Origin of the sequence: Streptococcus sp. oral taxon 071 str. 73H25AP (genome assembly GCF_000146755.1) — a bacterium.
Classification (GTDB): Bacteria; Bacillota; Bacilli; order Lactobacillales; family Streptococcaceae; genus Streptococcus; species Streptococcus oralis_T.
This window is the reverse complement of sequence record NZ_GL397254.1, coordinates 920204-1097954: the sequence shown is the minus strand read 5'-3', so window position 1 is coordinate 1097954 and position 177751 is coordinate 920204. Positions and strand designations below refer to the sequence as shown.

Sequence of the window (177751 nt, the reverse complement as noted above, 5' to 3'; positions counted from 1 at the left end):
TTTCCAATCAAGTGATTGGAAACTTTTTTATAGTCTGTTTCGGAAAACTTCGTACATGAGAATGGCTGCGGCAACACTAGCATTGAGGCTTTGAACATGTCCATTCATAGGAATGGTAATCATTTCATCGACCTGTTTTTTGATGTTGCTAGAGATGCCTTTTCCTTCATTTCCGATGATGAGGGCGATTTTCCCTTTTGTATTCCACTTGTGGCAAGGAGTACCGTTCATATCCGTTCCAAAGGTCCAGAAGCCTTCATCCTTGAGTTTGTCTAGAGTTTGACTGAGGTTGGTCACTCGCGCAATCGGTACATGCTCAATAGCACCTGTGGCCGTTTTGGCAACGACAGGAGTCACTCCGACGGCACGGTGCTTGGGAATGATGACACCTGAAACATTGGTCGCATCAGCAGTCCTTAAGATAGAACCTAAGTTGTGAGGGTCAGTTAGACCATCCAGAATCAACAGAAGTGGATTTTCTTCTTGGCGTGTTTTGGCAAGGATGTGATCCAGCTTGCTATAGGCAAATTCGGACACTCGTAGAACAAAACCTTGGTGGACAGCGCCTTCGGTCATTTCAGAGAGGGATTTTTTTGAAGTCCAAGAGATGGATACCTTTTTCTCAGCAGCCAGTTCCTTGACTTTCTCAACATTCTTACCTCGGAGATCTTCTTGGAGGTAAAGTTTGTTTCCAGTGTTTGCAAGGAGGGCTTCAGTAACGGCATGGACGCCATAGACAATATCATTTGTTTTCATGCCTCTATTATAACACAAAACCCCGTCTTGCAACGGGATTTTCTTTATTCGAGGATGAGGAGCCCATCTTTGATAGCAAATGGGTCTTTCTCATTGATACGATCGTAGAACATGATTCCGTTGATGTGGTCAATTTCATGTTGGACAACGATAGAGTTGTATCCTTTAAGCTTGATGCGGTGTTTTTCTCCGTCCTTGTCAAAGTAATCAACAGTGACGCGGGCATGACGAACAACATAGCCTGGAACTACACGGTCGACAGATAGGCACCCTTCTCCTTCACCGAGGGCGGCGTCCTGAACAGAGTGGGATACGATTTTTGGATTGTACATAACAGCTTGCAGGTCGTAGGCTTCCTGAGGAGTTTCACCTTCTTCCACAATATTTGGCACTAAAACAGCGATAATGCGTTTTGAGATATCTAACTGAGGAGCGGCCAATCCAACCCCACCGCGGAGTCCCATCTTTTCAGCCATAACAGGATCCTGAGAATTTTTGAGGAATTGCATCATCTTTTCTCCAAGGATGATTTCCTGGTCAGACAGTGGGAAAGTGACCTCCTCAGCAACCGCGCGTAAAGTTGGGTTCCCCTCACGGATAATATCGTTCATATTAATTAAATGAGCAGCTTTTGTAATACGTTCTATAGCAGACATTTTCTCTCCTTTCATTACCTCTACATGATAACACAAAATAGGCGAGAAAGAAAGTCACAGAAGTTCCTAAAAAATAATATAATAAACGGTATTCCTCTTTTGTCTGTGGTATAATAAAAGAAAAGACTTGCAGTAAAAGCAAGGGGGAAATAAAGATGGAAAAGCGACAAGATAGATGGTCTCATGGTCCTATTTTTGGATTGTTGAAGAGTAGTATTGGTTTCTTTAGGAATTATAAATCTTGGACAAATGCCCAGTTTATTACGGTGCTGTTGCTTGCAGTTTCCTTGTCTATGGGGCTGAACTTGTTGACCCAAGCAGTACAAGGGAACAAGGGAACAAGTCCGAGTGGTCAAACAGTTGATTCTGCTCAGACGTCTAGTCAGTCTAAGGAAAATCAGTCTGCCGAAACGACAGCTCGTATCATGGCAAATGGTGACCTTCTCTACCATATTCCTATCTACCGAACAGCTCTGAAAGAAGATGGAACCTATGATTTCCATGAAAATTTTGAGTATGTAAAACCCTGGCTCAAACAAGCGGATTTAGTGCTTGGTGACTTTGAAGGAACGGTGAACAAGGACCACTACTTGGCAGGCTATCCTCTCTTTAATGCACCAGGGGAAGTCATGGATGCGATCAAGGATGCAGGCTACCAAGTTCTAGACTTGGCTCATAATCACATCTTGGATTCTCAAATTGAGGGAGTGGTTTCGACAGCAGAAGCTATTGAAAAGGCAGGGATGACACCCATAGGAGTCTACACACATGAATCCCGTGACCAAGCTCCACTAGTTATCAAGGAAGTCAATGGTATCAAGGTAGCTCTCCTAGCCTATTCTTACGGTTTTAATGGCATTGAGCAGTATATCTCTCAAGAGGATTATAATCGCTATCTTTCTGACCTGAATGAAGATAAGATGAAGGCGGAAATCGAACGAGCTGAGCAAGAGGCGGATATTACTGTCATCATGCCTCAGATGGGAATTGAGTACCAGCTAGAACCGACGGAAGAACAGAAAACACTGTACCACAAGATGATTGACTGGGGAGCTGATATTATTTTTGGAGGGCATCCTCACGTCGTTGAACCTGCTGAAACCGTTGAAAAGGATGGTGACAAAAAATTGATCATCTATTCCATGGGAAATTTCCTTTCAAACCAGCGCATTGAAACCATGCAAGATGAGGAAAATGCCAAGTGGACGGAGCGCGGTGTTCTCATGGATGTGACCATTAAGAAGAAAGATGGCAAGACTAGGATTGAAACTGCCAAAGCGCATCCTACTTGGGTCAATCGAACACCCAAAGGAACTTACTCCCCAGAAGGCTATCCGCTCTTCCTCTATCAGACCTATATCCTAGAGGACTTCATTGAGGGAGGCAGTCACCGTGACAAGTTGGACGAGGCGACCAAGGAACGAATTGACACGGCCTATAAAGAAATGAATGAACATGTGGGATTGAAGTGGTAGGTGCTCACCCTAAAGGAGATAGGATGACGATTAAATTAATTGCAACAGAAATAGAGATTAAATGGATAATACAATAGAAGCAAGAAATTCCTTGGAATAAAGAGAGTTAGAGTTAAGGTGAAATTTGGTGCGAATGAAATAATTTGATTCGCAGAAGATGAAATTTAAAACGTTAAAAGAATTGGTATAAGGCAGTTTATCTTCCACAGGAACAAGCTGCGAATACACCGTCACGTTAGGACGTAGCTTATGATTGAAAAAACAGTAACAGTTAACGACAAAGAAGTGAAGTTCAAATCATCAGCTACCATTCCACGTTTGTATCGTATCAAGTTCAAGCGTGATATTTTTAAAGATTTAGCTAAACTAGAAAAATCATTTAAAGTCAACGAACAAAGTTTTGAGATTGAAGATTTAGAGATTTTTGAGAATGTGGCATGTATTATGGCGTATCACGCAGATAAAACTATTCCTCCAACCATTGATGAATGGTTAGATGAGTTTGATAGGTTTTAGAAATAGGTATTTAGTAGTATAATAAGAGTTACAATACACATGGAGGTAGCTTATATATGAATGTAATATGTTCTGAATTATTTTGGACAGCATTATCTGCTGTAGGGACAATTGGAGCCGTTATTGTAGCTTTATGGCAAATATTAAGACCTAAATCAAGAAAATTATTAGTAAGTAGTACATTCTCTCAGTATCTGGATAAGAAGATGCTGGAGTTTGTAATTACATTGGAAAACATGGGTGATGTTCCCATAATTATAAAAGAATGTGGATTTGGAAAGTTTACAACTAAGGAAGGGAATCAAAAGTTTCTTACAGGTAAAAATGTTAAATTTATAGATAAGAAATTAATCAATGTAATTGATACTTCTATGAATAATTATGTCAATGATGCTAAATTTCCTTTATTAATAAAATCAGGAGAAGCTGTTTTAATTACTTATGAATATATAAGCGAAAAATCTTTTGAATTTGATGATGAATTTATCACTCAACAAACAGAATATAAGTATTTCACTAAAGGAATAGCAGCAGTGAGAGATTCGAGAAATAGGATTTATCTATAAAACAATACATGATCACGGCATTTAATGAAAAACTCTTCAACACATTAGTGGAAAAAATGGTCATACACACAAAAGATAAAGTAGAAGTCCACTTCAAAAACGGTCAGGTCATAGAAATATGATCTGACTGTTTTTATGAATGGAATGAGACATTCATTTTATGATATAATATAAAGGATTAACAGAGATGAGAAATGATGGGGGTTGCCTAAATCGTTAAAAGATGCACACCCTAAATGCCCTTTGCACAGCCCTAATAATAAAAAGGAGCTAATTGTATGATAAAACTCATTGCAACAGATATGGATGGAACCTTGTTGGATCCAAGAGGGCAACTGGACTTGCCACGTTTAGAAAAGATTTTAGACCAATTAGATGAACGAGGTATCCGTTTTGTCATTGCGACGGGAAATGAGGTTCATCGAATGAGGCAATTATTAGAACACTTGGCGAGTCGAGTGATCTTGGTTGTTGCTAACGGCGCTCGTATATTTGAGTATGATACATTACTTCAAGCTCAGACCTGGGATGATGCTATGGTTGACAAGGCTCTCCTTCATTTTAAAGGGAGAGAGTGTCGAGATCAGTTCGTCGTTACCAGTATGAATGGGAGTTTTGTCAAGAAAGGAACTGTTTTTACAGAACTTGATAAATTTATGACTCCTGAGATGATTGAAAAACTCTATCGGCATACAAACTTTGTTGAAGAGCTCAGATCGGATCTCTTTGGTGGAGTGCTTAAAATGAGCATGGTCGTTGGTGAAGAACGATCAAGTTCTGTTTTGCGGGAAATCAATGACCTCTTTAATGGGCATGTAAGAGCTGTTTCCAGTGGTTATGGTTGTATCGATATCCTACAGGCTGGTGTTCACAAGGCTTGGGGATTGGAAGAATTACTCAAGCGCTGGAATTTGCAATCGGAACAAGTCATGGCTTTTGGTGACAGTGAAAATGATGTCGAAATGTTAGAGCTGGCTGGAATTGCCTATGCGATGGAAAATGCAGATGATAATGTCAAGGCAGTTGCGACTGCCCTAGCACCAGCTAACAGCCAGGCGGGCGTTTATCAAGTTCTAGAGAATTGGTTAGAGAAAGAGGGATAGGGTGGCAGTACAGTTATTAGAGAATTGGCTCTTAAAGGAGCAGGAAAAAATTCAAACCAAGTATCGTGAATTGAATCAAGTATCTGTTCTAGAGCCAGATATCATCTTTATTGGTGATTCGATAGTGGAATATTACCCTCTTCAAGAGTTGTTTGGGGTTGCCAAGACGATTGTTAATCGTGGCATCCGAGGTTACCAAACTGGACTTTTAATAGATAACCTTGATGCACATCTGTATGGTGATGCTGTCGATCAGATTGTTCTCTTAATTGGGACAAATGATATTGGAAAAGATATTCCCATGAATGAAGCCTTGGATAATCTCGAGCGTGTAATCCAATCGATTGCCCGAGAATATCCGCTGTCACAAATAAAGCTCCTTTCTATTCTGCCAGTCAATGAGGGAGAGAAATACAAGCAGACTGTTTATATCCGAACCAATGAAAAGATTAGAGAATGGAATCAAGCCTATGAGGCTCTAACATCCGCCTATATGCAGGTAGATTTTGTGCCTGTTTATGATAGTTTGATAGATTCAGAAGTACAACTCAAAAAAGACTATACAACAGATGGCCTTCATCTAAGTGTAGCCGGTTATCAAGTCTTATCGGAAGCCTTAAAAGGGGTTCTTTTCTAAAGAGGTGGCTTGATTTTGCATTTTTCATGAAGATAGGTTATAATGGTTCTATCGTCTTTTGGGGTCGTTACGGATTCGACAGGCATTATGAGGCATATTTTGCAACCCGTGTGGCGACGTAAACGCTCAGTTAAATATAACTGCAAAAAATAACACTTCTTACGCTTTAGCTGCCTAAAAACCAGCAGGCGTGACCCGATTTGGATTGCTCGTGTTCAATGACAGGTCTTATGATTAGCGAGATACGATCAAGCCTTGTCTAGTGGTTTGATAAGAGATTAATAGACTCGCAGTTCCTAGGCTTGAGTTATGTGTCGAGGGACTGTTAAAACAATACATAACCTATGGTTGTAGACAAATATGTTGGCAGGTGTTTGGACGTGGGTTCGACTCCCACCGGCTCCATTATTCTTTCACCCACCTTGGAAAAACGTTGTTAAATCAACGTTTTTTGTTTTTGCCTTTGGTATTCCTTGGTATTCTTTTTTTAAAAAGGGATACAAAAAAAGATACAACATTTGTTGTATCTAAAAAAATAATTTTTCTTTTCTACGGAAGACATGGGATTCGAACCCACGCACGCTGTTACACGCCTACCGCGTTTCCAACACGGCCTCTTAAGCCTCTTGAGTAATCTTCCAATACTTACTCAAATAGTCTACCATAAAGCCACTTATCTTGCAATAAAAATTTTGGAAATAAGAAAAATGATAGAATTTGAAAGAAAATGATAAAAAATGCTTGACTTTGATAGAAATTGTGCTAGAATGAATAGTGTAAACGATAACAGGAGGTGATTTGGTGTTAAAAACTGAGCGGAAGCAACTGATTTTAGAGGAGTTAAATCAACATCATGTAGTTTCCCTAGAAAAATTGGTTAGTCTATTAGAAACATCAGAATCAACGGTACGAAGAGATTTGGATGAGTTGGAGGCAGAAAACAAGCTTCGCCGTGTGCATGGTGGAGCAGAATTACCCCACTCCTTGCAGGAAGAAGAAACCATCCAAGAAAAATCTGTCAAAAACCTTCAAGAGAAGAAGCTACTGGCTCAAAAAGCAGCCTCTCTTATTAAGGAACAAGATGTTATCTTTATTGATGCTGGAACGACAACTGCTTTTTTAATCAAGGAATTGGTTAATAAGAATATCACAGTTGTGACCAACTCCATTCACCATGCGGTTCAGTTGGTTGAAAAGCAGATTCCAACTGTCATGGTTGGAGGAAGTGTCAAGATGGCAACAGATGCATGTATTGGCGGTGTTGCTCTTAACCAAATCAATCAATTGCACTTTGACCGTGCCTTTATTGGGATGAATGGTGTCGACGATGGTTATTATACGACTCCAGATATGGAGGAGGGAGCCGTTAAGCGTGCTATTTTAGAGAATGCCAAACAAACCTATGTCTTGGTGGATTCGTCAAAGATTGGTCAAACTTGCTTTGCCAAGGTAGCACCACTTAAACGCGCTATTGTCATCACAAGTCAAGGGCATGAGCTCTTGCAGGCTATTAAGAAGAAAACGGAGGTAATAGAAGTATGATTTATACAGTCACACTTAATCCATCCATTGACTATATCGTTCGCTTGAACCAAGTTCAAGTCGGCAGTGTCAATCGTATGGACAGTGATGATAAGTTTGCTGGTGGGAAAGGAATCAATGTCAGTCGTGTCTTGAAACGCTTGGATATTTCTAATACTGCGACTGGATTTATTGGAGGTTTTACTGGTAAATTTATCACAGATACCCTTGCAGAAGAGGAAATCGAAACTCGTTTTGTCCAAGTAGCAGAAGATACTCGTATCAATGTCAAGATTAAAGCAGACCAAGAAACAGAAATCAACGGAAGGGGTCCAACTGTTGAACCAGCCCAGCTAGAAGAGTTGAAAGCTATTTTATCTAGTTTGACTACAGAAGATACGGTTGTGTTTGCGGGTTCGAGTGCTAAGAACCTAGGCAATGTTATCTACAAGGATTTGATTGCTTTGACACGCCAGACTGGTGCGCAAGTGGTTTGTGACTTCGAAGGTCAGACCTTGATTGATAGTTTGGACTATCAGCCACTTTTGGTCAAACCAAATAATCACGAGCTTGGAGCTATCTTTGGAGTGAAACTCGACAGTTTAGATGAAATCGAGAACTATGCTCGTCAGTTACTGGCCAAAGGAGCTCAAAATGTCATCATCTCTATGGCTGGGGACGGTGCCCTCCTTGTCACATCTGAAGGAGCTTACTTCGCTAAACCAATCAAAGGGACAGTAAAAAATTCAGTTGGTGCTGGTGACTCTATGGTTGCTGGATTTACCGGTGAATTTGTCAAATCAAAAGACGCAGTAGAGGCCTTCAAATGGGGAGTGGCTTGTGGGACAGCAACTACTTTCTCTGATGACTTGGCAACTGCAGCATTTATAAAAGAAACTTATGAAAAAGTTGAGGTAGAAAAACGATGAAAATTCAAGACCTATTGAGAAAAGATGTCATGTTGCTGGATTTGCAGGCGACTGAAAAAACAGCAGCTATCGAAGAGATGATTCATAGCTTGGTAGATCACGGTTATGTGACGGATTTTGAAATCTTTAAAGAAGGAATCTTAGCGCGTGAAGCTCTAACTTCTACTGGTTTGGGTGATGGAATCGCTATGCCTCACAGTAAAAACTCTGCTGTCAAAGAAGCAACAGTTCTCTTTGCCAAGTCAAACAAGGGTGTTGACTATGAGAGCTTGGATGGGCAACCAACAGACCTCTTCTTCATGATTGCTGCTCCAGAAGGTGCAAATGATACTCACTTAGCAGCCTTGGCAGAATTGTCTCAATACTTGATGAAAGATGGTTTCGCTGACAAACTTCGTCAAGTAACATCTGCAGATCAAGTTATCGAACTTTTTGACCAAGCTTCAGAAAAAGCTGAGGAGCCTGTTCAAACACCTGCAAATGACTCTGGCGACTTTATTGTAGCTGTTACAGCTTGTACAACAGGTATTGCCCACACATACATGGCTCAAGAAGCCCTTCAAAAAGTAGCTGCTGAAATGGGTGTTGGGATCAAGGTTGAGACTAATGGTGCCAGCGGTGTTGGAAATCAACTGACAGCAGAGGACATCCGTAAGGCCAAAGCTGTTATCATCGCTGCAGACAAGGCTGTTGAGATGGACCGCTTTGATGGCAAACCTTTGGTTAATCGTCCAGTTGCAGACGGTATCCGTAAGACAGAAGAGCTGATCAACTTGGCCCTATCAGGAGATGCTGAAGTTTACCATGCTGCTCATGGAGCAAAAGCTGCAACAGCTTCTAATGAAAAACAAAGTATAGGTGGTGCCTTCTACAAACACTTAATGAGTGGTGTATCTCAAATGTTACCATTCGTTATCGGTGGTGGTATCATGATTGCCCTTGCTTTCTTGATCGACGGAGCTTTTGGTGTGCCACAGGATAGTCTTGGCAATCTCGGATCCTACCATGAGCTAGCTTCCATGTTCATGAAAATCGGTGGGGCTGCCTTTGGCTTGATGCTTCCAGTCTTTGCTGGTTATGTAGCCTACTCTATTGCTGAAAAACCAGGTTTGGTAGCTGGTTTTGTGGCTGGTGCTATTGCCAAAGAAGGTTTTGCCTTTGGTAAAATCCCTTATGCAGCAGGTGGTGAAGCAACTTCAACTCTTGCAGGTGTATCATCTGGTTTCCTAGGTGCCCTTGTTGGTGGATTTATCGCAGGAGCCTTGGTTCTTGCTATCAAGAAATACGTTAAAGTTCCTCGTTCACTTGAAGGTGCTAAATCAATCCTTCTCTTGCCACTTCTTGGAACTATTTTGACAGGATTTGTCATGCTGGCTGTCAACATTCCAATGGCAGCAATCAACACTGCTATGAATGACTTCCTTGGCGGACTTGGAGGAGGCTCAGCGGTCCTTCTCGGTATCGTTCTTGGTGGAATGATGGCTGTCGACATGGGTGGACCAGTCAACAAAGCTGCCTATGTCTTTGGTACAGGTACGCTTGCAGCGACTGTTTCTTCAGGTGGTTCTGTAGCTATGGCAGCAGTTATGGCTGGAGGAATGGTGCCACCACTTGCTATCTTTGTCGCAACTCTGCTCTTTAAAGATAAATTTACCAAAGAAGAACGTAACTCTGGTTTGACAAACATCATCATGGGCTTGTCATTTATCACTGAAGGAGCGATCCCATTTGGTGCCGCAGACCCAGCTCGTGCGATCCCAAGCTTTATCCTTGGATCGGCAGTAGCAGGTGGACTCGTTGGTCTTGCAGGTATCAAACTCATGGCACCACACGGAGGAATCTTCGTTATCGCCCTAACTTCAAATGCCCTTCTTTACCTTGCCTCTGTCTTGGTAGGCGCAATTGTAAGTGGTGTGGTTTATGGTTACCTTCGTAAACCATTAGAAAAATAATCACAAATACTCAAATGACTGAACACGAAAGTGGGCAGTCATTTTTTGATGATGGAGTTAGGGAGAACGGTCTTCAAAGTGATATAATAGAGGTAAATCTTAGAGAATTTAAATGATAGAATGCTGAAGTTCTACAAATATCTTAGAGGAGATAAGTGTCATGAGTGATTCTAGAAAAGAAGGAATCGACAAACTAGAAAAGGAACAGTTCGGTCGCAAAAGTCTTACAAAAGAAGCGTTACAAGGAACCTATGCCAGCTTGGTGGAGGAAGATTTTCCTGATTCTAAACGAATTCATTTTATAGCTGATTTAGGTAGGAGCCCAGAAATTGCCTTTCATTTTGAACTCATTTGCAACGATTGGGAGGAAGGAACTGACCTAAATTTTGAAGCAAGTTTTGACCAGCATGGGCAGGAGGGAATAGACTATCTTTTGGAAACTCTCAATCAAGAGGAAGATGAGAGTCAACGCATTTTGATTGTTTATTTCCTAGCGAAAATCCTTTCCAAAGTAAGACATAGAGATTTTTATGCATCTTCTTGCAAGCAAGTACTTCCTGTTCTAATCTCTCTTTTACCTAGTTCAGAAGCTTCGAATCGTAGAAAGCTAATCATTGCCCTAGGTTGGATTGGTTCAATAAGTGAGATAGAAATCTTAGGGCAACATCTCTTGACTGACCAAGATGCACTTTGTCGTGCCTGGTCTGCCAGTAGTTTGATGCAATTATCTTTTCATCAAGTTGAAAAAGAAGTCTTGATGGAGAAAACGAAGGATTTGTTTCGAGAGGCGATTCCAGAAGAAAAGGACTTTCGGGCTTGTGCTCTGATGATAGAAGCAGCTCAAGTTTTATTTGGGAAAAAATGGATTCCTACATCTGCTGTAGAGAAGTTGGAAATCGAGAAGATTGAGAAGGCAAGAAAATCAGCAATTAGATTTTTGAAGAAGTAGTGAGACAAGGTTGTTGAAAAATCATATAGAATAGAAAATTCAGAAATATCAACGAAAGATGATTGTGTCTAGTAGATGCAGTCATTTTTTTGATTTCTCTAGATGTTTCTGAAATATGGTATAATAGAAGCATGGCAAACAAAAATACAAGTAAAACAAGACGGAGACCGTCTAAAGCAGAACTCGAAAGAAAACAGGCTATCCAGAGGATGTTGATTTCCTTAGGAATTGCCTTATTGTTGATTATTGCAGCTTTCAAGCTTGGTGCTGCGGGTATCACCCTTTATAATCTCATTCGACTGTTAGTCGGAAGTTTAGCTTATGTGGCTATAGGTGCCCTCCTCATCTATCTTTTTCTATTTAAATGGATCCGCAAGCAAGAGGGACTTCTGTCAGGATTTCTCTGTATCTTCGCTGGCTTGCTCTTGATTTTTGAGGCCTATCTTGTCTGGAAGTTTGGTTTGGAGCAGTCAGTTCTAAAAGGGACCTTGGCTCAAGTTATGACGGATCTGACTGGTATTCGGGTGACTAGCTTTGCTGGTGGAGGTCTGCTAGGTGTTGGACTTTATATCCCCATATCCTTTCTTTTCTCCAATATCGGATCGTACTTTATTGGAGTTCTTTTGATTCTAGTTGGGGCTCTCTTGGTCAGTCCTTGGTCTATTTATGATGTTGCAGCCTTTATTGGAGCTCAGTTCAGATCCTTCATGGAAAAACAGGAACAGAGAAAACAGGAACGCTTCATCAAGAGAGAAGAAGAGAAGGCTCGTCAAGAAGCTGAAGAAGCTGCCAGAATCAAGAGAGAACAAGAAGAACAGGATGCACTACCGCTTCCTCCTGTAGATCCTGAAACGGGAGAAATCTTATCAGAAGTTCCAGACTATGATCTTCCACCAATTCCTGAAAAAGAATGGAGTGAACCGGAGATTATCCTGCCTCAAGCTGATTTTGACGTTCCAGATGTGGAAGAAGACTTTGAGGATGAAGAGGTGCAGGTTGATTTTTCTGCCAAAGAAGCTCTTGAATACAAACTGCCAAGCTTGCAACTCTTTGCGCCAGATAAACCCAAAGATCAATCCAAGGAAAAGAAGATTGTTCGAGAAAATATCAAAATCCTAGAAGAAACCTTTGCTAGCTTTGGTATCAAGGTGACAGTAGAACGGGCTGAAATTGGACCATCAGTTACCAAGTATGAAGTCAAACCAGCAGTCGGTGTACGGGTTAACCGCATTTCCAATCTGGCAGACGACTTAGCGCTAGCTCTAGCAGCTAAGGATGTTCGGATAGAGGCTCCAATCCCTGGTAAATCCTTAGTCGGAATTGAGGTTCCTAACTCTGAGATTGCGACTGTTTCCTTCCGTGAACTCTGGGAACAGTCTCAGACTAAACCAGAAAATCTCCTCGAAATCCCTCTAGGTAAGGCCGTCAATGGAACTGCTCGCACCTTTGACCTTTCCAAGATGCCCCATCTACTCGTTGCAGGTTCAACGGGATCAGGGAAGTCAGTCGCAGTTAATGGTATTATCGCTAGCATTCTTATGAAAGCAAGACCCGACCAGGTCAAGTTTATGATGGTCGATCCTAAGATGGTTGAGTTATCGGTTTACAATGACATTCCTCACCTCTTGATTCCAGTTGTGACTAATCCACGCAAGGCCAGCAAGGCTCTGCAAAAGGTTGTGGATGAGATGGAAAACCGTTATGAACTCTTCGCTAAGGTTGGTGTACGAAATATCGCTGGTTACAATGCCAAGGTCGAGGAATTCAATGTCCAGTCTGAGTACAAACAAGTACCACTGCCTTTGATTGTTGTCATTGTGGATGAGTTGGCAGACCTCATGATGGTGGCTAGCAAGGAAGTAGAAGACGCCATCATTCGTCTCGGACAGAAGGCGCGTGCCGCAGGAATTCACATGATTCTCGCAACGCAACGTCCATCAGTCGATGTCATTTCTGGTCTCATCAAGGCCAATGTCCCATCTCGTGTGGCTTTTGCAGTTTCATCGGGCACAGATTCACGAACCATCTTGGATGAGAATGGAGCAGAAAAACTGCTTGGTCGAGGAGACATGCTCTTTAAACCAATCGATGAAAATCACCCAGTCCGTCTGCAAGGATCCTTTATCTCGGATGATGATGTTGAACGCATCGTAAACTTCATCAAGGCTCAGGCGGATGCGGACTACGATGAGAGTTTTGACCCAGGTGAGGTTTCTGAAAATGAAGGAGAATTTTCAGATGGTGAAGCTGGTGGCGATCCGCTTTTTGAAGAAGCTAAGGCTCTGGTTATCGAGACGCAGAAAGCCAGTGCTTCGATGATTCAGCGTCGTTTGTCGGTTGGATTTAACCGTGCGACCCGCCTTATGGAAGAACTCGAAATGGCGGGTGTTATCGGTCCAGCTGAAGGAACCAAACCACGAAAAGTATTGCAACAATAAAAAAATAGCTTCTTTCCAAAGCTGGAAGGAAGCTATTTTAGTGGTTATTGATTGCTTTTGTTTTCGGAACTAGTCGTTTTGGACGAGTTTCCACTATCAGTTGTTTCTTTTGTTGAGGAAGGTGTTGAAGAATCCTGAGTTGTTGTTTTCTTCTCTTCTTTTTGCTCTTCCTTCTTATTGGATTGAGGAGTTTCTTCCTGCGGGGTATTTTCTTTAGTAGAAGTGTTGTCCTTGTTAGGTGTAGTATTTTCCTGAGGGGATTCCTTTTGAATCTCCTTGACAACAGTTGTTTGAGTTGTCGTTGGTTCTTTTTTGTTGTTTTTGTTATTATCCATAGCGTTCATGATGGTAATAGTAGCGGTAATTAGGCCAAGGATACTACCGATGGTAGCAATCGTTTTTTGAAAGACAGTAAATCCCTTTTTGATGTGTTCTGTTTTTGGTTTTGAAGTTCTATGATAGTTAGACATGATACTCTCCTTTTATTATGATTTATTATACCTCATTTCTTTAAAAAAATCTTAAAAAAAGAGGAATTGCCCTTTCTTGTCGCAAGCTTCGTTTCATGATACAATAGAAGAAGTGATTTTAGAAAGCGTGAGAAAACATGATCTACTTTGATAATTCGGCAACGACCAAGCCTTATCCTGAAGCTCTAGAAACCTATATGCAGGTCGCTTCAAAAATTGTAGGAAATCCATCCAGTCTCCATCGTTTGGGAGACCAGGCGACACGAATTTTAGATGCTTCCCGTCAGCAAATTGCAGATTTGATTGGTAAGAAGGGTGATGAAATCTTCTTTACCTCTGGTGGAACAGAAGGAGATAACTGGGTCATCAAAGGTGTGGCCTTTGAAAAAGCCCAGTTTGGCAAGCACATCATCGTATCAGCCATTGAACATCCAGCAGTTAAGGAATCAGCCCTCTGGCTGAAAAGTCAAGGTTTTGAGGTGGATTTTGCTCCAGTTGATGAGAAAGGGTTTGTGGATGTTGAGGCTCTAGGAGCTTTGATACGACCTGACACGACCCTCGTCTCCATTATGGCAGTAAACAATGAAATTGGGTCTGTTCAGCCTATTGAGGCTATCTCAGAACTGTTGGCAGACAAGCCAACTATTTCCTTCCACGTTGATGCAGTTCAGGCACTCGCTAAGATTCCGACTGAAAAATATCTGACAGATCGAGTGGATTTTGCGACCTTTTCGAGTCATAAGTTTCATGGTGTCAGAGGTGTTGGCTTTGTCTATATCAAGTCTGGTAAGAAAATTACGCCTCTGTTGACTGGTGGTGGTCAGGAGCGAGACTATCGTTCGACAACTGAAAATGTGGCAGGGATTGCAGCGACAGCCAAGGCCCTCCGTTTGTCTATGGAAAAGTTAGATATCTTTACTAATAAGACAGGGCAGATGAAATCAGTCATTCGCCAAGCGCTTTTGGACTATCCAGATATTTTTATCTTTTCAGCTGAGAAAGACTTCGCCCCTCATATCCTGACTTTTGGAATCAAAGGTGTTCGTGGTGAAGTCAGCGTTCACGCCTTTGAAGACTATGATATTTTCATCTCCACAACCTCGGCTTGTTCATCCAAGGCTGGAAAACCTGCGGGGACCTTGATTGCCATGGGAGTGGACAAAGATAAGGCCCAGTCAGCTGTGCGTCTTAGTCTAGACCTTGAAAATGATATGAGTCAGGTCGAACAGTTTTTGACCAAGTTAAAATTAATTTACAATCAAACTAGAAAAGTAAGATAGGAGCATTCATGCAATATTCAGAAATTATGATTCGCTACGGAGAATTGTCAACTAAGGGTAAAAACCGTATGCGTTTTATCAATAAACTTCGCAATAATATTTCAGACGTTTTGTCTATCTATCCCCAAGTTAAGGTAACGGCAGATCGCGACCGTGCTCATGCTTACCTCAATGGAGCTGATTACACAGCAGTAGCAGAATCACTCAAACAAGTTTTTGGGATTCAAAATTTCTCCCCTGTATACAAGGTCGAAAAATCTGTAGAAGTTCTGAAGTCTTCTGTTCAAGAGATTATTAAAGATATCTACAAGGAAGGCATGACTTTCAAAATCTCTAGCAAGCGTAGCGACCACAACTTTGAACTCGACAGTCGTGAACTCAACCAAACACTTGGTGGAGCAGTATTCGAAGCTATTCCAAATGTCCAAGCTCAAATGAAAAATCCGGACATCAATCTTCAGGTGGAGATTCGTGAGGAAGCAGCTTATCTTTCCTATGAGACTATTCGAGGAGCAGGTGGTTTGCCAGTGGGTACTTCTGGTAAGGGTGTGCTCATGTTGTCAGGAGGGATTGACTCGCCTGTAGCAGGTTATCTATCCCTTAAACGTGGAGTAGATATTGAGGCCGTTCACTTTGCCAGCCCACCTTACACGAGTCCAGGTGCTCTCAAAAAAGCCCAAGATTTGACCCGTAAATTGACCAAGTTTGGTGGCAATATCCAGTTTATCGAAGTGCCTTTCACAGAGATTCAAGAGGAAATCAAGGCAAAGGCGCCAGAAGCCTATCTTATGACCTTGACACGTCGTTTTATGATGCGCATTACTGACCGTATCCGTGAGGTACGAAATGGTTTAATTATCATTAATGGGGAAAGTCTTGGCCAAGTAGCTAGCCAAACTTTGGAAAGCATGCAGACTATCAACGCTGTGACCAGCACTCCAATTATTCGTCCCGTGGTTACGATGGACAAGTTGGAAATCATTGACATTGCGCAGGAAATCGATACCTTTGAAATTTCAATCCAGCCGTTTGAGGACTGCTGTACTATTTTTGCGCCTGACCGTCCTAAGACAAATCCTAAGATAGAGAATGCAGAGCAGTATGAAAAACGGATGGATGTCGAAGGTTTGGTTGAGCGAGCAGTGGCAGGGATTATGATTACTGAAATCACTCCCCAGGTTGAAAAAGATGCTGTCGATGAGTTAATTGACAATCTCCTCTAATCAGAAAATCCAGAAGAATTTAGAATATTAAATGAAAAAAGTTAGTTATTTATCCTTAAAATGGACAATTACTGACTTTTTTTCTATTTTTATGGTATAATGAGATAAAATTTTGAATATAGAGAGTTTTCTGACAATGAATCATTCCTACTTTTACTTAAAAATGAAAGAACACAAACTCAAGGTTCCTTATACAGGAAAAGAGCGTCGTGTGCGTGTTCTCCTGCCAAAGGATTATGAGAAAGATACAGACCGTTTTTACCCTGTTGTTTACTTTCATGATGGGCAAAATGTCTTTTACAGCAAGGAGTCTTATATCGGGCACTCTTGGAAGATTATTCCGGCTATTAAGAGAAATCCTGACATCAGTCGCATGATTGTTGTAGCCATCGACAATGATGGTATGGGACGGATGAATGAGTACGCAGCTTGGAAGTTTCAAGAATCTCCTATTCCGGGCCAGCAGTTTGGCGGTAAGGGTGTGGAGTATGCTGAGTTTGTCATGGAAGTGGTCAAGCCTTTTATCGATGAAACCTATCGTACCAAAGCTGATCGCCAGCATACTGCTATGATTGGTTCGTCTCTAGGAGGCAATATTACCCAGTTTATCGGACTGGAATACCAAGACCGAATTGGTTGTCTAGGAGTCTTTTCATCTGCCAACTGGCTCCACCAAGAAGCCTTTAACCGCTACATCGAGCGTAAGAAATTGTCGCCTGAACAGCGCATTTTCATTTATGTAGGAACAGAAGAAGCAGACGATACGGACAAGACCTTGATGGCTGGCAATATCAAGCAAGCCTATATCGACTCGTCGCTTCGCTATTACCATGATTTAATTGCAGGTGGAGTACACTTGGGTAATCTTGTCTTGAAAGTTCAGTCTGGTGCCATCCATAGTGAGATTCCATGGTCGGAAAATTTACCAGACTGTCTCCGATTTTTTGCAGAGAAATGGTAAGTTAAGAAAGGAGAAAGCCAATGCATATTGAAAACCTCAGCCACTGGAGTGGTCACCTCAACCGTGAAATGTACCTCAACCGTTATGGACACGCTGGGATTCCAGTTGTTGTCTTTGCTTCATCGGGTGGGAGCCATAATGAATACTATGATTTTGGCATGATTGATGCCTGTGCTTCCTTTATCGAAGAAGGCCGTGTTCAGTTCTTTACTCTCTCCAGCGTTGATAGTGAGAGCTGGTTGGCTACTTGGAAAAATGGTCATGACCAGGCGGAGATGCATCGCGCTTACGAACGCTATGTGATTGAGGAAGCCATTCCTTTTATCAAGCACAAGACAGGTTGGTTTGACGGTATGATGACGACGGGTTGCTCGATGGGGGCCTACCATGCACTCAATTTCTTCCTCCAGCATCCAGATGTCTTTACCAAGGTGATTGCTCTCAGCGGTGTTTACGACGCGCGTTTCTTTGTCGGCGATTACTACAATGACGATGCCATCTATCAAAACTCGCCTGTAGACTATATCTGGAATCAGAATGACGGATGGTTTATCGATCGTTACCGTCAGGCGGAGATTGTCGTCTGTACGGGCCTCGGTGCCTGGGAACAAGACGGTCTACCATCTTTCTACAAGCTCAAAGAAGCCTTTGACAAGAAACAAATCCCTGCCTGGTTTGCTGAGTGGGGACATGATGTTGCCCATGACTGGGATTGGTGGCGTAAACAAATGCCTTATTTCCTTGGTCACATGAATCTATAAAAGGAGTTGCCTATGAATTATCTTGTTATTTCACCCTACTATCCACAAAACTTTCAACAGTTTACCATCGAGCTAGCTAATAAAGGCATCACCGTTTTGGGAATTGGTCAGGAGCCTTACGAACAATTAGATGAACCTTTGCGCAATAGCCTAACCGAGTATTTCCGTGTGGACAATCTTGAGAACATAGACGAAGTCAAACGTGCAGTTGCCTTTCTTTTCTACAAGCACGGTCCTATCGACCGCATCGAGTCCCACAATGAATACTGGCTTGAGCTGGACGCAACACTCAGAGAACAATTCAATGTCTTTGGTGTCAAACCAGAGGATCTCAAAAAGACTAAGTTTAAGTCTGAAATGAAAAAACATTTCCAAAAGGCAGGAGTACCTGTTGTTCCGGGAGCAGTGATTAAAACAGAGACCGATGTAGCTCAGGCTGTGGAGGAGATCGGTTTACCATTGATTGCCAAACCAGACAACGGTGTGGGAGCAGCAACAACCTTTAAGCTTGAGACAGAAGAAGATGTAAATCACTTCAAGGCTGAATGGGACCATTCAACCGTTTATTTCTTTGAAAAATTTGTCACTTCTAGCGAAATCTGTACCTTTGACGGACTAGTGGACAAGGACGGTAAGATTGTCTTTTCAACGACTTTTGACTACGCCCATACACCACTGGATCTCATGCTTTACAAGATGGATAATGCCTATTATGTTCTCAAGGATATGGATCCAAAATTGCGTAAGTATGGTGAAGCCATTGTCAAGGAATTTGGCATGAAGGAGCGTTTTTTCCATATCGAATTCTTCCGTGAGGGAGATGACTATATCGCTATTGAGTATAATAACCGTCCGGCAGGTGGTTTTACCATTGATGTTTACAATTATGCCCACTCTTTTGACCTCTACCGAGGTTATGCGGCTATCGTAGCAGGAGAGCCATTCCCTGGTTCATATTTTGAACCCCTCTATTGCTTGGCGACTGCTCGGCGTTTAAGTTCTCATTATGTATACTCAGAAGAGGAGTTACTAGCTAAATACCAAGGAGGTTTTAAGGCTAAGAAAATCATGCCAGCAGCCTTTGCAGAGTTACAAGGAGATATCCTCTATATGTTGACAACTCCAAGTCGTGAGGAGCTGGATCAGATGTTAGCAGACTTTGGTCAACGTCAAGAGTAAGGAATAGGATGAAAGGAGTTTGACTTCTTTTGTCCTTTTCTTAAAGATAAGTTAAATAAAGCGTTTTCCAGAGATTCTTTTAGAAAATCGGTTGCTAAAAGGCCTAAAAATTGATAGAATAAGGATTGTCTAAAAAAATTAAGGAGAATCTATCAAATGGATTTTACATGGGCTATTAAATATGCCACTGAATTTTTGGGAACTGCCATTCTGATCATTCTTGGTAATGGTGCAGTTGCTAACGTTGAACTTAAAGGTACGAAAGGTCACCAAAGTGGCTGGCTCGTTATCGCGGTTGGTTACGGTATGGGGGTTATGATCCCAGCCTTGATGTTCGGTAATGTATCTGGGAACCACATCAACCCAGCCTTCACACTTGGACTTGCTGTGAGTGGACTTTTCCCTTGGGGACAAGTACCATATTATATCCTTGCGCAAGTTTTAGGAGCGATTTTTGGTCAAGCTATGGTTGTTGCAACTCACCGTCCTTACTACTTGAAAACAGAGAATTCTAATAACATTTTGGGTACTTTCTCAACGATTTCAAATGTTGATCACGGTACAAAAGAATCACGTTTCGCAGCAAGTGTAAATGGTTTTATCAATGAGTTTGTCGGTTCGTTTGTTCTGTTCTTTGCAGCCCTAGGAATGACTAAAAACTTTTTTGGTGCGGAAGTAATGCAATACATGAAGCAAATGGCAACGCAGGCTAATCAAACAGTTGACTTTTCTGAATTAGCTATTAAGGCTCAAATAGCACCACACACAGCAGCAGGTCTTTCAGTTGCTCATTTAGGACTTGGTTTCCTAGTAATGGCCTTGGTAACTTCACTCGGTGGACCTACTGGACCTGGTTTGAACCCAGCTCGTGACTTTGGACCACGTCTTCTTCATGAACTCCTTCCAAAATCAGTTCTTGGTCAACACAAGGGTGATTCAAAATGGTGGTATGCATGGGTTCCGGTTGTAGCTCCAATTGCAGCGGGAATTGCAGCAGTAGCACTATTCAAACTACTTTACCTATAAGAAACGAAACTGGGGAAACCCAGTTTTTTTCTTGGAAAATTTTCTAATTTAAACAAATATGGCTTGTAAAATATTCTAAAATCCTTTAAAATAAAAGAGTTGGAGGAACTTATGGATGTGAATGAGATTGTTCGGATCATTCCGACTTTGAAAGTTAATAATCGAAAATTAAATGAGATATTTTATATTGAAACTCTAGGAATGAAACCCTTACTAGAAGAGTCTGCCTTTCTTTCATTAGGCGACCAGACGGGTACGGAGAGATTGATTTTAGAAGAGGCTCCAAGCATGCGAACTCGCAGAGTTGAAGGACTTAAGAAGCTAGCTAGGCTCTTGATAAAGGTTGAGGATCCTTCCGAAATCGAGGCCCTTCTTTCTCAAATGAAGTCTCTTCCTCGCTTGTTTAAAGGAAGTCGTGGATATGCTTTTGAGATTGTTTCTCCTGAAGAGGATGTGATCCTTGTTCATGCAGAAAATGATATAAGAGATTTGGTTCCACTGGAAACTGTTCCTGAATTTTATTCAAATACAGGTATAAAATACTTGAGCCAATTTGAGGTTTCTATGGAGTTGCGTTTGCCTGAGGGGACAGAGAGCTTACTTGATCCTGAAGGAGTAGCGCAAGTAATCACTTTTACTAAAGGGCAAGGACTAGATTTGGCTGTTGAAAACAATGTCACTTGGGACTTGACGATGTTGAAATTTTTAGTAAGAAATTTTGATCTAACCAGTCTTCGTCAGAAATTTGAAAAGACAGGCTACTTTGTCCCTAAGTCTGAAAAATTCTTCCTGGGTAAAGATACCAATAACATTGAATTGTGGTTTGAAGAAGCATGAAGTTGGAAAAAATTCTAAGAAAAATAGAAAATCAAATCGAGGCAGGGATTTATCCCGGGGCCTCTTTTGCGTATTATAAGGATGGTGAATGGAAAGAGTCTTATCTAGGATTGAGTGATCCAGAACGGGGCTTGAAAACAGAGAGCGGTTTGGTTTATGATCTGGCTAGTGTGAGTAAAGTCGTGGGAGTAGGGACGGTTCTCATCTTCTTGTGGAAGCAGGGCAAATTCGATATTGATCGACCGGTAACGGATTTTTTACCGGAGTGTGATTACCCAGATATTACCATACGACAACTTCTGACCCATGCTACAGACCTGGACCCCTTTATTCCTAATCGGGACCTCTTGACTGCCCCTGAATTAAAAGAAGCCATGTTTCACCTCAACAGACGAAGTCAGTCTGCTTTCTTATACTCAGATGTTCACTTTTTACTCTTGGGCTTTGTTTTGGAAAAAATCTTTAACCAAGATTTAGATCAGATTATAGAAGAACAAGTTTTGAAACCATGGGGGATGACGGGAACCAAGTTTGGTCCCGTTGAGGCTGCTGTACCAACAGTGAGAGGAGTGGGGGCCGGAAAGGTTCACGATCCCAAAGCCCGTCTTTTAGGGAAGCACGCTGGAAGTGCTGGTTTGTTTTCGACTGTTAAGGATTTACAGATCTTTCTGGAACATTACTTGAAAGATGAGTTTGCTGTAGATTTGAGCCGAAATTTTTCTCCTTTAGATGATAAGGAGCGTTCCCTAGCCTGGAATCTGGAAGGAGCTTGGCTCGACCATACGGGTTATACAGGTACCTTTATTATGTGGAATCGGGAGAAGCAGGAAGCTGCCATCTTTCTGTCCAATCGAACGTATGAAAAGGATGAGCGTGCCCAGTGGATAGTTGACCGAAATCAAGTGATGGAAATGATTCGTCAAGAGGAGTAGGGAGAAGCATGTCAAAAACCGTAAAAGGAACTCTGTATACAGTAGTGGCAGGGATTGCTTGGGGTTTGTCTGGAACCAGTGGCCAATACCTGATGGCACACGGGATTTCTGCTCTAGTCTTGACCAATCTGCGGCTTATCATTGCAGGTTTGGCACTGGTAGTCTTATCCTATATGACTGCAAAGGATAAACTCTATGCTTTTTTAAAAGACAGAAAAAGTCTTTTATCTCTGCTGTTGTTTGCCTTGTTTGGACTTTTCTTAAACCAGTTTGCCTATCTTTCTGCCATTCAGGAAACCAATGCTGGCACGGCGACAGTTCTCCAGTATGTATGCCCCGTTGGGATCTTGGTTTATACTTGTATCAAGGACAAGGTGGCGCCTACTCTGGCTGAGATTATTTCGATTGGTTTAGCAATTGGAGGAACGTTTCTTATCGCGACGCATGGGGAACTTGACCAGTTGTCTGTCACACTTGCTGGACTTTTCTGGGGCCTCTTTTCTGCCCTAACCTATGCCCTCTATATTATCCTTCCCATCGCTTTGATTAAGAAATGGGGCAGTATTTCGGTGATTGGTGTCGGGATGGTTATTTCTGGTGTAGTGACTCTTCCCTTCACAGGAGTCTTACAGGCCAGCATACCGACTAGCTTAGATTTTCTCTTTGCATTTGCTGGGATTATCATCATCGGAACGGTTTTTGCCTATACAGCTTTTCTAAAAGGAGCTAGTCTGATAGGCCCTGTTAAGTCTAGTTTATTAGCTTCTATAGAGCCAATTTCAGCCGTTTTCTTTGCCTTTCTGATTATGGAGGAACAGTTTTATGCGATTGATTTTGTCGGTATGGCTATGATTTTACTAGCCGTGACCATTATTTCTTTGAAAGATTTACTGCTGGAAAATAAAGAGTAAGTAATAAAAAATCCACTCAATCGAGTGGATTTTTTGTGTATGGATGATTAGTCTTTATTTTCGTGTGGCAAAATCAAGTTCAAGATAATTCCTGTCATAGCTGATAGAGCAGTACCTGAAAGTGTAACTGGGCCGAGTTTGAGGATGGCTCCACCAAGTCCAAGTACCAACATGGCACTAGCGATGATGAGGTTACGCATTTGGCTGAAGTCAACGCGCTCTTTAATCAAAACTTTTAGCCCGTTACTGGCGATAACTCCGTAGAGAAGGATGGACATGCCACCAAGCACAGCACTTGGGATTGTTGAAATCAAGGCAGTGAATTTACCAAGGAAGCTAAGAGCAATGGCGATGAAGGCCGCGTTACGGATAACAGAGACAGAAGCGATACGAGTCATCCCGATAACCCCTGTATTTTCGCCGTAAGTCGTATTAGCTGGTCCACCGAGGAAGGCTGATACAGATGTCGCGATCCCGTCACCGAGAAGAGTACGGTGAAGTCCTGGTTCTTTCAGGAATTGACGGCCACAGATTTGGCTCAAAACTGTGTGGTCTCCGATGTGTTCTGAAATTGTTACGATAGCGATAGGCAAGATGGCGATTGTTTCAGGACCGAAGTATAAGTTGTACTCTTTAAAGGCTCCACCTGTACTAAATGGCAAGTAGAAACCAGGAATTTCAAACCAGTTGGCTTGAAGAACAGGAGTGAAGTCAACTAATCCAAGAACTAGGGCAAATAGGTATCCACCGATGATGGCAAAGAGGAAAGGAATGATACGGAGGAACCCTTTTCCTTTTGTATTGATAAAGGCTGCAATCAAGAACGTCACGACGGCTACAAGAGCATTTTTCCAGTTTCCATCTGCCACAAGTCCAGCATTCGTTACAGCAGAACCAGCAAGACCAAGACCGATAACGATGATCATAGGTCCGATAATGATTGGTGGCAAGAGTTTGTCAATCCATTTCGTACCAGCAAAGCGAATACTTGTTGCGACAATGACATAAATCAAACCAGTCAGGATAACCCCTGTTTGAGCAGCAGAGACGTCACCACCCATTTCTTTCATAGCAAGGGACATAGCTGTGATAAAGGCAAAGGATGATCCGAGATAGACTGGAACTCTAAAACCAGTTGCGATCATGTAGATGAGTGTTCCAACACCTGAAGCAAAAAGGGCAACAGATACAGGCATTCCCAAAATCAAGGGTACCAAGATGGTCGCACCAAACATGGCGAAAACGTGTTGGAAGCTGAGGAGGATACCTTTCCCAGCCGAAGGACGTTGGTCAACGTCTAGTAACAAGTCAACAGTTGATTCCTGTTTCATAAAAACCTCACTTTTGGGCATCAAAAAAGAGCCCATTATTTTACAGCAATAGGCCCTCAGAGTATGACTTCATTAAAAAGAGGATGATCTCATTCTCAAAGAATTTCATATATTTCTGCGTCTTCGTCACCTCACGGGATGACATTAAAAACCTTTGCTTGTGATAGTATAGCAGAAAAAAATGATTTTGTAAATCATTTTTTCCCGAGCCTAGAAATGTGAGAGCGAGGTTGATTTTGTAAATCATTTTTTCCCGAGCCCATAAATGCGAGAGAGAGGCAGATTTTGTAAATTGTTTTATGAACTTTAAACAAGGGCACACCATTGTTTAAAGCGGGCGTTTATTGGGCATGCCAGGCTTTCTTGGGTACTTGTTAGGCGTCTCCTTTTTCTTTTCGACCACAGTGATGTAGCGCGGATCTCCATTTGGTAGGGCATAGCTGAGGTTGTCCTCTACCTTGCTAAAGAGGAGGTTGAGAGCGTTCTTGGATTCCAGCAATTCCTCAGGCGCATTGCTGGCCTTAAGTGCCAATAGTTTTCCGCCGACTTTAAGGTAGGGAATGGTCAACTCAGATAAGACTTGCATACGGGCAACAGCACGAGCCGTCACTATATCAAACTGAGCACGGAAGTTCTTGTCTTGAGCAAAGTCTTCTGCCCGTCCATGGTAGAAGTGAACTCCGTCCAAATTCAGCTCCTGAGCCAATAGTTGGAGGAAGTTGATGCGCTTATTTAGCGAATCAATGATGGTCACATCTAACTGAGGATAGAGGATTTTCATAGGAAGACTAGGAAATCCTGCCCCAGCTCCGATATCAAGAAGTTTGATATTCTCATTTTGGATCAAGCCTTGTAGGATGGGTGCAATCGAATCATAAAAGTGTTTAAGGTAGACTTCTTCTTTGTCTGTAATAGCGGTCAGGTTAATCTTTTCATTCCATTCTACCAAGAGTTCAAAATAGCGTTCAAATTGGTTCTTTTGCTGGTCAGAAAGTGGAAGATTTTGCTCAGCGAGCAGGCTGTAAAATGTTTCTGGTTTCATAGTAGTTTCCTTCTCTAGTATCATCTTATTTTACCATATTCATTAAAATTTTGATATACTGGTAGTAATCTAAAAGCAGAAAGGAATAAGATTATGACTTGGATTATTCTTGGAGTTTTGGCTCTGATTGTTATTTTTGTGATTGTTAGCTATAACGGTTTGGTTAAAAATCGTATGCAAACCAAGGAGGCTTGGAGCCAGATCGATGTTCAGTTGAAGCGTCGTAATGATCTCCTCCCAAACTTGATTGAAACAGTCAAAGGCTATGCGAAATATGAAGGTTCTACCTTGGAAAAAGTGACAGAACTTCGTAGACAGGTAGCCACAGCAACTTCGCCAGCTGAAGCGATGAAGGCCAGTGATGCCCTTACCCGCCAGATTTCTGGTATCTTTGCAGTAGCAGAGAATTACCCAGACTTGAAAGCTAGCGCTAACTTTATCAAATTGCAAGAAGAGTTGACCAATACAGAAAATAAAATTTCTTACTCCCGCCAACTCTACAACAGTGTTGTCAGCAACTACAATGTAAAACTTGAAAGCTTTCCAAGTAACATCATCGCAGGACTATTTGGCTTTAAATCTGCAGACTTCCTTCAAACACCTGAAGAGGAAAAGGCAGTTCCTAAAGTTGACTTTAGCGGTTTAGGTGACTAAGATGTTGTTTGATCAAATTGCGAGCAATAAACGAAAAACTTGGATTTTATTGCTGGTTTTCTTCCTACTCTTGACCTTGGTTGGTTATGCGGTTGGTTATCTCTTCATGCGCTCAGGTCTTGGGGGTATGATAATTGCCTTGATTATCGGTCTTATCTACGCTCTGACCATGATCTTTCAATCAACAGAGATTGTCATGTCTATGAATGGGGCGCGTGAGGTTGATGAGCAAACAGCACCAGACCTCTACCATGTAGTGGAAGATATGGCCATGGTCGCTCAGATTCCCATGCCGCGTGTTTTCATCATTGAGGATTCTTCTTTAAATGCCTTTGCGACAGGATCCAACCCGCAGAATGCGGCAGTTGCGGCTACTTCGGGTCTCCTAGCCATCATGAATCGTGAGGAGCTAGAAGCGGTCATGGGTCATGAAGTCAGTCATATCCGAAACTACGATATCCGCATTTCGACCATTGCTGTCGCCCTTGCCAGTGCCATTACCCTTCTATCTAGTATGGCAGGACGGATGATGTGGTGGGGTGGCGCAGGTCGAAGACGGAGCGATAATGATCGTGATGGAAATGGTTTGGAGATTATCATGCTTGTTATCTCTCTCTTAGCCATTGTTCTAGCACCTCTCGCAGCAACCTTGGTACAACTAGCCATTTCCCGTCAGAGGGAATTTCTGGCGGATGCATCTAGTGTAGAGCTGACTCGCAATCCTCAAGGGATGATCAATGCTTTGCGCAAGTTGGACAATAGCGAGCCAATGCATCACCATGTAGATGATGCCAGCAGCGCTCTGTATATCAATGATCCCAAGAAAGGTGGCGGACTCCAAAAACTATTTTACACCCACCCACCTATCTCAGAACGAATTGAGCGTTTGAAACATATGTAGAAAAAATGGCTCTTTGTCAACTGTAGTGGGTTGAAGAAAAGCTAAAATAAGCTCCATAATATCCATAGGGGATTTACCCACTACAAATATTATAGAGCCGAAAAATATTTGAAGCAGGTAGATAGAAGAAATCACCTGCTTTTTTCTCGTCTTTTGAAAATGATGGACATTTTGAGGATAGTATAGTTGATGAGGGTTTTGACGTAGATAAAAACGTTCAGACACAGAGGATGATTGAGGCAGTGCGAGATGCACTATCAAAATTAAATGATGAAGAAAGAGAAATCATTGATAGACTTTATTTCAATGATGAAACTATTCGTTTGGTGGCTGAAATGAAAAAAATATCTCATCCAGCTCTCATAAAGAGAAGAAATAAGATATTGGAAAAGCTAAGAGAGTTGCTGAAAGAATTTAGATAGTAATGAGAAGAAGCGGGAAAAAAATTTTTGTCTGCTTCTTTTTAGATATTGCAATGTTTTAACTGTTATGCTATAATAATAACAGTTAAAACACAAATAACAGTAGGGGGTTGATGATGAATATACAGATAAATAATTCCAGTGATGAACCAATATATCTGCAAATAAAAAATCAAATTAAAGCACAAATCATTTCTGGAGATTTGAAAGTGGGAGAACAACTACCTTCGATAAGATTCTTAGCGAAAGAAATAAGAGTAAGTATGTTAACTGCAAAAAGAGCTTTTGATGAATTAGAGTTAGACGGGTTTATAAATTCGGTACAAGGAAAAGGTAATTTTGTTGCAGCACAAAATAAAGAACTAATTCGAGAAGAATACTTAAAGAAAATTGAATCGAAGCTTCAAGAAGTAGTTGAACTTTCAGAAATTGCAGATGTATCCAGTGATGAATTGATAAAAATGTTAAAGAGTTATGTGGAGGGTGAATATGAGTAAATATGCTATTGAAATTAAAGATTTAGTAAAAACATTTGACAGTTTTAAACTAGGACCGGTAAATCTTACTATTCCGAAAGGAACAATAGTTGGATATATCGGACAGAATGGAGCTGGTAAAAGTACAACTATAAAATTGTTACTTGGGCTTTTAAGAAAAGACTCTGGCGATATAAGACTTTTAGATGAGGAAAATCCTAATAGTGTTGAACTGAAAGATAAACTTGGAGTGGTATTTGATGATTTGTTAGTGCCGGAAGAAATGACATTAATCGATGTTGAAAAGTTTTGTCATAGAGTTTATTCAAAATGGGATAAAAAGCAGTTTTATGGATTCGTTGAAAAATTCAATTTACCACATAAAAAGATGATTAAAAACTATTCTCGTGGTATGAAAATGAAACTTTCAATGGCTGTTGCTTTATCTCACAATGCTGAACTTTTGATTTTAGATGAAGCAACAAGTGGGCTTGACCCAATTGTAAGAGAGGAAATCTTGGATTTGTTATTAGATTTTATGCAAGATGAAAATCATACAATTCTTATTTCTTCCCATATTTTATCTGACTTAGAAAAAGTGGCAGATTACATTGCTTTTATTCACAATGGAAAAATCTTATTTATGGAAACAAAAGATGAGTTAAAAGAAAACTACGGTATATGTACTTTATCCAATGAAGAAGTAAATAACATTGATGAAGAAGCCATTGTAGGAAGAAGAATACATTCTTTTGGGCAAGAGTTACTTGTTAAAAAGAGTCTTGTACCTGATGGTATCAAGTTACAAAAACCGTCAATTGAGGATATTATGATTTACTTTGTGAAAGGAGTGAGACAATAATGACATCATTAATTTTGAAAGATATAGCAACTTTAAAAAAGACATTATTATTAACGGTTACTATCAGTATTGCACTGGCTGTATATGGAATTTATGAAAATGAATTGTTTATGGTTCCGTTAATATGTGTAATGATTCCGCTCATACTTACTGCAATCGCCTTTGGCTATGATACAAAATCAAATTTCGAACAGTTTGCATTTTCGATGCCAATAAAAAAGAGCAGTTATGTGTTGAGCAAGCTTCTCTTTGCATTTGCCTTTGGTTTGGTCGGTTCATTCTGCATTTTTGTACTGTTGATGACAAAAAATCAAATGTCATTGGATAATATAGTGTTTATTGCTTTAATTACATTAGTTGCTAGTATACTTATGTCTGCCATTCAATTACCATTTATTCTTAAATATGGTGCTGAAAAGGGTAGACTCATTATGGTAATCACTTATTTCTTAATATTTGCTTTATCAACACTGTTAAAAGAAAAGTCGGATTTTCTTGCAGAACTAATGGAGATTTTTAGTAAAAATTCTATATCAATTATTTGCTTAGGAATTTTAGTTGTAAGCATATTAATCATAGGGCTTGCAGTAAAATTGTCCGTTATGATTATGGAGAAAAAAGAATACTAGTTATAAATTATTTAATTTGTAGTTAAGTGGCAGAGATGGAAAAACAATTTTTTCCTTAATTGTCAAGTCAAGTGCAACAAAGTTGTTCTTCTGATTAAGTTAGTATCTTTCAAGCTGTTTGAGTTAGCTCAAGCAGCCCAAAGAATCCAGAGTTCGCCTCTGGATTTTTCTATGTTCAAAAGTTATAAATCCTGTAAATCAACGACTTCAAAACCATGTTCTGTCAAACGATAGATGGCCCTACAGACCTCTTTTAAGAAACGTCTGTCATGTGACACAGTGACCAGACCACCTGGATAGGAGGCAAAGAGTTTTCTGATTTCAGGTTGAGAAGTGGGAGAAAAGTTTCGTGTAGGCTCATCCAGAAGGACAAAGTTTGGTTTGCGCAAGACTAAATCCAAAAGTAGAAGTTTACCCTGTTGACCGCCAGATAGGGAGCGGATTTGGTGCTGCATCTCTGGATAGCTGAAATTGAGACTGGCTAGGTGGGATTGGATTTTCTGTAGTTCCTCTTTTTCCCCAGTTTTGCTGAGATAGGCTACTGGAGATAGATCCAATTGCAGTTTTTTATGGTAATCTTGTGGCATAAAACCAAGAGAAATTTCTCTTTTGTTGCTTAGGAGTTGTTGTAACTTGCATAACAGAGTTGATTTCCCAACACCATTTGGCCCGATGATACCGATTTTATCTTGGCCACGGATCGTTAGTCGTAACTCCTGAGCTAAAATGCGCTTGCCAATGGACAAATTTTCTTTTTCCAGTTGGATTAAGACTTTAGAAGCCGGTAATGGTTGGACGTCTGAAAAGAAAAGTTGGATTTGTTCCTCGTCAAGTGGCTTTTGGGTCATGGACTGGACTTCCTTTTCAAAGCGTTTTTCTTGAGAGAGTACATTTTTCATCTTTTTAGCCAATAGGCGACCAGCAGTACTGTCTTTGGTAGCTCGAAGTGCAGTTTCTACATTTTGCTTAACTCGGCGATGTTTTTCTATGGTTTTGTCATAGGCTCTCTGGTCGTTAGCAGCTTGCTGACTTTGTCTGGCAAAACTAGCCTTTCTCTGCTCACTATAGCGATTATAGTCTAAATGCTCGACTAGCGTTTCCGCTTCTTTTCGATGCTTGACCAGTCGCAAGTGGACAATAGTATCTGCCATTTGAGAAAGAAAGTCTTCATCATGGGAAATGAAAATAACAGTTTGCCTAATCTTTCGAATCTGACCTTTTAGCCAATCAACCGTCTCAAGGTCTAGGTCATTTGAAGGTTCATCTAAAAATAGAATCTCAAAGGGTTTGGCTAATTCATGTATGAGCTGAATTTTCAAAGCCTCGCCCCCTGATAGACTGCCAATTTCTTGATCGCTAGCAAAACGGTCGCTATCAAAGTGCAACTCCTCCGCCAAACGATAAAGAATACTGTAGTCTAAATCAGCAGAATCCAAAAAGAAGTAGTCATGTAGAGTTTTCTTTTTCAGGTCCTCAGCTAGTTTTTGAGGAATGTAGGCCAGTGATTGAAGGTCAGACTGAATGTCGCCCTTGATAGTAAAATCAGGTAATGCTTCCCCCATTAAAGCTCGTAGTAAAGTCGATTTGCCATTTCCTTCTTCACCAATAATAGCAACCTTTTCCCCGTCTTGGATAGTCATGGTTAGGTCAGATACAAGATCTCGTAGATCTTTGTTTTGCGTGATGGTTAGATGATTGATTTTTATCATATTGTTACCCTTTCTAGAATGTCGATAGTGCATAACAAAAAGCTCTACTTTACCTAGTAGAGCCCAAAGTCACTGTCAAAACTCTATTATCCTCGTTGAAAAACTCGTCAAACTAGCTTGGAGTTGCCTAACCCAACCCAAGAGGAGAATAGCTTTCTAGTTTTTTGAATTTCAATGAGGACAAGATACTAGAAAATCTAGTATAAAAAGAGCACACAAAAAGAGACAAAAACAAGATCTACTAAATAAAGATTCTTTATTTGATAGACTTAGCTGTTCATGTCTCCCTTACCTCCGAGTATTAGTACCTCTATCCTATACTTTTCAGGAAATTTTGTCAATAGAAAACAGGAAATTCTAGTTTTTATACTCAATGAAAATCAAAGGGCAAACTAGGAAGCGATCCGAAGGCTATACTTGAGTACGGCAAGGCGAAGATGACGTGGTTTGAAGAGATTTTCGAAGAGTATCAGAATCCAAAAACAGGTCCATAGAGAGTCAGTACGTGTTTGACATGCTGGTAATGGAACTTGTCATAGTTGCGCCAAGCAGCACGAGCTTGATCGTTTAGTTTTAGGTTCCCTAGTCCAATCAGAAGACTGGTACGTTGGTAAAATTTCTCGAGGTCGATTAAGATACTGTTGTCCAGCTTTTCTGCTTTTTTTAGTTCCTTAAGAGTAGTGTTCAGTAGCTCTTGCAGTCGAAGATCATCGGCTGTTCCTTGTTTACAGCTTTGGTAGCTTTTATTTAACTCGGAAAGGAGTTGGTAAGCTTCAGTGATGAGTGCTTTGTCTTCCATATGAGCATCCTCCTTGCTCTGATGTATTCTTGCCTATAGTATAGCACTAAATAGAAAATATGTCATAGTAAATATGTTAAAAAATGAGGTTTTAATATCAAAGTTTGGAAAGCTGATTTATAGCCTTTTCATGGTATAATCAAGTGAGTACATCTTTATGGAGGAAATATGAAGTTAAATATTCAAGAAATTCGTAAGCAACCTGAAGGCCTGCATTTTGAACAAGCTTTAGACCTTGCCGCAGAGCTGCGTGCACGTAATCAAGAAATTTTAGATGTCAAAGATATCCTTGCTGTTGGGAAGGTGCAGTACGAAGACCGTCTGTATTTCTTAGACTATCAGTTGTCTTATACTATTGTTCTAGCTTCAAGTCGCAGTATGGAGCCAGTTGAGTTAGTTGAATCTTATCCAGTAACGGAAGTTTTCATGGAAGGAGCGACCAACCAACTGGACCAGGAAGTTCTAGACGATGACTTAGTTTTGCCTATCGAAAATGGGGAAATCGACCTTGCTGAGAGCGTAGCAGATAATATCTTGCTCAATATTCCAATCAAGGTCTTGACGGCAGAAGAAGAGGCTGGCCAAGGTTTTGTGTCAGGGAATGACTGGCAAATCATGACTGAGGAAGAATACCAGGCCCAACAAGCAGTCAAGAAAGAAGAAAATAGTCCTTTTGCAGGTTTACAAGGACTATTTAATGGAGACGAGTAGATGGTTTTATCCAAGAAACGTGCTCGTCATGTCATAGAGGAAATTATTGCCCTTTTTCCAGATGCTAAGCCTAGTCTTGATTTTACCAATCATTTTGAACTCTTGGTTGCAGTGATGTTGTCAGCCCAGACCACAGATGCCGCAGTAAATAAGGCCACACCAGGCCTCTTTGCAGCCTTTCCAACGCCTCAAGCCATGTCTGTCGCGACTGAAAGTGAAATTGCCTCACATATTTCCCGTCTAGGACTGTATCGAAATAAGGCTAAATTTCTTAAAAAATGTGCCCAACAGTTACTAGACGATTTTGATGGTCAAGTGCCTCAGACTAGAGAGGAATTAGAAAGTCTAGCTGGTGTTGGTCGTAAAACAGCAAATGTAGTACTGAGTGTGGGGTTTGGAATTCCTGCTTTTGCAGTGGACACCCATGTGGAGCGTATCTGTAAGCATCACGATATCGTTAAAAAATCAGCAACGCCACTTGAAGTAGAAAAACGTGTCATGGACGTCCTGCCACCAGAAGAGTGGTTAGCAGCCCACCAGGCCATGATTTACTTTGGACGAGCTATCTGTCATCCCAAAAATCCAGAATGTGACCACTATCCCCAATTATATGATTTTAGTAATGTTTAAGGGGGGCTCTGAAAAAGTTTTTGCTTGATTTTAAGGGTGCTTTGTGCTATAGTAAATGATAACTAAATAGTCCTTTAAACCTGTCCCGTGAGGCAGGCAAGGAGCGCGATAAAGTAGAAGGGTGAAGTCTATACTGTTTACAGTTGGGCTCGCTTGACTATACATTTCAAGTCTCCTTGCAGAAGGAGACTTTTCTTTTTGGAGGTTTGTCATGAAGACAAAAGAAGTTGTAGACGAATTGACTGTCAAACGAGCGATTACGCGAATTACTTATGAAATTATCGAGCGCAATAAAGATTTGAATAAGATTATCCTAGCTGGGATAAAAACGCGTGGTGTTTTCATCGCTCATCGTATCAAAGAACGCTTGGAGCAGTTGGAAAATATCACTGTTCCTGTTGTGGAATTGGACACCAAACCTTTCCGTGATGATGTTAAAAGCGGAGAAGATACTTCTTTGATTTCTGTTGATGTGACAGACCGTGAAGTTATCTTGGTGGATGATGTGCTTTATACAGGTCGTACCATCCGTGCTGCTATCGATAACATTGTCGGACATGGTCGTCCTGCGCGCGTGAGTCTTGCGGTGCTAGTAGATCGTGGACATAGAGAATTGCCAATCCGTCCAGATTACGTTGGGAAAAATATCCCAACCAGTCGTTCTGAAGAAATCATCGTAGAGATGACAGAACTTGATGGCCAAGACAGAGTTCTGATTACTGAAGAAGCTTAGAAAGCTGAAGGAGTAGCCATGTCAGAAAATCAACAAGCATTGAACCATGTGGTTTCCATGGAAGACCTCACTGTTGATCAAGTGATGAAATTGATCAAACGAGGGATTGAGTTTAAAAACGGAGCCCAGCTTCCTTATGAAGACCATCCGATTGTTTCCAATCTTTTCTTTGAGGATTCTACACGGACGCATAAATCCTTTGAAGTGGCAGAGATTAAGCTAGGGCTGGAGCGACTGGACTTTGATGTGAAGACCAGCTCAGTAAACAAGGGTGAGACACTGTATGACACAATCCTAACCTTGTCTGCGCTTGGTGTAGATGTCTGCGTGATTCGCCACCCAGAGGTCGATTATTACAAAGAATTGATTGCAAGTCCAACCATTACGACTTCCATTATCAATGGTGGAGATGGTTCAGGTCAACACCCTAGTCAGAGCCTGCTTGATTTGATGACCATTTATGAGGAATTTGGTCACTTTGAGGGTCTCAAGGTTGCTATTGCAGGTGACTTGGATCATTCACGTGTTGCCAAATCCAATATGCAAATTTTGAAACGCTTGGGTGCTGAACTTTTCTTTGCAGGACCTGAGGAATGGAGAAGTCAAGAGTTTGCGGACTATGGACAGTTTGTAACTATTGATGAGATTGTTGATCAGGTGGATGTTTTGATGTTACTACGAGTTCAACATGAACGCCATGATAGTGGTGCAGTCTTTTCAAAAGAAGACTACCATGCCCAACATGCTTTGACTCAAGAACGTTATGATCGTTTGAAAGAAACAGCAATCATTATGCATCCGGCTCCAGTCAATCGGGATGTGGAAATTGCTGACCACTTGGTTGAAGCACCAAAATCACGGATTGTCCAACAAATGACCAATGGAGTCTTTGTTCGAATGGCAATCTTAGAATCCGTACTGGCGAGTAGAAACGCCAACTAAAACACAGGACGTTAAAAGACGCCAGTGAGCGTCCACGAGAGGTGAAAATATGACAAAAAGACTTCTAGTATTAGAAGATGGCACAGTTTTTGAAGGCAAGGCCTTCGGAGCAGATATTGATGTAACAGGCGAAATCGTCTTTAACACAGGTATGACCGGCTACCAAGAGTCCATTACAGACCAGTCTTATAATGGACAAATCTTGACCTTTACTTATCCTTTGGTGGGAAATTATGGAATTAATCGTGATGATTACGAGTCCATTATTCCGACTTGTAAGGGAGTTGTCGTTTTTGAAGAAGCACGTCGAGCTAGCAACTGGCGCAACCAAATGACCTTGGATGAATTTTTGAAAGCCAAGAAAATTCCAGGGATTTCAGGAATTGATACGCGTGCACTTACCAAGATTATTCGTAAGCACGGTACTATGCGTGCAACCTTGACTCATGTTGGAGACAGTATGGACCATGTGACTGACCAGCTTCAAGCAACAGTCCTGCCGACAGACAATATCAAGCAGGTTTCTACTAAAACATCATATCCAGCTCCTGGAGTTGGTTTGAGCGTGGTGCTAGTGGATTTTGGTCTTAAGCACTCAATCCTACGTGAACTTTCCAAACGCAACTGTAACGTGACGGTTGTTCCTTATTCAACAACGGCAGAAGAAATTCTCCACCTAAATCCTGATGGAGTTATGTTGTCAAATGGTCCAGGTAACCCAGAAGATGTTCCAGAAGCACTGGACATGATTCGTGGTGTGCAAGGGAAAATTCCAATTTTCGGTATTTGTATGGGGCACCAACTTTTTGCTATGGCAAACGGGGCTAAGACTTACAAGATGAAATTTGGTCACCGCGGATTTAACCACGCGGTACGTGAGATTGCTACAGGACGCGTAGACTTTACCAGCCAAAACCATGGTTATGCAGTTAGCCGTGAGGACTTGCCAGAGCACTTGATTATTACTCACGAAGAAATCAATGATAAGTCAGTTGAAGGTGTACGTCACAGATACCAACCAGGTTTTTCTGTACAATTCCACCCAGATGCTGCTCCTGGTCCACACGACGCAAGCTACCTATTTGACGAATTTATCGAGATGATGGAAGCCTTTAAACAATCAAACTAAGAACGAGTAAAATCTCGTCGGAGAATTTATTTAATGGCAACCAGAGAGTTGCCGAATAGAAAGGAGAAGGGTGGTCCGTATTTGCTGAACTGAATACGGGCTACGGACGGCGCTAAAAAGATAGTTATTCCTAGAACTGATAGTTCTTCGTCATAACTCCTATTTTAGCTTTGTCCGCTTGACGCCCTTAATATCTTAAAAATGCCTAAACGTACTGATATTCAAAAAATTATGGTGATTGGTTCTGGTCCGATTATTATTGGTCAGGCTGCTGAGTTTGACTACGCTGGGACCCAGGCCTGCTTGTCTTTGAAAGAAGAAGGTTATGAAGTTGTCTTGGTAAACTCAAACCCTGCAACCATCATGACGGACAAGGAGATTGCGGACAAGGTCTACATCGAACCGATTACACTGGAGTTTGTGACACGTATTCTCCGTAAGGAACGCCCAGATGCTTTGCTTCCAACTCTTGGTGGTCAAACAGGGCTCAATATGGCCATGGAATTATCTAAAAACGGTATTCTAGATGAGCTTGGTGTCGAACTTCTGGGTACTAAATTATCGGCCATCGACCAAGCTGAGGACCGTGACCTCTTTAAACAATTGATGGAAGAGCTTGAGCAACCCATCCCTGAATCTGAAATTGTCAACACAGTAGAAGAAGCAGTTGCCTTTGCAGCGACAATTGGATACCCAGTCATTGTCCGTCCAGCCTTTACCCTAGGTGGTACTGGTGGTGGTATGTGTGCCAACGAGGAAGAACTACGTGAAATCGCTGAAAATGGGTTGAAATTGTCACCTGTTACCCAATGTTTGATTGAACGTTCAATCGCAGGTTTCAAAGAAATCGAGTACGAAGTCATGCGCGATTCAGCTGACAATGCCCTCGTTGTTTGTAACATGGAAAACTTTGACCCAGTGGGGATTCACACAGGGGATTCCATCGTATTCGCCCCTGCGCAAACCATGTCAGACTATGAAAACCAAATGCTACGTGACGCGAGCTTGAGCATTATCCGCGCTCTCAAGATTGAAGGTGGGTGTAACGTTCAGCTGGCCCTTGACCCCCATAGCTTCAAGTACTATGTTATCGAAGTAAACCCTCGTGTATCGCGTTCGTCAGCCCTTGCTTCTAAGGCGACGGGTTACCCAATCGCCAAATTGGCTGCCAAGATTGCGGTAGGGTTGACCTTGGATGAAGTGATTAACCCAGTTACAGGTTCAACCTATGCCATGTTTGAACCAGCCCTTGACTACGTAGTTGCCAAGATTCCACGTTTCCCATTCGACAAATTTGAAAAGGGTGAACGTCGTCTTGGTACCCAGATGAAGGCAACTGGGGAAGTTATGGCAATTGGTCGTAACATCGAGGAATCACTTCTTAAAGCTTGTCGTTCCCTTGAAATTGGGGTGCACCACAATGAAATGCCAGAGCTTTCATCTGTATCAGATGATGCCTTGATTGAAAAAGTTGTTAAGGCTCAAGATGACCGTCTCTTCTACGTATCAGAAGCTATTCGCCGTGGTTACACACCAGAAGAAATTGCTGAATTGACCAAGATTGATATCTTCTATTTGGATAAACTCTTGCATATCTTTGAAATCGAGCAAGAATTGGGTGCCCATCCACAAGATCTAGAAGTTTTGAAAACAGCTAAACTAAATGGCTTCTCAGATCGTAAGATTGCTGAACTATGGAAAACAACAGCTGACCAAGTTCGTCAACTTCGCTTGGAAAACAAGATTGTCCCAGTCTACAAGATGGTCGATACCTGTGCGGCAGAGTTCGACTCTGAAACACCATACTTCTATTCAACCTATGGCTGGGAAAATGAGTCTATCAAGTCTGATAAGGAATCTGTACTTGTCCTAGGTTCAGGTCCAATCCGGATCGGACAAGGGGTTGAGTTTGACTACGCAACAGTTCACTCTGTTAAGGCGATTCAGGCTGCTGGTTATGAAGCCATCATCATGAACTCAAACCCAGAGACCGTTTCTACGGACTTCTCTGTATCTGATAAGCTCTACTTTGAACCATTAACATTCGAAGATGTTATGAATGTCATTGATCTTGAGCAACCAAAAGGCGTTATCGTTCAGTTCGGTGGTCAAACAGCCATCAACCTTGCGGAGCCTTTGGCAAAAGCAGGTGTAACAATTCTGGGAACGCAAGTCGCTGACTTGGACCGAGCTGAAGACCGTGACCTCTTTGAACAAGCCCTTAAAGACTTGGATATTCCACAACCACCAGGACAAACAGCAACCAATGAAGAAGAAGCAGTACTTGCAGCTCGCAAGATTGGCTTCCCAGTCCTCGTTCGTCCATCTTATGTCTTGGGTGGACGCGCCATGGAAATCGTGGAAAACGAAGAAGATCTTCGTTCTTATATGCGTACAGCGGTTAAGGCTAGTCCTGACCATCCTGTCCTTGTAGATTCTTATATCGTTGGGCAAGAGTGTGAAGTTGATGCCATTTCAGACGGTGAAAATGTCCTTATTCCTGGTATCATGGAGCATATCGAACGTGCCGGTGTCCACTCAGGTGACTCAATGGCCGTTTACCCACCACAAACCTTGTCTCAAAAGGTGCAGGAAACCATCGCAGACTATACCAAACGCCTAGCAATCGGTCTTAATTGTCTTGGGATGATGAACATCCAGTTTGTCATCAAGGACGAAAAAGTCTATGTTATTGAGGTCAATCCACGTGCCAGCCGTACGGTGCCATTCCTTTCTAAGGTAACTAATATTCCTATGGCTCAGGTAGCGACTAAGCTCATTCTTGGTCAAAGTCTTGAAGAACTTGGCTACCAAGATGGCCTTTATCCAGAAAGCACTCGCGTTCATATCAAGGCGCCTGTCTTCTCTTTTACGAAACTAGCTAAGGTAGACAGCTTACTAGGTCCTGAAATGAAGTCAACAGGTGAAGTTATGGGTTCTGATACGACTCTTGAAAAAGCTTTGTACAAGGCTTTTGAAGCTTCTTATCTTCACTTGCCAACCTTTGGAAATGTGGTCTTTACCATCGCTGATGATGCCAAAGAAGAGGCCTTGGACTTGGCTCGTCGTTTCCAAAATATCGGTTATGGTATCCTCGCAACAGAGGGGACAGCAACCTTCTTTGCCAGTCATGGACTCGAAGCCCAACCTGTTGGTAAGATTGGTGACGATGAACAGGATATCCCAAGCTATGTCCGTAAAGGAAAAATCCAAGCGATCATCAATACTGTCGGAACCAAACGAACTGCTGACGAAGATGGTGAGCAAATCCGCCGTTCAGCCATTGAACACGGTGTGCCACTCTTTACAGCCCTAGATACTGCTAATGCCATGCTTAAGGTGCTAGAAAGTCGTAGTTTTGTCACAGAAGCGATCTAGTTGAGAAAGAATTTTCACAGTTTTAAAGCCAGCGTCAAAAAACGCTGGCTTTTACAATACTGATATTGCCTATTTCAACTATCATTTCTTTTATTAGGAATCATTCTAAAATGTGATATAATAAGGGTGAATTGGAAATAGGTAAACTATTTTCATCATTCTTTCAAAAAATATTCTATTAAGAAATATGTAAAGACAGATTAGAAAGTGGGAAATCCCTATGTCCTCTTATGAAAAAGTCTCTCTTTCTGAGATCAATCAATCTATTGAGACTCCAAATAACAATCATTTTTGGCAAAATCTAAAAGCATTCTTAGGACCTGGTGCACTTGTGGCAGTTGGCTACATGGATCCTGGAAATTGGATCACCAGTGTGGTTGGTGGTGCCTCCTACAAGTACAGCCTTTTATTTGTTATTTTAATTTCATCCATCATTGCTATGCAGCTACAACAGATGGCTGGAAAGCTCGGTATCGTGACTAAGATGGACCTAGCGCAGGCCACAGCTCATCATGCTCCCAAGTGGCTTCGCTATAGTTTGTGGGTGATTTTAGAATTAGCTTTAATGGCGACAGACTTGGCTGAGGTTCTAGGTTCAGCGATTGCCTTAAATCTTTTGTTTAAAATACCGATTATGATTGCTATCCTCTTAACCGTTTTAGATGTGTTTCTTTTGTTGTTGTTGATGAAATTTGGTTTCAAAAAAATTGAATCTATTGTTACGACCCTTATTTTAACCATATTAGCCATCTTTACCTATCTTGTGGCCTTATCCAATCCAAGTATCCAGGGGATCATTGGTGGTTATTTGCCAACTTCAACTTTATTTGAAACACCGTTACCGGGTCATGAAAGTCAATTGACCTTGGCTCTAGGGATTGTAGGAGCGACAGTCATGCCCCATAATCTCTATCTCCATTCCTCTCTATCCCAAACAAGGAAAATCAATCACAAAGATAAGAAGGATGTTCGAAAAGCAGTTCGCTTTATGACCTGGGATTCAAATCTTCAGTTGTCCCTAGCCTTTATTGTCAATTCCTTACTTCTCATTTTAGGTGCCTCCCTCTTTTTTGGTCATGCATCTGAAATTTCAGCTTTCTCCCAAATGTACAATGCTTTACAGGATTCGACAATAGCAGGAGCGATAGCCAGCTCAACCTTGTCAACTTTATTTGCTCTAGCCCTCTTAGCAAGTGGTCAAAATTCGACCATTACAGGCACTTTGACAGGACAGATTGTCATGGAAGGTTTCTTACATCTAAGATTGCCTCAGTGGCTTATCCGTATCGGTACCCGTATTTTTGCCTTGCTACCTGTGATTATAGTCGCCGTTTTATTTGGGTATCAAGAAAAAACCTTGGATCAGTTATTGGTCTATTCACAGGTCTTTCTTTCAATCGCTCTTCCGTTTTCAATTTTCCCCTTGATTTATCTAACCTCTAAAAAGTCACTGATGGGAGAATTCACCAATGCCAAGTGGAACACAATCCTAGGTTACGCAGTTTCCATTATCTTAACCATTCTCAATATCAAACTTCTTTTTGATATTTTTTAAACTTGTTCAAATTAGTTTTCGGTACTAGCTTGAAGCTTGATATTGAGATAATAGCAGTGGTTGGTTCATAAAAACATAAAAAGAAGTAAAAAAAAGAACAGTAGTAACTGTTCTTTTTATGATTATTTGAGACCGTATTTTTTGTTGAAACGATCCACGCGTCCATCTGCTTGAGTGAACTTTTGACGTCCAGTGTAGAATGGGTGTGAGTCTGATGAAATTTCCACACGGATCAATGGGTAAGTTTCGCCTTCAAACTCAACAGTTTCGTTAGAGCGTTTAGTTGAACCGCTAAGGAATTTGTAACCAGTAGTTGTGTCCATGAAGACAACTGGGCGATATTCTGGATGGATATCTTTTTTCATTTTGCAATATTTCCTTTCTGCCATGGTCTCTTTGCGAGCCATAGATTGTTACCTTACTAGTCTATCAGATTCTGATAAGTTTGGCAAGTATTTTATCAGTTTTTAAGCAAGTTTTTTAATTTTTGGTAGATGATTTCGTTTTCTTCTAGACTATAGGAATTGGCGCCACTAGCTAATGGATGTCCTCCTCCGTCGTGTTCTTTGGCAATTTCATTGATAGGGGTAATTTTACTGCGCATACGCACGCGGAAGTGGCCATCAGCTTGTTCAACAAAAATAGCCCAAGCCTTAACGGTATCAATTCGACCAGGTGATCCAACAATCGCTGCTGTTTCAGCATCCGTAATCTTATATTTTTCCAAGATGTCTTGAGTAAGCAGAACGCGTGCAGCCCCGTTTTCATCAACTTCTAAATGATCATAGACAAAGCCTTGCAGTTTTGCAATCTTGAAGCTCATGGTATCCATTTGACGAGACAATCCAGCAAAGTCAAAATCAATTTCTCGGAGCTGGCTAGCTATTCTAAAGGTACGGGCACTAGTTGAAGGGTAGAGAAAACGCCCTGTGTCTCCGACAATTCCTGCATAGAGAAGTCGTGCCGCTTCGCTAGACAAAGTTAGTTGGTTTTCTTGAGCAAATAGAGCAATCATCTCACTGGCACTGCTTGAACTTGTATCCACCCAAGATAGGTCACCATAGATATCATCATTTGGATGGTGATCGATTTTGATGGTGAAAGCAGCTTGTTCGTAGCGTTTATCATCGATACGAGGACGATTCGCTGTATCACAAATAATAGCAAGGGCTCCTTGGTAGTCACTATCTTGGACAGTATCCATTTCCGCCATCCAAGTTAGAGTTGGTTCGTTAAAACCGACTGCTTTGATAGTCTTTTCTGGAAAATGGTGTGTGAGAAGAGCTTTCAAGCCCACTTGACTCCCTAAAGCATCAGGATCTGGTTTCATATGACGATGAATGATAATGGTATCGTATTCTTTGATTTTTTCTAAAATTTGCTGGCAAATTTCCATAAATAACCTCAATTCTTTCTCATTTCATTGTAGCACAAGAATTTTTATTTTTAAAATGAAAAAGATGTGATATAATGGAGAAAGATAAATTGAGGAGGACGATATGGCATTAGCAAAAATTGTATTTGCCAGTATGACCGGTAATACCGAAGAAATTGCAGATATTGTAGCAGACAAATTACGTGACTTGGGCTTGGATGTCGACGTGGATGAATGTACAACTGTTGACGCTTCAGACTTCTTGGAGGCGGACATCGCAATCGTTGCGACCTATACTTACGGTGATGGAGAATTGCCAGATGAGATGATGGACTTCTACGAAGATCTAGCTGATCTCAACTTGAATGGTAAAATCTACGGAGTTGTTGGTTCAGGTGACACCTTCTACGACGAATTCTGTAAGGCTGTCGATGACTTTGATCGCGTTTTTGTAGCGACAGGAGCTGAAAAAGGTTCAGAGTGCGTTAAAGTAGACCTTTCTGCCGAAGAAGAAGACATCGAACGTTTGGAACAATTCGCAGAAGAATTGGCTGCAAAAGTAGGATAAGCATTAAAGTGCGCTGATTTAATAGGTCAGTGCGTTTTTCATTAGTTATTTGAGGATTTTACTAGCCTATTTGGTGGCTTTTTGATACAATAATTCAAATAAAGGAGGAGACTGTATGAACTTAGATATTATTCGCCAAGAAATTGATCAAATCGACGATCAAATCGTCAAGCTCCTGGAAGAAAGAATGCATTTAGTTGAAGGGGTTGTCGCTTATAAGAAAGCATCTGGTAAGCCAATCTTAGATTCTAAGAGAGAAGAAGTTATTTTTGAAAAAGTCAAAAATCGAGTAGAAGATAAGCGCTATCAGGAGACCATTGTTGCGACTTTTTCAGACATTCTCAAACGTTCGCGTGATTATCAGGATCAAAACATCAAATGAAAAAAGAACAATTCTATCCGCTAGGGATTTTTCTAGCTGCAATGGTGGGAGGCCTTGTCCGCTATCTCATTTCCACTTGGTTACCAGCCAGCCCAGGCTTTCCTTGGGGCACCCTCCTTGTCAACTATCTGGGCATTATCTGCCTGGTCTATCTGGTGAAAGGCTATCTGGTCTATAAGGGAACTAGTAAAGGCTTGGTTTTGGCGCTGGGTACAGGATTTTGTGGTGGGCTAACAACCTTTTCTAGTCTAATGCTTGATGCTGTGAAATTGCTCGATACCGGGCGTTATCTTAGTTTAGGCATCTACTTATTTTTGAGCATTGGTGGAGGTCTGCTCTTGGCTTATGTTCTAGGGAGGAAGAAATGGTAATCGTTTATCTTGCAATCGCCTGTGGGCTTGGAGCCCTGGTGCGTTATTTCTTTTCTAGCTACAATCAAGCTTCAAAAGTACCTCTAGGAACTCTTATAGCCAATCTTCTCGGTTGTTTTTTGATTGGCTTACTCTACAATCATGTGGAGTCTAAGGAAGTTTATGCTATCCTAGCGACAGGTTTTTGTGGTGGGTTGACGACCTTTTCAACCTTGAATGACGAGCTGCAAAGACTATTAAGTGACAAGAAGGTATTTTATAGCTATTTTCTCTTAACATATCTAGGCGGTTTTCTAGCGATTTTTTTAGGAATTCTGCTATAAATTTCTTTACTTTTAGGTGGAAATTTGGTAAACTGTATCTTGTGTGTAATGGACGCACAAAAATACAGTTTATCCGCTGAGGAAGATTCCTCAAGATTGACAAAGATAGGAGAATAAAATGAATCCATTAATCCAAAGCTTGACTGAAGGTCAACTTCGTACAGATATCCCATCATTCCGTCCTGGTGACACTGTTCGTGTACACGCGAAAGTTGTCGAAGGAAACCGTGAACGTATCCAGATTTTTGAAGGTGTTGTTATCGCACGTAAAGGTGCTGGCATCTCAGAAAACTACACAGTTCGTAAAATCTCTAACGGTGTAGGTGTTGAGCGTATCTTCCCAATCCACACTCCACGTGTTGAAAAGATTGAAGTTGTTCGTTACGGTAAAGTACGTCGTGCGAAATTGTACTACTTGCGTGCTCTTCAAGGTAAAGCAGCTCGTATCAAAGAAATCCGTCGTTAATTCGACTAAAAAACTCTGCTTACCCAGCAGGGTTTTTCTCTAGCTCCCTTAGTTCAATGGATATAACAACTCCCTCCTAAGGAGTAGTTGCAGGTTCGATTCCTGCAGGGGGCATAGAAACTATTGATTTTACTGGGCATTTGCGGTGTTTCATCCTAAATTCGCCCCTAAATTTGCGAATATCTCTCTTACTTCCGAGTTACTTGCCTCTTCTAGTTCTTTTAATTGATGAGCATAGACTTCGATAGTGATGTTCATATTCTCATGACCAAGAATTTTCGAAATAGAAAGCAATTCGACACGTTGAGAAATTAGAAAAGAAGCATAAGTATGTCTAAGAGAATGAGCATGGATATTTCTACCAACAATTCTTCTTAGTGTTTTGTTGACTGCATTGTTTGATATGTTAGAGAAGATACGATTTTCTTTGTTATGGATCCAATGTTCTTTCTGGTAGATTTTTAGTAATTTAAGTGTTTCATCGTCAAGTGGTATCTTTCGGATACTGCTTTTTGTTTTTGTAGCACTAAAATCAAGATTAGTCTTATAATTCCATGTTTTATCTACGGCAAGTAGTTTGTTGTCATGATCTACATTATCCCAGGTAAGTCCCAGACACTCAGCAAAACGCATGCCAGTGACTGCAATGAGGTATATTACTGCATATGATTGAACGTCCATCTTATTCTTTGATACGGCTATAACATTTTTGTATTCATCCACTTCTAGGAGTTTTGTTTCTTTCTCTACGCCTCTGTGTTGAGAAACAGCTTTAGCAAAGGTGGTGAAATCCTTTTGAATGACTTCTTCGTGAACTGCCATAGCGATGCATTGCTTGATATGAATATTCAATCTTTCAACTGTTGCTTGAGAATGCGTTTCAGCAAATGTATTTAAGGCTTTCTGGTAGATTAAATTGGTTATGTTTTTAAGTTTCGCCCCAGGTAACAATTTTTCAATGTTGCGACTAGTGACTTGATAAACTTGCCAAGTCACGGGAGAAATATTAGGTTTCTTATGAACGGTTGCCCATTGTTTAAAGTAGTCGTAAAGAGTAATGTCGTCTGAAACATGAGAGGAGAGTAGTAGTTCTTTCTCTCGCTCAGCTTCTGCAATCTGGGTAGCTTTTTTGTTAGGAAGCCTCCCTTCTCAGCTTTTTTATATTTTCCATTTTCTCTTTTTCTGTATGATGCCATTTGATTTTTACCTCATTTCTTGTTAAAATGGGTATAGTAAAGAGGGCCATTTAATGCCTTTTACTATAGAGGATATCCTCACACTCAAAATTTGGTGATGGCGAGTGTGGGGATTTTTAATAAACTAAAAGCCCTACTCATAAGAGCAGGGCTAGAATTGTCCTCTTGGGACAGTATCATATATTTTGTCGTCAAGCGACCTTATGACCCTATTCTAACCCTAATTTTAAGAAAAGTCAATAAAAATACTCGAATTTTAAAAAATATTTTTCAGCGCCTCATCTATTTTGTTCATAGTATCATCAGAAAGCACAATACCATTCAAAATTGAATTGTTATTTTTGGGATCATAGAGCCTCATTTTACTAATTGTCGTAACCTGATTCAATAGAACGATGCTATCTTTGTTCATATTTTGTGTTTTTAGAATAAATTTATTAGCATACTCCAGTTTCTCCTTGAGTTCTGCAAGTAAAATTGCATTTTCTTTTGCTTCCTGTCGTATTTTATCTGCCTGTTCACTTGCGAAGTTTATATTTTTATTGATAGTTAGTATTTGCTCAATAGAAGAATCGTCTATATCAGAACTCGGTATATTTTTAAGTATTTCAAAAGTTTTTTTATTATCTTCGATTAACGATTCAACCATTGCAACTTTTTCTTGCAATTCATCATCTTTTTTTGAAAAACGATCATACAATTCAGTTAATTCTGTAATTTTTCGATTTGCCTCATTTTTCAATAGCTGAAACACTTCGTCGCCAATTAGAAATTGAAAATATTTCAAATTAGATATATCAGTTGTTTCTTTTACAGATGTTAAAGGTAATACATGAAGAAGATGGTTTGAACGTGCATCTGTTTTATTCAGAACTATCGCATAATGAAGGCCTCCATATTCTCTACCAACATTAAAACCAAAATCAGCATAAACGATACTTCCTCTTTTTAAAGCCTGAATACTTCGCGAATTAAAACCTTGTTCTATCTTTAAGTATTTTACCCAATTCTCTATCCACTGCGCTATTTTATCAGATCGTTTATTCCCTTCATCATCCATTCTCTGAAGGAGATGAAGATAATCCTCTAGTTCTTGTATTATCGTGGCAGTGTAGACAGCTATTTCTTCGTTTGTTCTATTACTTCCCATAATTTTTTCTATCCTCATTAACTACCAGTTAATCTATAAAACTCTTCGTTAACCATTGTCACGTTAACGATGCTTTTTTATTTCCCTCTATACACGCTCAGAGTCGCCAAATTTTGTGAACGTGGGATTTTTTTATTTATGAATTATGGACGATAACATCCAAGGCTCCCATGATTCGCTGAGCGTTTTCGACTGCTTCCTTGTACTCTTTTGAAGTGTTCTTGACTGGCTTTCTAATCAAGTCAATGAATACAACTGGTTTGGTGAAGTCATTTGAAGTTACACGAAGGGTCATGTCCAAAATTTTTGAGGTTGATTTTCGTTTGGATACGATACCGCCTGCAACAGCACCAACCGCACCAAACATAGCACCGGCAACCAAAGCTTGTCCAACACCACCCGAAACAACAGTCTGATTGTTTACAATCAATTCATAAGACACCAAATCCTCGAACGAATACCATCCAGTATCGTTCTTGTCTTTCTTAACCAAGGACGGAATCAAAGACAATCCCATCGTACTAACTGCAAGTGTAGCTTTTGCTGTACCTTTGATTGCTCCTCCGACCAAACCAGATGAGCCTTTTGCTTTGCGAGCTCCATTTATGCGATAAGTGCGATGGTATCTGTCAATCTCAAGTGGACCGACTTTGTCTGTTTTCCTGCTTACAGCAGTAGGAGACGGAGAAGCTGGTTTCTTGACTGGCTGAGGCTGTTCAGTCGGTTCTTGTTTAGCGATGGAAAAACCGCAATTTGGGCAGAACTTGTAGCCCTCTACTGGATTGCCACATTCAGGACAAAATTTCATATTGACCTCCAATGAAATTATATGATTTTTTATTTCTCTCTATACAAATCCACGACTTCACCGATAATTCGGAAATCCGTTTCTGTTGTGATTGGCATATCTTTGTATACAGGGTTCAAGCTATGCAAGTAAGCTTGGTCTTTATCAATAACAAGTTGCTTGATATAAGCATCGCCGTTGTAGTTGAATACGCCGATAACGCCATTATTTAAGTCCACGCTGGTCTGAATGAATACCAGGTCACCATCGTGGTAGTTGGGCTCCATAGAGTCACCTTTGATCGGAATAACAAAATCAGCATCAACATCAACGGGCAACTCAATCCGTTCCACTCGTACATCGTTCAAATACTGCCCTGTCCCTGCTGAAGCTGGATGGTCGTAATAGTCGTAACTATATAACTGAATAACTTCCGATACTTCGTTTATCTTCGTTTCTTCTTCGTTCCTCTGCTCGTTCAGTTGTTTTTCGGCATACGTCAAGACCTTGCCTTGTCTTGGAGGTGCTAGTTGGTCGTAGATGGTTTGGATGGAGGATTTTGAAAGAACAGGGGGAGTAGCATTAATTTGAATTTCTTGGTCGTCATCAAGCATATCAATTAAGCCTTCAACAGAGATCCGCATACCTTTAGCAATTTTTTCTATTGTTTCATACGAAGGGACGATGGGTTTTTTCGATTTCGGATGTTCGTTTTTTTCAAGCATAGAAATATATCCTTTTGTTAAATCAGATAATTCACAAAAAGCATCCATTGATAATTTATGCTCAGTTCTATATGCTTTAAGTAATTCTCCTAACTTCATTTAAAAACTCCTTTCTATATATTGTTTAATCTATTATACATCTTTAAACAAAAAAAGTAAATTTTTTTGTTTAACACACTTGACATTTTATGTTTAACGTATTAAACCACAATCAAGCTTAAGTAAATAACAAAAACCAAGAGCAAAAAAGGAAGGAGTAGAAAGATGAACGAAATAGAAAGAACAGCCCTCAATGAGATATTGAGGACCGTGACATATATTGCTGAGAAGTTAGATGAGTTAGAGTTGACCACGGCTTTCTTAAAAGGTAGCGTAGATGCTTTAAAACTTAGGACTGACCAGTTTGTTTCTGACCCAAGTTCGCAAGAGCATTGAGCGATTCGGGGTTTTTAATCATTTCAGGGAGTATCAAAGCTAGCATACGTTCTTCCATAGTTTGTTCTGGTTTAGAGTGTTTAGCAACTTGTTCAGCTACCGTGTCAATAATAGTCGCATTATTTTGAGCGATAAGATCCATGATGGCATCTAATTTATTATTTATAGTTGTCAAAACAGATGTATCTATATTTGATGAAGAGAGAGTTGAGGTATCAGAATGGCTCTCAAAATCAAAAATTTCAATCGTTTCCTTTAGTCGTTTTATTGCAGTATTAGCTTTGTCTAAATCATTTATAGCATATTTTATAGCTCTTAAAGTGGTGACGTCAAATGGGATAGAGTGTCCTTCTTCTATGATAGGAATGACAAGTTTACCAAGTGCTTGACGGTACCCAAATTCATAGAAAACATTTGCATTGTGACCAGTCATATCAGCTATTACTAGGTCAGCAGTCTGTAAATATTCTATAATCGTTTGGTCGATTCTATCTACTGTAGGTAATGAATCAACACGAATAATGTCAAACTCGTCTTGCGAAAGAGCGGGTGTGATAATGTAATTTAGTACCGTATCAGAGTGTTTCCGAATTTCAGAGTTATCTTCTCCGATAGGGCAAACGATAAAACAGATTTTTTTAGACATAAGATTTCTCCAATCGTTTTATTTTGATTATACCACATTTGAAAGGGGGTGGGGAAATGAGACCAAAACGATACCCGTATAGTCAAAAAAGAGCCCGCCCTCGTAAAGGTAGACCATAAAATAGTTCTGGATAGCAATAAGATTGTTTGCAGGAATATAAAAGCAAGTTATATCAAGAAATCACTAACGATCAGATCGTAAGGAGAAGAAATGGAAACATTTATCATATCAGTTCTGACATCTTTAGTTGTGACATATACTATGATGCATTACCACATTTATAAAGTAAATGAACTGTACAAAAAATATATGGATTTCGAAACATCAAGCGTTAAGAAATTTGCTGAAGATATCATAAGCAAACTTCCAAAAAATTCCTCCCTAGGGGAGTGATAGAAAAACACATTTTTTCAATACTAACTTCTGGATAGTTTTGAAGAATATGTTGAACAAGAGGGGTGTTTCTAATGAAATCATAGTTTGAATCGTCTGTTGAATACGTATCACTCTTAATCTTTAAAAGGCCTAGTCGTTCTAAGTTCGTTAAAGAAGGAGCGAGTTCATCAATCCCTTCGGTTCCATCTATAAAATAAATGATTGGAAATATTATTTTAGTACCATCGTCGTATTTTATTACAGCTTTCATGCAAGGAATCGGGGATTCTGTTGCGTAATTATTTGCTTTCAAGTTCTGGAGAATACGTGCATCTGTGATATCTAGTTGCTTGATAATTTCAACGAAAGACGGGTGTATAATCGAGTTTTTCCGATCGTCAAATGAACTTGCTAATATTTTCGCGAACATAGAGCGTAACTCTTCTTCCTCAATATAATACTTAGATGCTTCCAAAGCAGGACCTAATATTTTTAGGGGTGGTTCTTGAATATTTTCTGGTGGGATAGTAGCCACTTCTTGAAGCGTGTTATTTCTGAGATTCTCAACATCAATTTCGTTTTTTGCACGCAATAATGCTGCTTGATTAGAAACGTTGTGTCCATAATTGATATACCACCAATCTTGCAATGTTTGAATAGGCCCAGCGAATACACCGGCTGAAGTAGCTCCTCCTAAAAATCCTGTAACAAGAGGAAGGAAGTCTTGAAATTGGTTAGGATCCATAATTATTATTTCTTTCTATTGATTTTTTGACTAAAACGGTGAGAGGTCCTAGTCAAGATATATTATATGATAAACAACAATGTTTGTCAATATATTGTGCAAACAAAGGGGTTGAAACCTAAAACAAACACAATATATAGTGTAATGGCATATATAGGCATAAAAAGTAAAAAAATAAAGCTAGATAAGGAGGAAACGGTTATGCCTCCCGATTGGGATTCCAAAACGCTACAAGGGTTTTTGTACTCTCAAGATTTAAGTAACTGTACAACTGCAATTCAATTTATTGATTTACTTTCATTGTGATATATTCATATAAAAACCGCTCAGCAGAGCGGTTTTCGTCTATTCTTACCTTTTGCTACAACACCCACGTACGGATGGCATGAGCAACGCCAGATTCGTCATTTGTTTTGGTGATGTATTTGGCGATTTTTTTGAGTTCTGGATTTCCATTTTCCATGACAACGGGATTTCCAACGACTTCCAGCATGGCGCGGTCATTTTCTTCGTCCCCGATTGCCATGGTTTCATCTTTGGTCAATCCTAGTTTTTCAGCTAAGTGAGTGATGGCTGAACCCTTGTCTACATTCTTTTTAAGGAGTTCAAGGTAGAAAGGAGCAGATTTGTTGATAGAGTAGCGTTCGTAAAATTCTGCTGGTATCTTTTCAATCGCAGCATCGAGAATCTCTGGTTCATCAATAAACATACATTTGACGATTTCCTTGCCAGCCATTTCTTCAGGTGTGCGGTAAAAGATAGGCATGCTGACGAGGGTTGATTCGTGCACTGTGTATTTTCCGATATTGCGATTGGCAGTATAGATACCGTCCTTGGTAATAGCGTGCATGTGAACACCGAGCTTGCGACTGAGAAATTCCATATCCAGATAATCCTCATAGGTCAAGGATTCGCTGATAATCTCATGGCCAGTAGCAGTTTCTTGGACAAGGGCACCGTTGAAGGTTACCACATAGTCACCCTCGTCTCTCAACTGTAAGTCGTCCAGAAGTTTGGCAACGCCTGTGATAGGACGACCCGTTGCAATGACGACCTTGACACCAGCTTGTTTGGTATCTTGGATGGCAGAAAAGACTTCCGGAGTGATCTCCTTTTTACTGTTAACCAGGGTACCATCGATATCGACGGCGATTAGTTTAATACTCATATATTTCCTCTATTCGTTCTTATTTGGGCTAAAATGATCGTTCTCAATCAAGTGTAAAAATTGCTGGGTAATGCTTGCGAAGATGCTGTTTTGGTCCAACATTTCTTTTGGGAAATAAAAACGATTATCTCCGTGGCGGCTGCCAGCAAGGGATTGGACGATAGGAGACAGGCTAGAGAGTTCTGCCAGTTCACCATTTTTTTGTAAAATCTCAATCTGTGTCCGCGGGTTTTCAGATTCGGGACGATAGATATCATAAGGGAGGTCAAAGTTCTTATGAATAGCAGTATAGTAGTCTGGATCAAAACCGATTTCTTCAACAAGTTTTCTCATGGTTGCGAGTTGGTCTTGGTCTTCTTGTGAAAAGGTGATGGATTTAAAGACTTTGCGGTTGACAAAGCGTTGCGACAAGTCAGCGAGAATCTTGTCAGGACTGGTCATCCAGAGTTGGAAGTAGGTATTCATCACGCCATCATCCAGAGCCAGATAGTCAGATAGACTAACTTTCTTTTCAAAAAAAGGTAGCAAATGTGGAGAAGTCCGTGCAAAGAAGTCCTTATCTTCAGGATAGAGTTCCTTGGCGCGTTTGAGAAGATTCTGTAGGAGGACTTCCATGGCCCGAGTTGCTGGGTGAAAATAAACCTGCATGTACATCTGGTAGCGACTGAGAACATAGTCTTCGATGGCATGCATGCCATTTCGCTGAAAGGCAATCCCATTTTCGACTGGACGAATGACTCGGAGGATGCGAGTCAGGTCAAATTCCCCATAAGATGCTCCTGTAAAATAGGAGTCGCGCAAGAGATAGTCCATGCGGTCCGCATCAATCTGACTGGAAATGAGTTGCACGACCTGCTTGTTAGGATAGGTATGGTCGATGACACTGGCTACCTTTTCTGGGAAATCTGGCGCTACTTGTAGCAGGACTTGGTGAATCTCTGTCTCAGGACATTGGATGATTTCCTGAGTAATGGCCTCATGATCTGTATCAAAGAGATGTTCAAAAGTATGGGAGTAGGCACCATGCCCGAGGTCATGAAGGAGCGCAGCGGTCATGGTCAAGAGAGACTCAGCAGGATCCCATTCTTCAGGATATTTTTCTTCAAAAATCTCCGTGATACGTCGTGCAATCTCATAGACTCCAAGACAGTGAGAGAAGCGACTGTGCTCCCCACCGTGGAAGGTATAACTAGAAGTTCCTAGTTGCTTAATACGGCGTAGACGTTGAAATTCCTTTGTATTGATCAAGTCATAGATGACCTGGTTATTGACATGGATATAGTTGTGAACTGGGTCACGGAATACTTTTTCGTTCATATGACCATTATAGCAAAATCCTGCTCTTTTTGGTAAAATAGTAGGACAAGAGACAAGAAAGAGGATTTGATGTGAAGATTCGGATGCGAAATAGGATTCAGCTTGATGAACAGTTGGAAGTCATCGACCAACTCTATGACGTGGAAGTGCGTGAAAAAGGGGATTATAGCTATTTACTCTTTTATAATGAGGAAAAGGAAAAAGTGGTTCTCAAGTTTCATCAAGAAGAACTGGTGATGACCCGTTTTTCCAATCCGAAAACCATCATGCGTTTTCTAAAGGAGAGTGATAGTTTAGCCTATATTCCTACACCAATGGGGATGCAGGAGTTTATCATTCAAACAAGTCACTACAAACTGGATGGGCAAAAGATTGAACTAGCCTATCAGCTACAAAATCAAGAGGGACACCCCTTTGCCAGCTATCAATTGGAAATTACTTGGGGATAAGAAAAAGGTTGGCGAAAGCCAACCTTATTTGATATAGAGTTCTTGGTTTTTTAAGATAATTTCACGTACACTTGCAAATTTCTTGAGTTTTTTAAGTTCTTCAGGATGGGTTACGAGAGTGATCACATAGCCCTCTTTGCCCATGCGACCTGTACGGCCAGCTCGATGAGTGTAAGTCTCGATGTCTCTAGGAATATCAAAGTTTACGACACATTCTAGGCTATCGATATCAATTCCGCGAGCCAGAAGGTCTGTTGCAAGAAGAAGAGTTAGTTGCTTGTTCTTAAATTTTTCCAAGATAACTTTTCTAAACTTAACATTGACATCACTCGCGAGGGAAACAGCCAAGATATCACGATACTGTAGCTTTTCTTCTGCACTTCCAAGGTCTGACAAACTATTAAAGAAGACCAGACCACGAAAATCCTCTACATGAGCCAGTTTTCGTAGCATATCCACTCGGTGACGTTGGTCCACCTGCATGTAGAAATGTTGGATGTTGTCCAACTTTTGGTCAGAAAGATCAATGGTGCGCGTGTTTGGAGCAATCTTTTCTTGGTCAAACTTGGTCGTTGCACTCATGTAGATGAGTTGGTGGTCACGAGGTGCGTAGTGAGTGATTTTCTCAACAAAGTGAATCTGAGAATCATCAAGTAATTGATCAAATTCATCTAGAATGATGGTTTCCACATTCATCATCTTGATTTTTTTCAATTTAATTAACTCAAAGATACGGCCAGGAGTTCCGATGAGAATTTCTGGTCCTTTTTTAAGGCGTTCAATCTGACGTTTCTGACTGGAACCTGATAGGAAGAGCTGAGCAGTCAAGCCGATAGCTTCAGCCCACGTTTTACATACGTCAAAAATCTGTCCAGCAAGTTCTGTATTTGGTGCTAGAATTAAGAGTTGCTGGGCTTTTTTCTTTTGTAGTCTGAGAAGACTTGGGAGTAAGTAAGCGAGGGTCTTACCAGTTCCTGTCGGGCTTACTCCTAGGAGGTTTTCTCCAGCAAGAATGGGCTCAAATAGTTGAGTTTGAATGGGAGTAAATTCTTGGAAACCGAGCTGGCCGCTCAATTCCTGCCATTCAGTGAGTAGTTTGGTTTTCATTTTTCTGCCTCAAATCTAATGCCAGCAGTCTGGCGCATGGTATAGAGTAAATCATGAACAGAGCCTGCATCATCCAGCCAGTTCTGGTAGAGCGTCTGGTCTGGTTGCTGGATCATCTGTGCGAATGCAGCAACTTCCTCAGTCATCGTATGGGGAGCTTGTTGGATAGGGAGCTGGACTTGATTTCCTTGGTGGTCGCTAAAAATAGCTGAGCGGACATGTTCAATCGTGTTGAGTTTCAAGGTTCCATCTGCTGTATAAATCTCACAAGGAAGATTGGAAGTGATGTTTTTCCCAGCCTTGATATGAACTTGAAAGTCAGGGTAGAAGAGGATACCGTCTCCATTTAGGTCAATGCTATTGTCAAGCTGTTGAGCCTGATAGGTCGCGTCCTGAGCTTTTCCAAAGAGGCGAACGGCAGCGTAGAGAGGATAAATCCCCAAATCCATAAGGGCTCCGCCAGCAAAACGGTCTGAAAAGACATTTGGTGTCTGTCCAGCCAATAAGTTTGGCATCTTGGAAGAATACTTGGCATAGTTGAAATCTGCTCCCAGCACTTGCTTGTCTGCTAAAAAGTTTTTGATAGTGGTAAAAGCTTCCTCGTGGTAGTTTCGTGCCGCTTCAAAGATAAAACAGTGATTTTTCTCAGCTGTCTGTCTCAAATCCAGCCATTCATGTGGCTGAGTGACAGCTGGCTTTTCAAGAATGACATGCTTGCCAAAAGACAAGGCAGCCTTGGTTTGAACAAAATGCAAGGAGTTTGGACTAGCGATATAGACTACATCAAAGGAAGACTTAAAGAAGTCTTCTAATTGATCAAAGAGTTGGATATCTTGATAACGAGAAGCAAAGGTTGCCGCAGTTTCTAACTTTCTAGAGTAGACAGCAACCAGCTGGTATTGGCCACTGGTATGGGCTGCCTCTATGAAGTGATGGCTGATAGCGCTTGTTCCGATGACACCTAGTTTAAGCATAGATACTCCTTTTCCGACTTTAAATCCTTCCTTCATTATAACATAGAAAAGAAGGACTATCCAACAGATGGTAAAAATTTTCAAATGGACTACGCTTTTCTCAAAGAAAGTGGTACAATATTTAGATAAGTAGATGAAATGAAAAGGGGGAGAAAATGAGATTATTACCAATAAGAAAAATATCACGTCAGTCTAAAAGGCTAGCGCTTTTTTTGACTTTTTGTGCAGGATATGTAGATGCCTATACCTTTATCGTGCGAGGGAATACCCTTGTGGCAGGACAGACTGGGAATGTAGTTTTTCTATCAGTAGGACTCATTCAACACAATGTGTCAGATGCCAGTGCCAAAGTAATGACCTTGCTAGCTTTTATGATGGGGGTCCTTTTATTAACTATTTATAAGGAAAAATTGAGAATTGTTAAAAAGCCAATTTTGTCCGTAATTCCACTTGCAGTCCTGTCCCTAATTATTGGCTTTGTGCCGCAAACTGTAGAGAATATCTATCTCGTACCGCCATTGGCCTTCTGTATGGGACTGGTGACAACTGCTTTTGGAGAAGTGTCAGGGATTGCCTATAATAATGCTTTTATGACAGGGAATATCAAACGAACTATGTTGGCTTTTGGTGATTATTTCCGGACCAAGCATACGCCTTTCCTACGAGAGGGCTTGATTTTTGTTAGTTTACTTAGCAGTTTTGTCTTCGGAGTTATTTTTTCAGCTTATTTGACGATTTACTATCAGGAGAAGACAATTCTAGGTATTCCTCTTATGATGAGTATCTTTTACTTCAGCATGCTTTTTGCTTCTTGGAGAAAAAAAGGGAAAGAAAAAGCTTAATTTTAATTGATTTTACTTGTAAGAAAAAAGAAGATATGCTATAATCGAAGAGTTGACTATGCACAATCCTGTGCAACCGCACGAACATCGTTGCTCGTCGTATAACAAATTTAAACTTTGTGATTATCGCCTTGCCTAACACAAGTTATGCCTTCGGCTCAATTTCTAGTTTTTTCTTTGTTATACTTAGAGCCTTTCTTTTAAGTGGTTCGTCCCACGATGCTAGGCGAGTCTTCACAAAAATACGGGGAAACCCTAAAAATCATAGGAGGTGCATAATGAGCACATACGCAATTATCAAAACTGGCGGAAAACAAGTTAAAGTCGAAGTTGGTCAAGCAGTTTACGTTGAAAAATTGAACGTTGAAGCTGGTCAAGAAGTTACTTTTAACGAAGTTGTTCTTGTTGGTGGTGAAAACACTGTTGTCGGAACTCCACTTGTTGCTGGAGCTACTGTAGTTGGAACTGTTGAAAAACAAGGAAAACAAAAGAAAGTTGTTACTTACAAGTACAAACCTAAAAAAGGTAGCCACCGTAAACAAGGTCACCGTCAACCATATACAAAAGTTGTCATCAACGCGATCAACGCTTAATTTTAAGGAGAACACATGATACAAGCAGTCTTTGAGAGAGCCGAAGATGGCGAGCTGAGGAGTGCGGAGATTACTGGACACGCCGAGAGTGGCGAATACGGCTTAGATGTCGTGTGTGCATCGGTTTCTACGCTTGCCATTAACTTTATCAATTCCATTGAGAAATTTGCAGGCTATGAACCAATCTTAGAATTAAACGAAGATGAAGGTGGCTATCTAAAGGTTGAAATACCAGCGGATCTTCCTTCGCACCAGAGAGAAATGACGCAGTTATTCTTCGAATCATTTTTCTTAGGTATGGCAAACTTATCGGAGAACTCTTCTGAGTTCGTCCAAACCAGAGTTATCACAGAAAACTAACACGGAGGAAAACATTATGTTAAAAATGACTCTTAACAACTTGCAACTTTTCGCCCACAAAAAAGGTGGAGGTTCTACATCAAACGGACGTGATTCACAAGCGAAACGTCTTGGAGCTAAAGCAGCTGACGGACAAACTGTAACAGGTGGATCAATCCTTTACCGTCAACGTGGTACACACATCTATCCAGGTGTAAACGTTGGACGTGGTGGAGACGATACTTTGTTCGCTAAAGTTGAAGGCGTAGTACGTTTTGAACGTAAAGGACGCGATAAAAAACAAGTTTCTGTTTACCCAATCGCAAAATAAAAAGGTTCAGTGAACCTTTTCATCCCGAACCTTAAAATGAAAAGGTGAGGAAGCTAGAAGTAGCATTAAATAAGGCTTTCCGAGTTTTCGGAGAGCCTTTTTTTGTTTGATACCCATTTTGAATTTAATAGAGAATAGTTAGATTTAAACTTGCGATGGACACTTTTTTCTTTTTTGGAAAAATTCTGAAATATGGTATAATGAACAGATAGAGAAGTTGGGGGTAAAAGATGAACATTCAACAATTACGCTATGTTGTGGCTATTGCCAATAGTGGTACTTTCCGTGAAGCTGCTGAAAAGATGTATGTTAGTCAGCCAAGTCTATCTATTTCTGTGCGCGATTTGGAAAAAGAGTTAGGCTTTAAGATTTTCCGTCGGACGAGTTCGGGGACTTTCTTGACCCGTCGAGGTATGGAATTTTATGAGAAAGCGCAGGAATTGGTCAAGGGATTTGATGTTTTTCAAAATCAGTATGCCAATCCTGAAGAAGAAAAGGATGAATTCTCTATTGCTAGCCAGCACTATGACTTCTTGCCACCAACGATTACGGCTTTTTCAGAGCGCTATCCTGACTACAAAAACTTCCGTATTTTTGAGTCCACTACAGTTCAAATCCTAGATGAAGTAGCTCAGGGGCACAGTGAGATTGGGATTATCTACCTCAACAATCAAAATAAAAAAGGTATTATGCAACGGATTGAAAAGTTAGGTTTAGAAGTTATTGAACTAATTCCTTTCCAGACTCACATCTATCTGCGTGAAGGACATCCCTTGGCGAAAAAAGAAGAACTGGTCATGGAGGATTTAGCTGATTTACCAACAGTTCGCTTTACTCAGGAAAAGGACGAGTACCTTTACTATTCAGAGAACTTTGTCGATACCAGTGCGAGCTCCCAGATGTTCAATGTGACGGACCGTGCTACTTTAAACGGTATTTTAGAGCGAACGGATGCCTATGCGACTGGGTCTGGATTTTTGGATAGTGATAGTGTTAATGGCATTACAGTTATTCGTCTCAAGGATAATTTAGATAATCGCATGGTTTATGTCAAACGAGAAGAAGTGGAGCTTAGTCAAGCTGGGACACTATTCGTTGAGGTTATGCAAGAATATTTTGATCAGAAGAGGAAATCATGAAAAAAAGAGGAATAGTGGCAGTGATTGTACTGCTCTTAATTGCACTGGATCAGTGGGTTAAAGCCTATGTCGTCCAAGAGATACCTTTGGGTGAAGTTCGTTCGTGGATCCCCAATCTCGTTAGCTTGACCTATCTGCAAAATAGAGGGGCAGCCTTCTCCATGCTACAAGACCAGCAGTGGTTATTTGCTGTCATTACACTGGTCGTCATGGTAGGTGCCATTTGGTATCTACATAAACACATGGAGGATTCTCTCTGTTTAGTTTTTGGACTGACCCTGATAATCGCGGGAGGACTGGGCAACTTTATCGACAGAATGAGTCAAGGTTTTGTGGTGGATATGTTTCACCTAGACTTTATCAACTTTGCGATTTTCAATGTGGCTGATAGTTATTTGACATTTGGTGTCATTGTTTTATTGATTGCAATGCTTAAAGAGGAAGTAAATGGAAATAAAAATTGAAAGAGGCGGACTCCGCTTAGACAAGGCTCTGTCAGATTTGACAGAATTGTCACGCAGTCTTGCTAATGAACAAATCAAAGCAGGACAAGTTTTGGTTAATGGTCAAGTCAAGAAAGCAAAATACACTGTCCAAGAGGGGGATATCGTCACCTACCATGTGCCAGAACCAGAGGTTTTAGAGTATGTGGCTGAGGATATTCCGCTAGACATCATCTACCAAGATGAGGATGTGGCTGTCGTCAACAAACCTCAAGGTATGGTGGTCCATCCGAGTGCCGGTCATACTAGCGGAACCTTGGTCAATGCTCTCATGTATCATATCAAAGACTTGTCAGGTATCAATGGGGTCCTCCGTCCAGGAATTGTTCACCGTATTGACAAGGATACGTCTGGTCTCCTCATGATTGCGAAAAATGATGAGGCCCACTTGGCGCTTGCCCAAGAACTCAAGGACAAGAAGTCTCTACGTAAATACTGGGCGATTGTTCATGGCAATCTTCCCAATGATCGTGGTGTCATTGAAGCACCGATTGGTCGTAGTGAAAAAGACCGTAAGAAACAGGCAGTGACTGCTAAAGGGAAGCCAGCAGTGACTCGTTTTCAAGTCTTGGAACGCTTTGGAGATTATAGTTTGCTAGAGTTGCAACTGGAAACAGGGCGTACCCACCAAATCCGTGTTCATATGGCTTATATTGGGCATCCAGTCGCTGGGGATGAGGTTTACGGTCCTCGCAAGACCCTGAAAGGACATGGACAATTTCTCCATGCCAAGACTCTAGGTTTTACCCATCCGAGAACAGGTGAAATCTTGGAATTTACAGCAGATATTCCAGAGATTTTTAAAGAAACGCTGGAAAGATTGCGTAAAACTGAGAATAGATAAAAGAGTTGAGATGCCTTGTCTCAACCTTTTTTATTTCAAGTCTTTTCTATTTTAAAGCATTCATGTTATAATGGATAAATATGAAGAATCGGAGTGAGAATATGAACTACAAACGAATCGTCTTTAAGGTGGGGACTTCGTCCTTGACAAATGAAGACGGGAGTTTATCAAGAAGTAAAGTAAAGGTAATTACCCAACAATTAGCTATGTTACATGAGGCTGGGCATGAGTTGATTTTGGTTTCATCTGGGGCAGTAGCGGCTGGATTTGGTGCTTTGGGTTTTAAAAAACGTCCGACCAAGATTGCAGATAAGCAGGCTTCAGCTGCAGTAGGACAAGGTTTGCTCCTAGAAGAATACACGACCAATCTCCTCATGCGCCGAATTGTCTCCGCGCAAATCTTGTTGACACAGGATGATTTTGTAGATAAACGTCGTTATAAGAACGCCCACCAGGCTTTGTCTGTATTGCTTCATCGTGGTGCCATTCCTATCATCAACGAGAATGACAGTGTCGTTATTGATGAGCTCAAGGTTGGGGACAATGATACTCTGAGTGCTCAGGTAGCGGCTATGGTGCAGGCAGACCTTTTGGTTCTCTTGACAGATGTAGATGGTCTCTATACTGGCAATCCCAACTCAGATCCAAGAGCCAAACGACTTGAGAAAATCGAGACCATCAATCGTGAGATTATTGATATGGCTGGTGGAGCAGGTTCATCTAATGGGACCGGTGGGATGTTGACTAAGATCAAGGCGGCTACGATCGCGACGGAGTCGGGTGTGCCAGTCTATATCTGCTCGTCCATGAAATCAGATGCCTTGATTGAGGCAGCGAACGAGACCAAGTACGGTTCCTTCTTTGTTGCGCAAGAGAAGGGTCTTCGTACCCAGAAACAATGGCTAGCCTTCTATGCTCAAAGTCAGGGAACGATTTGGGTAGATGGTGGAGCCGCAGAAGCACTTTCAAAAAACGGGAAAAGCCTCCTTTTATCAGGTGTGGTAGAAGTGGAAGGGAACTTCTCTTACCATGATATTGTCACAGTAGCAGATAAAGAAACAGGTCAATCTCTTGGAAAGGGACGTGTCCAATTTGGCGTTTCAGCCCTAGAAGATATGCTCCGTTCTCAAAAAGCTAAGGGAGTCTTGATTCACCGTGATGACTGGATTTCCATCACTCCTGAAATCCAGCTGCTCTTTACAGAATTTTAGAGGTGAACGATGGTAAGTACACAAGAACAATTTGAACAGGTACAGGCTGTTAAAAAATCAATTAACACTGCTAGTGAAACAGTGAAAAACCAAGCCTTGCTAGCCATGGCTGATCATTTATTGGCAGCTACTGAGGAGATTTTAGTGGCAAATGCCCTCGATATGGAAGTGGCCAAGGGGAAAATCTCAGATGTTATGCTAGACCGTCTTTATTTGGATGAAGGACGTATAGAAGCTATGGCAAGAGGGATTCGTGAAGTGGTTGCTTTACCAGATCCCATTGGTGAAGTCCTAGAGACAAGTCGTCTTGAAAATGGCTTGCTTATTACCAAGAAACGTGTGGCTATGGGTGTTATCGGTATTATCTATGAAAGTCGTCCAAATGTGACGTCTGATGCGGCTGCCTTGGCTCTCAAGAGTGGTAATGCAGTCGTTCTTCGTAGTGGTAAAGATGCCTATCAAACTGCCCGTGCTATTGTCACAGCCTTGAAGAAGGGCTTGGAGACGACTAGCATTCATCCTGATGTGATTCAACTAGTGGAAGATACCAGCCGTGAAAGTAGCTATGCCATGATGAAGGCCAAGGGCTATCTAGACCTTCTCATTCCTCGTGGAGGAGCTGGCTTGATCAATGCGGTGGTTGAAAATGCTATCGTACCTGTTATAGAGACAGGAACTGGGATTGTCCATGTCTATGTGGATAAGGAAGCAGATGAGGATAAGGCTTTAGTTATCATAAACAATGCTAAAACCAGTCGTCCTTCTGTCTGCAATGCTATGGAGGTTTTGCTGGTTCATGAAGACAAGGCAGCGGATTTCCTTCCTCGCTTGGAGCAAGTTCTGGTTACAAGTCGGAAAGAAGATGGGCTGGAACCGATTCAATTCCGCTTGGATGAGAAAGCAAGTCAGTTTGTTTCAGGTCGAGCAGCTGAGGCCCAAGACTTTGACACCGAGTTTTTAGACTATGTCCTAGCTGTTAAGGTTGTGAGCAGTTTAGAAGAAGCGGTTGCGCATATTGAAGCTCACAGTACCCATCATTCGGATGCCATTGTGACAGAAAATGCTGAATCTGCAGCCTACTTTACAAATCAAGTGGACTCAGCAGCAGTTTATGTCAATGCTTCAACACGTTTCACTGATGGAGGCCAGTTTGGTCTTGGATGTGAAATGGGGATTTCTACTCAGAAACTGCATGCGCGTGGTCCAATGGGCTTGAAGGAATTAACTAGCTACAAGTATGTGGTTACTGGTGACGGACAGATAAGGGAGTAAGAGATGAAGATTGGATTTATCGGCTTAGGGAATATGGGTGCTAGCTTGGCTAAGGCTGTTCTGCAGGCCAAGACGGGTGCTCAGATTCTCCTTGCCAATCGCAGTCAAGCGAAAGTAGATGCTTTCATTGCCAACTTCGGTGGTCAGGCTTCTAGTAATGAAGAAATTTTTGCAGAAGTAGATGTGATTTTTCTAGGAGTAAAGCCTGCTCAGTTCTCAGACTTACTTTCTCAATATCAGACCATCCTTGAAAAGAGAGAGAGTCTTCTTTTGATTTCCATGGCAGCTGGATTGACCTTGGAAAAACTGGCTAGACTTCTGCCAAGTCACCACCGAATCATTCGCATCATGCCTAATACACCAGTTGCTATCGGACAAGGAGTGATTAGTTACGCCATGTCAGAAAACTGTCGTGCTGAGGACGGTGAACTCTTTTGTCAATTATTGGCTAAGGCCGGTCTCTTAGTTGAGCTGGGAGATGGCTTAATCGATGCTGCGACAGGTCTTGCAGGCTGTGGACCAGCTTTTGTCTACCTCTTTATCGAGGCTTTGGCAGACGCGGGTGTACAGATAGGATTGCCACGAGAAATGGCTTTGAAAATGGCAGCCCAAACATTAGTCGGAGCTGGACAAATGGTCCTCGAAAGTCAACAACATCCTGGAGTATTGAAAGACCAAGTTTGCAGCCCAGGAGGTTCGACTATCGCTGGTGTAGCAAGTCTGGAAGAACATGCATTTAGAGGCACAGTCATGGACGCAGTTCATCAAGCCTATAAACGAACACAAGAACTAGGTAAATAAGAGGTTGGATGACTCCCAGCCTCTTTTATGGTCAATTGAATGGAGAAGACACAAAAAGATTGTCACAAAAATCTATTTTTTTGATAGAATAGAAGGTAGAAAAAAAGAAATGAGTTAGACATGTCAAAAGGATTTTTAGTCTCTCTTGAGGGACCAGAGGGAGCAGGAAAGACCAGTGTTTTAGAGGCTCTACTCCCAATTTTAGAGGAAAAAGGAGTAGAAGTGTTGACGACCCGTGAACCAGGTGGAGTCTTGATTGGGGAGAAGATTCGTCAAGTGATTTTGGATCCAAGTCATACTCAGATGGATCCTAAAACAGAGCTTCTTCTCTATATCGCCAGTCGCAGACAACACTTGGTGGAAAAAGTTCTCCCAGCCCTTGAAGCCGGCAAGTTGGTCATTATGGACCGCTTCATCGATAGTTCCGTTGCTTATCAAGGATTTGGTCGTGGCTTGGATATTGACGCCATTGATTGGCTCAATCACTTTGCAACAGATGGCCTTAAACCCGATTTGACACTTTATTTTGACATTGAGGTGGAAGAGGGGCTGGCTCGCATTGCTGCCAATAGTGATCGCGAGGTCAATCGTTTGGACTTGGAAGGTTTGGACTTGCACAAAAAAGTTCGTCAAGGTTACCTTTCTCTTCTGGACAAAGAAGGAAATCGCATTGTTAAGATTGATGCGAGTCTTCCCTTGGAGGAGGTTGTGGAAGCTACCAAGGCGGTCTTGTTTGACAGAATGGGCTTGGCTAAATGAAACAAGATCAACTAAAGGCTTGGCAACCAGACCAGTTTGACCGCTTTGTCCGTATCCTAGAACAAGACCAGCTCAATCACGCCTATCTCTTTTCAGGTTTCTTTGGAAGCTTGGAAATGGCGCAGTTTTTGGCTAAGAGCCTCTTTTGTACGGATAAAGTAGGCGTTCTACCATGCGAGAAATGCCGAAACTGCAAGCTGATTGAGCAGGAAGAATTTCCCGATGTTACTTTGATTAAGCCAGTCAATCAGGTCATCAAGACAGAACGCATTCGAGAATTGGTGGGTCAGTTTTCCCAAGCAGGGATTGAAAGCCAGCAACAGGTCTTTATTATCGAGCAGGCGGAAAAAATGCATCCCAACGCAGCCAACTCTCTGCTCAAGGTCATCGAAGAACCTCAGAGTGAAGTTTACATTTTCTTCTTAACTAGTGATGAGGAAAAAATCTTGCCGACAATCCGTAGTCGGACCCAAATTTTCCACTTTAAAAAGCAAGAAGAAAAGCTCATCCATCAATTAGAACAAGCAGGTCTAGTCAAGAAAAAAGCAACTCTCTTAGCCCAGTTTAGTCAATCGAGAGCTGAAGCTGAAAAGTTGGTAAATCAAGCAAGTTTTTGGACCTTGGTTGATGAGAGCGAACGCCTGCTGACTTGGTTAGTAGCCAAGAAAAAAGAGAGTTATTTGCAGGTAGCTAAATTAGCCAGCTTAGCAGATGACAAGGAAAAGCAGGATCAGGTTTTGCGAATCCTCGAAGTTCTCTGTGGGCAGGATCTCTTGCAAGCAAGGATTCGACAGATTTTACAAGATTTGCTAGAAGCTAGAAAAATGTGGCAAGCCAATGTCAGCTTTCAAAATGCCATGGAATATCTGGTCTTGAAAGAAATATAAACTCAATGAAGAATAAAGAAAGGAAAGGGCTGGTTTATGGATAAGAAAGAATTATTTGATGCGCTGGACGATTTTTCCCAACAGTTATTGGTGACCTTGGCCGATGTTGAGGCCATTAAGAAAAATCTCAAGAGCCTAGTAGAGGAAAATACAGCTCTTCGTTTGGAAAATAGTAAGTTACGCGAACGCTTAGGTGAGGTGGAAGCAGATGCTCCCGTCAAGGCCAAGCATGTTCGTGAAAGCGTCCGTCGGATCTATAAGGATGGGTTTCACGTTTGTAATGATTTTTACGGCCAACGCCGGGAGCAGGACGAGGAATGTATGTTCTGTGACGAGTTGTTGTATAGGGAGTAGGCATGCAGATTCAAAAAAGTTTTAAGGGGCAGTCTCCCTATGGCAAACTTTACCTAGTCGCAACGCCAATTGGCAATCTGGATGACATGACCTTTCGTGCTATCCAGACCTTGAAAGAGGTGGACTGGATTGCTGCTGAGGACACGCGCAATACAGGTCTTTTGCTCAAGCATTTTGATATTTCCACTAAGCAGATCAGTTTTCACGAGCACAATGCCAAGGAAAAAATTCCTGACTTGATTAGTTTCCTGAAGGCGGGGCAAAGTATTGCCCAGGTTTCTGATGCGGGGTTGCCTAGCATCTCGGATCCTGGTCACGATTTAGTCAAGGCAGCCATCGAGGAAGAGATTGCAGTTGTAACAGTTCCGGGTGCCTCTGCAGGGATTTCGGCCTTAATTGCCAGTGGCCTAGCACCACAACCACATATTTTTTATGGTTTCTTACCGAGAAAATCAGGTCAGCAAAAGCAGTTTTTCGACTTGAAAAAAGATTATCCAGAAACTCAGATTTTCTATGAATCGCCCCACCGTGTAGCGGATACGTTAGAAAATATGCTAGAAGTCTACGGCGACCGCTCGGTGGTCTTGGTGAGAGAATTGACTAAAATCTATGAAGAATACCAACGAGGTACCATTTCTGAGTTATTAGAAAACATAGCTGAAACGCCACTCAAGGGTGAATGCCTTCTCATCGTTGAAGGCGTCAGTCAGGATGTGGAAGAAAAGGACGAGGAGGACTTGTTCTTAGAAATCCAAGCTCGTATCCAGCAAGGTATGAAGAAAAATCAAGCCATAAAGGAAGTTGCGAAACTCTACCAGTGGAATAAAAGCCAACTCTACGCTGCCTACCACGACTGGGAAGAAAATCAAGAAAATGACTAAACAGGGAAGTTTGCCTTCTTCCCTTTTTTTGTTATACTAGTAAAAGAAAAAATTAGAAAGATTTGTGGGAGTGAAAAAGTTCGGGGAACTTTTTCAGCCTGAGCCAAGAAATTCGAAATCTCGTAAGTTCAGTTGGCTTTTCAATGTGAATCTTGTCTTCACACTCCCAAAGAGGTATTAGTGTCGTGTCTCAATCTTATATCAATGTTATCGGAGCAGGTTTGGCAGGGTCTGAAGCTGCTTACCAAATCGCAGAACGTGGTATTCCAGTTAAACTCTATGAAATGCGTGGTGTCAAGTCAACACCTCAGCACAAAACAGACAATTTTGCGGAGTTGGTTTGTTCCAATTCTCTTCGTGGCGATGCTCTGACAAATGCAGTGGGTCTCCTCAAGGAAGAAATGCGTCGCTTGGGTTCTGTTATCTTGAAATCTGCTGAGGCTACACGTGTTCCTGCAGGTGGTGCGCTTGCGGTGGACCGTGAGGGTTTCTCTCAAATGGTAACCGAAAAAGTAGCCAACCATCCCTTGATTGAGGTGGTGCGTGATGAAATTACAGAATTGCCGACAGATGTTATTACGGTTGTCGCTACTGGTCCTTTGACCAGCGATGCTCTGGCTGAAAAGATTCATGCCCTTAATGACGGTGATGGCTTCTATTTCTATGATGCGGCAGCGCCTATTATTGATGTCAATACTATTGATATGAGCAAGGTCTATCTCAAGTCCCGTTATGATAAGGGAGAAGCAGCCTATCTCAATGCTCCTATGACCAAGCAAGAGTTTATGGATTTCCATGAAGCCTTGGTTCATGCGGAGGAAGCTCCGCTCAATTCTTTTGAAAAAGAAAAGTACTTTGAAGGTTGTATGCCGATCGAAGTCATGGCCAAGCGTGGCATTAAAACCATGCTTTATGGTCCTATGAAGCCAGTCGGTCTTGAGTATCCAGACAACTACACAGGCCCTCGTGATGGTGAATTTAAAACACCGTACGCTGTTGTCCAACTTCGTCAGGACAATGCGGCTGGTAGCCTCTACAATATTGTCGGTTTCCAGACCCATCTCAAATGGGGAGAACAAAAGCGTGTTTTTCAAATGATTCCGGGTCTTGAAAATGCTGAGTTTGTCCGTTATGGGGTCATGCACCGCAATTCTTACATGGATTCACCGAACTTGCTAGAACAAACCTATCGTTCTAAGAAACAGCCCAACCTCTTCTTTGCTGGTCAAATGACAGGTGTGGAAGGCTATGTTGAGTCAGCAGCTTCAGGCTTAGTTGCGGGTATTAACGCGGCTCGACTCTTCAAGGGTGAAAGTGAAGCTATCTTCCCAGAGACCACAGCGATTGGAAGTCTGGCGCATTACATCACCCATGCGGACAGTAAACATTTCCAACCCATGAATGTCAACTTTGGCATTATCAAGGAGTTGGAAGGCGAGCGTATCCGTGATAAGAAGGCTCGTTATGAAAAAATTGCAGAGCGTGCCCTTACCGACTTAGAGGAATTTTTAACGGTCTAATTTTTTTCAAAGAATTGCTCATGATACTATAAAAATCTTAGAAATTGTGATAAAATAGGTAGGATAAAAAAAGGAGAGTAAAAATGGCGAACCCCAAGTATAATCGTATTTTAATCAAGTTATCAGGTGAAGCCCTTGCCGGTGAACGTGGCGTAGGGATTGATATCCAGACAGTTCAAACAATCGCAAAAGAGATTCAAGAAGTTCATAGCTTAGGTATCGAAATTGCCCTTGTTATTGGTGGAGGAAATCTCTGGCGTGGAGAACCTGCTGCAGAAGCAGGAATGGACCGTGTTCAGGCAGATTACACTGGAATGCTTGGGACCGTTATGAATGCTCTTGTGATGGCAGATTCATTGCAACAAGTTGGTGTCGATACGCGAGTGCAAACTGCCATTGCTATGCAACAAGTGGCAGAACCTTACGTACGTGGACGTGCCCTTCGTCATCTTGAAAAAGGCCGTATCGTTATCTTTGGTGCCGGGATTGGTTCACCGTACTTCTCAACAGATACAACAGCAGCCCTTCGTGCAGCTGAAATTGAAGCAGATGCCATCCTTATGGCTAAAAATGGCGTAGACGGTGTTTACAATGCTGATCCTAAGAAAGACAAGACTGCCGTTAAGTTTGAAGAATTGACCCACCGTGACGTTATCAACAAAGGTCTTCGTATCATGGACTCAACAGCTTCAACCCTCTCTATGGATAATGACATTGACTTGGTGGTCTTCAACATGAACCAACCAGGCAACATCAAACGTGTCGTATTTGGTGAAAATATCGGAACAACAGTTTCAAACAATATCGAAGAAAAGGAATAAGAAAATTATGGCTAACGCAATTGTAGAAAAAGCTAAAGAGAGAATGACCCAGTCTCACCAATCACTTGCTCGTGAATTTGGTGGTATCCGTGCCGGTCGTGCCAACGCAAGCTTGCTAGACCGTATCCACGTAGAATACTATGGAGTCGAAACTCCTCTTAACCAAATCGCTTCAATTACTATTCCAGAAGCGCGTGTCTTGTTGGTAACACCATTTGACAAGTCTTCGTTGAAAGACATCGAACGTGCCTTGAACGCTTCTGATCTTGGTATTACACCAGCTAATGACGGATCTGTGATCCGCTTGGTTATCCCTGCCCTTACAGAAGAAACTCGTCGTGACCTTGCCAAAGAAGTGAAGAAGGTCGGTGAAAATGCTAAAGTGGCTATCCGTAACATCCGTCGCGACGCTATGGACGAAGCTAAAAAGCAAGAAAAAGCAAAAGAAATCACTGAAGACGAATTGAAGACTCTTGAAAAAGATATTCAAAAAGTAACAGACGATGCTGTGAAACACATCGACGACATGACTGCCAATAAAGAAAAAGAACTTTTGGAAGTCTAAAAATAAACAGAAAAACTCAGTTGGCATTGCTGGCTGAGTTTTATTCGAAAGAAGGAACTATGAATACAAATCTTGCAAGTTTTATCGTTGGACTTATCATTGATGAAAATGACCGTTTTTACTTTGTGCAAAAGGATGGTCAAACCTATGCACTTGCCAAGGAAGAAGGTCAACATACAGTAGGGGATACGGTCAAAGGTTTTGTCTACACGGATATGAAGCAAAAACTCCGCCTGACAACCATAGAAGTGACTGCCACTCAGGACCAATTTGGTTGGGGAACCGTAACGGAAGTTCGTAAGGACTTGGGTGTTTTTGTTGATACCGGTCTACCTGATAAAGAAATCGTTGTGTCACTCGATATCCTCCCTGAGCTCAAGGAACTCTGGCCTAAGAAAGGTGATAAACTTTACATCCGTCTTGAAGTGGACAAGAAAGACCGAATATGGGGACTCTTGGCTTATCAAGAAGACTTCCAACGTCTGGCTCGTCCTGCCTACAACAACATGCAGAACCAAAACTGGCCAGCCATTGTTTATCGTCTCAAGCTGTCAGGAACCTTTGTCTATCTGCCAGAGAATAACATGCTTGGTTTTATCCATCCTAGTGAGCGCTATTCAGAGCCACGTTTGGGACAAGTATTAGATGCGCGTGTCATTGGTTTCCGCGAGGTTGACCGCACTCTGAACCTATCCCTCAAACCACGTTCCTTTGAAATGTTGGAAAATGATGCTCAGATGATTTTGACATACTTGGAAAGCAATGGCGGTTTCATGACCCTGAATGACAAGTCAGCGCCAGATGATATCAAGGCAACCTTTGGTATCTCTAAAGGTCAGTTCAAGAAAGCACTCGGAGGCTTGATGAAAGCTGGCAAAATCAAGCAGGACCAGTTTGGGACAGAGTTGATTTAGGGAGGCTTATGAGAAAATCATTTTACACTTGGCTCATGACCGAGCGCAATCCGAAAAGTAATAGCCCAAAAGCCATCTTGGCAGATCTCGCTTTTGAAGAGTCGGCTTTTCCAAAACACACAGATAATTTTGATGAGGTGAGTCGCTTCTTGGAGGAGCATGCCAGTTTCTCTTTCAACCTAGGAGACTTTGACGCCATCTGGCAAGAATACTTAGAACACTAGAGACAATGAGATGAGGCTAGTATTTTATTGTTCTCTTTGCTATAATAAAAAGAAATAAACGGATTAGAGAGGTTCTTTATTTGAAGGAACATTCAATAGACATTCAACTGAGTCATCCAGATGACCTGTTTCATCTTTTTGGTTCCAATGAGCGCCATCTTCGTTTGATGGAAGAAGAGCTCGATGTGGTGATTCATGCTCGTACGGAGATTGTCCAGGTTTTGGGCGAAGAGACTGCCTGTGAGGAAGCCCGTCAGGTTATCCAGGCATTGATGGTTTTGGTGAATCGTGGAATGACAGTTGGCACACCAGATGTGGTGACTGCGATTAGCATGGTCAAAAACGATGAAATCGACAAGTTTGTCGCCCTTTACGAAGAAGAAATTATCAAGGACAATACTGGGAAACCGATTCGTGTCAAAACCTTAGGTCAAAAACTTTATGTGGACAGTGTCAAACAGCATGATGTGACCTTTGGAATCGGACCTGCAGGGACAGGGAAGACCTTTCTTGCAGTGACCTTGGCAGTGACTGCTCTTAAACGTGGGCAAGTCAAGCGGATTATCCTTACTCGTCCAGCAGTGGAAGCAGGTGAGAGTCTAGGATTTCTTCCGGGTGATCTCAAGGAGAAGGTGGATCCTTATCTTCGACCTGTTTACGATGCTTTGTACCAGATTCTCGGGAAAGACCAGACGACTCGTCTCATGGAGCGTGAAATTATCGAAATCGCGCCCCTTGCCTACATGCGTGGGCGGACCTTGGATGATGCCTTCGTCATTCTCGATGAGGCACAGAATACGACCATCATGCAGATGAAGATGTTCTTGACTCGTTTAGGATTTAATTCTAAGATGATTGTCAATGGAGATATCAGCCAGATTGACCTTCCGCGTAACGTCAAGTCCGGTTTGATTGATGCTCAAGAAAAGCTTAAGAATATTCACCAAATCGACTTTGTTCATTTTTCAGCCAAGGATGTGGTTCGTCATCCAGTTGTCGCTCAGATTATTCGAGCTTATGAACCAGCTCCAGTTAAGGTTGAAGAAAAGAACCAAGAAACAGAATAGCAAAAAAAGAGCAGTTCAAATGGAACTGCTCTTTTTTAATGAGTGTATAGCTTTAAACAAGTTCGTCGATAGACGTATAATCTTTATCGAGGCCTTGAGCAACTGGGAGGCTAGTTAAGTAACCTTTATAAGTGGTCACACCTTGACGCAAGCCCTCATCTTCAGAGATTGCATGTGCAAAACCTTTGTCAGCCAATGCTTCGATATAAGGAAGAGTGACATTGGTTAGGGCGATGGTTGAAGTACGAGCAACCGCACCAGGGATATTGGCAACGGCATAGTGGAGAACACCGTGTTTTTCATAGACTGGTTCATCGTGCGTTGTCACACGGTCAGCTGTCTCGATAACGCCACCTTGGTCAACGGCAACGTCAACAATGACAGAGCCTGGACGCATTTGTTTGACCATCTCATCTGTAACCAATTTTGGTGCTTTGGCACCAGGGATGAGAACCGCACCAATCACCACATCAGCATCTCTCACACTTGCTTCAATATTGAAAGAATTGGACATAAGAGTTTGGATTTGGTTTCCAAAGACTTCTTCTAGAACTGAGAGACGCTTAGCGCTGATATCTAAAATAGTTACTTGAGCACCAAGACCAAGGGCGATGCGGGCAGCATGTGTACCGACGACACCACCACCGATGATGGTTACTTTTCCTTTTGGAACACCTGGTACACCACCAAGTAGAACACCAGAGCCACCAGCTTGCTTAGTAAGGAAGTGAGCTCCGATTTGAACAGCCATACGACCTGCAACCTCACTCATAGGAACGAGGAGTGGTAGTTGTCCTTGATTGTCACGAACAGTTTCATAGGCAATTCCTGTTGTTTTGGCTGCTAACATAGCACCTGCTAATTCTGGAGCAGCGGCCATGTGCAAGTAGGTGAAGAGGAGAAGATCGTCGCGCAAATAACCATATTCAGAAGCTAGTGGTTCTTTTACTTTCACGACCAACTCGGCAGCCCAGGCTTCAGCAGCAGTTGCGACAATCTCAGCTCCTTGCTTTTGATAGTCTGCATCAGTAAATCCTGATCCGAGACCAGCATTTGTTTCGATGAGAACACGATGTCCACGACTGACTAAACTGTGGACGCCAGCAGGAGTGAGGGCAACACGGTTTTCATTATTTTTAATTTCTTTTGGGATTCCGATTAACATAGAGATAACCTACCTTTCAATTGACGGGATTGTTTTAGTTGTCACATTCCAGTTCATAAATCAAAAATGTGATGGTTTTATTGTATATGAAACCGCTTCAAAAATCAAGGAAAACTTGTCATCCAAATTTATTTATGCTAGACTAGTGAGAATCAAGCTCTAATGGAGGGAAAAGTATGGAATCAATATTTGTGAAATTTGCCCAGTATCCATCTATAGAAACGGAGCGTTTGTTGCTCCGACCTGTAACTTTGGACGATGCAGAAGATATGTTTGAGTATGCCTCAGACAGAGAAAATACACGCTACACTTTTCCAACAAATCAAAGCTTAGAAGAAACCAAGAACAACATCGCTCAGTTCTACTTGGCTAATCCCTTGGGACGGTGGGGAATCGAACTAAAAAGCACTGGCCAGTTTATCGGAACCATTGATTTGCACAAGATTGATCCTGTTCTTAAGAAGGCAGCTATTGGTTATATTATCAACCAAAAGTATTGGAATCAAGGATTGACGACAGAAGCCAATCGTGCCGTGATTGAACTGGCTTTTGAGAAGATTGGAATGAACAAGTTGACCGCTCTTCACGATAAAGACAATCCCGCATCAGGAAAGGTCATGGAGAAATCAGGTATGAGTTTTTCCCACGAAGAACCCTATGCCAGAATGGATAATAAAGAACCAGGTCGAATTATCACAAGGGTTCATTATGTCTTGACTAAGGAAGACTATTTTGCAAATAAATAAGCAGTTGAAAAGATTTTTCAGCTGTTTTTTTCTTCCTCTTACGAATAATCTAAGAGAGGAGAAAATATGGAAGCAATTATCGAGAAAATCAAAGAGTATAAAATCATTGTCATCTGTGCTGTTTTAGGCTTGGCCTTGGGCGCATTTTTCCTACTAAAGCCAACTTCACAAACACCTGTGAAAGAAACAAACTTGCAGGCTGAAGTTGCAGCTGTTTCAAAGGATTCATCATCTGAAAAGGAAATCAAGAAGGAAGAAAAGGAAGAATCTCCTGAACAAGATCTAATCACAGTAGATGTCAAAGGTGCAGTTAAATCGCCAGGAATTTATGATTTACCAGTAGGGAGTCGTGTTCATGATGCTGTTCAAAAGGCGGGTGGCTTGACAGATGAGGCAGATAGCAAATCGCTCAATCTTGCTCAGAAAGTCAGTGACGAGGCTCTGGTCTATGTCCCAAGCAAGGGAGAAGAAGGAGTGAGTCAGCAGACTGGTTCTGGAACGTCTTCTTCGACGAGCAAGGAAAAGAAGGTTAATCTTAACAAGGCCAGTCTGGAAGAACTCAAGCAAATCAAAGGATTGGGAGGAAAACGAGCCCAGGATATTATCGATCATCGTGAGACAAATGGCAAATTCAAGTCGGTAGATGAATTAAAGAAAGTCTCTGGTATTGGCGCTAAGACCATAGAAAAGCTAAAAGATTATGTCACAGTGGATTAAGAATTTCCCTATCCCCTTAATCTATCTGAGTTTTCTATTGCTCTGGCTTTACTACGTCATTTTCTCAGCATCCTATCTCGCACTGCTAGGTTTTGTTTTTTTGCTCGTCTGTCTCTTTTTCCAATTTCCATGGAAATCGGCTGGTAAAGTTTTAGCGATTTGTGGAGTTTTTGGATTTTGGTTTTTGTTTCAAAACTGGCAACAGACACAAGCTAGTCAGAACCTAGTGGATTCTGTTGAAAGGGTACGGATTTTACCAGATACCATCAAAGTCAATGGAGACAGTCTGTCCTTTCGGGGCAAGGCTGAGGGTCGCACCTTCCAAGTTTACTATAAACTCCAGTCTGAGGAGGAGAAAGAGTTCTTTCAGACCTTAACAGACCTTCACGAGATAGAGCTAGAAGGAACAGTCTCTGAGCCTGAAGGGCAGAGAAATTTTGGTGGCTTTGACTACCGAGCCTATCTGAAGACTCAGGGGATTTACCAGACACTGACTATCAAGAGCATCCAGTCACTTAAACAGGTTAGCAGTTGGGATATAGGAGAAAATCTGTCTAGTTTACGTCGAAAGGCAGTAGTTTGGATCAAGATGCACTTTCCAGATCCTATGCGCAACTATATGACAGGCCTTCTTTTAGGACATTTGGACACGGACTTTGAGGAGATGAATGAGCTTTATTCCAGTCTTGGAATTATCCATCTATTTGCCTTGTCAGGTATGCAAGTGGGCTTCTTTATGGATGCCTTTAAGAAACTCCTCTTGCGATTGGGCTTGACTCAAGAAAAGTTGAAGTGGCTGGCCTATCCCTTTTCCCTTATCTATGCAGGTCTGACAGGATTTTCAGCTTCGGTCATTCGCAGTCTCTTGCAAAAGTTACTGGCCCAACATGGTGTTAAGGGCTTGGATAATTTTGCCTTGACGATCCTTGTCCTCTTTATCATCATGCCCAACTTTTTCTTGACAGCTGGAGGGGTCTTGTCCTGCGCTTATGCTTTTATCTTGACTATGACAAGCAAAGAAGGCGAGGGGCTCAAGGCTGTTGCCAGAGAAAGTTTGGTCATTTCTTTGGGAATATTGCCCATTCTATCCTTTTATTTTGCAGAATTTCAGCCTTGGTCTATTCTTTTGACCTTTGTCTTTTCCTTTCTATTTGACTTGGTTTTCTTACCGCTTTTGTCCATCTTATTCATTCTGTCTTTTGTTTACCCAGTCACTCAGTTTAACTTTATTTTTGAGTGGTTGGAGAATATCATTCGCTTGGTATCGCAGCTGGCAAGCAGGCCTCTGGTCTTTGGTCAACCCAACGCATGGCTTTTGATTCTACTGTTAATTTCCTTGGCAATACTGTATGATTTTAGGAAAAACATCAAAAGACTAGCAGGATTCATTCTCTTTGTCGTAGGGCTCTTTTTCTTAATCAAGCATCCTCTGGAAAATGAAATTACCATGCTGGATGTAGGGCAGGGAGAAAGTATTTTCCTACGGGATGTAACTGGAAAAAACATTCTCATAGACGTGGGAGGCAAGGCAGAGTCTGATAAGAAAATTGAAAAATGGCAAGAAAAGGCGACGACCAGCAATGCTCAGAGAACCTTGATTCCCTATCTTAAAAGTCGAGGAGTAGACAAGATTGACCAGCTGGTTTTGACCAATACAGACAAGGAGCATGTTGGCGATTTGCTAGAAGTAACAAAGGCTTTCCATGTGGGCGAAATTTTAGTGTCAAAAGGAAGTTTGACACAGAAGGAATTTGTAACAGAACTAGAAGCAAGCCAAACCAAGGTGCGCAGTGTGGCAGCAGGGGAGAACTTGCCGATTTTTGGCAGTTACTTAGAAGTCCTATCTCCAAGGAAGATTGGAGATAGGAATCGTGATGATTCTCTGGTTCTTTATGGAAAACTCTTGGATAAGCATTTTCTCTTTACTGGAAACTTGAAAGAGAAGGGAGAGAAGGATCTTCTAAAGCAATATCCTGACTTAGAGGTGGATGTCTTGAAAGCAAGCCAACATGGTGCTAAAACATCATCCAATCCAGCTTTCCTAGAAAAAATCAAACCAGAAATTACTCTCATCTCAGTTGGAAAAAACAATCGTGCGAAACTCCCCCATCAGGAAACCTTGACACGAATGGAAAGTATCAAGAGTAAGATTTACAGAACTGACCAGCAAGGGGCTATCCGCTTTACAGGGTGGAATAGTTGGCGAATTGAAACGGTGCGATAAAATAGACAAAGTTTTTCGAAAAATTGACTTTTTATCTTGACAAGGGATAGAAAACTTGGTATCATATAAAAGTTGAGAAAAGCAGAAGTGAGAGCTTCTCGCCTTGTGACATCAAGTTGCCTGGCCCTACGGATGAAAAGTTTCTAAGAAACGCTATCATAACGTGCGGGCTTGTATCATTACGAGCCCGCTATTGTTTTTCTCTAATAATAAAAAAGAGGTGAAAACCATAGCAAAGCAAGACTTATTCATCAATGATGAAATTCGTGTACGTGAAGTTCGCTTGATCGGTCTTGAGGGAGAACAGCTAGGCATCAAGCCACTCAGCGAAGCGCAAGCATTGGCTGATAGTGCAAATGTTGACTTAGTATTGATTCAACCCCAAGCAAAACCGCCTGTTGCTAAGATTATGGACTACGGTAAGTTCAAATTTGAGTATCAGAAAAAGCAAAAAGAACAACGTAAAAAACAAAGTGTTGTTACTGTGAAAGAAGTTCGTCTGAGTCCAACTATCGACAAGGGTGACTTTGACACAAAACTTCGCAATGCACGCAAGTTCCTTGAAAAAGGAAATAAAGTTAAGGTATCTATTCGCTTTAAAGGGCGTATGATCACCCATAAAGAGATTGGTGCAAAAGTTTTAGCTGAGTTTGCTGAAGCAACACAAGATATTGCGATCATCGAACAACGAGCTAAGATGGATGGACGCCAAATGTTCATGCAGTTGGCGCCAGCAACTGACAAAAAATAATTGTCAGAAAGTTAAATAAAGGAGAAAAAATCATGCCAAAACAAAAAACACACCGCGCATCAGCTAAACGTTTCAAACGTACAGGTTCTGGTGGACTTAAACGTTTCCGTGCTTACACTTCTCACCGTTTCCACGGAAAAACTAAGAAACAACGTCGTCATCTTCGTAAAGCATCTATGGTGCATTCAGGAGATTTCAAACGTATCAAAGCAATGCTTACTCGCTTGAAATAATAGCCTAACAGTAAGTAAACAATTCTAGGAAATATTTGGAGGAAATAAAACATGGCACGTGTTAAAGGTGGCGTTGTATCACGCAAACGTCGTAAACGTATTCTTAAATTAGCAAAAGGTTACTATGGAGCTAAACACATCTTGTTCCGTACTGCAAAAGAACAAGTAATGAACTCTTACTACTATGCATACCGTGACCGTCGTCAGAAAAAACGTGACTTCCGTAAATTGTGGATCACTCGTATCAATGCGGCAGCTCGTTTGAACGGACTTTCATACTCACAATTGATGCATGGTTTGAAATTGGCTGAGATCGAAGTTAACCGTAAAATGCTTGCTGACTTGGCTGTTAACGATGCAGCAGCTTTCACAGCTCTTGCAGATGCAGCTAAAGCAAAACTTGGTAAATAATAATTGATAAGACTGGAACAGGATTGTCCCAGTCTTTTTAAAAATAAAGGAGAATATATGGCTTCAAAAATGCTACACACTTGCTTGCGAGTAGAAAACCTTGAAAAATCAATCGCTTTTTATCAAGATGCTTTTGGATTTAAAGAATTGCGTCGCAGAGATTTTCCAGATCATGCTTTTACCATTGTCTATCTAGGACTTGAGGGGGATGACTACGAGTTGGAGTTAACCTATAACTATGATCACGGTCCTTATGTGGTAGGAGATGGTTTCGCCCATATCGCTCTCAGTACACCTGACCTTGAGGCCCTACATCAAGAACATAGCGCTAAAGGCTATGAGGTGACAGCCCCTAATGGACTTCCAGGAACTCAACCAAACTATTACTTTGTCAAGGATCCTGATGGGTACAAGGTCGAAGTCATTCGTGAAAAATAATCCAGTAAGGTCAAGTAGAATGTTCGTTTTCTACTTGACTTTTTTTCTTTGAAAGAGTATACTAATACAAATTTAACCTTTAAGGGGAGTCCAGAGAGACTCACAAGGTGTCAGATAAAAGGGATAGGGGACTTCTCTGTGGAGACTTTTTAAGTGTGCGCATGAGTTCTAGCCTAACCTAACTGAGACCTTGCTATAGCAAGGTCTTTTCTTTATCTGGTCCCCTTAAATTTAAGGAGGAAAAGTCATGAATCCCACATGTAAGAAGCGTATGGGTGCGATTCGTATGGAAAGCATGAAGGTGGTCGCACAGGAGGAAATCGCGCCAGCAATCTTTGAATTAGTCCTAGAAGGAGAAATGGTTGAAGCCATGCGAGCAGGTCAATTTCTCCATCTGCGTGTGCCTGATGATGCCCATCTCTTGCGTCGTCCTATTTCAATTTCATCTATTGACAAGGCTAAGAAGCAGTGTCATCTCATTTATCGAATTGAGGGAGCTGGGACAGCTATTTTTTCAACATTAAGTCAGGGAGATACTCTTGATGTGATGGGACCTCAGGGGAATGGTTTTGACTTGTCTGATTTAGGCAATCAGAGCCAAGTTCTCCTCGTTGGTGGTGGGATTGGTGTTCCACCCTTGCTTGAGGTAGCCAAGGAATTGCATGCGCGTGGGGTGAAAGTAGTGACAGTCCTCGGTTTTGCCAACAAGGATGCTGTTATTCTCGAAACAGAATTGACCCAATATGGTCAGGTCTTTGTTACGACAGATGATGGTTCTTATGGCATTAAGGGAAATGTATCTGTTGTCATCAATGATTTAGACAGTAAATTTGATGCTGTTTACTCATGTGGGGCTCCGGGAATGATGAAGTACATCAATCAAACCTTTTATGATCATCCAAGAGCCTATCTATCTTTAGAATCTCGTATGGCTTGTGGGATGGGTGCTTGCTATGCCTGCGTTCTAAGAGTGCCAGATAGTGAGACGGTCAGCCAACGTGTCTGTGAAGATGGCCCTGTTTTCCGTACAGGAACGGTTGTATTATAAGGAGAAAGTCATGACTACAAATCGTTTACAAGTTTCTCTACCAGGATTGGATTTGAAAAATCCCATCATTCCAGCATCAGGCTGTTTTGGTTTTGGTCAAGAGTATGCTAAGTACTATGATTTAGACCTTTTAGGCTCTATTATGATCAAGGCAACGACTCTAGAACCCCGTTTTGGCAATCCAACTCCTAGGGTGGCAGAAACGCCTGCAGGTATGCTCAATGCAATCGGTTTGCAAAATCCAGGTTTAGAAGCTGTTTTAGCTGAAAAGTTGCCTTGGCTGGAAAGAGAATATCCAACACTTCCTATCATCGCCAATGTAGCAGGCTTTTCAAAACAAGAGTACGCTGCCGTTTCTCAGGGGATTTCCAAGGCAGCCAATGTAAAAGCGATCGAGCTCAATATCTCTTGTCCGAATGTGGATCATGGCAATCATGGACTTTTGATTGGGCAAGATCCTGACTTGGCTTATGAAGTGGTAAAAGCAGCTGTAGAGGCCTCTGATGTGCCAGTTTATGTCAAACTAACCCCTAGTGTAACGGATGTTGTCACCATCGCCAAAGCCGCAGAAGATGCAGGAGCAAGTGGCTTAACCATGATCAATACTCTAGTCGGTATGCGCTTTGACCTCAAAACAAGAAAACCAATCCTAGCCAATGGAACAGGTGGAATGTCTGGACCAGCAGTCTTTCCAGTAGCCCTCAAACTCATCCGCCAAGTCGCCCAAACAACAGACCTGCCCATCATTGGAATGGGGGGAGTGGATTCGGCTGAAGCTGCTTTAGAAATGTATCTGGCTGGGGCGTCTGCCATCGGAGTTGGAACAGCCAACTTTACCAATCCTTATGCCTGTCCTGATATCATCGAAAATTTACCAAAAGTTATGGACAAATATGGCATTAGTAGTTTGGAAGATCTCCGTAAGGAAGTCAAAGCCAGTCTGAGATAAGCTAGGTCTTCCTTATTGTCAACAAGAAATAGAATCTTCATCAATTTGTAATATTTCCGTCGGTTAACTATGTTACAATAGGGTTTAGAAAACGTTATTGGAGCATTTAAATGAAACGATGGAAAGTGGCCCTAGTAAGTGCTGGTTTATTGGGGTGTTTTTTTACTGTAGTGGAGGCAGCAAAAGCAGAAGAGGGAACTTGGCAAGGAAAGACCTATCTAAAAGCTGATGGAAAACCAGTAACCAACCAATGGATCTTTGACCAAACGTATCAGAATTGGTTTTATCTTAAGGCTGATGGACAACGTGCAGAAAACGGCTGGCTGACTGTTGATGGTAAGGATTACTATTTTAACGAGACCGGGAAATTAGCCACAAAAGCTTGGATTAACCAGTACTATGTGGCTGAAAGTGGTGCTAGGGTCAAGAATCAATGGGTGTTTGACCAAGAAAAACAATCCTGGTATTATCTCAAGTCTGATGGTCAGAAAGCTCAAAACGAATGGATTCAACAAGGTCAGGAAAAATATTACCTTAAAGAAGACGGGAAAATGGCCAAAGATGAGTGGATCACTCAAAGGGAGAATCAATACTACATCAATTCACAAGGTAAAATGCTGAAAAATGCTTGGCTTGGTAAGAGCTATATATCAGAAAATGGTCATAAGGTTAAACAAGCCTGGATTTATGATGACAACTATAGCAGTTGGTTCTACCTTCAACAAGACGGTACCTATGCTGAAAATGGCTGGTTAACTATAGATGGGAAGGACTACCATTTCAAATCAGGCGGTTATCTTTCTACTGAACGTTGGATTGACCGCTTCTATGTTGCTAAAAGTGGAGCTAAATTGAAATCGGAATGGCTCTTTGATAAGAATTATGATTCTTGGTTTTACTTGAAAGCTGATGGTAGCTATGCCGAAAAAGGCTGGGAAACGATTAAAGGTAAAGATTACCATTTCAAATTTGGAGGCTATCTTTCTACTGAACGTTGGATTGACCGCTTCTATGTTGCTAAGAGTGGAGCTAAACTGAAATCGGAATGGCTCTTTGACAAGAATTATAACTCATGGTTTTACTTGAAAGCTGACGGAACCTATGCTGAAAAAGGTTGGCAAATCATCAAAGGTAAGGATTACCATTTCAAATCCGGTGGCTACCTCTCCACAGAAACGTGGATTGACCGCAGCTATGTGACGAGTAGTGGAGCAAAAGCTGGTAAAGGTTGGCTCTTTGACAAGAATTATAACTCATGGTTCTATATTAACTCTGATGGAAATTATGCCAATAAAGAATGGATCTGGGATAATGGTTACTACTATCTCAAATCTGGCGGTTATATGGCTGCAAGTGAGTGGGTGTGGTACAAGAACAATTGGTTCTACCTCAAGTCAAATGGGAAGATGGCTGAGAAAGAGCTTATCTATGATTCATCCGATCAATCATGGTACTACCTTAAATCAGGCGGTTACATGGCAAAAAACGAGACGGTAGGTGGTCATACCTTGGATGCCTCAGGTAAATGGCATGTTGCGGATAAAACCAAATATTACAAAGTTAAACCAATCACAGCCTATGTCTATAGTGCATCTGGAGAAATCTTGAGTTACATTAACCAAGGAAGCATTGTTTCACTGGATAGCTCAACGCGAAAAGGTGGCCGACTTGCAGTTTCGATTTCTGGCTTGTCTGGCTATATGAATCAAAGTGATTTGACAGCAGTGGATGAAGGAAGCGAGTTTATCCCTCATTATACTAGTGATGGGAAATTCCTCTACCATGAACTCTCTCCTTATACGAGTATCAAAGTAGCTCCACACACATCTGCTATGATTATTGGTAAGAAGTACTACTCAACTGATGGTGAGCATTTTGATGGTTTTACCATTAAAAATCCATTCCTCTTTAAAAACCTGAGAGAGCCAAGTAATTATAGTGCAGCTGAATTGGATAAACTGTATTCGATGATGAACTTGCAGGATAGTCCTCTTGCGGGTAAAGGAGCGACTTTCAAAGAAGCTGAGGAACGCTATGGTGTCAATGCCCTTTACCTAATGGCCCATAGTGCCCTTGAAAGTGCGTGGGGACGCAGTCAAATTTCCAGAGATAAGAACAACTTCTTTGGTATTGCGGCTTATGATACTAGCCCATATCTTTCAGCTAAGAGCTTTGATGATGTGGACAAAGGGATTCTCGGAGCGGCCAAGTGGATTCGTGAGAATTACATTGACTATGGTAGAGACCACCTTGGAAATAAAGCGACCGGAATGAATGTTCGCTACGCCTCAGATCCATACTGGGGTGAGAAGATAGCCAGTATCATGATGACTATCAACAGCAAACTTGGTGGGAAAGACTAATCAAAATAAACCAACGGTAACTACTGAAAAGTGGTTATCGTTTTTGTTTTGGACATTGGAGGAGAAATAGTATAATAACAGTCTCTTTAGTCTTGAATAATTAACAAAATGATAGTAAAATGTAATAGGAGATATTAATCTAATCACCATATAAAAAGGAGATTTTTATGAAAAAGCTACTATCCTTCTCAATTGCCTTGCTTTCAATCACAACCCTAGTTGCATGTTCTGGACATAAGGCAGAATCAAAGGCCCCAGAAGAAAAAATTGAACAGAAGCAAATTAAGTTCAATGAGAAGTTGTTTAAAGAGGCTGGACTCTTGCCTTTTAAAAATGAGAAACAGTTAGAACTTGGGGAATTGGACTCTAAATCACGCGCAACAGGTGCTCATATTCAACTTAAGGATGGTGATGAACCAAAAGAGAAGAGAGAGTCCAAGTTGACTTATGATCCAGTTGGATGGCACAATTATAAATTCTTTTATGGTGATGGTAAAAAAGAAGCTTGGTTGATGAGTCGAGGCCATCTGATCGGGTACCAGTTTAGCGGATTGAATGATGAAAAGAAAAACTTGGTTCCGATGACAAACTGGCTCAATGCTGGAAATTATTCTGGAACAGATAACACTAATCAAGAAAGCATGCTTTACTATGAAAATCGATTGGACTCTTGGTTGGCCAATCACCCAAACTACTATCTTGACTATAAGGTGACCCCAATCTATCAAAAAGATGAGTTGATTCCGAGACAGATTGAATTGCAGTATGTGGGAATAGATGAAAATGGTAAACTCTTGGAAATCAAGTTGGGTGGTAGTAAAGAAAAGGTTGATCAGTATTCAGTGACGCATGTCGTTTTAGACAATGTTTCAGCTAATGCGGAAATCAATTATTTGGATGGTACGGCTAAAAATACAGTTGAAAACAAAGAAGAAAAAGCTAAAAAAGAAGCTGAAGAAAAGGCTAAGAAGGAAGCTGAGGAAAAAGCCAAGAAAGAGGCTGAAGAAAAAGAAGCAGCTGAAAAGAAAGCAAAAGAAGAAGAGCAGGAAAAAGCTCGCCAAGCCGCACAAGAAAAGGAAGAAAGCCAGGAATCAAACTCGCAATCAACAAATTCAGGTGGCTACTTCAGAGATAGAAAAGGGAGATGGCACAGACCAAATGGTAAATTTGCTTCTAAGAAAGAAATCAGAGAAGCTGGATTGCAGTGGTAGGAAGAATTTAGTAGATATACAGTCAAAAAGCCGTTGGGAAACGGTTTTTTTGTTGCTTGTTTTGATGTATTATAGTAAAATTGTGAAGATATTAAATACTTTTTGGAGATTGAAATGAAGAAAAAAATAATGATATTGTCAATGTGTCTCATCATAGGAATTTCTGGTCTAGGATACTATTTCTTATCCTATGCACCACATCAAGCTGCTGTAACTAAGTTTGAAGATGTAGTAAAGGATTTAAATCAAAAAAACAAAGAAGTTGAAGATCAAATAGCTGAGGCTGAAAAGGTTATTGATAATGATGAAGAACCTCTTGATTCTAAGACATTGGAAAAATTGAAATCAACTATAAAGGATAGCAAAGATTCACTTCGTAAAATACCAGAAATGGAGAAAGCGACTGCTAAGATTGAGAAGCAAATTGAAGAATTAAGTCAACCATTAGATTATAGTGAAACAAAAAAGAATTTATCTGAAAAATTGATTCACTATCAAAATAGCATTCTTCAATTAAAACAAATTACAAATCCTTCAAGTTCTTTTATTGAAGAAAGACTTAAAGAAATTGAATCAATTACTGGAGTACAATCTGTTACGGAGGATAATGATCCTAATAAAAAATTAAATAAACAAGGTGGGTATACAGCGTCTGTATATTTTGTTGACAAGCAGGTGAATGAATCTGTAGAAGGCTCAGATATTGTTCAAAAAGGTAATGATGCTGGTGGAAATATAGAGGTTTATAAGACAAAAGAAGATGCAGAAAAGCGCAATACTTATATTAGTGCTTTTGATGGAACTGCTTTAAATCCGGGATCCCACTATGTTTATGGAACTGTTTTAATTCGCACTTCGCACCATTTAACAGGAACGCAACAGAAAGAACTGACTGAGAAAATCTACAATAAATTAATTGAACTGAAATAATAAAAAATTGGATAGTTATTTATTTTATTGCACTAAGATACAGTCAAAAAACCGTTGGAAAACGGTTTTTTGTTATAATTAAATTAATAATGTAGCATTAAAGGAGAACATCATGACATTTGAAGAAATCCTGCCTGGATTAAAGGCTAAGAAAAAATATGTACGAACTGGTTGGGGAGGGGCTGAAAACTATGTGCAGCTTTTTGACACTATCGAGCAAAACGGAGTTGCACTTGAAGTGACGCCCTATTTCCTAATCAACGTGTCTGGAGAAGGGGAAGGTTTTTCCATGTGGAGCCCGACACCTTGTGATGTTTTGGCGACGGATTGGGTAGAAGTGCATGACTAGATGCGTATTGATTACGGGAGTGAGTTCAGGGATCGGTCTGGCTCAAGCTCGCCTCTTTTTAGAGAGTGGCTATCAAGTTTATGGAGTTGACCAAGGCGAAAATCCACTTTTACAGGGTGATTTCCACTTTTTACAGAGAGATTTGACCTTGGACTTGGAGCCGATTTTTGACTGGTGCCCTCAGGTGGATGTTTTGTGTAATACGGCCGGTGTATTGGATGATTACAAACCCCTATTGGAACAATCAGCGCAGGAAATTCAAGAAATTTTTGAAATCAACTACGTGACTCCTGTTGAGCTAACTCGCTATTATTTGACACAAATGCTGGGAAATAAAAAAGGAATCATTATCAATATGTGTTCTATTGCATCAAGTCTAGCTGGTGGAGGTGGACACGCTTATACTTCATCTAAGCATGCCTTAGCTGGCTTTACAAAGCAGTTAGCTCTAGACTATGCTGAGGCTGGTATTCAGATTTTTGGTATTGCTCCAGGTGCTGTCAAGACTGGCATGACTGCTACGGACTTTGAGCCAGGTGGCTTAGCAGACTGGGTAGCGAGTGAAACACCAATCAAGCGTTGGATTGAGCCCAGTGAAATTGCAGAAGTCAGCTTATTCTTAGCTAGCGGTCACGCATCTGCCATGCAGGGGCAAATCCTGACCATTGATGGTGGCTGGAGTTTGAAGTGATGCTTTGGTACAGTTTGCATTGTTCACTATTGGAGGTTAAAGATGGAACAAGATATATTTGGATTTGAGTTTCCAAGTTTCTACCATCAGTTTTTATTGGAATGGGACGAAGTAGATCCTTATGAGATTGGTGACTCAGGTATCTGTTTATATGCTAAGGAGGATCTCTTAGAGCGTAATGAGACCTATCAGATAGAAGTAGATGAACCAGACTTCTTTATGATTGGTCAAGAGGGAGATTTGGCCTACTTTATCAAGAAAAATGCTGATGATTGCATTTATGAAAATGATTTGGGTGCTTTGGGCTCTTTAGAAATGCAAAAAGTTGCTGCAACTGTCTATGACTTTATTGACAAGGTCTTAGAAGAAAGATTGTAAAAATCGGAGGGATAATTATGCTGAGAGCAACAGATGCGAATGAGGCAATTACAAGAGAAGACCTTTTACAATTTGAGGAGAACCTTGGAAAGAAATTGCCGGAAGCCATGTTAAACTTTTATCTCAAGTACAATGGTGGTCAATCTTGTGTGTCTGGTGTTCATGATGACAAACATCTCTTTCCTTTCAATGCTTTTTATTCATTAGAGGAGATTGAGAAGGCCCTCAACTGGTTTGACGATGAGGTTGTTCCTGCCGGATTCCAGGCTAAAGACCTCCTTCATTTTGCCTATGATCCTGGGTCTGGAAACTATGCTCTGTCTCTAAGGGAAGAAGATTATGGCAAGGTTTACTACTATGTTTTAGAAGAAAGAGCTGAGATTTTTGGTCAATGGCTTTCATTTGAGGCTTTTCTGACTAGTTTTGTGGAAGGTGAGTAGAAATAAAAGGAGCAATCATGCGTAAACACCAATTCTTTTCACTAGCAGATATTTTAGAGCAAGTTAAGTTAGAACAATGTACTCAAGATGACTTTTGCCTCTATGGCAATGATGAAGGGAATTTGGATCTCGATAGCCTTTATTTTGGTGTCGGATTATCCAGTTGTAGTTGATGATAAAGATGTTTACCCTGTGGAAGTAGTAGAGAGAAATCTTAATCTGGTATATTATGGTGAGCATCTGATAGATGTCCTTCTAGTGCATTGGATGAAAAGCCAGACGCAAGCCCTGAATACTTGGTCGATGCCTTAATTTATTATAATCAACATGATACTTTTATTCCCTTTGCCTAGTAACTAAGCTGGATTTGCATAGTTCTATTAAACCTAAGCGAATACAGTAAGGAGTCAAGAAATGATAGATTACAAAATGGTAAATAAAAAAATTTCACCTTTTAAATTTTTAGTCCATGATGAAGAGACACAAAGTGTTCGAGGGTCGCTCATTTATTATCCTGGTGGAGAATACAGACAGGAAGTATTCGACACTCGGGAAGATGAGGGATTCGAAGGAAATGGATACGATTGGGCATCTCTTGCTTTGATATTTTTAGAGGAAAAAATGCCTGAATTAAGCGAATCTATTGACTTTGATCCAGAAGGAAGTATGTTTTGTGCCTATTCTTCCAATATTGATGCCTTAGCAACATTTGCTTTAGGTTTTAAGGAGTTTTGCGACGATTCTGAGTCTATGATAGACTTGTTTAGTCGAGCAGAGTTAGATTAGCTGATTAGAAAAGCTTTAACTACTAGATATTTGACTAGGGAAAAGACACAAAGGAGTTAAGATGAAGCTGATAGAAGTATTTGAGCTAGTGGAAAATCATTCTGATTTAAAACCCTATGTAGAAAAAATATTAAAAAAGTACAAGAAGACCAACTGTTCCTATCTTGAGTCTCTTAATCACCTTGCTTATTTACTCTATCTATATGGTCAAAAAGAACTAGCTAAAAAGTTGTTAGATATTTTGCTACAAATTCCCTTTGAAGGAGATTATAATAGTTGGACCTTTGTTGAGAGTTCAATAGTCTTGTTGGCCTATATGGAAAAGCAGACGGAAAATCAGGTATCCATCTATCAAAATCTCCTTTTAAGTCCACTAGATTCTGGGGAGGAAACAACTAGAAAAATAAGAAGGAGAGTACATCAGAGATTTTTGAATGGTGATACCTTGGAACAAAAGCTTGCAAAAATCGAGCAAGCTTCGACCCTTACATCTGAGATGGAATGGTGCTTACTTTATTTAGCAGACTTGTTAAAACTTCAGTTGTTTAGTGCGGAATCAACTCTGGACGAGGCGGATATCCAGTCTAGAATAGAAGAACAAATCGAAAGATTACAAAGCTTTATCAAGGAGCAGGGGATGTATGTACTTTTTCCATTTAGGGTATGAGGAAGTGTAGCTAAATTTGAAGGATGGAAAGAGGGGAAGAAATGAAAAACCAGCTAGCCCTTAGTGGCGAGAAAATCGCTGAAAAAGTTTATCCTCAACTATTTCACCACATTGGCATGATTCGTGGGGAATACTTGTTGAGAGAGCTCAACCAAAACATCCTGTTAGCAAGTTGTCAGCAATTTGTAAAAGATTATCTAGACACTATTTGCTCCTTGTATTCAGATGAAGAGGTTTGGTATCGTTTTTCAGAGTTAACAAATACAGAAGCTAATTGTTTAGAGGGGACTAAAGAGCATTTTGATGAAAATCATCCCTTGTTTGGATATAGAGGGATAAGGCGTTTGCTGGCGTGTCCGAATGAATTTCAGGCTGAGGCAAATGTCGTTACAGAAGTTTATCAAACAAATCTCAATCTGTCTGTTATTTTTCCTTTTATCAATGATGCCGACCAATTAAAACAAGCTATTAGAGTATTGCGTGAGCATGGTTTTACTGGGAAAATCGGCACAATGATTGAATTACCGTCAGCTTATTTTGACTTGGACAGGATACTGGAAACGGGTATTTCAAAGATTATAGTTGGAATGAATGATTTGACTTCTTTTATTTTTGCGACTGTGAGAAACAGTCAATGGCATGATATGGAAAGTCCGATTATGTTAGATATGCTGAGACAGATGCAGGAGAAATCAAATACTAAAAAGATTGACTTTGCTGTAGCAGGCTATCTGAATGCTTCTTTCATACAAAAAATGAATCAGATGGGTATCAAGTGCATTATCCACTACAGTTCTATTCCAGAGATTTTTAATTTAGAGATTGACCATCCAGACCACCTCAAACACATAAAAGAAAAAGTAAAAAATTACAAAGGAGCAACCCATGACACCGCAAGAAATGTGGAAAGCATACAAGCAAATCAACTCCTCTATCGGCGATGAGATAGATGCCTGGGCTTTTGGAGTGGAAGCCGATCTCTTGGCAGACTTAGTTCTAAGAGGCGAAAAGACAGCAACCGCCTCAGCCTATGACCTCTACGCTCTAGAGGACGAACCCCTTCCGCAAGAAGGGACCTTTGATGTCATTTTAGATAGTCAAAATCAGGCTGTCTGCATTGTCGAAATTACAAAGGTTTCTGTTCAGCCTTTCAATCAAGTTTCTGCTGAACATGCTTTTAAGGAAGGGGAAGGTGATAAATCCCTAGCCTATTGGCGTCAGGTTCATGAAGACTGTTTCGCCGAGTGGCTGAGGGAGGCTGGGCTGACTTTTACGCCTGACAGCAAGGTTGTTTTAGAAGAATTTCGCAAGGTCTACCCTCTGTAGACAGATAGAAGGAAGAAAGTTTTGGAAATTGCCGTCCAATCCTTTTTTCTTAAGCAAAACATGATATAATAAGTTTGTTTAAAGAAGAGCAGTAGCTCTTAAACTTAGAATAGGAGAAAACTATGCAAGCAGTTGAACATTTTATTAAGCAATTTGTTCCTGAACATTATGATTTATTTCTAGATTTGAGTCGTGAGACCAAGACCTTTTCTGGGAAGGTGACCATCACTGGTCAAGCCAAGACTGACCGTATTTCCCTTCACCAAAAAGACTTGGAAATCGCTTCTGTAGAAGTTGCGGGTCAAGCTCGTCCATTTACAGTTGATCATGACAATGAAGCCCTTCATATCGAACTGGATGAGGCAGGTCAAGTTGAATTAGTCATTGCTTTTTCAGGAAAGATTACAGATAACATGACAGGTATTTACCCTTCTTACTACACAGTGGATGGTGTTAAGAAGGAAGTCTTGTCTACGCAGTTTGAAAGCCACTTTGCGCGTGAAGCCTTCCCATGTGTGGATGAGCCAGAAGCCAAAGCAACCTTTGATCTCGCTCTTCGCTTTGACCAAGTAGCAGGTGAGTTGGCCTTGTCAAATATGCCAGAGACTGACGTTGAAAACCGTAAGGAAACAGGCATCTGGAAGTTTGAAACAACACCTCGCATGTCTTCTTACTTGTTAGCCTTTGTAGCAGGTGATTTGCAAGGGGTGACCGCTAAAACTAAAAACGGTACCCTTGTAGGTGTCTACTCAACCAAAGCTCACCCATTATCTAACCTTGATTTCTCACTGGACATCGCTGTTCGCTCAATCGAGTTTTACGAAGATTACTATGGAGTTAAGTATCCAATCCCTCAATCACTTCACATCGCCCTTCCTGACTTCTCAGCTGGTGCTATGGAAAACTGGGGTCTTGTGACCTACCGTGAAGTTTACTTGGTTGTGGATGAGAACTCAACCTTTGCTAGCCGTCAACAAGTAGCCCTTGTTATCGCTCATGAGCTTGCTCATCAATGGTTTGGTAACCTCGTGACTATGAAATGGTGGGATGACCTCTGGCTTAATGAAAGCTTCGCCAACATGATGGAATACGTCTGTGTGGATGCTATCGAGCCAAGCTGGAATATCTTTGAAGATTTCCAAACAGGTGGTGTTCCGGGAGCACTTAAACGTGATGCGACTGATGGCGTTCAGTCTGTTCACGTTGAAGTCAAACACCCAGATGAAATCAATACGCTCTTTGATGGCGCTATCGTCTATGCCAAAGGAAGCCGTCTCATGCACATGCTTCGACGTTGGCTAGGAGATGCTGATTTCGCTAAAGGTTTGCATGCTTACTTTGAAAAACACCAATATGGAAATACCATTGGTCGTGACCTATGGAATGCCCTTGGACAAGCGTCAGGCCGTGATGTCGCAGCCTTCATGGATTCTTGGTTGGAGCAACCTGGTTATCCAGTTCTTACTGTCAAAGTTGAAAATGATGTCTTGAAGATTTCACAAAAACAATTCTTTATCGGTGAGCACGAAGACAAGAACTGTCTCTGGGTTGTGCCACTCAACAGCAACTGGAAAGGTTTGCCAGATACACTCGAAACTGAAAGTATTGAAATCCCTGGCTACGCAGCTCTTCTTGCTGAAAATGAAGGAGCTCTCCGTCTCAACACTGAAAATACAGCCCACTACATTACCGACTATCAAGGAGACTTGTTAGATGCTGTTCTTGCTGAGCTAGAGACACTTGATAATACAAGCAAACTGCAAATCGTTCAAGAACGTCGTTTGTTGGCTGAGGCAGGTCATATTTCTTATGCTGACTTGCTCCCAGTCCTTGATAAACTTGCCAAGGAAGAGTCTTACTTGGTGGTTTCAGCTGTATCTCAAGTGATTGCTGCCCTTGAGCGCTTTATCGATGAAGGAACAGAAACTGAGAAAGCCTTTAACACACTCGTTGCTAAATTGGCTCGTCACAACTATGACCGTCTTGGTTTTGAAGCCAAAGATGGTGAATCAGATGAAGACGAATTGGTTCGTCAGTTGACCATTTCCATGATGATTCGGTCAAATGATGCAGAAGCTAGTCAAGTCGCTAGCCAAATCTTTGCAGCTCACAAGGATAATCTTGCAGGACTTCCAGCAGCAATCCGTGCTCAAGTTCTCATCAATGAGATGAAACACCATGAGACCAAAGACTTGGTTGCAACTTATCTGGACCTCTACACTCATACGACGGATGCGGTCTTCAAACGTCAGTTGGCTGCGGCTCTTGCCTACAGTACAGATGCTGACAATATCCAAACCTTGATTCGTTCATGGAAGGATAAGTTTGTTGTGAAACCACAAGACTTGTCTGCTTGGTATTACCAGTTCCTAGATCATCAAACAACCCAAGAAACTGTTTGGGTATGGGCGCGTGAAAACTGGGCTTGGATTAAGGCAGCTCTTGGAGGAGATATGAGCTTTGATAGCTTTGTTATCCTTCCTGCTCATGTATTTAAGACAGAGCAACGATTGGCGGAATACAAGGAATTCTTTGAGCCCCAACTCTCTGATCTAGCTCTTAGCCGTAACATCCGTATGGGAATCAAGGAAATCGCAGCGCGTGTCGACTTGATTAAGCGTGAGAAAGCAGCAGTCGAAGCTGTTGTAGCCCAATATGGCAAAGCTTAATTCGTTCGAAATGTAAACAAAAACTCAACTTTCTATCTGAAAAGAAGAGAGAGTTGAGTTTTTTTTAAGGCAATTTTGGTATAATAATCATAACAAGGAGGAGTTTCTGATGATAAAAATCTTATTAGTAGAAGATGACCTAGGTCTGTCAAACTCAGTATTTGACTTTTTAGATGATTTTGCAGATGTCATGCAGGTCTTTGATGGAGAAGAAGGTCTCTACGAAGCTGAAAGTGGCGTCTATGACTTGATTCTGCTTGACCTGATGTTGCCTGAAAAAAATGGATTCCAAGTCTTGAAAGAGTTGCGCGAAAAAGGAATTACAACCCCTGTCCTTATCATGACAGCCAAGGAAAGTTTAGATGACAAGGGACATGGTTTTGAGTTGGGAGCGGATGACTACCTCACTAAACCTTTCTACCTAGAAGAACTCAAAATGCGGATTCAAGCCCTTCTCAAACGTTCAGGCAAGTTTAACGAAAACACCTTGACCTATGGGGATATTGTCGTCAACCTTTCAACGAATGAAGTGAAGGTGGAAGATACTCCTGTGGAACTACTCGGAAAAGAGTTTGAGTTATTGGTTTACTTCCTTCAAAATCAAAATGTCATTCTTCCCAAGACACAAATTTTTGATCGTCTATGGGGATTTGATAGCGATACGACTATTTCCGTTGTAGAAGTCTATGTTTCAAAAGTTCGTAAGAAATTGAAGGGGACAGCCTTTGCCGAAAATCTTCAAACCTTGCGTAGTGTCGGGTATATTTTAAAAGATGTTCAATAAACTAAAAAAACATGGTATGCGGATGATTTCAGCTATTTCATTCGAAACTTCGGAGTGTTCACCCTGATTTTCTCTGCTATGACCTTGATTATCCTTCAGGTCATGCACTCCAGTCTCTACACTTCTGTAGATGAAAAACTACAAGCCCTTAGTAGTAGTCCTCAAGCTGTCATCCAGTTAGCCCTTAATCGGGCAACTGAGGAAGTCAAGGATATTCAACCAGCAACAGCGGATGCTAGCAAGGCTGAAATCAAGCCCAATGTTAGCTCCAATACAGAAGTTTTGCTTTTTGACAAGGATTTTAACCAACTCTTACTGGGTAACCGCTTTTTAGGCTTGGACAAAATCAAGCTGGACAAGAAAGAGTTGAATCACATTCGCCAAATCCAAGTTGTCAATAGCTATGGTCAGGAAGAAACCTACCGAATGGTCTTGATGGAAACCAATTCATCCACTGTTTCAAGTAATGTCAAATATGCGGCGGTTTTAATCAATACCAGCCAGCTTGAGCAAATCAGCCAAAACCACGAGCATTTAATTGTTGTAGTTATGGCTAGTTTCTGGCTCCTGTCTTTAATTGCCAGTGTTTACCTTGCCCGTGTCAGCGTCAAACCTCTGCTGGAAAGTATGCAAAAGCAGAAGTCTTTTGTTGAAAACGCGAGCCACGAACTGAGAACGCCTTTGGCCGTTTTACAAAATCGTTTAGAGACTCTCTTTCGAAAACCAGAAGCAACGATTATGGAATCCAGCGAAAGCATCGCTTCTAGTCTTGAAGAAGTTCGCAATATGCGCTTCCTCACGACCAATCTTCTCAACCTTGCACGTCGAGATGATGGAATCAAACCAGAAATAGCAGAAGTTTCTCCACAATTCTTTAAAACAACCTTTGCCAACTATGAGTTGATTGCTTCTGAAAATGATCGTGTTTTCAACTATGAAAATCGAATTTACCGTCCATTCATGACCGATCAGTTGCTCTTAAAACAACTCATGACCATCTTGTTTGATAATGCCATCAAGTATACCGAAGAAGATGGGGAAATTGAGTTTGTAGTTCATGCTACAGATCGCCATCTCTATCTTACAGTAACAGATAATGGGATTGGAATCTCAGCTACTGACAAAAAGAAAATCTTTGACCGTTTTTACCGTGTAGACAAGGCAAGAACTCGTCAGAAAGGTGGCTTTGGACTTGGACTTTCTTTGGCAAAGCAGATTGTTGATGCTTTACGAGGAACGATTACCGTAAAAGATAACAAACCTAGAGGAACGATTTTTGAAGTCAAGATTGCTATCCAATCTCCTCCCAAACGAAAGAATAAATAAAAAGACAGTTTTAAAACTGTCTTTTTTGTTAACTAGAAAAGAGGTTGGTAGTAGTACCAACCTTTATTTTGAAAGTTTTCGTTTCATAATCTTTCGTTGGAGTTGGAGGAGTGTCAAGCTTGCCCCCATAGCCGCAACAAATGATAAAGCTGTGTTCAATTTTAAGGCTAAAAAGATAAAACTAAAAAACACCATAAAAATACAAAAACAAGCAATATTTACAAAAAATAAAATCTCTTTTAGGTTAGGGCCAACTGGGGCTTCTGGTGCATAATCTTGATAAAGCGGAGTTTGATTTGATTCGGGAGTGTGTTCAAACTCATATGCTTCTAGTTTTCTTGCGGGCATGATTCTCTCCTTAACAGTACCTAACTATTTTATCATTTTTTATGCAGAGAATTATTACAGAATTGTTACAAAACTACTAAAGTCTTATATCATCTTCTAAGTTGCTCTTCTTGACACCCACTAGGGAAAGTGATAGCATGGGTGTTACAGTTGAAACAGATGGCCTGACCTTCTCTATTATAAATATACTGAGAGAGGAAAGGATAACTTATATAAATTGATAGCAAGCAAGTGCTTTTCCTAAGATAATTTGTTGAGTTGCTACCGTGATTCTTTGTAAAAGAGGTAGGAGTTGTTTTGAATGGATGATAAGACAGAGATGCTGTCTATTGGATTGGGTGGCTTTTTGCTACCCCTGGGAAACGTTAAAGGAGATAAGCATGTATCTTGCTATCAAAGAAATATTACGAAACAAACTTCGATATAGTTTGATTCTCACTACCATTTTTCTTATCGCTTTTATGGTCTTTTTTATGACCAGTTTGGCTCTTGGTCTTGTGCGAAATAACCGAGCTGCTATTGATAACTGGCAAGCGACGGGTGTGGTTTTATCTGACTACGCAAATGATAATTTGACGGCATCCTTTATTCCTGAAAAGGACTACAAGGATGAGAGTTCGGAAGAGGCTGCTCCATTGGGCTATATGTTCGCTGTGACCAATCTAGTCGATGGTAGTGAAAAGGTCAATGTTTCCATTTTTGCTCAAGACTGGGACGCATTTATCTCTCCTAGTTTGACGGAGGGTCGTTATCCTGAAGGAGATGATGAGGTTGTCGTGGATCAGTCTTTTGAGAACTATGGGATTAAGCTAGGCGATCCCATTCAGCTTAATGGAAGCGAGTCAAGTTACAAGATTGTAGGCCTGACACAAGGAAATAAATTTTTCACCGAGCCTGTTGTCTTTACGAGTCTGACAACTTATTGGACCTTACAAGGAACCTTGAAAGCCAATCGTTCCATCTCTGCCTTGGTATTGAAAAATGATATAGAAGTGGTTGGGGATGGTCTGAAACAGATTTCCATTCCAAAAATAATATCAAAAATTCCTGGTTACACACCTCAGGTTAATGTATTTTCAGGGATGATTCTTGCTATGATTGTTATCACAGGCTTGATTGTGGGGATTTTTGTTTATATCATTACCATCCAAAAATTAGGTCTTTATGGAATAATGCGGGCTCAGGGAATACAGATCAAAACCATTGTATGGTCTCTTTTCTGTCAAATTTTCCTCCTAGCTGGTATGGGGATTGCTTTAGCCTTGCTTGCTATTGGTGGAGTGATTTTAGTCTTACCAGCTACCTTCTTTTTCTACCCAAGTTGGATAGCCTACTCTGTCCTAAGTTTGGTAATTTGCTTGATGGCCCTTCTAGGTGGTGTCATTTCACTTCCACGCTTGCTAAAGGTGGACCCGATTACTGCAATTGCAGAATGATAAGGAGAATTGTATGACAGCATTGATTGAAATGACTCAAGTGACAAAAACCTATGGGGAAGGAAAGATGAAAGTCGTTGCCTTGCATGAGACGAATTTTCAGCTAAATGCGGGAGAGTTCGTAGCTATTGTTGGGCCTTCGGGCTCTGGAAAGACGACCTTTCTAACAACTCTTGGACAACTCCAGGAAGCATCGAGTGGAAAGATTTTGGTAAAGGGAAAGGAAACAGGTAGTTTGACGGAGAAGGAGAAAACAGACCTCCGTTTTAGAGAGTTTGGCTTTATTCTACAAGCTTCAAACTTAATTCCATTTCTAACGGTCAAGGAACAGCTGGATTTGATTGACAGACTAGATAAGGGAAAAAATAGCAAAAGTGACCGAAAAGAGCTCTTTGACTTGTTGGATTTGGAAAAAGTACAAGATCATTATCCCAAGGCTCTATCGGGTGGCGAACGTCAACGTGCGGCGATTGCTAGAGCGCTTTATAATAATCCGAGCATCGTTCTTGCAGATGAGCCGACAGCCAGTCTAGATACCCAGCGTGCTTACCAAGTAACGGAGATGTTGGCTGCCATTGCCCATGAACAAGGTAGAGGAGTTGTCATGATTACACATGATACACGCCTTCTTGATAAGGTCGACCGTATCTATGTTATGAACGATGGCCACCTAGTTGAAGAAATACATGCATAAAATAAAATAGAGTGAATGGTACAAGTTACTATTCACTTTTTTGATTGGGAAAGATAGAAATAAGTTTAACTTTTTGTGAAACTCTCAGTATTCATAGCTGATTTTTGAGAAATGTGGTATAATTTTTCTTATGGAAAAGATTATTATTACAGCAACTGCTGAAAGTATTGAACAAGTTGAACAACTACTCGAAGCTGGCGTAGATCGTATCTATGTTGGTGAGAAAGATTTTGGCCTTCGTCTGCCAACAACCTTTAGTTATGAAGAGTTGCGCACCATCGCTAAGCTCGTTCATGATGCGGGTAAGGAATTGATCGTTGCAGTCAACGCCCTCATGCACCAAGATATGATGGATCGTATCAAGCCTTTCCTAGACTTCTTGGAAGAGATCAAGATAGACTATATCACTGTTGGAGATGCAGGTGTCTTTTACGTGGTAAACCGTGATGGCTATTCCTTTAAGACTATCTACGATGCTTCAACCATGGTGACAAGTAGCCGTCAGATTAACTTCTGGGGTCAAAAGGCAGGAGCCTCTGAAGCAGTCCTGGCACGTGAAATTCCATCTGCCGAACTCTTCAAGATGCCAGAGATTTTGGAAATTCCTGCTGAAGTCTTGGTTTATGGTGCCAGTGTCATTCACCATTCTAAGCGTCCTCTCTTACAAAACTACTATAACTTCACGCATATCGATGATGAAAAGACGCGTAAGCGTGACCTCTTCTTAGCTGAACCGAGTGACCCAGAAAGCCATTATTCTATCTTTGAAGATAATCATGGTACCCACATTTTTGCAAATAACGACCTTGATTTGATGACTAAATTGACAGAATTGGTAGAGCATGGTTTTACTCACTGGAAGCTAGAGGGGCTCTACACACCTGGTCAGAATTTTGTAGAAATTGCCAAACTCTTTGTCCAAGCACGCAGCTTGATTCAAGAGGGGAATTTCAGTCATGACCAAGCCTTCTTGTTAGATGAGGAAGTGCGCAAGTTACACCCTAAAAACCGTTTCCTCGATACGGGATTCTATGATTACGATCCTGACATGGTTAAATAGGACATAAAAACCCGAAATAAAAATGTTCGGGTTTTTCAAGTGTATTCATGAAATAAAAACGGATACATGTTATAATAAAAATAGCTCTTTAATGGAGGTGTTTGAGTGGAAAATCTGAAGAAAATGGCAGGTATCAAGGCTGCTGAGTTTGTCAAGGATGGCATGGTAGTCGGACTTGGAACGGGCTCTACTGCCTACTATTTCGTAGAAGAAATCGGTCGTCGCATTAAGGAAGAAGGTTTGCAGATTACTGCTGTGACGACTTCCAGTGTGACCAGTAAACAGGCCGAAGGTCTTAATATCCCGCTCAAGTCGATTGATCAAGTGGACTTTGTCGATGTGACGGTTGACGGGGCGGATGAAGTAGATAGCCAGTTCAACGGAATCAAAGGTGGTGGTGGTGCCCTTCTGATGGAGAAGGTTGTAGCGACACCATCAAAAGAATACATTTGGGTGGTTGACGAAAGCAAACTGGTAGAGAAACTAGGTGCTTTTAAATTGCCTGTGGAAGTGGTTCAGTATGGCGCAGAACAGGTCTTTCGTCGGTTTGAGCGAGCTGGCTACAAACCAAGTTTCCGTGACAAAGACGGACAACGTTTTGTGACCGATATGCAGAATTTTATCATTGACCTAGCCTTGGATGTCATTGAAAATCCAATTGCCTTCGGGCAAGAATTGGACCATGTCGTTGGTGTCGTAGAGCATGGCTTGTTCAACCAAATGGTGGATAAGGTCATCGTTGCTGGACGAGACGGGGTTCAGATTTTAACTTCAACAAAAGCAAACTAATCAACATAATAAGGAGACACACTATGTCAAAATTTAATCGTATTCACTTGGTGGTACTGGATTCTGTAGGAATCGGTGCTGCGCCAGATGCCAATAACTTTGTCAATGCAGGGGTTCCAGATGGAGCTTCTGACACGCTGGGACATATTTCTAAAACAGTTGGTTTGAATGTACCAAACATGGCTAAAATCGGTCTAGGAAATATTCCTCGCGAAACGCCGCTTAAGACTGTACCAGCTGAAAGCAATCCAACAGGTTATGCAACAAAATTGGAAGAAGTTTCCCTTGGTAAGGATACCATGACTGGTCACTGGGAAATCATGGGACTCAACATTACCGAGCCTTTCGATACTTTCTGGAACGGATTCCCAGAAGAAATTTTGACAAAAATCGAAGAATTTTCAGGACGTAAGGTCATTCGTGAAGCCAACAAACCTTACTCAGGTACGGCTGTTATCGATGATTTCGGACCACGTCAAATGGAAACTGGGGAGTTGATTATCTATACTTCAGCTGACCCTGTTTTGCAAATTGCTGCCCACGAAGACATCATTCCTTTGGATGAATTGTACCGTATCTGTGAATACGCTCGTTCAATTACCCTTGAGCGTCCTGCCCTTCTAGGTCGTATCATTGCTCGTCCGTATGTTGGTGAACCAGGTAACTTCACTCGTACAGCAAACCGTCGTGACTTGGCTGTATCTCCATTTGCACCAACCGTTTTGGATAAATTGAACGAAGCAGGTATCGATACTTACGCTGTTGGTAAAATCAACGATATCTTTAACGGAGCTGGTATCAATCATGACATGGGCCACAACAAGTCAAATAGCCACGGAATTGATACATTATTGAAGACCATGGGACTTGCTGAGTTTGAAAAAGGATTCTCATTCACAAACTTGGTGGACTTTGATGCCCTTTATGGACACCGCCGCAATGCTCATGGTTACCGTGATTGCTTGCATGAGTTTGATGAACGCTTGCCTGAAATTATCGCTGCCATGAGAGAGAATGACCTTCTCTTGATTACTGCGGACCATGGAAATGACCCAACCTATGCAGGAACAGACCACACTCGCGAATATATTCCACTTTTGGCTTACAGTCCTTCCTTTAAAGGAAATGGTGTCATTCCAGTTGGACATTTTGCAGATATCTCAGCGACTGTTGCCGATAACTTTGGTGTTGAAACTGCCATGATTGGGGAAAGTTTCTTAGATAAATTGGTATAAGATGACGCGATATGCTTTAATTGTTCGGGGCATTAATGTCGGAGGGAAAAATAAGGTTGTTATGGCGCAACTTCGTCAAGAACTGACAGAGTTGGGGCTAGAGAAGGTTGAAACCTACATCAACAGTGGCAATATTTTCTTTACTTCGACAGATGCCAAATCCCAATTGGTTGAAAAGTTAGAGACTTTCTTTGAAGTCCATTATCCATTTATTCAGAGCTTTTCTTTGCTGAGTCAGGAAGACTATGAGGCAGAGCTAAAGAATCTGCCAGATTGGTGGACCAAAGATTTAGCACGAAAGGATGTCCTCTTTTACACGGAGGGCTTGGATGTGGCGCAAGTCAATGAGACAGTTGAAAGTTTGGAACTGAAAGATGAAGTGGTTTATTTTGGAAGACTTGGGATTTTCTGGGGGAAATTTTCTGAGGAATCCTACTATGCAACTGCCTATCATAAGTACTTGCTCAAGATGCCTTTTTATCGTCACATCACCATTCGCAATGCAAAAACCTTTGACAAAATCGGTCAACTGCTAAAAAATAATAAAGGAGACACAGAATGACATTTTTAGATAAGATCAAAGAAACAGCTGCTTTCCTGAAAGAAAAAGGAATCCAAGCGCCTGAGTTTGGTTTAATCCTTGGATCAGGTCTGGGAGAACTTGCAGAAGAAATCGAAAATCCTGTTGTAGTAGACTATGCAGATATTCCAAACTGGGGCCGCTCTACAGTAGTTGGTCACGCTGGTAAATTGGTATATGGTGAACTCGCAGGTCGAAAAGTCTTGGCTCTTCAAGGTCGTTTTCATTTCTATGAAGGAAATCCTCTTGAAGTCGTGACTTTCCCAGTTCGTGTGATGAAAGTCCTCGGATGTGAAGGTGTCATTGTAACCAATGCAGCTGGCGGTATTGGATTCGGTCCTGGTACTTTGATGGCTATCTCAGACCATATCAATATGACGGGGCAGAACCCATTGATGGGTGAAAACTTGGATGATTTTGGTCCACGTTTCCCAGATATGTCTAAAGCCTACACACCAGAATACCGTGCTACTGCCCATGAAGTGGCTAAGAAACTTGGTATCAAGCTTGATGAAGGTGTCTATATCGGTGTAACTGGTCCGACTTATGAAACACCTGCAGAGATTCGTGCCTATAAGACATTGGGGGCAGATGCAGTTGGTATGTCCACTGTTCCTGAAGTTATTGTGGCCGCTCACTCAGGCTTGAAAGTTCTAGGAATTTCATGTATCACTAACCATGCTGCTGGTTTCCAAGAAGAACTCAACCACGAAGAAGTTGTAGAAGTGACTGAACGTGTTAAAGGCGACTTCAAAGGTTTGGTTAAAGCTATTCTTGCTGAACTCTAATCCTATGAAAGCACGACTCCAAAGCCTGCCCTACGGACTGAGGCTACTTCTAGCCACTCTATCATTGGGAATAGGGACGGGTCTGGTCGGAATTGCTTGCCATTATTTACTAGAAAGTGTGCAATGGCTGGCCTTTGGCCAAACTAGTTCGGATTTGCTTCAGCAATTTCAAGAAGCTGGGGGTCTCCGTAGATTCTTCGTTCTGTGTGTGACAGGGGTCTTGGTAGCTGGCTTCTGGTATGTCCTACAAAGGCGCCATAAGATTTTGTCTATTCGTCAGCAAATTATATTAGCTGGAGACAGGGAGCCAGCGCTCTTAGCCCACCTCTTTCATGCAGGTATGCAGGTTGCGATTGTCGGAGCAGGCGCATCGGTCGGAAAAGAAGGAGCACCACGCGAGGTTGGGGCCCTTCTAGCTGGTTGCTTGTCAAAGGGGTTCTCTCTAGCCCTTAAAGAACGGAAGGTGTTGGTTGCCTGTGGGGCAGGAGCAGGTCTAGCTGCGGTCTATCAGGTTCCCTTTGCTAGTAGTTTGTTTGTCTTTGAGACCTTTGGACTTACCTATAGTTGGCAGAACTTTTTGCTGGTTTTGGCTAGTACTTATCTGGCAACCTGGGTGGCTCAGCCCATTGTTGGTCATGATGTCATGTATCACTTGGCTCTAGTCTCTTGGTCGTCTAGCAGTTTCTTGCAGGCGATTCTGATTGCTTCATTGGTTACTCCTCTAGCACTGGTTTTTCGATCCTTAGCCAAGCAAGCTAATCGCAAACGGCGCAAGGATGAGACGATCCTTTGGGCTCTTCCTCTAGCCTTTCTCGTGCTGGGGAGCCTGGCAGTCTTTTTCCCTATCTTTATGGGAAATGGCCAGGTACTAGCCCAAGCCTTGTTGTCTAGCCAGCCAATTCCCTATCTTCCATTGACTCTTACAGTAAAGGGGCTTCTAGTTTATCTCCTCTTGCGTAATGGTGCCTATGGGGGAACCTTGACGCCATCATTTGCCTTGGGGATTGGATCTGGCTATTTAGTGACTTTGCTTTTGACAGTAGTTGGCATTCATCTGGATCCAGCTCTAGGAATGCTACTAGGAGCAACAGTCTTTTTAGGAACGACCTTACAAGCTCCTCTGACGTCCATTGCACTGAGCCTTGGATTTACAGGCCAGGATTGGAGTTTGACAATACCGCTTGTACTAGCGGCAGGAATGTCTTACGTGATTCGAAAGAGATGGGAGAAGAAACAATGAAGGTACATTTTGTACTGCATGAAACATTTGAGGTTCCGGGAGCTTATCTAAAATGGGCTCTGGCACGAGGGCATCACATTACATCAACAAAGGTTTACGAAAAAGAACCTCTTCCTGAAACAATTGACGGAATTGATTTTCTGATTGTTATGGGTGGCCCTCAATCACCTGATGAGGATAGAGAAAACTTCCCATACTATGATTCTAAGGCCGAGATTGCTTTTATGAAAGAAGCGATTGCTGCAGATATTTATATTGTTGGTGTCTGTCTTGGTGCGCAGCTCCTGTCTGTTGCCTATGGTGCGAAGTATGAACATAGTCCAGAACGCGAGATCGGCGTTTATCCTGTGACATTGACGATGCAAGGCCTAACAGATCCTCATGTCAGCTTGTTCGGAGAAATCTTAGAAACCGGCCACTGGCACGGTGATATGCCAGGGCTGACAGAGGATGCTGTTGTTCTTGCGACGAGTCAAGGTTGTCCACGCCAAATTATTCGCTTTAGTCCGAAACATTATGCATTTCAGGCCCATTTGGAATTTGATCCCGAAGTAGTAGAACTCTTAATTACTGCGGATGGTGAGGAGCAATTAAGAGAGCAAAGTGAAAAGTTATCTTTTGTTCAAACACCAGAAGAATTACGTGGAAACGATTACTCTGAAATGAATGCAAAACTGTATGCATTTTTAGATTCGTTGGTAAACTAGGAACTACAGAAAGGCAGGATTCCAACTTTGGAAGAGAACTTGGAATCATCTTACTATGAAATCAAAAGGTGTAGTAAGTATTTAATACTACCCCTCTTTAAACTTTATATAATATATAAAAAGAAAGGTAGAGCGAGATGTTCAGATTTGAACACGAGCGGAAAACTTTTCTAAAAACATTGAAAGGTAGGTAGTTTGGGTTTGAATTGAACCCGTGCTGTTCTCCTATTTGTCATCAAAATTAAGAAAGAAAGGAATTGAACCCACCCTAAGAGCAGTGGGAAAAAGATAGTTGGTCTAGCGAGCATCGCTCACTGCACCCAACTCCTATTTTCCCTTCGCTTTTTGGCAGGTTTGGTATCTTTCGTAGTATCACTTTTAGAATAAAGAAAGGTAGAGCAAGGTGTTCTAATTTGAACACGAGCGGAAAACTTGGAAAATAGATAATCTGACTGAGAAATCAGGATTTCTCGTCAGATTCCTAATTTTCAGTCGTTTTCTTCTCGCTCTTTGTATCATAAATTATGTCTATCCATATTGCTGCTAAGCAGGGTGAAATTGCTGATAAAATTCTTCTTCCGGGGGATCCTCTTCGTGCTAAGTTTATTGCGGAGAATTTCCTTGAAGATGCTGTTTGTTTTAACGAAGTGCGTAACATGTTTGGTTACACTGGTACTTATAAGGGTCACCGTGTATCTGTCATGGGAACTGGTATGGGGATGCCGTCTATTTCGATTTATGCGCGTGAGTTGATTGTGGACTACGGTGTGAAAAAATTGATCCGTGTGGGAACTGCGGGTTCGTTAAATGAGGATGTTCATGTCCGTGAATTGGTCTTGGCGCAAGCAGCTGCGACTAACTCAAACATCATCCGCAACGACTGGCCACAGTACGATTTCCCACAAATCGCTAGCTTTGATTTGCTAGACAAGGCCTACCATATTGCAAAAGAACACGGTATGACCACCCACGTTGGGAACGTCTTGTCATCAGATGTCTTTTACTCAAACTACTTTGAAAAGAACATCGAGCTTGGTAAATGGGGAGTTAAGGCTGTGGAAATGGAAGCAGCAGCCCTTTACTATCTCGCTGCCCAACACCACGTTGATGCTCTTGCAATCATGACTATTTCTGATAGCTTGGTTAATCCAGATGAAGACACTACTGCAGAAGAACGCCAAAACACCTTCACTGATATGATGAAGGTCGGCTTGGAAACCTTGATTGCAGAGTAATCAGAGAATAGCTTTTCAATTACATTAGTTACAAGAACTGTTGTAAGTGATCTATTTTCAATATCTAAGCAATGATAAAGAAAGAGTTGAAAATCCAACTATTGATTTTCAACTTTTTTAGAACACAGCTTAAGGAGAAATGTGATGGATAAAATTGAACAATTACAAGATTTGATAGATCAAAGCCAACGGATTGTTTTCTTTGGAGGGGCAGGAGTGTCAACCGAGTCTAATATCCCAGATTTTCGTAGTTCAGATGGTGTTTATAGTCATCAGTTAGGCCGTCATTTTACGGCAGAGCAACTCGTTTCTCGGACCATGTTTGAGCGCTATCCAGAAGATTTTTTTGACTTTTATAAGAAATACCTGATTTATCCAGAAGCCAAGCCTAATGCTGCTCATACTTATCTAGCTGCTTTGGAAAAAACAGGCAAGCTAAAGGCTGTTGTGACACAAAATATTGATAGTCTTCATGAAATGGCTGGCTCCCAAAAGGTCTTTAAATTGCATGGGAGCGCGGACCGAAATTACTGCCTAGGTTGTCAACGTTTCTATAACTTAACTGGTTTTCTGGCCCTCGAGGGACCTGTTCCCCACTGCCTAGACTGTGGCAAGGTGATCAAGCCTGACGTGACCTTGTATGAAGAATCACTTGACATGGATGTCTTTAGCCAAGTTGCACAAGCTATTCGGCAAGCTGACTTGCTGATTATTGGTGGGACTTCCTTAGTTGTTTATCCTGCAGCTAGCCTAGTAAACTATTTTTCTGGGACAAATCTGGTCGTTATCAATAAAACCAGTACTCCACAAGACAGCCAAGCTACATTGGTCATTGAAGGCAAGATAGGAGAAGTATTTTCGAAATTGAGACAATAAAAGAATTTTAGAAGATAGCAACAAAACCTTGTTACTTGAAAGAGAAAACTATCTCATTTATTGACCACAATCTCGCTCTTTAAGAGTTACTAAAAACTGGCTGAGAAAATCAAAACACCTTCACTGATATGATGAAGGTTAGCTTGGAAAACTTGATTGCAGACTAAAATCTAATAAAAAATCCTGTTTTCAAGTGAAATCAGGATTTTTTCATGGATGCGATTTTTTCTGGGTCTGGTGTGACACGGAGGGTCTTTTGTCCTGTGTAGGTCACAAAGCCTGGTTTTCCACCAGTTGGTTTGTTGAGTTTTTTGACTTCTATCATATCCACTTGCACGAGATTTGACAAGCGCCCTTTGGAGAAGTAGGCAGCTAGCTCCGCTGCATCTGTCTTAACTTCGTCAGAAGGGTCAAGATTTCCTGAGATGACGACATGGCTTCCTGGAATGTCCTTGGCATGGAACCAAAGTTCTTCCTTGCGGGCCATTTTAAAGGTTAGTTCCTCGTTTTGCAGGTTATTGCGTCCGACATAAATGACGGTCTTGCCATCGCTTGCTAGATACTGTTCTGGTTTTTTGCGCTTGTGAATTTTCTCTCGCTGTCTTCTACGGATAAAGCCTGTTTGGATTAATTCTTCACGGATTTCAGCGATTTCTTCCAGTCCAGCTTGGTTGAGAACGGTCTCCACGCTTTCTAGATAGAGAATGGTAGTCTTGGTTTCTTCGATTAGCTCAGTCAGGTATTTGACAGCTTCTTTGAGCTTCTGATAGCGTTTAAAATAGCGTTGGGCATTCTGACTGGGAGTCAGGGCCTTATCAAGAGCAATGGTGATAGGTTGATTGGTGTAGTAGTTGTCCAAGGTAACCTGATCTTGGTCATTAGGTACTTGGTGAAGGAAGGTTGTCAGTAATTCTCCTTTTTGGCGAAACTCCTCAGCATTGTCTGTCGCCAATAATTCTTTTTCTTGTTTTTTGAGTTTGTGGCGATTTTTCAGAAGCTCATTTTCAACGCGGCGAATGAGTTCGCTGGCTTGTTGCTTGACACGATCACGCTCTGCCTTGTCTTTGTAGTAGGTATCCAGAAGATCAGAAAGACTGGCAAAAGGCTCTCCTAGACTATTTTCGAAGGGAATTGGACTGAAGGAGGTCTCCGTTAGGTAAGGCTTGGTTTCTTGTCCGAAAAAGTGACGGAAGGTAGAAAGTTTATCACGAACCAATAGCTTTTCCAATTCATTTGCCGTATCTCGCCCCAAACCTTGAAAGAGACTTTGAAGATTTTTTGCAGTTAGTTCTTGAGTTTGTAAGATTTCAAAGAGTTTTTCATCCTTGATAGTAAAAGGGTTGTGGGATTCGGTACTTGGTGGAGCGATATAGGTCGATCCGGGGAGCAAGGTGCGGTAGCTGTTTTGTGAAAAGCCGACGTGTTTGATGACTTCGAGGATTTTATGGCTACTTTTATCCACGAGGAGAATATTGCTGTGTTTACCCATGATTTCGATAATCAAGGTAGCCTGGATATGGTCTCCAATCTCGTTTTTATTGGAAACGGTAATTTCCACGATACGGTCATTTTCCACTTGCTCAATTGACTCAATCAGGGCGCCTTGTAAATACTTTCTCAAAACCATGATAAAAGTGGAAGGTTGGGCTGGATTTTCAAAAGTCGTTTGGGTCAGCTGAATGCGTCCAAAAACGGGATGGGCAGAAAGGAGCAGGCGATGACTTTGGCGATTGCTGCGGATTTGCAAGACCAACTCTTGTTCAAAAGGTTGATTGATTTTCTGGATGCGACCATTGACTAACTCTCTTCGCAATTCCTCAACCATGTGGTGTAAAAAAAATCCGTCAAATGACATCGTTCTCTCCTTGTGATTGTATTCCATAGTATTATATCAAAAAGGTAGAATAAAATCATGGAAATATGGTATAATAAAGCCAAGTAAAGAGAATCGAGAAGTACATGTATATTGAAATGGTAGATGAAACTGGTCAAGTTTCACAAGAAATCTTGCAACAAACCCAAGAGATTTTGGAATTTGCTGCCCAAAAAATAGGAAAAGAAGACAAGGAAATGGCAGTCACTTTTGTGACCAACGAGCGTAGTCACGAACTCAACCTCGAGTACCGTGACACCGATCGTCCGACGGATGTCATCAGCCTTGAATATAAGCCAGAATTGGATATTGCCTTTGACGAAGAGGATTTGCTTGAAAATCCTGAATTTGCAGAGATGATGTCTGAGTTTGATGCCTATATTGGGGAATTGTTCATCTCTATCGATAAAGCGCATGAGCAGGCTGAGGAATACGGTCACAGCTTTGAGCGTGAGATGGGCTTCTTGGCAGTACACGGCTTTTTACATATTAACGGCTATGATCACTACACTCCGGAAGAAGAAGCGGAGATGTTCGGTTTACAAGAAGAAATTTTAACAGCCTATGGACTCACAAGACAATAAACGAAAATGGAAAAATCGTGACCTGATATCCAGTTTAGAATTTGCCCTTACAGGAATTCTGACTGCCATCAAGGAAGAACGCAATATGCGAAAACATGCAGTGACAGCCCTTGTGGTTATCTTTGCAGGTTTTGTTTTTCAGGTGTCACGAATCGAATGGCTCTTTCTCCTAATGAGCATTTTCTTGGTAGTAGCCTTTGAAATTATTAACTCTGCTATTGAAAATGTGGTGGATTTAGCCAGTCACTATCACTTTTCTATGTTGGCAAAGAAAGCCAAGGACATGGCAGCAGGAGCCGTGTTGGTGGTCTCTCTTTTTGCTGCGGTAACAGGTGCACTTATCTTTCTCCCACGCATTTGGGATTTATTATTTTAAACACTAAGAGGAAATTATGACATTTAAATCAGGCTTTGTGGCCATTTTAGGACGTCCCAATGTTGGGAAGTCAACCTTTTTGAATCACGTCATGGGGCAAAAGATTGCCATTATGAGTGACAAGGCGCAAACAACACGTAATAAAATCATGGGGATTTACACAACGGATAAGGAACAAATCGTCTTTATCGACACACCGGGGATTCACAAGCCCAAAACAGCTCTTGGGGATTTCATGGTGGAATCTGCCTACAGCACCCTTCGTGAAGTAGACACTGTTCTATTCATGGTGCCAGCTGATGAGCCACGTGGTAAGGGTGACGATATGATTATCGAGCGTCTGAAAGCTGCCAAGGTTCCTGTGATTCTGGTGGTGAATAAGATTGACAAGGTCCATCCAGACCAGCTTTTGGCTCAGATTGATGACTTCCGTAACCAGATGGACTTTAAGGAAATTGTTCCGATCTCAGCTCTTCAGGGAAATAACGTTTCTCGTCTGATTGACATCCTCAGTGAAAATCTTGAGGAAGGTTTCCAGTACTTTCCGTCTGATCAAATCACAGATCATCCTGAGCGTTTCTTGGTTTCAGAGATGATTCGTGAGAAAGTCTTGCACCTAACTCGTGAAGAGATTCCTCACTCAGTTGCAGTGGTAGTTGACTCTATGAAGCGGGATGAAGAGACAGACAAGGTTCATATCCGTGCAACCATCATGGTCGAGCGTGATAGTCAAAAAGGTATTATCATTGGTAAAGGTGGCGCTATGCTCAAAAAAATTGGAACCATGGCCCGTCGTGATATCGAACTCATGCTAGGGGACAAGGTTTTCCTAGAAACTTGGGTCAAGGTCAAGAAAAACTGGCGTGATAAAAAGCTAGATTTGGCTGACTTTGGCTATAATGAAAAAGAATACTAAGTAGAGGTGGGCTCATGCCTGCTTCTTGTTTTTACAGAAGGAGGATTTATGCCTGAATTACCAGAGGTTGAAACCGTTCGTCGTGGCTTAGAGAAATTAATTTTGGGAAAGAAGATTTCTAGTATAGAGATTGCTTATCCTAAGATGATTAAGACAGATTTGGACGAGTTTCAAAGGGAAGTGCCTGGCCAAGTAATCGAGTCAATAGGACGCCGTGGCAAGTATCTGCTTTTTTTCCTGACAGACAAGGTCTTGATTTCCCATTTGCGGATGGAGGGCAAGTATTTTTACTATCCAGACCAGATTCCTGAACGCAAGCACGCCCATGTTTTGATTCATTTTGAGGATGGTGGCACTCTTGTATATGAGGACGTACGCAAGTTTGGCACCATGGAACTGCTGGCACCCGACCTTTTGGATGCCTACTTTGTTTCCAAAAAACTAGGGCCTGAGCCAAGAGAGAAGAACTTTGATTTGCAGTCCTTTCAAGTTGCCCTAGCCAAATCTAAAAAGCCTATCAAATCCCACCTCCTAGCTCAAACCTTGGTAGCTGGACTTGGAAATATCTATGTGGATGAGGTCCTCTGGCGAGCTCAGGTCCATCCGGCCAGACCTTCTCAGAGTTTAACTGAGGAAGAAGCGACAGCCGTTCATGACCAGACCATTGCTGTTTTGGGACAGGCAGTTGAAAAAGGGGGCTCAACCATTCGGACCTATACCAATGCCTTTGGTGAAGATGGAACCATGCAGGACTTCCATCAGGTCTATGATAAGACTGGTCAAGCATGTTCACGCTGTGGCACCATCATTGAGAAATTCCAGCTTGGTGGACGAGGAACTCATTTTTGTCCCCAGTGTCAAAGGAGGGACTGATGGGAAAAATCATTGGAATCACAGGAGGAATTGCCTCAGGTAAATCAACTGTGACAAATTTTTTGAGACAGAAAGGCTTTCAAGTGGTGGATGCCGATGCAGTCGTCCATGATCTACAAAAACCTGGGGGTCGCCTTTATCAGGTCTTAGTCCAGCATTTTGGTCAGGAAATTATCTTAGAAAATGGAGAACTCAATCGTCCTCTCCTAGCTAGTCTCATATTTTCAAATCCAGAAGAGCGGGAATGGTCTAAGCAAACCCAAGGAGAGATTATTCGTGAGGAACTGGCTACACTAAGAGAACAGTTGGCTCAGACAGAAGCGATTTTTTTCATGGATATTCCCCTGCTTTTTGAACAGGACTATGCCATCTGGTTTGATGAAACGTGGCTGGTCTATGTGGACCATGATATCCAATTAGAACGTTTCATGAAACGGGATCATCTTTCTAAGGAAGTAGCTGAGTCGCGTCTTTCCGCCCAGTGGTCTTTAGAAGAAAAGAAAAAATTGGCGAGTCATATATTAGATAATAATGGCAGTCGTGACCAGCTTGTGGGGCAAGTAGTGAAGTTACTTGAAGGAGGCGATAGCTGTGCAAGAGATTAGTTGGAAAGAGAATCTTCGTGTCGCCTGGTTCGGTAGTTTTCTAACGGGAGCCAGTATTTCCTTGGTCGTCCCTTTTATGCCTATCTTTGTAGAGCAGTTGGGAATCGAGAGTGACCAAGTTGCTTTCTATGCTGGATTAGCGATCTCAGTTTCGGCTGTTTCAGCAGCTTTGATTTCTCCTATCTGGGGTATTCTTGCTGACAAGTACGGTCGTAAACCCATGATGATTCGAGCTGGCCTTGCCATGACCATCACTATGGGAGGTTTGGCCTTCGTGCCGAATATCTATTGGTTAATCTTTCTTAGATTACTAAATGGCGTATTTACAGGTTTCGTACCGAATGCGACAGCTTTAATAGCCAGCCAAGTCCCCAAGGATAAGTCTGGCTATGCTTTGGGGACTTTATCAACTGGAGTAGTAGCTGGAACCCTAACCGGCCCCTTTGTAGGTGGCTTGATTGCTGAAATTTTTGGCATTCGTAATGTCTTTTTATTGGTAGGTGCTTTCTTATTTGTAGCTGCAATCCTAACCATTTTCTTTATCAAGGAAGATTTTCAGCCAGCGGCTAAGGAGAAGGCTATCCCAACGAAAGAAGTATTTTCTTCTTTCAAGTATCCTAGGCTTTTAATAAACCTATTTTTGACGAGTTTTGTCATTCAATTTTCAGCTCAATCAATTGGCCCCATTCTAGCTCTCTATGTGCGGGACTTAGGGCAAACTGAGAATCTCCTATTTGTATCAGGATTGATCGTATCCAGCATGGGATTTTCTAGCATGATGAGTGCTGGAGTGATGGGAAAACTAGGAGATAAGGTGGGAAATCATAGACTTTTAGTTGCAGCGCAGGTTTATTCAGTCATCATTTACCTTCTTTGTGCCCATGCAACCAGCCCCATTCAACTTGGCTTGTATCGTTTTCTATTTGGTTTGGGAACGGGTGCTCTGATACCAGGTGTTAATGCATTGCTTAGTAAGATGACTCCCAAAGCAGGCATTTCAAGGATTTTTGCCTTTAACCAAGTCTTTTTCTACCTTGGGGGTGTTGTTGGTCCCATGACTGGTTCAGTAGTAGCAGGGCAATTTGGCTACCACTCTGTTTTTTATGCGACAGCAGCCTGTGTGGCTTTCAGTTGTTTATTTAACTTAGTTCAATTTAGATCATTATTAAAAGTAAAGGAAATCTAGTGCGAGTAAAAATTAATCTCAAATGCTCTTCTTGTGGCAGTATTAATTACCTAACCAGTAAGAACTCCAAAACCCATCCAGACAAGATTGAGGTTTTAAAGTATTGTCCCAAAGAAAGAAAAGTAACTCTACATCTTGAATCTAAGTAGATTTTATGGTAAAATAATAGGGATTTTAAGGAGTTTGATATGTATAACCTATTATTAACCATTTTATTAGTATTATCTGTTGTGATTGTAATTGCGATTTTCATGCAACCAACCAAGAACCAATCCAGCAATGTATTTGATGCCAGCTCAGGTGATTTGTTTGAACGTAGTAAAGCGCGTGGTTTTGAAGCTGTGATGCAACGTTTGACAGGTATTTTAGTCTTTTTCTGGCTAGCCATTGCCTTAGCATTGACGGTATTATCAAGTAGATAAGAAATGGGCAGGACTAGGTCTTTGCCTATTTTTATTTTTATACTCTTCAAAAATCTCTTCAAACCACGTCAGCGTCGTCTTGTCGTACTCCAGTACTGCCTGCGCCTAGCTTTCTAGTTTGCTCTTTGATTTTTATTGAGTATTAAATGATGTTTGAGAAGGTCTTACAGTTAAAGAAAATTAAAAAATCTAGAAAGAAAACATGAAAGATAAAATTAAAGAATATTTGCAAGAGAAGGGTCAAGTGACGGTAAATGATCTAGCTCAGGCTCTCGGAAAAGATGGATCCAAGGATTTCCGTGAGTTGATTAAGACCCTGTCTCTGATGGAAAGAAAGCACCAGATTCGATTTGGAGAAGATGGCAGCCTCACCTTGAATCAGAAGAAGAAACATGAAATCACCCTCAAAGGGGTTTTTCATGCCCATAAAAATGGCTTTGGCTTTGTCGGCCTGGAAGGCGAAGAGGACGATCTTTTTGTAGGAAAAAACGATGTCAACTATGCCATTGATGGCGATACCGTTGAGGTGGTCATAAAGAAAGTTGCTGATCGTAACAAGGGAACGGCAGCAGAAGCCAAGATTATCGATATCCTAGAACACAGCCTGACAACCGTTGTCGGTCAAATTGTTCTGGATCAGGAAAAGCCCAAGTATGCGGGCTATATTCGTTCCAAAAATCAAAAAATCAGCCAACCCATTTATGTGAAGAAACCAGCCCTCAAACTTGAAGGGACAGAGGTTCTCAAGGTCTTTATCGACAAATACCCAAGTAGAAAACACGATTTCTTTGTAGCATCTGTACTTGATGTAGTAGGACATTCTACTGATGCGGGGATTGATGTCCTTGAAGTCTTAGAGTCCATGGATATTGTTTCAGAATTTCCAGAAGCTGTTCTCAAGGAGGCGGAAAGTGTCCCTGATGCTCCATCAGAAAAGGATATGGAAGGCCGTCTTGATTTAAGAGATGAGCTTACCTTCACCATTGACGGCGCGGATGCCAAGGACTTGGACGATGCAGTTCACATCAAGCCTTTGAAAAATGGCAATATGGAACTCGGAGTTCACATCGCGGATGTTTCCTACTATGTGACTGAAGGCTCTGCCCTTGACAAGGAAGCCCTTAACCGCGCAACTTCTGTCTACGTGACAGACCGTGTAGTACCTATGCTACCAGAACGACTGTCAAATGGCATCTGCTCTCTCAATCCTCAAGTAGACCGCTTGACCCAGTCTGCCATTATGGAAATTGATAAACATGGTCGTGTAGTTAACTACACCATCACACAAACGGTCATTAAGACTAGCTTCCGTATGACCTATAGCGCTGTTAATGATATCCTAGCTGGTGACGAGGAGAAGAGACAAGAGTTTAAGAAAATTGTTCCTAGTATCGAGTTAATGGCCAAGCTTCATGAAAGGCTAGAAAGCATGCGTGAGAAACGTGGTGCCTTGAATTTTGATACCAGCGAAGCTAAGATTTTGGTGGATAAAAAAGGCAAGCCTGTGGATATTGTCCTTCGTCAGCGTGGTGTTGCTGAGCGGATGATTGAGTCCTTTATGTTGATTGCCAACGAAACAGTTGCCGAGCACTTCAGCAAGCTGGACCTACCTTTTATCTATCGGATTCACGAGGAGCCCAAGGCTGAAAAAGTTCAGAAGTTTATTGACTATGCTTCGAGCTTTGGTTTGCGAATTTATGGAACTGCCAGTGAGATTAGCCAGGAGGCGCTTCAAGATATTATGCGTGCTGTTGAGGGAGAACCTTATGCGGATGTATTGTCCATGATGCTTCTCCGTTCTATGCAACAGGCTCGCTATTCAGAGCACAATCACGGTCACTATGGACTAGCGGCAGACTATTACACTCACTTTACCAGCCCCATTCGTCGTTATCCTGACCTCCTTGTTCACCGCATGATTCGGGACTATGGTCGTTCCAAGGAAATAGCCGAGCATTTTGAGCAAGTGATTCCAGAGATTGCGACCCAGTCTTCAAACCGAGAGCGTCGTGCCATCGAGGCTGAGCGTGAAGTCGAAGCCATGAAAAAGGCTGAGTACATGGAAGAATACGTGGGCGAAGAGTACGATGCAGTTGTATCCAGCATTGTCAAGTTTGGTCTCTTTGTTGAATTGCCGAATACAGTTGAAGGCTTGATTCACATTACCAATTTGCCTGAATTTTATCATTTCAACGAGCGTGATTTGACTCTTCGTGGAGAGAAATCAGGAATAACTTTCCGTGTGGGACAGCAGATTCGTATTCGAGTTGAAAGAGCCGATAAGATGACAGGTGAGATTGATTTCTCTTATATTCCAAGTGAGTTTGATGTCATCGAAAAAGGCTTGAAACAAGCTGGTCGCAAAGAAAGAGGGCGTGGTTCAAGTCGTCGTTCAGACAAGAAGGAAGACAAGAGAAAATCAGGGCGCTCAAATGATAAGCATAAGCATTCGCAAAAAGATAAAAAGAAAAAAGGCAAGAAACCTTTTTACAAGGAAGTAGCTAAGAAAGGAGCCAAGCATGGCAAAGGGCGAGGGAAAGGTCGTCGCACAAAATAAAAAAGCGCACCACGACTATACAATCGTAGATACGCTAGAGGCAGGAATGGTCCTGACTGGAACCGAAATCAAGAGTGTTCGAGCAGCACGAATCAATCTCAAGGACGGCTTTGCCCAAGTGAAAAATGGGGAAGTCTGGCTGAGCAATGTTCATATCGCCCCTTACGAAGAGGGCAATATCTGGAACCAGGAACCGGAACGCCGTCGCAAACTTCTACTCCATAAGAAGCAAATTCAAAAATTGGAACAAGAGACCAAAGGGACAGGAATGACGCTGGTTCCTCTTAAAGTCTATATCAAAGATGGCTACGCCAAGCTCCTTTTAGGGCTTGCCAAGGGGAAACATGACTATGACAAACGCGAATCCATCAAGCGTCGTGAACAAAACCGCGACATCGCGCGTGTGATGAAAGCTGTCAACCAGCGATAAGAAGAGGAAGTAAAATGGAAAAACTAATTGCCTATAAACGAATGCCCTTGTGGAATAAACAGACCATGCCTGAAGCAGTTCAGCAAAAGCATAATACTAAAGTCGGCACTTGGGGGAAAATTACAGTCTTGAAGGGAGCACTCAAGTTTATTGAGTTGAATGAAGATGGTGAGGTTCTAGCTGAGCACCTCTTTGAGGCAGGAGCTGACAACCCTATGGCGCAACCGCAAGCCTGGCACCGAGTAGAGGCCGCAACAGACGATCTAGAGTGGTACTTGGAATTTTATTGTAAACCTGAGGATTATTTCCCTAAGAAATACCAGACCAATCCAGTCCATTCAGAGGTCCTAGAGGCTATGCAAACGGTGAAACCAGGAAGAGCCTTGGATTTAGGTTGTGGTCAAGGCCGTAACTCTCTCTTTCTTGCACAGAATGGTTTTGATGTGACAGCTGTGGATCAAAATGAATTATCCCTTGAAATCTTGCAAAGCATCGTAGAGCAAGAGGATCTAGACATGCCTGTAGGACTATACGATATCAATTCAGCCAGCATTGGGCAAGCCTATGATTTTGTCGTATCAACTGTTGTTCTCATGTTCCTACAAGCAGACCGCATTCCAGCTATTATCCAAAATATGCAGGAGCACACCACGGTCGGTGGCTATAACCTTATCGTCTGTGCCATGGATACGGAGGATTATCCTTGCTCAGTCAACTTCCCATTCACCTTTAAAGAAGGGGAGTTGGCGAACTACTACAAGGATTGGGAATTGGTTAAGTATAATGAAAACCCAGGACATCTACACCGTCGTGATGAAAATGGCAATCGCATTCAACTTCGATTTGCGACCATGCTAGCTAAGAAAATCAAGTAAATCAAACTTATACCAGCGAATAGAGACCACTTTGCAAGTTTTCTATTCGTTTTTGTTTGCGTTGGTTGATTGGGACGAGCAGGATTTTATGCTATACTAGAAGTAGGAAATCTGAGCAGTAGAGGTCTATTATTGTCTCTCTGTCTAAACAGTTGTAGATGATGGAGGTGATCAAATGACGAGTCTTTTGGTGGAATTGTATGATCGGTATGTATTGGAAAAGAATGTCTACCAAGCCTTTGTCAGTGATTGTGACGAGCTTCTCTTCCTTTCTTTGACGAAAATAAGCAATGAAGAGAAGCTCTCTCTCCGTCAGTTTATCATGGAAGAGGTTCCTCATATTCAACGAGTGACCTTTCGTAAGTTATCCTTAGAACAACTAGCAGACCAGTTAGATTATTGCTTGGCCGAGTATGACCAGGTTCTTCTTGATGTTTTTGGTGGGGATTCGCTACTAGCCTTATCTCTCTATCAATACGGCTTGGATTGGGACCTTCCCATCGTTGCCATGGATGTCGAACGAGGAAAACAATACAAGTGGGTAGCCGGCCAGTTAGAAAAAGAAGACTTGGACATTCCAACCCTGAGCATCCAGCAGTTGATAGCCTTGCGTGGTGGAAAAATGCTCAAATCCAAACGCCCTATCCACTCAGTTCAGCAAATTGCAGCCATCAAAAAGCTAGCCAGCTCAGCCATTTCCAATCCTGCCCACTGGTACCAAGTGACCCAATTTTTCTCTCTAGCTAAGACTAATGACCTTCATGCTGAGACCGAAAAGATACTGGAAAACAACGGCAAGTATTATCACTATCCAGAATCCCTTATCCCCTTACTAGTGGAAGCAGGAATGCTTTGTATTGAAAGCGAAGACAAGAAACGAGTAGCATACAGCTTTCCAAGTCAAGAAGCTCAAGTCTTTTGCCGCAACAAGGGGCATATTTTAGAGGTATATCTCTATCTCTTGGCGCTCGAATCTCAGCTGTTTGATGAATGCATGATAGGCGGTGAGATTGATTGGAATGGCATCTTTCCAGAGGCGGATAATGTCCAAAATGAGATTGATGTCATTCTGAGAAAGGGACGCTCGATTACCTTTATCTCCTGCAAGATGACAGATTTATCAGTTGAAGCCATCAATGAGCTAGAAGTCTACGCCAATCATTTTGCTGGGGAGAGTTGCCTCAAGTTAATTGTCTGTACGGGGAAAATCAATCCTGTTTATGCCAATCGCTGCCAGGAATACGGCGTACTGGTCATTAGAAGTGAGCAGATTCCTAATCTCATTCCCATGCTAAAAAAATATTCTAAGAGACAAAAAAGATAAAAATAATACTATGAAAGGCTGGAATTCCAGTCTTTTTTTCTTCTTTTTCGAATAAATGAGAAAAGGAGGTAGACCATGTTTGTAGCAAGAGATGCCAAGGGGAATTTGGTGAATGCCCTCGAAAAAGATGTTACCAAGCAAGCTTATACTTGTCCAGCCTGTGGGGGCGGACTACGATTACGCCAAGGACAGAGCATTCGAACGCACTTTGCCCATGAAAAGTTAAGAGATTGTATGGCTATTTTTGAAAATGAAAGTCCAGAACACTTAGGCAACAAAGAGGCCCTTTATCACTGGGTCAAGAAGGACAATCAGGTCGCCTTAGAATATAGTCTGCCCGAGATTCAGCAGGTTGCGGATGTACTCGTCAATGAGAAGTTAGCTCTGGAGGTTCAGTGCAGTCCCTTGTCTCAAAAGATTTTAGGCGATAGAAGCCAAGGCTACCGCAGCAAGGGCTACCAAGTTATCTGGCTACTGGGAGAAAAACTCTGGTTAAAAGAGCGATTAACACAACTGCAAAGGGGATTTCTCTATTTTAGTCAAAATATGGGTTTCTATGTTTGGGAACTAGAACTCAAAAAGCAAGTTTTGAGACTGAAATATCTTTTGCATCAGGACCTACGTGGCAAGCTTCATTTTCAGGTCAAGGAATTTCCCTTTGGTCAAGGAAATCTCTTGGAAATTCTACGATTTCCTTATCAAAAACAAAAACTGCCTCGTTTTGCAGTTGAGCAAGATTTAACTATCTGTCACTACATTCGTCAGCAGTTGTACTACCAAACGCCTTACTGGATGAAGAAGCAGGAGGAAGCTTATTATCAAGGAGACAATCTATTAAACCGTCAACTGGACGACTGGTATCCTCAGGTCAGACCGATAGAGTCAGGTGATTTTTTGCAGATTGAAACGGATTTGGCTAGCTATTATAGAAATTTTCAGGTTTACTATCAAAAAAATCCGAAAAATAATTGTCAAAAGCTCTATCCACCAGCCTTTTATCACTTATATTTCTCAAAAAATGTGGTAGAATAGAAAGGATGGAGGAATCTTATGGTATTACAACGACATGAAATAAATGAAAAAGATACATGGGATCTTTCAACAATCTACCCAACAGACCAGGCTTGGGAAGAAGCCTTGAAAGATTTAACTGAAAAAGTACAAACGGCATCTCAGTATGAGGGGCATCTCTTGGATAGCGCAGACAGTTTGCTTGAGATTACAGAATTCTCACTTGACTTGGAACGCCAAGTTGAAAAACTTTATGTCTATGCACATATGAAAAATGACCAAGACACGCGTGAAGCCAAGTATCAGGAGTACTATGCTAAGGCAATGACCCTATACAGTCAGTTAGAACAAGCCTTTTCATTCTATGAACCTGAGTTTATGGAGATTAGTGAGGAGCAGTATGCGGCTTTCCTAGAAGCTCAACCAAAACTCCAAGTTTACAAGCACTTTTTTGACAAGCTCTTGCAAAAGAAAGACCATGTTCTTTCGCAACGTGAGGAAGAATTGCTTGCTGGAGCAGGAGAAATCTTTGGCGCTGCTAGTGAAACCTTCGCTATTTTGGACAATGCGGATATTAGCTTCCCATATGTTCTTGATGATGAAGGTAATGAAGTGCAACTCTCACACGGTACTTACATCCGTTTGATGGAGTCTAAAAACCGTGAAGTGCGTCGTGGTGCCTATGAAGCCCTTTATACGACTTACGAGCAATTCCAACACACTTATGCTAAGACTTTGCAGACAAATGTTAAGGTACAAAACTACCGCGCAAAAGTTCGCAACTATAAGAGTGCTCGCCATGCAGCCCTCGCAGCCAACTTTGTCCCAGAGAGTGTCTATGACAATCTAGTAGCAGCAGTTCGCAAGCACTTGCCACTCTTGCATCGATACCTTAACCTTCGTTCTAAAATCTTGGGGATTTCAGATCTCAAGATGTACGATGTTTACACACCACTTTCGTCAGTAGAATACAGCTTTACTTATGAGGAAGCCTTGAAAAAGGCAGAAGAAGCCTTGGCGGTCTTGGGTGACGATTACTTGAGTCGTGTCAAACGGGCCTTCAGTGAGCGTTGGATTGATGTCTATGAAAATCAAGGCAAGCGTTCTGGTGCCTACTCTGGTGGTTCTTACGATACCAATGCCTTCATGCTTCTCAACTGGCAGGACAATCTAGACAATCTCTTTACCCTTGTCCATGAAACAGGTCACAGTATGCACTCTAGCTATACTCGTGAAACTCAGCCTTATGTTTACGGGGATTACTCTATCTTCTTGGCTGAGATTGCCTCAACGACCAATGAAAATATCTTGACTGAGAAATTGTTGGAAGAAGTAGAAGACGACGCAACTCGTTTTGCTATTCTCAATAACTTCTTGGACGGTTTCCGTGGAACAGTCTTCCGTCAAACTCAATTCGCTGAGTTTGAACATGCCATCCACCAAGCAGACCAAAATGGAGAAGTCTTGACAAGTGATTTCCTCAATAAACTCTATGCTGACTTGAACCAAGAGTACTATGGACTCAGCAAGGAAGACAATCCTCAGATCCAATATGAGTGGGCACGCATTCCACATTTCTACTATAACTACTATGTTTATCAGTATTCAACTGGTTTTGCAGCTGCTTCAGCCTTGGCTGAAAAGATTGTCCATGGAAGTCAAGAAGATCGTGACCGCTATATCGACTACCTCAAGGCAGGTAAATCTGACTATCCACTCAATGTCATGAGAAAAGCGGGAGTGGATATGGAGAAGGAAGACTATCTCAACGATGCCTTTGCAGTCTTTGAACGTCGCTTGAACGAGTTTGAAGCTCTTGTTGAAAAATTGGGACTAGCTTAAGATGGTAGAGTCTTATAGTAAAAATGCCAATCACAATATGCGTCGTCCCGTCGTCAAGGAAGAAATCGTTGAACTCATGCGCCAGCGTCAAAAGCAGGTGACTGGTTCTTTGAAAGAATTGGAAACCTTCGCTCGCAAGGAAAATATCCCAATCATTCCTCATGAAACAGTTGCTTACTTTCGATTTCTCATGGAAAGTCTGCAGCCTAAGAATATTTTAGAAATTGGGACAGCTATCGGTTTTTCAGCTCTTTTGATGGCGGAGCATGCGCCAGATGCTAAGATTACAACCATTGACCGCAATCCTGAGATGATAGGCTTTGCCAAGGAAAACTTTGCCCAGTTTGACAGTCGTAAGCAAATCACCCTCTTAGAGGGAGATGCCGTAGATGTTTTGTCTAGCCTGACAGAAACTTATGACTTTGTCTTTATGGATTCGGCTAAGTCCAAGTACATCGTCTTTCTACCTGAAATCCTCAAACGACTTGAAGTTGGTGGAGTGGTTGTCTTGGATGATATTTTTCAAGGAGGAGATGTTGCCAAGGACATCATGGAAGTCCGCCGTGGTCAACGAACCATTTATCGTGGTTTGCAAAGACTTTTCGACGCAACTTTGGACAATCCAGATCTAACAGCAACTCTAGTTCCTCTTGGTGATGGCATTCTCATGCTACGAAAGAATGTAGCAGATGTACAGCTACCTGATGATAAATGATTTTCAGAAAAATTTAAGAAATTATAGTAAAATAGATAAAGTAACACTTACCGTTAAAGGAGTAAACATGAAGAAAAAAATTATGGCAGGAGCCATCACACTTTTATCAGTGGCAACACTTGCAGCTTGTTCAAATAGTTCTGAAGGAAAAGATTTGATCAGCATGAAGGGTGATGTGATTACAGAACATCAATTCTTTGAAGAAGTAAAGAATAATCCAACTGCGCAGCAAGTCTTGCTCAATATGACCATCCAAAAAGTATTTGAACAACAATATGGATCAGAGGTAACGGATAAAGATGTGGATGACGCCGTTGCTGAGGAACAAAAGAAATACGGCGATAGCTACAACAGCGTGCTTCAACGGGCAGGTATGACACCTGAGACTCGTAAAGCTCAAATCCGTACTAGCAAATTGGTTGAATTGGCGGTTAAGAAGGCCGCTGAGAGCGAATTGACAGATGAGGCTTACCAAAAGGCTTTTGAGTCCTATACACCAGATGTAACAGCTCAAATCATCCGTATGGATAATGAAGACAAGGCAAAAGAAGTGCTTGAGAAAGCCAAAGCAGAAGGTGCAGATTTTGCTCAGTTGGCAAAAGACAACTCTAACGACGACAAAACAAAAGAAAATGGTGGAGAAATCACTTTTGACTCTGCTTCTACAGAACTTCCGGAACAAGTCAAAAAAGCAGCCTTTGCCTTGGATGTGAACGGTGTTTCTGATGTGATTACGGCTACTGGAACACAAGCCTACAGCAATCAATTCTACATCGTTAAAGTAACGAAGAAGACAGAAAAATCTTCTAACTTAGAGGATTACAAAGAAAAATTGAAGACCATCATTTTGACTCAAAAACAAAATGATTCAGCCTTTGTTCAAGGAGTAATTGGTAAAGAATTACAAGCTGCTAATATCAAAGTCAAAGATCAAGCCTTCCAAAACATCTTCACCCAATACATCGGTGGTGGTGACTCAAGCTCAAGCAGTAGCTCTTCATCTAACTAAGCAATGAAAATACAAATCTCATTTGAGGTTTGTATTTTTTATGCTTGAAGACAAAAAATAAGTAAAATTCGAAGGATTAAAGGATAAGAGTTTTTTTCTTTCTGAAAAAGTGGTATAATAGCAATCAAAACTAGAAAATAAAACGGAATTGGGAACAGAAGCGTCTGTTCCTATTAGAGTGGTGAAATATGAAAATTAGTAAAAGGCACCTACTAAACTATTCCATTTTGATTCCTTACTTCCTTTTATCGATTTTGGGGCTGATTGTAGTGTACTCAACAACGAGTGCAACCTTGATCGAAGAAGGGAAAAGTGCCTTTCAATTGGTACGTAACCAGGGGATTTTCTGGGTAGCTAGTTTGGTTTTGATTGCCTTAATCTATAAATTAAAATTAGGTTTCCTGAGAAATGGACGTCTCATTTTTATCGTGATGATTGTGGAGATGGTTCTTTTAGCCCTAGCGCGTCTGGTCGGAACACCTGTCAATGGAGCATACGGATGGATTTCTGTAGGACCTGTAACGATTCAGCCGGCTGAATACCTTAAGATTATCATCATCTGGTACCTGGCACATCGTTTTTCAAAACAGCAAGATGAGATTGCGGTTTATGATTTCCAGGTGTTGACCCAAAATCAATGGCTACCTCGAGCTTTTAACGATTGGCGTTTTGTTCTGTTAGTTCTGATTGGTAGCTTGGGGATCTTCCCCGACTTGGGAAATGCGACCATCTTGATCTTGGTGGCGCTCATCATGTATACCGTTAGTGGAATCGCCTATCGTTGGTTCTCGACTATTCTAGCTCTCTTGGCAGGGAGTTCAATTTTAGTATTGTCTGTCATTCGTCTCGTTGGGGTTGAAAAATTTTCTCAGATACCGGTATTTGGTTATGTTGCTAAACGTTTTAGTGCCTTCTTTAATCCCTTTAATGACTTGGCGGGTGCAGGACACCAGCTTGCAAATTCCTACTATGCCATGGTTAATGGAGGCTGGTTCGGACTGGGATTGGGAAATTCTATCGAGAAGCGTGGTTATCTGCCAGAAGCCCATACGGATTTCGTATTTTCGATTGTTATAGAGGAGTTTGGATTCGTGGGAGCGAGTATGATTTTGGCTTTACTCTTCTTCTTGATTTTGCGAATCATCTTGGTTGGTATTCGAGCTAAGGATCCCTTTAACTCCATGGTTGCTATCGGTGTCGGAGGGATGATTCTTGTCCAGATCTTTGTCAATATCGGTGGGATTTCTGGGTTGATTCCTTCTACAGGGGTAACCTTCCCCTTCCTTTCACAAGGTGGGAACAGTCTCCTAGTATTATCCGTAGCCATTGCCCTTGTATTAAATATCGATGCCAGCGAGAAACGTGCTAAACTCATTAGAGAATACGAATCTCAAACTGTTGAGGGTCTGTAAGGATTGTATGGAAAGGAAAAATATATGTCTCTTCAGAAATTAGAAAACTATAGTAATAAAGCCGTCATCCAAGAAGAAGTCTTGATTTTGACTGAGCTACTAGAAGATATTACAAAAAATATGCTAGCGCCAGAGACCTTTGAAAAAATCATGCAGTTGAAGGAATTATCAACAAATGAAAACTATCAAGGGCTCAATGAACTGGTGACTAGCCTTTCCAATGAAGAAATGATTTACATTTCTCGTTATTTCTCTATCCTTCCACTCTTGATTAATATATCTGAGGATGTGGACTTAGCCTATAAAATTAACCACCAGAACAATGTGGACCAAGACTATCTAGGGAAATTGTCTACAACCATAAAGATGGTAGCTGAAAAAGAAAATGCAGCTGAAATTTTAGAAAAGTTAAATGTCGTTCCTGTCTTGACCGCCCATCCAACGCAAGTACAACGCAAGAGTATGCTGGACTTGACCAACCATATCCATACTCTTTTGCGCAAGTATCGTGATGTCAAACTAGGTTTGATTAATAAAGAAAAATGGAACATGGATCTCCGTCGTTACATTGAAATTATCATGCAAACAGACATGATTCGTGAGAAGAAATTGAAGGTAACCAACGAAATCACCAACGTGATGGAGTACTATCAAAGTTCATTCCTGAATGCTGTGCCACGTTTGACGGCTGAATATAAGAAACTAGCTAAAGAACAAGGAATTGAGCTTCAACATCCAAAACCAATTACTATGGGGATGTGGATTGGAGGAGACCGCGATGGAAATCCTTTCGTAACAGCGGAAACCCTCAACAAATCAGCCTTGACTCAGTGCGAAGTCATCATGAATTACTACGATGAAAAGATTTATAATCTTTATCGTGAATTTTCACTTTCAACCAGCATCGTGAATGTCAGCGACAAGGTTCGTGAGATGGCGCTTAAGTCACAAGATAACTCCATTTACCGCGAAAAAGAACTCTATCGTCGTGCTCTTTTTGATATCCAAGCTAAGATGCAGGCAACTAAGGCTTATCTCATTGAAGATAAGGATCTTCAGCCTAGATATGTTACTGCAGATGAATTTTATCAAGACTTGTTGGCCATTCGAGATTCTCTCCTTGAGAACAAGGGGGAATACCTGATCTCAGGAGAATTTGTCGAGTTAATGCAAGCCGTTGAAATCTTTGGCTTCTACCTTGCTTCTATCGACATGCGCCAAGACTCTAGCGTCCATGAAGCCTGTGTGGCTGAATTGTTAGCATCTGCTGGCATCAACGACCACTATAGCGATCTCTCTGAAGACGAAAAATGCGCCCTCCTATTAAAAGAGTTGGAAGAAGATCCTCGTATCCTCTCAGCTACTTATGCTGAAAAGTCAGAACTGCTTGAGAAAGAATTGTCTATCTTCAAAACTGCTCGCAAGTTGAAGGATAAATTGGGTGAAAATGTCATTCGCCAAACCATCATCTCTCACGCAACAAGTGTATCTGATATGCTAGAATTAGCCATCATGCTCAAGGAAGTGGGCTTGGTTGATGCTCAAAAAGCGCGCGTTCAAATTGTTCCCCTCTTTGAAACGATTGAAGACTTGGATCACTCGGAAGAAACCATGAGAAGATACTTCTCTCTTCCATTGGCTAAAAAATGGATTGCTTCAAAAGACAACTACCAAGAAATCATGCTTGGTTACTCTGATAGTAACAAGGATGGTGGTTATCTATCATCATGTTGGACACTCTACAAGGCTCAACAACAACTGACTGCTATCGGGGATGAATTTGGCGTTAAAGTCACCTTCTTCCATGGTCGTGGTGGTACTGTAGGTCGTGGTGGTGGTCCAACTTACGAAGCCATCACATCTCAACCACTCAAGTCTATCAAGGACCGTATCCGTCTGACTGAGCAAGGAGAAGTCATTGGAAACAAATATGGTAACAAAGACGCTGCCTACTATAACCTTGAAATGTTGGTATCCGCGGCCATTAACCGTATGATTACCAAGAAAAAGAGCGATACCAATACCTCAAATCATTATGAGTCTATCATGGATCAAGTAGTGGACCGTAGCTACGATATCTACCGTGATTTGGTCTTTGGAAACGAACATTTCTATGATTATTTCTTCGAGTCAAGCCCAATCAAGGCTATATCAAGCTTCAACATTGGTTCACGTCCTGCAGCTCGTAAGACCATCACTGAAATCGGTGGTTTGCGTGCCATCCCTTGGGTCTTCTCATGGTCACAAAGTCGTGTCATGTTCCCTGGATGGTATGGTGTAGGATCAAGCTTTAAAGAGTTTATTGATCAAGATCCAAAGAATATCGAGTTCCTTCGTGATATGTACCAAAACTGGCCTTTCTTCCAATCTTTGCTTTCCAATGTAGACATGGTCTTATCTAAGTCTAACATGAACATTGCTTTTGAATATGCCAAGCTCTGTGAAGATGAAGAAGTGCAGGCTATCTACTACACTATTTTAGATGAATGGCAATTGACCAAGAACGTTATTCTAGCTATCGAAGGTTATGACGAACTCTTGGCAGAAAATTCCTACCTAAAAGACAGTCTAAACTATCGTATGCCTTACTTTAATATCCTTAACTATATCCAGTTGGAGTTGATTAAACGTCAACGTCGTGGTGAATTGTCGGTAGACGAAGAAAAACTAATCCATACAACTATCAACGGAATTGCAACCGGTTTGCGTAATTCAGGCTAATATTCTACAAACTTCCTCTTTTTTCAAGGGGAAGTTTTTGAATTGTTTGAAAAATTCTAAAAATAGCCTTGACAAGTAATTGAAAAATGATATAATTTAAACATTCAGAAAGTAATCATTGAAGTTTTTAAGAGAGTCTGTGGTTGGTGGAAACAGATAGATGAAAGTGATGAAAATTGGGCTGAATGTTATAAAGAATTTGAAATCATAAAAATTCGGTGAGCACACCTTACAGTGCAACTCGTGAATGCGAGAAAGAGCGATAGGGATAGTCCCTATAATTGAGGTGGCACCGCGCATCGACGTCCTCACACAAGTTTTTTGTGTGAGGACTTTTTCTATTAGGAGGATGATATTGGAGTTTAAACGATGGCGTCGCTTGTTTTGTTGAAGAGAGCATTATACAAGTGATTTAAAAGGAGAAAGAATATGAAAAATAAACGTTTAATTGGAATTATTGCTGGATTAGTAGTATTGGTAGTGGCTAGCTTAGTTTATTCATCCATGAACAAACCAGCAGCGAAGGTGGAGCAAAAGGTTGCTAAGATTGGTGTTCTACAGTTCGTCAGCCATCCTTCTTTAGACTTGATTTATCAAGGAATTCAAGATGGACTTGCTGAAGAAGGTTATAAGGGCGACCAAGTAAAAATCGACTTTATGAACTCTGAAGGCGATCAGAGCAAGGTTGCTACCATGAGTAAACAATTGGTGGCAAACGGGAATGACCTTGTCGTTGGGATCGCAACACCAGCTGCTCAAGGACTTGCAAGTGCTACTAAAGACCTACCAGTTATCATGGCGGCTGTAACTGATCCTATCGGTGCTAACTTGGTCAAAGATTTGAAAAAACCAGGTGGCAACATTACAGGAGTATCAGACCACAACCCAGCAGAACAACAAGTAGAACTCATTAAAGCTTTGACACCTGATGTTAAAACAATCGGAGCCCTCTACTCAAGTAGCGAAGATAACTCAAAATCACAAGTTGAAGAATTTAAGGCTTATGCTGAAAAAGTAGGTTTGAAAGTCGAAACCTTTGCCGTTCCATCAACCAATGAAATTGCTTCAACTGTTAATGTTATGACCAGCAAGGTCGATGCTATCTGGGTTCCAATTGACAACACCATTGCATCAGCCTTCCCAACAGTTGTATCAAGCAACCAAACAGCTAAAAAACCAATCTATCCAAGCGCAACTGCCATGGTAGAAGCAGGAGGTCTGGCATCTGTAGTAGTTGACCAACACGATATTGGAGTGGCTACTGGTAAAATGATTGCTAAAGTTTTGAAAGGTGAAAAACCAGCTGATACTCCAGTTAATGTCTTCTCAACTGGTAAATCGGTTATCAACAAAAAACTAGCGCAAGAACTTGGTATCACCATTCCTGATTCTGTTCTAAAAGAAGCAGGGCAAGTGATTGAATAAGGATAAAGGAGGAGTTGGGGACATCTCCTCCCGTTTTTACTAAAGAAAGAAATGAGTGAAAGATTATGATAGTATCCATTATTTCTCAGGGCATGGTCTGGGCAATCTTAGGTCTGGGAATCTTTATGACTTTTCGAATTCTAAATTTCCCGGATATGACGACTGAGGGCTCTTTTCCTCTAGGGGGAGCAGTAGCTGTAACCTTGATAACACAAGGGGTTAATCCATTTTTAGCGACCTTGGCTGCAGTAGGAGCGGGCTGCCTAGCTGGTATGGCAACGGGTCTTTTATACACCAAAGGTAAAATACCAACTCTCTTATCAGGGATTTTGGTTATGACTTCTTGCCATTCCATCATGCTCATGATTATGGGGCGTGCCAATCTGGGTCTTCTTGGAACCAAGCAAATTCAGGATGTCTTGCCTTTCGATTCAGACCTTAATCAACTCCTGACTGGCTTTATCTTTGTTGCCCTTGTTATTGGTCTCATGCTCTTTTTCCTAGATACCAAACTAGGTCAGGCCTACATCGCTACAGGTGACAATCCCGAAATGGCTCGTAGTTTTGGAATTCATACTGGTCGTATGGAACTCATGGGTTTGGTTCTTTCAAATGGGATTATCGCGCTTGCAGGGGCCTTAATTGCTCAACAAGAAGGATATGCAGATGTTTCTCGAGGAATTGGAGTGATTGTCGTAGGGCTTGCTAGCTTGATTATTGGTGAGGTATTGTTCAAGAGTTTGACCTTGGCAGAGCGACTTATGACCATCGTTGTAGGCTCTATCGCTTATCAGTTCCTCGTTTGGGGAGTGATTGCTCTTGGGTTTAACACAAGTTATCTTCGTTTATACAGCGCCTTGATTTTGGCAGTTTGCCTTATGATTCCAACCTTCAAAAGCAAATACCTGAAAGGAGTCAAGTTTAGCAAATGACAGCAATTGTAGAATTAAAAAATGCTACCAAAGTCATCACGAATGGCTTTGATGAGGAAAAAATCATTCTGAATGATGTTTCTCTTGAAATTTTCGAACATGATTTCATTACTATTCTAGGTGGAAATGGAGCAGGGAAGTCAACGCTTTTTAACACTATTGCAGGTACCTTACCTTTAACAAGTGGAAGTATTCGTATCATGGGGGAGGATGTGACGCATTTTTCACCTGAAAAGCGGGCTAAGTATTTGTCTCGTGTCTTTCAAGATCCTAAAATGGGTACGGCTCCTCGTATGACGGTGGCGGAAAATCTCTTGATTGCCAAGTTTCGTGGTGAGAAGAGAGGACTCCTTTCTAGAAGGCTATCAAGTCACCACGAGGAGTTTCAGGCAACCATTGAAAAAGTGGGAAATGGCCTTGAAAAACATCTCGACACTCCGATTGAGTTTCTTTCAGGCGGTCAGCGTCAGGCACTGAGTCTCTTGATGGCAACCTTGAAGCGACCTGAGTTACTCTTGTTGGATGAACACACAGCAGCCCTTGACCCAAAGACCAGTGTGGCCTTGATGGAGTTAACAGATGAATTTGTCAGCAAAGACCATCTGACAGCCTTGATGATTACTCACCATATGGAAGACGCCCTCAAGTATGGAAATCGTCTGATTGTCATGAAGGAAGGCCGTATCATCCAAGACCTCAATAAAGAAGAAAAAGCTAAGATGAAAATTTCAGACTACTATCAATTATTTGAATAGATGAGTTAAATTATCATCAAAAATAGTGAAGAAAAACTTAGAATCCTGAAAGTGTTTCTGAGTTTTTTATCTTCCTTTTCTATCCAGAAAAATATGGCAAAGAGAATTCCGGAAAGCGTATGAAATGGTTTACTTTTTTTCAGAAATAAGCTATACTAGTTAACGTAAAACTATGATAAGATGGAGGTATTGTGTATGGTTGACAAGCAAGTTATTGAAGAAATCAAAAACAATACCAACATTGTGGAAGTCATAGGCGACGTGATTTCTTTACAAAAGGCGGGACGGAACTATTTAGGGCTCTGTCCTTTTCATGGTGAGAAGACCCCCTCTTTCAACGTTGTGGAAGACAAGCAGTTTTATCATTGCTTCGGCTGTGGTCGTTCAGGAGATGTTTTTAAGTTCATCGAAGAATACCAAGGTGTGTCCTTTATGGAAGCCGTTCAGCTCTTAGGGGAGCGCGTCGGTATTCAACTAGCCATGCCTGTCCAGTCTCGTCCTCAACAAGCTTCTCCCCATCAAGCTTTATATGATATGCATGAAGAAGCTGCCCGTTTTTACCATGCAATTCTCATGACGACCAAGATGGGAGAAGAAGCAAGGGCTTATCTATATAAGCGAGGCTTGACGGATGATGTTTTGAAGCATTTCCAGATTGGACTGGCTCCAGCAGAGAGAACCTATCTCTACCAACGTTTATCTGACAAGTTTGAGGAAAAGGATTTATTGGATTCTGGCTTGTTTTATCTGTCAGATGGTAATCAGTTTTATGATACCTTTTTCGGACGGATCATCTTTCCTTTGACCAATGACAAGGGGCAGGTTATTGCCTTTTCAGGTCGTATCTGGCAGGAAACTGATAGTCAGACTGCCAAGTACAAAAATAGTCGCTCGACTGCAATTTTTAACAAGAGTTACGAATTGTATCATTTGGACAAGGCAAAAAAGGGAACAGGTAAGATTACAGAGCTCTATCTGATGGAAGGCTTCATGGATGTGATTGCAGCCTACCGTGCTGGTATAGAAAATGCTGTGGCTTCTATGGGGACAGCCTTAAGTAAGGAGCATGTTGACCACCTCAAACGCTTTACCAAAAAAATTGTTCTCAGCTATGATGGCGACAAGGCAGGGCAGGCAGCGACAGCCAAGGCATTAGAGGAGTTAAAAGACTTTTCAGTTGAGGTTGTTCGAGTACCTGATGCCATGGACCCAGATGAGTATTTGCAAAAGAATTCTGCTGAAGACCTGGCTTACCTCTTAACAAAGACTCGTATCAGTCCTATAGAGTTCTATATACACCAGCTCAAGCCAGAAAATAGTGACAACTTGCAGGCACAAATCGAATTTATTGAAAAGATTGCGCCCCTAATCGCCAAGGAAAAGTCTATCACTGCCCAGAATTCTTATATCCACATTCTGGCGGATAATCTACCTTCTTTTGATTACCAGCAGGTGGAACAGATAGTAAATGAAAGTCGCATTGTTCAGAGGCAGGAAAGAGTCAAAGAGGAGCAACCTCCAGCAGCGATTAGTTTACCTGTAACGCGGCAACTGACAGCAGTCATGAGAGCAGAAGCTCATATCCTCTATAGGATGGCTGAGAACCCAGTTGTTCTAAATGACTACAGATTAAGAGAAGATTTTTTCTTTGATACCCCAGAATTTCAGATTCTTTACGAATTATTAAGTGAGCAGGGAGAAATCGGCTCAGAGGAGCTTTCTCATCAGACGCCTGAAGTTGAAAATGCCTGGTACCACGTGCTTAGCCTGGATTTGCCAGCTGAGATGTCGCCTCAGGAGCTTGCGGAAGTCGAAGAAACTCGAAACCGTGCCCTCCTCAGTAAGGACAACTTAAGAATTAAAAAGAAAGTGCAGGAAGCTAGTCATGTAGGAGATACAGACACAGCCTTGGAAGAATTGCAACGATTGATTTCCCAAAAGAGAAGAATGGAGTAATAATGGCAACAAAACAAAAAGAAGTAACTACATTTGATGTGCAAGTAGCAGATTTTATCCGTAACCACAAAAAGACAGGAACAGCAACAGACGACGAAATCAATTCAAGTCTGGTTATTCCTTTTACCCTGGATGCAGACGGCATTGAAGACCTTTTGCAACGGATTCAGGATGCTGGAATTTCTATCACAGATAACGAAGGAAATCCAAGCGCGCGTGTTCTTAGTGCAGAAGAAGAACCAGAACTCAGTGATGAGGACTTGATTGGCTCAACTTCTGCCAAGGTTAATGACCCTGTCCGTATGTATTTGAAGGAAATCGGGGTTGTTCCTCTCTTGACCAACGAAGAGGAAAAAGAATTGGCACTTGCAGTTGAGGCTGGTGATATCGAAGCCAAACAACGTCTTGCGGAAGCCAACCTTCGTTTGGTAGTTTCGATTGCTAAGCGATACGTAGGTCGTGGCATGCAGTTTCTTGACTTGATTCAAGAAGGAAACATGGGCTTGATGAAGGCCGTGGATAAGTTTGACTATTCAAAAGGATTTAAGTTTTCTACGTATGCAACTTGGTGGATTCGTCAGGCGATTACTCGTGCCATCGCTGATCAGGCGCGTACTATTCGTATCCCTGTCCACATGGTGGAAACCATTAACAAGCTTGTCCGTGAACAGCGGAATCTCCTTCAGGAATTGGGTCAAGATCCAACTCCTGAACAAATCGCTGAGCGTATGGATATGACACCTGACAAGGTGCGTGAAATCCTAAAAATCGCCCAAGAGCCAGTATCACTTGAAACACCGATTGGTGAAGAGGACGATAGTCATCTTGGGGACTTCATCGAAGACGAAGTGATTGAAAATCCAGTAGACTACACAACTCGTATCGTCTTACGTGAGCAGTTGGATGAAGTCTTGGATACTCTCACAGACCGTGAAGAAAACGTCTTGCGCTTGCGCTTCGGGCTAGATGATGGGAAAATGCGTACTCTTGAAGATGTTGGTAAAGTCTTTAACGTGACTCGTGAGCGTATTCGTCAGATCGAGGCCAAGGCTTTGAGAAAATTGCGCCAACCAAGTCGCAGCAAACCCCTTCGTGATTTTATTGAAGACTAAGAGTGAGGAATAATATGGCTTATACAGAAGAGCAAATTGAAACGATTAAAACTCGTATTTTGACTGCCTTGGAAGAGGTCATCGACCCTGAGTTGGGAATTGATATTGTCAACTTAGGTTTGATTTATGAGATTCGTTTTGATGGTGAAACAGGTCACACGGAAATTGATATGACCTTGACAACTATGGGGTGCCCGCTGGCTGACCTCTTAACAGATCAGATACACGATGCGATGACAGAGGTTCCTGAGGTAACCAATATCGAAGTCAAATTGGTCTGGTATCCAGCATGGACGGTTGAAAAAATGAGTCGCTATGCGCGTATCGCCCTAGGAATTAAGTAATCGATTGGAAAATTGCGAGAGACGATTGGAAAAGAGAGGGGCTCCTCTATTTTCCTCTGGTCTCTTCTTTCTTTTACTGATTTTCTTGAAATAAAATGGTATAATGAGTAGTATGGAAAACAAAAAATTGCGTATTAATATGCTAAGTTCAAGTGAAAAGGTGGCTGGTCAAGGAGTGTCAGGAGCCTACCGTGAATTGGTGAGTCTACTTCATCGTGATGCCAAAGATCAGTTGATTGTTACGGAGAATCTTCCTGTAGAGGCAGATGTAACCCACTTTCACACCATTGATTTCCCTTATTATTTATCCACATTTCAAAAGAAACGCTCTGGGAGAAAAGTTGGCTATGTGCATTTCTTACCTGAGACACTCGAGGGGAGTTTGAAAATTCCATTTTTCTTAAAAGGAATTGTCAAACGCTATGTTTTTTCCTTTTACAATCGGATGGAACACTTGGTGGTAGTTAATCCCATGTTTATCGAGGATCTAGTTGCTGCGGGTATTCCACGAGAAAAAATAACTTATATTCCCAATTTTGTAAATAAAGAAAAATGGCATCCATTACCAGCTAAACAAGTTGCACAACTTCGTGAAGAAATGGATCTTGCAAAAGATCAGTTTGTCGTGGTTGGTGCGGGTCAGGTTCAGAAACGAAAAGGGATAGATGACTTTATCCGTCTTGCTGAAGAATTGCCAGAAATTACCTTTATCTGGGCTGGTGGTTTTTCATTTGGTGGAATAACAGATGGTTATGAACGCTATAAGAAGATTATGGATAATCCACCTAAAAATCTAATTTTCCCAGGTATTGTGTCACCGGAGAGGATGCGGGAACTGTATGCTTTAGCTGATTTGTTCTTACTACCTAGTTATAATGAACTATTCCCTATGACCATCTTAGAGGCAGCTAGTTGCGAGGCTCCTATAATGTTAAGGGATTTAGACCTGTATAAGGTCATTCTTGAGGGAGATTATCGTGCTACAAGTGATGTCTCTGAGATGAGAGAAGCAATCCTAGAATATAAAGAAAATCCTGCAGCATTAAAAGAATTGAAAGAAAAAGCTAAAAGGATATCCAAGCAGTATTCAGAAGAGCGTTTACTGGGAATCTGGTTAAAATTTTATCGGGAACAGGCTGCTCTAGGTAAAAAGTGAGGTAATCTATGCGAATTGGTTTATTTACAGACACCTATTTTCCTCAGGTTTCCGGGGTTGCGACCAGTATTCGAACCTTGAAGACAGAGCTTGAGAAGCAAGGCCATGCAGTTTTTATCTTTACAACAACAGATAAAGATGTGAACCGCTACGAGGATTGGCAAATCATTCGAATTCCGAGTGTCCCTTTCTTTGCATTTAAAGATCGACGATTTGCCTATCGAGGTTTTACAAAGGCACTTGAAATCGCCAAGCAGTATCAACTCGATATCATTCACACCCAGACAGAATTTTCACTTGGATTATTAGGGATTTGGATTGCACGAGAATTGAGAATTCCTGTTATCCATACTTACCATACCCAGTACGAAGACTATGTGCATTATATTGCTAAGGGGATGTTGATTCGTCCAAGTATGGTAAAATATCTGGTACGTGGTTTCCTTCGTGATGTAGATGGAGTAATCTGTCCTAGCGAGATTGTCCGGGACCTTTTATCTAAATACAAAGTGAAGGTTGAAAAACGTGTCATTCCAACCGGAATTGAGCTAGCTAAGTTTGAACAACCTGAGATTAAAGAGGAAAACTTGCAAGAACTTCGTTCGAAGTTAGGTATTCAGGAAGACGAGAAAATGCTACTAAGCCTTTCGCGTATTTCTTACGAGAAGAATATCCAAGCAGTTCTAGATGCTTTTGCTGAAGTATTGAAAGAAGAAGATAAAGTAAAGCTGGTCGTTGCTGGAGATGGTCCTTATCTGGACAGTCTGAAAGAGCAAGCAGTGAACTTAAACCTGCAAAAACATGTGATTTTTACAGGGATGATTGCTCCAAGTGAGACAGCTTTATACTATAAGGCTGCAGATTTCTTCATCTCTGCCTCTACTAGTGAAACCCAAGGATTAACTTATCTAGAGAGTTTAGCCAGTGGAACACCCGTCATTGCTCATGGCAATCCTTATCTTGATAACCTGATCAGTGACAAAATGTTTGGAACCCTCTACTATGGAGAACAGGAGTTAGCAGGGGCCATCCTTGAAGCCTTAATCGCTACTCCGGATATATCTGAACAAAAGTTGGCGGATAAGTTGTACGAAATTTCGGCTGAAAACTTTGGAAAACGAGTACATGAGTTTTATCTTGATGCCATTATCTCAAATAACTTTGAACATGAATTACATGATGGAAAACCTGTCAGTCAGCGCTTCTTGAAAACGATTTTATATCTACCCCAACAGGCTGTTACAAGTCCAGTAAAAGAGTCTAAGCGTATTTTGCGGGCTTCTCGGAAGCAATTATCCAGCATCAGAGATTATTGGAAAGATGAATTCAAATAATAGAATAAGAGGAAAATATTATGAAAAAATTAATGCGAAGTGGAAAAAATCAAATAATTGGTGGAGTCTGTGCAGGAGTTGCCCATTATTTTGATATTGACCCAACAATTGTTCGTGTTGTTTGGGGTGTTCTTGCATTTTGTTATGGAGCAGGAATCCTTGCTTACATCATTTTATGGGTGGTTGCACCAGTTTCGACAGACTATTAAACTAGAATTATAAAGTGAAAAGGAGAAGTTATGGCTTTTGGAGATAATGGGAAACGTAAAAAAACATTGTTTGAGAAAGTGACGCTTGTTGTCGTGCTCATCATGTTGTTTGTAACCCTTGCTGGTATCTTTGCGACAGCGCTTGGAGCATTTAGCAGATTCTAAGCAAGCTGCGAGGATAGAAACAATAACTAATGACTGGGTTTTCCCCAGCCTTTTTAAAGTGAGAAGAAATATGAGTATGTTTTTAGATACAGCCAAGATCAAGGTCAAGGCTGGTAATGGTGGCGATGGCATGGTTGCCTTTCGCCGTGAAAAATATGTCCCGAATGGCGGTCCTTGGGGTGGTGATGGTGGACGTGGAGGTAACGTTGTTTTCGTAGTAGACGAAGGCTTGCGTACCTTGATGGATTTCCGCTATAACCGTCATTTCAAGGCTGATTCTGGTGAAAAAGGAATGACCAAAGGGATGCATGGACGTGGTGCAGAAGACCTTCGTGTTCGTGTGCCACAGGGAACTACTGTACGTGATGCAGAAACAGGTAAAGTCATTACAGACTTGATTGCACATGGTCAAGAATTTATCGTGGCTCATGGCGGTCGAGGTGGTCGTGGGAATATCCGTTTTGCAACACCAAAAAATCCTGCGCCTGAAATCTCTGAGAATGGAGAACCAGGTCAAGAACGTGAGTTGCAACTGGAATTGAAAATCTTAGCAGATGTTGGTCTAGTCGGTTTCCCATCTGTCGGCAAGTCAACTTTGCTCAGTGTCATTACTTCAGCTAAACCCAAAATCGGTGCTTACCACTTTACGACGATTGTCCCTAATTTGGGTATGGTTCGTACACAGTCAGGTGAATCTTTTGCAGTAGCTGACCTTCCAGGTTTGATTGAAGGGGCTAGTCAAGGTGTTGGCCTTGGAACCCAGTTTCTCCGTCATATCGAACGTACACGAGTTATCCTCCATGTCATCGATATGTCAGCTAGCGAAGGACGTGATCCTTACGAGGATTACCTTGCTATCAATAAAGAATTGGAATCCTACAACCTTCGTCTCATGGAACGTCCGCAGATCATCGTAGCCAATAAAATGGATATGCCTGAAAGTCAGGAAAATCTTAAAACCTTCAAGGAAAAATTGGCAGCAAATTACGACGAGTTTGAGGAACTTCCAGCCATCTTCCCTATTTCTGGATTGACCAAGCAAGGTTTGGCAACTCTTTTGGATGCGACAGCTGAATTGTTAGACAAGACTCCAGAATTCCCAATCTATGATGAGTCTGATATGGAAGAAGAGGCGTACTACGGTTTTGACGAGGAAGAAAAAGCCTTTGAGATTAGTCGTGATGATGATGCGACATGGGTACTTTCTGGTGAAAAACTCATGAAACTCTTTAACATGACCAACTTTGACCGTGACGAATCAGTTATGAAATTTGCCCGCCAGCTTCGTGGTATGGGGGTTGATGAAGCCCTTCGTGCGCGTGGAGCCAAAGATGGTGATTTGGTTCGCATCGGTAAATTTGAGTTTGAATTTGTAGACTAGGAGATTGATATGGGAGATAAACCGATATCATTCCGAGATGCAGATGGAAATTTTGTTTCTGCAGCAGATGTATGGAATGAAAAGAAACTAGAAGAATTGTTTAATCGTCTCAACCCTAAACGTGCCCTTCGATTAGCACGTACAAAGAAAGAAGAAACACAGTCCAAGAAATAAAAAATTCCCGTGATTTTTTGATCACGGGATTTGTGTTATTCACCAAAGAAAAATGGTGGTGCATATTTTTTAAGACTTTCAAAACAAGCTTGCGCTTTTGTAGCATCCTCACAGATAATCATGCAGACATCATCTCCACAAAGCGTTGCAATGACATCTGGAAAGTCCAAGGAATCAATTACAGATCCAAATGATTGAGCTAAACCGGGTAAGGTTTTCAAAATAACTTGGTGTTGGACAGGACGCAACATAACAAGAGCATCTTCCATATAATTTTCAAGACGTTTTTCCCACTTGGAGATAGAGCCTGTATTTAACACGTAGTAAGAATGATCTTCTTCGCGTACTTTTGAAAGGTTCATGGTTTTGATATCGCGTGATAAGGTAGCCTGTGTAACTTGGATATCGTTTTCGGCTAACAAGGCTTGCAATTCCGCTTGGGTATGGATTTTATTTTTTGAAACGAGGGCACGAATAAGTTGGTGTCTGTGTTCAGATTTGTTCATAAGTGTTAATAGCTCCTTTTATGAGGGAATAGTGATAGTAGATTGTGCTAAATCAACAGTCAAGTGATAGTCTGTATTATCTCGAATTGTAATCTCAAAGTCTGTTGTGTAGAGCACTAAGCGGAGAATGTCTCCTTCCTTAAGTTTGTAAATAGTTGGTTGAAGCTCTAGCTTGAAGTCCATCCATTCATTTGGTTGGATTTCTTCGATTGTCAAGAGATCATCTCGGTTTTGAAGATTGAGGTAGCCTTTAGTGATGACACGTTGAGCACTTGGATTGAATGGCAGTTCACAGAGATTTTCTAACATGTGGTAACGACCATTGTCAATTGTTCGGACTGATTGAACTGCTGGATAGGGTTGAAGGTACTTCTGTTGTCCTAGTTGGAGGAGTTGAGCAGATAATAAGCCCTTGTTTGTACTTGATTTGACACGAAGTTTCAGCTCCACTCGCCCATTTAAGTGAATGTCTTGACTTACTGGAAGGTCAATGGTGATTTGATTGGCTTTTCCTTGGTAAAGTTCTGTGTTGAAGGTTTGGTAAGTCTTGCCATAACGCTCAAAATCTTTTTGATCATACTGGTTTTGAATTACTTTTTCTTCAGTTCCAAGTGGGAAAGTATGCAGTTTATTCTGTTTGCCAAAGTCATCAAGGCTCTGCCATGTTTGCGGTGCAGTATTGTCCTGCCAGATGACAGTAGGGAGTTGATAGCATGAGTCAGGTCCTAACAATTTCTTACTTAACAAGGCATTCATGGATTCGCGGAAGTCAATTGACTGCCAATTGTTCATATAGACATGGGCACCATGATGGAAAAAGAGGTGCTTATTGATATGAGTTGGAAGAGCATGAAACATCTGGTAAACATGAAGAGGTTTGACGTTCCAATCTTGAGAACCATGCGTAAAGACGACCTCAGCTTGAACCTTATGAGCATTGAGCAGATAGTTGCGGTTATGCCAAAACTGATTGTAGTCACCAGTCTTGCGATCTAATTGTTCTTTTACCTTCTCTAAGTCTGCCTGATGAGCTCCATTACCACGAATATAATCACCAGCTAGGAGATTACGGGAGTAGGTCAATTCAGCAAGTGAGTCAAAATCCTCACCTGGATAACCACCTGGGCTAGTCACCAAACCATTTTCCCGATAGTAGTTGTACCATGAGGAAATACCTGCCTCTGCGATGATCACTTCTAAGCCATCAACACCAGTGGTCGCAAGTCCATTGGACATGGTCCCTAGATAGGAAATTCCTGTTGTTGCGACTTTGCCGTTTGACCAGTCAGCCTTGACTTGCCGTTTGCGTGTGTGATCCGTGAAAGCACGGCAACGACCATTAAGCCAGTCAATCACGTTTTTATATGCTTCAATTTGATGGTAGTCCCCATTAGTCATGAGACCTTGGGAATCCCTGGTACCAACACCCGATACATAGAGATTGGCAAATCCTCGTGGGAGGAAGTAGTCGTTGAGGGTGTATGAGCTATTGATATGAGCTAACTTTTCTTCAGCTTCAGAGACGAGTTCAGCTTGGCCGAGAGGCTCGACTAAATTCAGCTTAGGCTCCTCAAGCTCAATGGTGTGGGCAGGTTTGACCTCAAGTTCTCCTTCCATTTTGTAGAGAGCTTTATCGCTAGCTTTGACGTTGGTCCCTTGGTGATAAGGGCTGGCAGTCATAACTGAAGGAATCTGTCCATCATAACGCGGGCGAATAATGCTGACCTTGACTAAGTCAGGGAGACTGTCTTTATCAGTATCCACACGACTCTCGACATACACAACTTCACGAATGACATCATGAGTAGAGAAGGTTGCCAAGCTCTTACCGTTAAAGTAGTGGTAGTGATTGTCTTCTGAAATGAGTCCGTCACTAACAAGTTGGTCGATGAGCGTATTTCCTTTTTTAGTTCGTGTATTGAGCAATTGATAAAGATTTTCGATGAGATCTCCATAAACAATAGGAAATCCAGTTTCTTTACGGAATTGTTCGGCGTCCTCAAAGTCAACAAGATAGTTAAACCCTAAAAGTTGAAAAACTACCGTGTAGAAAACATCAGCAGTTAAATCACGCTCTGATTGGAAAAAAGTTAATAGATCTGTTTCGTTATCCGCAGCCAAAGTGGATAAGGCATAATCCGTGTTAGAATAAGTTAAAAAACTCCAACGGATGAAGTCTTCAAATTGCTTTTTTAAGGGCAGTTGAGGTGACAATTCCAGACCAAGACTTGCTAGTTCATCTAATTGTTGAGAACTAGTGGTCGAAAGATAGCTAAATTGATTAAAACGCATGGTTCTCTCCTTTGAAAACAGACTGAATTTATTATATCAAAAAATAAGGAAAAATGGAATAAATAAACTTTAATGCAAGAAATTTCGTGAAGCGGAATACCTATTTAGTAAGTTATTATAAAATGATGAATAAATACTATAATAAAAAGCCCTTTCTTAGAATTTTTTATATGTGAAATTGCATATAGAGTCTGACTTTATTATACTTTACTTAGTATAAAAATGTCTAAAATGATATTCAAATCCATCTTATAATATTAAAAATTAAAGGGAAGAAAGACGGAGAGGTTGTAAATGCTGATGTTGAAAAGAAAGCATCCGAGTTGCTTCAATATCCAACTTAAAATGGTATAATAGTAGTAAAACGAAAGCAAGGAGGAGAAGAAATGATTGCACAGCTTGACACCAAGACTGTTTATAGTTTTATGGAAAGTGTGATTTCGATTGAAAAATATGTACAAACGGCTAAAGAGTATGGCTATTCTCACCTTGCTATCATGGATGTGGATAATCTCTATGGGGCTTATCATTTTTTAGAAGTGACTCGAAAATATGGAATCCAACCTTTAATTGGTCTTGAAATGACCTTGATCAAAGATGAGGAGAATATTTCTCTTCGTTTTCTAGCCCTATCCACTAAAGGTTACCAAGAGTTGATGAAGTTATCCACTTTAAAAATGACTGGACGGAAAAATTGGTCTGACTTCACCTCCCACCTCGAAGATGTGGCCATTATTGTTCCCTATTTTAATGGGGTCGAACAACTGGATTTGGGGCATGATTATTTTATCGGTGTCAGTCCAGATACTCCTCAAGAAGTCTTTACCAGACTGATTCTTCCACTCTATCAAGTCAACTCTTTTGAAAAAGAAGATATACAAGTTTTGCAAATCTTGTCGGCAGTCAAGGACAATGTCAGTCTTAGGGAAGTGGATGTGCATTCACAACAAGGGATTTTTTTACCTGCCTCAGATTTAGAAGCTCGGTTTAAAAATCGCTTCTCTCAGGCACTTGCCAATCTTCAAGGTTTGATAGAGAATGTAAGTTATCAAATCGACCCAAGTTTAAAACTTCCTCGCTTTAATCCTGAAAGACCAGCGGTGGAAGAACTTCGAGAGAGGGCTGAGCAAGGGTTGAGTGACAAGGGGCTAACATCAGCTATCTATCATGAGCGACTGAATGAGGAATTAGCTGTGATTCATGATATGGGCTTTGATGACTATTTCCTTGTAGTTTGGGATTTGCTCCGTTTTGGACGTTCCCAAGGATATTACATGGGAATGGGACGTGGTTCTGCTGTGGGTAGCTTAGTGGCTTACTCGCTTGATATCACAGGAATTGACCCGGTTGAAAAGAACCTGATTTTCGAACGCTTTTTAAATCGTGAGCGCTATACCATGCCCGATATCGATATCGACATCCCTGACCTCTATAGACCAGAGTTCATTCGTTATGTTCGTGATCGCTATGGCAGTCAACACGTGGCACAAATTGTCACTTATTCGACCTTTGGAGCAAAACAAGCGATTCGTGATGTTTTCAAACGCTATGGCGTTCCAGAGTACGAATTAACAAATATTACGAAAAAAATCAGTTTCCGAGATACGCTAACGACGGCCTATGAAAAGAATTTGCAATTTAGACAGGTCATCAATAGCAAGATTGAATACCAAAAAGCTTTTGAGATTGCTCGAAAGATTGAAGGATATCCTCGTCAGACCTCTATCCATGCGGCAGGAGTCGTCATGAGTGACCAAGATTTGACGGACTATATTCCACTCAAATACGGTGAGGATATGCTAATCACCCAATATGATGCACATGCAGTTGAAGCAAATGGCCTTCTAAAAATGGATTTCCTAGGTCTGCGTAACTTAACTTTTGTCCAAAAAATGCAGGAATTACTGGCTGAGTCAGAAGGTGTTCATTTGAAAATCGAAGAGATTGATTTGGAAGATAAAGCAACCCTGGCCCTCTTTGCTGCTGGAAATACAAAGGGGATTTTCCAATTTGAACAACCTGGTGCCATTCGACTCTTGAAACGAGTTCAGCCACAAGTCTTCGAAGAGGTAGTAGCCACAACCTCCCTCAATAGACCAGGAGCAAGTGATTATATCGATAATTTTGTGGCTCGTAAGCACGGCAAAGAAAAGGTGACGGTGTTGGACCCAGCCCTGGAGGATATTCTCTCATCAACTTATGGTATCATGCTCTATCAAGAACAGGTCATGCAGGTTGCTCAGCGATTTGGAGGCTTCAGTCTTGGTAAAGCTGACATTCTCAGACGAGCCATGGGTAAGAAAAATGCTAAAGAGATGCATTTAATGAAGGAAGATTTTATCACAGGAGCTATGAAACTTGGGCATACAGAAGAAAAAGCCAACCAAGTTTTTGCAGTGATGGAAAAGTTTGCGGGCTACGGATTTAACAGATCCCACGCCTATGCCTACTCAGCGCTGGCTTTCCAGCTAGCTTATTTCAAGACGCACTATCCTGCTATTTTCTTTCAAGTCATGTTGAATTATTCAAGCAGTGATTACATTGTGGATGCATTGCAGATGGGCTTTGAAGTAGCCCCGTTAGCAATCAATAGCATTCCCTATCACGATAAAATTGCTCAGAAGAAAATATATCTTGGTCTAAAAGCCATTAAGGGCATGCCAAGAGATTTTTCTTACTGGATCATCGAAAATCGTCCTTTTTCAAGTGTGGAAGATTTCGTCACGCGTCTCCCCAAGAATTACAAGAAACTTTCGCTTTTGACACCTTTGGTTGAACTAGGGCTTTTTGATGAATTTGACAAGAATCGCCAGAAAATCTTAGTAAACCTACCAAACTTATTTGTCTTTGTTGAGGAGTTGGGAGGTCTCTTTGCGGATACAACCTATAGTTGGACTGAGGCTGATGATTTTACAGAGGCGGAGAAATTTTATAAGGAGCAGGAATTGATTGGGGTAGGTATCAGTGCCCATCCTCTCCAAACTCTTGCCAAACAAGCCCTATATCCGACGACCCCGATCGCTAATCTAACCGAGGGGGCTCAAGCCACTCTTCTAGTTGAAGTGCAAAAACTAAAGGTGATTCGAACCAAGAAGGGCGAGAGCATGGCCTTTCTACAGGTTCATGATAGTAAGTCTCGGATGGATGTAACTGTATTTTCAGACCAATATAGAAAATTCGCTTCCATTTTATCCGAAGGAAAATTTTACTATATCAATGGAAGGGTTCAATCCCGAGATGGTCGTCTGCAAATGATTGCACAAGATTTGAAAGAAGCAGTGGCGGAACGATTCTGGATCCAAGTTAAAAATCATGAATACGATAAAGAGATTTCAAATATCCTAGAACAATACAAAGGCCCAATTCCTGTGATTATCAGGTATGAAGAGGAGCAAAAAACAGTTGTTTCTACACGGCATTTTGTAAAAAAAGAGCTTGCCTTACAGGAGAAATTAAAGGAAATCACCATGAAAACGATTTATCGCTAAAAATACAAAAAATAGAAGAATTTTCGATTTAAATGTGGTATAATCAGTAAGAATGTTAAAAGGAAAAGGAGCAAAAACCAAATGAAACGTATTGCTGTTTTGACCAGTGGTGGAGATGCCCCTGGTATGAATGCTGCCATCCGTGCAGTAGTTCGCCAAGCAATCTCAGAAGGAATGGAAGTTTTTGGTATCTATGATGGGTATGCAGGTATGGTTGCCGGCGAAATTTATCCACTTGATGCTGCTTCAGTAGGAGACATCATTTCCCGTGGTGGTACTTTCCTTCACTCTGCTCGTTACCCTGAGTTTGCACAACTTGAAGGCCAACTTAAAGGGATTGAGCAGTTGAAAAAACACGGTATCGAAGGTGTCGTTGTTATCGGTGGTGACGGTTCTTATCACGGAGCTATGCGCTTGACTGAGCATGGATTCCCTGCTATCGGACTTCCAGGTACAATTGATAACGATATCGTAGGTACTGACTTCACAATCGGATTTGATACTGCAGTTACTACTGCAATGGATGCAATCGATAAGATTCGTGATACATCATCAAGTCACCGTCGTACTTTCGTTGTTGAAGTAATGGGACGTAATGCTGGTGATATCGCACTTTGGGCAGGTATTGCAACTGGTGCTGACGAAATCATCATCCCTGAAGAAGGCTTCAAGATGGAAGATATCGTTGCAAGCATCAAAGCTGGGTATGAATGTGGTAAGAAACACAACATCATCGTTTTGGCTGAGGGGGTTATGTCTGCCGATGAATTCGGTAAGAAACTCAAGGAAGCAGGAGATACTAGTGACCTTCGTGTGACTGAGCTTGGACATATCCAACGTGGTGGTTCACCAACCGCTCGTGACCGTGTATTAGCGTCACGTATGGGAGCACACGCTGTTAAACTTCTCAAACAAGGAATCGGTGGTGTCGCTGTTGGTATCCGTAACGAAAAAATGGTTGAAAACCCGATTCTTGGAACAGCAGAAGAAGGAGCCTTGTTCAGCCTAACTGCTGATGGCAAAATCGTTGTTAACAACCCTCACAAAGCTGACCTTGGACTAGCTAGCTTGAACAAGAGCTTGTCATAATCAACTTTAACTAATCTGGTAAAATGACCATAAAAGGTCAAATTATATAAAGGAGTCACAAATCATGAATAAACGTGTAAAAATCGTTGCAACTTTGGGTCCTGCGGTTGAAATCCGTGGTGGAAAGAAATTCGGTGATGACGGATACTGGGGTGAAAAACTTGACGTTGAAGCTTCAGCAAAAAACATTGCTAAATTGATTGAAGCGGGAGCTAACACTTTCCGTTTCAACTTCTCACACGGTGACCACCAAGAACAAGGTGAACGTATGGCAACTGTTAAACTTGCAGAAAAACTTGCAGGTAAAAAAGTTGGTTTCCTTCTTGATACTAAAGGACCAGAAATCCGTACTGAGTTGTTCGAAGGTGAAGCTAAAGAGTACTCATACAAAACTGGTGAAAAAATCCGTGTTGCAACTAAACAAGGAATCAAATCAACTCGCGATGTGATTGCTTTAAACGTTGCTGGTGCTCTTGACATCTATGATGACGTTGAGATTGGAAAACAAGTGCTTGTTGATGACGGAAAACTTGGTCTTCGCGTAATTGGTAAGGATGACTCAACTCGTGAATTTGAAGTAGAAGTTGAAAATGACGGCATCATTGCTAAGCAAAAAGGTGTAAACATCCCGAATACTAAGATTCCTTTCCCAGCACTTGCTGAGCGTGACAACGCTGACATCCGCTTTGGTCTTGAACAAGGTATTAACTTCATCGCGATTTCATTCGTCCGTACTGCAAAAGACGTAAACGAAGTTCGTGCAATCTGTGAAGAAACTGGTAATGGTCACGTTCAATTGTTCGCTAAAATCGAAAACCAACAAGGTATCGACAACTTGGATGAAATCATTGAAGCTGCTGACGGTATCATGATCGCCCGTGGTGACATGGGTATCGAAGTACCATTCGAAATGGTTCCAGTTTACCAAAAAATGATCATCACAAAAGTAAATGCAGCTGGTAAAGTCTCTATCACAGCAACAAACATGCTTGAAACCATGACTGAAAAACCACGTGCAACGCGCTCAGAAGTATCAGACGTGTTTAACGCTGTTATCGATGGAACCGATGCTACAATGCTTTCAGGTGAGTCTGCAAATGGTAAATATCCACTTGAGTCAGTTACTACGATGGCAACTATTGACAAAAATGCTCAAACTCTTTTAAAAGAATACGGTCGCTTGTCATCTGTTAACTTGCCACGTAATTCTAAGACTGAGGTTATGGCTTCAGCTGTTAAGGATGCGACAAATTCTATGAATATCAAGTTGGTGGTTACTCTTACTAAGACAGGTCACACTGCTCGTTTGATTTCTAAATACCGTCCAGATGCTGATATCTTGGCAATCACTTTCGATGAATTGACTCAGCGTGGTTTGATGCTTAACTGGGGAGTTATTCCAGTAACAACTGATCGCCCATCAAACACTGATGATATGTTTGATCTCGCTGAAAGAATTGCAGTTGAGCAAGGTTTGGTAGAATCTGGTGATGATATTGTTATCGTTGCAGGTGTACCACTTGGCGAAGCTGTTCGTACAAACACAATGCGCATCCGCACTGTACGCTAATCTAACATTACAAAGCCTATCATATCAAGCTGTTCAGCTTGAATGATAGGTTTTTTTATCGAAATGGAATGATTAATCAATAGGAATGGGAAAAAATTGAAAATTGTGGTATAATAGAATGAAAAGACCTTTTTAGTAAATTTTGAAAGAGTAAAACATGAGAAAAATTGTCATCAATGGTGGACGTCCATTGCAAGGTGAGATCACCATTAGTGGTGCTAAAAATAGTGTTGTAGCACTTATTCCAGCTATTATCTTATCAGATGATATTGTCACTTTAGATTGTGTTCCAGATATTTCAGACGTTGCTAGTCTTGTCGAAATCATGGAGATTATGGGGGCAACTGTTAAGCGTTATGACGATGTCTTGGAGATTGATCCAAGAGGCGTTCAAAACATTCCTATGCCTTATGGTAAGATTAATAGCTTGCGTGCTTCTTATTATTTCTACGGAAGTCTTTTAGGTCGCTTTGGTGAAGCTACAGTTGGACTTCCTGGTGGATGTGATCTGGGGCCTCGTCCGATTGACCTTCACTTAAAAGCCTTTGAAGCCATGGGTGCTAAGGTCAGCTATGAGGGAGATAATATGAATTTATCTGCCCAAGGTAAGGGACTTCACGGAGCAAGTATTTACATGGATACCGTCAGCGTTGGAGCAACGATTAACACCATGATTGCTGCGGTTAAAGCTAAGGGACGCACTGTCATTGAAAATGCGGCTCGTGAACCAGAAATTATCGATGTTGCTACCCTTTTGAACAACATGGGGGCCCATATTCGTGGTGCAGGGACTGATATTATCATTATTGATGGTGTCGAGAAACTTCATGGAACGCGTCACCAAGTCATTCCAGACCGTATCGAAGCTGGAACCTATATTTCACTTGCTGCAGCGGTAGGAAAGGGAATTCGTATTAATAACGTTCTCTATGAACACTTAGAAGGGTTTATCGCCAAACTAGAGGAAATGGGCGTTCATATGACGGTCTCAGAAGACAGTATCTTCGTTGAAGAACAGTCTGATTTGAAGGCCATCAATATCAAAACAGCTCCTTATCCTGGATTTGCAACCGATTTGCAACAGCCTATAACTCCGCTATTGCTGACTGCTCAAGGTCGTGGAATCATTATTGATACGATCTATGAAAAACGTGTTAACCATGTTTTTGAATTAGCAAAAATGGATGCGGATATTACGACTACGAATGATCATATTATCTACAACGGTGGTCGTAGATTGCACGGGGCAAGCGTAAAAGCTACAGACTTGCGAGCTGGTGCAGCGCTTGTTATTGCTGGTTTGATGGCTGAAGGTAAAACTGAAATTACAAATATTGAGTTTATCTTGCGAGGCTACTCAGATATTATTGAGAAATTGCGTAGTCTTGGAGCGGATATTACACTCATTGAAGACTAAACCGTTGAGGTGATTATGAATATTTGGACCAAATTAGCAATGTTTTCTTTTTTTGAAACGGAGCGCTTGTATTTGCGTCCTTTCTTTTTTAGTGACAGTCAAGCGTTTTTCGAGATTGCTTCCAATCCTGAAAATTTGCAGTTTATTTTTCCCAGTCAAGCAAGTTTAGAAGAAAGTCAATACGCGCTTGCCAACTATTTTATGAAGGCTCCTCTAGGTGTTTGGGCTATTTGTCTCCAAGGAAATCAGGAAATGATTGGCTCCATTAAATTTGAAAAGATTGATGAAATCAAAAAAGAAGCAGAAATTGGTTATTTCTTAAAAAAGGATTCTTGGTCACAAGGTTATATGACAGAAGTAGTTACCAAGCTTTGTCAGCTTTCCTTTGAAGAATTTGGTTTAAAACAATTATCCATCATCACTCATCTGGAGAATCAAGCTAGTCAAAAAGTAGCCTTGAAATCAGGCTTTAGTCTCTTCCGACAGTTTAAGGGGAGCGACCGCTATACACGAAAAATGAGGGACTATCTTGAATTTCGATATATAAAAGGAGAATTCAATGAGTAAACACCAGGAAATTTTGTCCTATCTGGAAGAGTTGCCAATTGGGAAAAGAGTTAGTGTTCGCAGTATCTCTAATCACCTAGGTGTTAGTGATGGAACCGCCTACCGAGCTATCAAAGAAGCTGAAAATCGTGGCATCGTTGAAACTCGGCCACGTAGTGGAACCATACGAGTTAAACCAAAGAAAGTGGCTATTGAACGGCTAACCTATGCTGAAATCGCTGAAGTCACCTCCTCTGAGGTTTTAGCCGGTCAGGAAGGGCTGGAGAGAGAGTTTAGCAAATTTTCCATTGGGGCCATGACAGAGCAGAATATCCGATCCTATCTCCATGATGGTGGTCTTGTGATCGTAGGTGACCGTACTCGTATTCAACTTCTAGCCTTGGAAAATGAAAATGCGGTCCTCGTGACAGGTGGTTTTCATGTTCAGGATGATGTTCTTGAGTTGGCCAATAAAAAAGGGATTCCAGTTCTAAGAAGTAAAGATGACACTTTTACAGTAGCGACCATGATTAACAAAGCTCTCTCAAACGTTCAAATCAAAACCGATATTCTGACAGTTGAAAAGCTCTATCGTCCCAGTCATGAGTATGGTTTTTTGAGAGAAACCGATACAGTCAAAGACTATCTAGACTTGGTTCGTAAGAACAGAAGTAGCCGTTTTCCAGTTGTTAACCAACACCAAGTGGTTGTTGGGGTTGTTACTATGCGTGACGCAGGAGACAAGTCTCCCAGCACGACGATTGACAAGGTGATGACGCGCAGCATCTTCGTAACAGGATTGGCGACCAATATTGCCAATGTCAGTCAACGAATGATTGCAGAAGACTTTGAGATGGTTCCGGTAGTTAGAAGCAACCAAACCCTACTCGGTGTCGTAACACGACGAGATGTCATGGAAAAGATGAGCCGTTCCCAAGTTTCTGCTTTGCCGACTTTCTCAGAGCAAATTGGGCAAAAACTCTCTTATCATCATGATGAAGTCGTCATAACTGTTGAGCCCTTCATGTTGGAGAAAAATGGAGTCCTTGCTAATGGAGTCTTGGCTGAAATCCTCAACCATATGACCCAAGACCTCGTTGTCAATAGCGGACGTAATCTCATCATTGAACAGATGTTGATTTATTTCTTGCAGGCTGTGCAGATAGATGATACTCTGCGGATTCAGGCTCGGATTATTCACCACACGAGACGCTCAGCTATTATTGATTATGATATTTATCATGGGCATCAAATTGTTTCAAAAGCAAATGTTACAGTTAAAATTAATTAGAATCTAGGAGAAAAAATGATAACTTTAAAATCAGCACGTGAAATCGAAGCCATGGACAAGGCTGGTGATTTCCTAGCAAGTATCCATATTGGCTTACGTGATTTGATTAAGCCAGGCGTGGATATGTGGGAAGTTGAAGAGTACGTTCGTCGACGTTGTAAAGAGGAGAATTTCCTTCCTTTACAGATTGGTGTGGATGGTGCTGTCATGGATTACCCCTATGCCACTTGTTGCTCTCTCAATGAGGAAGTAGCTCACGCTTTTCCACGTCATTACATCTTGAAAGATGGCGATTTGCTCAAGGTTGACATGGTACTGGGTGGTCCGATTGCCAAATCTGACCTCAATGTATCTAAACTCAACTTCAACAATGTTGAACAAATGAAAAAATACACCCAAAGTTATACTGGTGGTTTAGCTGACTCATGTTGGGCTTATGCGGTTGGTACACCGTCTGAAGAAGTGAAAAACCTTATGGACGTAACCAAGGAAGCTATGTATGTAGGAATTGAGCAAGCAGTTGTCGGCAATCGTATCGGTGATATCGGTGCAGCCATTCAAGAATACGCTGAAAGTCGCGGTTACGGTGTCGTACGTGATTTGGTTGGACACGGTGTTGGTCCCACTATGCATGAAGAGCCAATGGTTCCTAACTATGGTATTGCAGGCCGTGGACTCCGTCTCCGTGAAGGAATGGTACTAACCATTGAACCCATGATCAATACTGGTGACTGGGAAATCGATACAGATATGAAGACTGGCTGGGCTCATAAGACTATAGATGGTGGACTGTCTTGCCAGTATGAACACCAGTTCGTGATTACCAAAGACGGTCCAGTTATCTTGACTAGTCAAGGTGAAGAAGGAACGTATTAGAATGATAAAAGGGAGCTTAGCTCCTTTTTTTGTACCTAGTCGAGATAAAAAGGATAAGCGTAGCAGACTTCTTACAATTTTTTTCTTTTATAGTAAAATAAGATTAGAATTTTGAGAAAGTAGGTAATTCGTTGGAGTCGATTATATTTCTAGTATCCGTTTTTTTAGCAGGTATTCTGTCCTTCTTTTCACCCTGCATCTTTCCTTTGCTACCTGTCTATGCTGGTATTTTACTGGATGATCAGGGAAATTCGAAAAGTTTTCGCTTTTTTGGAAGAGACGTTGCCTGGTCAGGCTTAATTCGGACCTTGTGCTTTATTGCAGGAATCTCCCTAATTTTCTTTATTTTAGGATTTGGAGCTGGATTCCTAGGGCACATGCTCTATGCAGCCTGGTTTCGTTATGCTATGGGAATAGTCATTATTCTTTTAGGGCTTCACCAGATGGAAATCTTGCATTTCAATAAACTGGAAGTTCAAAAGACAGTCACCTTCAAACAATCTAAGTCTAATCACTATCTATCAGCCTTTTTACTTGGGATAACCTTTAGTTTTGGTTGGACCCCTTGTATCGGACCGGTCTTAAGTTCAGTCTTGGCCCTAGCAGCTTCAGGTGGCAATGGTGCTTGGCAAGGAGCCGTGTTAACATTAGTATACACATTGGGAATGGCCCTTCCTTTCATTCTTTTGGCCTTGGCTTCGGGCTGGATTATGCCCTATTTTAGTAAATTAAAACCCCATATGATTCTACTAAAGAAAATCGGGGGAGCTTTGATTATTTTGATGGGATTATTATTAATGCTAGGGCAGTTAAATGCCTTGTCAGGAATTCTTGGATAAAAGGAGAAAAAATGAAAAAAGTTATTTTTGCTGGATTGAGCCTCATGTCTCTATTCTTGTTGATTGCCTGTGGTGAAAAAGAAACCAAACAGACAAGCAGTCCAAAACAACCCGCTGTACAACAAATCGCAGTCGGTAAGGATGCACCAGACTTCACCTTGCAGTCTATGGATGGCAAAGAAGTGAAGTTATCAGACTATAAAGGGAAAAAAGTTTATTTGAAATTCTGGGCTTCTTGGTGTGGACCATGTAAAAAAAGCATGCCTGAGTTGATGGAATTAGCTGCCAAACAAGATCGAGACTTTGAAATCTTGAGTGTCATTGCACCTGGTCTACAAGGTGAAAAAACAGTTCAAGACTTTCCAAAATGGTTTCAAGAGCAAGGGTATAAGGATATACCAGTCTTGTATGATACCCAAGCAACTGCCTTTCAAGCCTACCAAATTCGTAGTATTCCAACGGAATACTTGATTGACAGTCAAGGTAAAATTGGGAAAATTCAGTTCGGTGCTATTAGCAATGCAGATGCAGAAGCGGCTTTTAAAGAAATGAAATAAAGAAAAAATCGCGATTCTTCGCGATTTTTTTATAGCTTCTCATTGATAAAGCGGATAAAACGATTCCACCAAACCTTTAAAAAGAAGGCTTTTTCTACTTTCTTTTCAGCGACCATTTCAAAAGATGGTTTTTCAGAAGTGAGATAACCTTGACCGACCAAATCCTGATCGTCATAGGTTAGAGTACCGACAACCTTGCCTTCTTCCAGTGGGGCTATTTCTGATTTTGGTGTGAATTGAAGAGCTGATGTTGTTTCACTTCCAACTCGTTGGACGATTGCAATATCTGACTTAGCAATTGCAGCTACCTTATCTTCTTTCCCATCAAGGACTGTCACTTTACTATCTTTATAGGTTTCGCCTTTCTGAACGACAGTTTTTAAAGCAAAGTTCGCAGAAACATAATCTAAAAGTGAAGAAGTTGCAGTAAAACGTGCATAAGGGTTGCTATCTTGCTGGTCTGCATTTAAAACAACCGTAATGATACGCATCCCTTTCTCAACAGTTGTTCCAACGAAAGAAGCACCGGCTTTGTCGGTAGTACCTGTTTTCAAACCGTCGACACCACCACGATAGGCTGGCATTCCTTCCAACATATAGTTGGTTGAGTGGATTTCAAGTCCTGCAAAGGTAGAAGTTGGCTTTTTGGTGATTTCCAAAACTTGAGGATAATCTCGGATGAGATTACGAGCGACGATTGCAACGTCGTAGGCACTCAACTTGTTTTCATCATCTTTTTTAGAACCGGGATAGATATTATCACCAAGGGTCTCATTATTTAAACCAGTTGTATTTACAATAGTTGCATCTTGAATTCCCCATTCAAGAAGTTTAGCCCTCATTTTATCAACGAAATCTTTCTCAGAACCAGCAATTTTTTCTGCTAGCGCAATCGCAGCACTGTTTGCACTGGATACCATTGTAGCCTCTAATAATTGTTCAACAGTATAATTTCGAGCTTCCATAGGGACGTTACTCGCCTCAGAATTGGTCGTAAGTTTGTAAGGATAGTCCGAAATATCAACAGGTGTAGATAGGCTGATAGTTCCTTGTTCCAGAGCTTCATAGACCAAATAAACTGTAACCAGTTTGGTAATAGAAGCAATTTCTACAGGCTGATTTGCATCTTTTTCGTAGAGGATTTTTCCAGTTGTAGCCTCGACAGCAATGGCATGTTTAGCAGCAACATCAAACTCCTGAGCAGAAACAGTAGAAACTGTTCCAAAAACAAAAAGTGTTATAAAAGATAGAATTATTTTTTTCATATTAGCTTTATTTTATCATAAAGAAAAAAAATATTCTCGATTTTATACTAAAGCCATCTTATCTTTTGAAGAAATATGATAAAATAAATAGAGGAGGATGCCTATGTTCCGTAGAAACAAATTATTTTTTTGGACAGCTGAAATTTTATTATTAACACTGATTTTCTATCTTTGGAGAGAGATGGGAGCGATTATTACTCCTTTCGTGACGGTTGTGAATACCATCATGATTCCATTTTTGTTAGGTGGATTTTTTTACTACATTACCAATCCAATCGTTACCTTTTTGGAAAAGAGATGTAAGATTAATCGTCTAATTGGTGTCTTGGTCACTCTCTGTGCTTTAATTGGTGCTATCGTTGTAGGCGTTGTTTATCTCTTACCGATTCTGATTAATCAGTTGACAAGCTTGATTATTTCTAGTCAAAACATCTATAGTAGACTACAAGATTTGATCATTGATTTGTCCATGAATCCAGTCTTCCAAAATATTGATATTCAACAAACCATTCAACAACTTAATCTCTCCTATGTGGATATCCTACAGAATATTCTGAATAGCGTCAGCAACAGTTTAGGAAGCGTCCTTTCAGCCTTGTTTAGTACAGTTCTGATTCTCATTATGACCCCCGTCTTCTTGATTTATTTCTTGTTAGATGGACGTAAGTTGCTGCCTATGTTGGAACGAACTGTCTTAAAACATGACAAATTAAATCTCTCTAGCCTCTTAACCAATCTCAATGCAACTATAGCGCGCTACATCAGTGGAATTGCAATTGATGCCGTTATTATCGGATGTTTAGCCTATATTGGTTATAGCGTTATCGGCTTAAAGTACGCTCTTGTTTTTGCTATTTTCTCTGGAATCGCAAATTTGATTCCTTATGTTGGTCCAAGTATAGGCTTGATTCCGATGGTGATTGCCAATGTGTTCACGGATCCTCATCGTATGTTGATTGCGGTTGCTTATATGCTTATTATTCAACAGATTGATGGAAATGTTCTCTATCCACGTATCGTTGGAGGGGTTATGAAAGTACACCCGATTACGATTTTGGTACTCCTCTTACTGTCAAGTAATATCTACGGCGTCATAGGGATGATTGTAGCAGTGCCAACCTATTCTATTCTCAAAGAAATCACTAAGTTCTTGGCGAAATTATATGAAAATCATAAGGAAGCTAAAGAACTGGAAAAATCAGAATCTATTTAGAATCAGGGGAACCTGATTTTTTTGTGAGCATAATACCGCTAGAATGAAATAAGCTTGAATTGTATAAAGAAGCAGAAGAACAGCACTTTGTAAGATTCAGATTAATTCATAAAATATGGGTAAAACACTTGCAATTTAGCAGAAATTTGATAAAATAGTAAGGAAAGTTAGACTGTATTGCCTACTGTCTATCTATAAAATATATTTTATTGGAGGCTTTTACTCAAATGGCAAAAGAAAAATACGATCGTAGTAAACCACACGTTAACATTGGTACTATCGGACACGTTGACCACGGTAAAACTACTTTGACTGCAGCTATCACAACTGTTTTGGCACGTCGCTTGCCTTCAGCAGTTAACCAACCTAAAGACTATGCGTCTATCGATGCTGCTCCAGAAGAACGCGAACGCGGTATCACTATCAACACTGCGCACGTTGAGTATGAAACTGCAAAACGTCACTATGCTCACATCGACGCTCCAGGACACGCGGACTACGTTAAAAACATGATCACTGGTGCCGCTCAAATGGACGGAGCTATCCTTGTAGTAGCTTCAACTGACGGACCAATGCCACAAACTCGTGAACACATCCTTCTTTCACGTCAAGTTGGTGTTAAACACCTTATCGTCTTCATGAACAAAATTGACTTGGTAGACGACGAAGAATTGCTTGAATTGGTTGAAATGGAAATCCGTGACCTCTTGTCAGAATACGACTTCCCAGGCGACGATCTTCCAGTTATCCAAGGTTCAGCTCTTAAAGCACTTGAAGGTGATACTAAATACGAAGACATCATCATGGAATTGATGGATACTGTTGATGAGTACATCCCAGAACCAGAACGTGATACAGATAAACCATTGCTTCTCCCAGTCGAAGACGTATTCTCAATCACTGGACGTGGTACTGTTGCTTCAGGACGTATCGACCGCGGTACTGTTCGTGTCAACGACGAAATCGAAATCGTTGGTATCAAAGACGAAACTAAAAAAGCAGTTGTTACTGGTGTTGAAATGTTCCGTAAACAACTTGATGAAGGTCTTGCCGGAGATAACGTAGGTGTACTTCTTCGTGGTATTCAACGTGACGAAATCGAACGTGGACAAGTTATCGCTAAACCAGGTTCAATCAACCCACACACTAAATTCAAAGGTGAAGTCTACATCCTTACTAAAGAAGAAGGTGGACGTCACACTCCATTCTTCAACAACTACCGCCCACAATTCTACTTCCGTACTACTGACGTTACAGGTTCAATCGAACTTCCAGCAGGTACTGAAATGGTAATGCCTGGTGATAACGTGACTATCGACGTTGAGTTGATCCACCCAATCGCCGTAGAACAAGGTACTACATTCTCTATCCGTGAGGGTGGACGTACTGTTGGTTCAGGTATGGTTACAGAAATCGAAGCTTAATTCGATTAAGTTCCCAGAAGAACAATTATTTAAGTCAGACATTAAAAGAATCTTGCTTTGCAAGGTTCTTTTTTTAGTTCTATTTTTGTAAGAAGGCCTTCTAGTATAGCGATATGATAGATTTTTTGGTATAATAAAGGTTATGGAAATCGAAAAAACCAATCGCATGAATGCACTTTTTGAATTTTATGCTGCGCTTTTGACAGATAAGCAGATGAATTATATTGAACTCTACTATGCTGATGACTACAGTCTTGCTGAGATTGCTGAAGAGTTCGGTGTCAGTCGTCAAGCTGTTTATGATAATATCAAGCGGACGGAAAAGATTCTAGAAGATTATGAGATGAAATTGCACATGTATTCGGACTACATTGTCCGCAGTCAGATTTTTGACCAGATCTTGGAGCGTTATCCTAAGGATGACTTTCTGCAGGAGCAGATAGAAGTTTTAACAAGCATTGATAATAGAGAATAAGTGTGGGAAGTATAGTCATCTACAAAGGTATACCCTGTACACTATTAGCTGCTGAGGACCCTTTTCCCATAAGACTACAAATCCTCTCACCTGATTCTATCTCCCGAGCTCTTCAAGAGGGATTTAGCTGTTGGGGATATCCAAATGAGATAATGAAAGAAGTCACTCCAGAAGAACTTGTTTGTTTACAAGATTTTGGACGTTTTCCACCGAATTAATGAAACATAGGAGAAAAAAATGGCATTTGAAAGTTTAACAGAACGTTTACAGAACGTCTTTAAAAATCTACGTAAAAAGGGAAAAATTTCTGAGGCTGATGTCCAAGAAGCAACCAAAGAGATTCGTTTGGCCTTGCTGGAAGCTGACGTTGCCTTGCCTGTTGTAAAGGATTTTATCAAGAAGGTTCGTGAGCGTGCAGTAGGGCACGACGTCATTGATACCCTTAATCCAGCACAACAGATTATCAAAATCGTTGATGAGGAATTGACAGCCATTTTAGGATCTGATACGGCTGAAATTATCAAGTCACCTAAGATTCCTACGATTATTATGATGGTCGGTTTGCAAGGGGCTGGTAAAACGACCTTTGCTGGTAAGCTGGCTAATAAACTCAAGAAGGAAGAAAATGCTCGTCCTTTGATGATTGCGGCGGATATTTATCGTCCAGCAGCCATCGATCAGCTGAAAACACTTGGACAGCAGATTGATGTTCCTGTTTTCGCTCTTGGAACAGAAGTACCAGCTGTTGAGATTGTTCGACAAGGTTTGGAGCAAGCACAAGCCAATCATAACGACTATGTCTTAATCGATACGGCAGGTCGTTTACAGATTGATGAACTTCTCATGAATGAGCTTCGTGACGTAAAAGCATTGGCCCAACCAAACGAAATTCTACTCGTAGTGGACGCCATGATTGGTCAGGAAGCGGCTAATGTTGCCCGTGAGTTTAATGCTCAGTTAGAAGTAACTGGTGTTATCCTTACCAAGATTGATGGGGATACTCGTGGTGGTGCGGCTTTGTCTGTTCGCCACATCACTGGTAAACCTATCAAGTTCACTGGTACGGGTGAAAAGATTACAGATATCGAAACCTTCCACCCAGACCGTATGTCAAGCCGTATCCTTGGCATGGGGGATATGCTGACCTTGATTGAGAAAGCTTCTCAGGAATACGATGAGCAGAAAGCCCTTGAAATGGCTGAAAAGATGCGTGAAAACACCTTTGATTTCAATGATTTCATTGATCAATTGGATCAGGTGCAAAACATGGGGCCAATGGAAGACTTGCTCAAGATGATTCCAGGTATGGCTAACAACCCTGCCCTTCAAAATATGAAGGTGGATGAGCGCCAGATTGCGCGCAAACGTGCCATCGTATCTTCCATGACACCTGAAGAACGTGAAAACCCTGATTTGTTAAATCCAAGTCGTCGCCGTCGTATCGCTGCAGGTTCTGGAAATACCTTTGTCGAAGTCAATAAATTCATCAAAGACTTTAACCAGGCTAAACAGCTTATGCAAGGTGTCATGTCTGGGGATATGAACAAGATGATGAAGCAGATGGGAATCAATCCAAATAACCTTCCTAAAAATATGCCAAATATGGGAGGAATGGATATGTCTGCCCTTGAAGACATGATGGGACAGGGTGGCATGCCGGATATGTCAGCTCTCGGAGGAGCAGGCATGCCAGATATGAGCCAGATGTTTGGTGGCGGACTTAAAGGTAAAATCGGTGAATTTGCCATGAAACAATCTATGAAACGCATGGCCAACAAAATGAAAAAAGCGAAGAAGAAACGCAAATAAAAAAAGGAAAGCAGAAATGCTTTCCCTGCATATAAAAAAGAACTCTGAATCTGATTCAGAGTTCTTTTTAAGTGCGATTGGCCTATTCCCACTCAACTGTTGCAGACTCCTTGGAAATCTCTATCTAATAGGCTTTTTAAGGAGTTAGTAATTCTTTGGTGGGGTTTTTGGTGGGAATGTTATTTTGAAATTGATTGGTTCCCGTTGAAATGTACTAAGCTAGAAGATGGGAAAGAAACATTAATAATTCCTACCATTTCATTAGTGATAACCTCATCAGCGCCATCCCATAGATGTGAGTAGTGTTTCAAGGTGATTTCTGGAGAAGAGTGTCCTAAACGTTTTGATAGAATAAGTATAGAAACATTTAATTCATTAATTAACAGTGATGCATGGCTATGTCGGAGCCCCTTTGCTTGGATAGGTTTTACGTGAGCAATCTTGGCGTACCTTTTAATAATCCTTGAGATTGTAGATTTTAGCATAGGTAAGCCGTCGTATGAAAAGATAAAATCGTTCTCGTGTCCTAGTCCAATCTTTTTTTTTTGAGCTTCACGCCATTTTTTTAACACATCAATAGTATCTTTATCTAAACTAATCATCCTTTTTCCATCATTGGTTTTTGTGTAGGAATTTCGAGTCCATTCTTTTTTGTTTTTAACAATAAGCATATGATGAACTCGAAGGCGTTGCTTATCAAAGTCAACATCATTCCATTGAAGGGCACATCCTTCATTTACACGTACGCCAGTCATGAAATATACCCAAATCATCACGAAGTTTAAATGTTCATATACATCTTCAATGTAAATTTGTGAAATAACAGCTTCAAATTCGCTTTTAGTCCAATATGGGATATTACTTTTCCCTTTAGGAATTGCATTAGATTGCTTAGAAATATTTTTTTCTACATATCCCATTTGCAAAGCATAGTCCAATGATTTCCTAAACATGCCAAAGATGAGGCTAGCATATCCTTGTGAATATCCGGCACTACCCTCATCTTGACTAGTCAGTAACCATGTTCGAAACATCTGGACTTGTTCGAGTGTAATCGAACGAAGTGTAGTATCACCAAAACGGTCACAAAGCTGTAAAAGATTTTTCTCTCGAACTGAAAATGTGCTGTGCTCAACTGTTGTTCTATAATATGGAATATAATGTTCTTCCATAAATTGTCGATATTTCATCCGGTAGTTAGAATAACCTTGAGATTGCTGATATTCATATTTCAGCCGAGTTAATTCCTTATTTGCTTCTGCAGCTGAATTAAATGGATTTCCGTGTTGATCTACCCTTGATTTCTTTCGTACACGTTTTCCGGTAACTCTATCTTTACCAAATTCGGTTTGAATAAAAAATTTTCCGTCTTTGTCAGTATAGACTCCTGGAAATTTAGTTTTCTGTTGATGTTGTGGCATTATTCCTCCATATGAAGTGAAACACCCAGAATTTCTTCAACAGCAACGATAGGGACATGCCCTAAACGTCGATTATTATAAAAGGCATACCCCTTTTGTACCATAATTTGCTTAGCTTGTCTAATAATTGAAATGGCAGTATAGGGATTGTAACCCATTTTAATTAAATCTTCTTTGTTCATTGTTTGTTTTATAATTAATAATCCTCTTGAAATTTCTAAATTTTATTGCGATAATAGAAGTAGGTAATAGATATTATTACTAGTATATTTTGAGTTTGTTTCTGACACCGACCAAAGTTTGGAAACAAGCTCTTTTTTTCTTCTAAAAAATTCACACATATCTATTTCCTTTCTCAAATATTAAACTCAAACCGTTTACATATAAATATATGTTTGTTGTTATATCAAGGTTTACAACCATAAATATAAAAAAGTTATTATTAAATTTGCGTTATTTTTTATTGATATCTAAATCTTTATCAGGGAATTCTTTTAAAACATGATTTCTAATTTTATTTTTTTGATTTCGAGTATTAGATTTTATAATTTCTTCGAAAATATTATTCCTATAACCTGATGGATAATCTTTTAAAACGTGTTTATATGTATGAGTTGATGTAGTATCCTTATGACATCCTAACCCTTTTTCTCTAGCAACTTCTAGTGATTCATAAAATAGTTTAAATATATCTCGAACGTGCCAAGTAATCATTAATCCAGTCTCGTTTTTTTCAGAATAATCTTCTTCGCTATTTTGGAAGGATTCTATTATTGTTCTTTTGGTTCTAGCTTTATTTTTGAAAGGACTAATATTCGTCAATGCTATAATTTCTTCGTCTAACACCAAAGGAGACAAAGTTCTAAGAGAATGGTTATTTACTTGATTAAAAAGTGCTTTAATATAATTTTTAGGACCGTGTTTGTTATATACATCTTGAATCACTTTTTTTGTTTTAATACTTGATTCTTCAATTAACCTTATGTACACATTTATTGTTGAATTTAAGTTTTGATTCCAAAAATTCTATCAATTGTGCATCATTCAGTAAATCTAAGGAATTGGTTCCCAATATTTTTTTAATTTTGTTTTTCTTTAATACTAACTCAAATCTTTGGACATTAAGATTTTCTAGTTTTGAACCCTCTCTTCTAATTTGTCTTTTTCTTTTTGCTTTTTCAATTTTATCGTAAGTAACAGTTAATTCTTCATTACTAATCTTACAACTCAAAATTGGATAGTCATAGTTGTTCTTTTTACTTTTTTCATTTCCAAAATTTGGAGGGTATCCTGATGAAAGACATTTGTGTAGAAAACTTCTGAGCTGTAGGTTGGGAGTTTTATCAAAGGCAATAGTATAAGCGAGCTCAATTTCGAGAAAAAGGGCAGTCGAGTATGTAATGATAATACCGTAATTATTTTTAATAAAATCGATTGCATTTGCTAATCTATTTTTAATCCCTGCAATACCAACCGTTTCGAAATTTAAACCTCCGTGAATTAATTCAATGTAACAGTAGGGTGTTTTAAAATCGGATGTATCAAAAGAAATAGTGATTTTCCCAAAAAATTCTGATTTAATATCTAAACTAAGTAACTCCCCATCTATAGAGGTTTTTAGATTACATGACCTATCCTGCTTTAAATTCTTAATTTCTACACGCTCTACAGAAAAATCCTGTAAGGATAATTTACATTTATCTATTCCAGCAAAACAAGGCATTGATGAGAAAACCTCTAATATACTATTTTCATTATTGATTTTTTCTTCTAAACGCCTTTGTTTTTCTTCCGGTGTTAATTTTCTTCTAGCCATTCTATTAAGTTCCTTTCACATAGTATTTTGATAAAGTATGTTGTTTGGGCTAAGATCAACATCTTTTTCTAAAGGTTAGTTAATTTTTTAAGCTTCTATTTATTTAACTCACCTCCTATTATTTAGTATGTCACAAATGTTGTCGAAAACGCCCATTTTTTAAAAAACAAATGAAAAAAATTTTTAAAAATAAAAAAACACTCAATTTTGAGTGCTTTAAAAACGCGTCGTAATAAGGTTTTGAAGAAAAAAAGTAGGTACTTACCTATTTAATAAAAAAATTTTTTTATTTCAACGAGAGCTATACCATTATTTTTTAGAAGTGCTGATTAGTTTGCTTGTGCGATTAACTTATATGCATAGGATTTTTGAAACTCTTCTGGTCGATTGTGTCCGAGAGCACGTGATACAATTAAACAAGCCTTTCGATCAAGGACAACACCTTTTAATTCGCCTCGTAGATAAATTTTTTCTTTTTTATCTTTGATATCTTTGGGATCTCGCGCGACAAGAAGATAAAGACGTTTTGCGTATTCTGCACGATATTTATGAGGTTTTAAAGCAGTTGGAACTTGAAACACACGCTTTTTACCAGCTAGTTTAAATTCTTCAACAAAACTCTCTAATTCTTCTTTGTCTCGCGTAATAATCGGAACCCAACGATCTCGTGCTCCTTTTGATTTATGCTTTTTACCAATGATTTTAAGATAGTATCGACCATCTTCACGTTGGTAGAGGGAGTCTCCAGTAATTGCTTTTAATTCATTTTTACGTAACCCAGTGGCAGATACGATTGAGAACCAGCGATTATTTGTTTCTGCAGACATCCTGTCGTCATTAGACTTCAAACGATTATTCTTTTTGTTGGCTCGATATCGAATATCTGTTGCAACAAAAGCAGTAGAAGATACACCTAAGACTTTAGCTAATGCTGCTTTATAGGTTGACTGGGTTGGAGCAGAAAGTCCTAATTTCTTACAATGTTCTAAGTATTGATTTACTAAGTCAATCCATCCCTCAATATCGTTAGATTTTTCAAGAGCTTCTAAATCTTCGGCAGTAGTTATTGAGGCAACAAAGGAAGCGAATCTGCTCCAGGAACCAGCGTAGTTATGAAGAGTTCGGTCTGTGTGGATTAAATGAATGTCCTCTCCCGTTTTTTTGGATTCATTTCGCTTGATACCTTTCCCTTTTTTAAAGCGCGTGACTAGATTAGTTAGTCCTTTTGATTGGACGAATTGTTTACGGCCTTCGAAAGTAGTTAGAGAATCCATCTGTTGTTTCTTAGCTTTCTCTTTAGCTTTTCGTCGATCAGCACGACTACGTCTCTTCTTTGCCATAGTTCTTTCCTTTCTATAGTAGATAATGTGCTTTTAAAGAAGATCTTAAGAAAATTCTTAAGGTCTTTTTAATTCAAGTTGAAGTATTGCAGTGACTTAAGCTTATATTCACTGGTGTAGTATCTTCCCTTTGCTTAGGGCGCTTCTTAATTGATGGCTAAGAAGATAACCAAGTCATTTTACAACATGACAAGTTGACTCAATTCAAATAAGATGTAGAGTTCCATCTTGCAGATGAAAATCTGTTGTTTTTTCTTGTTAGTCTTTTTCAGGTTTAAATGCTCTGAATTTAGCGACTGAGTTAAGCTAGTTTTTGTATTTGATTTTTAGACTTTTGTTATTTACTTTCGTTTTTATACTTTTATTCTTTACTTTGTTATGATCAAAAAAATTTTTTTAAACTGCCATTGACATTTCTTTTATTATCTATACATTTATTTTTTTAGTTAATGAAATACAAAAATTGGTTTCTGTTATTTACTTTCGTTTTTATACTTTTATTCTTTACTTTGTTACGATCAAAAAATTTTTTTAAAATGCTATTGACATCTCTTTTATTATCTATACATTTATTTTTTATTAGTAAATGAAATACAAAACTGGTTCTTTCCTAACCCAGCTTAAACCTACTGTTTCCACGATAGCTACCTCCTTTCAAACATAAAAAACGTAGCTATATTAGTTACGTCTCTACTCAATCAATTATCTAGATATTATTAGTATGCCATAAATTTTAAAATAAAAAAATTAGGATAAGATTTTTTTACGTTATTCACTTTTACCTAGTACTGTGTGTTTAGCGTGACTTACACATACGTTTCTGTCAACGCTAAACACACAGAAAAATTAGAATTGCAAAAAAACTGAGGGATGAGAGAAAGAGGAAAAACTACAAAAAAATTGAGAAGTAAACAATACCTTTATCAGTTTTTTTTTATTTTTTATTTTTATAATTTGAAATTTGTGGCAAACTATATATAGAGAGAGAAAAAAGGAGGTTACATATGTATGAGCATATGCTTTTTTTTTATTACAGGCCTAGTATATGAACTTGGCCCCCACACATTGTCATCTTTCATTATATTTTTAAACTTAATAAACAATAAAAGGAGAAAAAACATGAACGTTTATAAAGAGTATTTATGTAAAAAAATTTTAGAGACTGTAAATATCGAAATTGAAACAGGTGTGGATTTTGATGTTACTGCTAATTTTTGCCGTGATGAATATAATTTTTATCTAACTTTATTTCGCGAGGGAGAGGAGCTAGAATTTGATTTCATTGATGATAGGTTGAATTTGATTATTGATCATTGTTGCCATGATAAACTGTATTATAGTATTACAGAAATGGATGAGATTTTAAATTTTAAATATGCAATTGATATGTTAGTGGAGTTATTCGTGGGCTAATAAATGGTATACGTTTGTACCAGATTTAACTACTCATAATCTATGGGAATTGGTTGAACAGTATAAAAAAGGTGAATTAAGAGATTATTATTAAAATTGAAACATCTAGTTATTGAAAAAAAGATAACTGGACATTACAATAAAACATGTGAATTAGTTTTTTTAAATATCTGATAGTAAGAGATAGTTCGAAAGGGATTATGAAATGAAAACTCCAAAGCTATATAATGAATTGGTCAATGAGAAAAAAATGACAAATGAAATTATTGCAGAATGTATATATTCTGTGAATAAACGAGCTAAAAATTATCGTGATAAAATTAAAGAATACAAAAATGGAAGATTCCATCAGCAGTTGGAGAGTAATATTGAAAAAGCGGAGGAGGAAATGGGGAAATGCTATCAACTAAAGGAAGAATTTTTGAAAGTATTTACCCCGACTCTGATTCACAAACAATTCATTGGCGAAGAGAAAAAAAGAGTGTATAGTTATGAAAAAAACTATGAGGAATTGTTGAAAGAAAAAACTAATGATATTTTTTGGAAAAATAGTTACTACGATTACGATAAATATATGGAGGTCGAGTTTTTTGATTATCATCTAGGAACAAAAAAATATCTATATTTCTTATATTACGAAATTGGAGAATATAGTTTTCATTTCCCCATTTCTGAGAAAATTGCTGAAAGGAATACAGAATTAAAAATTCAAGAAATTGACGAAAATTTTAAAACTCATGGATCTAAGATTGAGGGATTGCTGTCAATGCAATTTGTAAAAAAAGTCTTGGAATTACTGCAAAGCGAAGATTATACAATTGTGAATCTAGTGTAAACAAAAACGCACCATTTTTGGTGCATTTCTCTTTTTTGTGCTATAATAGAAATAAATAAAAGGAGGAGTTACATGATTGGAGAGAATATAAAAGCGTTACGTAAAACACATAATTTAACGCAACCTGAATTTGCAAAGATTGTTGGTATTTCTAGAAATAGTCTGAGTCGTTATGAAAATGGGATAAGTTCAGTTTCGACAGAATTAATAGATCGTATCTGCAAGAAATTTAATGTTTCTTATATCGATATCGTAGGAGAGGAAAAAATGCTCACACCAGTAGAAGATTATCAGTTAACTCTGAAAATTGAAGTGATTAAAGAACGAGGGGCGAATATCTTAGCGCAACTTTATCGTTTTCAAGATGAACAAGGAATTGCATTTGATGATACTTCTAATCCTTGGGTTCTAATGAGCGATGATCTTTCTGATTTGATTAACACGAGGATTTATCTTGTTTCAGCTTTTGAGGATATAGAGCGATTTAATGGCTATTTGGATGGTATTGAACGTATGCTAGAACAAGCTACTCATCTGGTGGTGGCTTAATGAAACTAGAAGAATTTAGTCAAGATAATTTTGAACAAGCCTCCAAACGACTCGTTCGTTCTTTAACTCGTGGAAAAACAACCTCATCTCAGCCTAAAGCTATTTTGCTCGGGGGACAGAGTGGTGCTGGTAAGACAACGATTCATCGTGTGAAACAAAGAGAATTTCAAGGCAATATCATTATCATTGATGGAGATAGTTATCGCTCTTTTCATCCGAACTACCTTGGCTTACAGGAAAAGTATGGAAAAGATAGTGTGGATTATACCAAAGTATTTGCGGGCCAAATGGTTGAATATCTCGTAGATGAAATGAGTAAACAAGGTTATCATTTGTTAATCGAGGGCACCTTGAGAACAACAGAAGTTCCTAGAAAAACAGCACAATTATTGATAACTAAAGGGTATCAAGTCTCACTTGCACTAATTGCGACCAAACCAGAATTATCCTATCTCAGTACCTTGATACGTTATGAGGAGCTCTACGCCATAGATCCTAGTCAAGCGAGAGCGACTCCTAAAGCACACCATGATGGAATTGTAGAACATTTAGTTGATAACTTACGAGAGTTAGAAAATGACAAAATTTTTAATCAAATTCAAATTTATCAAAGAGATCAATCGTGTGTTTATGATTCGCAAGTAGACGAAACCTCAGCAGCAGAAGTTCTACACGAAAGCCTCTTCGGAAAATGGAGTAAGGTAGAGGAAGAGATGTTGAAGATGGGGCAGGAACGGTTGAGAGAATTAATGGAAATGAAAAAAGGTATAATTGATGGAAATTAAAAAAATCTATATTCAACATTATCGTTTATTAAACGATTTTTCTTTAGAGTTGAAAAATGATTTATCCTTAATTGTGGGTAAAAACAATTGTGGTAAGACTTCGGTTTTATCTGTGTTAGAAAAAATATTCAATAAAAATTCCAATCGCAATTTGGTATGGGAAGATATTAATTTAAATCATAGGAGGGAAATCTTTGAGAATATAAAGAGAGTCTCTGATATTCCTGATTCGGAATTATCGTCTATTTTAGGGATTAATCTTCAAATTTGGATTCAATACTCAGAATTAGATTCTTATCAAAATATCCAAGGATTTATGATGGATTTAAATCCCGAAAATAATTTTATTATTCTTGAATTTTCGTATATAATTCCTACTCAAAAGCTTCGCGAGATAAGTAGTTTGACTTGTGATTTTGCAGATGATTTTTCAAAATTTGAATCATTTATGAAGAAAAATCTGAATAAATTTTTCGAAATACAGATTTATTCACGTGGATATAATCCTATTACTCAAGAAATGACAGAAGAAAAGTCTGATTTACATGAAATGAAAGATGTTCATAAAATTATTAAAGTAAGAGGGATTAGTGCTAGTCGAGAAGTATCTAATAAAGAAAATAACCATTCATTATCTAAGACATCAAATCGATTTTATAAATTAAATAATGGCGAAGAAATTAACAGTAACGCAAATAATTTACTGCAATCTGCTATTTTAAAGGCAGATGAAACTTTAACCAGAGCATATAGTGGTGATGATAGCGTCGAAGGAATTTTTACTTCAGTCTTTGAACGCGTCAAAAGATTTGGTGGAAATGATAGTGAAGCAGAGTTGGCAATTCATTCATCACTGTCTGAGAAAGATATTTTAAGTAATAATACGACACTGTATTATAAGCATGATGATAGTCTATTACCTGAAACATATAATGGTTTGGGATATTTAAATTTATATGGAATTATTTTTGAAATTGAGACTTTAATGGCAGATATAAAAAACGAACCTGCTGATATTAACCTAATATATATTGAAGAACCAGAATCGCATACACATCCACAATTACAGTATATTTTTATCAAGAATATTAAAGATTTGCTAAAGGAACACAATGATGAACTAAAAGAAAGTGGAGATTTTAGTTGTATTCAAACTTTAATTACAACTCACTCATCTCATATAGTTTCTGATTGTAACTTTGATGATTTAATATACTTTAAGCGTGATGCTGGAACGGTAATATCAAAGGTTTTTAATTCATTGAAAGAAGAATATGGAAAAGATCAATTAGGATATAAATTTGTAAAGCAGTATCTTACCCTAAACAATAGTGAATTATTTTTTGCAGATAAAGTTATTTGTATTGAAGGTGATACAGAGAGAATTTTACTTCCAACAATCATGCAAAAAGTGGATATATCTAACCCACTTAACCAAAGTTCAATGATAATGCCACTACTTTCTCAAAATATTTCAATTATTGAAACAGGTGCTCATTCACATGTATTTAGGAAATTATTTGATTTTTTAGGAATAAAAGTATTGATAATTACGGATATTGATCCAGCAAATAAAAATGAAAATAATCGCTTGACTTCTTGCTCAGCAGTAGATGCTACCTCTACGACAAATACTTCAATTAAAAATTTTTTTGATATTTCTGGAGATGAAGTTTTTTCAATAGTAGCCCAAAAGAGTTTTGCAGAAAAAATAACATCAGATAATAGAATTCGTATTGCATATCAAATTCCCGAAGATGAAAATGGTTATCAGCCTGCTAGTTTTGAGGATGCTTTTATCAGTTTAAATAAACAATTCATTATTGATCAAAAAGCTGGTTTTATTCAATTTGAAGCTTTAAAAGACTTTGATGATAGTGAAATAGAAGATTTCTATAAATTTGCTAGGGATAAAGTAAACAAAAAATCTGCATTTGCATCAAGTTTATTATATTTTGAAGGTGAAGAAAATACTTGGAAAGTACCTAACTATATTTCGGAGGGATTATTATGGTTGAGAGAACAGTAGAACCAGAGGTAGAAAAAGTATTTGAAGTAATAAAACAAGGTCAAAATTTTATTCTTGAGGGTGGTGCTGGGAGTGGGAAAACTTATTCATTAATTTCCATTATTGAAAAAATATCTATGGAAGAACCAAAAAAATCGATTGTATGCATCACTTATACTAACAATGCTGTTGCAGAGATTAGATCTCGAATCATTAATGATAATTTACGGGTTTCAACAATTCACGAGTTTATATGGCATGTCATTGAAAATTTCCAAAAAGAGATTAAAGAATGTCTTGTTGAGTTAATAAATGATGATGCAAAAATCTTATTCGTTGCTCCAAAGGAAGTATTAGGTGAGGAAACTATTTCGCTTGATTACTTTGATGGTGTTTGTGTTGAATATACTGAATGGTATTCTATGAGCATAACTGAGCAAAATAAAGTTCGAATAAGTCATGACCATGTTCTTATAGTTGCTGAAAAAATGTTTTCTACATATCCTAAGTTATGCGACATTTTGATCGATATAGCTGATTATATTTTTGTAGATGAATATCAAGATACTAGTCCGTTAGTTGTAAAAATTTTATTGGAATATATACAGAATAGAACTAAGAAAAATATTGTAGGATTTTTTGGAGATTCTATGCAAGCCATCTATGACTCAGGAGTAGGAGACTTAAGTTCGTATAATCTAATAAAGATAACAAAACCTCAAAATCGTCGCAATCCTAAAAAAGTTATTGATTTAGCTAATAAATTTAGAGATGATGGATTGGTTCAGACTCCATCCAACGATGATACAGCACCTAATATGGATAATGGGAGTATCATTCCAGGAATAGTGAAATTTGTCTATGGGAATGATATTAATCAACTTGAAATTCTTAGAGGTAGTCAACTTTTTAGAAAGTTAGAATTTAATGCACCCTCAAAAACAAAAGAATTGCGTCTGACACATAAACTTAATGCAGAAATGGCAGGTTTTTCTAAGTTATTTGAGTTATATAATACTGATTTATTTGTAAAATTAATTACAGGTATAAAGAAAAAAATCAATGTGAACAAGATAGATGATAATGGAAAATTATTTAAAGATTTAGTAGAAGAATCTCAAATAGTTGTTAGAAGGGGTGGTCCCTTAATAGTCGATGAGATTAAATCCAATTCAGAACTATCAGCTTTTTATGATGAAATTAAAACGTGCTCGTTTGAAGAAGTTAGTAGTAAGAGTAAAGTTAATAAAGAATCGCTATTATCTTATAAATTTAATGGATTAAGTAGTAGATATGAAGCGGGCACAGATAGGGATAGGATTCTTAAAAGGTTGGATTTAGTCTATGAGCTAGTAGAACTATATAAAACAGGTAAGCATAATGAATTTTTACGTATTACTAAGTTTAAAATAACTTCGTCCAAAGATAAAATTAGTCTATCAAATGTTATGACAGAAATCTCTGGTGATGATATCACAATTGGAAGAGTAATAGAGCTTGCAGAGGAACATGAACTAATTTCAAAGGATGACCTATTTACTAATTTTATTAACAATAAGGGATATTATTTATGGTCGAGACTTAAGATAATGCCATTTCAAGAATATGTAAATAGTATTGATTATCTTAGAGAGTATGTATCGGTTATAACGCAGCATAAGGTTAAAGGGAGTGAATATGAGAATGTTTTAGTTTTATTAGATAATGGGAAATGGAATCAATATAATTTTGATACCTTGTTTGGAAAAGGTTCTTCTAATGAGAACGTTCAAAATAGAACTAAGAGGTTATTCTATGTTGCAATTACTAGAGCGATGAAAAATTTAATTGTTTACATGCCGAGCAATGATCGTCAGATTATTGAAAAAGCAAAAGATTATTTTGAACAGAGTGATATTGTTAATGTTCTGTCATTAGTTGATGAGTAAATAAACTTTAACAATTGTTAAACTGAATGTTGAAGGAGCAATTATGATTACATTGAAAAATGATTTACTTAAATTTGATATTACAGGGATTTTAGGCCACGAAATCAATCAACATATTGATTTTTATAATACCGGAGTCGAAGAAGCTTATTTGGCAATAAAAAATAATGACAATAGTACAGCGTTAACTATCTTACGATCATTAAAATCACAGTTAGATTTGGAATACAAGTATTTTGATACTAAGAGGTTTTGGGATTTTGGTACATTCAACGACGCTTATAGTTATGTTGATGGTATAAAAAGAGCTAGTCGAGCATTGGTGGGAGCACCCAATTATCGAAATATGAGATCCATGCTTTATGATATTCGAGATTATATGACTAGAACACGATTTGACGATGATAGGTATTATGGAAATGTATTTGCTTTAGATGTTGACAAATATTTAGATGAGATGACAGCCTTGGAACATCATTCGCATTTTGGAATGTTTCTTCAAGGGATTAGAACATTTTACCATCGACCAGGAAAAGTTACAGCAAAACAATGTCTTACTCTATCTAAAGGTCTCCCTCCAAAGGATATAGAACCTTTTATCCTCATAGAGTATATTGAGAAATATTTGCGATAATGGATAATTCACTCCGTATAACAAATGCACAAAACAATAACAATTCAAATGGTGTGAACTTTTTGGTAAAATCTAGCTCAATTCGTGTATTTTTAGGGTAAAATTCACACCATTCAAATGAAAGTTATTCAAATTAGATAAAATCGTTCTTTCTGAAAACGTGGGAAAACATTGATTTTAAGCCCATCTTGAAACTTATTCAAATAGAAATGTTTCCAACCAGGTCTTAAGAAAGCTCGTAAAGCATCACAATTCTCAAAACGTTAATCAATACGATTATATCAACGTTTCAAAGCACTCAAAAGTTTACCTTATGGGTGCTTTTTTCGTGTTTTTTTGAAAAGTTTACCTTATTTTCACCTTATTGTTTTAGAGACTTTAAAGCAAATTCACCTACTGTCATAGGAACTACATTAGAAGTATTTACATAAATCTGTATTGTTCCTGTGTCACTGTGTGTTAGAGCTTCAGAAGTTTCCTCAAGCGCAACTCCAGCTCATTTTTCTGGTGTGGCGCCTTGAATATTATGTTTTCCCATAGTATTTTGTGTTATAATATATAAACTATATAGACAACAAAAGCATTTCTTTAAATTCTGTAAATTTCACTTTGTGTAAATATGAGAAAATTTGAGTGTGGATAATGATGGGAGAGGATTTGAAATGATCAGTTTAGAGTTACTGTCTGAAGGAAATAGTCTAGATGTATATGCTTTTGAAACAGAAAATCGGGAGTATTTTGAACGAAATTTACCTCCTAGACCAGCTAACTATTTTGATCTAGAAGGTTTTAAAGAAATTACAAGGGAATTGTTAACGGAACAAAGGAATCGTGATGTCTACATGCACCTTATCAGAGATTCGCAAGGTGTTATGGTCGGGAGAATCAATTTAAATGTCTTAGAGGGTGATCGGAAAACAGCAGAGCTTGGGTATAGGATTGGGGAAAATGTTAGTAACTTAGGTTATGCTAGCGAAGCGGTTAAGCTCGTTTTAGACAAGGCCTTCACGACTTATGGTTTCAATAGAATCATTGCAGGAACAGCAAGAGATAATCTAGCTTCTCAGAGAGCGCTTTTAAAAAATGGTTTTACCTTTGGTTGGATTATAGAAAATGACTTAAAAATTCATAATGAGTGGGTTGATACAGCAGTATTTGAGATAACGAGGTCATAATATCATCATTTCCAGTCTATTGATAAGGTTAATGGAGTTATAATCTTTTCAGACATTCAAGAATTTACTCTTGGATGTCGTTTTCTGACTGCTTTCCTTCGATAGTTTAGATAGCCAGTATGGAGTAGAAGATTAATGTTACTCGCTCGGTCGTTGTATGTAAATACAAATTGTATTTTGATATATCTATCTTTTATTCCGAGCAATTCTGTGGTAGCTTTATAAGTAACTTCTTAATGGATTATGTGCTACTTTCATTATAGTTCGTATGAATTTGATTCTAAATTTATAATGTTCTACATTACCCACTACAGATAGTATAGAGTCAAAATGAACCAGAAAAGGTAGAATTTTCACCTTATTTTTGGTATAATATTTATTATTTGGACTAATATAGGTAGAAAGTAATCTGTATTATATCGATATATATATTTATAGGGATTTTAATTATTATTTAAAAATAATTTTTTATTTTCAATATTGGAATATCAAATATTCTAATATAGATTGGAGTGGATGAAATTGATGGATAATACTAAAACACTACAAAAATTAACGGCTTTATTCTTAGTTTTTATAATGCTGTTTGGGATAATTGTTCCGAACACTGTTGTTTTTGCAGAAGGAGTATTAGCTAAAGATACAATGACAGATGTCAAAAAAACTGGTAATGAAACGAAAGAAAAGATAGCTCCTGAGGATCAAGCAGATAAACAGGACAATAAAACAGATTCTAAAAAAACTGATAAGGAAGCTGAAGAAAAGATAGCTCCTGAAGAACAAAAAGATAAGCAGGACACTAAAGATGAAACAAAAGAGGATGAGTCAGAAGTTAAAGAAGAAACAACTAAGCCTAAATTTAATAACTCTTTAACGAAATCAGTTTCTTTGAATCCCGGAGCTCCAATGGATAATGGTAAACTTATGGTATATGATGACAATCATAAGATTAAAGATACATCAAATGGAGATGGAACATCAGTAAATCCATATAATTTGGCAACTATGACAGATACATTGTTTACCATAAACTATACTCCTTTTTTCCGTACAAAAGATGATGGGAGTAATGAGTTTGGAGATCAAAAAATTGTTGTCGATTTACCAACTTACGGATTTAAATTAGCGAATCCCGGAATTGAAGGAGTTCAGTTTGAAAAAATTACATTGCTTGATGCAAGGGGGAATGTAATACCATTAGATTCAGCAGCACAAACTAATTATGATAAAGTTACAAAAATTATCTATGATATCAATGATAATTTCCTTCGATCTTTGGGCGGAGGTTCAAGTTTGGTATTTAATATCGCCTTTAATAGACGTAGTTTAACAGATGAAGAATGTAAAAAGTGGATTGCTGAAGGAAAACTTGAAACAAAACTGAATGTTACTGCCTGTGAAGGAGAAAATAACACACCGATTAATAGTACAGGAAATTCATCAGAATATAAATGGAGAATGTCACCAACAAATTATGACGATCCTAAAACTACAGTAACAGGAAATCGTCATCTAAATGCAAGTAGTCTGGCGAAGATTGCGAATTCTGGATTCATAAGATTTTATGATACAGATCCTGCAAGTGGTCCATTTACTGGTAACAAAGATTACTATTATTATAAGCAAGGAACAATTCATGACGCGGATACTCCTCTAATGAGTTTAAAACATATCAAGGTTTATGTTCCGAAAAATGGAAGTGTTGAAGGAAATTTCATTTTACAAAAATTACAAATCAGAAATGGTTTATATGATTTAGATCTTGCTTATTATGCGACAGTCAGTGAAATGAAAAATGATGGTGATGGAAAGGGAAATTATTATCTCATAACACCAAGGAAACCTCTCTATAATAATGGAAGTGACCACAAATGGAACGATGCATTTACAAAGGGATTTTCACCTATTTGGCAAGTTCCTGATGGAATCGACAATATTGGTTCAGATACTTTATATGAAGCTACAACACCTGAATTTGTTTTTGAAACTCCAAATGGAACAGACGGCAAAAAGGAAGTTGTTATCAGCGCTGATGGACAAGGCGTAAAGATTAAAACTATGAAAGCTAATACTGTCGATGGATATGAAATTCATAGTTTTGCTGGACCTGGATATCAACTTTATAAAAATGCTGGAGGATTTTATACTGCAAATGCAGTTTCTGCAGATGCAAAGTATTCTGATGTTGGCTATACACGTTTAAGTAATGAATATTATATTCTAAAAGATGCCAATGGAGAATGGAATGAGTATTTTCCAAAGAATAAAACTGGTGCAACAGTTGAAACTTATGAATTTCCTGAAGAAATTCAACCTACTGCATGGAAAGGAACTGCTCAAACATGGAATACAGATTCTTATAAAGTAGCAAAAGTAGTTTATACTACAGCAGATGGTAATGAACACACAGCAGATGTAAATTCACCTGTTCATTTAGCAAATAAAGTCCATAATTTTCCTGAAGTTAAATTTGACACTTCTGGTGGAAGAGTAACTAAAGTTGAAGTTCATTGGGAGTACTTAAACAATGATACTTTTAATGCAAGTACACATTTTGCTGGTAACTATAAGGAAAATGTTAGAAGACAGTCATTTGCTCAAAGTAAATTTGATATTTATGTTACACCTACAGCTACAGGACATTTGCAGATAAAATATTCTGCAAAATCAACTGATCCAACTGCGGATGCAAATGATAATTTTGATTATGAAGCTAATAAAGCTGTGAAAAGTCCTGTTAATAATGTGAGTGGAAAAGCAAAGGATGATTTCTTCTGGACAACTGTAACTCAAAAGAAATGTACACCTTTGAAAGCTGAGAGTACTGGTGATAGATTAAAGGAAAATGTATTATATCCAAATCAAGCGGAGAATGGAACTTTTTATGATACTTGGAAATTGTTCTTTGATTATGGAACGAAGAAAGAATTTTCTCCTGTAACGAAAAATCCAAGAATTGATTTGACAGTGGGAACTTTGAATCTCAAAGGACTTGATTCTAAGGCTGACAAAACTGGACTTTTGACTGGGAAATTTACAGCAAATAAATCTTTAAGTGGTTGGAAAATTATTTATAAAACTGCGGATAATGTACTTGGAATAGAGGGTACAGAAAAAGTATATAATATTGGAAATATTGAAGATGGAACAAAAATAGACCTTGGAATTAATAGGGATATTGAACATCTATCAAGTATTGTTTTAACTTATGATGGAGTATATAATATTGAGCCATTTGCCAATAAAGAAACAGGAGAAGCAGTATTATTTTCCAATATTGAATATGAACTTAGAAATACTGATTTTAAAGGCAATCCATTAACTATAGAAAAGGAAAAAGGTGCATGGTATGGTCCAAATTACTTTGTTCAAAATTTAGAAGGTAAATACTATAATGAAAGTTGTAGAGATTCAAATCATATTCATGATGCAGGAAAAGGGCAAGACTTTGGTGGTAGAACATGGAATAGTATAAAACTACCGCAACGTTATGGTATTCTTACTAGAACTTATATCGTTACAAATAAGACTGCCGATAATGTGATTGAGCCTTCAGGTAATGATACAAATAATTCTATTTCTCAATCAGGAACAAGTACTCAAAAGATTAAATTTAATACAAAAGCTTACGCTTATGCTATGAACTCAGACATGCCTGAAGCGGGTAAGATGCCTTATGGAATTCCTGAATCCGCTTATGTAGAAATAAAAGATAAACAATTTGCTGCAGATGTAGATAAGTGTAAGTTTTTAGGATTTGATAATGCATCTGGCAATGTTATTATTAAACAAGTTACAGATGCTGATGGTAGAGTATGGATTAAAATGTCTATTACAGAAGCGGGCATACAAGCTTTAAATAGACAATTTAGAGAAATTACTAAGAATAAAGCTTTTTCTTACTATTATTACTACAATGATAGTGTACTTAAATTTATGGAAGATCCAGTTGTCATTGCACTGAAGAGTTTTAGATACACAAGTGTTACATCTCCAGGAGAAAATGAGCATCGTCCATATGGAATGGTTTATTATGATATGAGCCCACTTGAAACGAAGCTGGATGGAAGTAAAAATGAATATTATAGCCATGCAAAGCTTGAAGGAGATTTATTCCAACTTTCTGAAAATGCTGCAAAAGCTCTTGATGCTACGAAGGAAAAGAAATTATTTGGAATTGATTTGAGCAAGGTGGAAGTTGTTGTATCCAAGAATACGGCGGTAGGATCAAATATATTCCCTGGGAAATATGATAATATCGTCTATGGAACAGCGGGAAGTAAATTTCCTACACAGACTTTCTATCCAGATGAAAGAGATAATTTACGTGGAGACTTCTTCGTTCAAGCTCCAGACTCAGATGGATTTAAGGACTTTAAGGCTATCTTAGAAATTCCTAAAAAGGATAAATCTATATCCTATACACAAAATAATGAAACTGTTCAAACACCAAAAACACAAGTGGATATGTATTTGACTGGTGAAGTTGAGGTAATGGGAGATAGTCGTCCTGGTAAACAAGAATTTAGTTATAGCATAGATGGTGGAAATACATTTATTTCTGCAGCGGATGTAAAAGATTGGGGAAAAGTAACCCATGTTAAACTTGATTTGGGAGAACTTCCTAAAGGTAGTCAAGTAAATATTAAATTACCACTTAAGACTCATGAAAAAACTACTATTGATGAGCTTGAAGCATACATTGGTGGAAGTTTTGAAACGACTGATTATACAGGAGTTAAAACGAGTGGATATATAAATCCTGCAAAATATATTTATGGGAATTATGCAGTTACTTCATCAGATGTATGGTGGGATAAAAATGAAAATGGAAAACTTGATGAGGGTGAAACAAAAGCAAAAGGTGTTAAACTTGAACTATATTCTCCAAATCATGATATAACAATTAATAACAAGTTCATTCCTGCCAATACTTTGATTCATAGTTCAACTACAGATGAAAATGGAAAATATGAATTAAAGAGTTTTATGAATGAGGCTGGTCAATGGGTAAAAGTTACGATGCCAGATGGCGAAACTAAACTAACATTGAAAGCAAATCATTCTGATATGGAAGAAACAAAAAATTCTGACTTTGATAGAACAAGCTATATAACAGCTGAATTACCTGAATTAGTAAAAGAAAAACCTCTTGAAATTATAGGTTGCGGACTTATAAGAGTACCCAAGATAAAAACAGAGCCTGTTAAGATACATGTTGGAGAAGAGTCAGAAGAAGGAGCGGCAAAAGCTGTTGTAACAAGTGATCATCCTACTGTATCTCCTGAATTAAAATATATTGAGTTGCAAAATGATGTGGCTGATGTTGATGGTGGTGGTAAAATAAGAGGAAAGTCTACGGGAAAAATTAAAGCTGAAGTTACAACAACAAACACATTAGCTAGTAGCGATCAGGCAATACCTGAAGATACCGTAAAAGCGGAGTACGATATTATTGTTTATGGAAAGGTAAATTATAATAAAAATCATGCTGATGTAACTGGAGAAGCACCAAAGGATAATAACGAATACTATCCATCCATTACAGAAAATGGAAATGATGCCGATACTGATAAGGTAACTGTCTTAGATGCAGGTACGATGAAACGATCTGGCTATCTCTTTAAGGGATGGAATACACAAGCTGACGGTAAAGGCACTATGTATTCAAAGGGAGATACATTTAAGACAGGAACACTTGATAAAGATGTAGAGTTATATGCAATTTGGTCTTTAATATGGACACCAATGGAGATTCCAACTCGAGCGGTCACCGTCACAAAAGAGTGGCAAGACTCAGATGGCAACAAGATCGACGCGCCTGTAGACAGTGTCACAGTTGAACTCTATAAAGACGGCGTGGCAACTGGTCAAGTACAAGAGTTGACCAAAGACAACAACTGGACAGCCAGCTTTGAGCAACTGCCCGTCTCTGCGACCCTTGGTGGAGCAGCTCATCAGTACACCGTCAAAGAAGTTGGCGAAACGTCAAACAGCATTTTACTTGCAGGCAAATGGTATGGAGTCGGTTACGCAGGAAGCATGAAAGAAGGCTTCACGATTAGCAATAAAGAAAAGACTCCGTGGATCCCAATGATCCCACCAACCCGAGCGATCACGGTCACAAAAGAGTGGCAAGGCACAGATGGCAACAAGATTGATGCACCTGTGGACAGCATCACAGTCGAACTCTACAAAGACGGCGTGGCCACAGGTCAGGTACAAGAGTTGAGCAAAGCCAACAAGTGGACAGCCACCTTTGAGAAACAGCCCGTCTCTGCGACCCTCGGTGGAGAAGCCCATCAGTACACCATCAAAGAAGTTGGCGAAACATCAAACAGCATTTTACTTGCAGGCAAATGGTATGGAGTCGGTTACGCAGGAAGCATGAAAGAAGGCTTCACGATTACCAATAAGGAAAAGACTCCATGGGCTCCAATGGAAATTCCAACCCGAGCGATCACGGTCACAAAAGAGTGGCAAGGGTCAGATGGCAACAAGATCGACGCGCCTGTAGAC

General features: G+C 40.3%; 175 protein-coding genes, 2 tRNA genes, 1 other RNA gene, 3 pseudogenes and 3 other annotated features. Of the genes and pseudogenes, 148 read left to right on the top strand and 33 right to left on the bottom strand.

Translation table 11 applies throughout. The features are described 5' to 3' along the window. Positions 1-27 precede the first annotated feature (27 nt). Both rlmB and def read right to left on the bottom strand, forming a co-directional pair. Positions 28-756 (bottom strand): 23S rRNA (guanosine(2251)-2'-O)-methyltransferase RlmB, encoded by a 729-nt coding sequence (gene rlmB / locus HMPREF9189_RS07665; protein ID WP_000855731.1) that lies wholly within the window; start codon positions 754-756, stop codon positions 28-30. Positions 757-800: 44 nt separating this feature from the next. Further along, positions 801-1412 carry a peptide deformylase gene (gene def / locus HMPREF9189_RS07660; RefSeq protein ID WP_001272963.1) on the bottom strand — a complete coding sequence of 204 codons (612 nt, stop codon included), beginning with the start codon at positions 1410-1412 and terminating at the stop codon, positions 801-803. Positions 1413-1567: 155 nt separating this feature from the next. Between def and HMPREF9189_RS12070 the strand changes: the two genes are divergently transcribed. From HMPREF9189_RS12070 to ssrA, 6 genes are all read left to right on the top strand, one after another. Beyond that, on the top strand, positions 1568-2887 hold the full coding sequence (locus HMPREF9189_RS12070; RefSeq protein WP_000415551.1) for a CapA family protein: 1320 nt from the start codon (positions 1568-1570) through the stop codon (positions 2885-2887). Between the two features lie 249 nt (positions 2888-3136). Further along, positions 3137-3403, top strand: coding sequence for a hypothetical protein (locus tag HMPREF9189_RS07645; protein ID WP_000570834.1), 267 nt, complete (start codon positions 3137-3139; stop codon positions 3401-3403). Between the two features lie 56 nt (positions 3404-3459). After that, positions 3460-3969, top strand: a complete 510-nt coding sequence (locus HMPREF9189_RS07640) for a hypothetical protein (RefSeq protein WP_001100687.1) — start codon at positions 3460-3462, stop codon at positions 3967-3969. Positions 3970-4247: 278 nt separating this feature from the next. Next, positions 4248-5072, top strand: a complete 825-nt coding sequence (locus tag HMPREF9189_RS07635; RefSeq protein ID WP_000593352.1) for a Cof-type HAD-IIB family hydrolase — start codon at positions 4248-4250, stop codon at positions 5070-5072. A 1-nt stretch (position 5073) separates the two neighbouring features. Then, positions 5074-5709 (top strand): SGNH/GDSL hydrolase family protein, encoded by a 636-nt coding sequence (locus tag HMPREF9189_RS07630; RefSeq protein ID WP_000290634.1) that lies wholly within the window; start codon positions 5074-5076, stop codon positions 5707-5709. A 60-nt stretch (positions 5710-5769) separates the two neighbouring features. Beyond that, positions 5770-6117: a transfer-messenger RNA gene (gene ssrA / locus HMPREF9189_RS12065) on the top strand. Positions 6118-6261: 144 nt separating this feature from the next. On the opposite strand, the gene HMPREF9189_RS07625 is transcribed toward ssrA, so the two are convergent. Beyond that, positions 6262-6349, bottom strand: a tRNA-Ser gene (locus HMPREF9189_RS07625). 161 nt (positions 6350-6510) lie between these two features. On the opposite strand from HMPREF9189_RS07625, the gene HMPREF9189_RS07620 reads away from it, so the two are divergent. The 5 genes from HMPREF9189_RS07620 to HMPREF9189_RS07600 all read left to right on the top strand — a co-directional run bounded on the left by HMPREF9189_RS07620 (position 6511) and on the right by HMPREF9189_RS07600 (position 13498). Beyond that, entirely contained in the window at positions 6511-7251 is a 741-nt protein-coding gene (locus HMPREF9189_RS07620; RefSeq protein WP_000920660.1) for a DeoR/GlpR family DNA-binding transcription regulator, read from the top strand. After that, the gene (gene pfkB, locus HMPREF9189_RS07615; protein ID WP_000640824.1) at positions 7248-8159 is read left to right on the top strand and encodes a 1-phosphofructokinase; all 912 of its coding nucleotides are present in this window, start codon (positions 7248-7250) and stop codon (positions 8157-8159) included. Before HMPREF9189_RS07620 ends, pfkB begins: the two co-directional genes overlap by 4 nt. Then, positions 8156-10111 (top strand): fructose-specific PTS transporter subunit EIIC, encoded by a 1956-nt coding sequence (locus HMPREF9189_RS07610; protein WP_000701413.1) that lies wholly within the window; start codon positions 8156-8158, stop codon positions 10109-10111. Before pfkB ends, HMPREF9189_RS07610 begins: the two co-directional genes overlap by 4 nt. Before the next feature lie 160 nt (positions 10112-10271). After that, positions 10272-11060 (top strand): HEAT repeat domain-containing protein, encoded by a 789-nt coding sequence (locus HMPREF9189_RS07605; protein WP_001285303.1) that lies wholly within the window; start codon positions 10272-10274, stop codon positions 11058-11060. A gap of 131 nt (positions 11061-11191) precedes the next feature. Beyond that, positions 11192-13498 carry a DNA translocase FtsK gene (locus HMPREF9189_RS07600; RefSeq protein WP_083771794.1) on the top strand — a complete coding sequence of 769 codons (2307 nt, stop codon included), beginning with the start codon at positions 11192-11194 and terminating at the stop codon, positions 13496-13498. A gap of 44 nt (positions 13499-13542) precedes the next feature. Here HMPREF9189_RS07600 and HMPREF9189_RS07595 read toward each other — a convergent pair whose 3' ends face one another. Continuing rightward, the gene (locus HMPREF9189_RS07595) at positions 13543-13968 is read right to left on the bottom strand and encodes a DUF6556 family protein (RefSeq protein ID WP_000073837.1); all 426 of its coding nucleotides are present in this window, start codon (positions 13966-13968) and stop codon (positions 13543-13545) included. Between the two features lie 137 nt (positions 13969-14105). Here HMPREF9189_RS07595 and HMPREF9189_RS07590 point away from each other — a divergent pair, with 137 nt between their 5' ends. From HMPREF9189_RS07590 to HMPREF9189_RS07550, 9 genes are all read left to right on the top strand, one after another. Beyond that, complete coding sequence (locus HMPREF9189_RS07590) at positions 14106-15248, top strand: cysteine desulfurase family protein (RefSeq protein WP_000638928.1); 1143 nt, start codon at positions 14106-14108, stop codon at positions 15246-15248. A gap of 8 nt (positions 15249-15256) precedes the next feature. After that, positions 15257-16471: a tRNA uracil 4-sulfurtransferase ThiI gene (gene thiI, locus HMPREF9189_RS07585; RefSeq protein WP_001200069.1), complete on the top strand. Its 1215-nt coding sequence runs from the start codon at positions 15257-15259 to the stop codon at positions 16469-16471. Positions 16472-16607: 136 nt separating this feature from the next. Continuing rightward, a complete protein-coding gene (locus HMPREF9189_RS07580; RefSeq protein ID WP_001016815.1) occupies positions 16608-17432 on the top strand; it encodes an alpha/beta hydrolase in 825 nt (274 codons plus the stop codon). A gap of 20 nt (positions 17433-17452) precedes the next feature. Further along, positions 17453-18193, top strand: coding sequence for an esterase family protein (locus HMPREF9189_RS07575; RefSeq protein ID WP_000546801.1), 741 nt, complete (start codon positions 17453-17455; stop codon positions 18191-18193). Between the two features lie 12 nt (positions 18194-18205). Then, positions 18206-19372 (top strand): acetyl-CoA carboxylase biotin carboxylase subunit family protein, encoded by a 1167-nt coding sequence (locus tag HMPREF9189_RS07570; RefSeq protein ID WP_001108622.1) that lies wholly within the window; start codon positions 18206-18208, stop codon positions 19370-19372. A 156-nt stretch (positions 19373-19528) separates the two neighbouring features. Continuing rightward, positions 19529-20398, top strand: a complete 870-nt coding sequence (gene gla / locus HMPREF9189_RS07565; protein ID WP_000348106.1) for an aquaglyceroporin Gla — start codon at positions 19529-19531, stop codon at positions 20396-20398. Positions 20399-20509: 111 nt separating this feature from the next. Further along, positions 20510-21235: a CppA N-terminal domain-containing protein gene (locus tag HMPREF9189_RS07560; RefSeq protein WP_000382985.1), complete on the top strand. Its 726-nt coding sequence runs from the start codon at positions 20510-20512 to the stop codon at positions 21233-21235. After that, a complete protein-coding gene (locus HMPREF9189_RS07555) occupies positions 21232-22167 on the top strand; it encodes a serine hydrolase domain-containing protein (RefSeq protein WP_000764159.1) in 936 nt (311 codons plus the stop codon). Before HMPREF9189_RS07560 ends, HMPREF9189_RS07555 begins: the two co-directional genes overlap by 4 nt. Positions 22168-22175: 8 nt before the next feature. Beyond that, positions 22176-23078: a DMT family transporter gene (locus HMPREF9189_RS07550; protein ID WP_000048007.1), complete on the top strand. Its 903-nt coding sequence runs from the start codon at positions 22176-22178 to the stop codon at positions 23076-23078. A gap of 47 nt (positions 23079-23125) precedes the next feature. On the opposite strand, the gene HMPREF9189_RS07545 is transcribed toward HMPREF9189_RS07550, so the two are convergent. Both HMPREF9189_RS07545 and rsmG read right to left on the bottom strand, forming a co-directional pair. After that, positions 23126-24409 (bottom strand): uracil-xanthine permease family protein, encoded by a 1284-nt coding sequence (locus HMPREF9189_RS07545; RefSeq protein ID WP_000808284.1) that lies wholly within the window; start codon positions 24407-24409, stop codon positions 23126-23128. A gap of 328 nt (positions 24410-24737) precedes the next feature. Then, positions 24738-25451 (bottom strand): 16S rRNA (guanine(527)-N(7))-methyltransferase RsmG, encoded by a 714-nt coding sequence (gene rsmG, locus HMPREF9189_RS07535; RefSeq protein WP_000801950.1) that lies wholly within the window; start codon positions 25449-25451, stop codon positions 24738-24740. A gap of 93 nt (positions 25452-25544) precedes the next feature. Between rsmG and HMPREF9189_RS07530 the strand changes: the two genes are divergently transcribed. The 6 genes and pseudogenes from HMPREF9189_RS07530 to HMPREF9189_RS07505 all read left to right on the top strand — a co-directional run bounded on the left by HMPREF9189_RS07530 (position 25545) and on the right by HMPREF9189_RS07505 (position 29395). Next, positions 25545-26105, top strand: a complete 561-nt coding sequence (locus tag HMPREF9189_RS07530) for a LemA family protein (protein WP_000219842.1) — start codon at positions 25545-25547, stop codon at positions 26103-26105. Position 26106: 1 nt separating this feature from the next. Then, complete coding sequence (gene htpX / locus HMPREF9189_RS07525; protein WP_000895762.1) at positions 26107-27006, top strand: zinc metalloprotease HtpX; 900 nt, start codon at positions 26107-26109, stop codon at positions 27004-27006. A gap of 60 nt (positions 27007-27066) precedes the next feature. Next, positions 27067-27428, top strand: a pseudogene (locus HMPREF9189_RS07520) (RNA polymerase sigma factor). 116 nt (positions 27429-27544) lie between these two features. Beyond that, positions 27545-27925 carry a GntR family transcriptional regulator gene (locus HMPREF9189_RS07515; RefSeq protein WP_001025497.1) on the top strand — a complete coding sequence of 127 codons (381 nt, stop codon included), beginning with the start codon at positions 27545-27547 and terminating at the stop codon, positions 27923-27925. Continuing rightward, on the top strand, positions 27918-28766 hold the full coding sequence (locus HMPREF9189_RS07510; protein ID WP_000049613.1) for an ABC transporter ATP-binding protein: 849 nt from the start codon (positions 27918-27920) through the stop codon (positions 28764-28766). Before HMPREF9189_RS07515 ends, HMPREF9189_RS07510 begins: the two co-directional genes overlap by 8 nt. Then, on the top strand, positions 28766-29395 hold the full coding sequence (locus HMPREF9189_RS07505) for an ABC-2 transporter permease (protein WP_000202416.1): 630 nt from the start codon (positions 28766-28768) through the stop codon (positions 29393-29395). Before HMPREF9189_RS07510 ends, HMPREF9189_RS07505 begins: the two co-directional genes overlap by 1 nt. A gap of 182 nt (positions 29396-29577) precedes the next feature. Here HMPREF9189_RS07505 and HMPREF9189_RS07500 read toward each other — a convergent pair whose 3' ends face one another. Next, positions 29578-31137 carry an ATP-binding cassette domain-containing protein gene (locus HMPREF9189_RS07500; protein ID WP_025168518.1) on the bottom strand — a complete coding sequence of 520 codons (1560 nt, stop codon included), beginning with the start codon at positions 31135-31137 and terminating at the stop codon, positions 29578-29580. A gap of 436 nt (positions 31138-31573) precedes the next feature. Then, entirely contained in the window at positions 31574-31903 is a 330-nt protein-coding gene (locus tag HMPREF9189_RS07495; protein ID WP_000389550.1) for a hypothetical protein, read from the bottom strand. A gap of 168 nt (positions 31904-32071) precedes the next feature. Between HMPREF9189_RS07495 and HMPREF9189_RS07490 the strand changes: the two genes are divergently transcribed. From HMPREF9189_RS07490 to HMPREF9189_RS07460, 7 genes are all read left to right on the top strand, one after another. Then, positions 32072-32614 (top strand): DUF177 domain-containing protein, encoded by a 543-nt coding sequence (locus tag HMPREF9189_RS07490; protein WP_000773196.1) that lies wholly within the window; start codon positions 32072-32074, stop codon positions 32612-32614. Next, positions 32615-33244, top strand: coding sequence for an endonuclease III (gene nth, locus HMPREF9189_RS07485; RefSeq protein ID WP_000244435.1), 630 nt, complete (start codon positions 32615-32617; stop codon positions 33242-33244). 211 nt (positions 33245-33455) lie between these two features. After that, the gene (gene pyrR / locus HMPREF9189_RS07480; protein WP_000850018.1) at positions 33456-33977 is read left to right on the top strand and encodes a bifunctional pyr operon transcriptional regulator/uracil phosphoribosyltransferase PyrR; all 522 of its coding nucleotides are present in this window, start codon (positions 33456-33458) and stop codon (positions 33975-33977) included. 18 nt (positions 33978-33995) lie between these two features. Continuing rightward, positions 33996-34919: an aspartate carbamoyltransferase catalytic subunit gene (locus tag HMPREF9189_RS07475; protein ID WP_001293826.1), complete on the top strand. Its 924-nt coding sequence runs from the start codon at positions 33996-33998 to the stop codon at positions 34917-34919. A gap of 49 nt (positions 34920-34968) precedes the next feature. Then, positions 34969-36048: a carbamoyl phosphate synthase small subunit gene (locus HMPREF9189_RS07470; protein WP_000166848.1), complete on the top strand. Its 1080-nt coding sequence runs from the start codon at positions 34969-34971 to the stop codon at positions 36046-36048. Between the two features lie 201 nt (positions 36049-36249). Further along, positions 36250-39426 (top strand): carbamoyl-phosphate synthase large subunit, encoded by a 3177-nt coding sequence (gene carB / locus HMPREF9189_RS07465; RefSeq protein ID WP_001126422.1) that lies wholly within the window; start codon positions 36250-36252, stop codon positions 39424-39426. Between the two features lie 220 nt (positions 39427-39646). Continuing rightward, positions 39647-40981, top strand: coding sequence for an Nramp family divalent metal transporter (locus HMPREF9189_RS07460; RefSeq protein ID WP_000100447.1), 1335 nt, complete (start codon positions 39647-39649; stop codon positions 40979-40981). 122 nt (positions 40982-41103) lie between these two features. On the opposite strand, the gene HMPREF9189_RS07455 is transcribed toward HMPREF9189_RS07460, so the two are convergent. Both HMPREF9189_RS07455 and HMPREF9189_RS07450 read right to left on the bottom strand, forming a co-directional pair. Further along, positions 41104-41346: a type B 50S ribosomal protein L31 gene (locus tag HMPREF9189_RS07455; RefSeq protein ID WP_000710762.1), complete on the bottom strand. Its 243-nt coding sequence runs from the start codon at positions 41344-41346 to the stop codon at positions 41104-41106. 95 nt (positions 41347-41441) lie between these two features. After that, on the bottom strand, positions 41442-42377 hold the full coding sequence (locus HMPREF9189_RS07450) for a bifunctional oligoribonuclease/PAP phosphatase NrnA (protein WP_000401787.1): 936 nt from the start codon (positions 42375-42377) through the stop codon (positions 41442-41444). A gap of 103 nt (positions 42378-42480) precedes the next feature. Between HMPREF9189_RS07450 and HMPREF9189_RS07445 the strand changes: the two genes are divergently transcribed. The 6 genes from HMPREF9189_RS07445 to HMPREF9189_RS07420 all read left to right on the top strand — a co-directional run bounded on the left by HMPREF9189_RS07445 (position 42481) and on the right by HMPREF9189_RS07420 (position 44580). Continuing rightward, positions 42481-42924, top strand: a complete 444-nt coding sequence (locus HMPREF9189_RS07445; RefSeq protein WP_001162125.1) for a flavodoxin — start codon at positions 42481-42483, stop codon at positions 42922-42924. A gap of 115 nt (positions 42925-43039) precedes the next feature. Then, positions 43040-43306 carry a chorismate mutase gene (locus HMPREF9189_RS07440; RefSeq protein ID WP_001046954.1) on the top strand — a complete coding sequence of 89 codons (267 nt, stop codon included), beginning with the start codon at positions 43040-43042 and terminating at the stop codon, positions 43304-43306. Next, on the top strand, positions 43303-43677 hold the full coding sequence (crcB, locus tag HMPREF9189_RS07435; protein WP_000712112.1) for a fluoride efflux transporter CrcB: 375 nt from the start codon (positions 43303-43305) through the stop codon (positions 43675-43677). The genes HMPREF9189_RS07440 and crcB (HMPREF9189_RS07435) overlap by 4 nt, the downstream gene beginning before the upstream one ends. After that, a complete protein-coding gene (gene crcB, locus HMPREF9189_RS07430) occupies positions 43671-44000 on the top strand; it encodes a fluoride efflux transporter CrcB (RefSeq protein ID WP_000237419.1) in 330 nt (109 codons plus the stop codon). The genes crcB (HMPREF9189_RS07435) and crcB (HMPREF9189_RS07430) overlap by 7 nt, the downstream gene beginning before the upstream one ends. Before the next feature lie 118 nt (positions 44001-44118). After that, the gene (gene rplS, locus HMPREF9189_RS07425; RefSeq protein WP_001068669.1) at positions 44119-44466 is read left to right on the top strand and encodes a 50S ribosomal protein L19; all 348 of its coding nucleotides are present in this window, start codon (positions 44119-44121) and stop codon (positions 44464-44466) included. Between the two features lie 42 nt (positions 44467-44508). Continuing rightward, a tRNA-Arg gene (locus tag HMPREF9189_RS07420) sits at positions 44509-44580 on the top strand. Between the two features lie 36 nt (positions 44581-44616). Here the strand turns inward: HMPREF9189_RS07420 and HMPREF9189_RS07415 are convergent. The 8 genes from HMPREF9189_RS07415 to HMPREF9189_RS07370 all read right to left on the bottom strand — a co-directional run bounded on the left by HMPREF9189_RS07415 (position 44617) and on the right by HMPREF9189_RS07370 (position 53010). Further along, the gene (locus tag HMPREF9189_RS07415; protein ID WP_009729992.1) at positions 44617-45462 is read right to left on the bottom strand and encodes a site-specific integrase; all 846 of its coding nucleotides are present in this window, start codon (positions 45460-45462) and stop codon (positions 44617-44619) included. Positions 45463-45918: 456 nt separating this feature from the next. Further along, the gene (locus HMPREF9189_RS07405) at positions 45919-46812 is read right to left on the bottom strand and encodes a type II toxin-antitoxin system PemK/MazF family toxin (RefSeq protein ID WP_141553777.1); all 894 of its coding nucleotides are present in this window, start codon (positions 46810-46812) and stop codon (positions 45919-45921) included. A 136-nt stretch (positions 46813-46948) separates the two neighbouring features. Further along, on the bottom strand, positions 46949-47620 hold the full coding sequence (locus tag HMPREF9189_RS07400; protein WP_000666923.1) for a zinc ribbon domain-containing protein: 672 nt from the start codon (positions 47618-47620) through the stop codon (positions 46949-46951). 29 nt (positions 47621-47649) lie between these two features. Beyond that, complete coding sequence (locus HMPREF9189_RS07395; RefSeq protein WP_000765804.1) at positions 47650-48423, bottom strand: S24 family peptidase; 774 nt, start codon at positions 48421-48423, stop codon at positions 47650-47652. Between the two features lie 289 nt (positions 48424-48712). After that, positions 48713-49405 (bottom strand): hypothetical protein, encoded by a 693-nt coding sequence (locus tag HMPREF9189_RS07390; protein ID WP_000037618.1) that lies wholly within the window; start codon positions 49403-49405, stop codon positions 48713-48715. A gap of 352 nt (positions 49406-49757) precedes the next feature. After that, complete coding sequence (locus HMPREF9189_RS07385; protein ID WP_000371437.1) at positions 49758-50525, bottom strand: DUF4393 domain-containing protein; 768 nt, start codon at positions 50523-50525, stop codon at positions 49758-49760. A gap of 361 nt (positions 50526-50886) precedes the next feature. Beyond that, positions 50887-51693, bottom strand: a complete 807-nt coding sequence (gene yidA / locus HMPREF9189_RS07375; RefSeq protein WP_000023494.1) for a sugar-phosphatase — start codon at positions 51691-51693, stop codon at positions 50887-50889. A gap of 9 nt (positions 51694-51702) precedes the next feature. After that, positions 51703-53010 (bottom strand): HD domain-containing protein, encoded by a 1308-nt coding sequence (locus tag HMPREF9189_RS07370; protein ID WP_001003516.1) that lies wholly within the window; start codon positions 53008-53010, stop codon positions 51703-51705. A gap of 71 nt (positions 53011-53081) precedes the next feature. On the opposite strand from HMPREF9189_RS07370, the gene HMPREF9189_RS07365 reads away from it, so the two are divergent. Next, positions 53082-53459, top strand: a complete 378-nt coding sequence (locus HMPREF9189_RS07365) for a DUF1934 domain-containing protein (protein WP_083771792.1) — start codon at positions 53082-53084, stop codon at positions 53457-53459. Positions 53460-53483: 24 nt separating this feature from the next. Here HMPREF9189_RS07365 and HMPREF9189_RS07360 read toward each other — a convergent pair whose 3' ends face one another. Then, the gene (locus tag HMPREF9189_RS07360) at positions 53484-54566 is read right to left on the bottom strand and encodes a DEAD/DEAH box helicase (RefSeq protein ID WP_000850519.1); all 1083 of its coding nucleotides are present in this window, start codon (positions 54564-54566) and stop codon (positions 53484-53486) included. Then, positions 54563-55540 (bottom strand): Gfo/Idh/MocA family protein, encoded by a 978-nt coding sequence (locus HMPREF9189_RS07355; protein WP_000915917.1) that lies wholly within the window; start codon positions 55538-55540, stop codon positions 54563-54565. Before HMPREF9189_RS07355 ends, HMPREF9189_RS07360 begins: the two co-directional genes overlap by 4 nt. Before the next feature lie 155 nt (positions 55541-55695). On the opposite strand from HMPREF9189_RS07355, the gene HMPREF9189_RS07350 reads away from it, so the two are divergent. From HMPREF9189_RS07350 to rpmA, 4 genes are all read left to right on the top strand, one after another. Continuing rightward, a complete protein-coding gene (locus tag HMPREF9189_RS07350; RefSeq protein WP_001238354.1) occupies positions 55696-56382 on the top strand; it encodes a YoaK family protein in 687 nt (228 codons plus the stop codon). 64 nt (positions 56383-56446) lie between these two features. Continuing rightward, positions 56447-56626: a sequence feature (ribosomal protein L21 leader region), on the top strand. A gap of 34 nt (positions 56627-56660) precedes the next feature. Next, positions 56661-56975 (top strand): 50S ribosomal protein L21, encoded by a 315-nt coding sequence (rplU, locus tag HMPREF9189_RS07345; protein ID WP_000109141.1) that lies wholly within the window; start codon positions 56661-56663, stop codon positions 56973-56975. Between the two features lie 15 nt (positions 56976-56990). Continuing rightward, a complete protein-coding gene (locus HMPREF9189_RS07340; RefSeq protein WP_000613697.1) occupies positions 56991-57335 on the top strand; it encodes a ribosomal-processing cysteine protease Prp in 345 nt (114 codons plus the stop codon). Between the two features lie 16 nt (positions 57336-57351). Next, positions 57352-57645, top strand: a complete 294-nt coding sequence (rpmA, locus tag HMPREF9189_RS07335; protein WP_000916509.1) for a 50S ribosomal protein L27 — start codon at positions 57352-57354, stop codon at positions 57643-57645. A 163-nt stretch (positions 57646-57808) separates the two neighbouring features. Here rpmA and HMPREF9189_RS12560 read toward each other — a convergent pair. Continuing rightward, positions 57809-57883 (bottom strand): annotated as a pseudogene (locus HMPREF9189_RS12560) (AraC family transcriptional regulator); the annotation flags it as partial. Here HMPREF9189_RS12560 and HMPREF9189_RS07330 point away from each other — a divergent pair. The 16 genes from HMPREF9189_RS07330 (at position 57876) to HMPREF9189_RS07255 (ending at position 71407) form a co-directional block, all read left to right on the top strand. Further along, positions 57876-58784 carry a LysR family transcriptional regulator gene (locus tag HMPREF9189_RS07330; protein ID WP_001025714.1) on the top strand — a complete coding sequence of 303 codons (909 nt, stop codon included), beginning with the start codon at positions 57876-57878 and terminating at the stop codon, positions 58782-58784. The pseudogene HMPREF9189_RS12560 and the gene HMPREF9189_RS07330 overlap by 8 nt on opposite strands. Further along, positions 58781-59248: a signal peptidase II gene (gene lspA / locus HMPREF9189_RS07325; RefSeq protein WP_000745679.1), complete on the top strand. Its 468-nt coding sequence runs from the start codon at positions 58781-58783 to the stop codon at positions 59246-59248. The genes HMPREF9189_RS07330 and lspA overlap by 4 nt, the downstream gene beginning before the upstream one ends. Continuing rightward, entirely contained in the window at positions 59232-60131 is a 900-nt protein-coding gene (locus HMPREF9189_RS07320; protein WP_000403181.1) for an RluA family pseudouridine synthase, read from the top strand. The genes lspA and HMPREF9189_RS07320 overlap by 17 nt, the downstream gene beginning before the upstream one ends. A gap of 101 nt (positions 60132-60232) precedes the next feature. Further along, on the top strand, positions 60233-61342 hold the full coding sequence (proB, locus tag HMPREF9189_RS07315) for a glutamate 5-kinase (protein WP_001108135.1): 1110 nt from the start codon (positions 60233-60235) through the stop codon (positions 61340-61342). A 9-nt stretch (positions 61343-61351) separates the two neighbouring features. Beyond that, the gene (locus tag HMPREF9189_RS07310) at positions 61352-62614 is read left to right on the top strand and encodes a glutamate-5-semialdehyde dehydrogenase (protein WP_000255286.1); all 1263 of its coding nucleotides are present in this window, start codon (positions 61352-61354) and stop codon (positions 62612-62614) included. 3 nt (positions 62615-62617) lie between these two features. Further along, positions 62618-63415, top strand: a complete 798-nt coding sequence (gene proC / locus HMPREF9189_RS07305) for a pyrroline-5-carboxylate reductase (RefSeq protein WP_000689674.1) — start codon at positions 62618-62620, stop codon at positions 63413-63415. Positions 63416-63535: 120 nt separating this feature from the next. After that, entirely contained in the window at positions 63536-64174 is a 639-nt protein-coding gene (gene tmk / locus HMPREF9189_RS07300) for a dTMP kinase (RefSeq protein WP_000033375.1), read from the top strand. Then, entirely contained in the window at positions 64171-65061 is an 891-nt protein-coding gene (locus HMPREF9189_RS07295; protein ID WP_000806724.1) for a DNA polymerase III subunit delta', read from the top strand. The genes tmk and HMPREF9189_RS07295 overlap by 4 nt, the downstream gene beginning before the upstream one ends. A 36-nt stretch (positions 65062-65097) precedes the next feature. Further along, a complete protein-coding gene (gene yabA, locus HMPREF9189_RS07290; protein ID WP_000358227.1) occupies positions 65098-65415 on the top strand; it encodes a DNA replication initiation control protein YabA in 318 nt (105 codons plus the stop codon). Between the two features lie 2 nt (positions 65416-65417). Continuing rightward, positions 65418-66296 (top strand): 16S rRNA (cytidine(1402)-2'-O)-methyltransferase, encoded by an 879-nt coding sequence (gene rsmI / locus HMPREF9189_RS07285; RefSeq protein WP_001166892.1) that lies wholly within the window; start codon positions 65418-65420, stop codon positions 66294-66296. A 185-nt stretch (positions 66297-66481) separates the two neighbouring features. Beyond that, a complete protein-coding gene (gene trmFO, locus HMPREF9189_RS07280; RefSeq protein WP_000083742.1) occupies positions 66482-67816 on the top strand; it encodes a methylenetetrahydrofolate--tRNA-(uracil(54)-C(5))-methyltransferase (FADH(2)-oxidizing) TrmFO in 1335 nt (444 codons plus the stop codon). Between the two features lie 83 nt (positions 67817-67899). Beyond that, positions 67900-68637 (top strand): UMP kinase, encoded by a 738-nt coding sequence (gene pyrH / locus HMPREF9189_RS07275; RefSeq protein ID WP_000013003.1) that lies wholly within the window; start codon positions 67900-67902, stop codon positions 68635-68637. Positions 68638-68644: 7 nt separating this feature from the next. After that, entirely contained in the window at positions 68645-69202 is a 558-nt protein-coding gene (gene frr / locus HMPREF9189_RS07270; RefSeq protein WP_001262234.1) for a ribosome recycling factor, read from the top strand. A gap of 59 nt (positions 69203-69261) precedes the next feature. Continuing rightward, positions 69262-70116 (top strand): RNA-binding virulence regulatory protein CvfB, encoded by an 855-nt coding sequence (gene cvfB, locus HMPREF9189_RS07265; protein ID WP_001095467.1) that lies wholly within the window; start codon positions 69262-69264, stop codon positions 70114-70116. Positions 70117-70124: 8 nt separating this feature from the next. Beyond that, a complete protein-coding gene (locus HMPREF9189_RS07260) occupies positions 70125-70340 on the top strand; it encodes a YozE family protein (RefSeq protein ID WP_001232088.1) in 216 nt (71 codons plus the stop codon). A gap of 80 nt (positions 70341-70420) precedes the next feature. Beyond that, positions 70421-71407, top strand: a complete 987-nt coding sequence (locus HMPREF9189_RS07255; protein ID WP_000658201.1) for a PhoH family protein — start codon at positions 70421-70423, stop codon at positions 71405-71407. Positions 71408-71459: 52 nt separating this feature from the next. On the opposite strand, the gene ald is transcribed toward HMPREF9189_RS07255, so the two are convergent. After that, the gene (ald, locus tag HMPREF9189_RS07250; protein ID WP_000904701.1) at positions 71460-72572 is read right to left on the bottom strand and encodes an alanine dehydrogenase; all 1113 of its coding nucleotides are present in this window, start codon (positions 72570-72572) and stop codon (positions 71460-71462) included. A 176-nt stretch (positions 72573-72748) separates the two neighbouring features. Here ald and HMPREF9189_RS07245 point away from each other — a divergent pair, with 176 nt between their 5' ends. From HMPREF9189_RS07245 to HMPREF9189_RS07130, 24 genes are all read left to right on the top strand, one after another. Then, a complete protein-coding gene (locus HMPREF9189_RS07245) occupies positions 72749-73318 on the top strand; it encodes a GNAT family N-acetyltransferase (RefSeq protein WP_000443759.1) in 570 nt (189 codons plus the stop codon). Between the two features lie 66 nt (positions 73319-73384). Further along, positions 73385-74035, top strand: a complete 651-nt coding sequence (locus HMPREF9189_RS07240) for a helix-hairpin-helix domain-containing protein (RefSeq protein ID WP_000387317.1) — start codon at positions 73385-73387, stop codon at positions 74033-74035. Continuing rightward, positions 74019-76259: a DNA internalization-related competence protein ComEC/Rec2 gene (locus tag HMPREF9189_RS07235; protein ID WP_000084756.1), complete on the top strand. Its 2241-nt coding sequence runs from the start codon at positions 74019-74021 to the stop codon at positions 76257-76259. The genes HMPREF9189_RS07240 and HMPREF9189_RS07235 overlap by 17 nt, the downstream gene beginning before the upstream one ends. A gap of 73 nt (positions 76260-76332) precedes the next feature. Continuing rightward, positions 76333-76464: a sequence feature (ribosomal protein L20 leader region), on the top strand. 15 nt (positions 76465-76479) lie between these two features. Then, positions 76480-77010, top strand: a complete 531-nt coding sequence (gene infC, locus HMPREF9189_RS07230) for a translation initiation factor IF-3 (RefSeq protein WP_000848184.1) — start codon at positions 76480-76482, stop codon at positions 77008-77010. Between the two features lie 32 nt (positions 77011-77042). Continuing rightward, a complete protein-coding gene (gene rpmI / locus HMPREF9189_RS07225; protein WP_001125942.1) occupies positions 77043-77243 on the top strand; it encodes a 50S ribosomal protein L35 in 201 nt (66 codons plus the stop codon). 51 nt (positions 77244-77294) lie between these two features. Continuing rightward, entirely contained in the window at positions 77295-77654 is a 360-nt protein-coding gene (gene rplT, locus HMPREF9189_RS07220) for a 50S ribosomal protein L20 (RefSeq protein ID WP_000124830.1), read from the top strand. Positions 77655-77711: 57 nt separating this feature from the next. After that, on the top strand, positions 77712-78092 hold the full coding sequence (locus HMPREF9189_RS07215) for a VOC family protein (RefSeq protein ID WP_000157150.1): 381 nt from the start codon (positions 77712-77714) through the stop codon (positions 78090-78092). Positions 78093-78339: 247 nt separating this feature from the next. Then, positions 78340-79140, top strand: coding sequence for a dihydroorotate dehydrogenase electron transfer subunit (locus HMPREF9189_RS07210; protein WP_009755364.1), 801 nt, complete (start codon positions 78340-78342; stop codon positions 79138-79140). A 10-nt stretch (positions 79141-79150) separates the two neighbouring features. Next, positions 79151-80089, top strand: a complete 939-nt coding sequence (locus HMPREF9189_RS07205; protein WP_000210681.1) for a dihydroorotate dehydrogenase — start codon at positions 79151-79153, stop codon at positions 80087-80089. A gap of 110 nt (positions 80090-80199) precedes the next feature. Then, entirely contained in the window at positions 80200-82452 is a 2253-nt protein-coding gene (locus tag HMPREF9189_RS07200; RefSeq protein ID WP_000832903.1) for a glucosaminidase domain-containing protein, read from the top strand. 167 nt (positions 82453-82619) lie between these two features. Next, positions 82620-83663: a DNA/RNA non-specific endonuclease gene (locus HMPREF9189_RS07195; protein ID WP_000735442.1), complete on the top strand. Its 1044-nt coding sequence runs from the start codon at positions 82620-82622 to the stop codon at positions 83661-83663. A 114-nt stretch (positions 83664-83777) separates the two neighbouring features. Beyond that, complete coding sequence (locus HMPREF9189_RS07190) at positions 83778-84593, top strand: hypothetical protein (protein WP_009755362.1); 816 nt, start codon at positions 83778-83780, stop codon at positions 84591-84593. A 112-nt stretch (positions 84594-84705) separates the two neighbouring features. Next, positions 84706-84942 (top strand): DUF2829 domain-containing protein, encoded by a 237-nt coding sequence (locus HMPREF9189_RS07185; protein WP_000141913.1) that lies wholly within the window; start codon positions 84706-84708, stop codon positions 84940-84942. Beyond that, positions 84935-85633 (top strand): 3-oxoacyl-ACP reductase, encoded by a 699-nt coding sequence (locus tag HMPREF9189_RS07180; protein WP_000196292.1) that lies wholly within the window; start codon positions 84935-84937, stop codon positions 85631-85633. The genes HMPREF9189_RS07185 and HMPREF9189_RS07180 overlap by 8 nt, the downstream gene beginning before the upstream one ends. 42 nt (positions 85634-85675) lie before the next feature. Continuing rightward, positions 85676-86011, top strand: coding sequence for a hypothetical protein (locus HMPREF9189_RS07175; protein WP_000434269.1), 336 nt, complete (start codon positions 85676-85678; stop codon positions 86009-86011). A gap of 17 nt (positions 86012-86028) precedes the next feature. Next, a complete protein-coding gene (locus HMPREF9189_RS07170; RefSeq protein WP_000942651.1) occupies positions 86029-86451 on the top strand; it encodes an SMI1/KNR4 family protein in 423 nt (140 codons plus the stop codon). Positions 86452-86468: 17 nt separating this feature from the next. Next, positions 86469-86624, top strand: coding sequence for a hypothetical protein (locus HMPREF9189_RS12555; protein WP_002883126.1), 156 nt, complete (start codon positions 86469-86471; stop codon positions 86622-86624). A gap of 241 nt (positions 86625-86865) precedes the next feature. Continuing rightward, positions 86866-87237 carry an Imm51 family immunity protein gene (locus HMPREF9189_RS07160; protein WP_000568347.1) on the top strand — a complete coding sequence of 124 codons (372 nt, stop codon included), beginning with the start codon at positions 86866-86868 and terminating at the stop codon, positions 87235-87237. A gap of 61 nt (positions 87238-87298) precedes the next feature. Then, positions 87299-87904: a DUF6707 family protein gene (locus HMPREF9189_RS07155; RefSeq protein ID WP_000766556.1), complete on the top strand. Its 606-nt coding sequence runs from the start codon at positions 87299-87301 to the stop codon at positions 87902-87904. A 41-nt stretch (positions 87905-87945) separates the two neighbouring features. Beyond that, positions 87946-88848 carry a putative PEP-binding protein gene (locus HMPREF9189_RS07150; RefSeq protein ID WP_000795791.1) on the top strand — a complete coding sequence of 301 codons (903 nt, stop codon included), beginning with the start codon at positions 87946-87948 and terminating at the stop codon, positions 88846-88848. Further along, entirely contained in the window at positions 88790-89230 is a 441-nt protein-coding gene (locus HMPREF9189_RS07145; protein WP_009755359.1) for an ASCH domain-containing protein, read from the top strand. Before HMPREF9189_RS07150 ends, HMPREF9189_RS07145 begins: the two co-directional genes overlap by 59 nt. Before the next feature lie 122 nt (positions 89231-89352). Beyond that, positions 89353-91899 carry a M1 family metallopeptidase gene (locus tag HMPREF9189_RS07140; protein WP_001149094.1) on the top strand — a complete coding sequence of 849 codons (2547 nt, stop codon included), beginning with the start codon at positions 89353-89355 and terminating at the stop codon, positions 91897-91899. Between the two features lie 109 nt (positions 91900-92008). Further along, positions 92009-92683 (top strand): two-component system response regulator CiaR, encoded by a 675-nt coding sequence (gene ciaR / locus HMPREF9189_RS07135; protein WP_000590630.1) that lies wholly within the window; start codon positions 92009-92011, stop codon positions 92681-92683. 39 nt (positions 92684-92722) lie between these two features. After that, entirely contained in the window at positions 92723-94009 is a 1287-nt protein-coding gene (locus HMPREF9189_RS07130; protein WP_050356388.1) for a cell wall metabolism sensor histidine kinase WalK, read from the top strand. Positions 94010-94072: 63 nt separating this feature from the next. Here the strand turns inward: HMPREF9189_RS07130 and HMPREF9189_RS07125 are convergent, their stop codons facing one another. Further along, positions 94073-94357: a DUF3270 domain-containing protein gene (locus tag HMPREF9189_RS07125; RefSeq protein WP_001111506.1), complete on the bottom strand. Its 285-nt coding sequence runs from the start codon at positions 94355-94357 to the stop codon at positions 94073-94075. A gap of 380 nt (positions 94358-94737) precedes the next feature. Between HMPREF9189_RS07125 and HMPREF9189_RS07120 the strand changes: the two genes are divergently transcribed. The 11 genes from HMPREF9189_RS07120 to HMPREF9189_RS07070 all read left to right on the top strand — a co-directional run bounded on the left by HMPREF9189_RS07120 (position 94738) and on the right by HMPREF9189_RS07070 (position 104997). Next, positions 94738-95793: an ABC transporter permease gene (locus HMPREF9189_RS07120; protein WP_000280272.1), complete on the top strand. Its 1056-nt coding sequence runs from the start codon at positions 94738-94740 to the stop codon at positions 95791-95793. 13 nt (positions 95794-95806) lie between these two features. Then, positions 95807-96487 carry an ABC transporter ATP-binding protein gene (locus tag HMPREF9189_RS07115; RefSeq protein WP_000125740.1) on the top strand — a complete coding sequence of 227 codons (681 nt, stop codon included), beginning with the start codon at positions 95807-95809 and terminating at the stop codon, positions 96485-96487. A 130-nt stretch (positions 96488-96617) separates the two neighbouring features. Then, the gene (locus HMPREF9189_RS07110) at positions 96618-97547 is read left to right on the top strand and encodes a peptidase U32 family protein (RefSeq protein WP_000411178.1); all 930 of its coding nucleotides are present in this window, start codon (positions 96618-96620) and stop codon (positions 97545-97547) included. Positions 97548-97652: 105 nt separating this feature from the next. Further along, positions 97653-98336: a ribose-5-phosphate isomerase RpiA gene (gene rpiA / locus HMPREF9189_RS07105; protein WP_000429267.1), complete on the top strand. Its 684-nt coding sequence runs from the start codon at positions 97653-97655 to the stop codon at positions 98334-98336. 23 nt (positions 98337-98359) lie between these two features. Beyond that, positions 98360-99571 (top strand): phosphopentomutase, encoded by a 1212-nt coding sequence (locus tag HMPREF9189_RS07100; RefSeq protein ID WP_000033119.1) that lies wholly within the window; start codon positions 98360-98362, stop codon positions 99569-99571. A 1-nt stretch (position 99572) separates the two neighbouring features. Beyond that, a complete protein-coding gene (locus tag HMPREF9189_RS07095; protein WP_009755355.1) occupies positions 99573-100133 on the top strand; it encodes a DUF1697 domain-containing protein in 561 nt (186 codons plus the stop codon). Next, positions 100130-100939: a purine-nucleoside phosphorylase gene (locus tag HMPREF9189_RS07090; protein WP_000143362.1), complete on the top strand. Its 810-nt coding sequence runs from the start codon at positions 100130-100132 to the stop codon at positions 100937-100939. The genes HMPREF9189_RS07095 and HMPREF9189_RS07090 overlap by 4 nt, the downstream gene beginning before the upstream one ends. A gap of 4 nt (positions 100940-100943) precedes the next feature. After that, on the top strand, positions 100944-102179 hold the full coding sequence (locus tag HMPREF9189_RS07085; RefSeq protein WP_009755354.1) for a chloride channel protein: 1236 nt from the start codon (positions 100944-100946) through the stop codon (positions 102177-102179). Beyond that, positions 102176-102886 (top strand): type 1 glutamine amidotransferase, encoded by a 711-nt coding sequence (locus HMPREF9189_RS07080; protein WP_025168517.1) that lies wholly within the window; start codon positions 102176-102178, stop codon positions 102884-102886. Before HMPREF9189_RS07085 ends, HMPREF9189_RS07080 begins: the two co-directional genes overlap by 4 nt. A 524-nt stretch (positions 102887-103410) precedes the next feature. After that, positions 103411-104121, top strand: coding sequence for a purine-nucleoside phosphorylase (deoD, locus tag HMPREF9189_RS07075; protein ID WP_000022077.1), 711 nt, complete (start codon positions 103411-103413; stop codon positions 104119-104121). Between the two features lie 144 nt (positions 104122-104265). Continuing rightward, positions 104266-104997 (top strand): NAD-dependent protein deacylase, encoded by a 732-nt coding sequence (locus HMPREF9189_RS07070; RefSeq protein ID WP_000357683.1) that lies wholly within the window; start codon positions 104266-104268, stop codon positions 104995-104997. Between the two features lie 199 nt (positions 104998-105196). Here the strand turns inward: HMPREF9189_RS07070 and pavA are convergent, their stop codons facing one another. Continuing rightward, positions 105197-106852 carry an Rqc2 family fibronectin-binding protein PavA gene (gene pavA / locus HMPREF9189_RS07065; RefSeq protein WP_000006745.1) on the bottom strand — a complete coding sequence of 552 codons (1656 nt, stop codon included), beginning with the start codon at positions 106850-106852 and terminating at the stop codon, positions 105197-105199. 104 nt (positions 106853-106956) lie between these two features. Between pavA and ybeY the strand changes: the two genes are divergently transcribed. The 30 genes from ybeY to HMPREF9189_RS06915 all read left to right on the top strand — a co-directional run bounded on the left by ybeY (position 106957) and on the right by HMPREF9189_RS06915 (position 136671). Beyond that, entirely contained in the window at positions 106957-107454 is a 498-nt protein-coding gene (gene ybeY / locus HMPREF9189_RS07060) for an rRNA maturation RNase YbeY (RefSeq protein WP_000275168.1), read from the top strand. Then, positions 107435-107830, top strand: a complete 396-nt coding sequence (locus tag HMPREF9189_RS07055; protein WP_000378173.1) for a diacylglycerol kinase family protein — start codon at positions 107435-107437, stop codon at positions 107828-107830. The genes ybeY and HMPREF9189_RS07055 overlap by 20 nt, the downstream gene beginning before the upstream one ends. Before the next feature lie 16 nt (positions 107831-107846). Continuing rightward, positions 107847-108746 (top strand): GTPase Era, encoded by a 900-nt coding sequence (gene era / locus HMPREF9189_RS07050; protein WP_000143275.1) that lies wholly within the window; start codon positions 107847-107849, stop codon positions 108744-108746. Between the two features lie 48 nt (positions 108747-108794). Next, the gene (gene mutM / locus HMPREF9189_RS07045) at positions 108795-109619 is read left to right on the top strand and encodes a DNA-formamidopyrimidine glycosylase (RefSeq protein ID WP_001114613.1); all 825 of its coding nucleotides are present in this window, start codon (positions 108795-108797) and stop codon (positions 109617-109619) included. Next, positions 109619-110224 carry a dephospho-CoA kinase gene (gene coaE / locus HMPREF9189_RS07040; protein ID WP_000516185.1) on the top strand — a complete coding sequence of 202 codons (606 nt, stop codon included), beginning with the start codon at positions 109619-109621 and terminating at the stop codon, positions 110222-110224. Before mutM ends, coaE begins: the two co-directional genes overlap by 1 nt. After that, a complete protein-coding gene (locus tag HMPREF9189_RS07035) occupies positions 110211-111410 on the top strand; it encodes a multidrug efflux MFS transporter (protein WP_001156307.1) in 1200 nt (399 codons plus the stop codon). The genes coaE and HMPREF9189_RS07035 overlap by 14 nt, the downstream gene beginning before the upstream one ends. After that, a complete protein-coding gene (rpmG, locus tag HMPREF9189_RS07030; protein ID WP_001809104.1) occupies positions 111410-111559 on the top strand; it encodes a 50S ribosomal protein L33 in 150 nt (49 codons plus the stop codon). Before HMPREF9189_RS07035 ends, rpmG begins: the two co-directional genes overlap by 1 nt. A gap of 39 nt (positions 111560-111598) precedes the next feature. After that, on the top strand, positions 111599-111832 hold the full coding sequence (secG, locus tag HMPREF9189_RS07025; RefSeq protein WP_000282517.1) for a preprotein translocase subunit SecG: 234 nt from the start codon (positions 111599-111601) through the stop codon (positions 111830-111832). Between the two features lie 202 nt (positions 111833-112034). After that, positions 112035-114389 carry a ribonuclease R gene (gene rnr, locus HMPREF9189_RS07020; RefSeq protein WP_000653270.1) on the top strand — a complete coding sequence of 785 codons (2355 nt, stop codon included), beginning with the start codon at positions 112035-112037 and terminating at the stop codon, positions 114387-114389. Further along, positions 114352-114819: an SsrA-binding protein SmpB gene (smpB, locus tag HMPREF9189_RS07015; protein ID WP_001051742.1), complete on the top strand. Its 468-nt coding sequence runs from the start codon at positions 114352-114354 to the stop codon at positions 114817-114819. Before rnr ends, smpB begins: the two co-directional genes overlap by 38 nt. Before the next feature lie 14 nt (positions 114820-114833). Next, positions 114834-115694, top strand: a complete 861-nt coding sequence (tehB, locus tag HMPREF9189_RS07010; RefSeq protein WP_000413056.1) for an SAM-dependent methyltransferase TehB — start codon at positions 114834-114836, stop codon at positions 115692-115694. Positions 115695-115869: 175 nt separating this feature from the next. Beyond that, positions 115870-117018 carry a DUF1887 family protein gene (locus HMPREF9189_RS07005; RefSeq protein ID WP_000202647.1) on the top strand — a complete coding sequence of 383 codons (1149 nt, stop codon included), beginning with the start codon at positions 115870-115872 and terminating at the stop codon, positions 117016-117018. Positions 117019-117093: 75 nt separating this feature from the next. Next, positions 117094-118050: a competence protein CoiA gene (locus HMPREF9189_RS07000; protein ID WP_000495876.1), complete on the top strand. Its 957-nt coding sequence runs from the start codon at positions 117094-117096 to the stop codon at positions 118048-118050. A gap of 18 nt (positions 118051-118068) precedes the next feature. Next, entirely contained in the window at positions 118069-119871 is a 1803-nt protein-coding gene (gene pepF / locus HMPREF9189_RS06995; RefSeq protein WP_000244097.1) for an oligoendopeptidase F, read from the top strand. A gap of 1 nt (position 119872) precedes the next feature. Continuing rightward, positions 119873-120586, top strand: coding sequence for an O-methyltransferase (locus tag HMPREF9189_RS06990; protein WP_000230406.1), 714 nt, complete (start codon positions 119873-119875; stop codon positions 120584-120586). Positions 120587-120653: 67 nt separating this feature from the next. Beyond that, a complete protein-coding gene (gene prsA / locus HMPREF9189_RS06985) occupies positions 120654-121595 on the top strand; it encodes a peptidylprolyl isomerase PrsA (protein ID WP_000727164.1) in 942 nt (313 codons plus the stop codon). Positions 121596-121783: 188 nt separating this feature from the next. Next, a complete protein-coding gene (locus tag HMPREF9189_RS06980) occupies positions 121784-123007 on the top strand; it encodes a cell division peptidoglycan polymerase FtsW (RefSeq protein ID WP_000703348.1) in 1224 nt (407 codons plus the stop codon). A gap of 24 nt (positions 123008-123031) precedes the next feature. Further along, positions 123032-125728 (top strand): phosphoenolpyruvate carboxylase, encoded by a 2697-nt coding sequence (gene ppc / locus HMPREF9189_RS06975; RefSeq protein WP_000058152.1) that lies wholly within the window; start codon positions 123032-123034, stop codon positions 125726-125728. Positions 125729-125824: 96 nt separating this feature from the next. After that, positions 125825-126041 (top strand) — a binding site (T-box leader). A 116-nt stretch (positions 126042-126157) separates the two neighbouring features. After that, the gene (trpX, locus tag HMPREF9189_RS06970) at positions 126158-127153 is read left to right on the top strand and encodes a tryptophan ABC transporter substrate-binding protein (RefSeq protein ID WP_000792178.1); all 996 of its coding nucleotides are present in this window, start codon (positions 126158-126160) and stop codon (positions 127151-127153) included. A 65-nt stretch (positions 127154-127218) separates the two neighbouring features. Further along, positions 127219-128085: an ABC transporter permease gene (locus tag HMPREF9189_RS06965; RefSeq protein ID WP_000637253.1), complete on the top strand. Its 867-nt coding sequence runs from the start codon at positions 127219-127221 to the stop codon at positions 128083-128085. Beyond that, entirely contained in the window at positions 128082-128840 is a 759-nt protein-coding gene (locus tag HMPREF9189_RS06960) for an ABC transporter ATP-binding protein (RefSeq protein ID WP_000125428.1), read from the top strand. Before HMPREF9189_RS06965 ends, HMPREF9189_RS06960 begins: the two co-directional genes overlap by 4 nt. Before the next feature lie 195 nt (positions 128841-129035). Beyond that, complete coding sequence (dnaG, locus tag HMPREF9189_RS06955) at positions 129036-130796, top strand: DNA primase (RefSeq protein WP_000227916.1); 1761 nt, start codon at positions 129036-129038, stop codon at positions 130794-130796. A 2-nt stretch (positions 130797-130798) separates the two neighbouring features. Further along, positions 130799-131908: an RNA polymerase sigma factor RpoD gene (rpoD, locus tag HMPREF9189_RS06950; protein WP_000201892.1), complete on the top strand. Its 1110-nt coding sequence runs from the start codon at positions 130799-130801 to the stop codon at positions 131906-131908. Between the two features lie 14 nt (positions 131909-131922). After that, entirely contained in the window at positions 131923-132252 is a 330-nt protein-coding gene (locus HMPREF9189_RS06945; protein ID WP_000331934.1) for a metal-sulfur cluster assembly factor, read from the top strand. A gap of 103 nt (positions 132253-132355) precedes the next feature. Next, positions 132356-133408, top strand: a complete 1053-nt coding sequence (locus tag HMPREF9189_RS06940) for a glycosyltransferase family 4 protein (RefSeq protein WP_176601959.1) — start codon at positions 132356-132358, stop codon at positions 133406-133408. Between the two features lie 8 nt (positions 133409-133416). Continuing rightward, on the top strand, positions 133417-134742 hold the full coding sequence (locus HMPREF9189_RS06935) for a glycosyltransferase family 4 protein (RefSeq protein WP_001219465.1): 1326 nt from the start codon (positions 133417-133419) through the stop codon (positions 134740-134742). 20 nt (positions 134743-134762) lie between these two features. Continuing rightward, the gene (locus tag HMPREF9189_RS06930) at positions 134763-134951 is read left to right on the top strand and encodes a PspC domain-containing protein (protein ID WP_000735791.1); all 189 of its coding nucleotides are present in this window, start codon (positions 134763-134765) and stop codon (positions 134949-134951) included. Between the two features lie 30 nt (positions 134952-134981). Further along, complete coding sequence (locus tag HMPREF9189_RS06925) at positions 134982-135116, top strand: DUF4044 domain-containing protein (protein ID WP_000863851.1); 135 nt, start codon at positions 134982-134984, stop codon at positions 135114-135116. A 70-nt stretch (positions 135117-135186) separates the two neighbouring features. Then, complete coding sequence (gene obgE / locus HMPREF9189_RS06920) at positions 135187-136497, top strand: GTPase ObgE (RefSeq protein ID WP_033584114.1); 1311 nt, start codon at positions 135187-135189, stop codon at positions 136495-136497. Positions 136498-136506: 9 nt separating this feature from the next. After that, on the top strand, positions 136507-136671 hold the full coding sequence (locus HMPREF9189_RS06915; protein ID WP_000502578.1) for a hypothetical protein: 165 nt from the start codon (positions 136507-136509) through the stop codon (positions 136669-136671). Between the two features lie 35 nt (positions 136672-136706). Here the strand turns inward: HMPREF9189_RS06915 and HMPREF9189_RS06910 are convergent, their stop codons facing one another. Further along, entirely contained in the window at positions 136707-137177 is a 471-nt protein-coding gene (locus HMPREF9189_RS06910) for an arginine repressor (RefSeq protein WP_001043015.1), read from the bottom strand. A gap of 18 nt (positions 137178-137195) precedes the next feature. Then, on the bottom strand, positions 137196-139469 hold the full coding sequence (locus HMPREF9189_RS06905) for a Xaa-Pro dipeptidyl-peptidase (RefSeq protein WP_001212014.1): 2274 nt from the start codon (positions 139467-139469) through the stop codon (positions 137196-137198). Between the two features lie 386 nt (positions 139470-139855). Between HMPREF9189_RS06905 and HMPREF9189_RS06900 the strand changes: the two genes are divergently transcribed. The 9 genes from HMPREF9189_RS06900 (at position 139856) to sdbB (ending at position 151142) form a co-directional block, all read left to right on the top strand. Continuing rightward, a complete protein-coding gene (locus tag HMPREF9189_RS06900; RefSeq protein WP_000561501.1) occupies positions 139856-142957 on the top strand; it encodes a DNA polymerase III subunit alpha in 3102 nt (1033 codons plus the stop codon). Positions 142958-143038: 81 nt separating this feature from the next. Then, positions 143039-144046: a 6-phosphofructokinase gene (gene pfkA, locus HMPREF9189_RS06895; RefSeq protein WP_000820880.1), complete on the top strand. Its 1008-nt coding sequence runs from the start codon at positions 143039-143041 to the stop codon at positions 144044-144046. Between the two features lie 64 nt (positions 144047-144110). After that, entirely contained in the window at positions 144111-145616 is a 1506-nt protein-coding gene (gene pyk / locus HMPREF9189_RS06890) for a pyruvate kinase (RefSeq protein ID WP_001042792.1), read from the top strand. Between the two features lie 157 nt (positions 145617-145773). After that, positions 145774-147033, top strand: a complete 1260-nt coding sequence (locus HMPREF9189_RS06885) for a UDP-N-acetylglucosamine 1-carboxyvinyltransferase (protein ID WP_001227103.1) — start codon at positions 145774-145776, stop codon at positions 147031-147033. Positions 147034-147048: 15 nt separating this feature from the next. After that, positions 147049-147600 carry a GNAT family N-acetyltransferase gene (locus HMPREF9189_RS06880; protein WP_001028743.1) on the top strand — a complete coding sequence of 184 codons (552 nt, stop codon included), beginning with the start codon at positions 147049-147051 and terminating at the stop codon, positions 147598-147600. Then, complete coding sequence (gene spxR / locus HMPREF9189_RS06875; protein WP_000033801.1) at positions 147593-148870, top strand: CBS-HotDog domain-containing transcription factor SpxR; 1278 nt, start codon at positions 147593-147595, stop codon at positions 148868-148870. Before HMPREF9189_RS06880 ends, spxR begins: the two co-directional genes overlap by 8 nt. 15 nt (positions 148871-148885) lie before the next feature. Continuing rightward, on the top strand, positions 148886-149746 hold the full coding sequence (locus tag HMPREF9189_RS06870; RefSeq protein WP_000631562.1) for a methionyl aminopeptidase: 861 nt from the start codon (positions 148886-148888) through the stop codon (positions 149744-149746). 131 nt (positions 149747-149877) lie between these two features. Next, positions 149878-150585: a thiol-disulfide oxidoreductase-associated membrane protein CcdA2 gene (gene ccdA2 / locus HMPREF9189_RS06865; protein WP_000443808.1), complete on the top strand. Its 708-nt coding sequence runs from the start codon at positions 149878-149880 to the stop codon at positions 150583-150585. A gap of 11 nt (positions 150586-150596) precedes the next feature. Continuing rightward, positions 150597-151142 (top strand): thiol-disulfide oxidoreductase-associated lipoprotein SdbB, encoded by a 546-nt coding sequence (gene sdbB / locus HMPREF9189_RS06860; protein WP_000755589.1) that lies wholly within the window; start codon positions 150597-150599, stop codon positions 151140-151142. 29 nt (positions 151143-151171) lie between these two features. On the opposite strand, the gene pbp3 is transcribed toward sdbB, so the two are convergent. Next, positions 151172-152407, bottom strand: coding sequence for a D-alanyl-D-alanine carboxypeptidase PBP3 (gene pbp3, locus HMPREF9189_RS06855; RefSeq protein ID WP_000720624.1), 1236 nt, complete (start codon positions 152405-152407; stop codon positions 151172-151174). Between the two features lie 103 nt (positions 152408-152510). Between pbp3 and HMPREF9189_RS06850 the strand changes: the two genes are divergently transcribed. The 5 genes from HMPREF9189_RS06850 to ffh all read left to right on the top strand — a co-directional run bounded on the left by HMPREF9189_RS06850 (position 152511) and on the right by ffh (position 157328). Further along, on the top strand, positions 152511-153620 hold the full coding sequence (locus HMPREF9189_RS06850) for an AI-2E family transporter (RefSeq protein ID WP_000489824.1): 1110 nt from the start codon (positions 152511-152513) through the stop codon (positions 153618-153620). A gap of 227 nt (positions 153621-153847) precedes the next feature. Further along, positions 153848-155044, top strand: a complete 1197-nt coding sequence (tuf, locus tag HMPREF9189_RS06845; protein WP_001040715.1) for an elongation factor Tu — start codon at positions 153848-153850, stop codon at positions 155042-155044. Between the two features lie 142 nt (positions 155045-155186). Beyond that, complete coding sequence (locus HMPREF9189_RS06840) at positions 155187-155519, top strand: putative DNA-binding protein (protein WP_000402068.1); 333 nt, start codon at positions 155187-155189, stop codon at positions 155517-155519. A 2-nt stretch (positions 155520-155521) separates the two neighbouring features. Then, positions 155522-155737 carry a hypothetical protein gene (locus HMPREF9189_RS12635; protein ID WP_000534888.1) on the top strand — a complete coding sequence of 72 codons (216 nt, stop codon included), beginning with the start codon at positions 155522-155524 and terminating at the stop codon, positions 155735-155737. Between the two features lie 19 nt (positions 155738-155756). Further along, positions 155757-157328, top strand: a complete 1572-nt coding sequence (ffh, locus tag HMPREF9189_RS06830) for a signal recognition particle protein (RefSeq protein WP_000863599.1) — start codon at positions 155757-155759, stop codon at positions 157326-157328. Positions 157329-157507: 179 nt separating this feature from the next. Here the strand turns inward: ffh and HMPREF9189_RS06825 are convergent, their stop codons facing one another. From HMPREF9189_RS06825 to HMPREF9189_RS06805, 5 genes are all read right to left on the bottom strand, one after another. Beyond that, positions 157508-158749, bottom strand: coding sequence for a site-specific integrase (locus tag HMPREF9189_RS06825; protein WP_001135585.1), 1242 nt, complete (start codon positions 158747-158749; stop codon positions 157508-157510). Next, positions 158749-158931, bottom strand: a complete 183-nt coding sequence (locus HMPREF9189_RS06820; protein ID WP_001030855.1) for a DUF3173 domain-containing protein — start codon at positions 158929-158931, stop codon at positions 158749-158751. Before HMPREF9189_RS06820 ends, HMPREF9189_RS06825 begins: the two co-directional genes overlap by 1 nt. A gap of 271 nt (positions 158932-159202) precedes the next feature. Further along, positions 159203-159694, bottom strand: coding sequence for a hypothetical protein (locus HMPREF9189_RS12550; RefSeq protein WP_000613864.1), 492 nt, complete (start codon positions 159692-159694; stop codon positions 159203-159205). 25 nt (positions 159695-159719) lie between these two features. Next, complete coding sequence (locus HMPREF9189_RS12545) at positions 159720-160565, bottom strand: hypothetical protein (protein ID WP_000113966.1); 846 nt, start codon at positions 160563-160565, stop codon at positions 159720-159722. Between the two features lie 329 nt (positions 160566-160894). Next, a complete protein-coding gene (locus HMPREF9189_RS06805) occupies positions 160895-161905 on the bottom strand; it encodes a site-specific integrase (RefSeq protein ID WP_001085613.1) in 1011 nt (336 codons plus the stop codon). A 1119-nt stretch (positions 161906-163024) separates the two neighbouring features. Between HMPREF9189_RS06805 and HMPREF9189_RS06800 the strand changes: the two genes are divergently transcribed. From HMPREF9189_RS06800 to HMPREF9189_RS06770, 7 genes are all read left to right on the top strand, one after another. Then, positions 163025-163318, top strand: a complete 294-nt coding sequence (locus HMPREF9189_RS06800) for a hypothetical protein (RefSeq protein ID WP_001103732.1) — start codon at positions 163025-163027, stop codon at positions 163316-163318. A gap of 250 nt (positions 163319-163568) precedes the next feature. Next, positions 163569-164153, top strand: a complete 585-nt coding sequence (locus HMPREF9189_RS06795; RefSeq protein WP_255261172.1) for a hypothetical protein — start codon at positions 163569-163571, stop codon at positions 164151-164153. A gap of 72 nt (positions 164154-164225) precedes the next feature. Next, a complete protein-coding gene (pezA, locus tag HMPREF9189_RS06790) occupies positions 164226-164702 on the top strand; it encodes a type II toxin-antitoxin system antitoxin PezA (RefSeq protein ID WP_000578849.1) in 477 nt (158 codons plus the stop codon). After that, the gene (gene pezT / locus HMPREF9189_RS06785; RefSeq protein ID WP_000762942.1) at positions 164702-165487 is read left to right on the top strand and encodes a type II toxin-antitoxin system toxin PezT; all 786 of its coding nucleotides are present in this window, start codon (positions 164702-164704) and stop codon (positions 165485-165487) included. Before pezA ends, pezT begins: the two co-directional genes overlap by 1 nt. Then, positions 165477-167516 (top strand): ATP-dependent endonuclease, encoded by a 2040-nt coding sequence (locus HMPREF9189_RS06780; protein WP_000403389.1) that lies wholly within the window; start codon positions 165477-165479, stop codon positions 167514-167516. The genes pezT and HMPREF9189_RS06780 overlap by 11 nt, the downstream gene beginning before the upstream one ends. Continuing rightward, positions 167498-169423, top strand: a complete 1926-nt coding sequence (locus tag HMPREF9189_RS06775) for an ATP-dependent helicase (protein ID WP_000230290.1) — start codon at positions 167498-167500, stop codon at positions 169421-169423. Before HMPREF9189_RS06780 ends, HMPREF9189_RS06775 begins: the two co-directional genes overlap by 19 nt. 43 nt (positions 169424-169466) lie before the next feature. After that, positions 169467-170057, top strand: coding sequence for a hypothetical protein (locus HMPREF9189_RS06770; protein WP_000631361.1), 591 nt, complete (start codon positions 169467-169469; stop codon positions 170055-170057). A gap of 361 nt (positions 170058-170418) precedes the next feature. On the opposite strand, the pseudogene HMPREF9189_RS12630 reads toward HMPREF9189_RS06770, so the two are convergent. Continuing rightward, positions 170419-170574: pseudogene (locus HMPREF9189_RS12630) on the bottom strand (site-specific integrase); the annotation flags it as partial. Between the two features lie 145 nt (positions 170575-170719). On the opposite strand from HMPREF9189_RS12630, the gene HMPREF9189_RS06765 reads away from it, so the two are divergent. Then, complete coding sequence (locus HMPREF9189_RS06765) at positions 170720-171232, top strand: GNAT family N-acetyltransferase (protein WP_000624248.1); 513 nt, start codon at positions 170720-170722, stop codon at positions 171230-171232. A 525-nt stretch (positions 171233-171757) separates the two neighbouring features. Further along, positions 171758-177751: Cna B-type domain-containing protein (locus HMPREF9189_RS12420; protein ID WP_218015414.1), on the top strand; the 5994-nt coding region annotated here is incomplete at its 3' end.

Excerpts from the sequence above, each read along its gene's own strand:
- rlmB (WP_000855731.1), bottom strand. The coding sequence starts at position 756 with ATGAAAACAAATGATATTGTCTATGGCGTCCATGCCGTTACTGAAGCC.
- def (WP_001272963.1), bottom strand. The coding sequence starts at position 1,412 with ATGTCTGCTATAGAACGTATTACAAAAGCTGCTCATTTAATTAATATG.
- HMPREF9189_RS12070 (WP_000415551.1), top strand. The coding sequence starts at position 1,568 with ATGGAAAAGCGACAAGATAGATGGTCTCATGGTCCTATTTTTGGATTG.
- HMPREF9189_RS07645 (WP_000570834.1), top strand. The coding sequence starts at position 3,137 with ATGATTGAAAAAACAGTAACAGTTAACGACAAAGAAGTGAAGTTCAAA.
- HMPREF9189_RS07640 (WP_001100687.1), top strand. The coding sequence starts at position 3,460 with ATGAATGTAATATGTTCTGAATTATTTTGGACAGCATTATCTGCTGTA.
- HMPREF9189_RS07635 (WP_000593352.1), top strand. The coding sequence starts at position 4,248 with ATGATAAAACTCATTGCAACAGATATGGATGGAACCTTGTTGGATCCA.
- pfkB (WP_000640824.1), top strand. The coding sequence starts at position 7,248 with ATGATTTATACAGTCACACTTAATCCATCCATTGACTATATCGTTCGC.
- HMPREF9189_RS07610 (WP_000701413.1), top strand. The coding sequence starts at position 8,156 with ATGAAAATTCAAGACCTATTGAGAAAAGATGTCATGTTGCTGGATTTG.
- HMPREF9189_RS07605 (WP_001285303.1), top strand. The coding sequence starts at position 10,272 with ATGAGTGATTCTAGAAAAGAAGGAATCGACAAACTAGAAAAGGAACAG.
- HMPREF9189_RS07600 (WP_083771794.1), top strand. The coding sequence starts at position 11,192 with ATGGCAAACAAAAATACAAGTAAAACAAGACGGAGACCGTCTAAAGCA.
- HMPREF9189_RS07595 (WP_000073837.1), bottom strand. The coding sequence starts at position 13,968 with ATGTCTAACTATCATAGAACTTCAAAACCAAAAACAGAACACATCAAA.
- HMPREF9189_RS07590 (WP_000638928.1), top strand. The coding sequence starts at position 14,106 with ATGATCTACTTTGATAATTCGGCAACGACCAAGCCTTATCCTGAAGCT.
- thiI (WP_001200069.1), top strand. The coding sequence starts at position 15,257 with ATGCAATATTCAGAAATTATGATTCGCTACGGAGAATTGTCAACTAAG.
- HMPREF9189_RS07580 (WP_001016815.1), top strand. The coding sequence starts at position 16,608 with ATGAATCATTCCTACTTTTACTTAAAAATGAAAGAACACAAACTCAAG.
- HMPREF9189_RS07575 (WP_000546801.1), top strand. The coding sequence starts at position 17,453 with ATGCATATTGAAAACCTCAGCCACTGGAGTGGTCACCTCAACCGTGAA.
- HMPREF9189_RS07570 (WP_001108622.1), top strand. The coding sequence starts at position 18,206 with ATGAATTATCTTGTTATTTCACCCTACTATCCACAAAACTTTCAACAG.
- gla (WP_000348106.1), top strand. The coding sequence starts at position 19,529 with ATGGATTTTACATGGGCTATTAAATATGCCACTGAATTTTTGGGAACT.
- HMPREF9189_RS07560 (WP_000382985.1), top strand. The coding sequence starts at position 20,510 with ATGGATGTGAATGAGATTGTTCGGATCATTCCGACTTTGAAAGTTAAT.
- HMPREF9189_RS07555 (WP_000764159.1), top strand. The coding sequence starts at position 21,232 with ATGAAGTTGGAAAAAATTCTAAGAAAAATAGAAAATCAAATCGAGGCA.
- HMPREF9189_RS07550 (WP_000048007.1), top strand. The coding sequence starts at position 22,176 with ATGTCAAAAACCGTAAAAGGAACTCTGTATACAGTAGTGGCAGGGATT.
- HMPREF9189_RS07545 (WP_000808284.1), bottom strand. The coding sequence starts at position 24,409 with ATGAAACAGGAATCAACTGTTGACTTGTTACTAGACGTTGACCAACGT.
- rsmG (WP_000801950.1), bottom strand. The coding sequence starts at position 25,451 with ATGAAACCAGAAACATTTTACAGCCTGCTCGCTGAGCAAAATCTTCCA.
- HMPREF9189_RS07530 (WP_000219842.1), top strand. The coding sequence starts at position 25,545 with ATGACTTGGATTATTCTTGGAGTTTTGGCTCTGATTGTTATTTTTGTG.
- htpX (WP_000895762.1), top strand. The coding sequence starts at position 26,107 with ATGTTGTTTGATCAAATTGCGAGCAATAAACGAAAAACTTGGATTTTA.
- HMPREF9189_RS07515 (WP_001025497.1), top strand. The coding sequence starts at position 27,545 with ATGAATATACAGATAAATAATTCCAGTGATGAACCAATATATCTGCAA.
- HMPREF9189_RS07510 (WP_000049613.1), top strand. The coding sequence starts at position 27,918 with ATGAGTAAATATGCTATTGAAATTAAAGATTTAGTAAAAACATTTGAC.
- HMPREF9189_RS07505 (WP_000202416.1), top strand. The coding sequence starts at position 28,766 with ATGACATCATTAATTTTGAAAGATATAGCAACTTTAAAAAAGACATTA.
- HMPREF9189_RS07500 (WP_025168518.1), bottom strand. The coding sequence starts at position 31,137 with ATGCACTATCGACATTCTAGAAAGGGTAACAATATGATAAAAATCAAT.
- HMPREF9189_RS07495 (WP_000389550.1), bottom strand. The coding sequence starts at position 31,903 with ATGGAAGACAAAGCACTCATCACTGAAGCTTACCAACTCCTTTCCGAG.
- HMPREF9189_RS07490 (WP_000773196.1), top strand. The coding sequence starts at position 32,072 with ATGAAGTTAAATATTCAAGAAATTCGTAAGCAACCTGAAGGCCTGCAT.
- nth (WP_000244435.1), top strand. The coding sequence starts at position 32,615 with ATGGTTTTATCCAAGAAACGTGCTCGTCATGTCATAGAGGAAATTATT.
- pyrR (WP_000850018.1), top strand. The coding sequence starts at position 33,456 with ATGAAGACAAAAGAAGTTGTAGACGAATTGACTGTCAAACGAGCGATT.
- HMPREF9189_RS07475 (WP_001293826.1), top strand. The coding sequence starts at position 33,996 with ATGTCAGAAAATCAACAAGCATTGAACCATGTGGTTTCCATGGAAGAC.
- HMPREF9189_RS07470 (WP_000166848.1), top strand. The coding sequence starts at position 34,969 with ATGACAAAAAGACTTCTAGTATTAGAAGATGGCACAGTTTTTGAAGGC.
- carB (WP_001126422.1), top strand. The coding sequence starts at position 36,250 with ATGCCTAAACGTACTGATATTCAAAAAATTATGGTGATTGGTTCTGGT.
- HMPREF9189_RS07460 (WP_000100447.1), top strand. The coding sequence starts at position 39,647 with ATGTCCTCTTATGAAAAAGTCTCTCTTTCTGAGATCAATCAATCTATT.
- HMPREF9189_RS07455 (WP_000710762.1), bottom strand. The coding sequence starts at position 41,346 with ATGAAAAAAGATATCCATCCAGAATATCGCCCAGTTGTCTTCATGGAC.
- HMPREF9189_RS07450 (WP_000401787.1), bottom strand. The coding sequence starts at position 42,377 with ATGGAAATTTGCCAGCAAATTTTAGAAAAAATCAAAGAATACGATACC.
- HMPREF9189_RS07445 (WP_001162125.1), top strand. The coding sequence starts at position 42,481 with ATGGCATTAGCAAAAATTGTATTTGCCAGTATGACCGGTAATACCGAA.
- HMPREF9189_RS07440 (WP_001046954.1), top strand. The coding sequence starts at position 43,040 with ATGAACTTAGATATTATTCGCCAAGAAATTGATCAAATCGACGATCAA.
- crcB (WP_000712112.1), top strand. The coding sequence starts at position 43,303 with ATGAAAAAAGAACAATTCTATCCGCTAGGGATTTTTCTAGCTGCAATG.
- crcB (WP_000237419.1), top strand. The coding sequence starts at position 43,671 with ATGGTAATCGTTTATCTTGCAATCGCCTGTGGGCTTGGAGCCCTGGTG.
- rplS (WP_001068669.1), top strand. The coding sequence starts at position 44,119 with ATGAATCCATTAATCCAAAGCTTGACTGAAGGTCAACTTCGTACAGAT.
- HMPREF9189_RS07405 (WP_141553777.1), bottom strand. The coding sequence starts at position 46,812 with ATGGGAAGTAATAGAACAAACGAAGAAATAGCTGTCTACACTGCCACG.
- HMPREF9189_RS07400 (WP_000666923.1), bottom strand. The coding sequence starts at position 47,620 with ATGAAATTTTGTCCTGAATGTGGCAATCCAGTAGAGGGCTACAAGTTC.
- HMPREF9189_RS07395 (WP_000765804.1), bottom strand. The coding sequence starts at position 48,423 with ATGAAGTTAGGAGAATTACTTAAAGCATATAGAACTGAGCATAAATTA.
- HMPREF9189_RS07390 (WP_000037618.1), bottom strand. The coding sequence starts at position 49,405 with ATGTCTAAAAAAATCTGTTTTATCGTTTGCCCTATCGGAGAAGATAAC.
- HMPREF9189_RS07385 (WP_000371437.1), bottom strand. The coding sequence starts at position 50,525 with ATGGATCCTAACCAATTTCAAGACTTCCTTCCTCTTGTTACAGGATTT.
- yidA (WP_000023494.1), bottom strand. The coding sequence starts at position 51,693 with ATGAGTATTAAACTAATCGCCGTCGATATCGATGGTACCCTGGTTAAC.
- HMPREF9189_RS07370 (WP_001003516.1), bottom strand. The coding sequence starts at position 53,010 with ATGAACGAAAAAGTATTCCGTGACCCAGTTCACAACTATATCCATGTC.
- HMPREF9189_RS07360 (WP_000850519.1), bottom strand. The coding sequence starts at position 54,566 with ATGAAAACCAAACTACTCACTGAATGGCAGGAATTGAGCGGCCAGCTC.
- HMPREF9189_RS07355 (WP_000915917.1), bottom strand. The coding sequence starts at position 55,540 with ATGCTTAAACTAGGTGTCATCGGAACAAGCGCTATCAGCCATCACTTC.
- HMPREF9189_RS07350 (WP_001238354.1), top strand. The coding sequence starts at position 55,696 with ATGAGATTATTACCAATAAGAAAAATATCACGTCAGTCTAAAAGGCTA.
- rplU (WP_000109141.1), top strand. The coding sequence starts at position 56,661 with ATGAGCACATACGCAATTATCAAAACTGGCGGAAAACAAGTTAAAGTC.
- HMPREF9189_RS07340 (WP_000613697.1), top strand. The coding sequence starts at position 56,991 with ATGATACAAGCAGTCTTTGAGAGAGCCGAAGATGGCGAGCTGAGGAGT.
- rpmA (WP_000916509.1), top strand. The coding sequence starts at position 57,352 with ATGTTAAAAATGACTCTTAACAACTTGCAACTTTTCGCCCACAAAAAA.
- HMPREF9189_RS07330 (WP_001025714.1), top strand. The coding sequence starts at position 57,876 with ATGAACATTCAACAATTACGCTATGTTGTGGCTATTGCCAATAGTGGT.
- lspA (WP_000745679.1), top strand. The coding sequence starts at position 58,781 with ATGAAAAAAAGAGGAATAGTGGCAGTGATTGTACTGCTCTTAATTGCA.
- HMPREF9189_RS07320 (WP_000403181.1), top strand. The coding sequence starts at position 59,232 with ATGGAAATAAAAATTGAAAGAGGCGGACTCCGCTTAGACAAGGCTCTG.
- proB (WP_001108135.1), top strand. The coding sequence starts at position 60,233 with ATGAACTACAAACGAATCGTCTTTAAGGTGGGGACTTCGTCCTTGACA.
- HMPREF9189_RS07310 (WP_000255286.1), top strand. The coding sequence starts at position 61,352 with ATGGTAAGTACACAAGAACAATTTGAACAGGTACAGGCTGTTAAAAAA.
- proC (WP_000689674.1), top strand. The coding sequence starts at position 62,618 with ATGAAGATTGGATTTATCGGCTTAGGGAATATGGGTGCTAGCTTGGCT.
- tmk (WP_000033375.1), top strand. The coding sequence starts at position 63,536 with ATGTCAAAAGGATTTTTAGTCTCTCTTGAGGGACCAGAGGGAGCAGGA.
- HMPREF9189_RS07295 (WP_000806724.1), top strand. The coding sequence starts at position 64,171 with ATGAAACAAGATCAACTAAAGGCTTGGCAACCAGACCAGTTTGACCGC.
- yabA (WP_000358227.1), top strand. The coding sequence starts at position 65,098 with ATGGATAAGAAAGAATTATTTGATGCGCTGGACGATTTTTCCCAACAG.
- rsmI (WP_001166892.1), top strand. The coding sequence starts at position 65,418 with ATGCAGATTCAAAAAAGTTTTAAGGGGCAGTCTCCCTATGGCAAACTT.
- pyrH (WP_000013003.1), top strand. The coding sequence starts at position 67,900 with ATGGCGAACCCCAAGTATAATCGTATTTTAATCAAGTTATCAGGTGAA.
- frr (WP_001262234.1), top strand. The coding sequence starts at position 68,645 with ATGGCTAACGCAATTGTAGAAAAAGCTAAAGAGAGAATGACCCAGTCT.
- cvfB (WP_001095467.1), top strand. The coding sequence starts at position 69,262 with ATGAATACAAATCTTGCAAGTTTTATCGTTGGACTTATCATTGATGAA.
- HMPREF9189_RS07260 (WP_001232088.1), top strand. The coding sequence starts at position 70,125 with ATGAGAAAATCATTTTACACTTGGCTCATGACCGAGCGCAATCCGAAA.
- ald (WP_000904701.1), bottom strand. The coding sequence starts at position 72,572 with ATGTTAATCGGAATCCCAAAAGAAATTAAAAATAATGAAAACCGTGTT.
- HMPREF9189_RS07245 (WP_000443759.1), top strand. The coding sequence starts at position 72,749 with ATGGAATCAATATTTGTGAAATTTGCCCAGTATCCATCTATAGAAACG.
- HMPREF9189_RS07240 (WP_000387317.1), top strand. The coding sequence starts at position 73,385 with ATGGAAGCAATTATCGAGAAAATCAAAGAGTATAAAATCATTGTCATC.
- HMPREF9189_RS07235 (WP_000084756.1), top strand. The coding sequence starts at position 74,019 with ATGTCACAGTGGATTAAGAATTTCCCTATCCCCTTAATCTATCTGAGT.
- rpmI (WP_001125942.1), top strand. The coding sequence starts at position 77,043 with ATGCCAAAACAAAAAACACACCGCGCATCAGCTAAACGTTTCAAACGT.
- rplT (WP_000124830.1), top strand. The coding sequence starts at position 77,295 with ATGGCACGTGTTAAAGGTGGCGTTGTATCACGCAAACGTCGTAAACGT.
- HMPREF9189_RS07215 (WP_000157150.1), top strand. The coding sequence starts at position 77,712 with ATGGCTTCAAAAATGCTACACACTTGCTTGCGAGTAGAAAACCTTGAA.
- HMPREF9189_RS07210 (WP_009755364.1), top strand. The coding sequence starts at position 78,340 with ATGAATCCCACATGTAAGAAGCGTATGGGTGCGATTCGTATGGAAAGC.
- HMPREF9189_RS07205 (WP_000210681.1), top strand. The coding sequence starts at position 79,151 with ATGACTACAAATCGTTTACAAGTTTCTCTACCAGGATTGGATTTGAAA.
- HMPREF9189_RS07200 (WP_000832903.1), top strand. The coding sequence starts at position 80,200 with ATGAAACGATGGAAAGTGGCCCTAGTAAGTGCTGGTTTATTGGGGTGT.
- HMPREF9189_RS07195 (WP_000735442.1), top strand. The coding sequence starts at position 82,620 with ATGAAAAAGCTACTATCCTTCTCAATTGCCTTGCTTTCAATCACAACC.
- HMPREF9189_RS07190 (WP_009755362.1), top strand. The coding sequence starts at position 83,778 with ATGAAGAAAAAAATAATGATATTGTCAATGTGTCTCATCATAGGAATT.
- HMPREF9189_RS07185 (WP_000141913.1), top strand. The coding sequence starts at position 84,706 with ATGACATTTGAAGAAATCCTGCCTGGATTAAAGGCTAAGAAAAAATAT.
- HMPREF9189_RS07180 (WP_000196292.1), top strand. The coding sequence starts at position 84,935 with ATGACTAGATGCGTATTGATTACGGGAGTGAGTTCAGGGATCGGTCTG.
- HMPREF9189_RS07175 (WP_000434269.1), top strand. The coding sequence starts at position 85,676 with ATGGAACAAGATATATTTGGATTTGAGTTTCCAAGTTTCTACCATCAG.
- HMPREF9189_RS07170 (WP_000942651.1), top strand. The coding sequence starts at position 86,029 with ATGCTGAGAGCAACAGATGCGAATGAGGCAATTACAAGAGAAGACCTT.
- HMPREF9189_RS12555 (WP_002883126.1), top strand. The coding sequence starts at position 86,469 with ATGCGTAAACACCAATTCTTTTCACTAGCAGATATTTTAGAGCAAGTT.
- HMPREF9189_RS07160 (WP_000568347.1), top strand. The coding sequence starts at position 86,866 with ATGATAGATTACAAAATGGTAAATAAAAAAATTTCACCTTTTAAATTT.
- HMPREF9189_RS07155 (WP_000766556.1), top strand. The coding sequence starts at position 87,299 with ATGAAGCTGATAGAAGTATTTGAGCTAGTGGAAAATCATTCTGATTTA.
- HMPREF9189_RS07150 (WP_000795791.1), top strand. The coding sequence starts at position 87,946 with ATGAAAAACCAGCTAGCCCTTAGTGGCGAGAAAATCGCTGAAAAAGTT.
- HMPREF9189_RS07145 (WP_009755359.1), top strand. The coding sequence starts at position 88,790 with ATGACACCGCAAGAAATGTGGAAAGCATACAAGCAAATCAACTCCTCT.
- HMPREF9189_RS07140 (WP_001149094.1), top strand. The coding sequence starts at position 89,353 with ATGCAAGCAGTTGAACATTTTATTAAGCAATTTGTTCCTGAACATTAT.
- ciaR (WP_000590630.1), top strand. The coding sequence starts at position 92,009 with ATGATAAAAATCTTATTAGTAGAAGATGACCTAGGTCTGTCAAACTCA.
- HMPREF9189_RS07125 (WP_001111506.1), bottom strand. The coding sequence starts at position 94,357 with ATGCCCGCAAGAAAACTAGAAGCATATGAGTTTGAACACACTCCCGAA.
- HMPREF9189_RS07120 (WP_000280272.1), top strand. The coding sequence starts at position 94,738 with ATGTATCTTGCTATCAAAGAAATATTACGAAACAAACTTCGATATAGT.
- HMPREF9189_RS07115 (WP_000125740.1), top strand. The coding sequence starts at position 95,807 with ATGACAGCATTGATTGAAATGACTCAAGTGACAAAAACCTATGGGGAA.
- HMPREF9189_RS07110 (WP_000411178.1), top strand. The coding sequence starts at position 96,618 with ATGGAAAAGATTATTATTACAGCAACTGCTGAAAGTATTGAACAAGTT.
- HMPREF9189_RS07100 (WP_000033119.1), top strand. The coding sequence starts at position 98,360 with ATGTCAAAATTTAATCGTATTCACTTGGTGGTACTGGATTCTGTAGGA.
- HMPREF9189_RS07095 (WP_009755355.1), top strand. The coding sequence starts at position 99,573 with ATGACGCGATATGCTTTAATTGTTCGGGGCATTAATGTCGGAGGGAAA.
- HMPREF9189_RS07090 (WP_000143362.1), top strand. The coding sequence starts at position 100,130 with ATGACATTTTTAGATAAGATCAAAGAAACAGCTGCTTTCCTGAAAGAA.
- HMPREF9189_RS07085 (WP_009755354.1), top strand. The coding sequence starts at position 100,944 with ATGAAAGCACGACTCCAAAGCCTGCCCTACGGACTGAGGCTACTTCTA.
- HMPREF9189_RS07080 (WP_025168517.1), top strand. The coding sequence starts at position 102,176 with ATGAAGGTACATTTTGTACTGCATGAAACATTTGAGGTTCCGGGAGCT.
- deoD (WP_000022077.1), top strand. The coding sequence starts at position 103,411 with ATGTCTATCCATATTGCTGCTAAGCAGGGTGAAATTGCTGATAAAATT.
- HMPREF9189_RS07070 (WP_000357683.1), top strand. The coding sequence starts at position 104,266 with ATGGATAAAATTGAACAATTACAAGATTTGATAGATCAAAGCCAACGG.
- pavA (WP_000006745.1), bottom strand. The coding sequence starts at position 106,852 with ATGTCATTTGACGGATTTTTTTTACACCACATGGTTGAGGAATTGCGA.
- ybeY (WP_000275168.1), top strand. The coding sequence starts at position 106,957 with ATGTATATTGAAATGGTAGATGAAACTGGTCAAGTTTCACAAGAAATC.
- HMPREF9189_RS07055 (WP_000378173.1), top strand. The coding sequence starts at position 107,435 with ATGGACTCACAAGACAATAAACGAAAATGGAAAAATCGTGACCTGATA.
- era (WP_000143275.1), top strand. The coding sequence starts at position 107,847 with ATGACATTTAAATCAGGCTTTGTGGCCATTTTAGGACGTCCCAATGTT.
- mutM (WP_001114613.1), top strand. The coding sequence starts at position 108,795 with ATGCCTGAATTACCAGAGGTTGAAACCGTTCGTCGTGGCTTAGAGAAA.
- coaE (WP_000516185.1), top strand. The coding sequence starts at position 109,619 with ATGGGAAAAATCATTGGAATCACAGGAGGAATTGCCTCAGGTAAATCA.
- secG (WP_000282517.1), top strand. The coding sequence starts at position 111,599 with ATGTATAACCTATTATTAACCATTTTATTAGTATTATCTGTTGTGATT.
- rnr (WP_000653270.1), top strand. The coding sequence starts at position 112,035 with ATGAAAGATAAAATTAAAGAATATTTGCAAGAGAAGGGTCAAGTGACG.
- smpB (WP_001051742.1), top strand. The coding sequence starts at position 114,352 with ATGGCAAAGGGCGAGGGAAAGGTCGTCGCACAAAATAAAAAAGCGCAC.
- tehB (WP_000413056.1), top strand. The coding sequence starts at position 114,834 with ATGGAAAAACTAATTGCCTATAAACGAATGCCCTTGTGGAATAAACAG.
- HMPREF9189_RS07005 (WP_000202647.1), top strand. The coding sequence starts at position 115,870 with ATGACGAGTCTTTTGGTGGAATTGTATGATCGGTATGTATTGGAAAAG.
- HMPREF9189_RS07000 (WP_000495876.1), top strand. The coding sequence starts at position 117,094 with ATGTTTGTAGCAAGAGATGCCAAGGGGAATTTGGTGAATGCCCTCGAA.
- pepF (WP_000244097.1), top strand. The coding sequence starts at position 118,069 with ATGGTATTACAACGACATGAAATAAATGAAAAAGATACATGGGATCTT.
- HMPREF9189_RS06990 (WP_000230406.1), top strand. The coding sequence starts at position 119,873 with ATGGTAGAGTCTTATAGTAAAAATGCCAATCACAATATGCGTCGTCCC.
- prsA (WP_000727164.1), top strand. The coding sequence starts at position 120,654 with ATGAAGAAAAAAATTATGGCAGGAGCCATCACACTTTTATCAGTGGCA.
- HMPREF9189_RS06980 (WP_000703348.1), top strand. The coding sequence starts at position 121,784 with ATGAAAATTAGTAAAAGGCACCTACTAAACTATTCCATTTTGATTCCT.
- ppc (WP_000058152.1), top strand. The coding sequence starts at position 123,032 with ATGTCTCTTCAGAAATTAGAAAACTATAGTAATAAAGCCGTCATCCAA.
- trpX (WP_000792178.1), top strand. The coding sequence starts at position 126,158 with ATGAAAAATAAACGTTTAATTGGAATTATTGCTGGATTAGTAGTATTG.
- HMPREF9189_RS06965 (WP_000637253.1), top strand. The coding sequence starts at position 127,219 with ATGATAGTATCCATTATTTCTCAGGGCATGGTCTGGGCAATCTTAGGT.
- HMPREF9189_RS06960 (WP_000125428.1), top strand. The coding sequence starts at position 128,082 with ATGACAGCAATTGTAGAATTAAAAAATGCTACCAAAGTCATCACGAAT.
- dnaG (WP_000227916.1), top strand. The coding sequence starts at position 129,036 with ATGGTTGACAAGCAAGTTATTGAAGAAATCAAAAACAATACCAACATT.
- rpoD (WP_000201892.1), top strand. The coding sequence starts at position 130,799 with ATGGCAACAAAACAAAAAGAAGTAACTACATTTGATGTGCAAGTAGCA.
- HMPREF9189_RS06945 (WP_000331934.1), top strand. The coding sequence starts at position 131,923 with ATGGCTTATACAGAAGAGCAAATTGAAACGATTAAAACTCGTATTTTG.
- HMPREF9189_RS06940 (WP_176601959.1), top strand. The coding sequence starts at position 132,356 with ATGAGTAGTATGGAAAACAAAAAATTGCGTATTAATATGCTAAGTTCA.
- HMPREF9189_RS06935 (WP_001219465.1), top strand. The coding sequence starts at position 133,417 with ATGCGAATTGGTTTATTTACAGACACCTATTTTCCTCAGGTTTCCGGG.
- HMPREF9189_RS06930 (WP_000735791.1), top strand. The coding sequence starts at position 134,763 with ATGAAAAAATTAATGCGAAGTGGAAAAAATCAAATAATTGGTGGAGTC.
- HMPREF9189_RS06925 (WP_000863851.1), top strand. The coding sequence starts at position 134,982 with ATGGCTTTTGGAGATAATGGGAAACGTAAAAAAACATTGTTTGAGAAA.
- obgE (WP_033584114.1), top strand. The coding sequence starts at position 135,187 with ATGAGTATGTTTTTAGATACAGCCAAGATCAAGGTCAAGGCTGGTAAT.
- HMPREF9189_RS06915 (WP_000502578.1), top strand. The coding sequence starts at position 136,507 with ATGGGAGATAAACCGATATCATTCCGAGATGCAGATGGAAATTTTGTT.
- HMPREF9189_RS06910 (WP_001043015.1), bottom strand. The coding sequence starts at position 137,177 with ATGAACAAATCTGAACACAGACACCAACTTATTCGTGCCCTCGTTTCA.
- HMPREF9189_RS06905 (WP_001212014.1), bottom strand. The coding sequence starts at position 139,469 with ATGCGTTTTAATCAATTTAGCTATCTTTCGACCACTAGTTCTCAACAA.
- HMPREF9189_RS06900 (WP_000561501.1), top strand. The coding sequence starts at position 139,856 with ATGATTGCACAGCTTGACACCAAGACTGTTTATAGTTTTATGGAAAGT.
- pfkA (WP_000820880.1), top strand. The coding sequence starts at position 143,039 with ATGAAACGTATTGCTGTTTTGACCAGTGGTGGAGATGCCCCTGGTATG.
- pyk (WP_001042792.1), top strand. The coding sequence starts at position 144,111 with ATGAATAAACGTGTAAAAATCGTTGCAACTTTGGGTCCTGCGGTTGAA.
- HMPREF9189_RS06885 (WP_001227103.1), top strand. The coding sequence starts at position 145,774 with ATGAGAAAAATTGTCATCAATGGTGGACGTCCATTGCAAGGTGAGATC.
- HMPREF9189_RS06880 (WP_001028743.1), top strand. The coding sequence starts at position 147,049 with ATGAATATTTGGACCAAATTAGCAATGTTTTCTTTTTTTGAAACGGAG.
- spxR (WP_000033801.1), top strand. The coding sequence starts at position 147,593 with ATGAGTAAACACCAGGAAATTTTGTCCTATCTGGAAGAGTTGCCAATT.
- HMPREF9189_RS06870 (WP_000631562.1), top strand. The coding sequence starts at position 148,886 with ATGATAACTTTAAAATCAGCACGTGAAATCGAAGCCATGGACAAGGCT.
- sdbB (WP_000755589.1), top strand. The coding sequence starts at position 150,597 with ATGAAAAAAGTTATTTTTGCTGGATTGAGCCTCATGTCTCTATTCTTG.
- pbp3 (WP_000720624.1), bottom strand. The coding sequence starts at position 152,407 with ATGAAAAAAATAATTCTATCTTTTATAACACTTTTTGTTTTTGGAACA.
- HMPREF9189_RS06850 (WP_000489824.1), top strand. The coding sequence starts at position 152,511 with ATGTTCCGTAGAAACAAATTATTTTTTTGGACAGCTGAAATTTTATTA.
- tuf (WP_001040715.1), top strand. The coding sequence starts at position 153,848 with ATGGCAAAAGAAAAATACGATCGTAGTAAACCACACGTTAACATTGGT.
- HMPREF9189_RS06840 (WP_000402068.1), top strand. The coding sequence starts at position 155,187 with ATGGAAATCGAAAAAACCAATCGCATGAATGCACTTTTTGAATTTTAT.
- ffh (WP_000863599.1), top strand. The coding sequence starts at position 155,757 with ATGGCATTTGAAAGTTTAACAGAACGTTTACAGAACGTCTTTAAAAAT.
- HMPREF9189_RS06825 (WP_001135585.1), bottom strand. The coding sequence starts at position 158,749 with ATGCCACAACATCAACAGAAAACTAAATTTCCAGGAGTCTATACTGAC.
- HMPREF9189_RS06820 (WP_001030855.1), bottom strand. The coding sequence starts at position 158,931 with ATGAACAAAGAAGATTTAATTAAAATGGGTTACAATCCCTATACTGCC.
- HMPREF9189_RS12545 (WP_000113966.1), bottom strand. The coding sequence starts at position 160,565 with ATGGCTAGAAGAAAATTAACACCGGAAGAAAAACAAAGGCGTTTAGAA.
- HMPREF9189_RS06805 (WP_001085613.1), bottom strand. The coding sequence starts at position 161,905 with ATGGCAAAGAAGAGACGTAGTCGTGCTGATCGACGAAAAGCTAAAGAG.
- HMPREF9189_RS06800 (WP_001103732.1), top strand. The coding sequence starts at position 163,025 with ATGAACGTTTATAAAGAGTATTTATGTAAAAAAATTTTAGAGACTGTA.
- HMPREF9189_RS06795 (WP_255261172.1), top strand. The coding sequence starts at position 163,569 with ATGACAAATGAAATTATTGCAGAATGTATATATTCTGTGAATAAACGA.
- pezA (WP_000578849.1), top strand. The coding sequence starts at position 164,226 with ATGATTGGAGAGAATATAAAAGCGTTACGTAAAACACATAATTTAACG.
- pezT (WP_000762942.1), top strand. The coding sequence starts at position 164,702 with ATGAAACTAGAAGAATTTAGTCAAGATAATTTTGAACAAGCCTCCAAA.
- HMPREF9189_RS06780 (WP_000403389.1), top strand. The coding sequence starts at position 165,477 with ATGGAAATTAAAAAAATCTATATTCAACATTATCGTTTATTAAACGAT.
- HMPREF9189_RS06775 (WP_000230290.1), top strand. The coding sequence starts at position 167,498 with ATGGTTGAGAGAACAGTAGAACCAGAGGTAGAAAAAGTATTTGAAGTA.
- HMPREF9189_RS06770 (WP_000631361.1), top strand. The coding sequence starts at position 169,467 with ATGATTACATTGAAAAATGATTTACTTAAATTTGATATTACAGGGATT.
- HMPREF9189_RS06765 (WP_000624248.1), top strand. The coding sequence starts at position 170,720 with ATGATCAGTTTAGAGTTACTGTCTGAAGGAAATAGTCTAGATGTATAT.